The organism is Citrobacter sp. RHBSTW-00671, assembly GCF_014103415.1.
Lineage (GTDB): Bacteria > Pseudomonadota > Gammaproteobacteria > Enterobacterales > Enterobacteriaceae > Citrobacter.
The window spans coordinates 4,431,466-4,662,151 of record NZ_JABXPR010000001.1; the positions used below are offsets into that span (position 1 = coordinate 4,431,466).

Here is a 230,686-nt window from a genome sequence, read left to right on the forward strand (position 1 = left end):
CCGAAATTAAATTAACCATTGAATACGCCAGCAGCCCTTCCTGATTCTGCTGATGACTCTCCATCCGCCGTTTCAGCTCTTCTGCGCGTTGGTTTTGGCGTTCAATTAGCGTGGCATAGGCGGCATACAACTGCTCTTTCACCCCTCGCAGTTCTGTTGCCGACGTTTCCGTCGCTTCATAGTCATGAAACAGACGCATCAACTGCTGGTGCAGCGCGGGCATGCGTCGCCAGCGTTGTTTGTCCAGGGATGCGTTCATGGCGTCGATCAGCGCAAAAAGCTGTTGCTGGCGTTGTCCGTCCATTGCCTTATCCAAGCCTGGCTGCCAGGCCATCCCAGCCTTCGCGCAGATTGGTCAAAATAACGATCACTTCGTCGATCTTCTCCAGCGACAGTTCGCCACTTGCTTCGTACAAGCGGTAGACGCAGTGGTCGTAAAGGCGCGACAGATTCACCACCAGCTCTCCGCCAGTTTCAAACTCCAGTGAACTCGTCAGGGCATTGAGAATGTCGATGCACTTATTGATGCTTTGCGCCTTCTTCTCGAAACGTTTGTTTTCGATGTGGCTTTTGGCTCGTTCCAGCTCATCCATCAGGCCGGAAAAGAGAACCAGCACCAGTTCAAGAGGCGATGCCGCCGCCGTACGCGCGGCCAGATCCATCTCTTTGTATTGTGAATAGCCGTTCTGCATATCGTACATATTTGCTATTAATCCTGTTCTTAGTCAGCCAGTTACGAGAATGCAGACATGCTGATTTTCATTGTGGCGATCTGTACAACGGTATTGGTGTATTCCGTCAGATAGCGGTCATAGTTGGTGTTATAGGTTTGGGTGAGCTGGTCGCTGCGGTCATCAATACGCTGCTGTTTGTCGTCGAGACTTTGCTGACGTTGGGTAATGATGCCGTCACTGGAGTCGAGATAGCTGTCCATCAGATCATCCAGCTGCGCCACCATGCTGTCGTCGCCGACGAAGATGGACGTCAGCCCGTCCGGGTTTGCTTCCATCTCGTTATTAAAGGTGTCGGTGTCAATCTGCAGATGACCGTCGCTGTCCAGCGTGATGCCGTAATCTACAATTGAGACGCCGCCATAATAGGCGTGCACGATGTTATCCATCTGACTGGCGAGCGACTGCAGGCCCGTATCACCGGCAAACACCCCTGCCGAGGTATTTTCATCACCGTAGGTGGTCATGGAGTCGATGGAATCCACCAGCGTGTTGTAGGCATCGACAAAGGTCTGCACTTTTTCTTGTGAAGCACTGGCATCCTGGGCGACGGTGAAGGTCGTAAAATCCGTAGTATCGTTGGGATCGCTGACTTCGGTAAACGTCATCGTCACACCCGGGATAACGTCGTCAAAGGTGTTGGTACTGTTGGTGATCTTCAAACCATTGCTCGGATCACCCAGATAAATTTCCGCATCCTGGGCGTCAGTCACCGGGGTTAACGACGGTGCCGTTGTACTGGTATCGCTCGTCGCATCATGTCCGGTGACACTCACCGTAAAAGCGCTTTGCACCCCGGTCTCATCAGAGGTCAACATGATGGTGGTCGCGCCATCGGTTTTCACCAATGCCGCCGATACGCCGGGGTTATCGTCGGAGTTATTAATCGCACTGACCAGCTCGCTGGCATCAATATAGTCATCGCCATCCCCCTCATCGTCGGCGGCCGCCAGGTCGATATCCATCGTGCTATCGCCCATCGCCAGTTCGAACGTCCCGGTTGCCGAAAACGTATCGTCATTCAGACTAAACGTGGACTGCTGCGCCTGCGCCAGTTTACTGACATAAAATGAGTAGGTTCCCGGCTGTGCTTCAGAATTTGCAGAGACGCTTGCAGAATCATCGCTGCTCGTGGCGGAGTAAACCACCGGTCCGTCGGTATCGCTGTTCAGCGCATCGACCGCACTCTGGAAATCGGTTAACGCCGAGCTGAGTGAATCCAGCCCGTTAGATTCTGCCGTGACATCATTTTGCTGGTCCTGCAGGCTGGCAGCCTGAGTCGAGATATCGGCATAGGCCAGCTGTTGCGCCAGCGATTGAATGCGGCTTGTATAGCTCATATGAAATGACTCCGTGAACGTTACCTGGATATCAGCAAAATACGTGCCATCTTTTTTATCAATTGAAATCAATTAATTACGTGATGATGGAAACGAAATTTCCGCTGTCTCCGGAAAGTTTCCCTGATACCTAAAGGACCACACCGCCAGCAGGCGGTGTGGTGTCAGACATGTTTAACCGCCAGGCAGGGATTACTGCAGCAGGCTGGAAACCATGCTGGACATGCTGTTGGCCTGCTTCAGCATGGTGATGCCGGTCTGAGACAGAACCTGTTGTTTGGTCATGTTGGACGCTTCCGTCGCGTAGTCGGTATCCATGATGTTACCGATAGCCACTTCCGTGTTGTCCTGCATGCTGGTCAGGTTGCTCGCGGTGTCATTCAGACGGTTGATAGACGCACCCAGTTTGGACTGGATCTTAGAGACGTCATCCATGGCGGTAGAGATAGTGTCGATCATCTTGTTAGCCGAGCCAGATGCGGTCAGTTCGGTACCACCCGAAACGCCAGCTTTACCGGTGGTGTCAGCCTGGTCAGCAGTGAAGGAGTGGCTGACTTTATCCAGATCGCCCACCAGCTTGACCAGTTGGCTGGAGATATCCACGGTCATGGTGTCAGAAGATTCAGCCCCCACCTGGAAGGTCACAGAGCCCTGGAACAGACCAGAAACACCGGTATTGCTGTTGCCAGAAGTACCGAACAGGTTGGTACCGCCGTAGGTGGTGTTCTGCAGCATATCGGACATCTGCTGGCCCAGTTCGTCATATTCGTCCTGCATCGCCTGCAGGTCGTCATCGTTGTAGGTTCCGTTCGCTGCCTGGGTTGCCAGGTCACTCATGCGACCGAGAACATCGGTCATTTCATCAAAAGTACTGTCTGCAGTCTGCAGCATGGCGGTGGCGTCATCGATATTACTCAGTGCCACACCCATACCGCTGGACTGTGCTGTCAGACGGTTAGCAATCTGTTTACCTGCCGCATCATCGGCAGAAGTGTTGATGCGGTTACCGGTCGCCAGACGTTCCATTGAAGTGGACAGAGAAGACATGCTTTTATTGATCGCGTTAACTGCTGACATTGAAGCACTGCTGGTATTAATAGATAACATGGTACTGCTCCTTGTGATTAACCGTTTTACTTTCGATACCTTGTAAAAACGACCACCCATTTGGAAAACTTAAAGCACCATAGAAATTTTTTCTGCCTAAACTGCACGCCTTCACGTTGTATGAATAAAATACCGCATTACAAATTTAGCAATCCGTGCTACCCCACTATGTCAACCCATGAATACAGAAAGATCTCAATCAAGTTTTAATTAAAAGATTATTAGAAATATCTAACACCCCTAAAACAGCCGGTACGTGTAGATAACTAACTTCATGAATTTAATAAGATTATACTTATTCAGCAAGTCATTTAATTCATGTTACCCACTATTATTTTACATTTGCTTGCAAATACAACCGACTTTTATATTGTGAGTCTCAGATACTTTCGTTACATTTCAAATCCTTTTTAGCCCTGAACAAAAAGCACCCAACGCCGATTATGCTGTCGTTTTTAATACGGACAGACATAATGAGATCTCAGTTTCGCCATGATTCTAATGCACTGATTTTTATAGATGCGGTACCGGGGGTATAAAAGAGCTTACACAGGTAAACTATACGATGAGCATTGTAGTCAACAACTGGCGGATGGATTCTTCGCTTAATGCATTAATCCATAGTGAAACAGGTGAGACGCGTCGCCTTGGCGAATACCATTTTATTCTGTTAGAAACATTAGCTAAAAATGCCGATACCGTCTTATCTCGTTCGTTTTTAATGACTGAGGTTTGGAAAAATCGTATCGTCGGTGGAAATAGCCTGCCGACGGCAATTCATGCTTTGCGCATGGCTATCGATGATGATGGTAAACAGCAGGAGATCATTAAAACCATTCCTAAAAAAGGGTATTTATTTAATCAAAATTACCTTGCAGAAAATATTGACCACAATTTAAGTGTGGTTGACGAGCATAACGTTGCAACGCCTGAGAAAACCACCTCACACTGTGCGGATGAAGCATTTGCAGAAGATAAAACATCACTTCAGGTACGGTTAGAGCCAGTACCTGAAGCCGCGCCAGATGCCAGCAACAAGCATATCACCAGCGATAAAAAACGGGCTCTCAGCCCGGTATTAAAAGTACTGTCCGTCATCGCTGTCGCCGTATCTTTATTTGCTGCGATATACTTCATTAAAGTACCCTCGGCACCCAAAACCTCAGCTATGCCGCAACTAGTCAAAGAGAACACAAACAATTCCAGCCGCATTACGGTTTACCATCTTTATGATCCCGATATCAAAAAGAGAACTTCAACTGCTATTTCCCCACATATTTCTTCAGGTATTCAACAAATCGAACCTCTTTTGGCCACACATAAAGCGACCATGACGTTGTACTACCGGGAATCACTGAATAAATTTGCCATGGATATTATCCTTACTAACCAATGCAATGACAGTTGGCAGTTAGCATTGAGTTTTGACCGCTGGCAAAATAAAGATGACAAAATGAGCAGTGTTATATTTGAAGAAGTGGAGAAAACACTAAATGAAATACCGAAATGTAAGTAATCACCTGATCTATGCCGGTGCTGCACTCTCCACATTTACTGCATGTGCGCATATAGAAAACACGGTCATCGCTAACTATGATCTTGCAGCAGATACCCGTTCACATTATGAACTCATTGTAAGTCCACCTGCAAATAACACCACCGTCACACTCATCCCTCTCGAAGAGAAGAACAAAACACCTTCTACATTCAAAATTTCGGCGTGCGTGACACACTATTTTGGTTTATCTAAACAAGGGGAATTCCATTTTAGTGGTGCAGATACCGATCAGAATGACCTGCGCTTATCTAACCTCGGGGCTTTTGTGAATGAACACAATCTGCGGACATGGTGGATACATTTAGATGCCCAGCAAAACTTACTTTTCAATCAGGATGTAGGTGGTCTGATGGTTTCAGACCCATCCTCTCTTACCGCCACCAGAAAATATTGTCAGCAAGACTAACTTAATAAATTACGTACGGTCTGACTGGACAGTCTGGCCTGTCCGTTAACCGCTTGTGCCAACACCTGATAATTATGATTGGCGTGATCGAGTATCCCCCCCAGATTTTCTGATGCCTGAACCGCATTTTCCCCCTGTGGGAAACGCGCCATTCCATCAATAAGCTGACGGGCTTTTTCCTGTTGCACAGCCATTTGCGCACGCTGTTCGCTAATGGCGTCCAGCGCCTGTTGCAATCCATCCTGAGCGCGGTTTGCTCCCTGGCGGACACTCTGCAGAAGCTCATCAGCACGTGACGGTTCAACCACGGTTTTCAGCACCGCAAATGCTGACGTTGCCGCGCTGTCACTACGGACGCTCAGCGTCTGTTCAACCTGTGGCCACTGCGCCTCAGCAGTCGAAAACATCACCCCACTCTGCCCGTCATGCACCTGCACGCCGACACGGCGCAGGGCATTACCCATCATGGTTTTATACTGCCTGGGGTCCGTTTCATCGCCGACCACCACCGCAGAGAGTTGTAGCTGTCGCCCTTCAGAAACGCTGAACATGCGTGAACTGGCAGAGCTATCCTGTATCAGCTGCACCAGTTCAGGTGCCTGGAAAGTCACCCGCGCCGATCCCTGCAGGACGGGCCTCAGTTGACGATCGACAGCACCTCCCGAGAGCGTTGTTCGTTTCTCGAGAAATGTCTCCAGCGCCTGCCCCTTTTGCTGCTGAGCCTGCCCGCCCCGTCGTGCAGCATGACGGTAATCCAGTATATGCTGCTCAAGTTGCCCTAGATAATGATCGGCCTGTTGCAACGTGGTGAGCTGATCATTGAGTTGAACGCTATAGCGCTGAGGGCGGGTCGTAATCAGAGGTGAAGCCGGGTAATCACTCGTTGTGGCGGGTAACTTCTGACGGACAGGGGCATTTTGTGCCACCGCATGCTGTTGAACCGAAGGGTTAAGGGCTCCGCTCGCGGAGAGTGATGTTGTATTTAAACCGACCTGCATACTATTCCTGGATACCGTTGTACATTTTTGCCGGATGGCGACACACGCGCCCGATCCGGCCTACAAACCCTTCTCTCCAGCGCCATCAGGCATCTTGAGAGCGTTAAAGCTCACTAAATAAGTTCAGTTGGCTGACTTGCGAATAGGTTTTCAGTGTTGCTTCCATCGCCATTTCCAGACCGGTAAAAGTGATAGAGGCTGGACCATAATCCAGATCGCTCAGCGAGCTGATGAGTTGCTCGTTAGACGTAGAGATATCGGTCTGCGCATCGCTCATCATCGACATCGTATTCTGCGTTTCGCCAAGCGATGCAATGGACGCGTTGAGTGAATCCGAGGCCTCATCCACCACATCGATAGCATTGGAAATATCACTTTGTACCGCGGGATCGCTCGGATCGATGGCAGGGTCCTGCAACGCCTGAGACAACGATGTCAGCGTGTTTAGCACATCAAGGTTGCTGCCAAAAAAGTCGCTGACCGCCACATTGGTGTCTACTTCAACGCCATTCGATACCGTGGTTTCACGGTGATCGCTGTTTCCCTGATAGGTATAGCTGTCGGTCACACCATCACCATCGTCGTCGACCGCCACAATCGGCGGCTCGTCGTTAACCGTACCGCCAAATACATAGTGACCGTCTTCATCCTGATAGTTCAGCGCTGCAACCATCGATTCGGTCAGCGACTGAATATCCTGACCCAGGCTATCCAGAGAATCCGCGGTGTTGGTGCCGTTAGCGGCTTGCAGCAGATCGTCGCGTACCGCCAGCAGACTGTTATTAACGCCATCGAGAATTGATTCCTGCTGGCTCATCCCCGCCGATGCAGAGTCGATATTGTTTTGGTATTGCTCGATTGCCGATTGCTGGCGATTCAATTGGGTCAGGCGGGTATAAGCGATCGGATCGTCCGAGGGCAGGATAAGGCTTTTCCCGGTCGCCATTTCGGTGACGATTTGTGACAAGTCCGTGGAGAGCTTATTAAAACTCTGATTCATGGAGGTATAAGATTGTTGGGTGGTGACGCGCATCATCGCTCTCCAGATTAGCTACACATATCCAGCACGGAATCAAAGATATCCGCACCGGCAGAGATGACTTTCAGGTTGGCCTCATAAATCTGCTGATAGGTAATGAGGTTCACCGCTTCTTCATCCATACTCACGCCGCTGACGCTACTTTGCGCATTCTGCGCTTCAACATACACATTCGATGCCGCCTCCGCTTCTGTCTGGTTCTGCTGGCTGTAGATACCGATATTGCTGATAATCGCCGAGCAGGCCGCACCTACCGTCACACTGCCTAAGTTGTCGATATCCAGTGGTTCGTTAGCGATATCGATCAATGCCTGCAGGTTATCGCTGTTGCCGCTTTCATCCGGTGAACTGGAGAATGCCAGTTCATCTGCCGTGATATCCGGGTTTACCTCTAACGGCCCCTCAGAAGCATTCGCGTCATAAATAAAGAGCGGCGTCCCCGATTGACCATTCAGGTCATAGCCCTGTGCCAGTTGGCTGTTAACCGCATCCGCGAATTGCGAAGCCATGCTGTTAATGGTGTCGGACAGCGGCGTCAGGATCGTGTTCTGGTAATCAAACAGCGCCCCCATTGATCCGCCAGTATCGGTGGACATGGTTGACGTCGTACCGGCAAAGGTCAGCGACATACTTTGTGTGCCGTCTGCGTTGGTTTCCAGTGCGATCGTGGAACTTTGCTGCCCGCTGACCAACGGCTGACCGTTTTGCAGCGTTACGTCATAGTTACCCTGATCGTCAGTGCTCACCTGCACATTCATGATGCCGCTCAATTCTTCAACCATCTGGTCACGGGCGTCGTACAAAGAGGAGGCGTTATCACCATTGGCTTCCGCCTGGGCAATTTGCTGGTTGTAACTGGCAATCCCGGTGGTCAGGGTGTTCACCTGCGCCACCATCGCCTGTTCCTGGCTGGCAATCTCGTTACTTTGCGAATCAATGTAATCCAGCGTGTTATCCACCCGCAGCGCTAGCGCGCTGGACTCACTGATCACCTGTTGACGCAGCGCGGAGTCGTCCGGGCTGGACGTTGCAGCATTGAGCGCGGCAAAGAAATCATCAAATCCCCCGCTCAGGCTGGTGTTGTCATCACTGAGCACCGTCTCCAGTTGGGTGAGATATTCCTGCTGCGTGCTGTAGTAGCCATAGTCACTGGCGGCATACCAGACCTGGTTAACCTGATACTGGTTGGAAACACGGCGGATACTGTCAACCTGTACCCCGTTTCCCGCGCTGTTTGACGAGCCGGAACTGGCCCCCATGGAACTGATCACCGCTTCCTGACGGGTATAACCGTCGGTCATTGCGTTAGCGGTGTTCTGCGCCGTTACGTTCAGCTCCACCTGCGCCGTATTTGCACCGCTGTAGCCAATATTAATCATGTCCATCAAAGCATCCTCGCCGGTCCGTCGCCCGGATTATCATTAACAACCCTTTCATTACAGAGCGACGGAAACCAGCCTGTTCTTAAGTCGCCACGCGGCCTTTATCATTTTGGGTTATGCGGTGATAGCTGCTTGACGATCATGGCGGCAATGCCGATCCCATGATGTTGGGCAAGCGAGGTGCATAGCTGGTCGTCATAAAACCCCTGCATCATGCGCACCGAATCGCTGTTAAACGGGTTATCCTTTGAGTCAAAGATCTCGTTAGTTTTACGCATTTCTTTCAACATGTTACGCAGAAAAATAGCTTCAAACTGCTGAGCGGCCTTTTGCACATCGTTATCTTTGATTTTCGGCCCCATAAGCGCGTCGCTACCATCGACCCCGCCGCCGCGATGAACCTTGATATCCGCCATTAAATAACCTCCAGGTCAGCATCCAACGCACCGGCTTCATGCAGTGCCTGCAGGATGGACATGATGTCGTCCGGGGTCGCCCCCAGGTTGTTGAGCGCGTTAACCAGCGTTTTCAGGCTGCTGGATTCCGGCAGACTGATCATGCCTGGCCGCGCATGATTCACGGAGATATTGCTCTGCGGGGTGACCGCCGTACGGCCACCAGCAAATGCGTTTGGCTGGCTGACATTGCTGGTTTCATTAATAGAAACTGTCAGGCTACCGTGCGAGACCGCCGCGGCATGCAGCGCAATACCATCCCCCATCACAACCGTGCCGGTACGCGAGTTAAACACAACGCGGGCTCGCACTTTTTCAGCCTGCACCTGAACATCATCAAGTTGCGACATAAACGCCACGCGTGCGCCGGGGCTGGTCGGCGCCTGCACAATAACGTTGGTTGAACTTTGTGCCGTCGCAATTCCCCCAAAGGCGGCGTTAATGGCCCCCGCAATGTGGTTAGCATCTTTAAATGAGGGACGCTTCAGATTCAGCGTAATGGTATTTCCCATCTGAAAATCACTGGGAATTTCGCGCTCTACCGTTGCGCCATTTGGAATGAGTCCGGCGGTTGGCGTATTAACCGTCACGCTGGAGCCACTGGCACCGGTGGCATTCATGCCGCCAACCACCACGCTGCCCTGGGCCAGAGCATAAACTTCACCATCCGCACCGTGCAGTTGGGTGAGCAACAACGTGCCGCCGCGCAGACTTTTAGCATCGCCAATCGATGAGACGGTGACATCAATCGTCTGACCGCGCGAATACATCGGCGGCAGCGTAGCGCTCACCGCAACCGCGGCAACGTTTTTCACCTTCGGGTCGATTTTGCTCGGTAGTTGGACGCCGAACTGGCGCAGCATGTTGGTGATCGTCTGGTTGGTAAATTTCACCTGGTTTTTATCGCCCGTGCCGTCCAGACCGACAACCAGGCTATAGCCCACCAGTTGGTTGCTCCTGACGCCTTGCACGTTCACCAGAGACTCAAGGGATTGCGCCTGCGACGTACCGGGAACAACCAGACAGAGCGCAATAACCACGCCGTTTAACGCCCGTATCCAGCGTCCGCTCAAATATTGCATATCACACTCCGGCATCAGATCGGGAAGAGAGGATGGTTAAACAGACGCGTCAGCCAGCCAGCCGCATTCGCATCACTCAGCGCACCACGCCCGGCATAGGAGATGCGCGCATCCGCAATACGCTGCGAGGACACCGAGTTGTCATTCTGAATATCATCGGCGCGAACCAGACCGCTCAGACGGATATATTCATCCCCCTGATTAAGGGTGAGCCATTTTTCACCGCGAATTTCCAGAATACCGTTCGGCTGAACCGCATGTACCGATACCGTAATTTCACCACGTAAGCTGTTTTGCTGTTGGGACGTTGCGCTACCGGTGAAGTCACGGTTGGCATCAACGGAGCCAGACAGGTTGTCTTTGGTGTGACCAAAAATCGTCGGTGCGCCAATATCAACGGTGTTGTTTTTGCCGAAATTCGTTTTCGCCTGTTTGCTGGATTGCGTGGACTCTTCCAGCATGACGGTCAAAATGTCACCGACCCGGTAAGCGCGGCGGTCTGCCGTTAACGACCAGTTATAGCCGGTTTCAAATACCCCGCCTGCTCGCCCATCCGCCGCTGGCGGTTGTTCCGTTTTGGGTGGCGCAAAATATTCGTCATTCTTTTTAACCAGAATTGCCTGTGATTCGCATCCGCTCAACAGGGGAAGCAGCATCATCAGCCACAGATAATTTTTCACGTTCAGCCTATTTTCACGTTCCCGGGTTACAAGTTCTGACTGACGAACTGCAGCATGTCGTCTGCCGCGGAGACCATCTTGGCGTTCATCTCATAGGCGCGTTGTACCGTAATCATCGCCACCATTTCGTTGACGATATCCACGTTCGACCCTTCCAGCGCGCCAGCCTGCAGCGTACCCAGACCATCCTCGCCAGGAATACCTTCTGTCGGCTGACCGCTGGCAGACGTTTCCAGGTACAGGTTGTCGCCTTCCGCAGAAAGCCCGGCCGGGTTGGCAAAGTTCACCAGCGTAAGTTGGCCCAGTTCGGAAGCATCAGTATCACCGGGCAAAATCGCCGTCACGGTACCGTCCGTACCGATGGTGATACTGGTCGCGCCAGAAGGAATATCGATTTCCGGTTGCAACGGCAGCCCCTGGGCATTTGTCAGTACGCCATCCGCGTTAACCTGAAAATTACCATCGCGGGTATAAGCGATATCGCCATTTGCTTTCTGCACCTGAAAAAAACCCTGTCCCATGATGGCGACATCCAGCGAGTTATCCGTGGTCTCCACATTGCCTTCGGTGAAGGTTTTCTGGGTGCCAACAATGCGCACACCGCTACCAAACTGCATCCCGGTCGGCATCATGTTGTTTTGATCGAGCATCGCGCCCGGCGCTTCCTGGGTCTGATAGAACAGATCCGCGAACATCACCCGGTCGCGCTTAAAGCCTGTGGTATTGACGTTGGCGATGTTGTTGGCAATCGCACTCATCTCAGCATCTTGTGCCGACAGACCGGTTTTACTGATCCATAACGCTGCATTCATAACGCTTTATTCCTGATTAAAAGCGGCCACTCAAGAGCCTGTTAACAGACGATTTCCCGAGTCACTGATATCTTCCGCGGTCTTCATCATTTTGATTTGCGCTTCAAACTGGCGGTTCATCGCAATGGAATTCATCATTTCATTCACTGCCGACACGTTGCTGCCTTCCAGAAAACCACCGCTGACTTTGATGTTTTCATCACGCTGCGCCGGAATGCCATCCGCTGTCACCAGCATGCCCTGCGCATTTTTCGCCAAATTATTGACCGGAATATCCACCAGCTTCAGGCGGTCGATATCCATCGTGGCGGTCACATCGCCGTCATCAGGCGTCACGGAGAGCGTGCCGTCGCTGCCAAACGAGGCAATGGCATTTGGCGGCAGCACGATGGGGCCGTTGTCACCCAGCACCGGATAGCCGTTGATGGTCAGCTGACCCTGGTCATCCTGCTGGATGTTGCCGTTACGGGTATACACTTCGTTGCCATTCTGATCTTCAACCGCGATATAGCCGCTGCCCTGGATAGCGACATCCAGCGGGCGTTCCGTTTTCTCCGCGACACCGGTGCTGTCGTTCACCCCGCTCGGGCTTTCCTGCGCCATGTAGCGCGTGTCAAATCCACCGCCATTCACTTTCTTGTTGCCCGCCAGCGCCATATCCGCGCGGAAACCGTTAGTATTCACGTTAGCCAGGTTGTTGGCGCTAACCTGCTGCTCATACAAGGTCTGGGTGGCACCGCTCAGGGCGGTATAAATCAACCGATCCATTTATCCGCGCCTTACATCGCCTGGAACAGCGCATCATCAAGCTGTGTGCTGGTGGAGATCACTTTGGTGTTGGCCTGGTAATTCCGCTGCGCCGTCATCAGGTCAACCAGTTCGCTGGTGATATCGACGTTGGAACTTTCGAGCATGCCGGAAGAGAGCGTGCCGCACGAACCAGAGCCTGGAACGCCAAGCAGCGGAGAGCCGGAATTGCCGGTCTGCACCCATGCCGTACCGCTCACCGCCTCCAGCCCGTTTTCGTTCGGGAAGGTGGCCAATACAATCTGCCCTTGCAACATCTGTTCGCCGTTGCTGTAGGTGGCATAGACTTTGCCATCGCTATCGACAGAAACGCCGTTCTGGGTCGCGGAGGCATACCCGTTCGCGGAGTTTGTGGTCACGGAGAAATCCGAACCGTATTGGGTGCAACTGTCGTAGTTGAAGGTCATATCAATCGGCGCAGCGGAATCGGTCTGGAACTCAACGGCTTGCGGCGTGGTTGGCGAAGTCAGCTTGCCCGTATTCGGATCGAAGGTGAGCGTGGTCGCAGCGACCCCACTTTGCTGTTCACCGTCGAAGGTGTACTGCACTTCCCAGGTGTTATCGCTCGTTTTAGTGAAGTACTGGCACACAGAGTGCTCATTGCCCAGTGAGTCATACACCGTTGTCGTGTAGCTGTCGGTGTAGGTTTCGCTGTTTGACGGATCAAAGGTCACCGTCGAGCGATCGATAGCGTCATCGCTGGCGTTAAAGTTTGCCGTGAACGTCAGGCTGTCGGTTGCAGAGGCCGGGATGTTACCGGTCTGAATTTGCAGATCGGTTACCGTACCGGTTTGCAATGTACCGGAACTGTCGACCGGGTAGCCCTGCAGATAGTCGCCCGCGGCATTCACGATATAACCGTTTTTATCCGTCTCAAAGGAGCCTGCACGGGTGTAAGTCAGATTTCCTGCACTGTCACACATCACAAAAAAGCCGCTGTCGTTGATCGCCAGATCCAACGCACTGCTGGTGGAAACCTGGGAGCCGCCGCGCGAGATACTTTGCGCGGTTCCGGCAACGCTCACCCCCATTGACTGGCTATTGGCATACATCGCGGAAAACTGAGTGGACTCAGATTTATAGCCGACGGTACCGGCGTTGGCGATATTGTTACTGATGCTGTCTAACTGTTCGTTTACCGCATTCAGCCCAGTCGCTGCAATTTCATAGCTCATGATTTATTCCTGTCATTTAATGCGTATTTCAGGCCACATCACTGTTGGCCGAGTCATCGGTACTGTCACTGCCATCCGGTACGCCGAACTGGCTTATCATGGTGAAGGGAACTTCACCCACCCCGCTGACGTTCAGCACCGGCGTGCTGCCATCAAGGGGAATGCGCACATCCTGAACTTCGCCAGAGACTTCAATCGGGATCTCTTCTTCTCCGGTATCGGTGACCACCGAGACGTCGTAATCACCGGCCGGAATACCGTAGTCGACTGGGTTGATATCAAAATCCACCTGACCGGGTCCGACAGAAGAACTGCCTTGAGGGATGAGCGAAACCGTGTAATCGTCGCCGGCAATATCGGTAAAATGCAGCGTCGCTTCGGTACAGGCATCATCAAGCGTGATGCGCCCGCTAATATCCTCATCGCTCACCTCGAGCGAGGTGGTCTGCACCATAATGTCGTCACCCACCAGGTTGCCCAGCGCCATCACCTGGATATTGCTCATCAGGACGGCATTCGTATTCGCTTGCACACTCATCTCTTCCATCATGGCGACCTGCGCCATCGATGAAAGCTGGTCAATATAGTCAGTGGGATCGGCCGGATCGGTGGGGTCCTGATTTTCAATCTCCGCAACAAACAGCGTCAGGAACGTGTCCACACCGGAGCTGTCGGTCGAGGTCGTCGTTGTGGTGGTCGTTGCCGTACCGCTGGCGTCTGTTGTTGATGATGTGGACGACGAACTGCTGGCCCCCAGATTGCTGCTTTGTGCCGTGGCCCCCACAGTATTCTCAGCAACAGATGTCGTTTCCTGAGAAGAAGAAAGCGCCTGAGATTGGGCGTACAACGCCAGAGCGTTCATCACGCTTCCCCTAATTTGAGTAGACTTTGCTGCATACTTTTAACGTTATTCAGCACATCCACATTGGTTTCAAAATCCCGCGATGCGGACATCATGTCGGCCATTTGTTCCACCACATTGACATCCGGATACCAGACATAACCGTCCTTATCCGCCATCGGATGATGAGGTTCATAACGTTTCTCCGCCCCACCGCTTTGCAACACGTCCTGCACCTGAACACTGGCGCCATCAATCGCGTGCCGGTGATGTCCGTCCATCAGGCTGTTGTGGTAAACGGCGGCAAATACCGGGCTGCGCGCTTTATAGGCCTGTTCCTCGCTACTGGCTGGCGCTTCCGCATTCGCCAGGTTACTGGCCACAGTGTTAAGACGGATGGTTTGCGCCGTCATCGCCGAACCAGAAATCTGATAAATATCAGTAAACGACATGGTTATTTCCCTTCAATGGCCTCTTTCATCCCGCTAATTTGCAGATTCAGAAAGGCCAGACTGCTTTGATAATCCATACTATTTTGCGAAAACCGCGCCTGTTCGGTGTTCAGCTCAACGGTATTACCATCCTCTGAGGGCTGCATCGGTACGCGGTACTTCACGTCAACCGCAGGCAAATTATTTGCGCGGCGTGCCCGTTGCATCTCAGCGGCAAAATCAATATCTTTAGCTTTGAAATTTGGTGTATCGACATTTGCCAGATTCGCAGTCAGTAGCTCGGTCCTCTCAAGACGTAACTTCACTGCCTGCGGATGTACACCCAATGCCTGCTGAAAACTGATCCCCATTTCTTGCATCACTCCTGCGTTGACCTTGCTGTATAAAGCAACGTTCATGCCAACTTTTAAGTGATTGACGAGAAAAGGTTTTATGAAAATACTTTCATGCAGAAGGAAGGTCATTTTCCGCTTCATCGCGGAAACGACGCTGACACTGCTACTCACCTTCCCTGCCAGTGCAACCCTCCACCCTGTGCAACACAGCGCCCGGGAACAGATCAACGCGCGGGTACTGACTGCCGCCAGCGCGGAAATAGATGCGCTGGCGCAAAAACGACAGTGGCGTGACTATCGCTACACCTTCAATGTCTATATCCCGTCAAGGGTCGCGACCGACATCCTGTGTCCCGCGACGCTGCAAATTACCCCCACCTCCCCTCCTGAAACCGCCTTCAATCGACTCAATTTTGATGTTGTTTGCCCAGGAAGCGCCGGCTGGAAGGAGAACGTCACGGTTCGCCCGGATGTGTTCGTACCGGTGGTGATGCCCAAATCGCTGATTGAGCGCGATACGGTGATCACCACCGATGACCTGCAGCTGAAAAAATACAATGTCAGTAATGCGCGCAGTGGCTTGCTCATGCACATGGAAGAGGTCGTCGGCCTGACCAGTAAGCGCGCCCTGCAACCGGGTAAACCGCTTACCCGTAGCGAACTGGTGGAGCCGTTGCTGGTGAAACGCGATCAGCCGGTCATGATTGTTGCCCATATGGCGGGGATCACCGCATCGATGCCCGGCATCGCGCTGAAAAACGGTCGTAAAGGCGACATGATCAGAGTGCGTAATACCAGCAGCCAGCGCGTGATCAGCGGTAGGGTGGATGATGACGGGGTTGTGACCACGGTCAGTACCCCGCAATAGCGTGATTTTTTGTAATGGGATTAAAGTTTCCGTCCGTTATGACCGCTTTACGTCAGTAACTGAAGAACTCTCAGACGGGACATGCACGAGGTTGATATGAAAATAACAGCGACACTGCCCGGGAATCGCCCGGCACCGACAGCATCCGCAACGAACAGCAACAGTAAGAGCATGCCAAAAACCAGCGCCGTGAGCACCACGACACTTTCAGCCGATGATATTACTCAGGCCGGTCTGCAGTCGGCACAACAAACGTTGAATAACGACACCCAGGGCGATGTTGATTACGACAAAGTTGCCCAGATGCAAGCCGCACTGGCCGCAGGCGACCTGCAGGTGGATAACGACCAGTTAGCAAGCGATATGCTCAGTTTTTTCCAGAAATAAGAGGCCTGAACGGTGAGCACGAAACAAGAACAGGTCAAAACACTGCTGCAAGGGATCCGTGAAGACGACAGTGTGTATGATGCGTTGCGCGCGTTGCTGGAACAGCAGCGCCTGTGCATGATCCGCCGCAACTGCGAGGCGCTGTTAGCGGTAAATGAGACCATCCAACAGCATTACGCCCAACTGAGCGCCAGCAGTCAGCAGCGGAGTTCAATTCTGCACGTGTTGGGCGTAAGCCTCAACCGGACCGGGCTGGAGCACATTTTTAGCTGGCTTCCGGGCCCGCATCAACGCGCTGCGCAATCCCGGTGGCGGAGCCTTGAGCAAAAAGCCGAACGTTGCAAAATCTACAACGAAAAGAATGGCGAACTGCTGATCCGCCAGTACGAATTCATTCAGTCTTTTTTAGGTACCGGACCTGATTTTATTTACCATCCCTGAGTTCATGCGCCTTCCACTGCAGCGGAAACCTGGTTTCCGCGCCGCTAACAACCTTTTGATATAGAAAGAATTAAATAATCGGCACGCAAATTGCTTTTTACACGCCAGATGACGATATTGCGATTTCTGAGAACACACTATGCGTATGATTGACTGCTACGAACCAGCGTTTGTCCGTTCGTTTTTATCCCACAACCCTGACTCCCCATTATCAACCCGGATGACATGGCAACATGAAATTCGCCAAAGCCTGATGCTGACCGAAACCGCCAGTTGTGAAGCGGCGCTCGGCGATCCCGACGCGTTTGCCCTGCACGTCAGCCAATGTGCAGCCACCCCAGAGAGCCCGGTGCTATCCCTTCGCGCGCAGACACTGAATCAGGCGGCGCTGAACACGGTAACGCTCGCCGGGTTAACTCCGGAACTACGGCTGTATGCCTTGGGCATTATGCTCTCCTGGTCTGATAAGCTGCCCGGTGAGAGCGACGAAACGCTGGCTAGCCTCGCTTCACAGCCTACTGTCCTCGCCAACTTTGTTGAACAGGGACAGCTGCAGCAACAATTTGCCCTGTTGCCTGCCGTACCACAGCTTCAGCGCACGCTACTGACCCTGATGGGCAGTCTGAGCTTTGATTGGTCAATACTGCCGGACAGCGCACGTAAAACAACGCTGCCTTTGCAGGTAAGCTTGTTGATGTTGCAGGACGCCAACAGCGAGCTGTTGCTGCTGCAGCAGTTACAGACGCAGTGGCATAAAACCCATACCCAGTACTTCGCAAACAACGCCTGGATCTTCAGTAACTATCTGATTTATCGCCTGTACCATGACACATTTCCAGACGCTGACAGAGCCGACGTAACCCAGCGCTATTTTGAGTTGGTCAGCGACTTCTTCCTGTTACGCACATTCTTTAGTCTGTGGACACTGGATGACTCGACGCTAAACCATAACGATATTTACGCCCTGTTCGCGCTATTCGAGCGCTGGCGCCACGGTGGAGAGTCCACATCAGTACGCGAGCAATTGTTGGCCGCTCTGCCTGCGGATTACCTGCTCTCTGCTTTTTCACTGCTGATTTGTTAGCGCCCTTTGACCGGACGAACGCCCGGTCTTTTTCCGCGAAATTCACTATGCCCACATCATCGAAAATTCTGTCTGGCGTCGTAAAAACCCTTGATACCGGACGTGATAAACCGTTTGTTAGCGTCATCACCCCAACCTGGAACCGCCCAGCCTTTTTACCGTGGCTGCTGTACATTTATCGTTATCAGGATTATCCCGCCGACCGCAGGGAGCTGGTGATTCTGGATGATTCACCGCAAAGCTATCTGCCGATCATCCAGCGGCTGACCCAGGGACATCCTGAAGCGCTCAATATCCGTTATATTCATCATCCTGAAAAACTGCCGTTGGGTAAAAAACGGAATATGCTCAACGAGCTGGCCGTGGGTGAATATATTCTGTGCATGGATGACGACGATTTTTATCCGATAGATAAAATCTCTTACACCATTGCGATGATGCAGCGCCATCGGGCGTTAATTTCAGGCTCCGACCAGATCCCCATCTGGTACAGCCATATCAATCGCCTTTTCAAAACCCACCGTTTTGGCCCACAGAACATCCTCAATGGCACGTTTTGCTATCACCGCAATTATCTGAAAAAACACCGTTACATTGATGACTGCAACCTGGGTGAAGAAGCGGGTTTTACCAACCAATTTACCGCTAACCCGCTGCAACTGCCCGGTGAACGTACCATCCTCTGCATTTCACACAGCCAGAACACGTTCGATAAAGATTTTGTGCTGGGTTCCAGTGAACCGTTAGCCGCCGCGCTGGAGCAAACCATCACCGATCCCATGCTGAGAAACTGGTACCTGAGTCTGCATAACGCCACCCATCACCAGCCGCTACAGTGGGATGCGGTCGATCAGGTCGTGGTGGTCAACCTCGATAAACGTCCGGACAGGCTAAGCCAGATCCAGCAGGAACTTGCCCAACTGAATGTCCCGCCAGAGAAGATCACCCGCCTGGCTGCTTGCGACGAAGCAGACGGTCACGCCGGACGTCGTCAGTCACATCTGCAGGTATTGCTCCTGGCACAACAACATGGCTGGAAAAACTATCTGTTGCTGGAAGATGACGCCGTCATTCTGAAACAGGGAAAACATATTCAGGTGCTGAATTCGCTGCTCAACGCGCTGGCAAAATTCCCCTGGGAAGCGATCGTGCTCGGCGGCGAAATCAAACAGGGCACGGTATTGAAAAGCCTGAACGGGGTGATCCACGCTCGCGACTGCAACAAAGTGTGCGCTTATCTGGTCAACAGCCCCTATTACGCCACGCTGGCACAACAGATGCAGCAGGACCTGTCAGACACTCTGGAAGAACGATGGCAGCCGCTGCTACGCGAGGGGAAATGGCTGGCCTGCTATCCGAGTGTTTGCTATCAACGTGCCGGATATAGCAACATCGAGCATAAAGATACCGACAACATTCGCTATTATTTCAATAAAATCAATCAATCACCGACCAGTATTCAGGCGGTGTCGCCGGCACCGTCACAACCCGCTATCGCCCCGAAAAGCAATGCCATCGCCTTCTTTATGGAGACATCATTCCATTACACCGTCTATCAACCCATTATTGCCGCGCTACAGGCGCGGGGACACGCTTGTACGCTGCTGGTTAACGATCGCATTCATAAGCCTTTCCTTGATGAAATGCTGGAAACCCTCAAAAACATCCAGGCCCCCTTGCCTGGCGGCATGCGTATTACCGAAGCTATCAGCCAGCGGCTGCGCTTCACATGCCTGGTGAGTCCCTACTACACGCCGGCACTGAAAAGCATGGCTGATGTCCATGTCCGCGCCATGTATGGTCTGGCTAAAGAAGAGTGGAACCACGCATGGTGGAATACGTTTTACCACCGCATTCTGTGCTACAGCCATTACAGTCAGCAGGCGCTGGACATTAACGGCAGCGCAAAAGTCGTGGGTAATCCGCGCTTTGACAGCTGGCATCAGGGAAAGATTGATACCCTGCTCCCCGCCTCATTAAAACTGGATGCTAAAAAACCCACCCTGCTCTATGCGCCAACCTATGGCGCGTTAAGTTCGCTTCCGCACTGGGCGGAAAAACTGGCGAATTTGAGCCGCGACTTCAATGTTATCTGTAAACTCCACCACGGCACCTGCTCCCGCCCTGAGGAGGCCGCATCGCTGGCACTGGCCAATAAACACCTGAAGAAAAAGGTCGATTCGCCACACTATACGCACGCTCTGCTGGCAAAAGCTGATTTCGTCCTGACCGATAATAGCGGATTTATCTTCGACGCCATTCATGCCAACAAACGCGTCATTCTTCTCAACTGGCCGGGCATGCAGGCATTACTGGATGGACAACAGAGCTACTCCAGTGCGCACAGCGCCGATCAGCGTATCCGCGAGATCCTGCCGGTTGCGGATGATATGCAGACATTACGCTCTGCGCTTGCCGACACTTTCGACTGGGCCGCGCTGGAAAAGCCGTTAAATGACATTCGCCACCACTATTGTGATGCGTTTATGGACGGTCAGGCAGGCATTCGCGCGGCCGAAGAGATCGAGAGCCTGTTGGCGCCTTCACTCCCATTAAACGCAAATACATTGCTGCAAAGCCTGCAGAAAAAACTGTTTAGCTGACAGTCAATAAAATGAATCAGATAGGATTTCAACATGAGCATCAATAACTACCCTGCCGTAGACCATCAGCTCTGCCAGGTTTTATCTCAGGTATCACGTAAAAAGAAAAAAAACAAAAAGCTGATTCTTTTTTTTGATCGTGACGCCTTTGCCGATAATACAAAATACGTGTATCTGCAGATGGTAAAAAACCCGCAGCTGGAATGCCTCTGGTGTACATGGAACGAAAGCGTTTATGACATGCTGGTGCAGCAGCATCTTCCTGTACACCTGATCGGCAAAAGTAATGATGAAACGATCACTTTATTTCTGCAGGCACAAATAGCTATTTTCTGTGTCAATCCACATCATAGTTTGCACCGGAATTGGTCATACTTCGCCTGCCTTGAAGGTGCAAAACATATTCAGCTATGGCATGGCATTTCGGTTAAAAAGCTATTGTTACAGCTTACCCCCTATTTCAGCATGACCGATCCGGGGTTCGGGACATCACTGGCCTGGGCCTCACGGGCCGATTATGTGCTCAGTACTACGCCGGCATTAAATGACTACTGGAGCCAGGTATTTGGCTGCGACAACATCATCAATGCCTCCTACCCGCGCAATGAAGTGATCCTGCGTAATGTTATGCCATTAGAACTGCTGGGCGCACAACTTGATGCCCGCACCCTGAAGGGCATGGCCAGTAAAAGGAAAAAGATATTCATCGCCCCTACATGGCAGCGCTTCGACAATACCGAGCTGTTAAGCAAAGAAGTGCTTACGCAGCTACTTCAGTACACCAACAAAAAAGGGATCGATGTCTTTATAAAAACCCACCCATACATGGCGGTTAACTTTGACGGCAACGCTTTAAAAATTAATAACTTTTACTTTATTGATGCCGGGACGGATGTTTATCCATTTTTGAATCGATTTGATGCGTTGATAACCGACTATTCATCGATCATGTTTGATTTCCTGTTAACACAAAAACCGGTCTTAACGCTGGATATTGCCCCCGGTGAACATGCAAACTTTGAGCCGAACTATGACCTGTTACCCATCAACGATGATTTTCGTTATACCTTCACTCAGAACAACATTGCCACTGTTTTACATCACGCATTATTTAGCGATGATAAAGCCAACATACGGGCGCAAGCGGTGAGTCAGTTATATCCGGGTGACAATATCAATGCCAGCCAGGCGCTGGAATCGGTTATTGTCCGGATTCTGCATGAAGCAGACCATTAAGCATAACATACCCAACCCGCCTCACGATTTGGCCCGTTGGGTATATGATGACGTTAGAGTTCTCGCTGAGAGAGCACACCGCGATTAAACAAGATACTCTGCAGCTTTTTGGCACCATAAATATTCAAATGGTGTCCATCAATAAAGTCAGTATGATTAAAGCGCTCATCAGTAGCAAAATCAACAAGGTGGAAAAAATCTGAATCAAGAGTCTGAAAAAAATCTCTGGCTTTAATTTTTATTCTGCTCTCCAAATTTTCACTGTATCCCCTCGATACCGGTGGGATCAGTAGGTAGACATGGCTTTTACTCTTTTCTGCATCATATTTAATTTCCATCATTTTTTCACAATTCAATGCAAATGAATCATGGTAATTTACATATTTGTTATGTGTCGAAACGACCTCCCGACCACTGTTATAAAGTTGTTCCTCTGTCAGCGATACGGTTGAGTCGATGTTTTTTTGCATTTCATCCAGCTTGTTAGCAATAATATTAGCATCATTACTTTGCTTTTCGTTTTCAACAAGAGTATTACGGCCCAAATAGTAATTATTGACTAAATCATCAACGGGGATGCCGAGGTCAAAAGAAGGTAAGTCTGAAATTTTTTCTGCACCATGAATTCTCTTATCTTCAAAAAACAGATCGGTGAATTTTTTAATTGAATTACGGGCATCGATGTATAACCCAGCACCACCTTTCTTTATTTCCTTGAATAAATCATAGTGACCAAAGCATAATATTATCTGACTTGCATTATGGTTATTTTTCATTCTAAAAAATAAATCATGCGCGCTGGCTATATCCAAACCAGGAATTGAGAAGCTCAACGAATTCATGGAGTTGATATGAGTTAAGGCATGGTGTGCATATGATGAACCAAAAATAATCGTGTCACACGTTATTTTCATCAATCGGTGGTATTGATATGAAAGAAACTCACAGTATCGATCAATGTCCCGATGATTATTTTGCCACTGGTCTTCATGGAGATAATGAGCGAAAGGTTGGCCAATATCGCCTTTTAATACGGCATGACTACCCGCATAGTCGTAAGCCAGCAGTGATAACCGGCTCTCTGACAATGCCGGCTTTATTTTACATCTATCAAAACAGGGTTGTTCAATATCAAAAAAAACCAGATTTACATTTTGCTTAGATATCTTTTCTTTAAACGTAATGAAAGATTTCTGACTTCCACAAAAATAAACATCCAGCAGTGTGTCATTTAAAATTGACAAATAAAAAGAACAACTCGCCGCATAAAACCCTGCTATTTTTTCTGTTGTAAACTCTTCACACAGATAGAAAAGCGCATCAATAAATGTAATGGTTTCATGCGTATCATTAAAGTACCCGGCATTCTGCAGAATGAACTCCTTTAAGATTATTGCATCGGATATATCTTTATTCTGATTTAGCAATAAAATCAAACGCCGTAGATGGAGTAAAAAGCTAACATGGCTATTCATGAGATAGTCCTTCAGACCCAGAGGTGTGGTGCACAAATTGAATTTCACCGCATCTGTATGCACTAATACTAACTATTAATACGTTTTGATTACTTCAATAATTGAGGTCGTCGACACTGCGGGCGTGCGCGGAAAATAAACCACTTCGCAAAGATACGAGAAACTATCAAAGCGTCCGGCCCAATCATCTCCCATGACCAGGGTATCGGCTTGAAACTGGCGAATGTAGCCCGCTTTTTGTTCCAGCGATTCTTCGAGAAACACGCTATCCACACATTTAAGACTGGCGACGATATCCATCCGTTCGCTTTGACTGTACACCGGTGCCCGGCCTTTCTTCTGTATATTGAGCGCATCTGATGAGACGCCAACAATCAGCCGTTCGCCCAGTTTTTCAGCACGCTGAAGAATGCGCAAATGGCCAATATGGAAAACATCAAACGTACCGAAGGTGATTATCGTTTTCATACCAGTCCCTGTATTTTCTGTCTTAACCAGCACTGCGCAGCGATTTCATCCACCGCTTTCTGTTCTTTCACCTGCGTTTCATCGTGGAGCGCATGGCATTTTTCATCCAGCATCATCGCCACAATTTTTTCGTCACATGCCGCGGAAATCAGGTTTTTCTGGATGCGTGATTCTTTAATTTTAGCCAGTGTTTTCTCCTGCTCTTGCCAGGCAATGACCGTGCGTAGCGTGCCTTTATAACCCGTCACGTTTTTGAGCGATTCAACAGAAGGGACATCAACACCCGTACTGGTTTTTTGGATGAGATAGTCGAGGGCTTTGATGTTATTTTCATAACCCGCACAAACCTGCCGCTGCTTCGCAAGCTGTACGGTCACGTCTTTTACCGCTTTGTCTCGCAGGCGTTGCAATTGCGCAAGGGTATTGATCATCTGCTGCATCATGACTTACCTTCTGCTTTTTTTGCCACCGGGAAAAGAGTCTGCAAGCGGCTTTGCACCAATTCAAGAGAGGCGGGTTCGCTGACTTCCTGACGCAGAAAACGCTCTATCGCGGGGAAGACTTTAACGGCCTTATCGACACCGGGATCGGCCCCCGCGACATAGCCGCCTAAGGGGATCAGCGGCTTAATTTCCATATAGGCGGCATAGTGTTGTTTCAACAAACGGGCCGACTGCTGATGGGCGGTGGGAGTGACCTGTGTCATGCAACGGCTGATCGACTGCCCAATATCAATAGCCGGATAATGCCCCGCCTCTGCCAGCTTGCGGGTCAGAACAATGTGCCCATCCAGCACGGCGCGTGCGCAATCAACGATCGGATCCTGCTGATCGTCACCCTCAGCCAGAACCGTATAAATGGCGGTCATGGACCCTTCACTTTCACTATTGCCCGCGCTTTCCACCAGCTTCGGGATCATGCCAAACGCCGATGGTGGATACCCTTTCGTTGCCGGCGGCTCGCCAAGCGAGAGTGCAATCTCACGCTGCGCCATGGCATAACGGGTTAACGAATCCACCAGCAGTAAAACGTGATGCCCGCGGTCACGAAACCAGGCAGCGATAGAGTGACAAAGCTCGGTGGCTTTCAGGCGCATCAGCGGTGATTCATCCGCTGGCGCTGCCACAATAATGGATTTGGCCAACCCTTGCGCACCGAGCGAGTGATCGATGAACTCTTTGACTTCACGACCTCGTTCGCCAATTAAACCCACCACCACAATCTCGGCTTTGGTCTGGCGCGTAATCATCCCCAACAGGACGCTCTTCCCTACGCCGCTTCCGGCCATAAGCCCCACACGCTGGCCTTTGCCGATCGTTAACAGACCATTAATCGCTTTGACGCCAACATCCAGCGGCTGATTCACTGACCGACGGCTAAGAGGATTGATTGACGGCGCCTGAGGCGGTAGTACGTCGTTGCCGCTAAGCCGCCCTTTGCCATCCAGCGGTTCTCCCAGACCGTTAACCACGCGTCCCAACCAGCTATCGCCGATCAGGATCTCCTGCGCTTTCTCTTCCGGAAAAACCCGTGCGCCCGCCATCAGGCCGACCGGATGTTTAAAAGGCATCAGATAGGTAATATCACGGTTGAAACCGACGGCCTGCGCATCGATAAGAATGTGGTTCGCGCTTTCAATCCGGCAAAGCTGACCGGTAACCAGTGGGCACCCTACGCTCTCCAGCAAAATCCCGTTAACGCGTACCAGCCGTCCGGCGACCCGGGCCAGCGGGATCGCCTCAATCGAGCGCAACGCATTATCGAAAGCGGAAAAATCACTCACCCTGCGGCTCTGGAACCAGTGATTCATTGAGCGCCGTCATGCACTGTTCCAGTCGATGCTCACAGCCAATATCCAGCTCCGATTTATCGGTTACCACCCGGCATTCCCCCGGCTGTAGATCCGCGGAAGGCGTAAGCCCCCATTCGCTGACTTTCTCCGGTGCGGCATCCTTGATACGGTTAAACTCGTCGTTGCTCAGCAGCACCTGCAAGGCGTCCGGTATGGTCGGAAAAGCGGACAGCGCCTCTTCCACCAGCGCCAGCAACTGTGTCGGCTGCAGCGCCAGTTCGCAGCGGATCACCTGACGGGTCACTTTCTCCACCAGTTGCAGCAGGTCTTCCCGCTGTTTACGCTGTGCATGTACCAGGTAGTCATTCACTTTGCCTGAGAGACTGTCCAGAGGCTGCGCCGCCACAGCAAACTGCTTACGCCCTTCCTGCTGCCCGGCAAGGCTGCCTTCGGTATACCCCAGCCGAATGCCCTCTTCATGGCCCTTCTGATGTCCTTCCTGGAAGCCCTGCTCCTGACCTTCAGCCATTCCCTGCTCAAAGCCTTTTTGCAGCCCTTCCTGAAAACCATCCATCAGCTGGCGCTGATAATCCGCAGCCGTCATACCCGGCGTGAGTGGCTCACTCGGCGCATGACGGTGGCGAGGAGGGAAACGGTGCAGCCGGTAACGGCCACGAATAGTGTCAATCGCCATGTTTACTCCGCGGTCTGTTCGGCAAACAGCTGCAACTGAATGTCACCCGCTTCCTCAAGCTCACGGGCAATCCCCATAATTTCACGACGGATTTGTTCAATGCGGCTCACTGGAACCGGACCCAGACGCGAGGTTACCGCCTCCAGTTGCTGAGCCTGACGTTTGGGCATCACGGCGAAAATAGAGCGACGCAGCATCGCCTCGGTGCCCTTCAGCGCAACGGCCCAGTCTTCCATCGGCACTTCGTCCAGCAGGCGGCGCCGCACCTCTTCGCTTTGGCGGCTGAGAATAAAGAAGTCGTACATCTCATCCTGTAACTGTTCGAGCACGTCTTCATCACGCTCGCGCATCTGGTCGAGGATCACCTGCTGATTCCCCTGGAAGCGGTTGACGATATCCGCCGCCTGCTTGATGCCTTTCACCTTCGAACCATGCTCAGAAAGCACCGAGAGCCCGCGTTCGATCAATCGATCGAGTTCATCCACGACATCACGGTTTACATCGTTGAGCTTGGCAACCCGATACAGGATCTCGTTTTGTACGGACTCATTCATATAAGACAGTACCGTGGCCGAGATTTCCGGCGTCAAAAAGGCCAGGAATACCGCCTGTAACTGCAAATGTTCTTCTGAGATCAATATTGCCAGTTGGCGGGGTTCAACCCATTGCAGACGCGCCATACGTGAGCGGATTTCATCACCATAAATCCCGTTGATCACGCTGCTGGCGATTTCCGTGCCCAGCGCTTTATTCAGGATCCCCTGTAGCATGGCGCGCGAGGCCCCGTTAATGCCGCTTTGTTCGCGGAACTCGTCAAAAAAATTGTTAATGACTTTCCTTGCCATGCTGGTTTTCACCCCAGAAAGGCGCGCCATATTTTCACTCAGGCGGACCACCTCTTCACGGCTGAGCTTTTGCATTACCGTCGCCGCCGCCTCTTCTCCCAGGCACAGTAATAAAATTGCGGCCTGTTCCAGGTAGCTGTTGCTGCTACCGTTACTTGTTGTCAATTCGCTCATTGCTGGTTATCCATTGTCTGAGAACTTCAGCTACGCGATCGGTGTCGCTCATCGCCAGTTTTTGCAGGAACTCCAGCTTCACTTCCAGACCAGAACTCTGCGAAGGCAAACTGTCATCGCCAGGGAAAGAAGGCAGCTCAACGCTTTTACGCTCATCATCGGCTGCTGAAAAATGGGGTTCTGTGGCAGGGATCGCCAGTGCTGGTTCCGCCAGAACCGTGTTCTGACGTAATGCGGTCAGCCGTTTCATGACCGGACGCACAACAAAAAACAGCAACAGTAGCGCCAACAAGCCACAACCGAGCATGCGCACCCAGGCCAGAACGCTGTCATCCTTCCAGAACGGAATAACCGGCTCGACCGGCGTTGCCTGGGGGACAAAGCTGAGCATTGACAGCGTCAGGTTATCGCCGCGCTGGGCGTTAATTCCCGCGGCGTTGTTCAGCAGCGCCGTCAGTTGCGTGGTCTGTTCCGGCTTCCAGTTTTTCAGTGCCGGTGCGCTTTGGTTAAGTACCACCGCCACATTCAGTCGCTTCACCGCAAAGCCCGGATACTGAATATGCTGCACGCTGCGATCGTATGAGTAATCACGCTTGTTCTCGCTGTGCTTCGACAACGCCGCTGGCGTGTTGCTTTCGGACTCCGGCTTATTACCCGCGCTAACCTGGTTTGGCGCTATCGGTGGACGATTACTGAGTGACCCCGGAATGCCCATCGCAATCTGACTGGTATCACTATCCTGTACGTTCTCTTCCCGATTCAGCTTCGGCGCATCGCCGTAGTGTTCCTGCGTTTCGTCAATATTGCTCAGATCGAGATCCGGCATCACGCTGATCCGGTAGTTGCCGATCCCCACCAGCGAGTCCAGCACGTTTGCCACGCTGGCGCGGGTTTTATCCTGAATATCCTGCAGAACCTGATCGTGTTTGCGCGTTGCTGCTGACACGACCTCTCCCGCGCCGATCCCGTCGGTCAGTAGGTTGCCCGCTTGATCGACAACGCTGACTTTGGCGGCATCCAGCCCCGGAATACTGCCGGAGACCAGATGAACGATGGCATTAACCTGATCCATGCCGAGCTTAGCGCCATAGTGCAGACGAACCACGACCGAGGCGCTGTTTTGCGGTTCATCGCTGACGACAAACGAACTTTCTTCATTCAGCGCCAGATGCACGCGTGCGCTTTCTACCGCATCCAGCGTCATGATGCTCTGAGCCAGTTCCCCTTCCATGCTGCGTTTATACCGCACGTTCTGCACGAACTGGCTACTACCCAGTACCTCATCTTTATCCATCAGCTCGTAGCCGCTGGGTAACATCGCCTGCACCCCTTTGGCGGCAAGCGTCATTCGTGCTTTAGAGAGCGTCTCTTCCGGCACCAGAATCTGCCCACTTTGCGGGTCGATACGATATTGCAGTTTTTCACCGTCCAGTACGCTGACAATCTGCGAGACAGGCAGGTTCTCCTGGCTACCGTACAGCGAGACGTAACCGTGATTGCCATTCCACAGCAGGCTGATAATTATCGCCGTTGCCGCCACGGCCGCCGCCGCCAGCACGGCCCAGCGCTTGTTGCCATCCAGCCTGATATTCAGTGCCGGGAGCGATTGCGTTAACTTCTTAATAAGCTCGTTCATAGCGTTAGATAGACATACTCATCAGATCATTAAACCCGCTGGCAATTTTGTTTCTGACCTGCACCAGCGCAGAAAATGACAAAGACGCCTGCTGGCCCGCAATCATTGCTCCCGCCAGATCGTCACTTTTCCCCGTATCAATGGCGGTTTGCTTTTGCTCTGCAACCTGCTGAAAGCTATCAACATGATTCAGCGCGCCTTGCATGATGCTATCGAATGAGACCAGGGAAGACGCTGAGGGTGTGCCAACGGTATCAATCTGTCGTGCAGAGATGACGGGGGTTTGGACCGCCGCGTTCATCTGCTGCATATCCTGCATCATTTGCGTCTGCATCGTACTGGCTGGGGCTATCGTATTTATGCTCATGACCTACTCTTAAAATGTAAAAAGCGTTCTCGGGAGTACAGATGGGTTCAGGAGAAAATTTCTATTCCCTGCTTTCGCATTGACGCCAGACGATAACGCAGTGCACGTGGGGTAATGCCTAATAAATCAGCGATTTTGGTTTTATTTCCCTGATATTTACGCATTAGATCGGCAATATATTGATACTGCGCACTGCGGCCATGTTGACCCAGGTTGTCGCTGGTGGTGATTGGCAAGGAGACCCGAGGCTGCCATTCTGGTTCGCACCAGCTATCCGACTCGGTTGATGGAATGCCTAACGTATCGGGATAAATTACCCCATCACGATTAAGGATCATGCCTCGCTGAATCGCGTTTTCAAGCTGGCGCACATTCCCCGGCCAGGCATAACTGAGTAGCGCACGGCGCGACGATTCAGAGAGTTTGATGTTTTTGACTAATACGGTGGAGTATTTTTTGATAAAGGATTCAGCCAGCGGAATAATATCTTCCATACGTTCCCGCAGCGGCGGCATGGTCACAGGAATCACGGACATCCGATAATAAAGATCTTCTCTGAAACGACCTGCCGCAACCTCTTCTTCAAGATTCTTATTGGTACAGGCAATTAAACGAAAATTTAATTTTATCAAACGATTACTGCCTAAACGTTCAACCTGCTGCTCCTGCAACACACGTAATATTTTGGCTTGTAGTGCTAATGGCATATCACCAATCTCATCAAGCAGCAAAGTACCGTTGTTGGCTAATTCCATTTTCCCCGGCACGGTGGCTACCGCGCCGGTAAAAGCGCCTTTATCATAGCCAAATAATGTGGCTTCGAGCATATTTTCTGGAATAGCGGCGCAGTTTACGCCGATGTATGGCGCATGTTGTTCCGCAGAAAAGGCGATGGCGTGAATAAATTTAGCAACGCATTCTTTTCCAGTACCTGTTTCGCCATGAATAAGTACAGGAACATTAAAAGCAGCAATTCGTCTGGCCAATGAAAAAGCATTGATGCTGGAAGCGGCTTCAGCAATAAGTTCAAACATGATTATCTTTCACTTTGAAGTAAAATTAACATCCATTACGAGAAATATATGCATTGTTCCAGAGAACAATCATCGAACAATAGATATCACCCGTGCCATGTTTTAATACCATCCTTGCTCATGTTGTGCTGCATCTTCAACAGACAGCCCCATTGAAATCGGGTTTCAGGCAGGTCTTTCCTAAAAAAAATACTATCACTGGTGGTATTAACAATCTCAAATTAAACAATAATAAAAATATTATTTAAATAAAAACAACAAGTTACATAGAATTTTAAGTGAGAATAGATTATGTAAACAATCCCCAAAAGCATGAGAAACAAAAGACGTGACGTCTGTTTGAAATGATTAATTATTTTTTAATTATAGCTCAACGCAATTAATAACTTGCAGCAAAGAACGACAAACCATTTAATACCAAGCCCTGCATCACCGACGATCGCAGGTACTCTACTCCATAATTAATGGACTTCGACAGTATGAGAACAGCGTCAGGGATGAACAGTAAACCATATGTTTTTTTCAACACCTTTAATCAGCGAGGAATTGGCTCTCAATTCGTCCGCTACAGAACTTACAGCAGAGAAAGTGCACCATGCTGAAATATAGTCAAACGCCTGGCATCTTTAAACTTGAAGGAAACAGGCTGGGACGTCCATATCATCGACTACCGACTATGTTTACGGGTAATTTTGATACAATTGAATCACATCTCGGAAACTACTTTCTTAAAAAACATCGCACAAATATAACACTCAGAAAAATAAACTGTGAGATGGATGTTATTAATAAAAGTGCTGAATTATTGGTTTCTCAAGTCGGCAATCTGGCGTTTGATATCGATCGCGCATTATTGCTAATGCTGTTAGGTAATTTTTACGGTCTGACGTCATCCCTTGCGGATGAAAAACCACATAATGATTTACCTACCAAAACAGAAATTCGGTTGAAAAGCCGGCTGGCACTGGATATTAGCCATATTATTTTTAATAAAAATATATCGGGAATTCCACTGACGCTTAAATCTGACAGCAGCACCGTCCAGACTCACTGGGCATACCAGCTGACGTTTATATTAGGTGATGATGAAAACTGCAGTTTCAGGATTTTACTGGATGATTCACATACCGATTACATTCTGAATTTAATTCGCCATAGCGAACACGGCGATAAAAAAAAGCAGATTGACCGTGCCACTACCGGGACGCGGAAGAAAACGCTGGTAAAAGAGATTATTAACACCCTGCCTCTGACCATGAGCGTCAAGATCGCAGAGATTCCCCTGAATGTTGCCGACCTGGCGACGATTAAACCCGGCGATATTTTACCCATCGCAATGCCTGATGCTTTCCCGGTGTATATCGGAAAGTCCGAATTATTTAAAGCCTTGATCGTCGAGGATAAAGACAAACTGTTTTTGTCCGAATTAACGAGTAAGACGGAGAAATCCTATGAGTAAGCCAGAAGATATTTTAGAGCAAGGTTTCGAATTAGCCCCCGAAACGGCAGCCTCACCCGCACCGTCGGTAACCGAATCGCTGGTTACGCGTTTAGAAGATCGCTTTTCTGAATCCATGGCCCTCCTGAAACGCATTCCGGTCACGCTGACACTGGAAGTTTCCTCGGTAGAGATCATGCTGGCCGATTTGCTGAATATAGACGACGACACGGTGATTGAAATGGACAAACTCGCCGGTGAACCACTGGATATTAAGGTCAACAATATCCTGCTCGGAAAAGCGGAAGTCGTGGTGGTCAACGAAAAGTATGGCCTGCGTGTTCTGGAGTTCAACACGCACGAAATCAACGACCTGGCACCATGAAACTCGCGTCAAAACTCACGCTCGCGTTGGGTCTCTCTTTAATCATCCTGTCGCCACTGGCCCACGCACAGGGTGGAGACATCACGCTACTGAATGTGGTTACCCACGGAAATAGCCAGGAATATAGCGTCAAAATTCAGGTCCTGATCCTGATGACCCTCGTCGGTTTGCTTCCGACGCTGGTGCTGATGATGACCTGTTTTACCCGCTTTATCATTGTGCTGTCGCTATTACGTCAGGCGCTCGGTCTGCAAACCACGCCCCCCAACCGCATTTTGATTGGTATCGCACTCTGTTTAACCATGCTGGTCATGCGTCCGATCTGGATAAACATCTACGATCACGCCGTTGTTCCGTTTGAAAACGACCAGATCACGCTGAGCGATGCCCTGAGCACCGCCGCCTCGCCGTTGAAGCGATTTATGCTGGCGCAGACGAACAAGAAGGCGATGGCCCAAATCATGACCATTGCCGATGCCAAAGGAAATGCCGCCGATCAGGATCTGTCGATTATTGTCCCGGCATATGTGCTGAGTGAGCTGAAAACGGCTTTCCAGATTGGCTTCATGATTTATATCCCGTTCCTGGTCATTGACCTGATCGTCGCCAGCGTCCTGATGGCGATGGGGATGATGATGCTCTCACCGCTCATTGTTTCACTGCCCTTTAAGCTGATGTTGTTCGTGCTAATTGATGGCTGGTCGCTGACGGTAGGTACGCTGACATCCAGTATTCGCGGTCTGGGACTGGGATAAACGAGGCTCGCATGTTAACCATTGATGTAGCCGCAGACATTGTCGCCAGCGGCATAAAAGTTGTCATTATTCTGGTCTGCATTTTGGTCGTTCCCAGCCTGCTGGTTGGCCTGCTGGTCAGCGTGTTTCAGGCGGTAACCCAAATTAACGAACAAACGCTCAGCTTTCTACCGCGCCTTATCGTCACACTGGCGGTGCTCGGGGTTTGCGGAAAATGGATGATCGTCCAGTTGAACGACCTGTGTATTCATTTATTCACTCAGGCCGCCATTCTGGTGCACTGACATGCGCGAAACAGATATCACGCAGCTCACGAACCTGGTGCTGGGATTATGGTTTCCCTTTGTGCGCATCATGGCGTTTATTCACTATGTCCCCGTTTTTGATAACAACGCCCTGACCATTCGCGTACGGATTATCTTGTCCCTGGCACTGGCTATCATCATCACGCCCATGATCCCGCATCCGGTCCCCACCGATCTGTTGTCCATGAACAGCCTCATTTTGACAATTGAGCAGATCCTGTGGGGAATGCTGTTCGGCCTGATGCTGCAATTTCTGTTTCTCGCGCTACAACTGGCAGGGCAGATCCTTTCGTTTAACATGGGGATGAGCATGGCGGTGATGAACGATCCCAACAGCGGCGCCTCCACGACGGTGTTGGCCGAACTCATTAATATCTATGCGATTATCTTGTTCTTCGCCATGGATGGCCATCTCCTGCTGGTGAGCATTTTGTATAAAGGGTTCACCTACTGGCCCATCGGCAATGCGCTGCATCCGCAAACCCTGCGTACGCTCTCGCTGGCCTTCAGTTGGGTACTGGCATCGGCGATGCTCCTCGCGCTACCCACCACGTTTATTATGCTTATTGTCCAGGGCTGCTTTGGCCTGCTCAACCGCATCGCACCACCACTGAACCTGTATTCACTGGGTTTTCCAATCAATATGCTGGCGGGTTTGATCTGTTTTGCCACGTTGTTGTACAACCTGCCGGACCACTATCTGCACCTGGCGAATTTTGTTTTGCAGCAACTTGATGCCCTGAAGGGACACTATGGCGGATAGCAGCAGCGAAGAGAAAACAGAAAAACCTTCGGCGCAAAAACTGCGTAAAGCCAGAGAAGAGGGCCAGATACCGCGTTCTAAAGACATGGGGCTTGCAGCCAGCTTGTTTGCTGCGTTTATGGTGATATCCAGTAGCTTCCCCTGGTATGAAGATTTCGTGCGTGAAAGCTTCATCAGCGTGCATCAGTATGCGCAGAACATTAACGATCCGGACATCATTGGTCAGTTTCTCCAGCATCACTTGCTGATTTTAGCGAAATTCATTCTGACGCTGCTGCCAATGCCCGCAGCCGCGTTATTGTCATCGCTTATCCCCGGCGGCTGGGTATTCCTGCCGAAAAAAATCTTACCGGACTTCAGCAAAATCAGTCCATTAAAAGGCATTGGTCGACTATTTTCATCCGAGCATCTGGTGGATACCGGCAAGATGACGCTTAAAGCAGTCATACTGCTGATTATGTTGTGGGTGAGCGTACGCAATAACTTCGCCCTCTTTCTTGGTCTGCAGGAGCTGTGGTTTAAGCAGGCCGTCAGCGACGGTCTGGCGCTCTATAGCAGCATCATGCGCAACTTTGTCATCCTGTTTATCTTTTTTGCGCTCGTTGATGTGCCTTTGGCGAAAAAAATGTTCATCAAAGGGCTAAAGATGACCAAACAGGAAGTGAAAGAAGAGTACAAAAACCAGGAAGGGAAACCCGAGGTCAAAGCCAGGATACGCCGCCTGCAGCGCCAAATGGCGATGGGGCAAATCCGCAAAGTCGTACCAAAAGCGAATGTCGTGATCGTCAACCCCACCCATTATGCCGTCGCCCTGCAATACGACCAGACCCGTGCGGCCGCCCCTTTTGTCGTCGCCAAAGGCACCGATGAAATTGCGCTGTACATCCGCCAGGTTGCCGCAGAACACAGCATTGAAATTGTTGAGTTCGCCAAACTTGCACGCTCCGTTTATTACACCACCCAGGTGAATCAACAGATTCCGTTTCAACTATATCGGGCGATTGCACACGTCCTGACCTATGTACTGCAAATGAAGCACTGGCGTGACGGCTCACAAGCACGCCCTGCACTGAACAGACATATTTCCATTCCCAAAGAGGTTCTTAAACTGGATGCCGAAAACAACTAAGCAACTCCTGGCGCTTCTGCGTAACGGTAATATCGGCGTACCGCTGGTTATTCTGTGTATTCTGGCGATGGTGATCCTGCCGTTACCTCCGGCACTACTGGATATTCTGTTCACCTTTAACATTGTGCTGGCAGTCATGGTGCTGTTGGTGGCCGTTTCCGCAAAACGACCGCTCGAGTTCAGCCTGTTCCCTACTATTTTGCTGATCACCACCCTGATGCGATTAACGCTGAACGTGGCATCAACCCGTGTCGTTTTACTCCATGGCCATATGGGGGCGGGCGCAGCCGGTAAGGTGATTGAGTCCTTCGGACAGGTGGTTATCGGCGGCAACTTTGTGGTCGGTTTCGTGGTGTTCATCATCCTGATGATCATCAACTTCATTGTGGTGACCAAGGGCGCCGAGCGTATCTCCGAAGTTTCGGCCCGCTTTACGCTGGACGCCATGCCCGGTAAGCAGATGGCGATCGATGCCGACCTGAATGCCGGGCTTATCAACCAGCAACAGGCGCAGACTCGCCGTAAAGATGTCGCCAGCGAGGCCGATTTCTACGGCGCAATGGACGGCGCGTCGAAGTTCGTACGCGGGGATGCCATCGCCGGGATGATGATTCTGGCGATCAACCTGATCGGCGGCGTGTGTATCGGTATTTTTAAATACGATTTAAGCGCCGAAGCCGCCTTCCAGCAATACGTACTGATGACCATCGGTGACGGTTTGGTCGCCCAGATCCCGTCTCTGCTGCTATCGACGGCGGCAGCAATTATCGTTACTCGCGTGAGCGACAGCGGCGATATCGCCACAGACGTACGTAGCCAACTGCTGGCCAGCCCTTCCGTACTGTATACCGCCACCAGCATTATGTTCGTGCTGGCGGTGGTACCTGGCATGCCGCACTTCCCGTTTCTGGTGTTCAGCGCCCTGCTGGGGTTCACCGCCTGGCGTATGAGCAAGCGCCCGAAGGTGGCAGAAACTGAAGAGAAAAATCTTGAGACGCTGAGCAAAACCATCGCCGAAACCAGCGAGCAGCAGGTCAGTTGGGAGACGATCCCGCTGATTGAACCCATTAGCCTGAGTCTGGGCTACAAGCTGGTGTCGCTGGTGGATAAAACGAAAGGCAATCCGCTAACCCAGCGCATACGCGGCGTACGGCAAGTTATCTCCGATAACAACGGCGTGTTGCTACCAGAGATTCGTATTCGTGAAAACTTCAGGCTCAAACCCACGCAGTACGCCATTTTTATCAACGGAATCAAAGCCGATGAAGCAGATATCCCCGCAGATAAGCTGATGGCGCTCCCTTCCAGCGAAACCTATGGCGAGATTGATGGCGTGTTAGGTAACGATCCGGCTTACGGCATGCCGGTCACGTGGATTGTCCCGGCGCAAAAAGCCAAAGCGCTCAATATGGGTTATCAGGTTATCGATGGCGCCAGTGTGATTGCGACACACGTGAATAAAGTCATCCGTAACTACATCCCTGACCTGTTTAACTACGACGATATTACGCAATTGCACAATCGCCTCTCCTCGATGGCGCCGCGGCTGGCCGAGGATCTCAGTGCAGCATTGAACTACAGCCAGCTGTTGAAGGTATACCGGACACTGCTTATTGACGGTGTTTCATTGCGCGATATCGTCACAATCGCTACCGTACTGGTCGCCAGTAGCGCCGTTACCAAGGATCATATTCTGTTAACCGCAGATATCCGTCTCGCGCTGCGCCGCAGCATTACCCACCCGTTTGTGCGCAAAGATGAGCTGGCGGTATACACACTGAATAATGAACTGGAGAATTTGCTGGCGAATGTGGTCAATCAGGCGCAGCAAAGTGGAAAAGTGGTGCTGGACAACGTGCCGGTCGATCCCAATATGCTTAATCAGTTCCAGACCACTATGCCGCAGATAAAAGAACAAATGAAAGCCGCCGGTAAAGAGCCCGTGCTGTTAGTCGCACCACAGTTACGTCCCCTGCTCGCCCGCTACGCACGGCTGTTTGCACCTGGCCTGCAAGTACTGTCGTATAACGAAGTACCGGACGAACTGGAATTAAAGATTATGGGAGCGTTGAGTTAACTCCTGACGAGGCGGTGTCATTTACACCGCCCTGTTGATTACAGAATGGTATTTTCCGTCAGAATACGCCGGGCACCGAGATAATGATCCTGCCAGAAGTCATCGGATAAATTACTCACCCGAATGGTTTCTCCCGTACGCGGCGATTCAATAAATTGTCCCTGCCCCAAATAGACCCCCATATGATCGGCAATATCCCGACTGTGAATATGAAAGAACACTAAATCACCGCGACGGAGGTCGCGGTTGGCGACGATGGTTGCCCGCCGATAGTGATACATTTCATTCGCCGTACGCGGCAATTTTGCCTCCAGGATTTTGTTGTAGGCATAAAAAATCAGCCCACTGCAGTCAAAGCCCTGATCCGGGCTGGCCCCGCCCCACAAATAAGGTTTACCCAGCTGCTGCTCGAGACGGTGGATTGCCACTTCGGTCATGTTATGCAGATGATCGCTACTGAGAAAATGGTCATTCTCGGCCAGCGCCTGCCAGCGACGATCGCTGGCTTTCAGCGGCCCCGGGAACCACTCCGGGTGCTGTTTAATCAGCGTCCTGTTTTGCTGGCGTAGCGCGCTTTTACTTTGCGCATTACCCTCCACCACATAACTTGCCTGCTTTTTTACCTGCGCGTGGTACTGCTTCAGCAGCCGGGCGCGGTTACGCATGCGCATTTGCGCCGCATAGCTTAAATGGGCGTCAGATAAGAGGGGCTGAACTTTGGCGACAGACGGTGAGGACAACACAACACACAAAGACAGCAGGCCCGGCAAAATACGTCGGGACGCAGAGACAAAAGACATGAAAAAAGAGTACCGAGGCAAACACGTTCAGCGCAGTCTAGCGCGATGGCCTGACAATCCGTTTTAATATTCGATTATTAAATAATTATTTTTTATAATTCAATATATTATCGCCATTACATTCATCAGGAATTACGACATAAGGCCGATGAAAAAATACGCCACTGTCTGACTGCCTTTCTGCGCAATTTTCCGTATAAAGAGAAACTAAAGTGTAAACGGCGCACGAGAGACTTGCGAAAAACTCTCTTGGTGCTAATGTGAGCGCTCCAAATACAGACTTTTCTGATTTGGGGACTCTTTTTGCCGTCCTGGCGTGTGTAATCGTTTTATCAAGGAATAAGCAGTATGCGTAAAATCGCATTTTTTCTTGCGATGCTTTTATTGCCGTGCGTTTCATTTGCCGGTTTGCTGAGCAGCGGCAGCCCGACCACGCCAATCAGCAAAGAATATAAGCAGCAATTGATGGGGTCCCCTGTCTATATTCAGATCTTTAAAGAAGAGCGGACGCTCGATCTGTACGTCAAGATGGGCGAACAGTATCAGCTGCTCGACAGCTATAAGATCTGTAACTACTCCGGCGGCTTAGGGCCGAAACAGCGTCAGGGTGATTTCAAAAGCCCGGAAGGGTTTTACAGCGTACAGCGCGGACAGCTCAAACCGGATAGCCGCTTCTATAAAGCGATTAACATTGGTTTCCCTAACGCCTACGACCGCGCCCACGGTTATGAAGGTAAATACCTGATGATCCACGGCGCCTGCGTTTCTGTCGGTTGTTATGCGATGACCGACAACGGTATTGATGAGATTTTCCAGTTTGTGACCGGCGCTCTGGTATTCGGCCAGTCCAGCGTTCAGGTGAGCATTTACCCGTTCCGCATGACTGACGCGAACATGCAGCGCCATAAGTTTTCGTATTACAAAGATTTCTGGTCGCAGCTAAAACCGGGATACGATTACTTTGAACAAACGCGTAAGCCACCGACCGTTTCCGTTGTCGATGGCCGTTATATCGTCAGCAAGCCGTTGAGTCACGAAGTCGTTCAGCCACAGCTGGCATCAAACTACACGCTCCCCGAGACAAAATAGCGCCCACTCGCCTGGCATAATCTTTTGCCAGGTTTCATTGCCCGTCAGTGGCTGAGTGGCAATCACAGAGACCACATCATTGGGTGTGGTCTCTGAGCTAAAATCAATTTCCACATCCTGATCCAACAATGTCGCCACGCCAAACGGCGCACGGCGGGTGATCCAAAACAAATTGGTTGAGCAGAAGGCCATCACATAACGCCCGTCAGACAACAGCATGTTGAAGACGCCCTTCTCTCGCAGTTCTCCTGCCAGCGCCGCGATATATTTAAACACCGCCGTCATATTACCTGGCGTGCGCGGATAACGCTCGGTCAGCTTATGCAGCAGCCAGCAGAAGGCTTTTTCGCTGTCGGTTTCCCCGACCGGGCGGAAATTACCGGTTTCCAGCGATTTATAGCCGCTGAGCTGTCCGTTATGGGCGTAAGTCCAGTTGCGCCCCCACAGTTCACGCGTGAACGGATGGGTGTTTTCCAGCGCCACTTCCCCTCGATTCGCCTGACGAATATGGGCAATCACGGAACAGGATTTGATGGGGTAGTCTTGTACCAGTTTGGCGATAGGCGAATTAAAGCTGGGTTGCGGATCTTTAAACGTACGGCAGCCCTTACCTTCATAAAACGTAATACCCCAGCCGTCTTTGTGCGGCCCGGTACCTCCGCCGCGCTGAACCAGCCCGGTGAAGCTAAAGCAGATATCGGTTGGCACATTGGCGCTCATCCCGAGCAGTTCGCACATACATCACCTCCACAAACGCCTTAAGCGGGAAGGCGTAATTGTTACAGCCAATCAAAACTCAAAATATCAGAGAAAACAATATGCTATACCCTAAATAATTCGAGTTGCAGGAAGGCGGTAAGGGAAGAAATCCCCAGGAGCATAGATAACTATGTGACTGGGGTTTCTGAGCGCAACCAACGCACCTGCAGCTTGAAGTATGACGGGTATAGTTATTTAACCATCTCTTTTTCGATCAGTTGAATCAGAATATGGATCACTTTGATATGAATTTCCTGAATACGGTCGGCATAGCCAAAGTGCGGCACGCGAATTTCGATATCTGCGCTACCGGCCATTTTACCGCCATCTTTGCCGGTCAGGGTGATGACTTTCATTCCCTTCTCACGCGCCGCAGCAATCGCTTTAATCACGTTACCGGAGTTACCCGAAGTCGAGATGCCTAACAGGACATCGCCTTCACGGCCAACCGCTTCAACGTAGCGGGAGAATACATAATCGTAACCAAAATCGTTGCTGACGCAGGAGATGTGGCTGACGTCAGAGATAGCGATAGCCGGGTAGCCCGGGCGGTTTTCACGATAGCGTCCAGTCAGCTCTTCGGCGAAATGCATCGCATCGCAATGGGAGCCGCCGTTACCACAGGAAAGTACCTTCCCACCGGCTTTAAAGCTATCTGCCAACAGGACCGCCGCGCGCTGAATGGCGTGAATATTGGCGTCATCTTTAAGAAAATTAGCCAGCGTTTCCGCCGCTTCGCTCAGTTCGTTACGAATAAGATCCTGGTACATGAGGATATCCTTCAGCATGAATGTAAATGACAAGATGCAGTGTACCGGATAGCGCTACCAGCGAGAAGTACAAGCCACAGGAATGGCTGTTGCTTTTGATTTTTTGTGCCGGTTAAAACAACAACAATGTGAGCTTTGTTGTAATTATTTTGTAAACACATTGCTAAAAGAATTTACATACACTACAACCATATCATCACAAGTGGTCAGACCTCCTACAAGCAAGGGAGCTTTTCGTTATGATGATTTTGAGTATTATCGCTACGGTTGTTCTGCTCAGCGTTCTGTTTTATCACCGCGTGAGCTTATTCCTCAGCAGCTTAATTTTGCTCGCCTGGACGGCAGCGCTCGGCGTGGCTGGCCTGTGGTCAGTCTGGCTGCTGGTTCCTCTGGCCATTATTCTCGTACCGTTTAACTTTACCCCGATGCGTAAATCCATGATTTCCGCTCCTGTGTTCCGCGGTTTCCGTAAAGTCATGCCGCCAATGTCGCGTACTGAAAAAGAAGCGATCGATGCCGGTACAACCTGGTGGGAAGGTGACCTGTTCCAGGGCAAACCTGACTGGAAAAAACTGCATAACTATCCGCAGCCACATCTGACTGCTGAAGAACAAGCGTTTATTGACGGCCCGGTGGAAGAAGCGTGCCGCATGGCGAACGACTTCCAGATAACCCACGAACTTGCGGATCTGCCGCCGGAACTGTGGGCGTATCTGAAAGAACACCGCTTCTTCGCGATGATCATTAAGAAAGAGTACGGCGGACTGGAATTCTCTGCGTATGCTCAGGCTCGGGTACTACAAAAGCTCTCCGGTGTTTCTGGGATCCTGGCGATCACCGTCGGCGTACCTAACTCATTAGGCCCTGGTGAACTGCTGCAGCATTACGGCACCGAAGAACAGAAAAACCACTATCTGCCGCGTCTGGCACGTGGTCAGGAAATTCCGTGCTTTGCACTGACCAGCCCGGAAGCCGGCTCCGATGCCGGTGCGATCCCTGATACCGGCGTGGTTTGTATGGGCGACTGGCAGGGCCAGCAGGTGCTGGGTATGCGCCTGACCTGGAACAAACGCTATATCACGCTGGCCCCTATCGCGACCGTACTGGGTCTGGCATTCAAACTTTCCGACCCGGAAAAACTGCTGGGTGGTGAAGAAGATCTCGGCATTACCTGTGCGCTGATCCCAACCTCAACGCCGGGCGTACAAATTGGCCGTCGTCACTTCCCGCTGAACGTGCCGTTCCAGAACGGACCTACGCTGGGTAAAGATGTCTTCGTTCCGATTGATTACATTATTGGTGGCCCGAAAATGGCCGGCCAGGGCTGGCGTATGCTGGTGGAATGTCTGTCCGTAGGACGCGGCATTACCCTGCCGTCTAACTCGACGGGCGGCGTTAAATCCGTCGCCATGGCGACTGGTGCATATGCGCATATCCGTCGCCAGTTCAAAATCTCTATCGGCAAGATGGAAGGTATTGAAGAACCGTTGGCACGTATCGCCGGTAACGCCTATGTGATGGATGCCGCAGCGTCGCTGATTACCTACGGCATTATGCTGGGTGAGAAACCAGCGGTGCTGTCGGCTATCGTGAAATATCACTGTACTCACCGCGGGCAGCAGTCAATCATCGATGCAATGGATATTACTGGCGGCAAAGGCATCATGCTTGGCGAAAGTAACTTCCTGGCCCGTGCTTATCAGGGTGCACCGATCGCCATTACCGTCGAAGGCGCCAACATCCTGACGCGTAGCATGATGATCTTCGGCCAGGGCGCAATTCGCTGCCATCCGTATGTACTTGAAGAGATGGCTGCGGCGCAGAATAACGACGTGAATGCGTTCGACAAGCTGCTGTTCAAACACATCGGTCACGTAGGCAGTAATAAAGTGCGCAGCTTCTGGCTTGGTTTGACTCGCGGCTTAACCAGCAGCACGCCAACCGGTGATGCGACCAAACGTTACTACCAGCATCTGAACCGTTTGAGCGCCAACCTGGCACTGCTTTCAGATGTGTCCATGGCCGTACTGGGCGGTAGCCTGAAGCGTCGTGAACGTATCTCTGCTCGATTGGGTGATGTGTTAAGTCAGCTGTATCTGGCCTCCGCCGTGCTGAAGCGTTATGACGATGAAGGCCGCAATGAAGCCGACCTGCCGCTGGTTCACTGGGGCGTTCAGGATGCGTTGTACAAAGCGGAACAGGCGATGGATGACCTGCTGAAAAACTTCCCGAACCGCCTGGTTGCCGGGTTGCTGAATGTGGTCATCTTCCCTACCGGTCGCCACTACCATGCACCGTCTGACAAGCTGGATCATAAAGTCGCGAAGATTCTGCAGGTTCCAAGCGCCACCCGTTCTCGTCTTGGTCGCGGTCAGTACCTGACGCCAAGCGAGCACAACCCGGTTGGCTTACTGGAAGAGGCGCTGCTGGACGTCATTGCAGCCGACCCAATCCACCAGCGGATCTGCAAAGAGTTGGGTAAAAATCTACCGTTTACCCGCCTGGATGAACTGGCGCACAACGCGCTGGCCAAAGGGCTGATTGATAAAGACGAAGCGGCGATTCTGGTGAAAGCCGAAGCAAGCCGTCTGCGCAGTATCAATGTTGATGATTTTGAACCCGAGGCGCTGGCGACTCAGCCGGTAAAGTTGCCAGAGAAAGTGCGTAAGGTCGAAGCAGCATAACGCTAACGCACAACGTTCAGCCCCGCTAAATGCGGGGCTTTTTATTGCCACATTTTCGTTAAGGCTCATGCTACAGTGTCAAAATGTTGTTCAACGAGGAGCCTCGATCGTGCCAGGTTTAAAAATTACTCTGCTGCAACAACCGCTGATCTGGATGGATGGCCCAGCCAACCTGCGCCATTTCGACAGACAACTGGAAACCGTCACCGGGCGTGACGTTATTGTGTTGCCCGAGATGTTTACCAGTGGATTTGCGATGGAAGCGGCAAACCAATCGTTGCCGCAAGAGGAAGTTGTAAGCTGGATGCGTAGCAAAGCGCAGCAGACGAATGCCCTGATAGCAGGTAGCGCAGCAATACAGTCTGAACGGGGACCGGTGAATCGTTTTTTGCTGGTTGAACCCGAAGGCACCGTGCATCTCTATGACAAACGTCATCTGTTCCGCATGGCAGACGAACATCAGCACTATCAGGCAGGTGAAGAGCGCATCATCTTTGAATGGCGTGGCTGGCGTATTCTGCCGCTGGTCTGTTATGACCTGCGTTTTCCAGTGTGGTCGCGTAACCGCAACGACTACGACCTCGCCTTGTATGTTGCCAACTGGCCCGCACCGCGCTCGCTGCACTGGCAGGTTCTGCTCACCGCACGGGCAATTGAAAATCAGGCGTATGTAGCAGGATGTAACCGTGTGGGAACCGATGGTAACGGTCATCATTATCGCGGTGACAGCCGGGTCATCAATCCACAGGGCGAAGTCATCGCCACCGCCGAGCCGCATCAGGCAACGCGAATTGATGCTGAGCTGTCGCTTTCGGCGCTACGCGAGTACCGCGAGAAATTTCCTGCCTGGCAGGATGCTGACGCTTTCACCCTGTAGAGATCGCCTTCCCTCCCGCCACGGGCCTTGTATCCACGGCGGGATTGTTTCACTCCGTAACCAACCGCAAAACAAATTCGCGTGGCGACATGCATCGGGCAACGTATTCTGCAAGGGATAATCACGCGTCATTAACGGGTGATCTACACTATCAATAATTCCCTTATCAGGATGTCTAAATGAAGAACTTCGTACGTATGACCTTGCTGGCTGCCACTCTGGCTGGCGCCTCTTTTAGCACGCTTGCAGCAAACGTATCCAACGTTCCCGCTCCGGCCCAGGATCCGGTCGTTCAACACCTTAAGTTGACCAACGACCAGGTGGCGCAGATTAAAAAACTGCATCAACAGCTGGAAAACAACGTTGACCAGATTTCAGTGAAAGACGTTAAAGACGGCGCGCTGATTGACGTCATCAAGTCCGGGAAATGGGATGATGCCGCCGTTAAGAAACAGCTGGCCGCGTTCAGCAATATCGAACAGCAGGCGCGTTATTACCGCGTGAAATACTATTTTGACCTGAACAAAGTGCTAACCCCAGAACAGCGTCAGCAGGTGCAAAAAGATATCGCCCAGACGCTGAGCGAGTAACGACTGCGGCCTGCAATAAAACATTATTGCAGGCTTTTATTTTGGGTGGGTTAAAACGACGAAAGCCTGAATCATTTCTGATTCAGGCTTTCTGAATAGTGGCGGAATGGACGGGACTCGAACCCGCGACCCCCTGCGTGACAGGCAGGTATTCTAACCAACTGAACTACCACTCCGCGTTGTGTTCCGCTTGGGAACAAAGCGAATATTACGGATTGCCTCGCGCCTCGTCAACGCTTTTTCTCACGTTTTTTAATCGTTTGCTGCAAAAATCACCCGAATGACCATTTCTGTACTGTAAATACCAGAACTAGGCCCGCCAGAGGCAACTTCCGCCCTTCTTCTGTACCAGGTCAAGGCGCGACTCATGGGCTGCCAGCTCTTCATCAGTAGCGAAAACAACGCGTAATTTACTGGACTGACGCACAATGCGCTGGATCCCCGTATCATTCTGCTGCTGGCTATCACCTTCCATAGAGAACGCCATGGTGGTCTGCCCGCCGGTCATCATCAGATAAACGTCGGCCAGAATCTGGGCATCGAGCAATGCGCCGTGCAGAGTACGCTTGCTGTTGTCTATCTCATAGCGCGAGCATAACGCATCAAGGCTGTTACGCTTGCCAGGAAACATTTTCCTCGCCAACGCCAGGCTGTCGGTCACTTTACAGAAGGTGTTCGTCTTCGGGATATCGCGATTGAGTTTCGCGAACTCGTAGTCCATAAAGCCGATATCAAACGATGCGTTATGGATGACCAGCTCCGCGCCACGGATATAGTCGAGAAACTCATCGGCGACATCGGCGAACGTGGGTTTATCAAGCAGGAACTCATCGGCGATTCCGTGTACGCCAAACGCTTCCGGGTCAACCAGCCGATCCGGCTTCAGGTAGACGTGGAAGTTATTTCCGGTCAAACGGCGGTTCACCACTTCAACCGCACCGATCTCAATAATCTTATGGCCTTCGTAGTGGGCACCAATCTGGTTCATACCGGTGGTTTCGGTATCGAGGACTATCTGTCGTGTAATTCCAGTGCTCATAGCGGTCATTTATGTCAGACTTATCGTTTGATTTCGATTTGCTAAAACAGGAAGTCTACCAGAGATGCTTAAACAGGTAGAAATTTTCACCGATGGTTCTTGCCTGGGAAACCCAGGTCCTGGCGGTTATGGGGCTATTTTACGCTATCGCGGGCGCGAAAAAACCTTTGCCGAAGGGTACAACCTCACCACCAATAACCGTATGGAGTTGATGGCGGCAATCGTCGCGCTGGAAGCACTAAAAGAGCCATGTGAAGTGGTACTCAGCACCGACAGCCAGTACGTGCGCCAGGGCATTACACAGTGGATCCATAACTGGAAAAAACGCGGCTGGAAAACCGCAGATAAAAAGCCGGTGAAGAATGTCGATCTGTGGAAACGTCTGGATGCCGCGCTGGGCCCGCACCAAATCAAATGGGAATGGGTTAAAGGGCATGCGGGCCATCCGGAAAACGAACGCTGTGATGAGCTTGCCCGTGCTGCGGCAATGAGTCCCACCCAGGATGATGTTGGGTATCAGGCAGAGTCTTAAGCGTCTGGCTTGCGGTATTGTCGGGTGGCCCCAACCGCCTGGCGAATTCGTGCCTTACTTTTACTTTGTTTCATCGGATTGAGCGTAAGCGGAATGGTTCGCTTGCGCGCGACAACCAACTGCAAACAGCCCAGCGCCGGAATATGCGCACTTAACATTTTACCGCCCTGCTTCGCCCAGGGCAGCACGTGGAACCGGCTATAGTGCAGCACCTCAAAATTCAGCAAAGAGAGCCAATCCAACTGGCGCATCAGGGTAAACATCCGGCTGTTGTAAGGCGGTGTTTTACGTAGCACTGGCACCAGCTTCCGCAATCCCATCAGGCTAACTGGGTTAAACCCGCTCAGTATTAACCAGCCATCATCAATCAGTACCCGGTCGGCTTCACGCAATAAGCGATGCGGATCGGCGCACCACGGTAGTGTATGAGCCAGCAGACAGACATCCACGGATTTATCGGCAAAAGGAAGATGTAAAGGATCGGCCATAACCTGCATGGGCGAGCCTTGCGAAGAAACATTTACCTGATGAGAAACCGCGCACGCTTCAGAATCGATTTCTGCGCTTAAATTACCAATCTTAAGCAGATGAAAACCGTACATTTTTGCGAACCACGGGTTAAGCTGATGCTCCAGCGCCTCACGATAGTGCTCACCCCAGGGTAAATCATCCCAGCTAATGGGCGCTACGACAGTTTGAGGGATCCTTGCCGGTTTCATCACAACCTTCCGTTACGCATTGAGAGGTAATTTATGAATCTTAACAGTATTCCCGCATTTCAGGACAATTACATCTGGGTCCTGACAAATAATGAAAACCGTTGCCTGATTGTTGATCCGGGCGAAGCCGCTCCCGTCCTGAAAGCCATTGCAGAACATCAATGGGTGCCGGAGGCCATTCTCCTGACCCATCACCATCAGGATCACGTTGGCGGTGTGAAAGAACTTTTGCAACATTTCCCACAGTTAGTGGTTTACGGACCGGCTGAAACGCAAGATAAGGGAACGACCCATATAGTCAAAGATGGCGATATTGCACTCGTTTTAGGGCATGAATTTACGGTAATTGCCACGCCGGGTCACACTTTAGGACATATCTGTTACTTTAGCCAACCTTATCTATTCTGTGGGGATACGCTCTTTTCAGGCGGCTGTGGCAGACTATTTGAAGGTACTGCATCTCAAATGTATCAATCACTTAATAAATTAAACGCGCTTCCTGATGATACATTGATCTGCTGCGCCCATGAGTACACATTAGCAAACATGAAGTTTGCCTTAAGCATTCTGCCGCACGATTCGTGCATAAATGAATATTATCGTAAAGTTAATGAGTTACGCGTAAAAAAACAAATGACACTCCCCGTAATTCTGAAAAATGAGCGGCGAAATAATCTTTTTTTAAGAACGGAAGATATTGATTTAATTAATGAAATAAACAAAGAAACAATATTGCAACAACCTGAAGAGCGTTTTGCCTGGTTAAGGTCAAAGAAAGATACGTTCTGACAATTCCGGGTTGCCTTTTGAAAACTTCGCCGTTATGATCGGTCGTCTTTTAAGCAACTATTGACACACACATGAAGGCAAAAGCGATATTACTCGCCTCTGTCCTGCTTGTTGGGTGCCAGAATACTGGTAACGTCCAACAGCACGCACAGAGCCTTTCTGCAGCTGGTCAAGGGGAAGCAGGAAAGTTTACAAGTCAGGCGCGATGGATGGACGATGGAACATCTATCGCTGCTGATCAGGATTTGTGGGCTTTCATTGGTGACGAGCTAAAGATGGGAATTCCGGAAAACAACCGGATTCGCGAACAAAAACAGAAGTATTTACGCAATAAGAGCTATCTCCACGATGTAACTTTACGGGCAGAGCCGTATATGTACTGGATAGCCGGGCAGGTTAAGAAACGTAACATGCCGATGGAACTGGTACTACTACCCATAGTGGAGAGCGCTTTTGATCCTCACGCAACGTCTGGCGCCAATGCCGCAGGTATTTGGCAGATCATTCCGAGCACGGGGCGCAATTATGGTTTAAAACAGACCCGCAATTATGATGCACGTCGCGACATTGTGGCTTCCACCACTGCCGCGCTGGACATGATGCAGCGTCTGAACAAGATGTTTGATGGCGACTGGCTGCTGACCGTTGCCGCGTATAATAGCGGTGAAGGTCGCGTGATGAAGGCAATCAAAGCGAACAAATCTCGGGGTAAATCCACCGATTTCTGGTCGCTCCCTTTGCCTCAGGAAACGAAGCAGTATGTGCCCAAAATGCTGGCGTTGAGTGATATTCTCAAAAACAGCAAACGCTATGGCGTGCGTCTGCCTACCACAGACGAAAGCCGTGCGTTGGCACGTGTTCGCCTGAACAGCCCGGTTGAGATGGCTCAGGTTGCCGATATGGCGGGTATTTCCGTTAGCAAACTGAAGACCTTCAATGCAGGTGTGAAAGGCTCCACGTTGGGTGCCAGCGGTCCGCAATACGTGATGGTACCAAAGAAGCATGCAGAGAAGCTGCGTGAGTCTTTGGCTTCCGGCGAAATTGCAGCCGTACAGTCAACGTTGGTGGCTGATAACACGCCGCTGAATAGCCGTAGCTACAAAGTTCGCTCTGGCGATACGCTTTCTGGCGTCGCTGCACGTCTTGGCGTGAGCACGAAGGATCTGCAGCAGTGGAATAATCTGCGTGGATCATCCCTGAAAGTGGGCCAAAGCCTGACCGTAGGTGCTGGCACCAGCGCACAGCGACTGGCTAACAACAGCGATAGCATCACCTATCGTGTGCGTAAAGGTGACTCTCTGTCGAGCATTGCCAAACGCCACGGGGTTAACATCAAGGATGTAATGCGCTGGAACAGCGATACGGACAATCTGCAGCCGGGCGATCAGCTCACGTTGTTTGTCAAAAACAACGGCATGCCTGACTCCTGATAGCATTGTAAAAATGAAGGCACTGGTTTCCCCCCAGTGCCTTTTTTATTTATCCCGCTTTATGTGCTTCAACCATTATCGTATCACTGGTGAATGAACCATCCTCTTGCAACGCGAAGTAGGCTTTCACTTCAGCAGATGCACTCTCCTGGTATAAACGAATCGCTTCTGTCAACGCGGCAGGTGTACGCATCCGCGTCACCCACGAACTGAACGCCAGCGGCAGGCGATCGGTCAACACGGTATCGGTAATCAAACCGGCGTCGTTGATTAAAGACAGCCATTCACCGCTGGAATAATTGCGGACATGCGAGGTGTCGCGTAACGCTTCGACAGTTTGCAACCAGATATCACGGACCGGGTGCCCAGGCGACATCACATCCATTACGATCGCCACACCGCCGGGTTTCAGTACACGATTGACTTCACGCAGCGCACGTCCGACATCATGCCAGTGATGTGCTGAATAGCGGCTAATCACCACATCAAAAGCACAATCGCCGAACGGCAGGCTCTCTGCGTATCCCTGCTGCGTGGTAATATTGTCCAGACCCTTCTCTTTTGCAGCCTCTGCGACCACCTCAAGCATCTGAGACGATAAATCATAAGCCACAACCTGTTGTACGTTTTGCGCAGCCACAAAGCTGGCGTGCCCTGCTCCACATCCCATATCCAGTACCCGTGCCTGTGGAAAAGCAGACAGCCTTTCCGCCAGTCGTTGTAAATCACGACCCTTAGCATGTACGGAGCTGGTTAAATAGGCATTAGCCTGAGAGCCAAACTGCTTTTCGACGTTGTCATGGTGGGAGCGTGTTGTCATTGTGTTGTCCTTCGGTTGTTGTGAAATAGGAAGGGCAACCATCACAGGCCTGCCCTACGGCAGACCTGACACACCGTTATTGCTCAGGCTTGCCGGGACTGAATTCAACGAGTAGTGGATTGTGATCGGAGGCGCGAGTGACCAGCACAGAGGCCTCACTCACGTTCAAACCTCGATAAAACACAAAGTCGAGTGGGCGACCAAACGCACGCCGGCGTTGATCGTCGGTAAAGCGAACCTGGCGCAGCGACATTTCACGCGCAAAGCGGTACAGCGCATTCATCCGTCGACGACTCCAGGCATTGAAATCACCGGCCATAATCACCGGACCGCTGTGATGGGCGATTTGATCCCCAATAGGAAGTAACTGCTTACTATAGACATCGACGCCGAGGCTGAAGTTTACCGCGTGGATGTTTACCACCATCAATAAACGCGTATCAGGCAGCGGGTACACTGTCACCAGAGCCGATTTTGCCAGGCGTAAAATCGGCTCACGCTCGCGCAATGGACAGCAGTAGACCGGATGCGCAGCAGAAAGCGTCATGACGCCAGAGGGATGCTGAGGCAGCACAAAAGCGGGAACCTGATCGGCGGCAAGATAGTTAGCGGTTGCGAACTGAACCAGCTCGGGCGTCGTTTGCGCCTCCTGCAATAAAACCAGATGGGCATCTTTGCCAAAATTTTTCAGCACCGACAACCATTCTGCCCGTTGTTGCTTAAAAATGTTCCACACCAGCACGCGAATGCGATCTTCACTGCTTAACGGCACGCCTGCAGGTAATGCCTGGCCGATATGCGCAAATGACCCTGGCGGTAAAATCCGCTCAACGGGCTGTCCGGCAACATAGCGCATGGCATAGGTGTTTTTTCGCACTTTAGACTTTCAAACCTCTATAACGTCGACCAGCCCGCAGCCGGACTGGTTCTTCTGTTATAGGGACTTTAGCACTCACTTTCAACGAACAATTGCAGTTTGTTTTGTAAGTGGGTACTTACATCAATGATTTATCCCAATACTACCCGCGACGGTTTATCCAGGCGACCGCTGATACCCATCAGTAAAAAAGCGACCAGAACAATCAGCGCGCCAATCCACGGAGTCTGTGCTAAACCATAATGCTCTACCGTTTGTCCGCCAATCACAGAGCCAAGCGCTATGCCAATATTAAACGCAGCAATATTCAGACCGGATGCCACATCCACCGCATTGGGGGTAAATTGTTCTGCTTTCTGTACCACGTAAACCTGCAAACCTGGAACATTGCCGAAGGCGAAGATCCCCATCACCAGAATCGTCACTAACGCAGCGTATTGCGTAGAGGCCGTCAGTTGAAAGACCATCAGCAGGACAAACAGCGCCGCGAAGATAAATTTCAACGCCGGGACAGCACCATGTTTATCCGCCAGCTTACCTCCCCAGATATTGCCGACAGCGACCGATACGCCATAGCCCAGTAAGATCCAGCTTACCGCTGCCGGCGAGAAGCCAGCCAGGTCCTGCATCATAGGAGCCAGGAAGGTGAACGCTGTGAAGACACCACCGTAACCTAATGCCGTAACCGCGTAGATAAGCAACAGGCGTGGATGGGTTAACACTTTTACCTGATCACGAATGCTGGCGGCCACCCGACCCGGAATATTCGCAGGAATCAGCAGTTGGCTGCTAATCAGTGCAATCACACCCAATAGTGATACAGCAAGGAAAGTTTCGCGCCAGCCAAAGTGTTGTCCGATAAATGTCCCCAGCGGTACTCCCGTCACCAGTGCAACCGTTAAACCACCAAACATGATAGCGATGGCAGAAGCGGCTTTCTCTTTTGACACCAGGCTTGTCGCAATCGTAGAACCAATTGAGAAGAAGACGCCGTGTGCCAGGCCAGTCAGCAGGCGGGCGACAATTAATGTCGTATAACCAGGTGCCTGCCATGCCAGCAAGTTACCGGCCGTAAACAGCACCATCAGCGCAACCAACAGTTGCTTACGTGGCAGGCGTCCGGTCAGGGCAGTCAATACTGGCGCCCCGATCGCGACACCCAGCGCGTAGATTGAAACCAGCATCCCGGCAGAAGGTAAAGAGATCGCCAGTTGTTCAGCAATGGTCGGCACCAGGCCAACAATCACAAATTCAGTCGTGCCAATAGCGAAGGCACTTATTGTCAGTGCAAATAAAGCGAGAGGCATAAATAGCTCCATATCATCAGTAATCGGATGACAGGCAGTATGCCTGGATGTTTTAATAACAAAAATATTCAAAATCTCAATATAATTTTGCTTCAGGTGCAAAAATGAAAGCAACCTCCGAAGAACTGGCAATTTTTGTCGCGGTCGTGGAAAGCGGTAGCTTTAGCCGGGCCGCAGAGCAGCTTGGGCAGGCCAATTCCGCGGTCAGTCGGGCAGTAAAGAAACTGGAGATGAAACTGGGCGTTAGTTTGCTCAATCGAACGACCCGACAACTCAGTCTGACAGAAGAAGGCGAACGCTACTTCAGGCGTGTACAACAGATACTGCAGGATATGGCTGCGGCGGAAACAGAAATCATGGAGTCGCGGAATACGCCGCGCGGTTTGCTGCGTATCGATGCCGCAACACCGGTGATGTTGCATTTCCTGATGCCACTGATCAAACCTTTCCGTGAGCGCTATCCCGAGATGACGTTGTCGCTGGTTTCCTCAGAGACATTTATCAATCTTATTGAACGAAAAGTGGATGTTGCGATACGTGCCGGTGCCTTAACTGACTCAAGTCTGCGCGCACGTCCACTCTTTACCAGCTACCGCAAGATTATTGCTTCACCTGACTATATTGCCCGCTTCGGCAAGCCAGAGACTGTTGAAGAGTTAAAGCAGCACCTGTGTCTGGGGTTTTCTGAACCCATTTCGCTCAATACCTGGCCCATTGCCTGTAGTGACGGACAATTACATGAGGTTGAGTGCGGTCTATCTTCGAACAGTGGCGAAACGCTGAAGCAGCTTTGCCTGAGCGGCAACGGTATTGCTTGTCTTTCAGATTATATGATTGATAAGGAGATCGCTCAGGGTAAGCTGGTCGAATTGATGGCGGATAAACGGCTGCCAGTCGAGATGCCTTTTAGCGCGGTGTATTACAGCGATCGCGCCGTCAGTACCCGTATTCGGGCATTTATCGATTTTTTAAGTGAATATATAAGAACAGCTCCCGAAGGAGCTGTAAAAGAGGGTTAAAGGCACAGAGGGTCAGGCAATTAATCCCACTCAGGCGCCAGACCTTCCGGGCTAACCAGGCGGTCGTTGCAATCCAGAGCAGCGATTGCCGCTTTGTCTTCCGCATCAAGATGCAGTTCCAGTGCCAGCAGGTTGCTTGCCAGGTTTTCACGCTTGGTAGAAGAAGGGATCACAGAGTAACCTTCCCCCATCGCCCATGCCAGAATCACCTGGGCCGGCGTCGCGTTATGTTTAGCGGCAATGCGAGCAATCACTTCATCTTTCAGCGCCTTACCGTAAGCCAGCGTCATGTATGAGGTGATGTGGATACCGTGCGCTTTCGCCCAATCAACAACCTTACGGCTTTGCAGATACGGAGATAACTCAATCTGGTTAGTCGCAATATTCTCTGCACCCACAGCAGCAATAGCTTTTTCCATCAATGGGATAGTGAAGTTAGAGATACCAATTTCACGAGTCAGCCCTTGCGCTTTAGCGTCGAGCAATGCCTGCATAAACTCTTCAACAGAGACGGCATCATTTGGTGATGGCCAGTGGATCAGCGTCAGATCAACATAATCTGTGCGCAGTTTTTTCAGGCTCTCTTTCAGGCTTGGGATCAGCTTGTCTTTGCCAAGATTTTCAATCCAGATCTTGGTTGTGATGTACAACTCATTACGCGGTACGCCGCTTTCGGCAATCGCCTGGCCAACAGCCGCTTCATTATCATAGATTTGTGCCGTGTCGACTGCGCGGTAACCCAGCTCAAGAGCTGTTTTAACAGAAGCGATAACCACGTCGTCTTTCAGACGGAAAGTACCTAAACCAAATGCAGGGATAGTCATAGAATTCCTCTTTTTAATCACAATGTTCGTTAACTGAGGGGATTATGACCTTCTGCCCTTTATAGAAAAAGAGCGAAAAATGCAGAGGATTTTTGCGAATTTAGCAATAATAAAATTACAGGCAAAGAAAAAGCCCTGAGCAAATGCTCAGGGCTCTTAATAAGTGGCGGAACGGACGGGACTCGAACCCGCGACCCCCTGCGTGACAGGCAGGTATTCTAACCAACTGAACTACCGCTCCACCGAATTTCTTTGTCACCACCCGGATTATTCATCCCGGTTTACTGCAATTTGATGCCTGGCAGTTTATGAATCACTTCGTGATTCACCCTTCGGGCCGTTGCTGCGCAACGTTCAAAAGCTTTCGCTTTTGTCCTACTCTCTATCGAGTAGTGAACTGCCTCGAAAGTCAGTGCCATACTTCTAATTTGATGCCTGGCAGTTCCCTACTCTCGCATGGGGAGACCCCACACTACCATCGGCGCTACGGCGTTTCACTTCTGAGTTCGGCATGGGGTCAGGTGGGACCACCGCGCTACAGCCGCCAGGCAAATTCTGTTTATTAACCCGCTCTTCGCCGGTTAATTTAATCTGTTATCAAGCTGAAACTGATGTCTGTCTTTCGCCAAAACATCTTCGGCGTTGTAAGGTTAAGCCTCACGGTTCATTAGTATCGGTTAGCTCAATGTATCGCTACACTTACACACCCGACCTATCAACGTCGTCGTCTTCAACGTTCCTTCAGGAGACTTATAGTCTCAGGGAGAACTCATCTCGGGGCAAGTTTCGTGCTTAGATGCTTTCAGCACTTATCTCTTCCGCATTTAGCTACCGGGCAATGCCATTGGCATGACAACCCGAACACCAGTGATGCGTCCACTCCGGTCCTCTCGTACTAGGAGCAGCCCCCCTCAATTCTCCAGCGCCCACGGCAGATAGGGACCGAACTGTCTCACGACGTTCTAAACCCAGCTCGCGTACCACTTTAAATGGCGAACAGCCATACCCTTGGGACCTACTTCAGCCCCAGGATGTGATGAGCCGACATCGAGGTGCCAAACACCGCCGTCGATATGAACTCTTGGGCGGTATCAGCCTGTTATCCCCGGAGTACCTTTTATCCGTTGAGCGATGGCCCTTCCATTCAGAACCACCGGATCACTAAGACCTGCTTTCGCACCTGCTCGAGCCGTCACTCTCGCAGTCAAGCTAGCTTATGCCTTTGCACTAACCTCCTGATGTCCGACCAGGATTAGCTAACCTTCGTGCTCCTCCGTTACTCTTTAGGAGGAGACCGCCCCAGTCAAACTACCCACCAGACACTGTCCGCAACCCGGATTACGGGTCTACGTTAGAACACCAGCCATTAAAGGGTGGTATTTCAAGGTCGGCTCCATGCAGACTGGCGTCCACACTTCAAAGCCTCCCACCTATCCTACACATCAAGGACCAGTGTTCAGTGTCAAGCTATAGTAAAGGTTCACGGGGTCTTTCCGTCTTGCCGCGGGTACACTGCATCTTCACAGCGAGTTCAATTTCACTGAGTCTCGGGTGGAGACAGCCTGGCCATCATTACGCCATTCGTGCAGGTCGGAACTTACCCGACAAGGAATTTCGCTACCTTAGGACCGTTATAGTTACGGCCGCCGTTTACCGGGGCTTCGATCAAGAGCTTCTCCTTACGGATAACCCCATCAATTAACCTTCCGGCACCGGGCAGGCGTCACACCGTATACGTCCACTTTCGTGTTTGCACAGTGCTGTGTTTTTAATAAACAGTTGCAGCCAGCTGGTATCTTCGACTGATTTCAGCTCCATGAGTAAATCACTTCACCTACATATCAGCGTGCCTTCTCCCGAAGTTACGGCACCATTTTGCCTAGTTCCTTCACCCGAGTTCTCTCAAGCGCCTTGGTATTCTCTACCTGACCACCTGTGTCGGTTTGGGGTACGATTTGATGTTACCTGATGCTTAGAGGCTTTTCCTGGAAGCAGGGCATTTGTTACTTCAGCACCGTAGTGCCTCGTCATCACACCTCAGCGTTAAAAGAAGTCCGGATTTACCTAAACTTCCCGCCTACATGCTTAAACCGGGACAACCGTCGCCCGGCTAACATAGCCTTCTCCGTCCCCCCTTCGCAGTAACACCAAGTACAGGAATATTAACCTGTTTCCCATCGACTACGCCTTTCGGCCTCGCCTTAGGGGTCGACTCACCCTGCCCCGATTAACGTTGGACAGGAACCCTTGGTCTTCCGGCGTGCGGGTTTTTCACCCGCATTATCGTTACTTATGTCAGCATTCGCACTTCTGATACCTCCAGCACCCCTCACAGGACACCTTCAACGGCTTACAGAACGCTCCCCTACCCAACAACACATAGTGTCGCTGCCGCAGCTTCGGTGCACAGTTTAGCCCCGTTACATCTTCCGCGCAGGCCGACTCGACCAGTGAGCTATTACGCTTTCTTTAAATGATGGCTGCTTCTAAGCCAACATCCTGGCTGTCTGTGCCTTCCCACATCGTTTCCCACTTAACTGTGACTTTGGGACCTTAGCTGGCGGTCTGGGTTGTTTCCCTCTTCACGACGGACGTTAGCACCCGCCGTGTGTCTCCCGTGATAACATTCTTCGGTATTCGCAGTTTGCATCGGGTTGGTAAGTCGGGATGACCCCCTAGCCGAAACAGTGCTCTACCCCCGAAGATGAATTCACGAGGCGCTACCTAAATAGCTTTCGGGGAGAACCAGCTATCTCCCGGTTTGATTGGCCTTTCACCCCCAGCCACAAGTCATCCGCTAATTTTTCAACATTAGTCGGTTCGGTCCTCCAGTTAGTGTTACCCAACCTTCAACCTGCCCATGGCTAGATCACCGGGTTTCGGGTCTATACCCTGCAACTTAACGCCCAGTTAAGACTCGGTTTCCCTTCGGCTCCCCTATTCGGTTAACCTTGCTACAGAATATAAGTCGCTGACCCATTATACAAAAGGTACGCAGTCACCCCATAAAGAGGCTCCCACTGCTTGTACGTACACGGTTTCAGGTTCTTTTTCACTCCCCTCGCCGGGGTTCTTTTCGCCTTTCCCTCACGGTACTGGTTCACTATCGGTCAGTCAGGAGTATTTAGCCTTGGAGGATGGTCCCCCCATATTCAGACAGGATACCACGTGTCCCGCCCTACTCTTCGAGTTCACAACACATGCGATTTTGTGTACGGGACTATCACCCTGTACCGTCGGACTTTCCAGACCGTTCCACTACCACACATGCTGATTCAGACTCTGGGCTGCTCCCCGTTCGCTCGCCGCTACTGGGGGAATCTCGGTTGATTTCTTTTCCTCGGGGTACTTAGATGTTTCAGTTCCCCCGGTTCGCTTCATTACGCTATGTATTCACGTAATGATAGTGTGTCGAAACACACTGGGTTTCCCCATTCGGAAATCGCCGGCTATAACGGTTCATATCACCTTACCGACGCTTATCGCAGATTAGCACGTCCTTCATCGCCTCTGACTGCCAGGGCATCCACCGTGTACGCTTAGTCGCTTAACCTCACAACCCGAAGATGTTTCGTAAAACACATCGTGTTGCGAAAATTTGAGAGACTCGAACACACCATTAATCTGTTCTTATTACGGAGAACAGACACAGTGTGTCGTTTCAATTTTCAGCTTGATCCAGATTTTTAAAGAGCAAATATCTCAAACGTAACTCAGAGAGTCAGTTTTGAGATATTGAGGCCGGCGACTTTCACTCACACAAACCAGCAAGTGGCGTCCCCTAGGGGATTCGAACCCCTGTTACCGCCGTGAAAGGGCGGTGTCCTGGGCCTCTAGACGAAGGGGACGTGTCAGTCTCAATCGCAAGACGCCTTGCTATTTACTTTTCATCAGACAATCTGTGTGAGCACTACAAAGTACGTTTCTTTAAGGTAAGGAGGTGATCCAACCGCAGGTTCCCCTACGGTTACCTTGTTACGACTTCACCCCAGTCATGAATCACAAAGTGGTAAGCGCCCTCCCGAAGGTTAAGCTACCTACTTCTTTTGCAACCCACTCCCATGGTGTGACGGGCGGTGTGTACAAGGCCCGGGAACGTATTCACCGTGGCATTCTGATCCACGATTACTAGCGATTCCGACTTCATGGAGTCGAGTTGCAGACTCCAATCCGGACTACGACGCACTTTATGAGGTCCGCTTGCTCTCGCGAGGTCGCTTCTCTTTGTATGCGCCATTGTAGCACGTGTGTAGCCCTACTCGTAAGGGCCATGATGACTTGACGTCATCCCCACCTTCCTCCAGTTTATCACTGGCAGTCTCCTTTGAGTTCCCGGCCGGACCGCTGGCAACAAAGGATAAGGGTTGCGCTCGTTGCGGGACTTAACCCAACATTTCACAACACGAGCTGACGACAGCCATGCAGCACCTGTCTCACGGTTCCCGAAGGCACTAAAGCATCTCTGCTAAATTCCGTGGATGTCAAGAGTAGGTAAGGTTCTTCGCGTTGCATCGAATTAAACCACATGCTCCACCGCTTGTGCGGGCCCCCGTCAATTCATTTGAGTTTTAACCTTGCGGCCGTACTCCCCAGGCGGTCGACTTAACGCGTTAGCTCCGGAAGCCACGCCTCAAGGGCACAACCTCCAAGTCGACATCGTTTACGGCGTGGACTACCAGGGTATCTAATCCTGTTTGCTCCCCACGCTTTCGCACCTGAGCGTCAGTCTTTGTCCAGGGGGCCGCCTTCGCCACCGGTATTCCTCCAGATCTCTACGCATTTCACCGCTACACCTGGAATTCTACCCCCCTCTACAAGACTCTAGCCTGCCAGTTTCGGATGCAGTTCCCAGGTTGAGCCCGGGGATTTCACATCCGACTTGACAGACCGCCTGCGTGCGCTTTACGCCCAGTAATTCCGATTAACGCTTGCACCCTCCGTATTACCGCGGCTGCTGGCACGGAGTTAGCCGGTGCTTCTTCTGCGAGTAACGTCAATGAATGCGGTTATTAACCACATCCCCTTCCTCCTCGCTGAAAGTACTTTACAACCCGAAGGCCTTCTTCATACACGCGGCATGGCTGCATCAGGCTTGCGCCCATTGTGCAATATTCCCCACTGCTGCCTCCCGTAGGAGTCTGGACCGTGTCTCAGTTCCAGTGTGGCTGGTCATCCTCTCAGACCAGCTAGGGATCGTCGCCTAGGTGAGCCGTTACCCCACCTACTAGCTAATCCCATCTGGGCACATCCGATGGCAAGAGGCCCGAAGGTCCCCCTCTTTGGTCTTGCGACGTTATGCGGTATTAGCTACCGTTTCCAGTAGTTATCCCCCTCCATCGGGCAGTTTCCCAGACATTACTCACCCGTCCGCCACTCGTCACCCAAGGAGCAAGCTCCTCTGTGCTACCGTTCGACTTGCATGTGTTAGGCCTGCCGCCAGCGTTCAATCTGAGCCATGATCAAACTCTTCAATTTAAGTTTGATGCTCGTGAATTAAACTTCGTAATGAATTACGTATGTTCACTCAAGAGACTTGGTATTCATTTTTCGTCTTGCGACGTTAAGAATCCGTATCTTCGAGTGCCCACACAGATTGTCTGATAAATTGTTAAAGAGCAGTTGCGACGCGCTTTAGCGCTCTGTCGCGAGGTGGCGTATATTACGCTTTCCTCTTTCAGAGTCAACCTCTTATTTTCAGGTTTTTCTCTTCAACCGAACTGGCTGTTTGTGTGAAGTGATTCACATCCGCCGTGTCGATGGAGGCGCATTATAGGGAGTCGACTCAGGAAGACAAGCGGAAAAATGCATTTTTGTTTCAACCGCTCACCTTTTATCCATAACGCTTACTTTTGCTGCTTTTTTATCGCCATTGGCAGGTCTGCCAGACTATTTAGCACTAAATCTGCCGCATTTTCTGCTTCCGGAGTGACTGGCTTGCCTGTGCGCACTAATACCTTCGTTCCTACATTTGCAGCTGTCGCCGCCTGCATATCTTCTATTTTGTCGCCCACCATATAAGAAGCAGCCATATCGATGTGCAGAAAGTCTCGCGCTGAGATAAACATGCCCGGATGCGGTTTACGGCAGTCGCAGACCTGGCGGTACTCTTCGACTGTGCCCTGTGGATGATGAGGACAATAATAGATACCATCCAGATCAACATCGCGATCGGCCAATGACCAATCCATCCATTCAGTCAACGTTTCGAATTGTGCCTCGGTAAATTTGCCACGGGCAATACCAGACTGGTTCGTCACAACAATCAGCGCATAACCCATCTTTTTAAGTTCACGCATAGCATCAATGACACCGTCGATAAATTCGAACTCGTCGATCTCATGGACGTAACCGTGGTCCACATTAATAGTGCCGTCACGGTCGAGAAAAATTGCGGGTACAGACTTTGCCACCTTTTATAGCTCCTGAATAAGGCATGTTGCTCTAGTATCGCATGTTTCGGCGGGCAAGAAAGTGCTCATCGTGCAAAGCCCGATTGATTTAGACGTCTGGATGCCTTAACATCCATCTTGTTGACGGCGTCGACCGTACCAGACAGACGAAAATGCCACGGCTAACTTAATTACGATAATAAATAACCAATGATTAAACTTTCGAATATCACCAAAGTGTTCCAGCAGGGGACTCGCACCATTCAGGCGCTAAACAATGTCAGCCTGCATGTTCCTGCCGGACAGATTTATGGCGTTATTGGTGCCTCCGGTGCCGGTAAAAGCACACTCATTCGCTGCGTAAACCTGCTCGAGCGCCCAACTGAAGGTAGCGTTCAGGTCGGCGGTCAGGAGCTGACGACGCTCTCTGAATCCGGGCTGACTAAAGCTCGCCGTCAAATTGGCATGATTTTCCAGCACTTTAACCTGCTCTCTTCACGCACGGTATTTGGTAACGTTGCGCTGCCGCTGGAGCTGGATAACACGCCAAAAGAAGAGATTAAACGTCGTGTGACGGAACTGTTGGATTTGGTTGGCCTTGGCGACAAACACGACAGCTACCCGGCTAACCTTTCCGGTGGTCAGAAGCAACGTGTGGCGATCGCCCGTGCTCTGGCAAGTAATCCCAAAGTGTTGCTGTGCGATGAAGCCACCAGCGCCCTCGACCCAGCGACGACCCGCTCGATTCTCGAATTACTGAAAGATATCAACCGTCGTCTGGGTCTCACCATTCTGCTGATTACCCACGAGATGGACGTTGTAAAACGTATTTGCGACTGCGTGGCGGTCATCAGTAATGGTGAACTGATTGAGCAAGACACCGTCAGCGAAGTTTTCTCTCATCCGAAAACGCCGCTGGCACAGAAATTTATCCAGTCCACGCTGCACCTGGATATTCCGGAAGATTATCAGGAACGTTTAAAAGCAGAGCCGCAAGCCGACAGCGTGCCCATGCTGCGCATGGAATTCACCGGTCACTCTGTTGATGCCCCATTACTCTCGGAAACGGCCCGCCGCTTTAATGTGAATAACAACATTATCAGCGCGCAGATGGATTATGCCGGTGGCGTGAAGTTCGGCATCATGCTGACTGAAATGCACGGTACACAAGAAGATACACAAGCAGCCATTAGCTGGTTGCAGGAACACCACGTAAAAGTAGAGGTACTGGGTTATGTCTGAGCCGATGATTTGGCTGCTGGTTCGCGGCGTATGGGAAACGCTGGCAATGACCTTTGTGTCCGGTTTTTTTGGCTTTGTGATTGGCCTGCCCGTTGGCGTACTGCTGTACGTGACGCGTCCAGGGCAAATCATTGAGAACGCGAAGTTGTACCGCACGCTTTCTGCGCTGGTTAACATTTTCCGTTCCATCCCGTTCATTATTTTGTTGGTCTGGATGATTCCATTCACCCGCATGATTGTTGGCACCTCTATCGGTTTGCAGGCCGCTATCGTCCCGCTGACCGTCGGCGCCGCGCCATTTATTGCTCGTATGGTTGAGAACGCCTTGCTGGAGATCCCAACCGGGCTGATTGAGGCCTCCCGTGCGATGGGCGCTACGCCGTTGCAGATCGTGCGTAAGGTATTACTGCCAGAAGCGCTGCCAGGGCTGGTCAATGCAGCAACGATTACCCTGATTACCCTGGTCGGTTACTCGGCGATGGGCGGTGCCGTCGGTGCCGGCGGTCTTGGCCAGATTGGCTATCAGTATGGCTACATTGGGTATAACGCTACCGTAATGAATACAGTACTGGTATTGCTCGTCGTTCTGGTTTATTTAATTCAGTTATCCGGCGATCGCATCGTCCGGGCAGTCACGCACAAATAACGTTACACACAACACTAAAAACTCATTAAGAAAAGGAAATAAGCATGGCGTTCAAATTCAAAACCTTTGCGGCAGTTGGAGCCCTGATCGGTTCTCTGGCACTTGTGGGTTGTGGCCAGGATGAAAAAGATCCTAACCACATCAAAGTGGGTGTTATCGTTGGCGCAGAGCAGCAGGTTGCTGAAGTCGCCCAGAAAGTGGCTAAAGAAAAATACGGTCTGGATGTTGAACTGGTAACCTTCAACGATTATGTCCTGCCCAATGAAGCACTGAGCAAAGGCGATATCGATGCTAACGCCTTCCAGCACAAACCGTACCTGGATCAGCAGATCAAAGATCGTGGTTACAAACTGGTTGCCGTAGGCAATACCTTTGTTTATCCGATTGCAGGCTACTCCAAAAAAATCAAATCACTGGATGAACTGCAGGATGGCTCTCAGGTCGCTATTCCAAACGACCCGACTAACCTCGGCCGTTCCCTGCTGCTGCTGCAGAAAGTCGGTTTGATTAAACTGAAAGATGGCGTTGGCCTGCTGCCGACCGCGCTGGACGTGATTGAAAACCCGAAAAACCTGAAGCTGGTTGAACTGGAAGCGCCACAGCTGCCACGCTCACTGGACGACGCGCAAATCGCACTGGCAGTCATCAACACCACCTATGCCAGCCAGATCGGCCTGACTCCGGCAAAAGACGGTATCTTTGTTGAAGATAAAGATTCCCCGTACGTAAACCTGATCGTGACGCGTGAAGACAATAAAGATGCTGAGAACGTGAAGAAATTCGTTGAAGCATACCAGTCAGATGAAGTTTACGAAGCGGCAAACAAAGTCTTCAACGGCGGTGCTGTTAAAGGCTGGTAATTTTAGGCTGTTTTCACAATCTGTAATATCATCAGGACGGGCGCTTGCCCGTCTTGTCATTTATGCAAGCACCTGATTCAATATCTGACGTTTAGATCATTCATTGAGGAAATATTATGCGTGCTTTACCGATCTGTTTAGTAGCACTCATGCTGAGCGGCTGTTCTATGTTAAGCAGATCCCCTGTTGAACCCGTTCAAAGCACCGCTACCCCGCCAAAAGCGGAGCCGGAAAAACCAAAAGCACCGCGCGCGACGCCGGTCAGAATTATCACCAACGCAGAAGATCTGGTCGGTAAACCATTCCGCGATCTTGGCGAAGTGAGTGGAGAATCCTGCCAGGCATCAAACCAGGATTCCCCTCCGAGTATTCCAACCGCACGCAAACGCATGCAGATAAACGCATCCAAAATGAAAGCCAATGCGGTATTGCTGCACAGTTGCGAAGTGACCAGCGGGACGCCGGGCTGCTATCGTCAGGCGGTTTGCATTGGTTCTGCCCTGAATATTTCGTCTAAATGAGTCATTTTCAGTTCGAGCAAATAGGCGTTATCCGCTCTCCTTATAAAGAAAAGTTCGCAGTGCCACGCCAGCCGGGTCTGGTGAAAAGCGCCAACGGCGAACTGCATTTGCTCGCGCCCTATAACCAGGCCGATGCTGTTCGCGGCCTGGAAGCATTCAGCCATTTGTGGGTGATTTTTGTTTTTCACCAGACAATGGAAGGCGGATGGCGACCCACCGTGCGCCCTCCTCGTCTTGGCGGCAACGCCAGAATGGGCGTATTTGCCACGCGTTCGACCTTTCGTCCTAACCCTGTCGGGATGTCGCTGGTTGAGTTAAAAGAGATTGTCTGCCACAAAGAGAGCGTCATTCTGCAACTGGGTAGTCTGGACCTGGTCGACGGAACGCCGGTGGTCGACATCAAACCTTATCTGCCATTTGCAGAAGCACTACCTGACGCCACTGCCAGCTACGCGCAGCATGCGCCGGTTGCCGAAATGGCGGTAAGTTTCACTACAGAGGTTGAACAACAGCTTCTGACGCTGGAAAAACGTTATCCATTGCTGAAAACATTTATCGGCGAAGTACTGGCACAGGACCCACGTCCTGCGTATCGTAAGGGTGAAGAGACAGGCAAAGCGTATGCCGTCTGGCTACACGATTTCAATGTGCGCTGGCGCGTAACGGAAGAAGGTTTTGAAGTCTTTGCGCTTGAACCCCGCTAATTTCGTGCCCTTCTCTTTTGACATCCCTTTCTCGCTGGTAAACTAAACCACTTTTTTGTGTCAGGCTGGCATCCAGCCTGTTCGATCGTTCAACTGGAACCGTAACAACATGCGTACTAGCCAATATCTGCTCTCCACTCTGAAGGAGACACCTGCCGACGCCGAAGTCATCAGCCACCAGCTGATGCTGCGCGCCGGGATGATCCGCAAGCTGGCCTCCGGGTTATATACCTGGCTGCCGACCGGCGTGCGCGTCCTGAAAAAAGTCGAAAACATCGTGCGTGAAGAAATGAATAACGCCGGTGCGATCGAGGTGTTGATGCCGGTCGTTCAGCCTTCTGAACTGTGGGAAGAGAGCGGTCGTTGGGAACAGTACGGCCCGGAACTGCTGCGTATCGCAGACCGTGGCGATCGTCCGTTCGTACTCGGCCCAACGCATGAAGAAGTCATCACCGACCTGATCCGTAATGAGCTGAGCTCTTACAAACAGCTGCCGCTGAACTTCTATCAGATCCAGACCAAATTCCGTGACGAAGTTCGCCCACGCTTCGGCGTGATGCGTTCCCGCGAATTCCTGATGAAAGATGCGTACTCTTTCCATACTTCTCAGGAATCTCTGCAGGAAACTTACGACGCGATGTATGCTGCGTACAGCAAAATCTTCAGCCGTATGGGCCTGGATTTCCGCGCAGTACAGGCGGATACCGGCTCTATCGGCGGTAGCGCCTCTCACGAATTCCAGGTGCTGGCACAGAGCGGCGAAGATGACGTGGTGTTCTCCGACTGCTCGGATTTTGCTGCCAACATCGAATTTGCTGAAGCCGTTGCGCCGAAAGAACCCCGCGCAGCCGCCACTCAGGAAATGACGCTGGTTGACACACCGAATGCGAAAACCATCGCCGAGTTGGTTGAGCAGTTTAATCTGCCAATTGAAAAAACCGTTAAAACCCTGCTGGTGAAAGCGGTTGAAGGCAGCAGCTACCCGCTGGTTGCGCTGCTGGTTCGCGGCGATCACGAACTGAACGAAGTCAAAGCAGAAAAACTACCACAGGTTGCCAGCCCGCTGACTTTTGCTACTGAAGAAGAAATCCGTGCCGTCGTGAAAGCAGGTCCAGGTTCTCTTGGTCCGGTGAACATGCCGATTCCGGTGGTTATCGACCGTACCGTTGCGGTAATGAGTGATTTTGCCGCCGGCGCCAATATCGATGGTAAACACTATTTTGGTATTAACTGGGATCGTGACGTAGCTACCCCTGAAGTTGCTGACATCCGTAACGTAGTCGCCGGCGACCCGAGCCCGGACGGCAAAGGTACGCTGATGATCAAACGCGGTATCGAAGTGGGCCACATCTTCCAGCTGGGTACCAAGTATTCTGAAGCGATGAAAGCTGCCGTTCAGGGTGAAGATGGCCGTAATCAGATTCTGACCATGGGCTGCTACGGTATCGGGGTGACTCGCGTGGTTGCTGCCGCTATTGAGCAGAACTTTGACGATCGCGGCATTGTATGGCCAGACGCCATCGCACCGTTCCAGGTCGCTATTCTGCCAATGAACATGCACAAATCCTACCGTGTGCAGGAACTGGCTGAGAAGCTGTACGCAGAACTGCGTGCACAGGGTATCGAAGTGCTGATGGACGATCGTAAAGAGCGTCCGGGCGTGATGTTTGCCGATATGGAACTGATCGGCGTTCCGCACACCATCGTGCTCGGCGACCGTAACCTCGATAACGATGATATCGAATACAAATATCGTCGTAACGGCGAGAAACAGCTGATTAAAACCGGCGACATTGTCGACTATCTGGTCAAAGCCATTAAAGGCTAATATCAGCAAAAGGCCCTGATAATCAGGGCCTTTTTTTCATCAATTAATTACATCCTTTACCGGGGATAAATTTCGCGTCTTTATCCGCCATCAGCGTTTTCACTTTTTCGCCGGTGTCCGGGTTCGCCTCCAGCGTGAAATGCGCTTCCAGCGTCAGCAATACAGATTGTCCGTTTTCCGCGCGCGCGGCTAAATAATCACGTTCAAGCTGGGCGTTGTTCGCCACTGGCATCCGTTTACCCGTTGCACAATCGGTAAAGATTGCGGCATCCGCCATGTAGAAATACATTCCCCGCATCGGCATTGGCGTCACAGGCAGACTGGCAGAAACTGGCTGCAAGGTGTAGTTGAGCTGTGACTCAATGGGATTGCCTTCACGATCGAGCATTTCCAGCGCTTCGCCTTTTGCCCGGTAGTAAGATTTTTCACCTTTGCTGTCCGTCAGCACCAGCTTGTCAGCCGTACGCGCCCACGAGCCATATGAAGCAAACGAAGATGGTTCATCACGTACGCCCTGATAGCGTTCGTTCATGACCCATGTTCCATCTTTTTCCAGGAACAGAGAGGTTTCAATCCCTTCGCAGTCCGCACAAGGCAAGATGCCACGCCAGCTTTGCTGCATCGGTTTTAATTCTGCCGCTTCCGTCGGTTGCAGAGCATCGACTTCAGAGCGATTGTTACAGCCGATCAAGGCAAAGAGTGTAAATACAGCTGCTAATGACAGTATTGCTGTTTTCACCACAGATTCCTTCTCAATATTGTATTCCTATCCGTCAGTCCTGTGGACGACGAACTTTCCCGCGCAGTGCCTTCACCGTGGACTTTTGCGCCTTCGATGACAATCTGCGCTCTTTTGAAGCGCGTGTCGGGCGCGTTGCCTGCCTACTTTTCTGCACTGCGGTTAATTCTTTAATCACCGCCACCAGCCGGGATATTGCCGCTTCCCGGTTCAACTCCTGGCTACGGTATTCCTGAGCCTTAATAATAATGACACCCTCGCCGCTGATCAGATGATGGCTGGCAGCTAACAGGCGTTCCTTGTAATACTCTGGCAGGCTGGAGGCCCGAATGTCAAAGCGCAAATGAATAGCCGTTGAGGTCTTGTTAACGTGCTGTCCACCTGCCCCCTGAGCCCGAATAGCGGTGATTTCCAGCTCATTGTCAGGGATAGAGACATTTCGGGAGATAACAATCATGAACGCGGCTGCCACGCGGCCAGATGAATTTCCAGATTGTTCTGAGAGTCGGACAGCCAGATAGCGCCGTCCTGGATAGTCGCCTGCAGCGCCATGGTGCGCCCCGCGAACTCACTCAGTTGCGCCAGTTGTTCATCATCCAGATACCACACGGTAAGATTTTTAAACTGCGCGCATTTGCTTTGGTTCTGCTGCCACCAGATTTGCGCCGCGCGGCTGTTGTAGGCAAACAGAGCAACCTCGCCAGACTGGTTACAGGCTTTTTTAATACGGCGCTCATCCGGCAGACCCAGCTCAATCCAGAGATCGATGCCCAGATGATCGTTACGCAGCCATGCTTCGGGTTCGTCTTCAGCGCTCAAACCCCGCGTGAATTGCAGCCGCTCATCGGCATATTTAATCCATGCCAACAGACGCAACATCATGCGTTCCTGGGTTTCTGAAGGGTGACGCGCCAGCGTCAATGTCGCGTCAAGAAACTGGTTGCGGTCGAGATCCGCTACGTTGACGACGGCTTTATAGATTGTCGCTTTAAGCGCCATGGGAGAACTCCTTTTGAATCAGGCCGCCATTGTAGCGAAAACGGCGGCAAAAGGCTGCTAACGACTAACGTGTGTACCGTCTATCAAGGCGCTGATATTGCTTGAATGAGTATGGTATAGTCACCTTGCTAAACAGAGTTTATCTTCGTAGGCTTAGACTTGCATCCACGGTTAAGTCAGAGTACTGACAGGAGGGCATGTGGAAAAATATTGTGAGTTAATACGCAAGCGGTACGCGGAAATCGCCAGCGGAGACTTAGGGTATGTCCCGGATGCGCTGGGTTGCGTATTGAAGGTACTTAATGAAGTGGCGGCAGACAGCGCCCTTTCAGAGTCGGTCAGGGAAAAGGCGGCCTATGCTGCCGCGAACTTACTGGTGAGCGATTATGTCAATGAATGAAACGTATCAACCCATCAACTGTGATGATTACGACAATCTTGAACTCGCCTGCCAGCACCATTTGTTACTGACGCTGGCGTTCAAAGATGGCGAAGTTCTACAGGCAAAAGCAAATGACCTGGTTTCACGCAAAAATGTGGAATATCTGGTCGCCGATGTCTCGGGTGAAACCCGAGAGCTTCGCCTCGACAAAATTGCCAGTTTCAGTCACCCGCAAATCGGTACCGTGGTCGTCAGCGAATCTTAACCTTTCTTGCACCTTATCCGGCCTACTTTCCATGCGATACGTAGGCCTGATAAGCACAGCGCCATCAGGCATGCCACATCAGACTCACGCCTTCTTCATCTACCGCCGCCCCTTCCCGCGTGACAAAAACCCCTGCTGCCGCAATCAGCGTGTCACCATAAAACAGTAATGGCGTGGTATCTCGCTGCCAGGGAGGAATACCCTGCTCCTGCCAGATTTTTTTAAGCTTACGCCCACCGTTACGCCCGACAATATGCAATAACCCAGGCGCTTTAAAACGAATACTAACGGGTTCATCCGCACGCGGCATACGCAGCTCACCAGCGGGGAGTAATTGTATTTCTCCCAGCCCGGCTGGCAGCGTCAACGGCGTTTGCCAGCATGACCACGGGATGACACTTTCACTTTGCCCGTTCACGGATTTCACCCACCACAGCTGCGACTGATAACGGCGGACGTCATACTCACCAAGGCGAAAACAGGGCGATGCGTCCTCACGTGCCAACGCGACTTCCTGCCAGATACGTTCTAACGCATCACGGGAAGGCATAGGTGCATTTAATCCTGCCAGCCAGCGACGAAGTAGCGCAGCACGCCGTATGGTACTCATCGTCATTAATGGCCCGAGCAAGAGTGTACCTTGCGCCGTAACGCAGTTGGCTAAATCGCTGGCCAGCAGTTCATCCAGTAAGCTCTCCTGCTCAGCGCACAGCGCGGCGCTACGAGCCGTGGCTTGCGCGAAGTGCGGCCAGCGCTGTTGGAGCAATGGGGTAACGCGCAATCTGAGGAAGTTGCGATCGTAGGCGTCATCCTGATTACTTTCATCTTCGATCCAGCGTAATTCATGCTGGCGCGCCCATGTTTCAAGCGCCTCTCGCGTTTGCGCCAGCAACGGTCGAATCAGTTGGGTTCCGGCGAACGGCGAGTTTTCCCCCATGGCGGAAAGTCCGGCAGGACCGCTGCCACGCTTAAGCGCTAACAAAAATGTCTCACATTGATCGTCCAGATGTTGAGCGGTCATCAGCACCTCACCCGGTAGTAAGGTCTGCGCAAAGGCCTGATAGCGCGCGCGTCGCGCCTGCGCTTCGATGCCCAGGCCATCATCCTCAAGATGGACCCGTTCAACCACCAGCGGCACCTGCCACTGCGCACATACCGACTCACAGTGCTGTACCCAACTGTCTGCGTGCGGGCTTAATCCGTGATGAATATGGATTGCGCGTAGGGCGACATCAGGATGCTGCATTCGCCACAGCACCAGTTGGTGCAACAGCACGGTAGAGTCGAGGCCGCCGCTAAAGGCAACGAGGATCGCGTTAGTGTTCAGAAGTGAAGTATTCAGCGTAAGTGTCGTCATGATGATTGCTTACAATAGCATTGCCCGGCACGTTACCGGGCTAAAGCCACAATGACAAGCCTTACAGCTCGTACAGTTCAAGCGGTAATCCGTCTGGATCGTTAAAAAACGTAAAGCGTTTACCGGTAAAGGGATCGATGCGCACCGGCTCACATTTCACATGATGGGCTTCAAGATGCGCGATCGACGTTTCCACATCCTCGACGCTGAACGCCAGATGGCGTAAACCACAGGCTTCCGGTCTACTGGGGCGACAGGGTGGGAAAGGAAAAGAAAAAAGCTCAATCACGTACTGGCCGTTCAGCGCCAGATCGCCTTTCCAGGAGTCACGTTCTTCCCGGTAGGCTTCACTCATTAACGTGAAACCTAATACATCGCAGTAAAATGCCTTACTGGCCCTGTAGTCTGTCGCAATAATGGCAATATGGTGAACCTGTTTTAACCCCAGCATGTTCTTCGCCTCTTTAATTTTTCTCTCAGCACGTTACTCGTGCGCAACGGGTTCCGGCAAGTCGTTATGCCATTTTCAGGACTCTCACGCGATACACACCGTCCTCACCCAACTTAGCGCCATGGATATCGGTTTCAAATCCAGGGTAGCGCTGCCCCACCGAGCACAGCATCAGCAGGAAATCGAGTACTGACCGGCTTTTTTCTGTGATCATTTCTCCGGGCATCAGCAGCGGGACACCTGGAGGATAAGGCAAGATCATATTGGCGGAAACACGCCCTACCAGTTGATCAAGAGTGACTGTCTCGACGTCACCTTTAATTTGCCGCTGCCAGGCCTGATGAGGCGTCATTTTCATTTCCGGCAACGTGTCGAATGCCCGCAGCATCAACCCGGAGAGATCGTGTTGGCGGATCAATCGATGGATTCCCTGTGCCAGATCCTGAATACGCATAGTGCGATAAAAATCGGGATCCTCAGCATACAGATCCGGCAGCATATTTTTCACGCGTAAATTCAGATCGTACGAGCGTTTAAATTCCGTCAGGCCACGCAGCAGCCCCATCGCCCGGGTTTTATCAATGCCAATGCTGAACAGGAACAACAGGTTATACGGTCCCGTTTTCTCCACGACGACACCGCGTTCATCAAGGAATTTCGCCACCAGCGCAGCGGGTATCCCCTCTTCGCTCATAGTTCCCTGCTCATCCATCCCCGGAGTCAGAATGGTCACTTTCACCGGGTCGAGGAACATGTGGTCGGCGTCAGCATCGACAAATCCGTGCCAGTCTTCACCAGGCGCAACTGGCCAGCACTCTGCTTCATCGACCTTTTCCGGCTGCCAGATATCAAAGAACCAGCCATCTGACTCTTCGCGTAGCCGCTGTACTTCTTTGCGAAAATGCAGCGCCCGCTCCACCGAACGATTGATTAACCGCTTACCTGAGTTACCCCGCAACATTGCCGCCGCCGTTTCTATCGATGCCACAATCGGGTAGCTTGGAGACGTGGAGGTGTGCATCATAAAGGCTTCGTTGAACGTCTCTTCGTCATAATCGCCTTTAATATGAATCAGCGAAGCTTGTGATAACGCCGCCAGCATCTTGTGGGTGGATTGGGTTTCAAAAATCACCTTCCCTGGCACCCTTTCACCGCTCATCCCGCTTTTCCCCTGATAGATCGGATGAAAATGGGTGTAGGGCACCCAGGCCGAGTCAAAGTGAATAGACGGCACATCCAGCGTTTGCTTGATCCAGTTAGTGTTGTAGAGCAACCCATCGTAAGTGGAGTTAGTAATTACCGCATGCACCGGCCATTGCGCCTGTACCGTCTCTGCGACCTTGCGCTCGATACTCTCCCGGGTAAATTCACGCTTAGGTATACCGCCAAGGATACCCAGCGCATTACGCGTCGGCTTGAGCCATACGGGCACGACATCGCTCATCATCAGCAAATGCGCCAGAGACTTATGACAGTTGCGGTCAATCAGTAGCGTACTTCCCGAAGGTGCGGCATACATGCCAACAATCTTGTTCGACGTCGAGGTGCCGTTGGTCACCATATAGCTTTGCTCGGCACCAAACGTGCGCGCAATGTACTCCTCCGCTTCGAGGTGCGGACCGGTATGGTCGAGCAGCGATCCCAGCTCAGTCACCGAAATGGAGACATCAGCCTTAAGCGTATTGCCGCCAAAGAAATCATAGAACAGGCAACCGATCGGGCTTTTCTGGTATGCCGTTCCCGCCATATGCCCTGGGGTACAAAAAGTGTACTTTCCCTCTTTCACATAGGTAAACAGCGCTTTGGTAAAAGGTGGCGTAATGTTGTCGAGATATTCATTGGTATACTGGCGAATACGCGTGGCAATATCGTCAGACTGACCCAATGCGTACTCAAAGAACCACAGCGCCATGCGCAGATCGTGTGCGCTGACATCCATCGTCGAATGGGTATTAATAAAGGCGTAAAGTGGGAGGTATTCGTTAAGCTGGTTGATGTCGCTACACAAATCCAGGCTGTATTCATCCCAGTCAAAAATGACGCCACAAATACGCGGGTTGTGCTCAATAAATTTCAGCAGGTCGTTGCTATTCTGCGGCCAGATTATCTGAAACCCCTGCTGCTGTAGCGCACGTTCAAGCTCCTTGATGGGCTCATCTTTGTAAAAGACGCCATGCGGTCCCATGATGGCAATGATATTCATGCGTTCCTCCTGGAAAAACCTTAGTTAATCATAGCCTGGTCAAACCGCAGGTAAAAAAAAGGGCCACAGCGTTGTGGCCCTTTTCAGAATAAATGCAGTTTAGGCGTAGCCGTAGCTCATCAGACGCTGATAACGACGGTTTTTCAAATCATCTTTGCTTAACACGTCAAGATCGGCAAGATCGGCCAACAGCTGTGCTTTCAGTGATGCAGCCATCACTTCCGGGTTGCGGTGCGCGCCACCCAGCGGCTCTGGGATGATAGAGTCGATAAGTTTCAGCTCTTTCAGACGCGGTGCGATAATCCCCATCGCTTCTGCAGCGAGCGGGGCTTTGTCTGCACTTTTCCACAGAATAGAAGCACAACCTTCCGGGGAGATAACGGAATAAGTGCTGTATTGCAGCATATTCACTTTATCACCCACACCGATCGCCAGTGCACCACCGGAACCCCCTTCACCGATAACGGTGCAGATAACCGGTACGCTCAGACGTGACATCTCACGCAGATTACGCGCAATCGCTTCAGACTGGCCACGTTCTTCCGCACCTACGCCCGGGTAAGCCCCAGGGGTGTCGATGAAGGTAATGATCGGCATATTGAAACGCTCAGCCATTTCCATCAGACGCAGCGCTTTGCGATAGCCTTCCGGCGCTGGCATGCCGAAGTTACGACGAATTTTCTCTTTGGTCTCACGGCCTTTCTGATGACCGATGATCATCACCGGACGGCCATCCAGACGCGCGATGCCGCCGACAATGGCCTTGTCATCTGCATAGGCACGATCGCCCGCCAGCTCATCAAATTCATCAAACGCCAGGCGGACATAATCCAGGGTGTATGGACGCTGTGGATGGCGAGCCAGCTGGGCTACCTGCCATGCGCCAAGATCGGCGAAGATTTTACGCGTCAGTTCTACGCTTTTTTCACGCAGACGATGCACTTCTTCATCGATGTTAATATCCAGTTTCTCATCCTGACGGCTAACCGCAGTCAGAGAATCGATTTTTGCTTCCAGCTCTGCAATCGGCTGTTCAAAATCAAGGAAATTCAGACTCATAGTATTCCTGTATTAGTCAAACTCCAGTTCCACCTGCTCCGAACCAATAAGGCCACGGAGATCGTTTAACAAACGATCGCTCGGAGAGACACGCCACGTTGCGCCAAAACGCAATCGTGCTCGTGCATCCGCCCTCTGATAGTAGAGATGTACTGGAATTGTCCCCGAGCGGTGGGGTTCCAGAGACTGACGGAGTCGGTTTAAAAGCTGGTCATCAATTTGCCTGTCCGTCAGCGAGATAGCAAGCCCGCGAGCATATTTTTCCCGGGCTTCGTCAATATCCATGACTTCACGGGCCATCATTTTAAGCCCACCGCTGAAGTCATCAAAGCTGACCTGTCCGCTGACGATAAGTATGCGGTCTTTTTCCAGCAAATGCTGGTATTTATCCAGAGCATCGGTAAATAACATCACTTCCAGACGCCCGGAACGGTCATCCAGTGTACAGATGCCGATACGATTGCCGCGCTTGGTGACCATTACCCGCGCAGCAATGACGAGCCCCGCAGCCGTGGTAACTTTACCACGTTCTGTCGGATGCATGTCTTTCAGCCTGTAGCCTCCGACATAGCGCTCAATTTCTTTTAAATACTGATTGATAGGGTGTCCCGTCAGGTAAAGCCCTAACGTTTCACGCTCACCGTCCAGTACCACCTGTTCCGGCCACGGCTGGCAACTGGCATAGGATTGCTCAATTTGTTCCGGCTCTTCCGCCAGTACGCCAAACATATCGGCCTGACCGATAGCTTCCGCTTTCGCATGTTGATCGGCGGCTTTAAGCGCATCGTTCAGTGAGTTCATCAGTGCTGCGCGATGCGGCCCCAGGCGGTCAAACGCCCCGGACATAATCAGCTTTTCCAGCACCCGGCGATTGAGTTTTTTGATATCCGTGCGGGCACAGAGATCAAACAGCTCGCGGAAGTAACCGCCTTTATTACGCGCCTCAATGATAGCTTCAATTGGCCCCTCACCCACGCCTTTTATCGCGCCGATACCGTAGACAATCTCGCCATCATCATTAACGTGAAAATGGTACAACCCGGAGTTGATATCTGGCGGCAGGATTTTCAGCCCCATACGCCAGCATTCATCCACTAATCCCACCACTTTCTCGGTGTTATCCATATCGGCCGTCATCACCGCCGCCATAAACTCAGCGGGGTAATGCGCTTTCAGCCACAGCGTCTGGTAAGAGACCAACGCATAGGCGGCGGAGTGCGATTTGTTAAATCCATAACCGGCGAATTTCTCCACCAGGTCAAAGATTTTCATCGCCAGCTCGCCGTCTACACCACGCTTCTTCGCTCCTTCTTCAAAGGTGCCGCGCTGCTTGGCCATCTCTTCTGGCTTTTTCTTACCCATCGCACGACGCAGCATGTCCGCGCCGCCAAGGGTATACCCGGACAGCTCCTGGGCAATCTGCATGACCTGTTCCTGATACAGGATAATGCCGTAGGTTGGCTCCAGTACCGGTTTCAGGCACTCATGTTGCCACTGCACATCCGGGTAAGAGATCTCTTCACGCCCGTGCTTACGGTCAATAAAGTTATCTACCATCCCCGACTGTAGCGGACCGGGGCGGAACAGTGCCACCAGAGCTATCATATCTTCGAAGCAGTCAGGCTGCAGTCGCTTGATAAGATCTTTCATACCGCGGGATTCAAGCTGGAAGACGGCTGTCGTCTCCGAGCGTTGCAGCATGTCAAAACTTTTCTTGTCGTCCAGCGGGATCGCGGCGATATCCAGCGGCGGTTCGCCGTTCTTCTCACGCCGCGCGTTGATCATCTCCAGCGCCCAGTTGATGATGGTGAGCGTGCGCAGGCCGAGGAAGTCGAACTTCACCAGGCCGGCGTATTCCACGTCGTTTTTATCAAACTGGGTAACCGGGTGCAGCCCCTGCTCATCACAGTACAGCGGTGCAAAATCAGTAATTTTGGTCGGTGCGATAACCACACCACCGGCGTGTTTACCCGCGTTACGCGTGACGCCTTCCAGCTTGCGCGCCATATCAATAAGCGCCCTAACCTCTTCATCTGCCTCATAGATTTCCGGCAGTTGAGGTTCAGCCTCAAAGGCTTTGGCCAGCGTCATACCCGGATCGGGCGGCACCAGTTTCGAGATACGGTCAACAAACCCGTATGGGTGCCCCAGTACTCGACCCACGTCGCGAATAACCGCTTTCGCCGCCATGGTACCGAAGGTAATAATCTGCGAAACCGCATCACGACCGTACATTTCCGCGACGTGCTCAATGACCTGGTCACGTTTCTCCATACAGAAGTCAACGTCGAAATCAGGCATCGAGACACGTTCCGGGTTCAGGAAGCGTTCGAACAGCAGGTCAAATTCCAGCGGATCAAGGTCGGTAATTTTTAACGCGTAAGCCACCAGCGAGCCCGCACCAGAACCACGTCCTGGGCCTACCGGTACACCGTTATCTTTCGACCACTGGATAAATTCCATAACGATCAGGAAGTAGCCCGGGAACCCCATCTGGTTGATAACTTTAAGTTCAATCTCCAGACGTTCGTCGTAAGGCGGGCGCTTCTGCGCGCGAACTTCAGGATCGGGGAACAGAAACGCCAGACGTTCTTCCAGCCCTTCACGCGATTTCGCGACGAGGAAATCCTCGGTGGTCATGTCGCCGGTCGGGAATTGCGGCAAGAAGTATTCGCCCAAGCGCACCGTCACGTTACAGCGTTTGGCAATCTCGACGGTGTTTTCCAGCGCTTCCGGGATATCGGAGAACAGCTCGCACATCTCCTCTTCGCTGCGCATATACTGCTGCGGCGAATAGTTGCGCGGGCGTTTGGGATCATCAAGCGTAAAGCCGTCGTGGATCGCCACGCGGATTTCGTGTGCGTCAAAGTCGCCAGTTTCAAGGAAGCGAACATCGTTGGTCGCGACCACTGGCAGGCCGCGTGTTTCGGCCAGCGCTACTGCAGCATGCAGGTAATTTTCTTCATCCTGTCGACCGGTACGGATCAGCTCAAGGAAGTAGCAATCAGGGAAATGCTCTTCATAAAACGCCACGCACTCGTCGACCAGGGCGCTGTTCCCACGCAACAGACTACGTCCGACGTCACCCATACGGCCGCCGGAAAGCAAGATTAACCCTTCTTTTAGCTCAACCAGCCAGTCTCTGTCGATCACCGGCCCTTCTGCGCCATAGCCGCGCTGATAGGCTTTTGATATCAGCAACGTCAGGTTCTGGTAGCCCGTATTATTAGCCGCCAGTACCGTCAGTTGCGTGAGTTCATCACCCAATAGTTCACTACGGACATGAAAATCTGCGCCAACAATCGGCTTAATACCTGCGCCATGACCCGCTCCGTAAAACTTCACCAGACCACACAGGTTGGTAAAATCGGTGATCGCCAGCGCAGGCATGCCCAACGCGGCCGCCTTTTTCACCAGCGGCCCGGTTTTCGCCAGCCCATCGATCATGGAGTAGTCGCTGTGCACCCGCAGGTGGACGAAACGAGGTTCAGACATCTTCAGATTCCTTTAACACAAGAATCAGGACGTGAGTCCCAGTGCGCGTTTGACAGGAGCAAAACTGCGACGATGGTGCTCAATTGCACCATGCTCAGCGAGCGCAGCCAGATGAAAAGCGGTTGGATAACCTTTGTGCTGAGCAAAACCATACTGCGGGAACACCTTATCCAGCTCGGCCATTTCAGCATCGCGCGTTACTTTCGCCAGGATGGACGCTGCGCTGATTTCCGCAACGCGGCTGTCACCTTTTACCACCGCCATCGACGGTACCGGCAATGTCGGGCAACGGTTTCCGTCGATCAGGACGTATTCCGGCGCAATATGCAAACCAGCAACCGCACGCTGCATTGCCAGCATCGTGGCGTGCAGAATGTTCAGCTCATCGATTTCATGCGGTTCCGCACGCCCCAGGCTCCAGCTTAACGCTTTATCTTTGATTTCATCAAAAAGCGCCAGCCGACGCTTTTCCGACAATTTTTTGGAGTCGTTAAGACCCACTATCGGACGTGCCGGGTCAAGAATAACGGCGGCAGTCACTACCGCGCCAACCAATGGGCCACGTCCAACTTCATCCACACCCGCCACCAAATGCGTATGTGGATAAACAAATTCAATCATTGTGCTAACTCCAGAACTGCATCCGCTGCCTGCTCATCCGCATTGCAACGGATCTGCTGATGCAATTCGCGGAACGTGTCGTGCATCGCATGGCTGGTTTTACCGTTCGCCAGCAGAGGCAGCAACGCGTGCGCCAGCGCCTGCGGTTCACATTCATCCTGCAACAGCTCTTTGACGAGTTCTCTTCCCGCCAGCAGGTTAGGCAGTGATACGTAATCGGTCTTCACCAGACGTTTTGCCAACCAGAAAGTGAAAGGTTTCATACGATAGCCGACAACCATTGGGCATTTCGCCAGCATACATTCCAGTGCAGCCGTGCCTGAGGCTAACAGCGCAGCATCACTGGCGATCATCGCTTCACGTCCCATTCCGTTGAGCATATGCACGGAAAGCTCCGGTGCAACTTCAGCTTTAATGCGCTCAAACTGTTCGCGCCGTTTGGCATTGACCAACGGCACGACAACTTCGAGATCCGGATAATGCTGACGTAATAGCTGCGCCGTTTTCAGGAAATCGGCGCTGAGCATCTCCACTTCTGCACCACGACTCCCAGGCAAAAGCGCCAGGCAGTGAGCATCATGAGGAATGCCTAACACATCACGCGCCGCGTTTTTATCCGGGTCCAGCGGCATGGCGTCCGCCATGGTGTGACCGATAAAGCGACACGGGACGTTAAATTTGTCATAAAACGCTTTTTCGAAAGGCAGAAAGGCCAACACCATATTGGTGGATCTGCCTATTTTGAAAACGCGTTTCTGTCGCCACGCCCATACAGAGGGGCTGACATAATGAATGGTTTTAATACCCTGCGATTTCAGGTTACCTTCAAGGGTAATGTTGAAATCAGGCGCATCGATCCCGACGAAAACATCCGGCTTAAGGTCGGTGAATCGGCGAGTGAGATCGGCACGAATATGCAGTAAACGGCGCAGGCGTCCGAGCACTTCTACAATGCCCATTACTGCCAGTTCTTCCATTTCGTACCAGGCTTCACAGCCTTCCGCCTGCATCAATGGCCCCGCAACGCCAACAAAACGCGCATTGGGAACACGAGCCTTGAGTGCACGAATTAAACCAGCACCAAGAATATCGCCGGAGGTTTCTCCGGCGACAAGGGCAATCGTTAGAGGACGCTGCTCAGTCATTAACGAATCAGACCACGCGTTGAGCGTTCAAAAAAGTCACTAAAAGCCTGAACATCAGGGTACTGCTTCGCCAGTTCGGCGATTTCCGGTTTCACTTCTTCCAGCGTTTTACCGCTGCGATACAGCGCCTTATAGGCGTTGCGGATCGCGGTAATCGCTTCACGGGTGAAGCCGCGGCGTTTCAGACCTTCGATGTTAACGCCAAATGGCGTCGCGTGGTTGCCCTGGGCGATAACGTATGGCGGGACGTCCTGGGCTACGCCAGAGCAGCCACCCACCATCACGTGTGCACCAATAATGCAGAACTGGTGCACCGCGGTCATGCCGCCGATGATAACAAAGTCATCAAGCGTTACATGTCCGGCAAGTGTCGCGTTATTCGCCAGAATGCAGCGGTTACCTACCGTACAATCATGCGCAACGTGTGCGTTAATCATCAGTAAGTTATCGCTGCCCACCTTCGTCAACCCACCGCCTTGCACTGTGCCACGATGAATGGTGACGCTTTCGCGAATGCGGTTGCGATCGCCAATTTCCACACGGGTCGGTTCACCAGCATATTTCAGGTCCTGGTTCACTTCACCAATGGAGGCAAACTGATAAATCTCGTTATCGCGACCAATTTTTGTATGGCCATTCACGACAACGTGAGACTTCAGTACGGTACCCTCACCAATTTCAACATGGGGTCCAACAATACAAAATGGGCCAATGTGAGCATTAGCGCCAATGCTGGCGCCGTCTTCGACAATGGCTGTTGGGTGAATAAAGGCGGATTTATCAATCACGTATCAGGCCTCCCGGCTACGGGCACACATCATCGTTGCTTCGCACACAACTTTACCGTCGACCAGCGCAACCCCTTTGAAACGGGTCAGGCCGCGGCGCGTTTTCTCGAAAGTCACTTCCATGATCATCTGATCGCCAGGCACGACGGGACGCTTAAAGCGTGCTTCATCAATACCGGCGAAATAATACAGTTCTCCTGGCTCCAGTTTTCCTACGCTTTTAAACGCCAGAATACCCGTGGCCTGCGCCATCGCTTCCAGAATCAACACGCCAGGAAAAATCGGTTTACCCGGGAAGTGGCCCTGAAAGAAAGGCTCGTTAACGGATACATTTTTCACTGCGCGCAGAAAACGACCTTCTTCAAAATCCAGCACGCGGTCTACCAGTAAAAACGGAAAACGGTGCGGCAGAAGTTCTAAAATCTCTTCAATATGCAGAGTATGAGTGTTAGTAGTCAAAATACTCTTCCTGTCTAAATATACTAAAAGGCAATAATAACACGGCCTGCCGCAATCCCAGGAATGTGACAGGCCGTAAAGTCAGACATGCGTAAAACGATGTATTAGTCTTGTTGATTAACCTTGCGCTCAATCGCTTTGAGGCGCTTGCTCATATCATCAATGTTCATCACCAGTGCAGCTGTTTTACGCCATACCTTGTTGGGTTGTAGCGGAATGCCTGAGGAGTAGACGCCAGGTTCTGTGATAGGACGCATCACCATACCCATGCCAGTTACCGTGACTTTGTCGCATATTTCCATATGCCCATTAATCACGCTGGCGCCGCCAATCATGCAGTAACGGCCAATCTTCAGGCTACCCGCCATAATGACGCCACCGGCTACCGCCGTATTGTCGCCAATCACGACGTTATGCGCAATCTGGCACTGGTTATCAATGATAACACCATTACCGATCACGGTATCGTCCAGCGCACCACGGTCAATCGTGGTACATGCGCCAATCTCAACACGATCGCCAATAATCACGCGACCAAGCTGCGGGATCTTCACCCAGTTACCGCGATCGTTCGCGTAACCAAATCCGTCGGATCCGACAACAGTGCTGGACTGGATCAGGCAATTTTCACCGATCTGAATGTCGTGGTAAATCGTCACATTCGCCCACAAGCGTGAACCTGCGCCGATTTTTGTGTTTTTTCCAACGAAGCAACCTGCGCCGATAACCACGTTATCGCCCAGTTCTACGCCAGACTCAATGACCGCATTCGCGCCCACTGAAACATTGTTACCCAACTTCGCCGTTGCATCGATCACTGCACTGGGTGCAATGTTTTGCGCAGGCTGAGGCGTGGTATCTAAAATTTGCGCCATTCGTGCATAGGTCAGGTAGGGATTCTTCACTACCAGCACAGCACTCTTAGCAAACGGAAGGGAGTCCTGCGTCATCACAACGGCAGAAGCCTGGCATGCACTCAGGTGCTCACGGTACTTTGGATTCACCATGAACGTGATATTGCCAGTTTGCGCAGATTGCATGGACGCTACGCCGGTGATGACGATATCGCCATCACCGTGTAATTCTGCATCCAACTGCTCTGCTAAATCAGCCAGTCGAATTGAAGGCATTACTTATTTAACCTGTTTCAGTACGTCAGCGGTGATGTCTTTTACATCGCTGCTGTTGTATGCAACGGTGTTCGCGTCAACAACCAGATCGATGCTCTGGCTGCTCGCAACAGATTTCACAGCTGTCTGGATACGATTAACCAGCTTGCCGCGTTCTTCGTTAGAACGACGTTGACGATCCTGCTCGAAAGCCTGCGCTTTCTGAGAGAAAGTCTGGCGCTGAGCCATGACGTCTTTTTCCAGCTTAGTACGGTCGCTGCCTGCTTTCATTGATTGCAGACGCTGCATTTTAGATTGCAGGTCGGATTCCATACGCTGCAGTTCACTGGCGCGGCCTTTGAACTCATTTTCCAGCGTAGTAGAAACACCCGTCTTCTGTGCAACCTGTTGGAACAGGCTACCCATGTTGACGATTGCAATTTTGTCAGCAGCCTGTGCGGACGTTGCCATCGCTAAACCGAGACCTGCAGCTAATAACCACTTTTTCACAATTAACTCCTTACCATCCCATTTGCACCCGAAGGTGCAGTTCTTTGCGTGGCCAGGCGATCCCATGCAAGATCGCCTAAAGTCAGCGCTACACTACCACTACATTCCTTTGCGAAGAACAATTACCAGGTTTTACCAATGTTAAACTGGAACTGTTCCGCTTTGTCTCCATCGTACTTCTTGAACGGTTGGGCGTAGGAGAAAACCAACGGCCCCAATGGGGACATCCATTGTAACGCGATACCCGCAGACATACGGATATTATTCGGATCACTGTAGTCTGGCACGCCAAGTGCACGAGTGTCGGCAGTGTTCTGCCAGTTTGTATCCCACACGGTACCCATATCCCAGAAGAAGGAGGTACGCACCGAGTTGGCATACTTATCGCTGATAAATGGCGTCGGGGTAATAAATTCCAGGCTGGCTACAGCCATGGCGTTACCGCCGACTGCATCGTCTGATTTACACAGCGCAGCGCCCGTACACTCTTCGTAGTTGTCATTATTGTCTCTATCGCCAGAATAAGCCCCGTTCTTATAGACGGCTTTCGGGCCGATAGTATTGGACTGGAAGCCACGCACGGTACTGGAACCGCCGGCATAGAAGTTCTCGTAGAACGGCATCTCTTTACTGCCTATGCCATCACCATAGCCCAGCTTGGTACGTCCCAGAACCACCCACTTGTGGTCGTCATCGATCGGCACATAGGTCGCCGTATCCAACGTCGCTTTGTAGTATTCGTTATCAGACCCCGGAACAGTCACTTTACCGTTCAGGTTGACACGCGTACCTTCCGTAGGGAAATACCCACGGTCCAGCTTGTTGTAGGTCCAACCGTAGTTGAAGGTGAAGTCATCCGCGGCAAAACTGCTGGTATCATCTTGTCCCATTGAATCAAGATAACGATCCATCGCAATCTGCGGCTGCATGTTGGACAGTTTGTTATGCACATAACCCAGGCCTGCGCGCAACGTGTTGTATTCGTTGACCGGGAAGCCCAGCGTTACGTCCGTACCATAGCTTTTGTTGGTATAGTCGGACAGATCTGCATCATCTGCCTCAAAGTCGTTATAGAAGACACGACCACCGAGACTCACACCATCGACGGTGAAGTACGGGTTGGTGACAGACAGCTCAGTATAGGTCTGATAGTCGTTTTTGGTGCCGCTAATCCCGACTGAATAACCGGTACCTAACCAGTTATCCTGCTGAACGCCCGCCTGGAAGCTCACGCCACTTTCAGTGCCGTAACCCACACCGAAGTTAAAGCTACCGGTGTTGCGTTCTTTCACCTTATAGACCACATCAACCTGATCAGGACTGCCCGGAACACGTTGAGTATCGGTATCGACAGTTTCAAAGTAACCCAGACGGTTCAGACGCTCTTTACCCTGGTCAACCAGATCGCTGCCCAACCAGGCACCTTCCATCTGGCGCATTTCGCGACGCAGTACGGAATCTTTCGAGGTGTCGTTACCTTCAAAACGGATCTTACGCACATAGAAACGGTTACCCGCATCCACGTTTACACGCAATTTAACGGTTTTGTCTGCATCGTTGATTTCAGGCTGCGACTGTACACGCGGGTAGGCATAACCATAGCGTCCCAGAAGCTTCTTGATATCATCTTCCATCTTGGTCACTTTGGTGCCGTTATAGAGTTCACCCGGTTCGATTTTCGTCAGGGTCTCAATTTCGGCAGAGTGTCCAGCCAGGTTACCACTCACCTGGACCCCAGAAAGCTTGTACTGCTCGCCTTCTGTGATGTTAACGGTGATGTAGATACCTTTTTTATCCGGCGTCAGGCTAACCTGCGTGGAATCAATATTGAAGCGAGCATAACCGCGATCCAGATAGTAACTGCGCAGGGTTTCAAGGTCGCCCGCGAGTTTCTGTTTCTGGTATTTACGATCGCCCACCACGTTCCACCACGGTACTTCATCGCGCAGTTGGAAGTGAGAGATAAGCTCGTCGGTTGTGAAGGCATGGTTGCCGACGATATTGATCTGTTGGATCTTCGCCGAAACGCCTTCCTGGAAGACCAGTTTGAGGTCAACGCGGTTACGCGGCAACGGCGTGACCACCGCTTTCACACTGGCGCTGTATTTACCGACGCTATAGTAAAAATCTTCCAGGCCTTTTTCGATATCGGCAAGCGTTGTGCGATCCAGAGACTCGCCAACACGTACGCCAGACGCCTCGAGGTTTTGCTTCAGCATGTCATCTTTCACCGATTTGTTACCGGAGAAAGTGATGCTGGCAATCGTCGGACGTTCTTTTACCTGAACCAGAAGGGTATCACCATCGCGCAGGACGCGGACATCCTCAAAGTTACCGGTGGCGAACAGAGCACGAATGGTATTACTGATATCTTCATCATTAACCGTGTCGCCTGTGCGCACCGGCATACTGAGGAGAGCCGCACCAACGGCGACTCGCTGTAGGCCTTCGAAATGAATGTCCTTCACTACGAACCCTTCAGCACCGTATACGGTGGCGCTGCTAAACAGCAGCGACGCTATGAGCAACTTTTTCATCGCCATCGTTATTATGCGTTCTTCCTAACACTCTCTTACAACCGAGAGAAATCATTGAAAAGTGCAAGCCCCATTAACAACACCAGCAAGATAGAGCCAATGCGATAACTAAAGTCTTGAACCCGCTCGGATACCGGACCGCCCTTCAGCTTTTCAATCGCCAGGAACAGCAGATGCCCCCCGTCAAGAACGGGCAACGGAAACAGGTTAATTATCCCTAAGTTCACGCTGATAAGCGCAAGGAACATCAGGTAATAAATAACCCCGAACTCCGCTGACATCCCAGCCCCCTGGGCGATAGAAATCGGCCCACTGAGGTTGTTCAGTTTTACATCACCGGTAATCAATTTTCCCAGCATACTGACCGTTAGCTTCATCAACTGCCACGTTTTATCCGAGGCTTCGAGGATGGCGCTGAATGGCCCATACTGGCGTACAGTCTTATACTCATCAGGCAGAGGGATAATTTTAGGCACTACGCCCGCAAAACCTTCGGCCTTTCCGTTACCCGGTTTTGAATCCGGGGTTAACGTCAAAGACAAGGAGTCCCCTTGTCTTTCAATTTCTAGCGCTAGCGGCTTATCCGGATTATCGCGTACCAGCGTCACGAACGTCATCCATTGCGTGAGCGGCTGACCATTGACTTTAACGATCCTGTCGCCAGCTTGCAAACCCGCCTTACTTGCCGCGGAGTTAACCTGCACTTCTGACAGCACCGGTTCAATCTGCGGACCACGTGGACGAATGCCCAAACTAGAGACGGGATCCTCTTTGTCTGGCTCAAATGCCCAATGGCGTAAATCCAGCGTTTTGTCCTGTCGCTGGTCACTGCCAAACTGCGCCACGCTGATGGTCGTATGCTCATCACCAATTTTGGATACCAGCTGTAATCGGACGGCATCCCAATCAGGGGTTTCGATACCACCAACCGCTTTTAGTTCCGTACCTGGCTGAATTTGCGCCTGGGCAGCAATCGAGTTGGGTGTTATTTCACCAACAACCGGACGAACGCCAGGGACACCGATGATAAAGACCAGCCAGTAGGCAAAAATAGCGAAGAGGAAATTTGCAATTGGGCCTGCAGCGATAATGGCCGCACGCTGCCCAACTGTTTTATTGTTGAAAGCGTGGTGGCGCAGTTCCGGTATCACCGGTTCTGCACGCTCATCCAGCATTTTGACGTAGCCGCCGAGGGGAATCAGGGCGATGACGTATTCGGTGCCCAATCTATCGGTGCGGCGCCACAGCGCCTTTCCAAAGCCAATGGAAAAGCGCTCGACGCGGACTCCGCAGCGCCGCGCAACCCAGAAATGACCAAATTCATGCACGGTGATAAGCACACCAAGTGCAACGATGAATGCAGCCAGATTCCAGAGAATACTCAGCATAAGACCATCCGTTAGAGCGTCCTGAATACCAGTAACAACAGGCAAGCAAAGACCGGCACCGCAGCCGTCAGGCTGTCAATACGATCCAGAATACCGCCGTGCCCTGGGATTAAGTGACCACTGTCCTTAATACCTGCTTCACGCTTAAACATACTCTCGGTCAGGTCACCCAGCACGGAGGCCAGGGCTGCAACGATGGAGCAAATGAGCAAGGTGACAGGCGCAACTTCAAGATTCGCCCACATACCATAACCCCACGAGATTACAGCTGCAGTGGCAAGTCCGCCAATAAAACCCTGCCAGGTTTTACCAGGAGAAACCTTCGGCGCCAGTTTATGTTTGCCAAACATCTTACCAAACATATACGCACCTGAATCAGCTCCCCAGACGAGGATCATGACATAGAGCAGCCATAGCGCGCCACTATAATGATTCTCATCATAGTGCCAGGCACGTAGCGCCAGCATTCCCCAAAAGAAAGGAACAATGGTTAACACGCCGAAAATTATGCGTAATGTTTTGGAATTACGCCAGACCGAGGCTGAACCGGGGTAAAACAGCACCAGTAATAGCGCCACGGCCCACCAGCCCAGCGACGCCCAAAGCGACACTTCAACCAGCGGTTGGTGAATATTATGATGATACTCAGGCAGCAAAAACAGCATCAGTGCCAGCAATAGCCCGCACAAAACCGCCAACCAGACTCGCTGTGTACGAGTGGCAAAACCGCTTAACTGTCCCCATTCCCAGGCGGCCAGCATACAGACGACCAGCGTAACAATGGCGAACCCCACCGGCGGCAGCAAAAACAACGCCGCAATGACAACGGGTATTAAAACAAAAGCAGAAATCAGGCGATACTTCAGCAAAAGCGACCCCCATCAGGCTTTTTCATCACCGGGCTCGGTGCCGCCGAAACGACGCTCACGATTAGCAAAGGCATGTAGCGCACCTTCAAAGTCTTGTTCATCGAAATCGGGCCAAAGAACATCCGTAAAGTAAAGTTCGGCATAGGCAATTTGCCACAACAAAAAATTACTAATTCGATGCTCTCCCCCAGTCCTTATCACTAAATCCACAGGAGCCAGCTCATGCATACACACTTGCTGACCAAGCATCTCTTCATCAATTTGCTCTGGACGCAACAGACCTTCCTGCACCTGTTGTGCCAGTTGCCTGACGCCCTGGACAATATCCCACCGTCCACCGTAATTCGCGGCAATATTCAGCGTTAACCCGGTATTCTGGGCGGTAAGCGCTTCCGACTTGCGAATCCGTTCTTGCAAACGAGTGTTAAATCGACTGATATCCCCAATAATCCGCAGGCGCACGTTATGGCGGTGCAGGTTTTTCACTTCGCTATCAAGTGCCCACACAAACAACTCCATTAACGCACTGACTTCCTGCGCTGGTCGGTTCCAGTTCTCACTGCTAAAGGCATACAGCGTTAACGCATCAATACCGTTATTGGCAGCAAAAGAGACAGCCCGGCGGACGGATTTTGCTCCGGCCTTATGCCCAAAGGCGCGAATCTTCCCTTGCTTTTTCGCCCAGCGGCCATTGCCATCCATGATAATTGCGACATGACGACAACCATGTGCTGGCAAATTTTCGCTTAATGGTTTAGTTGCAGACAACATAACGCGTTTTTAGTCCCTGAAAGGATTATACGGTACTCAGGAATACTGAAGCCTTTGTGCTTCATCCTTCAGGCTGCCTCTTCGTTGGCTGTGCTTATTCGCCCCTGTCACATACTATTTGTATGTTCCAGGGAACTCATTCACTTGCCGCCTTGATGCAACCTGAATGATTTTGTGCATCCACAAAAAAGCCGTGTCAAACCACGGCTTACCCGATCGAAAAAAAGCAAATACCTGCGATCAGGTGGCGCAGACTATATCACTGAAGCCCAACGCTAACAAATAGCACGATCCCTCACAGAGGGATTATCATCAGCTTGAGAGTCGTGTCACTTGTTTTGTCGCGACATCTCTGGCGATGGCATCGACCCTCAGCACATCGTCAACGCACTGCGGTTCCTGCAAATCCATCTTATCCAGTACGGACAAATTGAGATCGGCGATATCCGTAAATCGAATCTGCTGCGCCAAAAATGCGGCAACGGTAATCTCATTTGCGGCGTTCAGCGCAGTTGTCGCAGCCTGTCCTTGCTCAAACGCGTCCATCGCCAGCTTCAGGCACGGATAACGCTGATAATCAGGTGCGGAAAACGTCAACGCACTGAGTTTGCAAAAATCGACAGGCTTAACGCCAGAGCTTACGCGTTCCGGCCATGCCATCGTATGGGCGATAGGTGTGCGCATATCAGGCTCACCCAACTGGGCCAGGACGCTACCATCCTGATAACGGACCATAGAGTGAATAACCGACTGTGGATGGATCAGCACTTCCATCTGGCTTGCACTGGCATTAAACAACCAACGCGCTTCAATGTATTCCAGACCTTTATTCATCATGGTGGCGGAATCGACGGAGATTTTTCGTCCCATCGACCAATTCGGATGACGGCATGCCTGATCGGGAGTCATTAGCGCCAGATCGTGCAATGGGGTTTCACGGAAAGGGCCACCAGACCCGGTAAGCAGAACAGACACAACGCCGTTTTGCTCAAGGTCAGCGTATCCCAGATTGTGTTGGATAGGTTGCGGTAAACTCTGAAAAATCGCGTTATGTTCGCTATCTACCGGCAAAAGCTGCGCTTTGTGGCGTTTTACGTCGTCCATAAACAGACGCCCGCAGGTTACCAGAGACTCTTTATTCGCCAGCAAAATGTTTTTGCCCGCACGGATTGCCGCAAGCGTTGGCAACAAACCGGCCGCGCCGACTATCGCCGCCATGACCTGATCGACATCATCCAGCGCGGCCATATCACAGGCAGCCTGCTGCCCGCACATCACCTCGGTGCGGCTTCCCTGCTCGCGCAATGCGGCTTTCACCAGCGCTGCACTTTTTTCGTCATCCATCACCGCGTAGCGGGGGGAAAACTCCAGACATTGCTCCACCATACGGGCGACATTTTTACCCGCTACCAACGCAGCAACACGAAATTTATCCGGGTTATGGCGTACTACATCGAGCGTACTGCAACCAATAGAGCCGGTTGAGCCCAGGATGGTTAATTGCTTCATGAGACATCCAGAAGAATTGAGACAGGATAAAAAGCAAAACGCCGCCATCCAGCCTTCTCAGGCCTTCTAAGCGGCGTTTTTAGCGTACAGGCGAATCAGAACTGCATCAGTTCCGCTTCTTTCTCTGCCAGCGCCGCATCAACTTTCTTGATTGCAGCATCGGTCAGTTTCTGTACGTCGTCCTGAGAACGGCGATCGTCATCTTCGCTGATCTCTTTATCTTTCAGCAGCGCTTTCACTTTGTCGTTGGCATCACGGCGTACGTTACGCACAGCAACACGCGCACCTTCAGCTTCGCCACGAACGATCTTGGTCAGATCTTTACGACGCTCTTCGGTCAGCGGCGGCAGTGGAACGCGGATGTCAGAGCCCGCTGAGCTTGGGTTCAGACCGAGGTCGGAAGCCATAATCGCTTTCTCAACAGCAGGACCCATAGAGCGGTCAAACACGTTGATTTTCAGGGTACGGGAATCTTCAACCGTTACGCTTGCCAGCTGGCGCAGCGGAGTCGGCGTGCCGTAATATTCCACGATAATGCCATCCAGCAGGCTGGGAGAAGCACGACCCGTGCGAATTTTGCTGATTTGATTTTTGAATGCTTCGACGCATTTGTCCATGCGTACTTCAGCATCTTTTCTGATATCGTTGATCACGTTACGAATCCTTGAAAGCTTGTTCCAGTCAGACCATACCCACTACGCAAGGTGTGACAAGTATAGTCTTGATTAATTTTGAGGGACGTATCCCGCGACATTAAAGCGGAATATTACCTGCATTTAGCCGCAACGGGAATTATTCCGTGATTAACGTGCCTTCTTTTTCACCCATCACTACACGGCGCAGCGCACCCGGTTTATTCATGTTGAAGACACGAATCGGTAATTTGTGGTCACGAGCCAGCGTGAACGCAGCCAGATCCATCACTTTCAGTTCTTTATCCAGTACTTCAGCATAGGTCAACTGTTCGTACATGGTTGCTGTTGGATCTTTAGCCGGATCGGCGGTAAACACACCATCAACTTTAGTGGCTTTCAGAACCACATCCGCTTCAATTTCAATACCACGCAGGCAGGCTGCGGAGTCGGTGGTGAAGAACGGGTTGCCTGTACCGGCGGACAAAATAACCACGCGGTTGTTACGCAACAGGCTGATCGCTTCCGCCCAGCTGTAGTTATCACACACGCCGTTCAGAGGAATTGCGGACATCAGGCGAGCGTTCACATAGGCGCGGTGAAGCGCATCGCGCATCGCCAGACCGTTCATGACGGTGGCTAACATGCCCATGTGGTCGCCCACGACGCGGTTCATCCCTGCTTTCGCCAGACCAGCACCACGGAACAGGTTACCACCACCGATCACTACGCCAACCTGGATTCCCAGCTCGACCAGCTCTTTGATTTCCTGAGCCATACGGTCAAGTATGCTTGCATCAATACCGAAGCCTTCTGAACCTTGCAGAGCTTCGCCACTTAACTTAAGCAGAATACGTTTGTAGACGGGTTTTGCATTGGTAGCCATGTTTCTTTCCTGAGACTGTCAACGAATGAGATGAGTTAATTCCAGCGACATTGTATGTCGCTTTTCAGCCTTGCCACTATAGCGCTTAGCTGAATTTACAAGTCGGACGCAAAAAGAAGCCGCCCTCAGGCGGCTCCTTTTAAAATTAAGACTGCTTGGACATCGCAGCAACTTCTGCTGCAAAGTCAGTCTCAACTTTCTCGATGCCTTCACCCACTTCGAAGCGGATGAAACCCGTTACGTCAGCGTTGTGCTCTTTCAGCAGCTGGGCAACAGATTTGCTCGGTTCCATAACGAAAGGCTGACCAGTCAGAGAAACTTCGCCGGTGAATTTCTTCATGCGGCCTTCAACCATTTTCTCTGCGATTTCTTTCGGCTTGCCAGACTGCATCGCGATGTCCAGCTGAACCTGGTATTCTTTTTCTACTACTTCAGCAGAAACGTCTTCCGGCTTAACGAATTCTGGTTTGCTTGCAGCAATGTGCATTGCCAGCTGTTTAACCAGTTCTTCATCAGCGCCAGTTGCAGCAACCAGAACACCGATGCGCGCACCGTGCTGATAGCTACCCAGTACTTCGCCTTCCAGGGAAGCAACGCGACGGATGTTGATGTTCTCACCGATTTTAGCAACCAGAGCAACACGTTCTTCTTCGAACTGTGCTTTCAGAACTTCAACGTCAGTGATTTTGCCAGCAACGGCAGCGTCCAGTACTTTGTCAGCAAATGCCTGGAAACCAGCATCTTTAGCAACGAAGTCAGTCTGGCAGTTAACTTCCAGAATGAAAGCGATATTGCCGTCGATTTTGGTTTTGATTACGCCGTCAGCAGCAACGTTGCCTGCTTTTTTCGCTGCTTTGATAGCACCGGACTTACGCATGTTTTCGATTGCCAGCTCGATGTCGCCATTAGCTTCAGTCAGTGCTTTTTTGCAATCCATCATGCCTGCGCCAGTACGCTCACGCAGCTCTTTTACCAGGGATGCGGTAATTTCAGCCATTCTAAAATCCTCGGAAGATTTGATCTGCCCGGCATGAAACCGCACAGATTTAAAAGTGAAAAAGGGGCCTGAAGGGCCCCTAACCAAACATGATACTACCTGGTTTATAAGGGCTCTTCCCCTTTATATTCCGAGCCGCAGGTGCGTTATCTTTGCTCGCTCATCCCGGTCACTTACTTGTGTAAGCTCCCGGAAATTCTCGAGCTTGCCGCCTTCCTGCAACTCGAACTACCTCGGGGAAGTTATCAAGCCTTATTATTCAGCTTCTACGAAGCTTTCTTCCGCCTGGGAAGCCAGATCCTGAGAACGGCCTTCACGAACGGTAGTAGCTACAGCGCCCAGGTACAGGGTCACAGCACGGATTGCGTCGTCGTTACCCGGGATAACGAAGTCAACACCGTCCGGATCAGAGTTGGTATCAACGATGGCAAATACCGGGATACCCAGGTTGTTTGCTTCTTTGATAGCAATGTGCTCGTGGTCAGCATCGATTACGAACAGAGCGTCCGGCAGGCCGCCCATGTCTTTGATACCGCCCAGGCTGTTTTCCAGTTTCTCAAGCTCACGGGTGCGCATCAGCGCTTCTTTCTTGGTCAGCTTTTCGAAAGTACCGTCCTGAGACTGAGTTTCCAGATCTTTCAGACGTTTGATGGACTGACGAACGGTTTTCCAGTTAGTCAGCATACCGCCCAACCAGCGATGGTTCACGAAGAACTGATCGCAGTTGTTAGCAGCGTCTTTCACCGCTTCGCTTGCAGCGCGCTTAGTACCAACGAAAAGGATTTTACCTTTACGAGCAGAGATCTTGTTCAGTTCAGCCAGAGCTTCGTTGAACATCGGTACAGTTTTCTCAAGGTTGATGATGTGAACTTTGTTACGCGCACCGAAGATGAACGGCTTCATTTTCGGGTTCCAGTAACGGGTCTGGTGACCGAAGTGAACACCAGCCTTGAGCATATCGCGCATGGAAACAGTTGCCATGATTAAAACCTCTATATATAAAAGTTGGGGTTAAGCCTCCACGCATCCCATATTACCGACCCTTAAGGGCACCCCGGAATATGTGTCGATACGTGTGTGTTGTTACACAAAGTGAGATTTGTCGCTCCCGTCCATCGTGTGTAGTCTGCGAATAGAACGGAAGTCCGGCGCGCTTTATACCACAAATACGCCAGCGACACCAATAATTGTTGGCGGTCTGTGCTGGATTGAACGATGAATTTCGTGTTACAGGCAGGCGGCAAATTTTTGAATCCTCGGGAGCTTACGGCCGGTAAGTGACTGGGGTGAAAAAATGTAGCCAACGCACCTGTGGCACGAAAGGCGAAGTTCAGAATGATTCTCAATTTGGCAGCATGTATGCGGGACTGGTACCATTGACGACACTTACACAATTATTGTCGAAATAATCGACACTGATGGACAGAATTCATGGCTATCTCAATTAAGACTCCTGAAGAAATCGAAAAAATGCGCGTCGCTGGCCGTCTGGCAGCCGAAGTGCTGGAGATGATCGAACCGTTTATCAAACCGGGCGTCAGCACCGGCGAGCTGGATCGCATCTGTAACGACTACATCGTGAATGAACAGCAGGCGATTTCCGCATGCCTGGGCTATCACGGTTATCCGAAATCCGTGTGCATCTCTATTAATGAAGTCGTGTGCCACGGGATCCCGGATGACGCTAAGCACCTGAAAGACGGCGACATCGTCAACATCGACGTCACCGTGATTAAAGACGAGTACCACGGCGATACGTCCAAAATGTTTATCGTCGGTAAACCGACCATTCTTGGCGAGCGTCTGTGCCGCGTAACGCAGGAAAGCCTGTATCTGGCGCTACGTATGGTAAAACCGGGTATTCGCCTGCGTACCCTGGGTGCTGCAATTCAGAAATACGCAGAAGGCGAAGGCTTCTCTGTGGTACGTGAATACTGCGGCCACGGTATCGGTCGCGGCTTCCATGAAGAGCCTCAGGTTCTGCACTACGATGCAGACGACGGCGGCGTAGTACTGCAGCCGGGCATGACCTTCACCGTAGAACCGATGCTGAATGCTGGTGATTACCGTATCCGTACCATGAAAGACGGCTGGACGGTGAAAACCAAAGATCGCAGCTTGTCTGCTCAGTACGAGCATACTATTGTGGTGACGGAAAACGGCTGTGAAATTCTGACGTTACGCAAGGATGACACCATCCCGGCAGTCATCACACACGACGCATAATTTTTTGCCTGATGGCGATGCTCTCGCATCTTATCAGGCCTACAAATTGTACTACTTCGTAGGCCGGATAAGGCGTTCACGCCGTCATCCGGCTTTTTAATGGGTGGCGCATAATGAATACTCTTCCTGAACAGCACGCAAATACTGCCCTCCCTACCCTGCCTGGCCAACCGCAAAACCCAGGAACATGGCCACAGCACGACCTCAACTGTACCGGCATTAAAGCCCATATTGATAATTTCCAGCACTGGCTGGGGGAGGCTTTTGACAGCGGAATTTCCGCTGAACAGTTAATCGAAGCCCGCACCGAATTTATTGACCAGTTGCTGCAGCGCCTGTGGATTGAAGCAGGTTTCGGTCAGATTGCCGATCTGGCGCTGGTTGCTGTTGGCGGCTACGGGCGTGGTGAACTGCATCCACTGTCCGATATTGATCTGCTGATCCTTAGCCGTAAAAAACTGCCTGACGCGCAGGCGGAGAAAGTCGGCGAGTTATTAACGCTATTGTGGGATGTGCGGCTGGAGGTAGGACACAGCGTGCGTACGCTGGAAGAGTGTCTGCTGGAAGGACTGTCAGATTTAACCGTCGCCACCAACCTGATTGAAACACGACTGCTGATTGGCGATGTTGCGCTGTTCCTTGAGCTGCAAAAGCATATTTTCAGCGAGGGTTTCTGGCCATCCGATAAATTTTACGCGGCCAAAGTAGAAGAGCAAAATCAACGCCACCAGCGCTATCACGGTACCAGCTACAATCTGGAGCCGGATATCAAAAGCAGTCCAGGTGGGCTGCGCGACATCCACACCCTGCAATGGGTCGCCCGCCGTCATTTTGGTGCCACGTCGCTGGATGAGATGGTCGGCTTCGGCTTCCTGACGCTGGCGGAACGCGCCGAACTGAATGAATGTTTGCATATTCTGTGGCGGATACGCTTCGCATTGCATCTGATCGTGAACCGTTACGACAACCGTCTGCTGTTTGATCGACAGCTCAGCGTGGCTCAACGCCTCAATTATGGCGGTGAAGGCAATGAGCCGATCGAGCGGATGATGAAAGACTATTTCCGGGTCACGCGGCGAGTGAGTGAACTGAACCACATGCTGCTCCAGCTGTTTGACGAGGCGATCCTCGCCATGCCGGCCGATGAAAAACCGCGCCCAATTGATGACGACTTTCAGCTGCGTGGCACATTGATTGACCTGCGCAATGACGACCTGTTTATCCGCGAGCCCGAGGCCATTTTGCGGATGTTTTACATCATGGTACGCAATAGCGCGATCAGCGGAATTTACTCCACCACACTGCGTCATTTGCGTCATGCCCGCCGTCATTTAACTCAACCGCTGTGCTACATTCCGGAAGCGCGCTCGCTATTTCTCAGCATGTTGCGCCATCCGGGCGCAGTGAGTCGCGGTCTGCTGCCGATGCATCGCCACAGCGTGTTATGGGCCTATATGCCGCAGTGGTCACATATTGTCGGTCAAATGCAGTTTGACCTGTTTCATGCTTATACGGTGGATGAGCACACTATCCGCGTGATGTTGAAACTGGAAAGTTTTGCCAGGGAAGAGACCCGCCAGCGCCATCCGCTGTGTGTGGATCTGTGGCCGCGCTTGCGTCAACCGGAACTCATTCTGATTGCTGCGCTGTTCCACGATATCGCCAAAGGTCGTGGCGGCGATCACTCTATTCTGGGGGCTCAGGACGTACTCAAGTTCGCCGAATTACACGGACTCAACTCCCGCGAAACGAATCTGGTCATGTGGCTGGTGCGCCAGCATCTGTTGATGTCGGTGACCGCTCAGCGCCGTGATATTCAGGACCCGGAGGTAATTAAGCAATTCGCCGAAGAAGTACAAACGGAGCACCGTTTGCGCTTCCTGGTCTGCCTGACCGTCGCCGATATTTGCGCCACCAACGAAACGCTATGGAATAGCTGGAAGCAAAGCCTGCTGCGCGAATTATACTTCGCCACGGAAAAACAGCTGCGTCGTGGAATGCAAAATACCCCGGATATGCGCGAGCGTGTGCGCCATCATCAGCTTCAGGCGCTGGCGTTGCTGCGAATGGACAACATTGACGAAGAAGCGCTGCACCATATCTGGTCACGCTGTCGCGCCAACTATTTCGTGCGCCACAGCCCAAATCAGCTGGCCTGGCATGCGCGCCATTTGCTGCAGCACGATCTGAGCAAACCGCTAATTTTACTCAGCCCGCAGGCAACGCGAGGCGGAACGGAGATTTTCATATGGAGCCCGGACCGCCCTTACCTGTTTGCCGCCGTCTGCGCCGAGCTGGACAGACGTAATCTTAGCGTTCACGACGCACAGATTTTCACCACCCGTGATGGCATGGCGATGGATACGTTCATCGTACTGGAGCCGGACGGCAGTCCGCTGTCGTCAGACAGGCACGAAGCGATCCGTTTTGGGCTGGAACAAGCCATTACTCAACGCAGTTGGCAGCCGCCGCAGCCGCGTCGTCAACCGGCAAAATTACGCCACTTTACCGTCGATACCGAGGTTACTTTTTTGCCGACCCATACCGACCGTAAATCATTCCTTGAGCTTATCGCTCTCGACCAGCCAGGGCTGCTGGCGCGAGTCGGGCAAATTTTTGCCGATCTGGGAATTTCGCTGCATGGCGCCCGAATTACAACTATTGGCGAGCGAGTAGAAGATTTATTCATCATCGCCACCGCCGACCGGCGTGCCCTTAATAATGAGCTGCAGCAGGAAGTACATCAACGGTTGACAGAGGCCCTCAATCCAAACGATAAAGGGTAATGTTTTTATTTATTATGGAAAGAGTTTAACAATGCAGCAGTTACAGAACGTTATTGAGTCCGCTTTTGAGCGTCGTGCCGACATCACTCCGGCAAATGTGGATACCGTAACCCGTGAAGCGGTTAATCAGGTTATTTCTTTACTGGATTCCGGTGCACTGCGTGTCGCAGAAAAGATTGACGGCCAGTGGGTCACCCATCAGTGGCTGAAAAAAGCGGTCCTGCTCTCTTTCCGTATTAACGATAATCAGGTTATCGATGGTGCGGAAAGCCGCTACTTCGATAAAGTGCCGATGAAATTTGCCGACTACGATGAAGCACGCTTCCAGAAAGAAGGCTTCCGCGTGGTTCCACCTGCGGCTGTGCGTCAGGGGGCATTTATCGCACGTAACACCGTGCTGATGCCGTCTTACGTTAACATTGGTGCGTATGTTGATGAAGGTACGATGGTTGATACCTGGGCGACCGTAGGTTCTTGTGCGCAAATCGGTAAAAATGTTCACCTGTCCGGCGGCGTTGGCATCGGTGGTGTGCTGGAGCCATTACAGGCAAACCCGACCATCATCGAAGATAACTGCTTTATCGGTGCGCGTTCTGAAGTCGTGGAAGGCGTGATTGTCGAAGAAGGCTCCGTTATTTCCATGGGCGTGTATATCGGTCAGAGCACCCGTATTTACGATCGTGAAACAGGCGAAGTGCATTATGGCCGCGTACCAGCGGGTTCTGTTGTCGTTTCCGGCAACCTGCCGTCGAAAGATGGCAAATACAGTCTGTACTGCGCGGTGATCGTGAAAAAAGTCGACGCCAAAACGCGTGGCAAAGTGGGTATCAACGAACTGTTACGTACCATCGACTAACAGCAATTTGAAAAAGCGGGCTTAGCCCGCTTTTTTTACATCTGCGGGTGGCATAAACAAGGCTTTTCGTTAATTATTCAATGGTTATAGTGAGCTTAAGGGTACCGCTATGTATGACAATCTGAAAAGTCTGGGCATTACTAATCCTGAAGAGATCGATCGTTACAGCCTGCGGCAAGAAGCCAACAACGATATCCTGAAAATCTATTTCCAAAAGGATAAAGGCGAGTTTTTTGCCAAGAGCGTGAAGTTCAAATATCCCCGTCAGCGTAAAACAGTGGTCGCCGATGGCATCGGTCAGGGCTACAAAGAAGTGCAGGAGATCAGTCCCAACCTGCGCTATGTGATCGACGAGCTGGATCAGATCTGCCAGCGCGATCGCAGTGAAGTCGATCTTAAACGCAAGATCCTCGATGATTTACGTCATCTGGAAAGCGTCGTGACCAATAAGATCAGTGAAATTGAAGCCGATCTGGAAAAACTGACGCGCAAATAACCGCGAGTGGATGTATTCGTAGGCCGGGTTAAGGTGAAGCCGCCACCCGGCATTTTGCTTGATGGCGCAGCGCTTATCAGGCAATTAATCAATGCTGCTCATCCAGTTGCAACGCCACATACAGCAGCAGTCTGTCATCGAAATTCCCCAAATCCAGCCCGGTAAGTTCTGAAATACGATTCAGGCGATATTCAAGCGTATTGCGGTGGATAAATAGCGCCTTTGAGGTCGCCAGCGGCTGTACGTTGTGGCGAAACCATGCCGCTAATGTCCGGCGCAGCAAGCCGTTGTTATCCATCGCTTTCAGTCGTACCAACGGACGGGCCAGCTCATTAGCCTGCCAGCCACCACGCAGGCTGTCTAACAGCACTGGCAGCATCAAATCCTGGTAAAAATAGCTGCGGCTTTCCGGCATGCGCTGCTTACCGACCATCATGGTCGTACGCGCGGTGCGATACGAGCGGGCAATGCTGCCCGGCCCGGTAAAATAGTTGCCCAGCGATACGCGAAAGCGTAGCTGTCCGTTCTCTTTCATACGGGCGATAAGCTGTTCAACACGCTTGCGATGATCTTCCGCATCCCAGCGACCAAACTGATTCAGTGCGGGTTTCAGAACCACCATCTCAGTCAGTGAAACAATCGCAATCAGGTTATTTCGTTCTGGTGTCGTCAACGCATTTTGTAATTGCTGTAGTTCAGCCATGGCGCTGTCTACACCAAGCTGACCGCTGTCGACCTCCACCACAGCGACCACACGCGGCTGGTTCAGATCTATACCTAGCCGCTGCGCCCATTCCACCAGCGCCGGGGTGTTTTCTTCAGCCTGAATCAGGTTCATCACCAGTTCTTCACGCAGACGACTGTCCTGCGCGAGCAGATGCATCAAACGCGACTGCTCGAGCATCATTTCGGCGGTCATACACACCAGTTCACCGTACTTACGCAAATGCTCCGGCTCACCGGTTAAACCAATAACGCCAACAATTTCGCCTTCAAGCCGCAGCGGCAGGTTTATTCCCTGTCGCACGCCGTGCAGATGTCGCGCTACCGCATCATCAATATCGACTACCCGGCCCTGTGAGAGCACCAGCAGCGCACCTTCGTGCAATTCACCAATACGTTCGCGATCGCCACTGCCGATGATCCGCCCACGGGCATCCATTACGTTGATATTGGTATCAATGATGCGCATCGTGCGCGCCACGATATCCTGCGCCATTTTGGTATCGAGATGCCAGCCAGCCATAAAGCCCTCCTGTGAGCAGTGCTCAAGCATAGGGAAGAAAACAGGCTGCGACATTGTGCAAATGCACAAAGCAGAAGAGAGAAGTATGGAGTTGTGGTAGGTATCACAAAAAGAAACCCCTTCCCTGATATGGGAAGGGGTTCAGAAGGATTACTGCATCAACAGGTAGATAGAGCTGTCGCCGCGCTGAATATTCAGCGCCAGAACAGCCGGTTTACTGTCGAGAATTTTGCGCAGTTCCGCGATGTTTTTCACCGGTTGCTGGTTAGCACCAATGATAACATCCCCTTTCTTCAGGCCAATCTGTGCCGCCGGTGAATTCGGTTTCACATCGCTTACCACGACACCTTTGTCCTGGCCTTTGTTGCTCATATCCGCACCTTCAATGCCTTTGAAGATAGAGCTGGAATCAACCTGAGTCTGGCTGCTCTGCTGCAGTTCCAGGTTCACCGTTACCGGCTTACCGTCGCGCAGCAGGCCAAGGTTAATTTTGCTACCCACTGGCATGGTGCCAACCTGCGCACGCAGGGCAGCGAAGCTGCTGATGGGTTTACCGTTCAGTGATGTAATCACGTCCCCAGCTTTGATGCCGGCTTTCGCTGCAGAAGAGTTCGGCATAACCTGGCTGACGAATGCCCCACGCTGGGCATCCACTTTCATCGCCTTCGCCAGCTCAGAGCTCAGCTCAGTCCCCATAATACCCAGCTCACCGCGTTTAACCTGGCCGAACTCAACCATTTGCGAAGTCAGGTTTTTCACCATGTTGCTTGGGATAGCAAAACCGATCCCGATGTTGCCACCGTCCGGCGCGAGGATCGCGGTGTTAATCCCGATCAACTCACCATTCAGGTTAACCAACGCACCACCAGAGTTACCGCGGTTGATCGCTGCATCCGTCTGGATAAAGTTCTCGTAGTTTTCGGCATTCAGGCCACTACGCCCCAGTGCAGAAACGATACCTGAAGTCACCGTTTCACCGAGGCCAAACGGGTTACCAATCGCGACAGTGTAATCCCCCACGCGCAGCGCATCAGAATCTGCCAGCTTAATTGCCGTCAGGTTTTTCGGGTCCTGGATCTGGATCAGCGCGATATCAGAGCGCGGATCTTTTCCGACGATCTTCGCGTCAAACTTACGTCCATCGCTCAGTTGAACCTTGATCACCGTGGCGTTATCGACCACGTGGTTGTTGGTCACAACATATCCTTTCGCGGCATCAATGATGACGCCAGACCCCAGCGCCATAAATTTCTGCTGCTGTCCGCCGCCGTTGTCAGCGCCCGGAGCGCCGCCCTGGCAGAACGGTGAGCTCTGGAACGGAGAACCGTCCTGGCAGAACGGAGAGTTATCACCGAAGAACTGCTGGAAATTACGCGGCATACGCGGCGTATTGACCGTCGTGCTCCCCTCGACATTAATACTCACCACCGATGGCATCACTTTTTCGAGCATCGGGGCCAGGCTTGGCATCTGTTGGGCAGTTGTTGCTGAAGACGCTGTCTCAGCCGCCGTTGCAGACAGGGGGGACAACGCCAAACCTAAACTCAGAGCCAGTGCACTCATTGCTAATGTGGTTTTTTTCATGTGTTTCGTTCTCGATTAACAGGTCACGCAAAATTGCTGTATACCTCAGAGTCGTTTTATAGCGCTAAGTTCCAGAATGAAGTTTAAGGAAAAAGTAAAATTTTATTGTCCGTCTTTACAAATGAGTATTTATTGTTCTACCGCCATCAACCGTCTATATTCATCCCAGGCATACAAGTCAGTCATCCCGCTGATATAATCCTGAATTAAACGGCAGCGGTAATAATATTCCATGACCGGGAACTCGGCACTACCCGGCAATATTTTACTGACCGCTTCAACATAAGCAAGGCGATGGCGGGTAGACAACTTTTGAAATAATCGTGATTCAATAGGGAACTGTTTTAATCTTTCGTGTTCAACCAGTCCGCTAAAGTCGGATAATGACATTTTTAACAGTGGTTGGTAGATTTCCAGAAGCCCACTGATAACCCGATAGCCTTGCAATTCCAGTTGCTCCACATCTGGATGGCTAAACACATGTTTTACAGCTACATTTTTATAAACCCCAAGCAGCTGACTGAAGCTACTGGCATCTTCTAATAAAGCGTGATTAAAACTCCCCTCAAAAATTTGCGGCAAATTATCAATAAAACGCTGAGCGGCGTACGGTACCAGCTTATTCAGCGTGTTAACGCGTAAATACATAAAGAACTGATCTTCCGTACTGCGACTTAATGTATTTGAGCGCGATTTTTCCCAGGCATTCTCAACAACCTGGCTAAACAGGGAACCTTTTTCATGATGCCCCCACGCCTCATACAGATGGTGGTAAAGCTGCTCGACGCTGAAGATTCTTTTCTCAACAGCATCCTCCAGATCAGCCACACAATAAGAGATATCGTCCGCTGCTTCCATAATCCAGGTTAATGGAAAGCGACTGTAAGGCGCTAAGGATAATTCTTTACGTAACCGCTCAATATACGGTTCCTCGGAAAGGTAATATCCCGGTTTCTTCATTAAATAGTTATGCGTCGCCGGCGTACCTCCACGCCACCATGCCGGGCGCGTATATTTTAAGATCCCCCCCACCTGCGACCAGGTCAGGTTCATACGCATCAGGGTATGCACCAGCCGAATGCCCTGCGCATTGCCTTCAAAATGGCACAGGTCCTGACGTACCTTGCGGCGAATATCATTGAGCGACTCTTCACCTTCACGCAAACGTAACGCCGGCACCAGGCAGCGATCGTCGCTTAAGGGCTGGCTTTCAGCATCAGCCGGATAGAGTCGCTGGCGAAACCAGTCATTAATTGCTGCCTCGCCAAAATGACCAAACGGCGGATTGCCGATGTCATGCATCAGGCAGGACATTTCGACGATACTTTCAAAGGGACCGGTCAACTCATCCAGGCCGTACTGCTCCAACAGCTTTTGCTCTTTCAGTCGGCTGAGGATCTCTTTGGCGATATAACGCCCTACCTGCTGAACTTCCATCGAGTGCGTCAGGCGCGTACGCACCGCCGCATTACGTTCCAGCGGAAAGACCTGGGTTTTTTGCTGCAGTCGGCGAATAGCCGGAGAATTGATAATACGTCCGCGGTCGCTTTCGAAAATGCGCAGGATCTCATGCTCAGATTTCACGCCCTGCGGCGAACGGTAACGACGATGCCAGTTTATTTTTTTTCGGAAATCGATCTGTGCCATGTCCTCTCCCGCCTGAGAAATGCGCTACCCCTTAAGCGCATGATAGACTATGCCCTCAAATCTGGCTTATCGCGAGTAAATCTATGAAAATCGGCATCATTGGTGCAATGGAAGAAGAAGTTACGCTGCTGCGTGACAAAATCGAAAACCGTCAGACAATCGCTCTTGGCGGTTGTGAAATTTACACCGGCCAACTGAACGGTACTGAGGTTGCGCTACTGAAATCAGGCATCGGTAAAGTAGCTGCGGCGCTGGGCGCTACGCTGCTGCTTGAACACTGCAAGCCAGATGCCATCATCAATACCGGTTCAGCGGGTGGCCTGGCTTCTACGCTGAAAGTGGGTGATATCGTGGTTTCTGACGAAGCGCGCTATCACGACGCTGACGTCACCGCATTCGGCTATGAATTTGGCCAGCTACCGGGCTGCCCGGCCGGTTTTAAAGCCGACCCGGCACTGATTGCTGCAGCGGAATCCTGCATTGCCGAACTCAATCTGAACGCCGTCCGTGGACTGATCGTCAGCGGCGATGCCTTCATTAACGGTTCCATAGGCCTGGCAAAAATTAAGCATAACTTCCCACAGGCGATTGCCGTTGAGATGGAAGCAACCGCAATTGCGCACGTGTGTCACAACTTTAACGTGCCGTTTGTTGTCGTTCGCGCTATCTCTGACGTCGCCGATCAGCAGTCTCATCTCAGCTTTGACGAGTTCCTGGTCGTTGCCGCGAAACAGTCAAGCCTGATGGTTGAAACGCTGGTGCAGAAACTGGCACATGGCTAAATACATCTTCAGGGCGCTGGTCGCCCTGCTTTTCACTCTTCCGGCGTGGCTTTACGCCGCGCCGCGCGTTATTTCGCTTTCCCCAGCCAACACTGAACTGGCCTTTGCCGCCGGTATTACCCCCATTGGCGTCAGCAGCTATTCAAACTACCCGCCCGAGGCCAAAAATATTGAAGAGGTCTCAACCTGGCAAGGCATGAATCTGGAACGTATTGTCGCGCTCAAACCCGATTTGGTTATTGCCTGGCGTGGAGGGAATGCCGAGCGGCAGGTAAATCAACTGACCGCCCTGGGCATTAAGGTCATCTGGGTCGATGCCGTCACCATCGAGCAGGTCGCTGATGCATTGCGTCAACTTGCGCCATGGAGCCCCAAGCCTGAACAGGCAAAACAGGCAGCGCAAACCTTGCTTGATGAGTATGCTTTACTAAAATCTCAGTATGCCAACAAACCGAAAAAACGTGTGTTTCTCCAGTTTGGCGCAAATCCTCTGTTTACCAGTGGAAAAGGTTCCATTCAAAACCAGGTTCTTGAGGTCTGTGGTGGAGAAAACATCTTTTCCGGCAGCCGAGTTCCATGGCCGCAGGTCAGCCGCGAACAGGTCCTGGCAAGAGCCCCTCAGGCAATTGTTGCTACCGGCGGTTCAGGCGAAATTTTTAAAATTGAGCAATACTGGGGAAATCAGCTTAAAATCCCGATTATTACTCTTGATAGTGACTGGTTTGAACGCGCGAGCCCGCGTATTATCCTCGCCGCAAAACAACTCTGTAATGCGCTTTCACAAGTAAATTAGCGCCTGCCCCCACCAGGTTTGTTGTGAGGATTTAAAAATGCTCGTCTATTGGCTGGATATTGTCGGTACCGCGGTATTTGCTATCTCTGGCGTATTGCTTGCCGGAAAACTGCGTATGGACCCCTTCGGCGTTCTGGTCTTAGGCGTGGTAACCGCCGTCGGTGGCGGTACGATCCGCGATATGGCGCTGGATCACGGCCCCGTATTCTGGGTTAAAGATCCCACCGATCTGGTGGTGGCGATGATCACCAGTATGTTGACGATCGTGCTGGTGCGTCAGCCTAGACGCATACCGAAATGGATCCTTCCGGTGCTGGATGCCGTTGGTCTGGCGGTGTTCGTGGGTATTGGCGTGAATAAAGCGTTTCTCGCAGGAACCGGACCACTGGTGGCAATTTGTATGGGGGTCATTACCGGTGTAGGCGGCGGAATTATTCGCGATGTGTTAGCACGTGAAGTGCCGATGATCTTGCGTACCGAAATCTATGCTACGGCATGCATCATTGGCGGGATCGTCCACGCCACCGCGTTTTATACCTTTAATGTGTCGCTGGAAAACGCCAGTATGATGGGGATGGTCGTTACCCTGCTGATTCGGCTTGCCGCTATTCGTTGGCATTTGAAATTGCCGACGTTTGCGCTGGATGATAACGGACGTTGATGTGACGATGCAGAACATGTAGGCCGGATAAGGCGTTTACGCCGCCATCCGGCACATTGCCCGGTGGCGCTACGCTTACCGGGCCTACACCATCAGACCGTCGGTATTACAGACAGCAATCAGATGCTGAAAGAGGAACCACACCCGCAGGTGCTTTTGGCGTTCGGGTTAGTCACAACAAAGCGAGAACCTTCCAGACCTTCGGTGTAATCAACCGCACCGCCTACCAGATACTGCAGGCTCATCGGATCAACCACCAGACCAACACCTTGCTTCTCAATGGTCATATCACCATCGTTTACCTGATCATCAAAGGTAAAACCGTACTGGAAACCGCTGCAACCACCGCCGGTGATATACACGCGTAATTTCAGATTTGGGTTATCTTCATCTGCGATCAGGCTTTTTACTTTATTGGCTGCTGCTTCAGTAAATTGCAGTGGCAGCGCTACGTCATCACTCATATTTTGCTCCAAACGACATTGGCAATTGGGCAAATTATAACCCAATGGTTGAGGCCATTATCTAATACCCTGGTATTTCGTTCAAGTATTCTCGCCCGTGGCGGTACTCTGGCTTTTTGCCGCCTGCTCCGCTTCCTGTTTTGCCAGTGTGCGGGCAAGGATAGTCGAGTATAGCGGTTTTCCACCCATAAACTGGGCTAATAGTGTTGCGCCAAGACAGGTAATAATCATTGGCAAAATGAGCTGATAGTTATCCGTCATTTCCAGCACCAGCACAATGCCCGTTAACGGCGCACGCACTGAAGCGGCCAGCAATGCCCCCATCCCGGCAATAGCAAACGTCCCCGCCTCCAGATGATACTGCGGAAAAGAGGCCGCTGCAGCCATGCCAAATGCCGTTCCCAGCAATGTGCCTAATGCCAGCATCGGGGCAAATATCCCACCAGGCGCGCCGGATGAGAAGCACAGCAGCGTGGTGATGACCCTGGCGATAAAGATAAACAGCAGCAGGCCCACGCTGAAATTGCCCGCAGCAGCAATCGGGATCAGATTAAATCCACCGCCTGCCGCTTCAGGTTGAATCAAACCGAGGATCCCGCACAGGCCGCCGATCGCGCCGCCCATCAGCACCCATTTTTTAATTTCACCACCGTGGAAGCGTTGAAACATATCCTGGGTACGCAACACCATGGTATTGAACAACGGCCCGACGCAACCAAAAATAATCCCAAGGATGAGGTACAACCACAGCGTATTAACCGGCGCATTGGAGAGTTTCCCAACCTCAATAATCGGGGCCTCGCCGTTGAAAATACGAAACACAATGCTCGACATAATCACGCCAGTAAATACGGCTTTGATCGACACGAGGTTATAACGAAACTGTGGTCGCATCTCTTCAATAATGAACAGAATGCCGGCTAAAGGCGCATTAAACGCGGCCGACAGCCCCGCAGCCGCCCCGGTTGCCAGTAAGGTGTGCCGCGCTTCGGCGCTACGCATGCGGAAAATATCCAGCACCATGCGCCCGATATTGCCGCCAATTTGCACCGTTGGCCCTTCCCGGCCAAGCACCATCCCGGCACCCAGCGTCCCCATACCACCGATAAATTTTACCGGCAGCACACGCCACCAGCGCACAGGTCGCAATTCTTCCAATGCGCCTTCAATCTCCGGGATCCCCGAACCGCCCGCTTCCGGCGCAAATTTACGCACCAGAAAATAGCCGACCATCGCCAGCAATGCAGAGAGGATAAACGCCAGCGGCCACAGCAGAATGGCATGGTCAGCAACCTGAGCCAGCGCGCCAATACGCTGATTCTGCACCCAGGTCACGGCTTTCTCAAACGCCACACCCACCAACCCCGTCACTGTCCCCACCACGGCGGCCATCAAGAGGATCGCCAACGGCGTTTTGTCACGATCGAGGAGTCGACGGATCTGATCCCTGCGCCGTAAACGCACAATTTGTTGTGCTTCAAAAGAAGGGGTGTCTGTTTTCATCAGATAATCATTAATTGGTAATACAAATACGGAAACGGCATTCTACTCGCACGTTTCGTGAAAATCCCCTGCAAATCGTATTGTTTCAAATACGCAAAACTTTCATAACCTTCTCTGAATAACTAGAATAGCGGGCATTTACTTTTTCTACGAACCAGGACCCCATCCATGAGTAAGTCTGAAAACCTCTACAGCGCAGCACGCGAACTTATCCCCGGCGGCGTTAACTCCCCAGTTCGCGCCTTTACTGGCGTGGGTGGTACTCCGCTGTTTATTGAAAAAGCGGACGGCGCATACCTGTATGATGTCGATGGTAAAGCCTATATCGATTATGTCGGCTCCTGGGGGCCGATGGTGCTGGGTCATAACCACCCGGCAATTCGCAATGCCGTGATTGAAGCCGCAGAGCGCGGTTTAAGCTTCGGCGCACCGACCGAGATGGAAGTAAAAATGGCGGCGCTGGTCACTGAGCTCGTGCCGACCATGGACATGGTACGTATGGTGAACTCCGGTACCGAAGCCACAATGAGCGCGATCCGTCTGGCGCGTGGTTTCACCGGGCGCGATAAAATCATCAAATTTGAAGGCTGCTACCACGGTCATGCTGACTGCCTGCTGGTCAAAGCCGGTTCCGGCGCGTTAACGCTGGGTCAGCCTAACTCTCCGGGGGTTCCGGCAGATTTCGCGAAACATACCCTGACCTGCACCTATAACGATCTTGCCTCAGTACGTGCGGCATTCGAACAGTATCCGCAGGAAATCGCCTGTATTATCGTTGAACCGGTTGCGGGCAACATGAACTGCATCCCGCCACTGCCGGAATTCCTGCCGGGCCTGCGTGCGCTGTGTGATGAGTTTGGCGCGCTGTTGATCATCGATGAAGTCATGACCGGTTTCCGCGTCGCACTGGCGGGGGCGCAGGATTATTACGGCGTAGTACCGGATCTAACCTGCCTGGGTAAAATCATCGGTGGCGGCATGCCTGTTGGCGCATTTGGCGGCCGTCGGGATGTGATGGATGCCCTGGCCCCAACCGGTCCGGTTTACCAGGCGGGTACGCTGTCCGGTAACCCAATTGCGATGGCGGCAGGTTTTGCCTGTCTGAATGAAGTCGCCCAGCCGGGGATTCATGAGACGCTGAACGAACTGACCACGCGTCTGGCGGAAGGTCTGCTGGAAGCCGCTCAGGAAGCAAATATTCCGCTGGTGGTTAACCATGTCGGTGGGATGTTCGGGATTTTCTTCACTGACGCAGAAACCGTGACCTGCTATCAGGACGTGATGTCCTGCGACGTTGAACGCTTTAAGCGCTTCTTCCATATGATGCTGGATGAAGGTGTTTACCTGGCGCCGTCCGCCTTTGAAGCTGGCTTTATGTCTGTCGCGCACAGCGAAGACGATATCAATAACACCATCGACGCCGCGCGTCGGGTGTTTGCGAAATTGTAAGTGATGAATTGCCGGGTGGCGCTTACGCTTACCCGGCCTACATTTGCACCCGTAGGCCGGGTAAGGCATTTATGCCGCCATCCGGCATAATTAACGACTCTGTTTTCTCAACAGATAGATAAAGTACGGCGCACCAATAAACGTCGACAGCAGTCCCGCCGGGATCTGATACGGAAACAGCACCATACGCCCACACCAGTCGGCAAACACCAGCAGCACGCCCCCCGCCAGCGCGGATATCACCATATGCGGCATCGTACGCCGAAAACCTAACATCCGTGCGATATGCGGCGCCATCAGCCCCACAAAGCTCAACGGACCAATTGTCATGGTTGCCGTAGCGGTCAGGCCCGCAGCCAACATCAGTAAGCCAACACGCGACGGCGTTAATGCCATACCGACAGCCCGCGCAGTGTCACCGCCTAACGGTAGAATCGTCAGCCAGCGGCGGCACAACGGCGTTATCGCCAGCAGAATGATCATCACAATGCCGGTACGTAAAACCTGTTCGTTGGAGGCGTTATAAGTCGAGCCGGACATCCAGGTCAGAATGCCCGCCATGCGCGGATCGCCGCTGGCCTGCAGCATCATCAGCAACATAGTAAATGCCGTACTGAGCGCCATCCCCGCTAACAGCATCCTGTGCGGAGAAAAACCCCCACGCCCGGCAGCAATCATAATGATTAACAGCGTCGCCGCCGCACCGATACTCCCGGCGGGCAACAGCCAGCCAAACGCATTGCCGGGCACCAGAAACAGCATGAGCACCACGCCGAAGGCCGCGCCGGAGCTAATGCCCAACACTTCCGGGCTGGCCATCGGGTTACCGGTCAAACGCTGAATAATGCAGCCCGCCACAGCCAGCATTACGCCAGCCACCAGAGCAGCCAGGATACGCGGCCAGCGCCAGGGCATCAGTTCATCCAGCGTTGCACCGCTGGCCCAGCTCCAGCCGTGGGCATCGCTACCCAACGACAGCGCAACCACAACCGTCAGCAACAATATCGCGCCCCCTGCCAGCGCGAACATCAGCACGTGCTGGCGCTCAGCGGTGACACGGTTGTTGGCATTCATATCCGGCGCACTTATGCTCTTCAGGCGCGGCAGCAACCACAGCAGCAGCGGTGCGCCAATCAGCGCCGTCACCGAACCGGTGGAGACTTCCATCCAGACGCGAGTGAGCCACAGAATAATTTGATCGGAGAGCCAGAGGATCAGTGCGCCAATCAACGGAGCCAACAGCAGACGCGCCAGCAAACGCCGCGCGCCAAGCATTTTCGCCAGCAGCGGCGCAAACAGGCCAACAAAGCCGATAATCCCCACCGCGTTAACCAGCAAAGCACTGAGCACAATCGCCAGCGTTAACGCCGCCAGACGCGCCAGCGACAACGCCAGTCCGAGATTGCGCGCCACGCCGTCATCCAGTCCCATCAGCGTCATTGGGCGTAATAGCAGCAGCGTCAACATCACGCCACCCAGCAGTTGCGGCCACAGTCTTTGCACCCCGCTCCAGTCGGTTTGCGTTAGCGTGCCGCTGCTCCACAAAAACATGCTTTGCAGCTGGTCGTGATGGAAAATCACCATCAATTGATTAATCGCCCCGCAGTACAGGCTGACCACCAGGCCCGCAAGGATCAACGTCACCGGAGAAAGCCGTTTGCCCCAGGCTACGCCAAACACCAGCGCCCCAACAATACAAGCCCCTGCCAGCGCCGCAAACTGTGTCGTCAGTGCGCCAGGAATAGCCCACAGCGTAGTCACCGTGATGCCCAGTTGTGCCCCGGTGGCAACACCCAGCGTAGTCGGCTCCGCCAGCGGGTTACGCAGTACCTGCTGAAACAACACACCAACCAGTCCCAGCCCGGCGCCGACCAGCAGAGAAATCGCCAGCCTCGGCAGCAGGCTAAAATGGAATACCATCTGCTCAATAACATCGATATCCGGTGACCAGCTAGCCTGTTGCCACTGGCTACGCGGCAGAGCAGCGGAAAAGTTAAACCAGGTCAGCCAGCAGGCAGCAACAAACAGAACCGCTAGCAGAAGAGTTGGGAACAGCGCAATACGTTTACTCACGCTTTGCCCCCCAGCGCATTATCCAGAATGCGCGCAAAATGCATCGCCGATAGCGTTGCACCATAGAACCAGACGGCAGGAACGCGTTGAAAACGTCCGGCGCGAACAAATGGCATCGCCTGCCACAATGGTGTGGACATCAGTGCCTGCATATCCTTGTTGTTACCGTGATCGAAGCACAGCACATCAACATCTTTGTAGGCGGCAAGCCTGTCAATCCCTACCGCGGTGCTGCCCCAAAAGTTGGTTTCACCCTGCCAGGCGTTGCGGATCTCGTACTCATCCAGCACCTCCTGGAACAAGCAGTTAGGCCCAAACACCAGCATATGGCGAGGATCGAGCAGGGTCATCAGCAGTAATGGCCGGGAGCCTCGCTGAACAAAGCGCGGTTTCAGACTGGCAATCAGGTGTTCGTACTGCGCCAGATGACGTTCGGCTGCGGTCTGCAGATTCAGCAACTGCGCCAGTTCTTGCAACGACTGACGTGCAATCGCCAGCGGTTTTTTGCCATCGCTGAAGTTAAAGCCGCGACCCGGCGCAATACGTGCAAGCTTCTCAGGTGCAGGACCGTAACCTGCCGACCAGACCATAAATGAGGGTTTCATTTCGGTCAGCAGTTCGAGGTTAGGTTCAGTACGTAATCCGACATCGATGACGGAGTCCGGCAACGCGGGTTCGTTGACCCACAGTTTGTAGTTTGGAACATCCGCGACGCCGTAAGGTGTAACACCCAGCGCCAACAACAGCTCAACCGGAAGCCATTCCAGCGCCACTATACGCTGTGGATCAACCGCCGCCGCGCGGGCTGTATTCATTTGCCACAGTAGCGGCGACAGCGCCATTGCCGTTAGCAGCCGTCGACGGGAAAGATGAGGTAATCCAATCATTAATAGACAAAACTCACGGGTGCGGCACCGGCTGGATGCGGCAAAATGCCCATCGGGATACCGTAAATCAGTTCCAGGGTTTCACTACGCATCAGTTCAGCAGGCGTTCCCTGTGCAATCATTTCACCGCCGCGCAGCGCAACTAAGTAATCACAGTAGCGGGCCGCCATGTTGATATCATGCAGTACGGCAACCACCATCAACCCGCGTTGTTGGCTTAAGCGATGCACCAGCGCCAGCACGTCAACCTGATGCGCGATATCCAGCGCCGAGGTCGGTTCGTCAAGCAGCAGGCAACGGCTGTCTTGTGCCACCAGCATGGCGATCCACGCACGCTGACGCTCGCCGCCAGACAAGCTATCCACCAGGCGATGCGCCAGCGGTTTGAGCCCAACCAGCGTAATTGCCTCTTCCACTTTCTCTCTGTCGGCCACGCCAAAACGTCCCAGCGCGCCATGCCAGGGATAACGCCCAATCGCTACCAGCTCACGTACCGTCATCCCTTCGGCCTGCGGTAACTGCTGGGGTAAATAGGCAACCTTACGGGCAAACGCTTTGCTATTCCAGCTCTCCAGCGGCTGCTCATCAAGCAGGATTTCACCTTCTGACGGCGGCTGATGGCGTCCCAGCATTTTCAATAAGGTGGATTTACCGGAGCCGTTGTGGCCGATAAGCCCCGTCACTTTACCCACGGGAAAGGTTAACGAGAGAGGATGCAAAAGCGTGCGGCCAGGCACACGGAAGGAGACATTCTTCAACGCAAACGTCGTGTCGGGATGGGATCTGTTTTCCTGCATAGCGGCCAACTTGTAAAACGGGCACGCAAAGCGTGCCCAAAGAGAAATTAGAAACGGAAGGTTGCTGTTGCAACGACCTGACGTTCTGCGCCCCAGTAACATGCGTATTCGCTATAGCAACTGGAAACATATTCACGATTAAACAGGTTGTTGACGTTTACGGCAACGGACGAACCCGCCATACCGAAACGGGCCAGATCGTATTTCACCATGGCATCAGCAACGGTATAACCGCCCACATTAAACGAATCGTTTTTCTTCCCTGCAGCAGTATCGTTTTTGTAGTAACTCACCGTTGAACCGGTATAACGCACGCCAGCCCCAATGGTCAAACCACTCAGTGCTGATTCATAGAACGTGTAATCGGTCCATAACGAAGCCTGATTACGTGGTACTTCCGCCGGTCGTTGACCTTTAAAGATAGTGTCTTCGGTATATTCCGCATCCGTGTAGCTGTAAGCCGCCGTAACGTTAATATTGGCATTTACGGCTGCTTTTGCTTCCAGTTCGATGCCGCGTGAACGAATCTCCCCAGTCTGGACGCTGTACAGACCCGTAGGATCGTTCGGGTCCGCCGTCAGGTTTTTATCTTTCGTCAGCTGGTACACAGCCGCCGTCAGTACAACTGGCATATCCTTCGGAACATACTTCACACCGGCTTCGTACTGCTTACCACGCGACGGATCGAACGGTTTGCCTTCTTTCGTTGAACCGGATGTCGGTTCAAACGATTCGCTGTAGCTGAAGTACGGAGAAATACCATTGTCAAACAGATAGTTAACACCACCACGCCAGGTAAACTGCTGATCGTTCACTTCGGCCAGTGAATTACTGGAGCGGGTCAACGTGGAGGTGGTTGCAAAATCATAGCGGCCGCCCAACGTCAGCACCCACTTATCCCATTCCATCTGGTCCTGGGCGTAAAGTCCGGTCTGTTCCATACGGTTTAACACGGCGTACTTAGCATACGGTCCGCTGACATCAATATTCGGGTTACCGTACTGAGGGTTCTGCATATTTAACGGATCAGCATCGCCATACAGCGCATTGACATCGTTACGCATACGCGAGTAATCAACACCGGTCAGCAGAGTATGTGCAACATCACCAGTGGCAAAAGCAGACTGGAGCTGGGTATCAACGGTAAATGCATTGAGATCTTCATCAGAACGAACGTATTTACGGATAATCTCACCAGGCTGACTATAGCCAAAACCATATACAGAACGGTAGAGCGTTTTCACCTTGTCATAACGCAGGTTCTGGCGCACGGTGAAGGTGTCGTTAAAGGCATGCGAGAAGTTGTAGCCAACCATCTGCTGGCGGCGAGCCATCTTGTTATCCGCTTCACCTTCATTGAAATCAGTCGGCAGCTTGTGCGGATTACCATTTGCATCGTAATACGGAACAAGCGTACCTTCACGCGGCAACCAGCCATAATAACCCGCGTACGGATCGTTCTGGAAATTACTCAGGAAGGTGAAATCTGTTTTATCATCAGGGCGCCAGCTAAACGCAGGTGCAACTGCGTAGCGCGTTGATTTTGACATCTCCTGCTGAGAGTTCTGGCTATTACCCAACCCCGTTAAACGGTATGACCACACGCCGTCATCATCAATAGCATCGCTAAAATCGAAACCAGTTTGCCAGAGGTTGTTCGTCCCCATTTTAAACTGTACTTCTTTCAGTGGTTCTGTTGTCGGACGTTTGCTCACCATACTGACGATGCCGCCAGGGTTGCTGTTGCCGTACAGCACTGAAGTCGGCCCGCGCATCACTTCAACGCGTTCCAGAAAATACGGGTCCATAGATACTTCAGAGTAGTTATTACCCTGAAGTTTCATGCCATCAAGATACTGGTTGGTGTTGACCGTGGTTGGAGAGGTAAAACCACGAATCGTCACTACATCATAGGTGGAAGAGCTACCACGGGTAGCAAAAACACCGGGTGTATAAGCAATGGCTTCTTTTACTGTAGCCGGTTGCTTGGTATCCATCTCTTCACGCGTCACGACCGAAACAGACTGCGGGGTCTTTTCGATAGGCGTATCCGTTTTGGTGGCAGTGGCGGAACGCTTCGCGGCAATCGTCGGCGAAGGCCCCCATGCACTTTCTTGTGCGGCAGGTGCTGCGGTTACGGTGATTGTTTCTTCTTTCGGTTGAACCGCCGCCTGTGCATACACAGACATGCCGCTAACCGCTGTGGCTACCACGACTGCAATTTTGCGCAGTGAGGCGTTTGGCTGAGCAGTTTTAAGACGCGCCATTGGTATTTCTCTGATGAAAGTGAATGATAACGTAAACGAGAATTATTATTATAACGAGAGCATAATATTCGAAACGCCGTTGCGATCGCAAGCAATACGCGCCCCTACTAAAACTAAGGGGTTAAGAAATAACCAGATGAAAAGAAAGGGTTAATAAATTAGGCTGAAATGTTTTAACGGAAGACGTACCGGATAGCGGCATGGCTGCTCAAATTCCGTAGGCCTGATAAGCGCAGCGCCATCAGGCAAAACAAAGCCGAATGGCGCCAAAAGAAAAACCCGCCGGAGCGGGTTTTTAGGTAGGCATTAGTTGCTGCCAAACATATCCTTGATCCAACCTGCAACGCCGTCGCTGTCTTTCTTCTCCTGCTGCGGCGGTTGTTGTTGCTGCTGCTGTTGAGGCTGCGACTGCGTTGATTGATCGAACGGATTACCTGACTGCTGCTGCATCTCACCTTGCTGACACAATGAGTCCGGATCGGTAGTCCACACTGGCAGCGTACGCATACCGCCACTGCACACGAAGTTACCGTCGTAATCGACACCCATATCAACAATATCTTCCGGCGGCGTCAGCACCAGCGGGGTTGGTGTCTGGTTCGCCAGATAACGCTGATAAATCGACATCGCCCCGCTGGCACCGTACAACTTGGTTGGCTGGTTGTTATCGCGGCCTACCCAGGTAATCGTCACCTGGCTGCCATCGATACCGGCAAACCAGGTATCCACGTTGTTGTTGGTGGTCCCGGTTTTCCCTGCCAGGTGCAGCCCTGGGTACTTCGCGCCCAGTTGACGACCCGTACCACGTTGAACCACCTGTTGCATGGTCCACAGCGTCATATAGGCCGCCTGCGCCGGAACGGCGCGCTCTGCCTGCGGGAAGCTTTGATACAGCACGGTCCCATCTTCAGCAATGACCGAACGCAGTGCTGATAATGGCGCACGGTTACCCCCGCTGGCGATAGTCTGGAACGCCTGCGCCACTTCAATTGGCGTCAGGTTCAACGCCCCCAGCAGCATCGCCGGAACCGGATTGAGCTGATCTTTCGGTGCGCCCAGCTTCGTCCAGGTGTCGGTTACTGCAGGCAGGCCCAGCGCCATCCCCAGATTGACCGTCGGGACGTTCATTGAACGCGTTAACGCATCCACCAGCATCACTTTACCGCTTTCGCTATAGCGACGGTCATCGTTCTGCGGTGACCACACCTGGCCGTTCGGCTGGCGCAGCGCAATCGGCGCATCGGCGATCCAGGTATTCAGGCGATACAGCTTCGGCTGGCTTAGCGCCGTCAGATAGGTTGCCGGTTTTGCCAGCGAGCCGATGGAACGACGGGCCTGCATCGCACGGTTATAGCCCGCAAACTGCGGCTCTGCGCCGCCGACCATAGCACGAACCTCGCCGCTAAAGCGGTCAACGACCACAATCGCGGTTTCCAGGTCGCTCAACTTACGCTGTTTCTTCAGCACTGGAATGCCTTCCACCGCCGCTTTTTCTGCAGCATCCTGCGCCACGGAATCAAAGGTAGTGAAAATCTTCACGCCGGAAAGATCTTTAATTTTGTCTCCCAGCTTCGCCTGCAACTCCTGACGCACCATCTGCATAAACGCCGGCTGCGGGGAGATCACCCCACCACGCGGCTGCACGCCTAACGGACGCGCGCTCAGCATGTCATACAGATCCTGGTCGATAATCTGCTGCTGTTGCAGCAAACGCAGCACCAGGTTACGACGCTCCAGCGCCAGCTTCGGGTTACGCCATGGGTTGTAGATTGACGCGCCTTTCACCATCCCCACCAGCAGCGCCTGCTGGTCAAGACTCAACTCCTCTACCGGGCGCCCAAAATAGTACAGACTCGCCAGCGGGAAGCCACGGATCTCGTTGTCGCCGCTCTGACCGAGGTACACCTCGTTCATATACAGCTCAAGAATGCGGTCTTTGCTGTAGCGCGCATCCATGATCAGCGCCATGTAGGCTTCGTTGGCCTTACGCCAGTAGGAACGTTCACTGGACAAGAACAGGTTTTTCACCAGTTGCTGAGTCAGCGTACTGGCCCCCTGAACTGTACGACCCGCCGTCAGGTTGGCAAGCACCGCACGTCCAATGGAATAGAGGCTGATACCGTCGTGCTCATAGAAATGGCGGTCTTCGGTCGCCAGCAGCGTATCGACCAACAAATCCGGGAAGCCGCTGCGCGGAACGAACAGACGCTGCTCGCCGTTAGGCGAAGAGAGCATGGTTATCAAACGCGGATCGAGACGGAAGAAACCGAACTGGCGGTTGTTATCCATATTCTCAATGGTATCCAGATGATCGCCATCAAAGGTCAGACGCGCACGCACCTGCCCTTCTTTACTGTCCGGGAAGTCAAACGGACGGCGGATCATCTCAATGCTCTTCGCCTGCACGGTAAATTCGCCAGGGCGCGTCATTTTCGTCACCTGACGGTACTGTGTCGCCTCCAGCAGTTTCACCATCTCGTTCTTGCCGATGGGCATTTCTGGCTCAAGGTTAACCATCCGACCATAAACAGCCGCAGGCAATTGCCAGACTTTGCCATCAATACGGCTGCGAATTTTTTGGTCCAGGTACACGCCATATATCGCGATCAGCACCAAAAAGACGATCGACAGTTTTACCAGCAGCCAGAACCAGCCACGCTTACCACGAGGCTTACGCCCTTTGCCCTTACCCTTACGCGGCATCGGTTCTTCATCCTCATAGTCATCATCATCATAATCGTCGTCATACTCGTCATCTCTGAGTTGACGACGGCTCACCTTTTGTTTCACTGGACGTGACGGTTTCCCTTTACGTCCAATTGGCTCGCGGTCATTCCCCGCCATGCTTTTTCTCCGCAACATTCAGGCGCAAAGGCCCGATTCTCTGTTCTTCCGTCAGGCGACAGAAGAAGAAATCTCTCAATTTTCTGCTGTATTTATGCCGGATGGCGGCGTAAAACGCCTTATCCGGCCTACAATTGCATTACGAATACTTCTTCGTGCGCCGCGTTGGCGCGGTATTCGCCGGATCGTCCGGCCAGACGTGTTTGGGATAACGCCCTTTCATCTCTTTTTGTACCTCACGGTACGACCCTTTCCAGAACGCGCTCAGATCGCTGGTGACCTGCAGCGGCCGCTGGGCCGGAGAAAGCAGTTCCAGCACCAACGGCACACGCCCCTCGGCGATGGTTGGCGTATTCGCTTCGCCAAACATTTCCTGCATCCTGACCGCCAACACCGGGGGGTTATCCTCGTGATAGCGAATGGCTATCCGGCTTCCCGTCGGCACAGTGTAATGCGCAGGCAGCGAACTCTCCAGACGTTGCAGCATTGACCAGTCCAGCAAACCGCGCAATGCCTGAGCCACATTTAATGCTTTGAGCGCGCGTAAAGAGTGCACACCGCTCATGTGCGGCAATAGCCAGCTCTCCAGCGTCGAAAGCAGCGAAGCATCATCAACAGCAGGCCAACCGTACTCCGGCAGCCAGTTTGCCGCGCATTGCAGACGCAACCGAAACTGTTCAGCCTCAGGCGTCAAGTTGAGCACACTTAGGCCTTTATCGCGAATTCCGTTCAACATGGCCTGATGCAACTCGTCTTCCGAAGGTTTAGCCAGCGGCTGTACTTTAACTGTCAGTTGACCAATGCGCATTCGGCGCAGCGCTTTCAGCGTCCCCTGGGTTTCATCCCATTCAATGGTATCTGACTGTTGCAGCAGCTCAGGACACATCTGTATTAATCTGTCGATATCCAGCGGCAAAGACAGCAAAATACGGGCATCCGGCGAGGCACTACCCTGTAGCAACAGCGGCGCGATGAGCCACTCATGACGCGCTGAAGCATCATCAGCATCCAGCATCGCCCCCATCCCGTTCGCCAGTTGATAGCGCCCTTCCTGACCACGGCGCCGGGCAATACGATCGGCAAACGCCTGCGCCAGTAAAGGGGCTAACCGTTCGCTATCGGGCTGGCCTCCCCGCACATTCAGGCGCTTCAATAGCTGCTGGCTACGCAGTTGCCAGGCGGGCTGGTGGCGTAAAAACGCTGTTGCCAGATCGGTACTCCCACCGCGCGGTGGTTCTTCCAGAATTGCCGCCAGCTTTGCTGCCGTTGCCGCTTCGTCGTCATTGTTAGCACTGACTAGCATTGCGGCTAAGCGGGGATCGTTGCCCAGGGCCGCCATTTTCCGTCCGGTGGCACTGAGTCTGTCGCCCTCCAGCGCGCCCAGCATCTGTAACAAACGCGTTGCCGCTTGCATATTCACGACTGGCGGCCTATCCAGCCAGCTCAACTGTGCGGGATCGGTGCATCCCCATTGCAACAGTTCCATCAGCAGACCGGACAGATCGCTCTGTACGATTTCCGGCTCGCCTTGCGCCGCCGCCCTTTCTGCCTGCTCTTTGGCCAGCAGGTGCAGACAAATACCGGGTTCCAGACGGCCTGCTCGTCCTGCACGTTGGGTCATTGAGGCCTGGCTAATGCGTTGGGTAATCAGTCGCGTTAATCCCGTACGTGCATCAAAACGCGCCACACGTTCCTGGGCGCAGTCCACCACCAGCCGGATGCCTTCAATGGTTAAGCTGGTTTCAGCAATATTGGTTGCCAGTACGACTTTACGTCGCCCCGGTGGCGCGGGCAAAATGGCCTGTCGCTGCTCGGTCAGCGATAATGCGCCATACAGCGGGCACAGCAAGATATCGCTGCCCACGCGGCCTGCCAGTTGCTCCTGCACGCGCAGGATCTCTCCCACGCCGGGTAAAAATAGCAGCAACGAACCACTCTCATTGCGCAGCAACTCCGCGGTAGCAATGGCAACCGCTTCGTCAAAACGTAAATGCGTCGCCAGCGGCTGGTAGCGCCGTTCAACAGGAAACGCACGTCCTTCGGAAACAAGGGTAGGCGCTTCAGGCAACAGCTGCTGCAAACGCCCATTGTCCAGTGTGGCTGACATAATCAGCAGCTTTAAATCGTCCCGCAGGCCTTGCTGCACGTCCAAAAGCAGCGCCAGTGCCAGATCCGCCTGCAGGCTGCGCTCGTGAAATTCATCAAGGATCACCAGACCAACACCCTGCAATTCTGGATCGCGTTGGATCATGCGCGTGAGCACACCTTCCGTGACCACTTCGAGCCGGGTTTGCGGCCCCACGCAGCTTTGCGCGCGCATGCGATAGCCCACGGTTTCGCCGGGCTTTTCGTTCAGCGACTCCGCCAGTCGTTGTGCCACATTGCGAGCCGCCAGGCGACGCGGTTCCAGCAGGATAATGCGCCCCGTAATCCCCTGATGCGCCAGAAGCTGTAGCGGCAGCCAGGTCGATTTCCCGGCCCCCGTCGGCGCGGTCAGCAGGACCTGCGGTGAGGCATCAAGGGCAGTAAGCAGTTCAGGCACTATGGCGGCAACGGGCAACGACGTCACAAATGACTCCAGAGGGTTAACATTCTTCGCGCTGCATTGTAGCATCGCGTTAATTCATAACCGAGTATCCATCATGTCTGAGCCAAAACGGCTGTTCTTTGCCATTGAATTGCCTGCTGAGGTTCGGGAGCAGCTCATCCACTGGCGAGCCGCACAATTTCCACCGGAAGCGGGCCGCCCGGTCGCCGCAGACAATCTGCACCTGACGCTGGCTTTTTTAGGGGATGTGAGTGCCGAGAAACAGCAGGCGCTATCACAACTGGCTGGACGCATTCGCCAGCCAGCGTTCACGCTCAGGCTGGACGATGCCGGGCAATGGCTGCGCTCGCGAGTCGTATGGCTGGGAATGCGCCAGCCGCCACGCGGGTTATTGCAACTGGCGAATATGCTGCGAGCACAGGCTGCACGCAGCGGATGCTACCAAAGCCCACAGCCCTTTCACCCGCATATCACGCTCTTGCGCGATGCCAGCCATGCCGTCGCCATCCCGCCCCCCGGTTTTTGCTGGTCATTTCCGGTTACGGAGTTTGCGCTTTATGCCTCGTCATTTGAGCGAGGACGCACTCGCTATTCAACCTTACAGCGCTGGGTGCTGAGCAAATAATCAAAGGTATTATTCATGCAATTTTCTCCCCCTTTACAACGCGCTACGCTAATTCAGCGCTATAAACGTTTTTTAGCGGATGTGATCACACCTGATGGCACAACCTTGACGCTACACTGCCCAAATACCGGAGCAATGACCGGATGCGCAACCCCTGGTGATACCGTCTGGTATTCAACATCAGAAAATATTAAGCGGAAATATCCACATACCTGGGAATTAACGCAAACCGCATCTGATGCTTTTATTTGTGTTAACACGCTATGGGCCAATCGCTTAACGAAAGAGGCGATTCAGAATGAACTCATTGCGGAGCTTTCTGGCTACAGCGTGTTGAAAAGTGAAGTAAAATACGGCGCAGAAGGCAGCCGTATTGATTTTTTGTTACAGGCAGATTCCCGGACTGACTGCTATATTGAAGTAAAATCAGTCACGTTGGCGGAAAAAGAGTATGGTTATTTTCCCGATGCCATCACTGAACGAGGTCAGAAACATCTTCGGGAATTGATGAGCGTAGCGGCTGAAGGTAAACGTGCCGTCATATTTTTCGCGGTACTCCATTCAGCCATTACACGGTTTTCACCCGCGCGCCATATCGATGCAAAATATGCGCAGTTATTAGCCGAAGCACAGCTAAAGGGGGTCGAAATTCTGGTTTATAAAGCGGAACTTTCTGCCCATAGTATGACTCTTAAAGAGCCGTTGCCCATTACCTTGTAATGGTGTAAACAACGGGTTAATTAGTATTCTGGCCGCGTGCGCAAATACGCTTTTCCTCACAGGGTTGTCAAGTGTTACGTATAGATAATTGCTATCCGGAAAAGCATCTGCTATTTATAGCGACCTGATTTTTCCCCCGAACATGGGGATCGATAGTGCGTGTTAAGGAGAAGCAACATGCAAGAAGGGCAAAACCGTAAAACATCGTCCCTGAGTATTCTCGCCATCGCTGGGGTGGAGCCGTACCAGGAGAAACCGGGCGAAGAGTATATGAACGAAGCCCAGCTGTCGCACTTCAGGCGTATTCTTGAAGCATGGCGTAATCAACTCAGGGATGAAGTCGATCGCACTGTGACTCATATGCAGGACGAAGCGGCTAACTTCCCTGATCCGGTTGACCGTGCCGCACAGGAAGAAGAATTCAGCCTTGAGCTGCGTAACCGTGACCGTGAGCGCAAACTGATCAAAAAGATCGAGAAGACGCTGAAGAAAGTAGAGGACGAAGATTTCGGCTACTGCGAATCATGCGGCGTAGAAATTGGTATTCGTCGTCTGGAAGCCCGTCCAACAGCCGATCTGTGCATCGACTGCAAAACGCTGGCAGAAATTCGCGAAAAACAGATGGCGGGTTAATCCCGTAGACTGTTGCATGCCGGGTGGCATTACGCTAATCCGACAGTACCTGGGCGGGAGTTTCTCCCGCCTTATTCTTTTATTTTATCCATCGACATGACAGACAAACCCTATATTGGCCGTTTTGCCCCTTCACCTTCCGGTGAACTGCATTTTGGTTCCCTGGTAGCCGCCCTCGGCAGTTATCTGCAGGCCCGCGCACAGCGCGGAATCTGGCGGGTACGCATTGAAGATATCGATCCCCCTCGTGAAGTTCCCGGTGCTGCAGAGACGATTCTGCGTCAGCTGGAACATTACGGGCTGCACTGGGATGGCGAAATTATGTGGCAGTCGCAACGCCATGACGCCTACCGTGAGGCTCTGGCCTGGTTACAACAACAAGATTTAAGTTACTACTGTACCTGTACACGCGCCCGTGTTCAGAGTATTGGCGGGATTTACGACGGTCATTGCCGCACGTTACGCCACGGGCCGGAAAATGCAGCGGTACGCATCAAGCAACAGCATCCTGTTTTACACTTTAACGACCTGCTGCGTGGCAATATTCACACCAACCCAGAGCTTGCACGGGAAGACTTTATTATCCACCGACGCGACGGACTGTTTGCTTATAACCTTGCGGTAGTGGTTGATGACCACTTCCAGGGGGTAACTGAGATTGTACGCGGCGCGGATCTCATCGAACCGACGGTACGCCAAATCTCGTTGTATCAACTGTTCGGCTGGCAAGTACCAGACTATATTCATCTGCCGTTGGCGCTCAACGAGCAAGGCGCTAAACTTTCTAAGCAGAATCATGCGCCTGCCCTGCCGCAAGGCGATCCACGCCCGGTTCTCATCAACGCGTTGCGCTTCCTCGGCCAGAACACTGTAATACCGTGGCAAGCGCTCAGTGTGGAAGAATTACTGCAAACTGCGGTGCAAAATTGGACGCTTACGACTGTACCGGATTCAGTGAATGTAAATCCGGCATTCTCAAATGACTCATGCTGAGCTATGATTAGCCGCGATTTTTACACAGCAACACTTGTTCTGACTGAAGTTTGACACTACCGAGGTGCACTATTTTTACCCGAGTCGCTAATTTTTGCCGCAAGGTGCTAAGCCGCGAGGAGCGCGAGGCCGAGCTTGCCGTCGCCCGTCCGCATATGACGGTAATCCCGCGTGAGCAGCACTCTATCTCCCGCAAAGATATCAGTGAAAATGCCCTGAAGGTAATGTACAGGCTTAATAAGGCTGGATACGAGGCATGGCTGGTTGGCGGTGGCGTGCGCGACCTTTTGCTGGGCAAAAAACCGAAAGACTTTGATGTCACCACTAACGCGACACCGGATCAGGTACGGAAGTTGTTTCGCAACTGCCGCCTGGTTGGGCGTCGTTTCCGTCTGGCTCACGTCATGTTTGGCCCGGAAATTATCGAAGTCGCTACGTTTCGAGGCCACCATGAAGGCAGCGAAGCCGATCGTGCAACGTCACAGCGTGGGCAAAACGGGATGCTGTTGCGCGACAACATCTTCGGCTCCATCGAAGAAGATGCCCAGCGCCGCGATTTCACCATCAACAGCCTTTACTATAGCGTGGCCGATTTCACCGTTCGTGATTACGTGGGTGGAATGCAGGATCTGGAAGACGGCATCATCCGTCTGATTGGCAATCCTGAAACGCGCTATCGTGAAGATCCCGTGCGTATGCTGCGCGCGGTACGCTTTGCAGCCAAGCTTGATATGCGTATCAGCCCGGAAACCGCAGAGCCAATCCCACGCCTGGCAACACTGCTGAACGATATTCCTCCTGCACGCCTGTTTGAAGAAGCGCTCAAGCTGTTACAGGCGGGCTACGGTTATGAAACCTATAAAAAACTGCGTGAGTACAGCCTGTTCCAGCCGCTGTTCCCAACCATCACCCGCTATTTCACCGAAGACGGTGACAGCGCGATGGAACGCATCATTGCCCAGGTACTAAAGAATACCGACACCCGTATCCACAATGATATGCGCGTGAACCCGGCATTCTTGTTTGCGGCGATGTTCTGGTACCCGTTACTGGAAACCGCGCAGAAAATTGCCCAGGAAAGCGGTCTGGCCTATTACGACGCCTTCGCGCTGGCCATGAACGACGTGCTGGATGAAGCCTGCCGTTCACTGGCTATTCCGAAACGCCTGACGTCGCTCACCCGTGATATCTGGCAGCTTCAATTACGCATGTCCCGTCGTCAGGGTAAGCGCGCCTGGAAGCTGATGGAGCATCCAAAATTCCGCGCAGCCTACGACTTGTTGGCGCTGCGTGCCGAAGTGGAAAATAACGCCGAACTGCAGCGTCTGGCGCAGTGGTGGGGCGAATTCCAGGTGTCGGCTCCGCCTGAGCAAAAAGGCATGCTGAACGAGCTTGATGAAGAGCCTGAACGTCGTCGTCACCGTCGTCCACGTAAGCGTGCGCCGCGCCGCGAAGGTTCTGCATGACCCATCACGTATACGTATACCCTACAAATTTCGAGTCGCATCAAGGCGGTGACACAGATGCAGCTTGAAAGACGACGGGTATATATCGCTCTCGGCAGTAATTTAGCCTCTCCTCTGGAGCAGGTGAATGCTGCCGTGCAAGCGATCGGCGAAATACCTGACAGCCGTATCGTCGCGATTTCTTCGTTTTATCGTACCCCGCCATTAGGTCCGCAGGATCAGCCCGACTATCTGAACGCCGCCGTGGCGCTGGATACCGCTCTCGCCCCAGAAGAATTGCTGGATCACACCCAACGCATTGAGCTACAGCAGGGTCGCGTACGTAAAGCTGAACGCTGGGGCCCGCGTACGCTGGACCTCGACATCATGCTGTTTGGCGATGAAGTGATTAACACTGAACGTCTGACCGTACCGCACTACGATATGAAAAACCGCGGCTTTATGCTGTGGCCACTTTTTGAAATCGCACCTGAACTGACCTTCCCGGACGGAACCCGCCTGCATCAACACCTCTCCCAACTCGGTGCAGCAAAACCTGCACACTGGTAAAGTAATCCTTCCCCTTTATCGTTTACTGCTTTCGCGCCAAACGATTGCTTAAATCAATTGCCCCCCTGAATGTGACTGCTAGAATGCCGTTAAATATGACTTTCACCATCAGGAAATGTTATGAAACCGACAACCATCTCATTGCTGCAAAAATACAAGCAAGAGAAGAAACGCTTCGCGACGATTACGGCCTACGACTACAGCTTCGCGAAACTCTTTGCCGACGAAGGTATCAATGTGATGCTGGTAGGCGATTCACTGGGGATGACGATTCAGGGTCATGACTCTACCCTGCCGGTCACTGTTGACGATATTGCCTACCATACTCGCACTGTGCGTCGTGGGGCACCCAACTGCCTGCTGCTTTCCGATCTCCCGTTTATGGCCTACGCTACGCCAGAACAAACCTTTGCAAACGCGGCGGTTGTGATGCGCGCAGGGGCCAATATGGTCAAGATTGAAGGCGGCGCATGGCTGGTCGATACGGTGAGAATGCTGACCGAACGCGCGGTCCCGGTGTGCGGTCATCTGGGGCTGACCCCGCAGTCCGTCAACATTTTTGGCGGCTACAAGGTGCAAGGCCGTGGTGATGCCGGGCAAACGCTACTTGACGACGCACTGGCACTGGAAGCGGCTGGCGCTCAATTGCTGGTACTGGAATGCGTTCCCGTTGAACTGGCAAAACGCATCACCGAAGCGCTATCTATTCCGGTGATCGGTATTGGCGCAGGTAATGTGACTGATGGTCAGATTTTAGTGATGCACGATGCGTTTGGCATTACCGGCGGACATATCCCGAAATTTGCGAAGAATTTCCTTGCCGAAGCAGGCGACATGCGTGCTGCGGTGCGGCAGTATATTGCTGAGGTGGAATCCGGCGTTTACCCGGGCGAAGAACATAGCTTCCACTAATTTTTCTGACGAGATGTCGGCCTGATAAGCGTGGCGCCATCAGGCGGTTCGGTGCACGTTGCCGGATGATGGCGCAAACGGCTTCTCTGGCCAACAGACCCTCAGGCAACTAAAGGAGTCAAGGTGTGCTAATTATTGAAACCCTGCCGCTGCTGCGCCAGCATATTCGCCGTCTGCGTCAGGAAGGTAAACGTGTGGCGCTGGTTCCCACCATGGGCAATCTACACGACGGTCACATGAAGCTGGTCGATGAAGCAAAAGCCCAGGCCGATGTGGTCATCGTCAGTATTTTCGTCAACCCGATGCAGTTTGACCGACCGGACGATCTGGTGCGCTACCCGCGAACGCTGCAGGAAGATTGTGAGAAGCTGAACAAGCGCAAAGTGGATTATGTCTTTGCGCCGGCAGCGCTTGAGATCTATCCGCAAGGGACGGATTCACAAACCTATGTCGAGGTTCCGGGACTGTCTACTATGCTGGAAGGCGCCAGCCGTCCAGGGCACTTCCGTGGTGTCGCAACTATCGTCAGCAAACTGTTCAATCTGATCCAGCCGGATGTTGCTTGCTTTGGCGAAAAAGATTTCCAGCAGTTAGCATTGATCCGCAAAATGGTTGCGGATATGGGTTATGACATTGAGATCGTCGGTGTGCCTATTATTCGCGCCAAAGACGGCTTAGCCCTTAGCTCACGTAACGGATATCTGACGGCAGAGCAGCGTAAAATCGCCCCTGGCTTGTATAAAGTAATGTGCCGCATTGGCGAAAAATTACAGGCCGGCGAGCGCGAGCTGGAAGAGATTATTGCTATTGCCGCACAGGAGCTGAATGAAAAAGGTTTCCGCGCCGACGATATTCAGATCCGCGATGCCGACACACTGCTGGAACTGACTGAAAACAGTAAGCGTGCAGTGATTTTGGTCGCCGCATGGCTGGGCCAGGCACGGCTGATCGATAATCAAAGCGTTACATTAGCCCAGTAGACAGGGGTTAAAAATAGGGCAATACTGCCTGAGAAATTTCTCAAAGCAGGCCAGTTGCGCCTGCTTAGCCAAGGTAAACGACAGGGTATAGACGTTATGATTCGCACCATGCTGCAAGGCAAGCTCCACCGCGTAAAAGTCACGCAGGCGGACCTGCATTACGAAGGCTCCTGCGCCATCGACCAGGATTTCCTTGATGCCTCCGGTATTCTGGAAAACGAAGCCATTGATATCTGGAACGTGACGAATGGGAAACGTTTCTCAACCTATGCGATTGCGGCTGAACGCGGCTCTAAAATCATCTCGGTGAACGGTGCGGCTGCACACTGTGCTGATGTCGGTGACATTGTGATTATCGCCAGCTTCGTCACCATGTCTGATGAAGAAGCCCGTACATGGCGCCCGAAAGTGGCCTACTTTGAAGGCGACAACGAAATGAAGCGCACCGCAAAAGCCATTCCGGTACAGGTTGCCTGATAGCCCTACCCCTGCGGCTGATTGCTGATCAGCCGCGACATCGTTTCCAGCGAATCCGTTCTTAAAATATAAAGTCGTTTCAATAAGTACGGATTATCCCCCGGCTTCACCTTCCCTCTCACCGTGGTGACCGCCATGTGGAACCCTGCCTCTTTTGCCGCATTGACGGCTATTGCGTTATAGCCACCAAACGGATACGAAAGATAAATAACATGGGGATTAAACTGAGCAAGCGCCCGCCGCGAACGCGCAAAATCAAACAGAATATTGTGATAACTGCGACTCAGCAGGATTGGCCGGTGGTTGGCATCTACCCGGTGCAAAAAATGGGTATGTGACTGGAAGTCAAAAACATCCCTGATACCATTCAATTCAGAGAGACTCATAAACTGCAGCGATTTCGGGTCCCACTTCTGGGGATGGCGTTTAATACGCGACGAAATAATAAACGCTGTCGCTTTCATCCCGTACTGCCTGAGGACAGGATAAGCATAACGACTGACCGACTTCAGGCCATCGTCGAACGTCAGCACAACAGCCCGTGCAGGCAGATTCATTTTATTCTGCACGTAGCCTTCCAGTTGATACATCGTCAACGTGGTGTAACCACGATCCCGTAGCCAGGCCATCTGGTTACTGAACGCACGCACAGAGGTCGTCGTGGAGGTGTGGCGAAAACGGGTATTCTCTTCATCACGCAGAATATGATGGTAAGTCAACACGGGAATACCGTGGTCTTCCTGCGCATCCAGCGCGCTGATATAAGCCAGCCTGCCACCAATACGGATCTGAAACCAGGTCTGATTAAGCCGGTCTTTGAGCTTACTAATGATGGGATAGCGCAGGTTGTCCGCCAGTACGCCAAACGGAGCACTGCCGACATCCGGAGCATTATAAACCGGCGTGTCTTTCCAGGTTAGCAGGCTTTGATTGCTGAGCGGCTTGTTGAGGTCGCCTAAACCATCGTCAACCTTCTGCCGGCCCTGAACGGGCTCCAGATGCCCCTTATCGATAAACCCGGTACCAAAGCCAAAAGGAAATTCATAATAGTCAGCGGCCATCGGTTCTACTGAGAGGATTTGACCGGCGCGAATATTCCCCACCGTCACCATTTTATTACCGATCTGCGCCCAAACGGCAGCCGCTTCGGTCGTTTGCATATAACGAGCAGGCAACGCCGCAGCAACGCTACCGGAGAACAGGAGTAACAGAACCAACAGAACGCGCATCACCATATACGATAACCGAGGCGAGGAACCCCGGCTATTGTAGCAAAAGCGCCATCAATACCAATGATTAACACGCATACAAATCATGCTTCAACACGAAGGGGGGATTTTTTTGTTGTTGATGCCAGAGGCTAGAAACTTCGGGCCCGCCAAGCGCCACGATACGGTCACGAAACGCAGAACTGCTCAAAGATTCCCGCGACAATAGCATTTGCTCCAGCAATGGATAGCTGATACCGGAAATCACTTCACACTGGGGATGTTTATGGCTCATTAACGAAGCCACGCGGTAAGGCGCGGCTCCGGCCATATCCGTCAGAAAGATAACGCCCTCACCGGAGTCTGTGGCATGCAGGGCATGGCACATCATGCGGCTTAGCATATTTGAACTGAGGCCACGCCAGAAGCTCACCGCCCGGCACTGCACCTGTGGACCGTACTTTTTTTCCAGACGCTGCAGCATATCCTGTGCCTTATCGTCATGACAGGTAATTACCCAACCTAACATTGCCTACCTCCTTAGCAGGCAAGTAGTTTATCAGGGTGATAAATATGTAAGGGTGATAAACATCAAAAGTTTCCTCTCCCGTTCGGGGAGAGGAAAAGGGGTTAGCTGCGCAGCCCGCGCCCGCGCTGAATCAGATACCAGCACAGTAAATAAAACGCGGCGATGAACACCACCAGCACACCGAAGGTCGTCACCAGCGGCACATCGTGAATGCCGAGGAAGCCGTAGCGGAACCCGCTAATCATGTAGACAATCGGGTTCAGGTGCGACAGTCCCTGCCAGAATGGCGGTAACAGCGTTAACGAATAGAAAACGCCCCCCAGATAGGTCAGCGGTGTTAACACGAAGGTCGGGATCAGACTGATATCGTCAAAGGTTTTGGCAAAAACCGCGTTCAGCAAGCCCGCCAGCGAAAACAGCACCGCCGTTAGCACCAGCGTCAGCGCCACGAAGACCCAGGAGTGCACCTGGAATGGAACAAAGAACAGTGAGATAGCCGTAACCAGAATGCCCACACACAGACCGCGTGCCACACCGCCGCCGACAAAACCGGCGATGATTACGTGCGTCGGTACCGGTGCAACCAACAGCTCTTCAATGTTGCGCTGAAACTTGGCGCTAAAGAACGACGACGCCACATTGGCGTACGAGTTGGTAATCACCGCCATCATGATAAGCCCCGGCACGATAAACTGCATGTAGCTAAAGCCGTGCATTTCACCGATCCGTGAGCCAATCAAATTACCAAAGATAATAAAATAGAGCGTCATGGTGATGACAGGCGGCACCAGGGTTTGCACCCAGATACGCATAAAGCGGTGGATCTCTTTCGCCCAGATGCTTTTCAGCGCGACCCAGTAAAGCTGCATCATGCGCGATCTCCTTGTTTTTCATGAACCAGAGAAACAAACAGCTCTTCCAGTCGGTTCGCCTTGTTCCGCATACTCAATACCTGAATACCCTGAGCGCTCAGCTGCGAGAACACGCTGTTCACCCCCTGCTCGCGCAGAACTTCAACTTCCAGCGTTGAGGTATCAACCAGACGGTATTGATAGCCTTCCAGCTTAGGTAGCGGGCTTTTCGCCGCCAGATCGAGAATAAACGTCTCAGATTTGAGCTTGGAGAGCAGATTCTTCATCGAGGTATTTTCTACCAGCTCACCGTGCTGAATAATGCCGATGTTCCGGCACAGCATTTCCGCTTCTTCGAGGTAGTGGGTGGTTAGAATAATCGTCGTACCTTTATCGTTTAAATCCTTCAAAAAGCCCCACATTGAGCGGCGTAATTCAATATCAACACCGGCAGTAGGTTCATCGAGGATAAGCAACTTTGGCTCATGCATCAGCGCGCGGGCAATCATCAGGCGGCGCTTCATCCCGCCGGACAGCATACGAGCACGCTCGTTGCGTTTTTCCCACAGGTCGAGCTGTTTTAGATAAATTTCACTGCGTTTAACCGCCTCTTTATACTCAACGCCGTAATATCCCGCCTGATTCACCACGATCTGCTGCACGGTTTCAAACGGGTTAAAGTTGAACTCCTGCGGCACCAGCCCAAGCTGACGCTTGGCGTTAACCGTATCTTTATCAAGATCAAACCCGAAGACGCTCACCCGCCCGGAGGTTTTATTCACCAGCGAGCTGATAATACCGATGGTAGTGGACTTTCCCGCGCCATTGGGACCTAGCAGCGCATAGAAATCACCCGCTTCGACTTGCAAATCTATGCCCCGCAACGCCTGAACGCCACCGGGATAGGTTTTTTTAAGTTGTTGAAGTTCCAGAGCAATGGTCATGGTTTTTTACTTACCTTACGTTCTGACATTTTATATATAGTTTAAATAATGCTGGAGTTACCCTATATTAGCCCATCGAATTTATCTGGCTTCGGGTTGTACAACTCCATGAAAGACATAGATACACTCATCAGCAACAATGCACTATGGTCAAAGATGCTGATAGAAGAGGATCCCGGATTTTTTGAAACGCTGACACATGCACAAAATCCGCGTTTTCTATGGATTGGATGTTCCGATAGCCGCGTTCCCGCTGAACGTTTAACCGGTCTTGAGCCGGGTGAACTGTTTGTTCACCGTAATGTGGCTAATCTGGTTATTCACACCGACCTGAACTGTCTCTCAGTGGTTCAGTATGCGGTGGATGTACTGGAAGTGGAACACATTATTATTTGTGGCCACTATGGATGCGGCGGCGTCCAGGCAGCCATTGAAAATAAAGAACAGGGGCTGATTGATAACTGGTTGCTGCATATCCGCGATATCTGGTTTAAACACAGCTCACTGCTGGGTGAAATGCCGCAGGAACGTCGCATGGACACCCTGTGCGAACTGAATGTTATGGAGCAGGTCTATAACCTGGGCCATTCGACAATCATGCGTTCAGCCTGGAAACGCGGTCAGAAAGTGACGATTCACGGATGGGCTTACGGTATTCATGATGGTCTGCTGCGCGATCTGGACGTCACGGCTACCAGCCGCGAAACGCTGGAACAACGCTACCGACAGGGGTTGTCGAACCTCAGCCAGAAGCACAGCAACCATAAGTAAGGCGATATTGCCGGGTGGCGGTTACGCCTTACCCGGCCTGCAAATCAGCGCCGTAGGCCTGATAAGCGAAGCGCCATCAGGCGCTCCAGCCCATTACTCGTCCAGCAACACCACTTTGCCAACATACGGCAGATGGCGATAACGTTGCGCATAGTCAATGCCGTAGCCCACAACGAACTCATCTGGAATAGAGAAACCGATAAACTCGACCGGTACATTCACTTCACGGCGAGAAGGTTTATCCAGCAACGTACAAATCGCCAGAGATTTAGGTTCACGCAGGCTCAGGATTTCACGCACTTTTGACAGCGTGTTGCCGGAGTCGATGATGTCTTCAACAATCAGCACGTCTTTGCCACGAATGTCTTCATCCAGGTCTTTGAGGATTTTAACATCACGGGTGGTGGACATTCCGCTGCCGTAGCTGGAGGCGGTCATGAAATCGACTTCGTGGGAGACATGCACTTCACGGCACAGGTCAGCCATAAACATAAATGAACCGCGTAACAGGCCTACCAGCACCATATCACTGCCGCTGTCCTTGTAACGCTCGTTAATCTGACGTCCCAGTTCGGCAATACGCGCTTTGATCTCCGCTTCCGGGATCATGACTTCTACAGTATGTTTCATAAAAGAAATAACTCACTGATTTTTATCAGTTAACACATCATGCAAATCGAAAGAAAGCGCTTACCTTGATACACCGACAGAGAGACGGTGGCTCGCACTAACCACAAAACTTGCGACAGCATACAAACAATTCAGTGGGTGAAGTATACCAGCAAAGAGACCGCATTCCTCTGATAGTTACTCAGAGAACCTGCGCACACATTTTAACGCGCTCTGAATACACAAAAGCCGGGCAACGAACCCGGCTTTTAGCGTGAGCAAAATCGGGCTTTTTCAGGTCAGAACGTTTCCCAATGTTGATCCTGGGTAGTCGAGACAACGCGATCCTGGCGCGGAGCGTCCTGCGGTGGTTTTCGTGCCCCACTCACCGCCTTCTCGCGGGTAATACGAAATACCGCAACGGCCTGCCGCAACTGCTCGGCCTGTTGCTCCAGTGAGGCCGCCGCCGCCGCAGACTCCTCTACCAGCGCGGCGTTTTGCTGGGTAACGCTGTCCATCTGCGAAACCGCGAGGCTAACCTGTTCAATCCCCCGACTCTGCTCTTCAGAAGCAGACGCAATTTCGCCCATAATATCGGTCACACGGGTCACTGCCGCGACAATTTCTGCCATGGTTTTACCGGCATCCGAAACCTGCTGCGATCCCATGCCTACACAGTGGGTTGAATTATCAATCAGCGCTTTGATCTCTTTTGCTGCCTGGGCACTACGGCTTGCCAAAGTCCGGACTTCACCTGCCACAACCGCAAAACCGCGCCCCTGTTCTCCGGCTCTGGCCGCTTCTACCGCGGCGTTCAGCGCCAGAATGTTGGTCTGGAATGCAATACTGTCGATAACGTTCGTGATCTGCGCGATTTGCTGCGAGCTGTCCGCTATTTCACTCATCGTATGAACAACGGTATCAACAACACGACCACCGCGAGCGGCAGTATCAGAGGCGTTTTTCGCCAATTGGGTTGCCTGTTTCGCATTGTCCGTATTCTGCTTCACTGTCGCAGTCAACTGCTCCATGCTGGCGGCAGTTTCCTCAAGCGAGGCCGCCTGCTGCTCGGTGCGCGAAGAAAGGTCGTTGTTGCCCGAGGATATTTCAGCGGCCCCGGTATGAATTGACTCCGAGCTATTGCGTACGGCAGTGACTGTCGAAATCAGCGACTGTTGCATCTCTTCCAACCCCATTGCCAGTCGGCCCATTTCGTTGCGACCTTCAACATTGAGCTTATGGGTTAAGTCTCCACCGGTAATGACGCGAATATGCTCCATAATCTGCGCCAGCGGCTTAAGCAGGATGTGTTGCAGCCCACTCCAGATCATGCCCAGAACGATCAGCACAACCAGAACGATGCCTCCCAGCGTCCACTGCATACGGGAAAAACTGAGCTGATTCTCCGCAGCAGCGTGCTGCAGCAGCGCATTATTCTCGTTTCGCCAGTGGTCATAGCTCGCTTCCATCTCATCCTGCGCTTTCTGGGCATCAAGATCGCCATAAGCCTGATAGTTATTCGCTCGCAGATACTCAATCGATAATTTCATCACTTCGTGCATCTGGCGATACTGCTTTTCCATTTCACTGGCGATCTGCGGATCCTGCCCTGTAACCTGTGGTAATCCCTGATACTGGGCGAAATAGCCTTCGGCCTTCTTCATTGAATCACTGGCGGTATTAAGCAGCGTGTTGATCGCGGCTAAAGAGGCGGGATCGCGCTGATTTTTTAAAAAGCGGATGGCGACGCGCGTCACCGTAACACGGGTTTTAATCAACGTATTGACGCTGTCACTCAGATTTTCTTGCTGAGCATTGAGGGTGCCTGAGTTCTGGAAATTATGCCTGTCATTGTTTACCGCAGAATAAAACAGGCTTCCCGTAACGGCCTGCAGCAAACAGAAAATGGCGAGAACCAGCAGGATACCGGTAATAACACGAATATTTTTAATCACGTTTTTTCATCCATTGAACTCACATTGGGTACATGATGATTATCGGCCCCAAAGGCGATTACTTTATGTTCAATGGCAGAATATGCAGGGGATGTGCCTTACCCGGCCGACAAGAAATATCCTGTATGCCGGGTAAGCGAAGAGACGTCGTTGTTTAAACCGTAAAACCGAGCATCATGCCGGTGTCTTCGTGCTCCAGCAGATGGCAGTGCGCCATATAGGCATGTTCTTTCGGCGCATCGTGGTCAAACTTCACCAGCACCTCGCTGACGCCACCTTCGACACGCACGGTGTCCTTCCAGCCTGCGCGATGCGCGGCTGGCGCTTTGCCATTCTCAGACAAGATGCGGAACTGCGTGCCGTGAATATGGAACGGATGCAGCATCATGTCACCCTGACCGGAAATGACCCAGCGTTCATGCTGGCCTTTCGTCGCGGCAAACATCGGTTTATTCATATCAAAGGGCAGGCCGTTAATCCGATTGGCGTTATGGAAATCAAACGACCCGCCATGTTTCATATTGCTCATATCACCCTGCTTCATGCTGCCCATATTGCCGTGATTCATTTTGCCGTGGCCCATGTTGCCGTGACTCATGTTGCTGCTGTTCATATGGCCCATCATTTGCCCGTGATCCATCCCGGCCATCGCCTGATCGCCATACTTTTGCATCAGCATCTGCATGCCCATCATGTCGAGCATCGGGTCCATCGACAGTTGCAGTTTACGCACCGTCAGGCCATCCAGAGAAGGCAGCGCTGGCAGGGTGGTCAGCGTATCCGGCAGCGTCCCGGAAGCGGTAATAAGCAGCGGTTGAATGCTCATCACCGGATGCGGCTTATCAAATGGCGCGATCGCCATCCCCATCTGGCTCACCGGCAGAGTGACCAAATCAAAGGCTTTTCCGTCGCTCACATCCACCAATACTTCAAAACGCTCACCCATCAGCATCGGCAGTTCGGTCACTTTAACCGGCTCGGCTAACAATCCACCATCACTGGCAATCACGTACAGGGGACGGTTATCGCTGGCCGCGATATTAAGCGAGCGTGCGTTACAGCCATTCAGCAGACGCAGGCGCAACCAGCCGCGTGGTGCGGCATGTTGCGGATAAATCGCCCCATTGGTTAGCAGCGTATCGCCAAACCAACCGACGGCGGCGGTCATCATATCCAACTGGTAATTAATTTGTCCGTCAGCGGAAAACTGTTTGTCCTGCATAATCACCGGCACATCGTCGATACCCCACTGCTTCGGTAGCAGTAATTTGCGGATCTCGTCATCTTCAATCAGCACCAGCCCGGCCAGGCCCATCGCAACCTGACGTCCGGTTTTCCCGTGTTGATGTGGATGGAACCAACAGGTTGCTGCCCGTTGCGCAGGGGTAAAGGTCACTGAGCGCTTCCCGCCCGCCGGAATAACGCCTTGCGGCCCGCCATCGACTTCTCCGGGGATTTCCAGCCCATGCCAGTGCAGCGTCGTTTCTTCGGCCAGCTGATTATGGATATCCACACTCACCGCCTGACCTTTATTCAGTTTTACCGCGGGTCCGAGCACGTTACCGTTATATCCCCAGGTGGTAGCGGTTTTCCCGGCAAACGTCGACTGCCCGGCTTTCACAATCAGTTGTATACGATTAGAAGCATCCGCAGTTAGCAGGTCAGGAATGGGTAACGCAGGACGGTCAGCCGCAAAAACGGTGCGGCTCCACAAAGGTAAAGCTGACGAGGCGCCCAGCGCCACGGAGTACTTTAAAAAGTCACGACGTTGCATATTCATTTCCTTATATTCAGCAGCTTAAGCAGGCTATCTTTTAAGCATAAGCCCTCCCCCTACGGGAAGGTCAAGTGAACGGCTGATAATAAAGGTCGTCGCTTCGCTCGCAGTATGCTAACGTTTAATTTCCGTGATGCAGTGGTAGAAGCAATGAAGACGTTTTTCAGAACAGTTTTGTTCGGCAGCCTGATGGCAGTATGCGCAAATAGCTACGCGCTTAGTGAATCCGAAGCCGAAGATATGGCCGATTTAACGGCAGTTTTTGTTTTTCTGAAAAATGACTGTGGCTACCAGAATTTGCCCAACGGGCAGATACGTCGCGCACTGGTCTTTTTTGCTCAACAGAACCAGTGGGACCTCAGTAATTACGATACCTTCGATATGAAAGCACTCGGTGAAGACAGCTATCGCGATTTGAGCGGTATTGGGATTCCGGTCGCGAAAAAATGCAAAGCGCTGGCACGTGACTCCTTAAGCCTGTTGGCTTACGTCAAATAAGGCACCGTGCCCGATGGCGCTACGCTTATCGGGCCTACGAACGGAGAATGACATCGTGGTGCCAGGCCGGGTAAGCACAGCGCCCCCGGAAGAGGCGAGTGCGAATTAACGCTGTTGCACAAATTCACGATACGCGGCAACCACCTGCAAGAAATCTTCAACGCCGCACAAAGATAAACTCTCTTCGTCGTAGTAATTCATTCCTTCTTCCATTTCATCGCCCGTGAACTCCAGTTGATTGGCGCGAACCATAACCTCTTCGCCATCCAGCCAGAGCGTGTATTCATGCCCTGCTCGCTGCCAGGAACGTTCACTGCCTTTTACCGCACGCGCCGCCTGTTCCACTTCATCAAGCAAGGCCAGGTTATCTTTCACTTCTTCATTAAACCAGTGCCCCACGACTTCATGGCCCATGGACATACGCACTAAAACCCGCCCGGTAACATCGCGCAGAAATTCGTAATCCATAATGTCTTCCTCTGCTCCCGGCAATGCGCCAATACCGCATTGCACCTTGCTGTAATTATCGCAGCAGCGCGGCAGAAAAAAAGTGTAGCGGGTATAAGGAATGGAAATAAAAATGCCCGGAGAAGTCAGCTTCTTCGGGCATTGATGCGTTTTTACGCTAAATGTGGTCGCGAATTAAACCGCAGTCTGGAAAATCACGCTGTCTGCTTTCTCGGTGTACTGAGAGAGCTGATCAAAGTTCAGATACCGGTAAGTATCCACGGCCGTTTTATCTACCTGCGCCACATAAGTCTGATACTCTTCCGCCGTCGGCAGCTTACCGATCAGCGCAGCAACCGCCGCCAGCTCTGCAGAAGCCAGGTAGACGTTCGCCCCCGTACCTAAACGGTTCGGGAAGTTACGGGTCGAGGTAGAAACGACTGTCGCACCGTCTGCCACACGCGCCTGGTTACCCATGCACAGTGAACAGCCCGGGATCTCAATACGCGCCCCGCTCTTACCAAAGACGCTGTAATAGCCTTCCTCGGTGAGCTGTGCCGCATCCATACGCGTTGGTGGAGCAACCCACAGACGCGTCGGCAACTGGCCTTTATGCGCATCCAGCAGTTTACCCGCGGCACGGAAGTGACCAATGTTTGTCATGCAGGAACCGATGAACACTTCGTCGATCTTCTCGCCCTGCACGTCAGACAGCAGACGCGCGTCGTCCGGATCGTTCGGTGCACACAGGATCGGCTCTTTGATATCCGCCAGATCGATGTCGATCACTGCCGCGTATTCGGCGTCAGCATCGGCTTCCAGCAGTTGCGGGTCCGCCAGCCATTTTTCCATACCCTGAATGCGACGCTCCAGCGTACGACGATCGCCGTAGCCTTCTGCGATCATCCATTTCAGCAGAACGATGTTAGAGCTGAGGTATTCAACGATCGGCTCTTTGTTCAGCTTGATGGTACAACCGGCAGCGGAACGCTCAGCGGACGCATCGGTCAGTTCGAATGCCTGCTCAACTTTCAGATCCGGCAGACCTTCAATTTCCAGAATGCGGCCAGAGAAGATGTTTTTCTTACCTTTCTTCTCAACGGTCAGCAGACCTTGTTTGATCGCGTACAGCGGGATGGCATGAACCAGGTCACGCAGGGTGATACCCGGCTGCATTTTGCCTTTGAAACGCACCAGAACAGATTCCGGCATATCCAGCGGCATCACGCCAGTCGCAGCCGCGAACGCCACCAGACCAGACCCCGCCGGGAAAGAGATACCGATCGGGAAACGAGTATGGGAGTCACCACCGGTACCGACGGTATCCGGCAGCAGCATACGGTTCAGCCAGGAGTGGATTACGCCATCGCCCGGACGCAGCGACACGCCGCCACGGTTCATGATGAAGTCAGGCAGAGTATGGTGGGTGGTCACGTCAACAGGTTTCGGATACGCAGCGGTATGACAGAACGACTGCATCACCAGGTCAGAAGAGAAGCCCAGGCACGCCAGGTCTTTCAGTTCATCACGGGTCATTGGGCCAGTGGTATCCTGAGAGCCGACGGAAGTCATCTTCGGTTCGCAGTAGGCACCCGGACGGACGCCGGTTACGCCACAGGCGCGGCCAACCATTTTCTGTGCCAGAGAGAAGCCACGGCTGCTTTCCGCCACATCTTTCGCCTGACGGAATACATCACTGTGCGGCAGACCCAGCGCTTCACGCGCTTTGGTGGTCAGGCCACGACCGATAATCAGCGGAATACGGCCACCAGCGCGCACTTCGTCAACCAGTACATCGGTTTTCAGTTCGAAGGTAGCCAGCAGTTCGTTGGTTTCGTGGTTACGCACTTCGCCCTTGAACGGGTAAACGTCAATCACGTCGCCCATGTTCAGGTTGCTTACGTCCACTTCAATCGGCAGCGCACCCGCATCTTCCATGGTGTTGAAGAAGATCGGTGCAATTTTGCCACCCAGACACAAGCCACCACCGCGCTTGTTCGGTACATGAGGGATATCATCGCCCATAAACCACAGTACGGAGTTGGTCGCAGATTTACGCGAAGAACCGGTACCAACAACGTCACCCACGTAGGCCAGCGGGTAACCTTTTTTCTGTAATGCTTCGATCTGTTTGATCGGGCCAACGACACCCGGCTGATCCGGCTCGATACCTTCACGGGCGTTTTTCAACATCGCCAGGGCGTGCAGCGGAATATCAGGGCGAGACCACGCGTCCGGGGCCGGAGACAGGTCATCAGTGTTGGTTTCACCCGTCACTTTGAAGACGGTAACGGTGATTTTATCAGCCAGAGCAGGACGGTTGAGGAACCATTCGGCATCAGCCCAGGACTGCATCACCTGCTTAGCATATTCATTGCCCGCTTTGGCTTTTTCTTCTACATCGTAGAAGTTATCAAACATCAGCAGCGTTGAAGAGAGCGCTTTGGCGGCAATCGGCGCCAGTTTTGCATCGTCCAGCGCATCAATCAGCGGATGAATGTTATAACCGCCCTGCATGGTACCCAGCAGTTCGATGGCTTTTTCTGGCGTGATCAGCGGAGAGGTAGTGTCACCTTTAGCGACAGCGGCGAGAAAACCGGCTTTAACGTAAGCGGCTTCATCTACACCAGGGGGAACGCGGTTAATCAACAGGTCTAACAGGAATTCTTCTTCGCCCACAGGCGGGGTCTTCAGCAGCTCGACAAGTGCAGCCATTTGGGTTGCGTCTAAGGGTTTCGGCACAATCCCCTGGGCGGCACGCTCAGCTACGTGCTTACGGTATTCTTCTAGCACGACGATATCTCCTCGCTCTCATTGTCATAATGCGGCGCTTTTGTAGATGGGCGATTCTCTTCACGCTCCTGTGAGACAGCAGTTAGTAGGGTAAATGCCCGGTACCGCAAAAGGCACAATAACAGGATTTTCGTTGGGTGTTAATCTGTTTACAAAAAAGCAACATAAAAAATTGGCTGAATCGTTAAGGATGGTCTAATGCTCTTCGCAATGGCAAAGGGGAATGACAATTTCGCCCGCAATGTTTAGTCACAATATTTAGCTTCCTGATAATAAACTTGCGTTAACGATCCCAAGATTCGTCAAAAATTAAACTATTGTCTCTTTATACTCACGGAACACTGCACCCACTGGCGGCAGGCATAATGACTATGACGATTCTTAATGAATCGGGAGAGATAAAATGACGTTGCCCTTTAAGCCCCATATCATTGCTCTGGCGTGCAGTGCAGGGTTATTTATCGGTGCGGGCGTGCTGTTTGTAAACAGCCGCACACCAGAAGCCCCCTCGCAGCCGGCCCCGGCAGTAGCGCCTCAACCGCCCGTTGCGGCGGCTCCCGCAGTCGCCCCGGTGGCGCCAACCACGTATACCACCGCTCAACTCGATCAGTGGGTTGCCCCTGTTGCGCTCTACCCTGACCCGTTACTGTCTCAGGTGCTGATGGCCTCAACGTATCCGTCAAACGTGGTGCAGGCGGTTCAGTGGTCGCGCGATAATCCGACACTGCAAGGTGACGCCGCTATTCAGGCAGTGTCCGGCCAGTCATGGGACCCCAGCGTGAAGTCGCTGGTGGCATTTCCGCAACTGATGGCCCTGATGGGCGAAAACCCTGACTGGGTACAAAACCTGGGGAATGCGTTTCTGGCACAGCCACAGGACGTGATGGATGCCGTACAGCGCCTGCGTTTGCTGGCTCAGCAAACAGGCTCGCTAAAATCCACACCGCAGCAAACGGTCACGAACACCCAGAAAACAACCGTGGTTCAGACGCCGTCATCATCAACGACGAAAGTGACCAGCAGCGCGCCCACCTCGACGGTTATCAAAATTGAGCCGACCGATCCACAGGTGGTATATGTGCCGAACTACAATCCAACCGTTGTTTACGGCAGTTGGCCTAATACCGCCTACCCACCGGTTTATCTGCCGCCCCCTCCGGGCGAGCAGTTTGCCGAAAGCTTCGTCAAAGGTTTCGGCTATAGCCTGGGCGTTGCGACGACCTATGCGCTGTTCAGTAACATCGACTGGGATGACGACGACCATCACCATGATGATGACTATCATGACCATGACGGCCCTCACGGCGGTAATGGCTACCAGCACAACGGAGATAACATCAATATTGATGTTAACAATTTCAACCATATCTCCGGACAAAACCTGAAAGGGCAAAACATTGCCTGGCAGCACAATCCTGCGTACCGTAACGGCGTGCCTTACCAGAACGACGCGCTCGCACAACGTTTTCATCAGACCAACGTTAGCGGGGGTTTAAGCGCCACTCAACATACACCGGCCACCGCTGCCACACGAGACAGCCAGCGTCAGGCCGCAATGACGCAGTTCCAGCAGCGTAGTCAGACCTCCCCGGCAAACCTGTCGGGTCAGACATCGCGGGATGCTCAACGCAAAGCCGCCTCTTCACAGCTAAATCAAATAGCCCAGCGCAATAACTATCGTGGCTATGACGAAACACAAAACAACAGCCGTCGTGAAGCAGCACAGAAGACGCTGAATAAATCCACGACGCAACAGCAGCACCGCTCTGAGCTGAAGTCAAAAGCTCAGCAGCATCCGGTTTCACAGCAGCAAAGGGAAACCGCTCGCCAACGCGTTGAATCATCCAACTCGCAACAACGTCTGGCCTCCCGTCAGAATACGCATTCAAACGTCTTCAGCGGGAATGACAGCCGCTCACCGTCGTGGCAGTCCCAGCAACTGCGTGGGCAGGAAAGCCGTCGCGCGGGCAACCTCAACAGCGGGCAGCGCGCTGCGGCACGTGAGAATTTTTCTGAGCACCACGAATTTCGCCGTCGTTAACCGGAGCCGATGATGAAAAAAATTATGTTAAGCGCCCTGTTGCTCACCTTGCCGCTGGTGAGCTATGCGCAACAGGCGTTCACCTCCCCCGAAGACGCGGCCAGTGCATTTGCCGCTGCGGTGGCGCAGCAAAATGAAAAGCAGCTCACGGCGTTACTGGGTGAAAACTGGCGACACTTTTTGCCACCAGAAGGGGCCGATCCGGAAGCGGTGGCACGCTTTAATCGCGACTGGAAGGTGAGCCATCACATTGTGCTGCAGGACAATATGGCGCATCTCAACGTAGGGCAAGATGACTGGCAGTTACCCATACCGATGGTGAAAACCAGCAAAGGCTGGGCGTTCGATATGACCGAAGCCCAGGAGGAGATCCTCACTCGAACGATCGGTCGCAACGAGCTTTCAGCCATCGAAGCACTGCACGCCTACGTTGACGCGCAGCAAAGCTATTACGCGCTGAACAAATCGTATGCGCAAAAAATTGTCAGTAGCGAAGGTAAAAAAGATGGGCTTTACTGGCCCGTCGCACCAGGCGAAGCGCCAAGCCCTCTGGGACCCGCCTTCAGCCCACAAGAACCCGGTACGGGCTATCACGGTTATCGTTTCCGCATACTGCCGGACAAAGCCAGTGGTTTTGCCATGATTGCGTGGCCGATTAGCTACGGTCACACCGGGGTGATGAGCTTTATGATTAGCGGCGATGACAATGTTTATCAGGCCAACCTTGGCGAAGCATCGCAACAGAAAGCGCAGGCGATGACTGAGTACAGCCCTGAAAAAACCTGGCAGCCTGTAGCACCGTAAAGCGAGGTTAAGCCGCAGGCCGGGTTAGCGCTAGCGCCACCCGGCATATTGCCTGAAATAACGGGTAGCTTTAGGCAAAAAAAACGCCTCCGAAGAGGCGTTTTCACAAAAGCGGGAAGATTACTTTTTCTTCGCTTTCGGGTTTGGCAGGTCGGTAATGCTACCTTCGAACACTTCTGCCGCCAGGCCCACGGACTCATGCAGGGTCGGGTGCGCGTGGATGGTCAGTGCGATATCTTCAGCGTCGCAACCCATTTCGATCGCCAGACCGATTTCACCCAGCAGCTCGCCGCCGTTGGTACCGACAATCGCCCCACCGATAACACGGTGAGATTCTTTGTCGAAAATCAGTTTGGTCATACCGTCTGCGCAGTCGGAAGCGATAGCACGGCCAGAAGCAGCCCACGGGAAAGTGGCGGTTTCGTAGCTGATGCCTTTTTCTTTCGCTTCTTTCTCAGTCAGGCCAACCCATGCAACTTCTGGTTCAGTGTAGGCGATGGATGGGATAACTTTCGGGTCGAAGTAGTGTTTCTTACCGGCGATAACTTCAGCGGCAACATGACCTTCGTGAACACCTTTGTGCGCCAGCATCGGCTGACCGACGATATCGCCGATAGCAAAGATGTGCGGCACGTTGGTGCGCAGCTGTTTGTCAACGCGGATGAAACCACGGTCATCAACTTCAACGCCAGCTTTGCCCGCGTCGAGGTTTTTACCATTCGGTACACGACCGATAGCAACCAGTACGGCATCATAACGCTGTGCTTCAGCAGGAGCTTTTTTGCCTTCCATGGAAACGTAAATACCGTCTTCTTTCGCTTCAACGGCAGTCACTTTGGTTTCCAGCATCAGGTTGAATTTCTTGCTGATGCGTTTGGTGAAGACTTTCACCACGTCTTTATCGGCAGCCGGGATAACCTGGTCGAACATTTCAACCACGTCAATCTCTGAACCCAGCGCATGGTACACGGTACCCATTTCCAGACCGATGATACCGCCGCCCATTACCAGCAGGCGCTTAGGAACGGTTTTCAGTTCCAGTGCATCGGTGGAATCCCACACGCGAGGATCTTCATGAGGAATGAATGGCAGTTCGATCGGACGGGAACCCGCCGCGATGATTGCGTTGTCGAAGTTGATTACGGTTTTGCCGTTTTCGCCTTCAACTTCCAGGGTGTTTGCCCCGGTAAATTTACCCAGACCATTAACCACTTTCACTTTACGGCCTTTGGCCATACCCGCCAGACCGCCGGTCAGTTGAGTGATAACTTTTTCTTTCCAGGTACGAATCTTGTCGATATCGGTTTTCGGCTCGCCAAAAACGATACCGTGTTCAGCCAGTGCTTTGGCTTCTTCGATAACTTTTGCTACGTGCAGCAGCGCTTTAGAAGGGATACAGCCGACGTTCAGACAAACACCGCCAAGGGTGCTGTAACGTTCTACGATGACGGTCTCCAGACCTAAATCTGCGCAACGGAAGGCAGCAGAGTAACCTGCAGGGCCTGCCCCAAGTACCACGACCTGAGTTTTGATTTCAGTGCTCATCATGACCTCTTAATTTATACCCGTCGTCCAGCGGGTCGTTCTATCCGCCCGTATTTTACAAAATTGTTAACAATTTTGAAACAACAAACGGCAACCGATTTGTCTTTCGCACAATAACCTCACTGACTTCATGAGATTACCAGAAAAAAGCCGGCCGTCGGGCCGGCTTTTTCGCTTACATCACCAGGCGGCGAATGTCAGACAGCATGTTGTTGATGATGGTGATAAAGCGCGCACCATCTGCACCGTCAATGACACGGTGGTCGAAGGAGAGCGAAATCGGCATCATCAGACGCGGCATAAACTCTTTACCGTTCCACACTGGCTCCATAGAGGACTTGGAGACACCGAGGATAGCCACTTCCGGCGCGTTCACAATCGGTGCAAAGTGGGTAGTACCCAGGCCACCGATGCTGGAGATGGTGAAGCAACCGCCCTGCATTTCGCCAGCGGTCAGCTTGCCATCACGTGCTTTCTTGGAGATCACGGTCAGTTCACGAGACAGCTCGGTAATGCTCTTCTTGTTCACGTCTTTGAAGACCGGAACAACCAGACCATTCGGGGTATCTACCGCAACACCGATGTTGATATATTTCTTCAGGGTCAGACGCTGACCGTCTTCAGACAGAGAGCTGTTGAAGCGCGGCATCTGTTCCAGAGCGGCAGCAACGGCTTTCATGATGAAGACCACTGGGGTGAACTTCACATCCAGTTTACGTTTTTCAGCTTCGGCGTTCTGCTGTTTACGGAACGCTTCCAGATCGGTGATATCGGTTTTATCGAAGTGGGTAACGTGCGGGATCATCACCCAGTTACGGCTCAGGTTAGCACCAGAGATTTTCTGGATACGGCCCAGTTCCACTTCTTCAATTTCACCAAACTTGCTGAAATCAACTTTCGGCCAAGGCAGCATGCCCGGGATACCGCCGCCAGCAGCGGTTGCCGGAGCAGCTTCAGCACGTTTAACCGCGTCTTTCACGTATGCCTGAACGTCTTCACGCAGGATACGGCCTTTACGACCTGAACCTTTCACTTTCGCCAGGTTCACGCCAAATTCGCGCGCCAGGCGACGGATCAGCGGAGTTGCGTGGACGTAAGCGTCGTTTTCTGCGAAGTCAGATTTGCTTTCCGCTTTTGCAGCCGGAGCTGGAGCCGCTTGTGCTGGTGCAGCGGCCGGAGCCGGAGCAGCTGCTTGCGCAGGAGCGGCTGCAGGTGCTGCGCCTTCGACTTCGAAGACCATAATCAGAGAACCGGTTTTAACTTTGTCGCCAGTGCTGATTTTGATTTCTTTCACGGTACCCGCGAACGGTGCCGGAACTTCCATCGACGCTTTATCGCCTTCAACGGTGATCAGTGACTGTTCAGCGGCAATTTTATCGCCCACTTTAACCATCACTTCAGTGACTTCAACTTCGTCACCGCCGATATCCGGTACGTTAACTTCTTTAGAACCCGTTGCCGCCGGAGCCGCCGCTGCTGCTGGAGCAGCCGCCTGAGCCGGTGCAGCAGCAGGCGCTGCGCCCGCCACTTCGAAGACCATAATCAGGGAACCGGTAGACACTTTATCACCCGTGTTGATTTTGATCTCTTTAACGGTACCCGCGAACGGTGCCGGGACTTCCATAGAGGCTTTGTCGCCTTCTACGGTGATCAGAGACTGCTCAGCCGCAACGGTATCGCCGACTTTAACCATAATCTCGGTGACTTCAACTTCGTCGCCGCCGATATCCGGTACGTGTACGTCTTTCGCTGCTGCCGCAGCAGGTGCAGCTGCCGGAGCGGCTGCTTTCTTCTCTTCTGCCGGAGCAGGTGCAGCGGCTGCTGCACCGTCGGCGGAATCGAAAATCATGATCAGTTTGCCGGTCTCAGTTTTGTCGCCAACAGAGACTTTGATCTCTTTAACGATACCAGCCTGAGGAGACGGAACTTCCATAGAGGCTTTGTCGCCTTCTACGGTGATCAGCGACTGTTCAGCTTCAACTTTGTCGCCTACTTTGACCAGGATCTCGGTGATTTCAACTTCATCAGCCCCGATGTCCGGTACATTGATTTCGATAGCCATTATTCTTTTACCTCTTACGCCAGACGCGGGTTAACTTTATCTGCATCGATATTGAATTTGATGATTGCGTCAGCAACCACTTTCTTATCGATTTCGCCACGTTTAGCCAGTTCGCCCAGGGCCGCTACAACCACGTAGGAAGCATCAACTTCGAAGTGGTGACGCAGGTTTTCACGGCTGTCAGAGCGACCGAAGCCGTCAGTACCCAGTACGCGATAATCATCAGCCGGTACATAAGTACGAACCTGTTCGGCAAACAGTTTCATATAGTCAGTAGATGCTACTGCCGGAGCGTCGTTCATCACCTGAGCGATGTACGGAACGCGCGGCGTTTCCATCGGGTGCAGCATGTTCCAACGCTCACAATCCTGGCCATCACGTGCCAGTTCAGTGAAGGACGTTACGCTGTATACGTCAGAACCTACACCGTAGTCGTTCGCCAGGATCTGCGCTGCTTCACGGACGTGACGCAGGATAGAACCGGAGCCCAGCAGCTGAACTTTACCTTTCTTACCTTCAAGGGTTTCGAGTTTGTAGATACCTTTGCGGATACCTTCCTCGGCCCCTGCTGGCATTGCCGGCATGTGGTAGTTTTCGTTCAGCGTGGTGATGTAGTAGTAAACGTTCTCTTGTTTCTCACCGTACATACGCTCCAGACCATCATGCATGATGACCGCAACTTCGTACGCGTAAGACGGATCGTAAGAGATACAGTTCGGGATAGTCAGAGACTGAATATGGCTGTGACCATCTTCGTGCTGCAGACCTTCGCCGTTCAGCGTCGTACGTCCGGAAGTACCACCAATCAGGAAGCCGCGAGCCTGTTGGTCGCCTGCCTGCCAGCACAGGTCGCCAATACGCTGGAACCCGAACATGGAGTAGTAGATGTAGAACGGAATCATCGGCAGATCGTTGGTGCTGTAAGAGGTCGCAGCAGCCAGCCAGGACGCGCCTGCACCCAGCTCGTTGATACCTTCCTGCAGGATCTGACCTTTCTCGTCTTCTTTATAGTAAGCAACCTGCTCACGGTCCTGCGGGGTGTACTGCTGGCCGTTCGGGCTGTAGATACCGATCTGACGGAACAGACCTTCCATACCGAAAGTACGCGCTTCGTCAGCGATGATCGGCACCAGACGATCTTTGATCGACTTGTTCTTCAGCATCACGTTCAGGGCACGAACGAAAGCGATAGTGGTAGAGATTTCTTTGTTCTGCTCTTCCAGCAGCGCACCGAAGTCTTCCAGAGCTGGCAGTTCCAGCTTCTCGGTGAAGTTCGGCTGGCGGCTCGGCAGGTAGCCGTGCAGTTTCTGACGCTGAGCGTGCAGATAGGTGTGCTCTTCAGAACCTTCCGGGAAGGTGATGTAAGACAGGTTTTCAACCTGCTCATCGGTCACAGGAACGTTGAAACGGTCGCGGATATAACGCACGCCGTCCATGTTCATTTTCTTAACCTGGTGAGCGATGTTTTTACCTTCGGCGGTGTCACCCATGCCGTAACCTTTGATGGTATGGGCGAGGATTACGGTTGCTTTGCCTTTGGTTTCCTGCGCTTTTTTCAGTGCAGCGTAGACTTTCTTCGGATCGTGACCACCACGGTTCAGAGCCCAAATCTGCTCGTCAGTCCAGTCAGCAACCAGGGCTGCGGTTTCCGGGTATTTACCGAAGAAGTGCTCACGTACGTAAGCGCCGTCTTTGGATTTGAAGGTCTGGTAGTCGCCGTCAACGGTTTCGTTCATCAGCTGGATCAGTTTACCGCTGGTGTCTTTACGCAGCAGTTCATCCCAACGACCGCCCCACATGACTTTGATAACGTTCCAGCCAGCGCCCGCGAAGATGCCTTCCAGTTCGTTAACAATCTTGCCGTTACCGGTTACCGGACCGTCAAGACGCTGCAGGTTACAGTTGATAACAAAGACCAGGTTGTCCAGTTTTTCACGGGTCGCGATGGTGATAGCGCCTTTAGATTCTGGCTCATCCATCTCGCCGTCGCCCAGGAAGGCGTAAACGGTTTGTTTAGAGGTATCTTTCAGGCCACGGTGTTCCAGATATTTCAGGAATTTAGCCTGGTAGATGGCACCGATTGGGCCCAGACCCATGGAAACGGTCGGGAACTGCCAGAATTCCGGCATCAGTTTCGGGTGCGGGTAGGAAGACAGGCCTTTGCCATGGACTTCCTGACGGAAGTTGTTCATCTGCTCTTCAGTCAGACGACCTTCCAGGAATGCGCGTGCGTAGATGCCCGGAGAGATGTGACCCTGGAAGTACACCAGATCGCCGCCATCTTGCTCGTTGCGTGCACGGAAGAAGTGGTTGAAGCAAACATCATATACCGTTGCGGAGGACTGGAAGGATGCCATATGGCCACCCAGCTCAAGATCCTTTTTAGACGCACGCAGTACGGTCATGATGGCGTTCCAGCGGATAGCAGAACGAATACGACGTTCCAGCTCCAGATTGCCCGGGTATTCCGGTTCATCTTCAACGGCAATAGTGTTTACATAATTGCTGGCCCCTGCACCTGCCGCTACTTTCACGCCGCCTTTGCGGGCTTCTGAAAGCAGTTGGTCGATCAGATACTGAGCACGCTCAACACCTTCTTCACGGATGACCGATTCGATCGCCTGTAGCCAGTCGCGAGTTTCGATCGGATCCACGTCATTTGGGAAACGTTCTGACATGGGGGTATTCCTTATCTATCTAATACGTTGAGTTATCTGGAACCTGTCCCATTGTGTTCTCGCTCGCGAGAGCACAATAAGACAGGTTCTGCGTTTAGTTGCCGCGCACTTTATATGGCGCTTGATTTACAACATCTTCTGGTTAACGTTCTGCCAGAAAAATCACTAATTCTTTCGTTGCTCCAGACGGCGTAAGGCGCGTTCACGACGGCTTTCCTCACGGCTTCTGTCCAGCAGGATCTCTTCGATAAACGCCAGGTGACGGTGGGACGCTTCACGCGCCTCTTCCGGCTTCCCGGCGATAATCGCTTCAAAAATACGCGTACGGTGACTGCTAACCAGTGGCAGCATTTCACGACGCGCATACAGCAATTCGAAGTTTTGCCGAACGTTCTGGGCCAGCATCGGCTCCATACACCTTAGCAAATGGAGCAGCACCACATTGTGTGCCGCTTCGGTGACAGCAATTTGATACTGAAGTACGGCATCAGATTCACCGTCAAGATCGCCGGACTGTTGAGCAAGCTCGATCGCATGGTGGAGTTCACGGATACGCGTTTTGTCTTCATCCGTGCTGCGCAGTGCAGCGTAATAAGCTGCAATACCTTCCAGCGCATGGCGCGTCTCAAGCAGGTCAAACTGGGATTCAGGATGGTCGGAGAGCAGCTCTACCAGTGGGTCGCTAAAGCTCTGCCACAGGCTGCTCTGAACAAAAGTGCCACCGCCCTGACGACGAAGCAGTAAGCCCTTCGCTTCGAGGCGTTGGATCGCCTCACGTAAGGAGGGGCGGGAAACGTCGAACTGTTTTGCCAGCTCGCGTTCCGGTGGGAGTTTTTCTCCGGGGCGAAGTGTCCCCTCAAGAATTAAAAACTCCAGCTGCTGCTCAATCACATCGGAGAGTTTTGGTTGGCGGATTTTGCTGTAGGCCATGATTTCCTGTCTTAAGCCATTTGCCCGGAGTCAATTGGTCTTACCAATTTCATGTTCTTGACGCTAAAGTAACAAAGTATTCACCTTCTGTCCATACAGGTTTTGATTGAAATCAGTAAAGGAGGCATATTTTAACAACATTACAGAAATAACGTTTCAAACATGTAACTATGCACAAATGTTAAATTTACCCATCCCGAGGTAGTTTTAACCGAATTGAAACGAAAAAATATATCATTTGAACCGATTCACCTGCCTATTTATCGATTTATCAATCACTATTTACGAATAAAAATTCAAATTGGAAATTTTGTGGTAGATAAACTCGCGCTTACAAATGGTTTCTTTTTATTCAACTCGTCACTCGCGCCGCATAAAGCAGGTGCATTCGCGCTCGCATAACATTATTCTGATCAAGACAAAAGTCTTTAGGCAACATTTCATAATTCATTACTGTAAATAAATTAATACAACAAACGGAATTGCAAACTTACACACGCGTCACTGCGTGGTTCAAAATATAAGTACTCGAAAGATGAAGAGTAAAACCACACACGAGGTTTCATGATGGAAAGTCAACAGCATGGCGATCAGCTAAAGCGCGGCCTTAAAAACCGCCATATACAGCTTATCGCGCTGGGTGGCGCGATTGGTACCGGGTTATTCCTCGGAAGCGCATCCGTTATTCAGTCTGCAGGGCCGGGGATTATTCTGGGTTACGCTATCGCCGGATTTATCGCTTTTCTGATTATGCGTCAGCTAGGTGAAATGGTGGTGGAAGAGCCGGTAGCAGGCTCCTTTAGTCACTTTGCCTACAAATACTGGGGGAGCTTTGCCGGTTTCTCCTCCGGCTGGAACTACTGGGTGCTGTACGTTCTGGTTGCCATGGCTGAGCTGACTGCCGTCGGGAAATACATCCAGTTCTGGTATCCGGAAATCCCAACATGGGCTTCGGCAGCAGCCTTTTTTGTGATCATCAACGCCATCAACCTGACCAACGTAAAAGTGTTCGGTGAGATGGAGTTCTGGTTCGCCATTATTAAAGTCATTGCCGTGGTTGCAATGATCCTGTTCGGCGGTTGGTTGCTGTTTAGCGGCAACGGCGGTCCACAGGCCAGCGTCAGCAACTTGTGGAGCCAGGGTGGATTCCTGCCACACGGCTTCAGCGGGCTGGTAATGATGATGGCTATCATCATGTTCTCTTTCGGCGGTCTGGAACTGGTCGGGATCACCGCAGCAGAAGCCGATAACCCGGAACAAAGCATTCCCAAAGCGACTAATCAGGTCATCTACCGTATCCTGATTTTCTATGTAGGCTCCCTGGCGGTACTGCTTTCCCTGATGCCATGGACGCGCGTAACAGCAGATACCAGCCCGTTTGTCCTTATCTTCCACGAGATGGGTGACACCTTTGTTGCCAACGCCCTGAACATCGTAGTGCTGACCGCTGCCCTTTCTGTCTATAACAGCTGTGTATACTGTAACAGTCGTATGCTGTTCGGCCTGGCTCAGCAGGGTAACGCGCCAAAAGCGCTGATGAACGTGGATAAGCGCGGCGTGCCGGTTAACACCATTCTGGTCTCCGCACTGGTTACCGCACTGTGCGTACTGATTAACTATCTGGCACCGGAATCTGCGTTTGGCTTACTGATGGCGCTGGTGGTTTCCGCATTGGTCATCAACTGGGCAATGATTAGCCTGGCGCATATTAAGTTCCGCAAAGCAAAACAGCAGCAGGGCGTCGCCACTCGCTTCCCGGCACTGCTGTACCCGCTAGGTAACTGGATCTGCCTGATTTTCATGGCTGCGGTACTGGTAATTATGCTGATGACGCCGGGCATGGCAATCTCGGTGTACCTGATCCCGGTATGGATTGCCATTCTTGGCATTGGCTATCTGTGCAAACAGAAAACGGCCGGCGCCGTAAAAGCACATTAATCCTTCCCCCCACCTACATCAGGTGGGGGTTGTTATCTGCCTCACACTTTCCCACAGATGACTGTTTAGTCCATATCAGCGGCGCTATCCTGCAACGCAAAAATACCAACACCAGACAATAATTCTCTCCATATCACATTAATGGAGTGCGCTTGATGGAAACCAGAAAGCTGTCGGTGAAAGAAAAGATCGGCTATGGAATGGGCGATGCCGGATGCAACATCATATTCGGCGCTATCATGCTGTTTGTTAACTATTTTTATACAGATATTTTCGGTCTTGCGCCTGCACTTGTCGGCGTATTGCTGCTCTCGGTACGCGTTATTGATGCCGTTACTGACCCTATCATGGGGGCAATGGCCGATCGTACTCGCAGTAAATATGGTCGGTTTCGTCCATGGCTTCTGTGGATGGCTTTCCCCTACGCATTATTCAGCGTACTGATGTTTACCACCCCGGAGTGGACGTATAACAGCAAAGTTATCTATGCGTTTGTCACCTACTTCCTGCTCTCTATTACCTACACAGCAATCAACATTCCCTACTGTTCACTCGGTAGCGTCATCACCAACGATCCGAAAGAACGCGTCGCCTGCCAGTCGTATCGTTTCGTGCTGGTCGGGATTGCAACTCTGCTACTCTCACTCACGCTACTGCCAATGGCAGACTGGTTTGGCGGGGAAGATAAAGCCAAAGGCTATCAGATGGCGATGGCCGTGCTGGCTTTCATTGGTATGTGCATGTTCCTGTTTTGTTTCGCGACCGTGCGCGAACGTGTACGCCCTGCGGTACCCACGAACGACGATTTAAAAGCCGATCTGAAAGACGTGTGGAAGAACGATCAGTGGGTGAAAATCCTGCTATTAACCTTGTGCAACGTCTGTCCGGGCTTTATTCGTATGGCTGCCACCATGTACTACGTCACCTGGGTTATGCAGCAAAGCACACAGTTCGCAACGTTGTTTATCAGCCTTGGCGTGGTCGGCATGATGATCGGCAGTATGCTCGCGAAGGTATTAACTGACCGCTGGTGCAAACTGAAAGTCTTCTTCTGGACCAACATCGTACTGGCGGTGTTCTCCGGCGCGTTTTACTTCTTCGATCCGAAAGCCACCATGATGATTATGGTGCTCTACTTCCTGCTCAACATCCTGCATCAGATCCCTTCCCCACTGCACTGGTCGCTGATGGCGGATGTGGATGACTACGGTGAGTGGAAAACCGGTAAACGTATTACCGGGATCAGCTTCTCCGGCAACCTGTTCTTCCTGAAGCTGGGGCTGGCGATTGCCGGCGCGATGGTGGGCTTCCTGCTCTCCTGGTACGGCTACGACGCAGGGGCGAAAGCGCAAAGTGACTCCGCGATTAACGGCATTATGCTGTTGTTCACGATTATTCCGGGCGTCGGTTATCTGATTACCGCAGGCGTGGTTCGTCTGCTGAAAGTTGACCGCGAATTTATGCAGCAAATCCAGTCAGACCTGGAAAAACGCCGCGCCAACTACCGTGAATTGAATGAGTACCATGACGTTAAATCGACTGAACATGTAAGGAAAACCTGATGAATCAGTGGCCGAATCCCTTTATCGAACAGCGTGCCGATCCGTTTATCCTGCGTGACGGTAACCACTATTATTTCATTGCTTCAGTACCTGAATATGACCGACTGGAGCTGCGTCGGGCTGACTCTCTGGAGGGATTACGCACCGCGGAACCCGTTGTTGTCTGGCGCAAACCGGACAGCGGCCCAATGAGTCAACTTATCTGGGCCCCCGAGATCCACGCTATTGCCGGTAAGTGGTACATCTATTTTGCGGCCACGCACACGCAGGCGCTTGATACGTTGGGTATGTTCCAGCACCGCATGTTTGCGTTGGAGTGCGCAGATGCCGATCCGCTAAGCGGTAAGTGGGTTGAGAAGGGGCAAATTGAAACCCAGTTTGATACCTTCGCGCTTGATGCCACCACGTTTAACCATCAGGGGAAACAGTGGTATTTGTGGGCACAGAAATCACCTGATATTGCCGGAAACTCCAATATTTATCTCGCAGAGATGGAAAACCCTTGGACGATTAAAGGCCAGCCGGTGATGCTCAGCCATCCGGAATATGACTGGGAATGTCGGGGCTTTTGGGTCAACGAAGGTCCAGCCGTCGTGGTGCACGGAGACAAACTGTTTGTCAGTTACTCCGCCAGCGCAACCGATGAAAACTACTGCATGGGTTTACTGTGGATTGACCTCAACGCCGATCCGCTCAACCCGGAAAACTGGCATAAGTCACCGCGTCCGGTCTTCACCACCAGCTATGAAAACCGTCAGTATGGACCCGGGCACAACAGCTTTACGCAAACGCCGGAAGGGGATGATGTACTGGTGTATCACGCAAGGAATTACACCGAAATAGAGGGAGATCCGCTGTATGACCCGAATCGCCACACCCGACTGAAGCTTGTACGCTGGGATGAGAACGGCATGCCGGATTTTGGCGTGCCACCTGCCGATACGCTTTAAAATGTTTGCCCGGTGGCGCTGCGCTTACCGGGCCTACACTTTTTTCCATTGTAGGCCGGATAAGCGCTAGATCAGCGTGCCATAAATGGTCAGCAGCGCAATCACCACAACCACGACAAACGACGTTTTCTTCGCCATTGCAACGGCTGCTTTCGGCGTTTCGACCTTATCAGTATGCGGCTCACGCGCCAGCGAGAACTGCGCCAGACGGGTCAACACCTGATACTGCGAAGTATGCATATCCGCCAGCGATGCAAACCAGGCGGGCAACGCCTTCTCACCGTGTCCTAACAGCGCATAGACCACACCCGCCAGACGTACCGGAACCCAGTCCAGGACATGCAGGATCGCATCAATACCTGACTGCAGACGCTGATGCGGCGTCTGGTAGCGCGCCAGCCAGGATTGCCACGCGCGTAAAAAGGCATAGCCGACCAGCGTCACCGGTCCCCATGGACCACCGACGATCAACCAGAATAACGGCGCCAGATAAAAGCGGAAGTTGTTCCATAACAGCGCATTTTGTAGCTCACGCAGAAACTCTCGTTCATCACAATCCGGCGGCACGCCATGAATCAGCGTCAGTTCGCTGGCCATCGCCTCACGGGCGTGCGCATCATTCCGTGAAGCCGCATTCAGGTAGGCATGATAATGAAGGCGCACCTTGCCAGCACCGATGCACAGCAAACCAATTAAGATCCACACCACCAACAGCGGAACATTAAATAACAGCCCATGCAGCGCACGCAGCAACAGGAATGTCACCGCCATTGCAATAATGGTCATTGCTAACGTTCGCGCCATAGAGAAATGCTTAACCCGCCGGAAAAAGGCCTCAATCCGGTGATCAAGCTGCCAGTGCTCACCCAGCTTAAACAAGCGCTCAACAATCAGCACCAGTAATGTTGTAAACAGCGTCATGTCATCTCCTTGTGTGACGAGGGGGTGACCAGGGCGCGAAACCTTGCCCAGTCAAAAGATGGCCCAGGATCGGTCTTCCGTTCGGGCGCAATATTGCAATGCCCAGTCATGTTGCTGGCAATCGCCGGATAACGCTGAATCAGCGTCTGCGTCACGGCAGCCAATTGCTGGTACTGCGCATCGGTATAAGCCAGCGTATCCGTACCTTCAAGCTCAATACCAATTGAAAAATCATTACAGCGTTCACGCCCCTGATAGCAGGAGACGCCTGCATGCCAGGCACGTTTGTCAAAGGGAACATATTGCACGACCTCACCGTCACGGCGGATCAGACAATGGGCAGAAACGCGTAAATGGGCAATTTGTGCAAAAAAAGGATGGGCGTTGGGATCAATTGTTCCAGTGAATAACGCGTCTATCCATGGGCCGCCAAATTCACCGGGTGGCAGGCTAATATTATGCACCACCAGCAAAGAAGGGCTTTCGTCATCCGGGCGGCAATCGTAATGAGGAGAGGGAACGCGTCGCGCCTCTGCCAGCCAGCCCTCGTCTAACAACATGCAGAATCTCCTTATTGATGGTGCTCATATCAGGTTCAGGGTAGCATGTTTCTACCTTATGATTCGTTAGCAATTTGGAGTTTTATCATGCCGCCTCGCCGCTATAACCCTGACTACCGACGTGACGCGCTGTTGGAACGCATAAATCTCGATATCCCTGCCGCGGTTGCCCAAGCGCTGCGCGAAGATTTAGGCGGAGAAGTTGATGCCAATAACGATATCACCGCACAGCTTTTACCTGAGGATATGCGTTCCCATGCCACCGTCATTACACGCGAAGAGGGTGTTTTTTGTGGGAAACGCTGGGTGGAAGAGGTCTTTATTCAGCTTGCTGGCGATGATGTCAGCATCAACTGGCATGTTGAAGATGGCGACAGCATTAAGGCTAATCAACCGCTGTTTGAACTGGACGGCCCTTCCCGCGTGTTGCTGACCGGCGAACGTACCGCACTCAACTTTGTGCAAACGCTGTCTGGCGTTGCCAGTGAAGTGCGTAAATACGTCGACCTGCTGACCGGGACAAAAACCCAACTGCTGGATACACGTAAAACGCTGCCTGGGCTACGTACGGCGCTGAAGTACGCGGTACTCTGCGGCGGCGGTGCGAATCATCGTTTAGGTCTTTCTGACGCCTTCCTGATTAAAGAGAACCACATTATTGCTTCCGGTTCAGTGAAACAGGCCGTGGAAAAAGCCTTCTGGCTGCACCCGGACGTGCCGGTTGAGGTAGAAGTGGAAAGTCTGGATGAACTGGACGATGCGCTGAAAGCCGGGGCGGACATCATCATGCTCGACAATTTCGAAACCGACCAAATGCGCGAAGCGGTCAAACGTACCAACGGCCAGGCGCGTCTGGAAGTATCAGGTAACGTCACCTATGAAACGCTACGCGAATTCGCGGAAACCGGCGTGGATTTCATCTCTGTGGGCGCATTGACCAAACATGTCCGCGCACTCGATCTCTCGATGCGTTTTCGCTAATCGCTGACTGTTCTGCCCGATGGCGCTTCGCGTATCGGGCCTACAGCCCCCAGCCGTATACGCCGTCGCTCGGCGGTTTATTCGAGCGTCTTCGCAAATACGTTGTCTGATTCTGTAATTTCGTAATATTCATCTGAACCGTCCTTCTCGTTCTATTTTTTGCCCCTCGCCTAAAATCCCTTCGATTTGCCAAAGTAGCGCCAGCTAACTCAAGGAGCAAATCAACAATGGACAAACAACGAGGCTTCACGCTTATCGAACTGATGGTGGTCATTGGCATCATTGCCATCCTCAGCGCTATCGGTATCCCTGCTTATCAAAACTATCTGCGCAAAGCCGCGCTGACAGACATGCTGCAAACCTTTGTCCCCTACCGTACTGCCGTCGAGCTTTGCGCGCTGGAGCACGGCGGAACAGAAACCTGTGATGCCGGAACAAATGGGATCCCCTCTGCGACCACCACCCGCTATGTCTCAGGTATGAGCGTTGAAAAAGGTATCGTCAGCCTCACTGGGCAGGAAAGTTTGAATGGGCTAAGCATCACCATGACGCCCGGTTGGGACAACGCCAACGGCATAACGGGCTGGAATCGCAACTGCGCTATCCAGAATGACAGCGCGCTGCAACAGGCCTGTGAAGACGTTTTTCGCTTTGATGCCAACTAAGGAAAAGAGATGAATACCACACAACTGACGGCACTTTGCCAACGTTATCAGGGAATATTGCTCGATGCAGACAATGACGTGGTGCATATCGCCGTTGTGGATGCTCCTTCCCACGAACTGCTGGATGCACTGCATTTTGCAACGACCAGGCGTATCGATATTGTGTGCTGGACGCGTCAGCAAATGGAGGGCCACACACACGCGCCGCGTAAAATGCTCCCGGCCATCATCACAGAAAGCAGCGCAACTGCCGCAGAGTTGCTGAACCATGCTTTTCAATCCGCATTGGCACAACGGGCTTCTGATATTCATATTGAACCTGCGGAGAATCACTACCGGATCAGGATACGTGTGGATGGCGTACTACACACATTACCGGAAGTCACCACAGAGATGGGCATTGCTCTCACTGCAAGATTAAAGGTGTTAGGCAGTTTGGATATTGCCGAGCACCGACTCCCGCAAGATGGGCAATTTACCGTGGAGATTTCAGGCGACCCCATTTCGTTTCGCATCGCCACGCTGCCTTGCCGATGGGGTGAAAAAGTAGTGCTACGCCTGCTTCACCAAGTTAATCAAACGCTGGAGGTCAACGCACTGGGCATGCATGAGGTACAGCTGGCTGCGTTTTCACAAGCATTACAGCAACCGCAGGGATTGATTCTGGTCACCGGGCCGACCGGGAGCGGCAAAACGGTTACCCTGTACAGTGCGCTACAAACCCGAAACACCCCCGATGTGAATCTCTGTAGCGTAGAAGATCCGGTCGAGATCCCCATTGAAGGGCTCAATCAGACACAAATTCATCCTCGCGCCGGGCTTAATTTTCAGGGTGTATTACGTGCACTACTGCGCCAGGATCCCGACATCATTATGGTGGGCGAAATCCGCGACGGCGAAACAGCTGAGATTGCCCTCAAAGCCGCACAAACCGGTCATTTGGTTCTTTCGACACTGCATACCAATTCCACCAGTGAAACACTGATACGCCTGCAGCAAATGGGGGTGGCACGCTGGATGATTGCCTCCGCGCTGACGTTAATTGTTGCGCAGCGATTAGTCAGAAAATTATGCCCACATTGTCGGCGACGACTTGATACGCCCATAACACTCCCGGTAACACTTTGGCCTACGCCACTACCGCATTGGCAGGCACCCGGTTGCCAACACTGCTATCACGGGTTTTATGGTCGAACCGCTCTGTTTGAAGTACTGCCCATTACGCCAGCGTTGCGGCAACGTATTGCCGATGGCTCATCCGCAGACGTTGTGGAATCAGATGCTCAGCAAGCGGGCATGAGTACGCTTTTCGAAGATGGCTGTCAGGCTGTGGAACAAGGGTTAACGACATTTGAAGAACTGATCCGCGTACTAGGCACACCCCATGCCAACTAAACACCTCTGGCGCTGGCAAGGAATAACCCACGAAGGTCAGCCTGTAGCAGGGATGCTATGGGCTGATACCCGGCCATCGCTCCTGTTTGTGCTCGAACAGCAGCAGATTACACCGATTCGCATTAATCGGATGCGCGTTAAAACCTCGCACTGGAACAGAGCAAACAGTGCCGAAGCCATACGCCAGTTGGCAACATTGCTTAAAGCGGGATTGACGCTTTCCGCTGGGTTAACTCTGCTCGCTGAACAGCATCCCAGCAACCAGTGGCAGGCATTACTGCGCACGCTGGCTTACGATATGGAACAAGGCATTGCGCTGTCAGCCTCGCTTTCGCGGTGGCAACACGTATTTCCCCCGCTGTACCAGGCAATGATCCGCACCGGAGAGCTAACGGGCAAACTGGACGACTGCTGTTTTGAACTTGCCCGTCAGCAAAAAAACCAACAGCAACTGGCGGATAAAGTTAAAAAAGCCCTACGCTATCCCATTATCATTCTTGCTATGGCGATAATGGTCGTGCTGGCGATGCTGCATTTTGTGTTACCTGAATTTGCCGCCATCTATCGCACGTTCAACACCCCGCTACCGGCGCTCACTCAGTGGATTATGGCCGCGGCACACTACAGCAGTCGATGGGGATGGCTGGCAGGGTTGCTCTGCCTGGTGCTGGGAACAACATACGGGTTGGTAAAGCAGAAACCCTACTGGCTTATTCTGCGCCAGAAAATACTGCTGCACTTCCCCATCATCGGGCCGATGGTCAGAGGGCAAAAACTCACACAGATCTTCACCGTGCTGGCATTAACACAAAACGCGGGCATTCCCTTTCTGCAAGGTCTGGAAAGTGTCACTGAAACCCTTAACTGCCCTTATTGGTCCCAACGTTTGGCACAGGTGCATCACGATATCAGCGCCGGGAAGCCGGTATGGCTGGCACTTAAGAATAGCGGTGAATTTAGTCCACTGTGCTTGCAACTTGTGAGAACCGGTGAAGCTTCCGGCTCTCTGGATGCGATGCTGCAAAACCTCGCCCGACATCACAGCGAATACACGCTGTCTCAGGCCGAAAATTTGGCGGCATTACTTGAGCCAGCCTTGCTTGTCATTACGGGGTTGATTATCGGTACGCTGGTTGTGGCAATGTATTTACCGATATTTCATCTGGGAGATGCAATGAGTGGCGTGGGATAAGTTCAAATGTCGGATGGCTACATAAACGCCTGATCAGGCCTACACCGAGCATGAGCGTAGGCCTGATAAGCTGTGCGCCATCAGGCGTTTAACAGTACAACCTGTTCTTACAGGCTATTGAAAACGCGGTTTTCTTGTTCCTGTACGCGAATAAAGGTTGTCCGTTTGGTCAGCTCTTTCAGGCGGGATGCACCGACATAAGTACAGGCTGAACGCAGGCCGCCAAGGATATCACGAGCGGTGTTATCAACCGGGCCACGCAGCGGCAGCTTAACGGTTTTACCTTCAGCGGCACGATACTGAGCAACACCACCAACATGGCGCGTCATAGCAGACTCAGAGCTCATACCGTAGAACAGCATGAATTTCTCACCGTTCTCTTCAACGATTTTACCGCCGCTTTCTTCATGACCAGCCAGCATGCCGCCCAGCATAACGAAGTCCGCACCGCCGCCGAACGCTTTTGCCACGTCACCCGGCATTGTGCAGCCACCGTCGCTGACAATCATACCGCCCAGACCGTGGGCTGCATCGGCACATTCAATCACTGCAGAAAGCTGCGGATAGCCAACGCCGGTTTTTACACGGGTGGTACATACAGAACCTGGCCCAATACCGACTTTGACAATGTCCGCACCGGAAAGCACCAGCTCTTCACACATCTCGCCGGTGACTACGTTGCCAGCACAGATCGTTTTTGTCGGCCAGGCCGCACGTGCTTTCGACACAAACTGAACAAAGTGCTCTGAATAGCCATTTGCCACATCAATGCAGATAAAGTTCAGCGCTGGATTCAGTGCCAGAATCTGTTTGGTTTTTTCGAAATCAGTGTCCGACGTCCCGGTTGAAACCATCACGTGTTTCAGTACATCGGCAGAGGAATCCGCAATGAAAGCAGCCCAGTCTTCAACAGAATAGTGTTTATGCACAGCGGTCAGGATGTCGAAGGAGGCTAGCGCCGTTGCCATGGCAAACGTCCCGACGGTGTCCATGTTCGCGGCGATAATCGGCACGCCGGACCAGGTCTGACCTGAATGTTTAAAGGTGAATTGACGTTCCAGTTCAACATCGGAACGACTTTTGAGAGTAGAACGCTTAGGGCGGATAAGAACGTCTTTGAAACCTAACTTCAGATCTTCTTCGATACGCATGTGCGGATTCCTGGGGTTAATGGCGAAAAATCGAAACTCACAACTCCAGTGACGCTATCATACGCACTAATCAATGCCGCGCAAGACTGCGAAATTCTCTTTTTTTACGCTACAATCCCATAAATTTACCTGGCGAATAGTAGGTTAATCCTGCAGCAGCCTCGCCTTCACGCGCTTAACTTTTAACTGTTTGATAATCAAACTTAAACTCCAGGATCTGGATCTATGAGGTATACGGTAGCCTTAACCGGCGGCATTGGCAGTGGTAAAAGTACCGTTGCAAATGCATTCGCTGACCTCGGAATAAACGTGATTGATGCGGATATCATTGCGCGCCAGGTGGTCGAACGCGGTATGCCTGCTCTACAGGCAATTGCAGAACATTTTGGTTCCGACGTTATTGCTGCGGATGGCTCGTTACAGCGGCGAATTTTACGCGAACGCATTTTTTCCGATCCTGATGAGAAAAAATGGCTAAATTCCTTGCTCCACCCACTTATTCAGCAGGAAACACAGCGTCAGTTTCAGCAAGCGACCTCCCCTTATCTGTTATGGGTCGTTCCCTTGTTGGTAGAAAACGCGCTGTATAAAAAAGCCGATCGCGTACTCGTCGTGGATGTCACCCCTGAGACTCAACTCAGGCGAACCATGCAGCGTGATGATGTTACGCGCGAACACGTTGAACAAATTTTGGCTGCCCAGGCAACACGTGAAGCGCGCCTTGCCGTGGCAGATGATGTTATTGATAATAATGGCGCACCGGATGCTATCGTCTCGGATGTCGCCCGCCTGCACGCGCTCTATTTGCAACTCGCGTCGCAGTTTGTCTCACAGGAAAAACCGTAATGCACACCCAGGTCCTTTTTGAACACCCTCTCAATGAGAAGATGCGTACATGGCTGCGCATTGAGTTTCTGATCCAGCAACTCTCCGTTAATTTGCCCATTGTGGATCACGCAGGTGCACTGCATTTTTTCCGCAATGTGGGGGATTTACTGGATGTATTTGAACGTGGCGAAGTCCGTACTGAACTCCTCAAAGAGCTGGAAAGACAGCAGCGAAAACTTCAGGCCTGGGTTGAAGTTCCCGGCGTCGATCAAAGCAGAATCGACTCTTTACGTCAGCAGTTAAAAAGTGCGGGCAGCATTCTGATTTCAGCCCCGCGCATCGGACAAACCCTGCGTGAAGACCGTCTGATTGGCCTTGTTCGTCAGCGTTTAAGTATTCCCGGCGGATGCTGCAGTTTTGATTTGCCGACTTTACATATCTGGCTGCACCTGCCACAGACTCAGCGTGACACGCAGGTTGAGACCTGGCTTGCCAGCCTGAATCCTCTCAACCAGGCGTTGTCTCTGGTGTTGGATTTAATCCGCAACTCTGCGCCGTTTCGTAAGCAAACCAGCCTGAATGGTTTTTACCAGGACAACGGCGATGATGCAGACCTGCTGCGTTTACAGTTGCCGCTCGCTTCGCAGCTTTATCCGCAAATATCGGGTCATAAGAGCCGCTTTGCCATTCGCTTTATGCCGCTGGATAGCGAGAACGGTCAGGTGCCTGAGCGCCTCGATTTCGATCTGGCGTGCTGTTAAGGAGTTAAGATGTCTGAACAAACTATCGTACACTGCCCAACCTGCGGTAAAGCTGTCGTGTGGGCAGAAGTCAGTCCGTTTCGTCCATTCTGCAGCAAACGTTGTCAGTTAATTGACCTGGGTGAATGGGCCGCGGAAGAGAAGCGAATCCCAAGCTCCGGCGATCTGTCAGAAAGCGATGACTGGAGCGAAGAGCAGAAGTAATTCTGCTAATACGGTAGGCCGGATAAGGCAACGCCGCATCCGGCCAATTATGGCGGGGGCGCTACGCTTGCCCGCCCTACGTTTTAGTTCGTAGGCCTGATAAGCGCAGCGCCATCAGGCAAAACAACATAAAATGCCGGATGCGGCGTTGCCTTATCCGGCCTGCTACACAATTAGCCAGCAATCAACTTTTCAATGACCGGCGCATTCGCGGGCGGGAAATCATCCGTATTTAGCGCATCTTGCGCAATCCACTGCGCCGGTTGCCCCTCTTTCCCCCACGGTTCACCTTCCCAGCTTTCAACCAGCCAGAACCATAAAGTGATATGTCTGTCGGGGAACTGGTACTCCAGTTTTTCGAACAGCGAGCTTTGCGTCGGCGTAATACCCACTTCTTCCTGTAACTCACGACTTAACGCCTGCTCTGGTGTTTCACCCGGTTCAATTTTACCGCCGGGAAATTCCAGTTTGTTTGCCATGTGAGCATCGGCGGCACGCTGAGTGATAAAAATCTCGTTGTGCTTATTACGAATAATTCCAACCGCGATTTGCAGTACTTTCATATTTATCGTCCATAAAAAAGGCGCAGAATTCTGCGCCTTTTCAGTGAGGTATTTTCTTAGCTCAGACGGCCATGGCACTGTTTGTATTTTTTACCGGAACCGCAAGGGCATGGGTCGTTACGTCCCACTTTACGATCGCCGGTCTGTGCAGCCAACTCTTCTGCAACAGCAGACTCATCATCTTTGTGGCTCAGTTGCTGCATCTGCGCTAAACGCTCCGCATCTTCGCGACGCTGTTGCTCCATTGCTTCTACTTCTTCAGGCATACGTACCTGAACTTTGCTCAGGGTGCTGATCACTTCATACTTCAGTGATTCCAGCATTGATGCAAACATAGAGAAGGATTCACGCTTGTATTCCTGCTTCGGATCTTTCTGCGCATAGCCACGCAGGTGGATCCCCTGGCGCAGATAGTCCATCGCCGCAAGGTGCTCTTTCCACAGGGAATCGAGAGTTTGCAGCATCACACCTTTTTCAAAGTGACGCATCATTTCTGCGCCCACAACGTCTTCTTTGCGATGATAGACTTCTACAGCGTTGGCCAGGATACGTTCGCGCAGCGTTTCTTCATGCAGTTCAGGCTCTTTATCCAGCCACTCTGAAATCGGCATCTCGAGGTCGAAATCGTTTTTCAAACGTTCCTGCAGACCCGGAATATCCCACATTTCTTCCAGCGACTGAGGCGGAATGTACGCATCAATGGTGGCTTTGAAGACATCTTCGCGAATGCTGTTGATGGTTTCGCTAACGTCGGACACATCCAGCAGTTCGTTACGCTGGCTGTAGATGGCACGACGCTGATCGTTGGCAACATCATCGTATTCCAGCAGCTGTTTACGAATATCGAAGTTGCGGCTTTCTACTTTACGCTGCGCGTTAGCAATCGCTTTCGTTACCCACGGGTGTTCAATTGCCTCGCCCGGCTTCATGCCCAGTTTACGCATCATGCCAGACACGCGGTCGGAGGCAAAAATACGCATCAGCGCATCTTCCATCGACAGGTAGAAACGAGAAGAACCCGCATCCCCCTGACGACCGGAACGGCCGCGCAGCTGGTTATCAATACGGCGAGATTCATGACGTTCGGTACCAATGATGTGCAAACCACCGGAGGCCAACACCGCGTCGTGACGCACCTGCCAGTCAGCTTTAATCTGGGCGATTTGTTCTTCTGTCGGATTTTCCAGCTCGGCGACTTCTGCCTGCCAGCTACCGCCCAGCACGATATCCGTACCACGACCCGCCATGTTAGTGGCAATGGTCACGGCTGACGGATAGCCCGCCTGTGCGACGATTGCCGCTTCGTTAGCGTGGAACTTGGCGTTCAGTACGTTGTGCTTGATCCCCGCTTTGGTCAGCTCGTTAGAGACCACTTCCGATTTCTCAATGGAGATAGTCCCCACCAGCACCGGCTGACCATTCGCGGTACGCTCTTTAATATCTTCGATAATGGCCTGAATTTTTTCCGCTTCGGTCATGTACACCAGATCCGGCAAATCCTTACGGATCATCGGACGGTTGGTCGGCACCACTACGGTATCCAGTTTGTAGATAGAGCTGAATTCGAACGCTTCGGTATCTGCTGTACCGGTCATACCGGCCAGTTTTTCGTACAAGCGGAAGTAGTTCTGGAAGGTGATAGAAGCCAGCGTCTGGTTTTCGTTCTGGATTTCTACGCCTTCTTTGGCTTCAACAGCCTGGTGCAGACCGTCGGACCAGCGACGCCCCTGCATGGTACGTCCGGTGTGTTCGTCGACGATGATAACTTCGCCGTCTTTCACAATGTAGTCGACATCGCGGGTGAACAGCACATGTGCGCGCAGTGCAGCAGTCACGTGATGCATCAGCATGATGTTGCCCGGAGAGTACAACGACTCGCCTTCATCCATAATGCCTTCTTTCACCAGCAGTTCTTCAATCAGAACCAGACCACGTTCAGTAAGGTTAACCTGGCGCGATTTCTCATCGACAGAGAAGTGGCCTTCGCCCTGGAACGTGTCAGAATCTTCCTTCTCCTGACGGATCAGGTTTGGAATGATTTTGTTCACTTTCTTGTACATTTCCGAGCTATCTTCAGCCGGGCCGGAAATGATCAGCGGAGTACGTGCTTCATCGATCAGGATGGAGTCGACCTCATCCACCAACGCATAGTGCAGTTTACGCTGAACGCGCTCTTCCGGGCTAAACGCCATGTTGTCGCGGAGGTAGTCAAAGCCGTATTCGTTGTTGGTACCGTAAGTGATGTCAGCATTGTAAGCTTCACGCTTGGCCGGTGCCGGCAGACCTGACATGTTGATACCTACGGTCATACCGAGGAACTCAAACAGTGGGCGGTTATTTTCGGCGTCACGCTGAGCCAGATAGTCGTTCACGGTAACCACGTGTACACCTTTCCCGCTTAATGCGTTCAGGTAGGCCGGCAACGTTGCGGTCAGTGTTTTACCTTCACCGGTACGCATTTCTGCGATACAGCGATCGTTGAGGACCATACCGCCCAGCAACTGCACGTCAAAGTGACGCATACCGAACACACGCTTACTGGCTTCACGGACGACCGCGAATGCTTCCGGGATCAGGCTTTCAACGCTGGCGCCTTTTTCCAGACGCGCACGGAACTCCGCAGTCTTCGCTTTCAGCTCGTCATCGGAGAGTTTTTCCATCTCCGGTTCCATCGCGTTAATGACGTTGACCACTTTGCGCATACGACGCAGCGTACGCTCGTTACGGCTACCGAATACTTTCGTTAATAATTTGATTAGCATAATAAAATCTCAAACGCCCCGCGGTGCGGAGTCAAAAATTATAAGTTGGAAGGTTCTTTTTTAGCTGAGGCGTTGAGGGCCAGCGCGGATCCCCTGCTGCTGGCTTATCCAGACAGAAACACTAAACGCGGCCTGAGAAGTGAAATGGGCATATGTCACGCGACTTACTGTCGCCGGCGGTCTGCCTTCCTGCGTCAGCATCGCGCTGAGCGTATTCAGTAAAGCAAGATGATGCGCCTGGATCGGCAACGGCTCTTCGGCAACGGGCAGTGCCTGAGGAGCCATTGCAAAGGAAAGATGGCGTATAACCGTACGAATGGCATGTTGATGCCAATAATCAACAGTAAAATTCGGGCGACGGTTAGTGGCGTCCAGCAAAGCAAGCTGGTTAAAGTTAACTTTAGCGCCTTGATCGTGATTGCTGGCGGTCGCCTTCGCGGGGGTATTCGGTTCAGCAGCATTACCGATCGCGGGCAGGCCAAAGCTCGCCGCGACCATCCCTAATAAGAGATGCGGCCAGAAGTACCGTCTGCCTAACTGTCGCCAGCGCGTCAGTATTCCACTCACGTTAGTGCCACCTGATCTACCCTGCATTTGGGGTTTTAAATTCAAAACGATTTTTGCGCACAAATCTTATCATTAAAGCGTGCACTCCACAGCAGTAATGACAGCAAGTCGCGGTTAAATATGCTTAAGAAAGCAGCGATCGCGCTGTATTTTAATCTGACAGCGGGGAAAAAGTCGCATCGGAAAAGACGGTGAGCTATCGGAGGATAAAAAAAACGACTGGCTCACCTGGCCGGAGAGAGTGCCAGATTTACCAGTCGAATTTATACGACAGTTTGTGTCGTTATGCCAGTACAGTCGAAGGCGCTTTGAACGCCAGCGGCAGTTCTGCATCGTCCTGGAAGGTCACATATTCCCAGGCTTCCTGTTTTGCCAGGACCGCCTGCAACAGTTTGTTATTCAATGCATGACCGGATTTATACGCGGTAAATGCACCAATAATGTTGTGACCACACATGAACAAGTCACCGATCGCGTCGAGCATTTTGTGACGAACGAATTCATCTTCAAAACGCAGGCCGTCTTCGTTCAGTACGCGATAATCGTCAACAACGATGGCACAATCGAAGCTGCCGCCCAGGCACAGACCGCGGGACTGCAGATATTCGATATCACGCATGAAGCCGAAAGTACGCGCACGGCTGATCTGGCGCATGAACGCATCAGCAGAGAAGTTCATCGCATAGCGCTGCGTGCTGGAGTCGATCGCCGGGTGGTTAAAGTCGATGGTGAAATCCAACGTAAAACCATTATACGGCTTAAACTCAGCCCACTTGTCGCCATCTTCGACGCGAACGGTCTCTTTGATGCGGACAAATTTCTTCGCACTGTTCAGTTCTTCAATACCTGCGTCAAGCAGCAGGTAGACGAACGGAGCAGCACTACCATCCATGATCGGGATTTCCGGGGCATTAACCTCAATAACGATGTTATCGATACCTAAGCCCGCCAGAGCAGCATTAAGGTGCTCAACGGTTGAAATCCGCACATCATGCTCGTTGACCAGACACGTACAGAGCATGGTATCACGCACAGATTTGGCATCGGCCGGGAAATCTACCGGAGGATTCAAGTCGGTGCGACGATAGATGACCCCGGTGTTGGCCGGCGCAGGGCGTAATGTCAGGGTGACTTTTTTGCCGGTATGCAAACCGACGCCAGTCGCCTGAACGATACGTTTAAGAGTCCTTTGTTTGATCATCGTATAATCTCGCCAAATTACCTATCCAACCGAAGTGTACTATACATTCGGTGGGCCAGTTTAGCACAAAGAGCCACAATTCCCAAATTCCAGCTAATTCTTAATCAGCTTGCTTACGCAGGAATGCAGGGATATCCAGATAATCCGGTTCTTTAGTGGTTTGCGGCGTATTGTCGTTAACCACCTTCGCTACCGGCTTCTGCTCTTGCGTCAACGGCGCCATACCGTGCTGCTGGTAACGATCCATTACCGGCTGCTGGACCTGCTTGTTGGTCACCAGAGTGATTTCAGGACGCTTGTCCATACCAATTCCAGTGGCAACAACGGTAACGCGCAGCTCGTCGTTCATATCCGGGTCCAGAGAAGTACCGATAACCACAGTCGCGTTATCCGATGCAAATGCACGAATCGTGTTACCTACGGTTTCGAACTCATCCAGACGCAGGTCGAAGCCCGCGGTAATGTTAACCAGCACGCCACGCGCACCAGACAGATCGATATCTTCCAGCAGAGGAGAAGAGATAGCCATTTCAGCGGCTTCTTCCGCACGGTCTTCACCGCTTGCCACGCCGGAGCCCATCATCGCGTAGCCCATTTCGGACATCACGGTGCGCACGTCGGCAAAGTCGACGTTCATCAGGCCCGGACGGGTGATCAGTTCAGCGATACCCTGGACTGCACCTTTCAGTACGTCGTTCGCAGCGCCAAATGCATCCAGCAGAGAGATACCGCGACCCAGCACTTTCAGCAGTTTGTCGTTCGGAATAGTGATCAGAGAGTCCACATGTTTGGACAACTCGGTGATACCCTGCTCCGCAAATGCCATACGCTTTTTGCCTTCAAAATTGAAAGGCTTAGTCACGACAGCAACGGTCAGAATACCTAAATCTTTTGCCACTTCAGCAACCACTGGCGCTGCACCGGTCCCGGTACCGCCGCCCATGCCTGCTGCGATAAACACCATGTCTGCGCCGTCAAGCGCTGCACGCAGAGCTTCACGGTCTTCGTCTGCCGCATTGCGACCGACTTCCGGGTTTGCACCCGCGCCCAGACCCTTGGTGATGCCGCTACCAATCTGAATGGTCTGTCCAACCGCCGTTTTACGCAACGCCTGAGCGTCGGTATTCACCGCGAAGAATTCAACACCTTCGATGCGCTCACGCACCATGTGTTCAACGGCATTACCGCCGCCGCCGCCGACGCCGATGACTTTAATCACCGCGTCATTGGTCAGTTCCATAGGTTCAAACATAGTTTCTCTCTCCGTTTTACACTTTATCCTTCAAGCCGCCTCTTTGTTGGCTGCCTTCACTCACTCCCGTCACATAGTAAACTATGCTCCAGGAGATTCGCTCAGTTGCCGTCGCGATGCAACTTGAATGACGTTGTGTATGTGCCTGTCGCCTGAGGCCGTAATTATTGCCGGCCTCATAAAAATTAAAACTCTTTTCGCAGCCAACTATTGAGTCGTTTAATCCACGAGCCAACTGATGCCGTTACACGTTTTTCAACTTCAGCTTCACCACTTAAATGGGATTCTTTCCCGTAATGAAGCAACCCCACTGCCGTTGAATAATACGGCTCCTGGGCATAATCTGTCAGACCGGTAATATTGAGCGGCGCACCAATACGCACCTGCGTATGGAACACGCGCTGAGCGCAGGCCGCAAGACCTTCAATTTGCGCAGCACCACCGGTTAACACAATCCCCGCCGCCAGATGATGTTTCACACCCTGCTGGCGAAGTTGTTCCTGTAATTGCAAAATTTCTTCGTTGACCAGGTTAAGCAGCTCGGTATAACGCGGCTCAATGACCTCAGCCAGAGTCTGACGTTGCAGACTGCGTGGCGGACGACCACCGACGCTTGGCACTTCAACGCTCTCATCTTTACCAACAATAGAACCCAGCGCACAACCATGACGAACTTTAATGGCTTCCGCATCGCTCGGCGGCGTACCAAAGGCATACGCGATATCGCTGGTGACCACATTCCCTGCATAAGGGATGACTTTGGTGTGGCGCAACGCCCCGCCAGTATAAACGGCGATGTCCATTGTACCACCACCAATATCGACCACGCAGACACCCAGCTCACGTTCGTCTTCCGTTAGCACGGAATAACTGGCTGCCAACCCGGCAAATATCAGTTGGTCAACTTTCAGGCCACAGCGTTCAACGGCTTTGACGATATTCTTCGCCATGTCGTTGTGGCAGGTAATCAGATGTACTTTTGCCTGCATACGCACGCCGGAAAGACCGACCGGATTTTTAATGCCTTCCTGGTAGTCAATGGCGTATTCCTGTGGAATAACGTGCAGTACACGATGCTCATCGCGCACGCGTACGGATTTTGCCGTATGCACAACATTTTCCACATCTTCCTGGGTCACTTCCTCTTCGGAAATGGGCACCATACCAATTTCATTCTGACAGCTAATATGTTTACCTGAAAGCGCCAGATACACTGAGGAAATCTGGCAATCTGCCATCAGTTCAGCCTGGTCAATGGCGCGCTGTACGCATTTCACCACTGACTCAAGGTCATTCACCCCGCCTTTATCCATACCTCGCGATGGGCAACTGCCCACGCCAATGATATTGACCATACCGTCGGGCAGAACTTCCCCTACTAAAGCGGCTACCTTCGCGGTGCCAATCTCCAGTCCAACTACCAGTTTTCTGTCCGTCGCCTTGATCATTGTTGTTCTGCCTGTGCCTGATTCTGTTGCTGATTAGATTCCTCAGGAGGCAAGGGAACCCAGCCTACTGCTGCTCCTGAGTCATAACGCAAATCAACGTAGCTAATCCGTTTGCCATCGGTTTGCGCCTGCTGCTGTAAAACCGGGTAGAGTTCCACAAAGCGAGCCAAACGTTTTATCGTATCGCCCCTGCCCAGATTCAGCTTAATATCGTTATTAAGCGTTAACTGCCAGGAACGACGAGCGGTCATCGCCGCTTCCTTCAGGGTGAATCTATCCTTAGCCAGCACCTGCCCCATATCGCGGAACCCTTGCAACACTTCACTCGCGCTGCCTTCCGGGCCATACAACATAGGTAATACCTGCTTGTTAGCCCGACCGGTTGGAATGCTGAACGTATTTCCATCAGCATCCACCATATGTTGGTCATTCCAACGCGCTATTGGCACATATTCAACCAGATGAATCTTCAATTCATCAGGCCACTGCTTTCTGACGCTCGCCTGCTTAATCCAGGGGAGGCGTTCAATCTGACTTTGGATGATGTTTACATCCTGGGTCATAAAGGTTCCCGGTGCGCCAAGCGCCAGAATGGACTGACGAATATCGTCATTGCGCGTGTAGTGTCGCTCACCGGTCAATACCAGCTTCGACAATGGCAAACGCTGCGCATCTTCCATCCATCCCAACACGACCCAGCCGCTCACAAACACGGTGCACAGCACTGTCAGCAGAAACAAAATTCCTGCAAGACGCGTTCCATTATTGCGGCGTGAGGAGGCTACTTCTTCTTCATCACCGTTTCGCGTGTTCAGCGCAGCCTGCGACATATCAGTCCGCCAACGCCAGAATTCGAACGACCAACTGCGAGAAGCTCAGGCCCGCCTGACGCGCCGCCATCGGCACCAGGCTGTGGCTGGTCATACCCGGAGAGGTATTGGCTTCCAGCAGATAAAACTGGCCATCGCTGTCCAGCATAACGTCAATACGGCCCCAACCTTTACAGCCCAATGCGTTCCACGCTTTCAGGACTAATGCCTGTAATTCGGCCTCCTGGTCAACTTCCAGACCAGCAGGACAGAAATATTGTGTCTCATCAGACAGATACTTCGCCTCATAATCATAGAAGGTTCCCGCGGGTTGGATACGTATTGACGGTAAAATTTCTTCGCCGAGTATCGCAACGGTGAATTCTGGCCCACTGAGCCATTTTTCAATCAGCACTTCTTCATCATGCTGAAAAGCCAATGCTAATGCAGTTTGCAAAGCATTTTCTTCTTCAACTTTTGACATCCCTACGCTGGAGCCTTCACGGCTTGGCTTAACAATCAACGGCAAGCCTAACGCAGAAACTCTCGTAACCACTTCATCGCTAAGACCTTTTTCGAACTCAGCACGGGTCAATGCCACCCATGGCGCAACGGGCAATCCCGCCCCCTGCCACAGCAGCTTGCTGCGCAGCTTGTCCATTGAGATAGCCGATGCCATAACGCCGCTGCCGGTATACGGCAGGCCGATCTGCTCCAGCATGCCCTGCAGCGTACCATCTTCACCACCGCGACCGTGCAGAGCAATAAATACCTTCTGAAAACCCATTGATTTCAGAAGAGTGACATCAACCTCTTTCGGGTCAACCGGATGGGCATCCACGCCGCCTTCGCGCAAACCCGCCAGCACAGCCGCGCCAGAATTCAGCGACACTTCTCGTTCTGCGGAGGTGCCCCCTAACAGGACCGCGATTTTATCAGCCATGTTGTTCTTCCTCCGGGTTTTGCGGCTTCAGTTTGATTTCAGCTAAGGAACGCGCGATTTTGCCGATATTTCCAGCGCCTTGCACCAAAATCAGATCGTTGCCGGTTAATACCGGTGCCAGCATTTCCGCTACCTGGGCCGGATCGGACACCAGAATAGGATCGATCTTACCGCGACCACGAATGGTACGGCACAGCGAACGGCTATCGGCCCCCGGAATCGCAGCTTCACCTGCGGCATACACGTCCAACATCAGCAGCGTATCAACCTGTGTCAGCACGTTGGCAAAGTCGTCGTACAAATCGCGTGTACGCGTGAAGCGGTGCGGTTGGAACAGCATCACCAAATTTTTGTCCGGCCAACCTGCGCGTGCGGCTTTGATCGTGGCATCGACTTCCGTTGGGTGATGGCCATAGTCATCAACCAGCATCGCCGTTCCGGCTTTACCGTTGACTGGCTCAAGCGGGAATTCACCCAGGAAGTCAAAGCGGCGTCCGGTACCCTGGAAACTTTCCAGCGCGCGCAGAATCGCGTCGTCTTCAATACCCTCTTCCGTTGCCACTGCCACGGCTGCCGCCGCGTTCAAGGCATTGTGACGACCAGGCGCGTTCAACGTCACACGCAAATCGGCCATCCCCTGACGCAGCAGCGTGAAGTGACCCTGTGGGCCAATCTGTTGATAATCTTCTACGCGGACGTCAGCATCATCGCTGAAACCATAGGTGGTGGTCTGACGCCCGACGCGCGGTAACAGCTCGCGGATCACCGGATCGTCAACGCACATCACCGCACGACCATAAAACGGCAAGTTATGCAGAAAATTAATAAACGTCTGCTTTAAATTTTCGAAGTCGCCATGGTAGGTATCCATATGGTCAGCTTCGATATTGGTGACAATCGCCACCATCGGCTGCAAATGCAGGAACGACGCATCGCTCTCATCGGCTTCCGCAATCAAATAACGGCTGTGACCCAGACGTGCATGCACGCCCGCCGCCTTCACCAGACCGCCGTTCACAAAAGTCGGATCGAGGCCCGCTTCTGCATAAATACTGGAGACCATCGCCGTGGTCGTGGTTTTACCGTGGGTCCCGGCAATGGCGATACCGTGACGAAAACGCATCAACTCTGCCAGCATCTCCGCACGGCGGATTACCGGGATACGCGCTTCGTGGGCCGCAACGATTTCCGGGTTATCCGCGGAAATAGCGCTGGACACCACCACCACGCTCGCATCACGTACGTTTTCCGGGCGATGGTTGAAAAAAATCGTGGCACCCAGATTCGTCAGTTGCTGCGTAACCGGATTCGGCGCTAAGTCAGAACCGCTGATCTGATAACCTTCATTGGCCAAAACTTCGGCAATACCGCCCATACCGGCACCACCGATGCCGACAAAGTGGATGTGCCGAACGCGACGCATTTCGGGCACGATGGAACGCAGTTTTGCCAGTTGTTGTGTATTCATTCTTTAGCCATTAACTTCTCAGTTCATGCGATGCAAAAGGCATCACCACAATTACACCCGGGCAGCCCGGCTCACTTCAGTTGCAACCCGCTCGGTGGCATCCGGTATGGATGCGGCGCGAGCACGCTCTGCCATGGTTAATAAAGTTTCTCGTGACCACCCGGACAGGGTGCTGACGACGGCATCCACAGTAAATTGCGGCTGCTCAAGAATTTTCGCTGCGCCCGCTTTCTCCAGCGGCAACGCATTCCAGTACTGTTGTCTGTCTTTATGTTGAAACGGCACGAACAGCGCGGGTAAACCTGCGGCAGCAATCTCGCTCACCGTCAGTGCGCCTGAACGACAGACCACAACATCCGCCCACGCGTAAGCTGCTGCCATATCATCAATAAATTCAGTGACCTTATGCTGTGGTTGCCCCGCATCTGCATAAGCCTGTTCCACGGTTTGCTGCGCGCCTTTACCGCTCTGATGCCAGATAGTCACTGCGTCGCCAAGTTTTGCAGCGACCTGCGGCAACGTCTGGTTCAGCACGCGCGCGCCCTGCGAACCACCGACAACCAGCACGCGCACCGGACCTTCGCGCCCAGCCAGACGTTCTTCAGGTAACGGCAGTGCAAGGACATCAGTACGCACTGGATTCCCCACCACTTCCGCATTCGGGAAAGCACCTGGGAAGGCCTGCATCACCGTCGTCGCGATCTTCGCCAGCCATTTGTTGGTTAATCCGGCGATACCGTTCTGCTCATGCAGCACGACCGGAATACCTAACGACCAGGCCGCCAGGCCGCCAGGACCAGACACATAACCACCCATGCCCAGTACCACATCGGGCTTAAACTGCTTCATGATGGCGCGCGCCTGACGCCAGGCATTAAAAATACGGACAGGTGCCGCCAGCAACGCGTTGAGGCCCTTTCCGCGCAAGCCGGAGATGCGAATAAAATCAATGTCAATGCCATGCTTCGGCACTAAGTCCGCTTCCATACGATCGGCGGTGCCCAGCCAACGAACCTGCCAGCCCTGGGCCATTAAATGGTGCGCAACCGCCAGTCCCGGGAAAACATGTCCACCGGTACCGCCTGCCATCACCATTAACCGCTTCGGTTGACCACTCATCGTGCACCTCGTGTAAACGCCTGGGCTTTTTCCAGACGCGTTTCATAATCAATACGTAACAAAAACATGATGGCTGTCGACATGATCAACAAACTGGAACCACCATAGCTGATCAGCGGTAACGTCAGACCTTTGGTTGGCAGCATGCCCGCCGCCGCGCCGACGTTTACCAGCGCCTGGAAGCTAAACCAAATCCCGATGGAGCAGGCTAAGAAACCTGAAAAACGGTGGTCAATTTCCAGCGCCTTACGACCGATCGACATCGCGCGAAAAGCGACGAAGAATACCATTAAAAGAGCGAGTACCACACCGATATAACCCAGCTCCTCCCCAATAATGGCGAAGATAAAGTCGGTGTGCGCTTCCGGTAAATACTCCAGTTTTTGCACTGAATTACCTAAGCCTTGCCCCCAAACCTCACCGCGACCAAAAGCCATCAGCGACTGTGTCAGCTGATAGCCGCTGCCAAACGGATCTTCCCAGGGATTCCAGAACGAGGTCACACGGCGAATACGATACGGTTCGGCGAGGATCAGCAGCACGACTGCGGAAATCCCCATCCCGATGATGGCGATGAACTGCCACAATTTGGCGCCAGCCAAAAACAGCATCGCCAGCGTGGTAACAAACAGCACCACCACCGTACCGAGGTCAGGCTGTGCCAGCAGTAACACCGCCAGCACCAGGATCACGCCCATCGGTTTTAAGAAGCCGCGCAGGTTGTTACGCACCTCATCCACCTTACGTACCAGATAGTTGGCGAGATAACAGAACAGCGACAGCTTAGTAAACTCCGCAGGCTGAATACGCAGCGGCCCCAGCGCAATCCAGCGCGACGCCCCGTTAACCGAGCTGCCTACAACCAGCACGATCAGCAGCATGATGATAGAAGCGATCAGCATGGTGGTGCTGTACTTTTGCCAAAACTCCATCGGCAGACGCAGCGTGACCATCGCCAGACAGAACGCCAGGAAGATATACAGCGCATCGCGTTTAGCGAACAGGAACGGATCGCCCGCCAGACGTTGCCCAACGGGCATTGACGCCGATGTCACCATCACAAAACCAATCGCTGCCAGACCAAAGGTCAGCCACAGCAGCATGCGGTCATACATGATCAGGCTGTCCGCGTCTTTATCACGCGACGCCATCACCCAGCCTTTAAGTGCCGCAAAGACCCACGCCAGGATTCCGAGTCCCGGTACGCGCGGCAGTTTCAGACGAGGGAGAGATAATCGCATCAACCCAACTCCTTCGCCAGATGGGTAAAGACATCGCCACGTTGCTCAAAGTTTTTAAACTGGTCGAGGCTGGCGCAAGCCGGCGACAGCAACACCATATCGCCCGGTTTAACACGTGGCGCGAGCAGGCGCATCGCCTGCTCCATGGTTTCAGTTTGTTCCGCCACTTCCGGTCGCAACGCGGCAAGCTGCGCGCCATCACGACCAAAGCAGTACAGTCGAATGCGATCGCCGCTCAGGTAACGGCTTAGCGGGGAAAAATCGGCTGATTTCCCATCGCCGCCCAACAGCAGGTGCAGAGTGCCATCAACGTGCAGGCCATTCAGCGCCGCTTCGGTACTGCCCACGTTGGTCGCTTTTGAATCGTTGATCCAACGCACACCGTTATGATTCAGTACCAGTTGGAAACGATGCGCCAGTCCGGTAAAGGTGGTCAGCGCTTTCAGGCTCGATGCCCGCGGCAGACCCGCCGCATCCGCCAGCGCCAGCGCTGCCAGAGCGTTGGTATAGTTATGCTGGCCGGTAAGCGTCATCTCTTTCACATTCAGAACTTTTTCACCCTTCACCCGCAGCCAGGTTTCGCCCTGCTGACGATTAAGGTGATAGTCCCCCATGTTGACACCAAAGCTCACGCAACGCTCATCGGCACCACGAACCGGCATGGTCAGCGCATCATCCGCATTGACTACGCAGACTTTCGCATTCTCGTAAACGCGCAGTTTGGCTGCACGGTACTGCTGCAGTCCAAACGGATAACGGTCCATATGATCTTCAGTGACGTTCAAAATGGTTGCCGCAACAGCCCGTAAGCTGGAGGTTGTCTCCAGTTGGAAGCTGGACAGCTCCAGAACATACAATTCGCGCTCAGCGTCCAGCAGCATCAGAGCAGGCAGACCGATATTACCGCCAACACCGACGTTTACTCCAGCCGCTTTCGCCATTTCGCCAACCAGCGTCGTGACGGTGCTTTTACCGTTTGAACCGGTGATCGCGACGATGGGAGCCTGTGCTTCGCGGCAGAACAGTTCGATATCGCCGACAATCTCAATTCCCGCATTTGCGGCAGCGCTCAGCGAAGGGTGCGCCAGGGCAATACCGGGGCTGGCGACGATGAGATCGGCGGCCAACAGCCAGTCATCATTCAGGCTGCCAACATGATGCTCAACCGCTTCCGGTAATTTATCCAGGCCCGGCGGCGTCGCGCGGGTATCCATGACGCGCGGCGTGACGCCGCGTGCCAGGAAGAAATCCACGCAGGACAACCCGGTCAAACCCAGACCGATAATGACGACTTTTTTACCCTGGTAATCAGCCATGATTAACGTACCTTCAGCGTTGCCAGGCCAATCAGGACCAGCATCAGCGAAATAATCCAGAAACGCACAATCACACGCGGTTCCGGCCAACCTTTCAGTTCATAGTGATGGTGAATCGGTGCCATACGGAAGATGCGCTGTCCGCGCAGCTTAAAGGACCCCACCTGCAGAATGACCGACAGGGTTTCCACCACGAAGACACCGCCCATGATCACCAGCAGGAACTCCTGACGCAGCAGTACGGCAATAATACCCAGCGCGCCGCCCAGCGCCAGCGATCCGACGTCGCCCATAAAGACCTGAGCCGGATAGGTGTTAAACCACAGGAAGCCTAAACCTGCGCCGACAATCGCCGTACAGACAATCACCAATTCGCCAGCGTGGCGTAAATAAGGAATGTGCAGATAGTTGGCGAAGTTCATGTTACCGGTCGCCCATGCAACCAGTGCAAAACCGGCGGCCACGAACACGGTCGGCATAATCGCCAGGCCATCCAGGCCGTCGGTAAGGTTTACCGCATTCCCGGTACCGACAATAACGAAGTACGCCAACAGGATGTAGAACAGCCCCAGTTGCGGCATGACATCTTTAAAGAACGGCACCACCAGTTCAGTTGCCGGGGTGTCTTTTCCTGCCAGATACAGCGCAAACGCGACCCCTAATGCAATAACCGACATCCAGAAATATTTCCAGCGCGCGATCAGACCCTTGGTGTCTTTACGCACCACTTTGCGGTAGTCATCGACAAAACCGATAATACCGTAGCCAACCAGCACCACCAGCACGCACCACACGTACGGGTTGGATGGGTAGGCCCACAGCAGCACGGAGATAACAATCGCGGTGAGGATCATGATGCCGCCCATGGTCGGCGTACCGCGTTTACTAAAGTGTGATTCCGGGCCGTCGTTACGCACGACCTGGCCAAATGACATTTTTTGCAAGCGGGCGATCATACGCGGGCCCATCCACAAAGAGATGAACAGCGCGGTCAGCAGGCTGACGATGGCGCGAAACGTCAGATAGGAAAAGACGTTGAAGCCGGAATAATATTTGACCAAATGTTCGGCCAGCCAAACTAACATGTTCCATTCTCCTGTAATGCGCGTACTACCTCTTCCATGGCGGCACTACGTGAACCCTTCACTAAAATCGTCATGATCTGATGTTCTGCAATCAGCGCCTTAAGATGCGCGGTCAGCGCGGTTTTATCCGCAAAATGCTCACCAACGCCGCTGGCATGGCTAATTGCCTGACTCAGTTTCCCTGTACTCAGCACACGGTCGATACCTGCGGTTTTCGCAGCAACACCCACCTGTACGTGGCAGGCTTCGCTTTCCGCGCCAAGCTCTGCCATATCGCCCACGACCAATACTCGGTAGCCCGGCATCTCAGACAGCACCTGTACCGCTGCGGTCATCGAACCGACGTTCGCGTTATAGGAGTCGTCCAGCAGCAGTTGATTTTCTGCAAGTTGAATTGGGAACAGTCGGCCCGGGACCGCTTGCAGATCCTTCAGACCCGCTTTCACGGCATCTGGCGTTGCGCCTACCGCCATAGAGAGCGCAGCCGCCGCCAGGGCGTTAGCAATATTGTGACGACCCGGCAGGGGCAGCAGAACATCAATGCTTCCGGTTGGCGTTTGCAGCGAAAACTCTGTGCCGTGTGAGGTCACATGAACGTTAGCTGCCGAAAAGTCGCTGTTAGCCGCATTCGGCGAGAAGCGCCAGACTTTGCGATCGCCGATGATGCTCTGCCAGTTCAACCAGTCGTTGTTATCGGCATTCATAATGGCGACACCGTTCGCTGACAGGCCGGTAAAAATCTCACCTTTTGCCTTCGCCACACCCGCCAGAGAGCCGAAGCCTTCCAGATGCGCGGCGGCCAGGTTGTTCACCAGCGCCGCTTCCGGGCGTGTCAGGCCAACGGTCCAGGCGATTTCGCCCTGATGATTCGCGCCAAGCTCAATCACGGCATAGTCGTAATCGTTGTTTAACCGCAGCAGCGTCATCGGTACGCCGATGTCGTTATTCAGGTTGCCCGCGGTATATAAGGTATTGCCGCACTGACTCAGAATGGACGCCGTCATCTCTTTGACGGACGTTTTACCGGACGAGCCGGTTAGTGCAACTATGCGCGCCGGAACCTGGGCGCGTACCCACGCCGCCAGCTCGCCAAATGCCAGGCGCGTATCTTTTACAATGAGTTGCGGCAGATCGGTATCCAGCGCACGGCTGACCAGCAGCGCGCCCGCGCCATTTTCTTTTGCCGTATCGGCAAAATCGTGGGCATCAAAGCGTTCACCTTTCAGTGCGACAAATAAACAGCCTGGCGTGACTTTACGCGTATCGGTCGTGACCGCATCAAGGGTCAGATCGCCCCCTTTCAGTTCGCCGCCGAGGATTTCCGCCAGTTGGCTGAGCGTTACGCTAATCATGCGATAACCCCCAGCAGACGTGCTGCCGTCACGCGGTCGGAGTAGTCGAGACGGTGTGCGCCGACAATCTGGTAATCTTCATGGCCTTTGCCAGCGACCAGCACCACGTCATTTTCTTTTGCCTGCATGATGGCGCTAGTGACCGCTTCAGCACGGCCTTCCATCACTTTTGCCTGCCCGGCATCCAGCATACCCGCCAGAATGTCATTGATAATGGCGCGAGGCTCTTCGGTGCGTGGGTTATCATCCGTAACCACAACGACATCGGCAAACTGCTCGGCAATGGCCCCCATCAACGGACGCTTGCCTTTGTCGCGATCGCCGCCGCAGCCAAAGACGCACCACAGCTTGCCGGTGCAATGCAGACGGGCCGCCTGCAGCGCTTTTTCCAGCGCATCCGGCGTATGAGCATAATCAACCACTACCGTCGTTTTACCCGGTGCGCTGAATACTTCCATGCGCCCGCAGACCGGCTGCAGTCGGGCCGCCGTTTTCAGTAAATCGGCTAACGGATACCCCAACGCCAGCAGTGTGGCCAGCGCCAGCAGCAAATTGCTGACGTTAAACGCCCCCATCAGGCGGCTTTCAATTTCGCCTTCTCCCCAGGTAGAGGCAAAGCGAATCGTTGCGCCACTATCGTGATAGTTCACCTCAACGGCTTTCAGCCAACGACCGTGGCAGTTGGGATTGATATGGTCTTCCATCGAGACAGCTACCGCATCCGGCAGCTTCGCCAGCCAGCGGCGCCCCACTTCGTCATCCGCATTGACGATAGCCTGTCCACTGTGATGCGTGGAGTACAGCAACCACTTCGCGGCTTCATAGTGTTCCATATCGCCGTGATAATCGAGATGGTCACGGCTTAAGTTGGTAAATACTGAGGCCGCAAATTTCAGCGCCGCCACGCGGTGCTGAACCAGGCCATGCGATGAAACTTCCATCGCGCCAAAGGTCGCGCCCTGTTCAACCAGCCCCGCCAGCACATGCTGAACGTCAACGGCTGACCCAGTGGTATTTTCCGTCGGGATCACTTTACCCAGCAGGCCATTACCTACCGTTCCCATTACCGCACTGGTTTCGCCAAGCAGTTGGCTCCACTGTGCAAGCAGTTGGGTAGTGGTGGTTTTACCGTTCGTTCCGGTCACACCGACCAGACGCATATTTTCAGATGGCTCGTGGTAAAAGCGGCCTGCCAGTGCAGATAAACGCTCGTTAAGCTGGCTGAGATAGATGACCGGAACGCCGTGCATTTCTCGGATTTCGCCGTCTGCGGCCTCATCTTTTGCCTCTGCAATAATGGCAGCCACACCTTGCGCTATCGCCTGCGGGATATATCGACGCCCGTCCGCCTGATGACCCACTACTGCTACAAAGAGATCGCCCGATGCAGCCACACGGCTGTCGAGTGTCATCTCTCGCAGTGCTCGCTCCGGTGCACCCGGCACCCATGGAGCAAGAAGGTCGCGCAAATTACGATCTGCCACCTGTTGCCTCGCCTTGATTATTCACAAATTCATTTTTATCGCCCGTTGTCAGCGCATCCGGTTCGATGTTCATGGTGCGCAGTACGCCGCCCATGATGGCACCGAAGACCGGCGCGGAAACGGCGCCACCGTAATATTTACCCGCCTGCGGATCGTTGATAACAACAACCAGCGCGAAGCGCGGCTGACTCGCAGGCGCAACGCCTGCGGTATAAGCAATGTATTTATTGATGTAGCGGCCATCTGGCCCGACCTTTTTCGCCGTACCGGTTTTAATCGCGATGCGATAGCCTTTAATCGCCGCCTTCACGCCGCCACCGCCCGGCAGCGCCACGCTTTCCATCATGTGCACCACAGTGCGTACGGTCGACTCCGGGAAGATACGCTCGCCCGGAACAGGAGGGTCAACTTTAGTAATCGACAGCGGGCGATAAACGCCATAGCTACCGATAGTTGCGTAGACTCGCGCTAACTGTAACGGGGTTACCATTAGCCCATAGCCGAAAGAGAAGGTGGCCCTCTCTATGTCAGACCACCGTTGTTTTTGAGGATATAAGCCACTGCGTTCTCCGACCAACCCCAAATTGGTCGCTTTTCCCAGCCCAAAACGTGAGTAAGTATCTACTAACGCTGAGGACGGCATCGCTAACGCCAGTTTGGAAACACCGACGTTACTCGACTTCTGCAAAACCCCGGTAAGGGTCAATTCGCTATAACGCGCCACGTCTTTAATTTCGTGGCCATTAATTCGGTAAGGAATGGTGTTAAGTACGGTATTTTCACGTACCACGCCACGCTGCAGCGCGGTCATCACCACCATCGGTTTGACGGTAGAACCCGGCTCAAACACGTCGGTAATGGTCCGGTTACGCATTGCGTCTTTCGGCGTACCGGTGAGATTGTTCGGGTTGTAAGACGGGCTGTTCGCCATCGCCAGCACTTCACCGGTGTTCACATCCACCAGGACCGCGCTGCCTGACTCCGCCTTGTTGAACGCCACGGCGTTATTCAGTTCACGGTAGACCAGCGCCTGTAAACGCTCATCGATGCTCAGCGCGAGGTTGTGCGCCGCCTGGCTGTCGGTAGAGGAGATATCTTCAATGACGCGGCCGTAGCGGTCTTTACGTACAATACGTTCGCCCGGTTGCCCGGTGAGCCATTTGTCGAAGCTCTTCTCAACGCCTTCAATCCCCTGGCTGTCGACGTTGGTAAAACCAATGAGGTGAGCGGTCACTTCCCCGGAAGGATAGTAACGGCGGGATTCTTCGCGCAGATGAATGCCTGGCAGCTTCAGCTTCTTGATGTAGTCGGCCATGTCAGGGTTTACCTGACGCGCCAGATAGATAAAACGCCCTTTCGGGTTGGCGTTAATGCGGGAAGCCAGTTGATCGAGCGGGAGGTTCAGCGCAGTCGACAGCGCTCTCCAGCGTTCGCCAACGCTCACGCCGCCTGCGTCATGCACCTCTTTCGGGTCGGCCCAAATCGCCTTCACCGGAACGCTCACCGCCAGCGGACGACCTGAGCGGTCGGTAATCATCCCGCGTGATGTAGACACTTCCTGGACGCGCAGAGAACGCATGTCTCCCTGACGCACCAGCATGTCTGGCGCAATGATTTGCAGCCAGGCAACACGCCCCAGCAGGAAACCCAGCGCCAGCAAAATACAGCCGCACAGTAACGCAAAACGCCAACTGATAAAGTTGGCTTGTTCTTCCTGGCGTTTTGGTTTGTGCGTTTTTGCCGCTGCTTTCATGCGTCGCGTTTATCCTTATTTTTGTACTACGATATTTTCTTGTGAGGGATCAACATGCTGCATTTGCAGCTTTTCCGTTGCGATCCGTTCAACACGGCTATGATCACCGAGCGCGTTCTCTTCAAGGATCAAGTTACGCCATTCGATATCCAGCGCATCTCGCTCCAGAACCAGCTGCTCACGCTGCGCGGTCAGTAATCGCGTATGGTGTGCGGTTGTTACGACGGTAACCGCCGTCAAAATAATGCAAATGAACAGGCAGAGTGGCAGCTTCCCGAACCGCAAAAGATCGTCACCGATCACGCCAGGCAAGGCATGGCGCTCGTTGCTTCCTATCGATCCTTTAACTTTGCTGAGGGCTTCTGTCACTCTGCTGATCATGCGTTCGTCCTCTCTGCAATACGCAGAACTGAACTACGGGCACGAGGATTTTCTGCGACCTCTTCTTCACCCGGCATCAACTTGCCTAGTGCTCTCAACTCACGACCGCCCAGTTTTTTGATCTGCGCTTCGGTCATCGGTATTCCAGCCGGAACCTGAGGACCACGGCTTTGTTCGCGCATAAAGCGTTTCACAATGCGATCTTCAAGCGAATGGAAACTGATTATCGAAAGGCGACCGCCTGGTGCCAGCACGCTGAGCGAGCTTTTTAGCGCCTGCTCTATCTCCTCCAGTTCACTGTTTACCCAAATGCGCACCGCCTGGAAGGTACGGGTCGCAGGATGTTTAAATTTGTCTTTTACCGGCATTGCCGCTGCAATGACTTCCGCCAGCTCTTTGGTACGGGTCATCGGTTCAACGCGGTTGCGCTCGACAATGGCGCGGGCAATACGTTTGCCGAAGCGCTCCTCGCCAAAGGTTTTAATCACCCAGGCGATATCAGCTTCATCGGCGGTTTGCAGCCACTCGGCGGCAGACTGACCGCGCGTTGGGTCCATACGCATATCTAACGGACCGTCACGCATGAATGAAAAGCCGCGTTCGGCATCGTCAAGCTGCGGAGAAGACACACCAAGATCAAGGAGGATTCCATCGATCTTGCCGGTAAGTCCACGCTCGGCGACATAATCAGCCAGCGCAGAAAAAGGTCCATGAATGATGGAGAAACGGGGATCAGTAATCGTCTGGGCAACGGCAATAGCCTGCGGATCGCGATCGATGGCCAGTAAACGTCCCTCTTCACCAAGCTGTGAGAGGATCAGACGTGAATGACCACCGCGACCAAATGTCCCGTCAATGTAGATGCCGTCTGGACGAATATTCAGGCCATTTACGGCTTCATCCAGCAACACCGTGGTGTGTTTATAATTTTCCATCATCTTATAGAGACAAGTCCTGCAATCGTTCCGACAGCGCGCCGGTCACAGACTGCTCAGCGTCGATATCTTCCTTGACCTGTTGATACCAGGTCGTTTCATCCCACAGCTCAAACTTATTGAACTGCCCAACCAGCATCACTTCTTTCGTTAACCCTGCGTGTTGCCGCAGAATGGGCGCTATCAATAATCGACCAGCGCTATCCATCTGACATTCGCTGGCATGTCCCAACAATAAGCGTTGTACACGACGCTCAGCCGGATTCATGCTCGACAGGCGAGATAGCTTCTGCTCGATAACTTCCCATTCAGGCAGGGGGTACAGCAGCAGGCACGGGTGATGGATGTCAATGGTGCAAACCATTTGACCGGTAGCGCTCTCAAGCAGTTGATCCCGATAACGGGTAGGCACCGATAAGCGCCCTTTACTGTCGAGATTAACTAACGTTGCTCCCCGGAACATGCCAGTCTCACCCCCAATCACCACTTTATCCCACAAAATCCCACTTAAAGGAGTTTACGGAGCGGAGGAAAACCTTGTCAAGCAAGTCACGGCGCTCAGCGGAGCAAAAAACCCAATGTTTACGGCTAATATCAACGTTGAGCAAATTTCATACAGCGAACAAAGCAAATTAACGTCATGAATATTTGTAAGAAAAAAATCCAACAACTCATCATTGTTTAAAACAACTCAATATCAACCGAGGAAAATATAAAGTGTCAGTTTGCGACGCGAGCGGCATTTTAGGACAATATGCGGCGAGATAACAGTACCAGTTCATCGGTCTGTACGGCCCGTACGGCCAAGGAAGGCGAGAGATTGCCGCAATTCGGCGGCAAAGTGTTTGTTAATTCGGCAAATCCACACAAGCATGTAACAAAATAATACAAACGTAACGCGTCGTTACGTATCAATAACCCAAAAAAGGATAGTTGCATTTTTAAATTAGGATAATTAAAGAATGAATTTCAGATAATTCTAAAGAATATTCTTAAATATAATGCGGTTATTTCTGAGAATAAAATAGTTGATGGCATCGAAGCATTCTCTCCAATGCCATCAATAGCAGCCACTTAGGTACGGCTAAGGATGCCGCGGCGGTACAGATTACGCCGAATGCGCGTTAATCCTGGTTTTGGTTTACGCGGTTCATCAAGGCTTGCAAGGACGATCTCCAGCACACGTTCAGCCACATCACGGTGGCGCTGTGCTACTGCCAGCACCGGGCATTGCAGGAAGTCGAGCAATTCATGATCGCCGAAGGTCGCAATGGCTAAATCGGACGGCAGTTGCCCATCGCGACGCAGGGTCACATCCATCACCCCCTGCAACAGGGCAAACGACGTGGTAAACAACGCCTGAGGCATCGGATGCGTTTCCAGCCATTTATCAAACAGTTGCGCTGCGGCCTCCCGCTCATAGCTATTGGCGTACAGGAAGTGCACGTCACGTGGATCGTCTTTCCACGCGGTACGGAAACCCTGTTCACGCAGGAAACTGACCGATAATTCAGGGAGCGCCCCCAGGTAGAGCACAGTTTCAGCAGGGAATTTACGCAATTCCTCCGCCAGCATTTGGGCATCATCCTGATCTGCGCCGACAACACTGGTGAAGTGTTCACGATCCAGCGCACGATCCAGCGCGACAATCGGGAATGAACTGTTCGCCCAGCGCTGATAGAACGGATGTTCCGGCGGTAATGAGGTAGACACAATAATGGCGTCAACCTGACGCTGTAAAAGATGCTCAATACAGCGCATTTCGTTATCTGGCTGATCTTCAGAGCAGGCAATCAGCAGTTGATACCCGCGCTGACGCGCCTGGCGTTCCAGGTAGTTTGCAATGCGGGTATAACTCGTATTCTCCAGGTCCGGGATCACCAACCCGATAGAACGTGTGCGTCCAGCACGGAGCCCGGCCGCCACAGCATTAGGGTGGTAATTATGTTCGCGCACCACCGCCATGACTTTTTCGACCGTTTTGTCGCTTACGCGGTATTGCTTTGCTTTGCCATTAATAACGTAGCTTGCAGTCGTTCGCGAAACGCCGGCCAACCGAGCGATTTCATCCAGTTTCACAATTGCCCCTTGCGTAAAATGTACAAACCATAACCTTTAAGATGGCATGGGTTAAATTTATTAACATCTAAGCGCAGAATAATGACTGCGGCAACCGCTTTTGTCTCTGGTTACTGCTGATTTCGCAAAAAAAAGCGCAACAGGTCGTATCAGCGAAAACGGGGACGTTACCTGTAGGCCGGATAAGACGTTTACGCCGCCATCCGGCATGACCTCCACGATGATGCCTGATGGCACGGTGCTTATCAGGCATACAGCCGACTATTAGCGCATAATTTTATCGCCGCGAGAAAGTCCTACCACGCCGGAACGGGCAACTTCCACAATTTTGGCGACTTCACGCAAGGTTGCCAAAAACGCATCCAGCTTATCGCTGGTGCCCGCCAACTGCACCGTGTAGATAGACGGCGTGACATCGATGATCTGCCCACGGAAAATTTCCGTGTTGCGTTTCACCTCTTCCCGGCCATAACCACTGGCCTGGATCTTCACCAGCATGATCTCTCGTTCAACGTGTGCGCCCTGCCCTAACTCACTTACCCGCAGGACATCCACCAGCTTGTGCAGTTGCTTTTCAATTTGTTCGAGGACCTTTTCATCGCCTACGGTCTGAATCGTCATCCGCGATAAGGTCGGATCGTCAGTCGGCGCGACGGTCAGGCTTTCAATGTTGTAACCTCGCTGGGCGAAGAGGCCTATCACACGCGATAATGCCCCAGACTCGTTTTCCAGTAATACTGATAATATCCGGCGCATAATCAGGTCCTCTCCGTTTTGCTTAACCACATCTCATCCATACCGCCCCCTCGAATTTGCATCGGGTAGACATGCTCGCTGCCATCGACGGTGACATCAACAAACACCAGCCGGTGGTTGCGCACATGTTCCAGTGCTTCTCCCAGTTTGCTTTCCAGCTCATCCGGATGATTTATCTGGATACCAATATGCCCATAGGCTTCAGCAAGACGGACAAAATCGGGTAGCGACTGCATATAAGACTGCGAATGACGCCCGGAATAGATCATGTCCTGCCACTGTTTCACCATGCCGAGATAGCGGTTGTTAAGGTTGAGTACCAGCACCGGCAGCTCATATTGCAGCGCCGTCGACAGCTCCTGGATATTCATCTGAATACTGCCATCACCAGTCACGCAGACTACCGTTTCATTCGGCAGTGCCATCTTCACCCCTAACGCTGCGGGTAAACCGAATCCCATGGTGCCAAGACCGCCTGAGTTTATCCAACGACGAGGTTTATCAAACGGATAGTAAAGTGCAGCAAACATCTGGTGCTGGCCCACATCCGAAGTGACATACGCATCACCTTTCGTCAAACGCCAGATAGTTTCAATCACTGCCTGCGGTTTAATGCTCTCACTCTGGGTGTCATATTTCAGGCACTGCCGGGCGCGCCAGTGCTCAATCTGTTGCCACCAGTCGCGGTTATCATCCAGCGGCTGCTGAGATTTCTCCAGCTCCAGCAGCTCCAGCATCTGCTCAAGCACCAGGCGAGCATCGCCCACGATTGGAATATCCGCAGTAACGGTTTTTGAAATAGAAGTGGGGTCGATATCGATATGTAACACGGTCGCATTCGGGCAATATTTTGCCAGATTATTGGTTGTACGATCGTCAAAGCGCACGCCGACGGCAAAGATCACATCGGAATGATGCATAGTCATATTCGCTTCATAGGTACCGTGCATACCCAACATGCCCAGCGCCTGACGATGCGTTGCCGGAAACGCGCCTAACCCCATCAGCGAAGAAACAACTGGCAGATTAAGTGCTTCAGCGATCTGGCCCAACTGCTCATGGCAGGCGGCATTAACGGCGCCCCCCCCCACGTACACAACCGGTTTTTTAGCCGCGACTAACGTCTGCAGAGCGCGTTTTATCTGCCCTTTATGTCCGGTCGTCGTTGGGTTATACGAACGCATGCTCACCGACTCTGGCCAGCTATAAGGCAATTTCTTCGCCGGATTCAGAATATCCTTCGGTAAATCTACTACCACCGGACCCGGACGACCGCTTGCCGCCAGCCAGAAGGCTTTTTTCAGTACCTGCGGGATGTCTTCCGTTTGCTTGACCAGAAAACTGTGTTTCACCACCGGACGAGAAATCCCCACCATATCGCACTCCTGAAAGGCATCGTAGCCAATCAGAGAGGTAGCCACCTGCCCGGAGAGGATCACCAGCGGGATGGAGTCCATGTACGCCGTTGCGATACCTGTGATCGCATTGGTTGCTCCCGGCCCTGAGGTGACTAACACAACGCCCACTTCACCCGTGGCACGTGCCAGGCCATCGGCCATATGGACCGCAGCTTGCTCATGGCGGACCAGCACATGATCAATACCACCGACCGTATGCAAAGCATCATAAATATCGAGGACTGCGCCCCCGGGATACCCGAATACCTGCTTCACACCCTGATCGATGAGCGATCGGACGACCATCTCGGCTCCAGACAACATCTCCATGGCTTGCCTCCACTCTTATAATGAATAACGGTTTAACAACACATTAACCGCTGATGATAAGGCATGGCAATTGACACCGAAGCGGTGGTGTAACAGCGGATAAGAATAAAACGGAGGAAAGAATCGAATAAACGGAGAATTAAACCAGTATAAGCAAATGGAATGACAAATAATCGCTTAAAAATGAGGACTTACAGCGATTACTCTATTTTTTCACCCTCCCAGGCAAAAACCAAAAGCAGATTTCAGCATAAAATTTCAAATAAAAATAAAAAAGCAGAATAAACCAGATTCATCATCGGATTTACTCTGCCGTAGGTCACTGCTTACAGATGGAGACTAACAGCTCTTCCATCCATTGATGTCCTTTATCCCGACCCGCGGCTTCATGCCAGGAAAGATAACAAGTCCGGCTATTCAGTTTTAACGGTAGCGGTAATATTTGCAGCTCTAAAGCCTCGGAGAACTCTTCAGCTAACCAGCGTGGCGCAATAGAAACCAAATGAGTTTGGGATACAATATTCAGTACACTGATTAATGCCATTCCCTGATAAGCAACGCAGGCTTGTTTATCCTGAGTGTCATACCAGGGGTGACTGAATGACGCAAAGCGATCGAGAGAAACGACCGCATGCTGTTCATTATAGACATCACTCTCCAGCAATGGACCGCTAATGCGCGGGTGTTTTTTACTTGCGACTAACACCATCTCATCACTGAATAACGGAATACTGGTGAATTCAGGACGGCGGAATTCTTCATAACTAATAACAAATTCTGTTTCCTGATACCGTAATTGATGTTCTGTATTTTGGTTGAGCGATGATTTAAATACGACATGAATATTAGGTGCAACCTGCTCAACGCGATTGTAAATCAAGGACGTGAGGATATTATCCAGGGGGCTACAGACGCAAAGATTAAATACACGTGAGCTGCTGGCGGGTTCAAAACCGGACCCTGGCAGTTCATTCTGCACCAATTGCAGCGCCTGACGAATAGAGCCAAATAGCTGAAAAGCCCGTGCTGTTGGCTGGATGCCTCGGCCATAGCGCACAAAGAGCTCATCATTAAACATAACCTTCAGACGTGCGACTGCGTTGCTGACTGCAGGCTGCGACATGCCCAGAGAATGCGCTGCGCGAGTAATATTCTGTTCTTGCATCACCGCGTCAAAAACGGTTAATAAATTAAGGTCAACCATGCGCAACTGCGGCTTCCCCATCTCTAAAAGATTAGGTTTATCTATTATTTTTACTTCTGGCATATTTAACTCCACTGTCACTCTAAAATCCCTTTTCCCAGACGGAGCTCAGAAATAACCTCCGCTAATATGATTTACCATGCATATAAAATAAGAAAAAGGGAAAGCATTAAAATTAGGAAAACATAAAGGCCCCGGCCTGAATGAACAAAAACCAATGCGAGCGCAGTGTGGCAGAGGTCACTGCACGATGATTCATACGTTTAAATGTCGAAAACAATATAACCATAACCATGGCGAATATACAATCATGCACTAAGTGAATGTATATTTAAGTTTTAATTAAATTTTTATATCATTAACACCGTGATGCTTAACATTTATTTATCAATCATTTTTCCCACGGCACCTCAAACCTATTCAAAGTTAGGGAAGGTGCGAACAAGTTCCTGATATGAGATCATCATATTCATCCGGAGCGCATCCCAGAGGGACATCATGAGCCATCAACTCACCTTCGCCGATAGTGAATTCAGCACTAAGCGCCGTCAGACCCGAAAAGAGATTTTCCTCTCCCGCATGGAGCAGATTCTGCCATGGCAGAATATGACCGCTGTCATCGAGCCGTTTTATCCCAAGGCGGGCAATGGCCGACGGCCCTATCCGCTGGAGACCATGCTGCGTATTCACTGCATGCAGCATTGGTACAACCTGAGCGACGGTGCCATGGAAGATGCCCTGTACGAAATCGCCTCCATGCGCCTGTTTGCCCGATTATCCCTGGATAGCGCCCTGCCGGATCGCACCACCATCATGAATTTCCGCCACCTGCTCGAGCAGCATCAACTGGCCCGTCAATTGTTCAAGACCATCAATCGCTGGCTGGCCGAAGCAGGCGTCATGATGACCCAAGGCACTTTGGTGGATGCCACCATCATTGAGGCACCCAGCTCGACCAAGAACAATGAGCAGCAACGCGATCCGGAGATGCATCAGACCAAGAAAGGCAATCAGTGGCACTTTGGCATGAAGGCCCACATTGGTGTCGATGCCAAGAGTGGCCTGACCCACAGCCTGGTCACCACCGCGGCCAACGAGCATGACCTCAATCAGCTGGGTAATCTGCTTCATGGAGAGGAGCAATTTGTCTCAGCCGATGCCGGCTACCAAGGAGCGCCACAGCGCGAGGAGCTGGCCGAGGTGGATGTGGACTGGCTGATCGCCGAGCGTCCCGGCAGGGTAAAAACCTTGAAGCAGCATCCGCGCAAGAACAAAACGGCCATCAACATCGAATACATGAAAGCCAGCATCCGTGCCAGGGTGGAGCACCCGTTTCGCATCATCAAGCGGCAGTTCGGCTTCGTGAAAGCCAGATACAAGGGGCTGCTGAAAAACGATAACCAACTGGCGATGTTATTCACCCTGGCCAACCTGTTTCGGGTGGACCAAATGATACGTCAGTGGGAGAGATCTCAGTAAAAACCGGAAATAACGCCAGAAATGGTGGAAAAAATAGCCTAAATAGGCTGATTCGATGTGTTTGCGGGAAAAAAATCGGCCCAGATCCGCGAAATTTTAATCAGCGAGTCAGCTTGGGAAGAAATGACCTGCTTATTCGCACCTTCCTTAGTATAAAAAACCGATAAATCATAAAGATAAAAAATCCATACACAAGTTATCTCTTCAATATGCCGTTACAATAGCTGAAAACAAATATGCTCAAATATGTCAAATCGTGAAAAGTATGTAATCCATACGCTGATTTATTTTATACAACCATAAAAATTCAGCACAATTCGCTCAAAGTTCAGGAGATTTTTTCCGCCTACTGGGGGCATTTGTGGGGGATGGGGTTGACATCAATCTTCATATCCAGTACCACTAAAAGCATATCGCATTCGCCTGGAGCTTGATTGATGACTTACATTGCTCGTTTTAACGGTCTACTACTACTAAACGCATTCTCATTGCGCGGTAGACTGGTGGACGACATTCAGCATTAAGTCAGCTCCAGTTAAGACAAAAACCCGCGCCATTGCGCGGGTTTTTTTATGCTCGAAGCAAGGCGCCCTAAACACCAAGGACCTAAACCATGAGCCAGCAAGTCATTATTTTCGATACCACCTTACGCGATGGTGAACAGGCGTTACAGGCAAGCCTGAGTGTGAAAGAAAAACTGCAGATAGCTCTGGCCCTCGAGCGTATGGGCGTTGACGTGATGGAAGTGGGTTTTCCTGTTTCTTCACCGGGTGACTTTGAATCAGTGCAGACCATCGCTCGTCAGGTTAAAAACAGCCGCGTTTGCGCCTTAGCGCGCTGCGTAGAAAAAGATATCGACGTTGCCGCAGAATCTTTGAAAGTCGCCGAGGCTTTTCGCATTCATACGTTTATCGCCACTTCGCCGATGCATATCGCGACGAAATTACGCAGCACGTTGGATGAAGTGATCGAGCGCGCTGTCTACATGGTTAAGCGTGCACGTAATTATACGGATGACGTGGAGTTCTCATGCGAAGATGCTGGTCGAACCCCTATCGCCGACCTGGCCCGCGTGGTTGAAGCGGCGATTAATGCGGGTGCCAAAACCATTAATATCCCCGATACCGTTGGCTACACCATGCCTTTTGAATTTGGCGCAATCATTTCTGGTCTGTATGAACGCGTACCGAATATCGATAAAGCCATCATCTCCGTACACACCCATGATGACTTAGGCCTGGGCGTCGGCAACGCACTGGCAGCCGTTCACGCTGGAGCGCGTCAGGTGGAAGGCGCGATGAACGGTATCGGCGAACGTGCAGGCAACTGTTCACTGGAAGAAGTGATCATGGCGATCAAAGTGCGCAAAGATATCCTGAACGTGCAAACCCGTATTAATCACCAGGAAATCTGGCGTACCAGCCAGTTAGTCAGCCAAATCTGCAACATGCCGATTCCGGCCAACAAAGCGATTGTGGGTAGTGGTGCGTTTGCTCACTCCTCCGGTATCCATCAGGACGGCGTGCTGAAAAACCGTGAAAACTACGAAATCATGACGCCGGAATCCATCGGCCTGAACCAGGTACAGCTGAACCTGACCTCCCGTTCCGGACGCGCCGCGGTGAAACACCGTATGGACGAGATGGGCTATAAAGAAAGTGAATACAGCCTGGACAATCTGTATGACGCATTCCTGAAGCTGGCAGATAAAAAAGGTCAGGTATTCGATTACGACCTGGAAGCACTGGCCTTTATTAACAAACAGCAGGAAGAGCCAGAACACTTCCGTCTGGACTATTTCAGCGTGCAGTCTGGTTCTAATGATATTGCCACCGCCTCCGTCAAGCTGACTTGTGGCGAAGACGTCAAAGCCGAAGCGGCTAACGGTAACGGCCCGGTCGATGCCATTTATCAGGCCATTAACCGCGTGACGGAATACAACGTCGAACTGGTCAAATATAGCCTGACCGCTAAAGGCCACGGTAAAGATGCGCTGGGTCAGGTGGATATCGTCGCCAACTATAACGGTCGCCGCTTCCACGGCGTCGGTCTGGCAACAGATATCGTCGAGTCTTCCGCCAAAGCGATGGTGCATGTGCTGAACAACATCTGGCGCGCTGAAGAAGTCGAAAAAGAATTGCAACGCAAAGCTCAGAACAACGAGAACAACAAGGAAACCGTGTGATGTCGAAGAATTATCATATTGCTGTTTTGCCGGGTGACGGTATTGGCCCGGAAGTGATGGCGCAAGCATTGAAAGTACTGGACGCAATTCGCAACCGTTTTGGCATACGCATTACCACCAGCCACTATGACGTGGGCGGTGCAGCTATCGATAACCACGGTCAGCCGCTGCCACCGGCGACGGTTGAAGGCTGTGAGCAAGCTGACGCCATTCTGTTTGGCTCCGTTGGCGGCCCAAAATGGGAACATCTGCCGCCTAACCAGCAACCCGAGCGTGGTGCGCTGCTGCCGTTGCGTAAGCACTTCAAATTATTCAGTAACCTGCGTCCGGCGAAGTTGTACCAGGGGCTGGAAGCCTTTTGCCCGCTGCGCGCCGACATTGCAGCTAACGGTTTCGACATCCTGTGCGTACGTGAACTGACGGGTGGGATCTATTTCGGTCAACCCAAAGGCCGCGAAGGCAGCGGGCAACATGAAAAAGCCTTTGATACCGAGGTTTATCACCGTTTCGAGATCGAACGTATTGCGCGTATCGCGTTTGAATCCGCTCGCAAACGTCGCCGTAAAGTCACGTCTATTGATAAAGCTAACGTACTGCAAACGTCTATTCTGTGGCGCGAAATCGTCAATGAAATTGCCAACGAATACCCGGATGTTGAACTGGCGCATATGTATATCGACAACGCGACAATGCAATTAATCAAAGACCCGTCCCAGTTCGACGTCCTGCTGTGTTCCAACCTGTTTGGTGACATTCTGTCTGACGAGTGCGCCATGATTACCGGTTCAATGGGCATGTTGCCGTCTGCCAGCCTGAATGAGCAGGGCTTTGGTCTGTACGAGCCGGCTGGCGGTTCTGCACCCGATATCGCAGGGAAGAATATTGCAAACCCGATCGCCCAAATTCTGTCACTGGCCCTGCTGTTGCGTTACAGCCTGGATGCCAATGATGCGGCAACCGCAATTGAGAGCGCTATCAACCGCGCATTAGAAGAAGGTATTCGCACCGGTGACTTAGCCCGTGGCGCTGCCGCAGTCAGTACCGATGAGATGGGCAATATCATCGCTCGCTACGTCGCTGAAGGGGTGTAATCATGGCCAAGACGTTATACGAAAAATTGTTTAATGCGCACGTTGTCTTTGAGGCGCAAAACGAAACCCCACTGTTATATATCGACAGACATCTGGTGCATGAAGTGACCTCTCCGCAGGCATTTGATGGTTTACGTGCGCATGGCCGCCAGGTTCGCAAGCCGGGTAAAACCTTTGCCACGATGGACCACAACGTTTCGACGCAAACGAAAGACATTAACGCCTCGGGCGAAATGGCACGTATTCAGATGCAGGAGCTGATCAAAAACTGCAATGAATTTGGCGTGGAACTGTACGATCTGAACCATCCGTATCAGGGTATCGTTCACGTGATGGGGCCAGAACAAGGCGTGACGTTGCCGGGTATGACCATCGTCTGTGGCGATTCCCACACCGCTACACACGGCGCGTTCGGCGCGCTGGCGTTTGGCATTGGCACTTCTGAAGTTGAACACGTTCTGGCGACGCAGACCCTGAAACAGGGGCGCGCCAAAACCATGAAGATTGAAGTCAACGGTAAAGCAGCCCCTGGCATTACCGCCAAAGATATCGTGCTGGCGATTATCGGTAAAACCGGTAGCGCAGGCGGCACCGGGCATGTCGTTGAATTTTGCGGCGAAGCCATCCGTGCACTGAGCATGGAAGGCCGAATGACCCTGTGCAACATGGCCATTGAAATGGGTGCCAAAGCGGGTCTGGTCGCACCGGATGAAACGACCTTTAACTATGTGCAGGGTCGTTTACACGCACCGAAGGGCGAGGATTTTGACCACGCGGTTACGTACTGGAAAACGCTGAAAACCGACGATAACGCAACGTTTGATACCGTCGTTACCCTGCAGGCAGAAGATATCGCGCCGCAGGTCACCTGGGGAACGAACCCGGGTCAGGTCATCTCGGTGAACGATAATATTCCCGACCCGGCGTCATTTGCCGATCCCGTTGAGCGCGCATCGGCTGAAAAAGCGCTGGCGTATATGGGGCTGAAACCGGGTATTCCGTTAACGGAAGTGGCTATTGATAAAGTGTTCATCGGTTCCTGCACCAACTCGCGTATTGAAGATTTACGCGCCGCGGCGGAAATCGCCAAAGGCCGTAAAGTTGCGCCGGGCGTGCAGGCGCTGGTGGTTCCCGGTTCAGGTCCGGTAAAAGCGCAGGCGGAAGCAGAAGGTCTGGACAAGATCTTTATCGAAGCCGGTTTTGAATGGCGTTTACCGGGCTGCTCCATGTGTCTGGCGATGAACAACGATCGCCTGAACCCTGGTGAGCGTTGCGCATCCACCAGCAACCGTAACTTTGAAGGTCGTCAGGGCCGCGGTGGTCGCACGCATTTAGTCAGCCCGGCCATGGCCGCCGCTGCCGCCGTCACCGGTCATTTTGCCGACATTCGCAGCATCAAATAAGGAAACTACCATGGCAGAAAAATTTACCCAGCATACCGGCCTGGTTGTCCCACTGGATGCCGCCAACGTCGATACCGATGCCATTATTCCCAAACAGTTTCTGCAGAAGGTTACCCGCACCGGGTTTGGCGCTCATCTGTTTAACGACTGGCGTTTCCTCGACGAAAAGGGGCAACAGCCTAATCCAGAGTTCGTACTGAACTTCCCGGAATATAAAGGTGCATCAATTCTGCTGGCGCGGGAAAACTTTGGCTGCGGCTCTTCACGTGAGCACGCGCCCTGGGCGCTGACCGATTATGGTTTCAAAGTGGTGATCGCGCCGAGCTTCGCCGACATCTTCTACGGCAACAGCTTCAACAACCAGCTGCTGCCGGTGAAATTAAGCGATGAAGAAGTCGATGAGCTGTTCAAACTGGTACAGGCAAATCCGGGCATCCGTTTTGAGGTTGATCTGGAAGCGCAGGAGGTGAAAGCAGGCGATAAGTCCTACAGCTTTAAAATCGATGACTTCCGCCGTCACTGCATGCTGAACGGTCTCGACAGCATCGGACTGACGCTGCAACACGAAGCGGCGATTACCGAATACGAACACAAGCAACCGGCGTTTATGCGCTAGTCATTGTGACGCCGGATGCGCTGCGCTTATCCGACCTACAAACGCATTCCAACTGTAGGCCGGATAAGCGCAGCGCATCCGGCAACATGATTAAACGTCTTTCACCCGCCCGGTCATCACCAGCGTAACCACAGAAATCGCCGCGATTACCCAGTAAACGGCAAAATGTCCGTAGCTTTGCGCGACAGCCCCCTGAATCACCCCTGCCAAAATGACACCCGTGGAAATGCTGTTGGTGAATAATGTGGTGGCAGAACCCGCGCGTCCCGGCATCAGATCCTGAAACCACAGCATCCCTATCCCAGCGACAATACCGATGAATACCGCGTTAAACAGTTGCAGCACCAGCAGCGCCGTATGGCTGTGAAAGAAAATAAGACCAAGGTAAAACAGCACGCCGGCCGCCACGGCGGTAATCATCATTCGCCGTTTACCAAAGCGCTTCACGTAATAGCCCGCCAGAATCATCGCCGGAATTTCCAGCCCGGCCGCCGTCCCCATCAGGATCCCAGCAAGCTTGTCGGGTAAACCCAGTTCAAGGCTTATCCACAGCGGCATATCGATGATGTACATCGTGTTGCAGGTCCACATCAACGTGGAGGCAATAAACAGCATGCGTACATTTTTATCCTGCCATCCCCCCGTTTGTTCAAGCGGTAGATCAACAGGTTGTTCCACCCGGGCGACAGAGGGCAGGATCAGCGCAATCAGCACCAAGCTTATCGCAAAAATGCCAGCCGCAATAGAGAACATCACCGTGAAACCGTAATTCAGTGCCAGCATGAAGGCCAGCGGTGGCCCAATAACCCACGCCAGCGAAAGCTGCGCACGCATCACCGAACTAAACATCACCACTTCACGCGCGGAATTATCCGCATACTCCCGCGCCAGCGCAAACAACTGCGGCATCGCGGTATTGGCCAGCGAGGCCAGCAGCACACCGCAGGTGATCAACGTGAGATAGTGACGATTAAAGGCAAACAGCAGCGCGTTGCCAATTGCCATCAGGCAGCAAAACATAATCAGCTTGCGCCGATCGCCCTGGCTGTCGGAACGTTTTGCAAGCCCGAGGCTAACCACGATCCCGGCAATCGCATTGACGGTATAAAACAACCCAACCCAGAATGGCTGCGCCCCGACTTCACGGCTCAGGAACAGACTCAGCGTGGGTGCCTGCAATGCCCCCGCCACGCCCATCATAAAAGCGACCAGCATAAATGCCGCGTAAACGCCATTGAGGCGCCGTCCCATGGTCATAATCCAGAGCATTGTTATCCCTATTGGCTGGGCTGATACGAAAAAAGCCAGCAGATAATACCTGCTGGCGCGGCGATTAACACCAATACTCAGTCACACATGATGTCTGCAATTCCCAATTCAGGAGTCAGGCTGTCACCTCCCACTGCATCAGATCTTCGAGCATCTTTAAGCGCTGCGGTGCGCTCAGGCAAGCCAACCAGGACGATTTCTCTGTCGCGGTAAAGTACTTCATATAGAACTGACGCATAGATGACCCCTTCGTTGTCTCATCGCTTCATCGGAATCTATTATTGGCTTAATATAGGGATAATAAAATTGCTGAGTTTTTTGCAGGAGTTCCCCTTTTATGTCTTCTGGTCGTTTGCAACAACAGTTCATCCGTCTGTGGCAATGCTGTGACGGCAAAACGCAAGACACGACGCTGAACGAGCTGGCGGAGCTGCTTAGCTGCTCGCGCCGCCATATGCGAACCCTGCTCAACACCATGCAGGAACGCGGCTGGTTAACATGGGAAGCGGAGGTCGGTCGGGGTAAACGCTCACGCCTGACATTCCTCTATACCGGGCTGGCGCTCCAGCAGCAGCGGGCAGAAGACCTGCTGGAACAGGATCGCATCGATCAACTGGTACAGCTGGTCGGTGACAAAACCGCCGTACGGCAGATGCTGGTCTCCCACCTTGGCCGCAGCTTTCGCCAGGGGCGGCACATCATGCGCGTCCTGTATTATCGACCGATGCGCAACCTGCTGCCCGGTACGGCATTACGTCGTTCCGAAACCCATATCGCCCGGCAAATCTTCAGCGCCTTAACCCGTGTAAATGAGGAAAATGGGGAACTGGAAGCGGATATTGCCCATCACTGGCAGCAGATATCACCTTTACACTGGCGATTCTTTCTACGCCCGGGGATTCATTTTCACCACGGTCGTGAGCTGGAAATGGACGATGTGATCGCCTCACTGACCCGCATTAATACGTTGCCGCTGTACTCACATATTACCCAGATCGTCTCTCCCACGGCCTGGACGCTGGATATCCATCTGGCCCAGCCAGACCGCTGGCTTCCCTGGCTATTGGGGCAGGTCCCCGCCATGATCCTGCCGCGAGAATGGGAAACGCTAAACAATTTCTCCAGCCACCCGATTGGGACTGGTCCGTATGCGGTAATCCGAAACACCAATAACCAACTGAAAATTCATGCATTTGATGATTACTTTGGCTACCGGGCGCTGATCGACGAAGTTAACGTTTGGGTATTACCCGACATCGGAGAAGAGCCTGGCGGCGGGTTGACGCTAAAAGGTCCCACGGAGGATGAAAAGGCAATCGAAAGCCGCCTCGAAGAAGGTTGCTACTACCTGTTGTTTGATGCGCGTAGCCACCGTGGCGCTAATCAGGAAGTACGCGAGTGGGTAAGCCGCATTCTCTCGCCAACGAATTTAATCTGCCACGCCGACGAACAGTACCAGCAACTGTGGTTCCCCGCCTATGGTTTACTCCCCCGCTGGCACCACGCCAAACCCGGCCATGGTGAAAAACCAGCCGGGCTGGAAACGCTGACGCTCACTTACTATCGCGATCATATCGAACACCGGATTATCGCGCAGATCATGAAAACGTTGCTGGCGCAGCATCAGGTGCAACTGAATATTCAGGAGATCGACTACGATCAATGGCATGCAGGTGAAATAGTCAGCGATATCTGGCTAAACAGCGCCAACTTTACCCTACCGCTGGACTTCTCGCTGTTCGCCCATTTGTGCGAAGTCCCGTTGCTGCAAAACTGTATCTCGCGGGACTGGGAAAACGATGCGGCTCGCTGGCGAACGGGCGAAATGAGCCTGGCAGCATGGTGCCAACAGCTGCTCGCTACAAAGGCCATTGTGCCATTAATCCACCACTGGCTGATCATTCAGGGACAGCGCAGTATGCGCGGGCTGCGCATGAATACCCTCGGCTGGTTTGATTTTAAATCAGCGTGGTTTGCGCCGCCGGAGCCATAGAGCCAGCTCTTGATTGCCGCCCAGCAACAAAATCACTACACTAACGCCGTTCTCAACGGGGTGCTAAATAAAAACATACACAAAATCATTCGATCTGCGTATGGGCTGAGAGATACCCGTCGAACCTGATCCGGATAATGCCGGCGAAGGGATTTGAGGCTGTAGCTCAAGTCCTTTGCCACCTAACTCGTCATACTTCAAGCTGCAGATGCGTTGGCTTTATTACTCGGCCCATCCATGGGCCTCGCCCTTTCAGGGCCGCTGCAAGCAGCGTTCAAATCTGCTCCCGGCAGGTTTGTCGCTCACCCCAGTCACGTACTACCTGTACGCTCCTGGGGATGCGCTGCGTCGCCGCCTTCCTGCAACTCGAATTATTTAGAGTTTTACTTTATGAGGTGCAAAGTGTTTAAAAAATGTCTTCCGCTTGTACTGCTGTGCGCAGCACCTGCCTTCGCTAAACCTGTACTGACCGTCTATACCTACGACTCGTTCGCTGCTGACTGGGGCCCGGGCCCGACAATCAAAAAAGCCTTTGAAGCTGACTGCAACTGCGAGCTGAAACTGGTCGCGTTAGAGGATGGCGTATCGTTGCTGAACCGCCTGCGTATGGAAGGAAAAAACAGCAAAGCTGACGTCGTACTGGGACTGGACAACAACCTTCTGGCAGCCGCTACGCAAACCGGGCTGTTCGCTAAAAGCAACGTGCCGGAGAATGCAGTCAGTGTGCCAGGCGGCTGGAAAAACGACACCTTCGTTCCGTTTGACTACGGCTATTTCGCCTTTGTTTATGATAAAAACAAGCTGAAGAATCCGCCCAAAAGTCTGAAAGAACTGGTTGAAAGCGACCAGAAATGGCGCGTAATCTACCAGGATCCGCGTACCAGCACGCCGGGTCTGGGGCTGCTGCTGTGGATGCAAAAAGTCTATGGTGATAAAGCGCCGCAGGCATGGCAGAAACTGGCGGCAAAAACCGTCACCGTCACCAAAGGCTGGAGTGAAGCCTACGGCCTGTTCCTGAAGGGTGAAAGTGACCTGGTGTTGAGCTACACCACCTCTCCGGCCTATCACATCATCGAAGAGAAAAAAGGTAACTACGCCGCCGCTAACTTTAGCGAAGGTCACTATCTGCAGGTGGAAGTTGCCGCACGTACCGCAGCCAGCAAGCAACCGGAGTTGGCGGAAAAATTCCTGAAATTTATGGTATCTCCGGCATTCCAGAATGCGATCCCAACGGGCAACTGGATGTATCCGGTGACGCAGGTCACCCTGCCGCCAGGATTTGAGCAACTGGAAAAACCGGTCAACGCACTGGAATTTACCCCGCAGCAAGTTGCTGCCCAGCGTCAGGCATGGATTAGCGAATGGCAACGCGCCGTCAGCCGTTAATTCCTGGCTGGCTGATCCCAGGGCTTTCAGCTGCCACATTGATGGTGGCTGTCGCGCTAGCCGCATTTCTGGCGCTGTGGTTTAACGCACCGCAGGGAGAATGGTTATCGCTCTGGCAGGACAGCTACCTGTGGCATGTGGTGCGCTTTTCTTTCTGGCAGGCATTTTTATCCGCAGCGTTGTCCGTTATCCCGGCGATTTTCCTCGCCAGAGCGCTCTATCGCCGGCGCTTTCCCGGACGTCTGGCCCTGTTGCGCCTGTGCGCGATGACGCTGATCTTGCCGGTGCTGGTCGCCGTATTCGGCATCCTTAGCGTATATGGTCGTCAGGGCTGGCTGGCCTCGCTCTGGCACACATTCGGGCTGGAGTGGACGTTTTCGCCCTACGGCTTACAGGGTATTCTGCTGGCACATGTCTTTTTCAACCTGCCGATGGCCAGTCGCCTACTGCTGCAATCGCTGGAGAACATCCCCGGCGAACAGCGACAGTTAGCCGCACAGTTAGGGATGCGCGGCTGGCATTTCTTCCGTTTTGTCGAATGGCCGTGGCTGCGTCGTCAGATCCTTCCCGTAGCAGCACTTATCTTTATGCTGTGCTTCGCCAGCTTCGCCACCGTGCTGTCGCTCGGCGGCGGGCCACAGGCAACCACTATCGAGCTGGCTATATATCAGGCACTAAGCTTTGATTACGATCCCGCGCGGGCGGCTATGCTGGCCCTGATCCAAATGGTTTGCTGTTTAGCGCTGGTACTGCTCAGCCAACGGTTGAGTCGCGCCATTGCGCCCGGCACGACGCTGGTACAAGGCTGGCGCGATCCTGACGATCGCCTACACAGCCGACTGACTGACTTAATACTGATTGTTCTCGCGCTGTTGCTGTTGCTTCCGCCGTTGCTGGCGGTGATTGTCGATGGTTTAAACCGCAATGTACTGGATGTGCTTACGCAGCCAGTGCTGTGGCAAGCACTGGGGACGTCACTGCGCATCGCGCTGGCGGCAGGCATATTGTGCGTCATTCTGACGATGATGCTGCTGTGGAGTAGCCGCGAACTGCGCGCCCGGCAGCAGGTATTGGCAGGTCAGGCGCTGGAACTGAGCGGTATGATGATACTCGCCATGCCGGGTATCGTGCTGGCCACCGGGTTCTTTTTGCTGCTCAATAGCAGCATTGGGTTACCGGAATCGGCTGACGCCATCGTGATTTTCACCAATGCGCTGATGGCGATCCCTTACGCGCTGAAAGTGCTGGAAAACCCGATGCGCGATGTGACCGCACGCTACAGTATGTTGTGTCAGTCTTTGGGCATCGAAGGATGGTCACGGCTAAAAGTGGTTGAACTACGCGCCCTGAAACGCCCGCTGGCGCAGGCGATGGCCTTTGCCTGTGTCCTGTCGATTGGTGATTTTGGCGTAGTCGCCCTGTTCGGCAATGAAGATTTCCGCACCCTGCCGTTTTATTTGTATCAACAGATTGGATCTTACCGCAGTCAGGATGGCGCTGTTACTGCGTTATTGTTGCTGATCCTGTGCTTCACGCTGTTTACCGTTATTGAGAAATTGCCGGGACGAAATGTTAAAACTGATTGATATTACATGGCTTTATCACCACTTACCCATGCGTTTCACATTATCGGTGGCGCGCGGTGAGCAGGTCGCGGTGCTCGGGCCAAGCGGCGCCGGGAAAAGCACGCTATTGAATCTGATTGCCGGATTTCTGGCGCCTGCCAGCGGCACAATGATGATTGAAGGCGAAGATCACACCGCCACACCGCCCTCTCGTCGTCCTGTTTCCATGCTGTTTCAGGAAAACAACCTGTTCAGCCATCTGAACGTGCAGCAAAACATCGGCCTGGGTCTGAATCCGGGATTAAAACTGAACGCGTCTCAGCGTGAGAAACTACAGCACATCGCCCAACAGATGGGTCTTGATAACCTGCTGGACAGGCTTCCCGGCGAGCTTTCCGGCGGTCAACGGCAACGTGTGGCGCTGGCGCGTTGTCTGGTTCGCGAGCAACCTGTTTTACTGCTTGATGAGCCGTTCTCTGCACTCGACCCGGCGTTGCGCCAGGAGATGTTATCGCTGGTTGCCGAAGTTTGTCGTGACAAACAACTGACGATGCTGATGGTTTCCCATAGCGTTGAAGATGCGGCACGCATTGCACCACGTTCAATTGTGGTCGCCGATGGGCGCATTGCATGGCAAGGCAAAACGGACGATCTGTTAAGCGGCAGCGCCAGCGCCTCGGCGCTATTGGGCATTAAAGCATAATGCGTTGCCGGATAAGGCGAAGCCGCCATCCGGCAAAGGAATCGTCAGTAACCTACCACTTTACGCAAAATATCGAGATACACCGGCATCAGTGGATGACGCAATAACGCCACCAGCGCGACTACACCAATCCCCAGCGTCAGCGGCGCCAGATACAGCAGGCGGCCACGCGGTAAATATGCGGTTAAACGATCGACAGCGGCTTTGCCACTGCGCCACAGTCGCCAACACAGCCAGCCACTCACCCACAGCAGCAGTGCAGTCGCCAGCAACAGCCATTTGAAATCTCCGCTCTGCATATCGGAAGGAATATCGATTGCCGCGCCCGCCAGAATACCCGGCAGGAAATAGAACGGAGGCCACAGCACACAGCCGATGATATTGGGGACGATGAATTTGGCGACGGGCAGATCCAGCATTCCCGCCACCATCGGTACCAGTGGACGCGTCGGGCCCACAAAACGCCCCACCAAAATAGTAAACATGCTGTGCTGGTGTAGCGCGTGTTCGGTCTTGTCCAGCAACGCCTTGTTCTTTTTCATGAAGGACCAACGGTGCAACGGCTTTTTAAAGCGCCAGCCCAGCCAGAAGGAGATCCAGTCTCCCAACAAGCAGCCAACGATGCCCGCAAGCCAGGCATGCCAGAAATTCAGTTCACCACTGCCAATTAAGGCGCCCAACCCCGCCATCATCACGGTGCCAGGTAGAATCAGGCCAACCAGCGCCAGAGACTCTAGAAAAGCCACCAGAAGCACAGCTATCAAAGAGTACAGGGCGGACTGGAGAATAAAGTGTTCCAGCAATGCTTGCATAATGTGTCCGTCAGATTTACGAAGCAGGGATTCTGCTAACCCTTCTCAACTTCGTCAAGCCATCAATTGTCTGAATAGATTGCGAGTTAGGACAACTTTCAGGACACATCATTCACTTTTTATTCACATCCAGCGCGAAACTCGCTCGGACTGGCACCGGTACATTTTTTGAAAACGCGGGAGAAATAGAGTTGGTCGTCAAAGCCAACATTGCGACCCACCGTGGCAATAGGCATGCGTGTGGTGCTCAGCAATAACTTGGCCTGGCTGATACGCTGATCCTCGCGCCAGCTTAATACGCTGATACCCAATTGCTGACGAAACAGATGCGACAACCGGGACGGTGACAGGCAGACATGCTGCGCAACGCTGGCAATATCAAAATTACTGTCCGCCAGATGATCGCTGATGTACTGGCAGGCATCGCGCACGCGGTTATCCATCGGCGGATGCAGCGATTCGTTAATCGCGTCCATACGTCTGAGCAATAATTGCTCCAGCAGGTTTATCGCCAGCAGTTCGGAATAGCGCCCTTCCCCCTGTCCGGCATGAATGATCTGTCCAAACAGTTCGTTAAAATGCGGCTGGTGCGCTTCGTCCGGGCGGAAAAAACCGGTCTGGGCAAAGATTGCCGGCCAGGCCAGCCACTCCTGCCAATAGGCGCGCGGTCGGAAGTAGACCCACTGGTGATACCACTCGCTGGCATCAGGATGGCGTCCGTAATGGTGAATTTCGCCGGGTGGGAACAGCAAAATATCGCCAGGTCGACAGACAAACTGCTTCCCCTGATTATTGATGACCCCTTCACCTCGGATGGTGAGGTTCAGGATATAACCTTTCATACCCAACGGCCTGTCGATAAAAAAATCCAGATACCCGTTCGCCTCAATGGGGGTTAAACCCGCCACCAAATGCGCATTAAACGAATACCCAGGCAGCAGGGGATCGTTTTGCGGTTCAGCCATAATTTCAATACTCCCTCTGTTCTGATAAGAAACAATTTGTCCATATTGTGTGAGACTTCATCACCGCCGTCCCTGCACGCCGCTATGACATCAGCAATGGACCATCAACCCCGCTTGTGAAAAGCACTTTGTTAAAAACCTGTACGATGCCAACGACAAAAACGGCTAACAAAAGTGTCTATAAGTACGGCAGAAATGTCCACATTGAATATTTGCACGGCGTCACACTTTCTAATGTCACAGCATTTTAGTCCATAAGATTAGCGGATCCTGCCTGACGGTTTTTATCCCCACTATCTACTGTTTATCCATACCCGTATTTTTGGATGGAGTAAGACGATGGCGATTGCAATTGGCCTCGATTTTGGTAGTGATTCAGTACGTGCTTTAGCGGTGGAATGTGCCACCGGCGCAGAAATCGCCACCAGCGTAGAGTGGTACCCGCGTTGGCAGGAAGGGCAATATTGCGACGGCCCAAACAATCAGTTTCGCCATCACCCGCGCGACTACATCGAATCCATGGAAGCGGCACTGAAAACCGTGCTGGCCGAACTGAGCGCAGAACAACGTGCGGAAGTGGTCGGGATTGGCGTTGACAGCACCGGTTCGACTCCGGCACCTATTGATGCCAACGGTAACGTGCTGGCGCTGCGTCCTGAATTCGCTGACAACCCGAACGCCATGTTTGTGCTGTGGAAAGATCACACCGCAGTCGAAGAAGCTGAAGAAATTACCCGCCTGTGCCACACGCCGGGCAAAGTCGATTACTCCCGTTATATCGGTGGTATTTATTCCAGCGAATGGTTTTGGGCCAAAATCCTGCATGTAACTCGTCAGGACCATGCGGTAGCCGAAGCTGCGGTCTCGTGGATTGAGCTATGCGACTGGGTTCCAGCCCTGCTCTCGAATACCGTACGCCCGCAGGATATTCGCCGTGGACGCTGCAGCGCCGGGCATAAATCCCTGTGGCATGAAAGCTGGGGCGGACTGCCACCAGCCAGTTTCTTTGATGAACTCGATCCCGTCATCAACCGCCATCTGCAATACCCGATGTTTACCGACACCGTCACCGCTGACCTGCCGGTTGGCACCCTGTGCGCCGAGTGGGCACAGCGTCTGGGACTACCGGAAAGTGTCGTCATTTCAGGCGGTGCATTTGACTGCCATATGGGCGCCGTAGGCGCCGGTGCGCAACCCAATACGCTGGTGAAAGTCATCGGCACCTCGACCTGCGATATTCTGATTGCCGACAAACAAAGCGTGGGAGAACGCGCGGTGAAAGGGATTTGCGGCCAGGTTGATGGCAGTGTCGTCCCACATTTTATCGGCCTGGAAGCGGGTCAGTCTGCTTTCGGCGATATCTATGCCTGGTTTAGCCGTGTCTTGAGCTGGCCGCTGGATCAGCTTGCGGCACAACATCCGGAACTGAAAACCCAGATTAAAGCCAGCCAAAAACAGCTGCTGCCTGCACTGACCGAAGCGTGGGCAAAAAACCCATCGCTGGATCATTTGCCGGTGGTGCTTGACTGGTTCAACGGCCGCCGTACGCCAAACGCGAACCAGCGTCTGAAAGGGATTATCACCGACCTGAACCTTGCGACCGATGCTCCGGCCCTGTTTGGTGGCCTGATTGCCGCCACGGCGTTTGGCGCACGCGCCATCATGGAATGCTTTACCGAACAAGGCATTGCGGTCAACAACGTCATGGCATTGGGCGGTATCGCGCGTAAAAACCCAGTCATCATGCAGACCTGCTGCGACGTGCTGAACCGTCCGCTACAAATCGTTGCTTCCGACCAGTGCTGCGCACTCGGTGCCGCAATCTTCGCCGCCGTTGCCGCTAAGGTCCACGCAGATATTCCCGCCGCCCAACAAAAAATGGCGAGCGCCGTAGAAAAGACGATGCAACCTCGCCCAGAACAGGCTCAACGTTTTGAACAGCTTTACCGCCGCTACCAGCAATGGGCAGTAAGCGCTGAACAACAATACCTTCCGACTGCCATGCCGGCGCAAAAAACACCGGTAAACCAGGCAACCCTGACACATTAAGGACACGACAATGACGATTTTTGATAACTATGAAGTGTGGTTTGTGATTGGTAGCCAGCATCTGTATGGCCCTGAAACACTGCGTCAGGTAACCCAACATGCCGAGCACGTCGTTAACGCACTGAATACTGAAGCTAAACTGCCCTGCAAACTGGTCTTAAAACCGCTGGGTACCTCGCCTGACGAAATCACCGCTATTTGTCGTGACGCCAACTATGACGATCGCTGCGCAGGGATGGTGGTCTGGCTGCATACCTTCTCCCCGGCCAAAATGTGGATCAACGGCCTGGCGATCCTCAATAAACCGCTGATGCAGTTCCACACCCAGTTTAACGCTGCTCTGCCATGGGACAGCATTGATATGGACTTTATGAACCTGAACCAGACCGCGCACGGCGGCCGTGAGTTCGGTTTCATCGGCGCGCGTATGCGTCAACAGCATGCCGTGGTCACCGGTCACTGGCAGGATAAACAGGCACACGAACGTATCGGTTCCTGGATGCGCCAGGCCGTCTCCAAACAGGACACCCGTCACCTGAAAGTGTGCCGCTTTGGCGACAATATGCGTGAGGTTGCGGTCACTGACGGCGATAAAGTGGCGGCGCAAATTAAATTCGGCTTTTCAGTAAATACCTGGGCCGTGGGCGATCTGGTACAGGTGGTGAACGCAATCAGCGACGGCGAAATCAACGCGCTGATCGACGAGTACGAAAGCACCTACACCATGACAGCGGCCACTCAGATCCACGGTGACAAACGTCAAAACGTGCTGGAAGCGGCGCGTATTGAACTGGGCATGAAGCGTTTCCTGGAACAGGGCGGATTCCACGCCTTTACGACAACATTCGAAGATTTGCACGGCCTGAAACAACTTCCGGGCCTGGCCGTACAGCGTCTGATGCAGCAGGGCTACGGCTTTGCGGGCGAAGGCGACTGGAAAACTGCCGCTCTGCTTCGCATCATGAAGGTGATGTCAACCGGTCTGCAGGGCGGCACCTCATTTATGGAGGATTACACCTACCACTTCGAGAAGGGCAACGATCTGGTGCTCGGCTCGCACATGCTGGAAGTGTGCCCGTCTATCGCGGTGGAAGAGAAACCGCTCCTCGACGTACAACACCTCGGCATTGGTGGTAAAGACGATCCGGCCCGCCTGATCTTCAATACTAAAACCGGCCCTGCTGTTGTTGCCAGCCTGATCGATCTCGGTGATCGCTATCGTCTGCTGGTTAACTGCATCGACACCGTACCCACTCCACATGACCTGCCGAAACTGCCGGTGGCAAACGCACTGTGGAAAGCCCAGCCGGATCTGCCAACCGCATCTGAAGCCTGGATCCTCGCCGGCGGCGCGCACCACACCGTCTTTAGCCATGCGTTGGATCTGAACGATATGCGTCAGTTTGCTGAAATGCACGATATTGAGATCGCAGTGATCGATAACGACACCCGCCTGCCGGCCTTTAAGGACGCACTGCGCTGGAACGAAGTGTATTACGGGTTCAAACGTTAATTGTCGAAACGGATTGCCCGGTGGCATTTCATCTACCGGGCCTGCAAACCACTGTAGGCCGGATAAGCGAAGCGCCGTCCGGCATTCAGGAGTTAACATGTTAGAAGATCTTAAACGTCAGGTACTGGAAGCCAATCTGGCGTTGCCTGAGCACAATCTGGTCACCCTGACCTGGGGCAACGTTAGCGCCGTCGATCGCGAGCGCGGCGTATTTGTGATTAAACCATCCGGTGTCGATTACAGCGTCATGACTGCCGACGATATGGTGGTAGTCAGTATCGCCACGGGTGAAGTAGTAGAAGGCCAGAAGAAGCCCTCTTCCGATACCCCAACGCACCGTCTGCTGTATCAGGCATTCCCGACGATTGGCGGCATTGTTCACACCCATTCTCGTCACGCAACCATCTGGGCGCAGGCGGGCCAGTCAATCCCGGCCACGGGTACAACGCATGCGGACTATTTCTATGGCACCATCCCCTGCACGCGAAAAATGACCGACGCCGAGATTAACGGCGAATATGAATGGGAAACCGGGAATGTGATTGTCGAAACCTTTGAGAAACAAGGGATTGATGCCGCACAGATGCCTGGCGTATTGGTGCATTCTCACGGTCCGTTTGCGTGGGGAAAAAATGCCGAGGATGCAGTACATAACGCGATTGTGCTGGAAGAAGTCGCCTATATGGGCATCTTCTGTCGCCAACTCGCACCGCAGTTACCGGATATGCAGCAAACGTTGCTGGATAAACATTACCTGCGTAAACACGGTGCTAAAGCGTATTACGGACAGTAACCACTGTCGAACATGACAACTGTATAAAATCACAGCTAACCTATCAGAACCAGGCTATAATAATGCCTGGTTTTTTGATGGATACGCAGCGTGGCGCAAGCAGGTTTTATTTTAACCCGGCACTGGCGGGACACCCCACAGGGGACAGAGGTTTCATTTTGGCTGGCAACGGACAATGGGCCACTGCTGGTTACGCTTGCGCCACAGGAATCCGTCGCGTTTATCCCCACACACCAGACGCCTCGCGTAACGTCATTATTACGCACAGAAAACGGCTATCGGCTGACACCGCTCACACTCCAGGATTTCCACCGTCAACCGGTTTCAGGCCTGTATTGCCGCTCGCACCGCCAGCTTATGCGGCTGGAAAAACTGCTGCGTGAAAATGGTGTGACGGTTTACGAGGCCGATGTGCGTCCGCCAGAACGTTATCTGATGGAACGCTTTATTACCTCCCCGGTTTGGGTCGAAGGTACGCCTCAAAACAACACGCTGATTAATGCCCGGCTGAAACCGAACCCGGACTACCGACCACCGTTGAAATGGGTATCGCTGGATATCGAAACAACGCGTCACGGCGAGCTGTACTGCATTGGCCTTGAAGGTTGCGGGCAGCGTATTGTCTATATGCTCGGCCCGCCGAATGGCGATGCCTCCCGGCTGGATTTTGAACTTGAGTATGTCGCCAGCCGCCCGTTGCTGCTGGAAAAACTTAACGACTGGATTGCCCATCACGATCCTGATGTGATCATCGGTTGGAATGTGGTGCAGTTCGATTTACGCGTCCTGCAAAATCATGCTGAACGTTATCGTATCCCACTGCGTTTTGGCCGCGACAACAGCGAACTGGAGTGGCGTGAGCACGGTTTTAAAAACGGTGTTTTTTTCGCGCAGGCTAAAGGGCGTCTGATTATTGACGGCATTGAGGCGCTGAAATCCGCATTCTGGAATTTCTCGTCATTCTCGCTGGAAACGGTATCGCAGGAACTCCTTGGCGAAGGGAAGTCGATTGATAATCCCTGGGACAGAATGGACGAAATTGACCGCCGTTTTGCCCAGGATAAGCCTGCTCTTGCCACTTACAACCTCAAAGACTGTGAGCTGGTCACGCGTATTTTTCATAAAACCGAGATCATGCCGTTTCTGCTGGAACGTTCGACGGTCAACGGTCTGCCTGTCGACCGGCACGGCGGTTCGGTTGCCGCTTTCGGGCACCTCTACTTACCGCGGATGCACCGCGCCGGTTACGTCGCGCCCAATCTGGGAGAAGTTCCCCCTCATGCCAGCCCCGGCGGCTACGTGATGGACTCGCGCCCGGGTTTGTACGACTCTGTATTAGTGCTGGATTACAAAAGCCTGTATCCCTCAATTATCCGTACTTTCTTGATCGACCCCGTGGGACTTATCGAAGGGATGGCACATCCGGACCCGTTGCACAGCACCGAAGGGTTCCTCGACGCGTGGTTCTCCCGCGAAAAGCACTGCCTGCCGGAGATTGTTACCCAAATCTGGCACGGGCGCGACGAAGCGAAACGCCACGGCAATAAACCGCTCTCGCAGGCGCTAAAAATCATCATGAATGCGTTTTATGGCGTACTTGGCACCACGGCTTGTCGCTTCTTTGATCCGAGGCTGGCCTCGTCGATCACCATGCGCGGCCATGCGATCATGCGCCAGACTAAAGCGTTAATTGAGGCTCAGGGTTACGATGTCATTTATGGCGATACCGATTCCACCTTTGTCTGGCTGAAAAAGGCGCACTCAGAAGACGATGCAGCCCAAATTGGTCGGGAGCTGGTGAGCTATGTCAACACCTGGTGGGCGCAATCGCTGAAGCAGCAAAATCTGACCAGCGCGCTGGAGCTGGAGTTTGAAACCCATTTTTGTCGCTTCCTAATGCCGACCATTCGCGGTGCAGATACCGGCAGTAAAAAACGCTATGCGGGGATGATTCAGGACGGTGCTGAGCAACGAATGGTGTTTAAGGGACTGGAAACGGTACGAACCGACTGGACACCGCTGGCACAGCAGTTTCAGCAGGCGCTGTACCTGCGAATTTTTCGTAACGAACCTTATCAGGAGTTTGTTCGCGAGACTATTGACCGTCTGATGGCGGGCGAACTGGATGAACAACTGGTGTACCGCAAGCGCCTGCGCCGCCCGTTAAGCGAATACCAGCGAAATGTTCCACCACACGTTCGTGCCGCGCGACTCGCCGATGAACAGAATGCAAAACTTGGCCGCCCACCACAGTATCAAAATCGCGGGACGATCAAATATGTCTGGACGGTAAATGGCCCAGAACCCGTGGATTATCAACAATCCCCCCTGGATTACGAGCACTATCTGACCCGCCAGGTCCAGCCGGTAGCCGAGGGAATTCTTCCCTTTATTGATGATAATTTTGCTACACTACTCACAGGACAACTGGGGTTATTTTGACGCGTGACGAAACCGCCGCCATCCAGTACCATAGCGCCCTTTCCATTCCTGGACCCATTTAACACCACTACCTCTGATTTATTAGCCTGGTAGCGGGGTCGTATGCTCTCAAAACCTCGGGCTAGCCCGAAAAATGACGAGCATTGCCTGCAATTAAAGATATAGAGCCGAACATATATGCCTTTTACACTTGGTCAACGCTGGATCAGCGATACAGAAAGCGAATTGGGACTTGGTACCGTTGTCGCCATGGATGCGCGAACCGTCACTTTACTTTTCTCATCGACGGGCGAAAACCGTCTGTATGCGCGCAGTGATTCCCCCGTGACCCGCGTGATGTTCAATCCTGGCGATACGATAACAAGCCATGAAGGCTGGCAACTGCATGTCGATGAAGTAAAAGAAGAAAACGGCCTGCTTGCTTATATCGGAACCCGTCTCGACACCGAAGAAACTGGCGTCGTGTTGCGTGAAGTGCTGCTCGACAGCAAGCTGGTGTTCAGTAAACCCCAGGATCGCCTGTTTGCTGGCCAGATTGACCGTATGGACCGCTTCGCACTGCGCTATCGTGCGCGTAAATTTCAAAGCGAGCAGTACCGCATGCCGTGGAGTGGTCTGCGCGGTCAGCGCACCAGCCTGATCCCACACCAGCTTAACATCGCCCACGATGTCGGCCGTCGCCATGCGCCTCGCGTTCTGCTGGCTGATGAAGTTGGGTTAGGTAAAACCATTGAAGCCGGGATGATATTGCATCAACAGCTACTTTCCGGCGCTGCAGAACGCGTGCTGATCATCGTCCCGGAGACGCTACAGCACCAGTGGCTGGTCGAAATGCTGCGCCGTTTCAACCTGCGTTTCGCGCTGTTCGATGACGAACGCTATGCAGAAGCGCAGCACGATGCCTACAACCCGTTTGAAACTGAGCAACTGGTTATCTGCTCGCTGGACTTTGCCCGTCGCAGTAAACAACGTCTGGAGCATCTGTGTGATGCCGAATGGGACCTGCTGATTGTCGATGAAGCCCATCACCTGGTATGGAGCGAAGATGCGCCCAGCCGCGAGTATATGGCCATTGAACAGCTGGCAGAGCGCGTGCCGGGTATCCTGCTGCTGACCGCAACGCCGGAACAACTCGGCATGGAAAGTCACTTTGCGCGTTTGCGCCTGCTGGACCCAAGCCGCTTCCACGATTTTGCCCAGTTCGTTGAAGAACAAAAAAATTATCGCCCGGTTGCCGATGCGGTTGCCATGCTGCTGGCTGGCAACAAGCTGAGTAACGATGAGCTAAACATGCTTGGCGACATGATTGGCGAACAGGATATTGAGCCGCTATTACAGGCAGCGAACAGCGACAGTGACGACGCCCAGAGCGCGCGTCAGGAGCTGGTTTCGATGCTGATGGACAGACACGGCACCAGCCGCGTGCTGTTCCGTAACACCCGTAACGGTGTGAAAGGCTTCCCGAAACGCGAACTGCATACCATCAAGCTGCCGCTGCCAACCCAATACCAGACAGCCATCAAAGTCTCGGGCATTATGGGCGCACGTAAGAGTGCGGAAGATCGCGCACGCGATATGCTCTACCCGGAACAGATTTATCAGGAATTTGAAGGCGATACCGGTACCTGGTGGAACTTTGACCCGCGCGTGGAATGGCTGATGGGCTACCTGACCAGCCACCGCTCGCAAAAAGTATTAGTTATCTGTGCAAAAGCCACCACCGCGCTTCAGCTGGAGCAGGTTCTGCGCGAGCGCGAAGGTATCCGCGCTGCCGTATTCCATGAAGGGATGTCGATCATTGAGCGTGACCGCGCCGCCGCCTGGTTTAGCGAAGAAGATAGCGGCGCCCAGGTAATGCTGTGTTCTGAAATCGGCTCCGAAGGGCGTAACTTCCAGTTCGCCAGCAATCTGGTGATGTTTGACCTGCCGTTCAACCCGGATCTGCTGGAACAGCGTATTGGCCGTCTGGACCGTATTGGTCAGGCGCATGATATTCAGATTCACGTTCCGTACCTGGAAAAAACCGCGCAATCCGTGCTGGTGCGCTGGTACCACGAAGGTCTGGATGCGTTCGAGCACACCTGCCCGACCGGCCGTACCATCTATGACACGGTCTATAACAATCTGATCGGCTACCTGGCGGAGCCAGAAAACACCGATGGCTTTGACGATTTGATCAAAACCTGCCGCGAACAGCATGACGCGCTGAAAGCACAGCTGGAGCAAGGTCGCGATCGCCTGCTGGAGATCCACTCTAACGGCGGCGAAAAAGCACTGGCGTTGGCTGAAAGTATTGAAGAACAAGACGACGATACTAGCCTGATCGCCTTCGCGATGAACCTGTTTGATATCGTTGGTATTAATCAGGATGACCGTGGCGACAATTTGATCGTGCTGACACCTTCCGATCACATGCTGGTGCCTGATTTCCCAGGACTGCCGGAAGATGGCTGCACCATTACGTTTGAGCGTGATGTCGCTCTGTCGCGTGAAGACGCGCAGTTTATTACCTGGGAGCACCCGCTGATCCGTAATGGTCTGGATCTGATCCTCTCCGGCGATACCGGTAGCAGCACCATTTCGTTGCTGAAAAACAAAGCATTACCGGTCGGTACTCTGCTGGTTGAACTGGTCTACGTTGTTGAAGCGCAAGCGCCAAAACAGCTGCAGTTAAACCGCTTCCTACCGCCAACGCCGGTACGCATGCTGCTGGATAAAAACGGCAATAATCTTGCCGCCCAGGTTGAATTCGAAACCTTTAACCGTCAGCTCAGCGCCGTTAACCGCCACACCGGCAGCAAACTGGTCAATGCCGTGCAGCAGGATGTTCATGCCATTCTGCAACTCGGTGAAGCGCAGGTAGAAAAATCGGCCCGTGCGCTGATCGATGCAGCACGTAAAGAAGCAGATGAGAAACTGACCGCGGAACTGTCGCGTCTCGAAGCGCTACGAGCCGTGAACCCGAACATCCGTGATGACGAGCTTGCAGCCATAGAAAGCAACCGTCAGCAGGTGATGGAAAGCCTCGATCAGGCTGGCTGGCGACTGGATGCGCTACGCCTGATCGTCGTGACACATCAGTAACGGAGCTGAAAATGGGGATGGAAAACTACAATCCGCCGCAGGAACCCTGGTTGGTTATCCTGTACCAGGATGAGCACATTATGGTGGTCAACAAGCCAAGCGGCTTGTTGTCCGTACCGGGTCGCCTGGATGAGCATAAAGACAGCGTGATGACACGTATTCAGCGCGACTATCCGCAGGCTGAATCCGTACATCGTCTGGATATGGCCACCAGCGGCGTGATTGTAGTAGCGCTGACCAAAGCAGCAGAGCGCGAACTCAAACGCCAGTTTCGCGAGCGTGAGCCGAAGAAGCAGTACGTGGCGCGGGTGTGGGGACATCCCGCACCTGCCGAGGGGCTGGTTGATTTACCACTGATTTGTGACTGGCCCAACCGGCCAAAGCAAAAGGTGTGTTATGAAACCGGAAAATCCGCGCAAACAGAATACGAAGTTGTGGAGTTTGCCGCGGATAATACCGCCCGGGTGGTGCTCAAACCCATTACTGGACGTTCCCATCAGTTACGCGTGCATATGCTGGCGTTAGGACATCCGATTCTGGGTGACCGCTTCTATGCGCCACCGGAGGCGCTGGCAATGGCACCGAGACTGCTGCTGCATGCAGAGATGTTAACCATCACCCATCCCGAATACGGCAACAGTATGACGTTTAAAGTCCCGGCGGATTTTTAAATTCAGTTCCCATTTATGCCGGGGGCGCTTCGCTTGCCCGGCCTACAGTTATCAACGTAGGCCGGATAAGGCGCGGCATAACGATTATTTAAAGCCTTTCTGTTCTTTAATTAGCTCGTAAGCTTTTTGAATTTCCTGCGCTTTTTGCTTCGCCATTTCCATCATTTCTGGCGGCAGGCCTTTTGCGACCAGCTTGTCAGGGTGATGCTCGCTCATCAGCTTACGATAGGCGCGCTTAATGGTGGTCGCATCATCTGTTGCTTTTACCCCCAACACGTTACAGGCATCTTCCAGCGTGGGTCCGCGTTGCGCCTGCTGCCAGCCGCCGCCCGCAGATTGCTGTTGATATCCGCCGCCAAACTGCGCCCCACCCTGCATCATGCGCAGGAACTGATCAAACTGGGTACGCGAAATGCCCAGTTCTTCAGCGATGACGTACAGCACTTCACGCTCGTTAGGATGCAACGACCCATCGGCAAACGCGGCCTGAATTTGAATTTCCAGAAACATGCGGATCAGATCGAATCGGCCAAAACAGACGCTACGAAACTGACGCATCTTTTCACGTAATGGGTAATTGTCTGATTTTCCCACGCGGAAAGCATGTTGCGCCGCAGTACGCGAATCACCGTGCAAATTCATGCGGTCCATCAACTGGCTGGCGATATGAATATCCGCCTCAGTAACACGTCCCTTGGATTTAGTCAGATGCCCCATCACCTCAAAAGTGGTGGCAAAAAACAGCGCCTGACGCTCTCGTTGGTTGGCGAACCATGCCATTTTGCGCATGCGGGCTTTGTCGAACATATGGCCAACTAACAGGCCTAACACCACACCCCAGAAGCCGCCGCCCATCATTAAGGCCACGGCCACACCAATAATCTTTCCCCAATACTGCATACATTCCCCAAATCTTTATGCTCTTGGCCAGGCTATGTCCCACAATATAAGGTGCTTTTACCGTTTTACGGCTGCGGTCAATTGTGGGACATAGCCTATAATTTGCATTATCATACCTGTCATTCAATGCCGTGCCTAACACCACAAACGCTATACCCGTTGGATTTCGAGTTACGACAAGGCGGCTACGCAGGGACAAATTCGTCTGGCACGAATTTGCACAACCGCAGACAGCCTCCAAAAAGGGATCAAGATGGCCCTCATGGCATCCCCTGGCGCTTTACAGTGCAGGTAACTGGGGAAAACGAGGAAGACAACGAATATGCAGCTTGAAAGGTGACGGGTATAAAATGGGCAGGATTAATACTAGCGAAGTGAAGATGAGATAAGTTAGGCTGTGACCGTTTGTCACGCGCGACGCTACTGATGATGGAACAATAAATACAACGTATGAAAAAACGTATTCCCACTCTTCTGGCCACCATGATTGCCACCGCCCTCTATAGTCAACAGGGTCTGGCAGCCGATCTCGCCTCACAGTGCATGTTGGGCGTGCCAAGCTACAACCGTCCTCTGGTGCAGGGCGATACCAATGAGTTACCTGTCACCATCAATGCCGATCACGCGAAAGGGAACTACCCTGATGACGCCGTGTTTACCGGCAACGTGGATATTGCGCAGGGTAACAGCCGCCTACAAGCCGATGAAGTGCAGCTTCATCAAAAACAGGCCGAAGGTCAACCCGCTCCCGTTCGTACCGTCGATGCGCTGGGCAACGTCCATTATGATGACAACCAGGTCATTCTGAAGGGACCAAAGGGCTGGGCAAACCTGAATACGAAAGACACCAACGTCTGGGAAGGTGATTACCAGATGGTGGGACGCCAGGGGCGCGGGAAAGCGGACCTGATGAAACAGCGCGGAGAGAATCGCTACACCATTCTGGAAAACGGCAGTTTTACCTCCTGTCTTCCGGGTTCCAATACCTGGAGCGTCGTCGGTAGTGAAGTGATCCATGACCGTGAAGAACAGGTCGCTGAAATCTGGAACGCCCGTTTTAAACTGGGCCCGGTTCCGGTGTTTTACAGCCCCTATTTGCAGCTACCTGTAGGCGATAAGCGCCGTTCCGGTTTCTTGATCCCGAACGCAAAATACTCCACCAAGAACTATTTTGAGTTCTACCTGCCATATTACTGGAATATCGCGCCCAACATGGACGCCACCATTACGCCGCATTATATGCATCGCCGTGGCGGCGTGATGTGGGAGAACGAATTCCGTTACCTGACCCAGGCGGGCGCAGGTCTGATGGAACTCGACTACCTGAATTCCGACCGGGTCTACGACGACGAACATCCGAATGATGATAATTCACGCCGCTGGCTGTTTTACTGGCAACACGCCGGTGTGATGGACCAGGTGTGGCGTTTCAACGTCGACTATACCAAAGTCAGCGACTCCAGCTACTTTAATGATTTTGACAATAAGTACGGTTCCAGTACCGACGGTTATGCGACACAGAAATTCAGCGTCGGCTATGCGGTGCAAAACTTTGATGCGACAGTCTCCACCAAACAGTTCCAGGTTTTTGACGATCAGAACAACAGCAGTTATTCCGCTCAGCCACAGTTAGACGTCAACTTCTATCAGAATGACGTCGGTCCATTTGATACCCGTATTTATGGACAGGCGGTGCATTTCGTCAATACCAATGACGACATGCCGGAAGCGACGCGTGTTCACCTTGAGCCGACCATCAATCTGCCGCTATCCAATCAGTGGGGAAGTATCAACACTGAAGCGAAGCTGATGGCGACGCATTACCAGCAGACCAATCTGGACTGGTATAACAACAATCCGAGTAACGTAAATAAGCTCGACGATTCCGCTAACCGCGTCATGCCGCAGTTCAAAGTTGACGGTAAGCTGGTCTTCGAACGTGATATGGAAATGCTGGCGCCAGGCTATACCCAGACACTGGAGCCGCGTGCGCAGTATTTATATGTGCCGTATCGCAACCAAAGTCATATCTATAACTATGACTCTTCCCTGCTGCAATCTGACTACAGCGGCCTGTTCCGTGACCGCACCTATGGCGGCCTGGACCGTATTGCCTCCGCAAACCAGGTAACGACAGGTGTCACATCTCGCGTTTATGATGACGCGGCCGTTGAACGTTTTAATATTTCTGTGGGTCAAATCTACTATTTCACCGAGTCTCGCACTGGCGATGACAACATTAAATGGGAGAATGACGACAAAACCGGTTCACTGGTATGGGCTGGCGATACCTACTGGCGCATCTCCGATCGTTGGGGTTTACGCAGTGGGATCCAGTACGACACACGTCTGGACAGTATCGCCACCAGCAGCAGCAGCATCGAGTACCGTCGCGACGAAAACCGTATGCTGCAGTTGAACTACCGCTATGCCAGCCCGGAATATATCCAGGCAACACTGCCGTCGTATTACTCTACGGCAGATCAGTATAAAAACGGGATTTCTCAGGTGGGTGCAGTGGCGAGCGTGCCGATCGCTGAGCGTTGGTCAATCGTCGGAGCTTACTACTTCGATACCAATGTGAACAAAGTGGCGGATTCCATGCTGGGCTTGCAGTACAACTCCTGCTGTTATGCCATTCGCGTCGGCTACGAACGTAAGCTGAATGGTTGGGATGACACCCAGAAACACGCGGTATATGACAACTCGATCGGCTTTAATATCGAACTGCGCGGCCTGAGCTCTAACTATGGCCTTGGCACCAACCAGATGCTGCGTTCGAACATTTTGCCGTATCAAAGCTCTTTATGATCTGATTGATTTACAACGTAATCCGCATTGCGGTTAATTGAAATGGAAAAAGTATGAAGAACTGGAAAACGCTGCTTCTCGGTATCGCCATGGTCGCGAATACCAGTTTCGCTGCCCCACAGGTAGTCGATAAAGTCGCAGCCGTCGTCAATAACGGCGTCGTTCTGGAAAGCGACGTCGATGGCTTAATGCAGTCAGTAAAACTGAATGCGGGTCAGGCAGGTCAGCAATTACCGGACGATGCCACGCTGCGTCATCAGATCCTGGAACGTTTGATTATGGATCAAATCGTTCTGCAGATGGGTCAGAAGATGGGCGTAAAAATCTCTGATGAGCAGTTAGATCAGGCCATCGCCAACATTGCCAAACAGAACAATATGACGCTGGATCAAATGCGCAGCCGTCTGGCTCAGGATGGTCTGAGTTATTCGACCTATCGCAACCAGATCCGTAAAGAGATGACCATCTCTGAAGTGCGTAATAATGAAGTTCGCCGTCGCGTCACGATCCTGCCACAGGAAGTTGATGCCCTGGCGCAGCAAGTTGGCAACCAAAATGATGCCAGCACTGAGCTGAACCTGAGCCACATTTTGATTCCGTTACCGGAAAACCCAACGTCAGATCAGGTTAACCAGGCGGAAAGCCAGGCGCGTTCTGTGGTTGACGAAGCGCGTAGCGGTAGCGATTTTGGCAAGCTGGCCATCACCTATTCTGCTGACCAGCAGGCGCTGAAAGGCGGCCAGATGGGCTGGGGACGTATTCAGGAACTGCCAGGTATCTTTGCTCAGGCGTTAAGCACCGCGAAAAAAGGCGATATCATTGGCCCAATTCGTTCAGGTGTCGGCTTCCATATTCTGAAAGTCAACGACATGCGTGGCCAGAGCCAGAGCGTCTCCGTGACTGAAGTTCATGCCCGCCATATTCTGCTGAAACCGTCGCCGATCATGACCGATCAACAGGCTCGCCTGAAACTGGAACAAATTGCAGCTGATATTAAGAGCGGTAAAACGACCTTTGCAGCAGCAGCAAAAGAGTTCTCTCAGGATCCGGGTTCAGCAAACCAGGGCGGTGACCTGGGTTGGGCTGCAGCCGATATTTTCGATCCTGCTTTCCGCGATGCGCTGACCCGCCTGAACAAAGGTCAGATGAGCGCCCCGGTGCACTCTTCCTTCGGCTGGCATCTGATCGAGCTGCTGGATACGCGTAACGTTGATAAAACTGACGCGGCGCAGAAAGACAAAGCTTACCGTATGCTGATGAACCGTAAATTCTCGGAAGAAGCAGCGACCTGGATGCAGGAACAGCGCGCCAGTGCGTACGTTAAAATTCTGAGCAACTAATGACTCGAACTCAACGTGTTGTGATCACTCCCGGCGAACCTGCCGGGATTGGTCCGGACCTTGTGGTCCAGCTTGCACAGCGCGAGTGGCCGGTAGAACTCGTTGTTTGTGCTGATGCCACGCTACTCCGTGACCGGTCAGCCATGCTCGGTTTACCGCTCTCGCTCCTACCCTACTCTCCAGATATCCCAGCCAAACCACAATCAGCCGGTACGCTGACGCTATTGCCGGTTGCGCTGCGCGCGCCTGTCGTCGCGGGTCAACTGACGGTAGAGAATGGGCAATATGTGGTCGACACGCTGGCTCGCGCCTGCGATGGTTGTCTACAGGGCGAGTTTGCCGCGCTGATAACCGGCCCCGTTCACAAAGGCGTGATCAATGACGCTGGCGTGCCGTTTACCGGGCATACTGAGTTTTTTGAAGACCGCTCACAGGCGAAGAAAGTCGTGATGATGCTGGCGACGGAAGAGCTGCGTGTTGCTCTGGCGACCACACATCTGCCGCTTAAAGCCGTTGCTGACGCCATTACCCCGGCATTATTGCGGGAAGTGATCGGCATTCTGCATCATGATTTACGCACCAAATTTGGCCTGATCGATCCGCATATTCTGGTTTGCGGCCTGAACCCGCATGCGGGAGAAAGCGGTCATATGGGGACGGAAGAAATAGACACCATCATCCCGGTACTGGATGAACTGCGTACGCAAGGGATGAAATTAAACGGTCCACTGCCTGCAGATACCCTGTTTCAGCCCAAATATCTCGACCACGCGGATGCCGTGCTGGCAATGTACCACGATCAGGGCCTCCCCGTGCTAAAATACCAGGGATTTGGTCGCGGAGTGAATATCACGCTGGGCCTACCCTTTATTCGCACATCCGTTGATCACGGCACCGCACTTGAACTGGCGGGTCGTGGGCAAGCAGATGTCGGCAGTTTTATTACGGCGCTTAATCTCGCCATCAAAATGATTGTTAATACCAATGAATAATCGAGTCCATCAGGGCCATTTAGCCCGTAAACGTTTCGGGCAAAACTTCCTCAACGATCAGTTTGTGATCGAAAGTATTGTCTCTGCTATCAACCCGCAAAAGGGTCAGGCAATGGTCGAAATCGGTCCGGGCCTTGCTGCATTGACCGAGCCAGTAGGCGAACGTCTGGACAAGCTCACGGTCATCGAACTGGACCGCGATCTGGCTGCGCGTCTGCAAACACACCCGTTTTTAGGGCCAAAGCTGACTATTTATCAGCAAGATGCCATGACCATGAACTTCGGTGAGCTATCACAAACGATGGGTCAGCCGCTGCGCGTATTTGGCAACCTGCCGTACAACATCTCCACACCGCTGATGTTCCATCTTTTTACCTATACTGATGCCATTGCCGACATGCATTTCATGTTGCAAAAAGAGGTGGTCAATCGTCTGGTTGCAGGGCCAAACAGTAAAGCGTATGGTCGATTAAGCGTCATGGCGCAATATTACTGCAATGTGATCCCGGTGCTCGAAGTTCCACCGTCGGCTTTCACACCAGCACCGAAAGTAGATTCCGCCGTTGTACGCCTGGTCCCTCACGCGACGATGCCGTACCCGGTTAAAGATGTTCGCGTCCTGAGCCGCATTACCACCGAAGCGTTTAATCAGCGCCGTAAAACGGTACGTAATAGCCTCGGTAATCTGTTCAGCGTTGAAGTACTGACAGAGTTGGGCATTGACCCGGCAATGCGAGCGGAAAATATCTCTGTCGCGCAATACTGCCGGATGGCTAACTATCTGTCAGAAAACGCGCCTTCGAAGGAGAGTTAAGCATGATCAATTCGCCCCGAGTGTGTATTCAGGTACAAAGCGTCTACATTGAGGCGCAATCCTCACCTGATGATGAACGTTACGTTTTTGCTTATACCGTGACTATCCGCAATTTGGGGCGAGCGCCAGTGCAGCTGTTGGGGCGTTATTGGTTGATAACCAATGGTCATGGGCGCGAAACCGAAGTTCAGGGTGAAGGTGTGGTTGGCGTTCAGCCTCACATCGAACCTGGCGAAGAGTACCAGTACACCAGCGGCGCCGTTATTGAAACGCCGCTGGGCACCATGCAGGGTCATTACGAAATGATCGATGAGCAGGGTATCGCCTTTACTATCGATATTCCCGTATTCCGACTTGCCGTTCCAACACTCATTCATTAAAACAATTTCTATGGCAACATACCTGATTGGCGACGTTCATGGTTGCTACGATGAACTGGCAGCATTGCTGCATCAAGTAGACTTTACCCCTGGAAAAGACACCTTATGGCTCACCGGCGATTTGGTCGCGCGTGGGCCAGGATCGCTGGACGTCCTGCGCTATGTGAAATCGCTGGGCGACAGCGTGCGCCTGGTATTGGGTAATCACGATTTACACCTGCTGGCCGTGTTTGCCGGCATCAGCCGTAATAAACCCAAAGACAGAGTCACATCGTTGCTCGAAGCGCCGGATGCTGACGAATTAATCAACTGGCTTCGTCGTCAGCCTCTGCTGCAGGTAGACGAAGAGAAAAAACTGGTCATGGCGCACGCTGGCATTACCCCTCAATGGGATTTGCAGACCGCGAAAGACTGCGCACGGGACGTAGAAGCCGTGCTGTCGAGTGACTCTTATCCGTTTTTCCTTGATGCGATGTACGGCGACATGCCGAACAACTGGACGCCGGAGCTGACGGGGCTGGCCCGTTTGCGCTTTATTACTAACGCGTTTACCCGCATGCGTTACTGCTTCCCCAACGGTCAGTTGGATATGTACAGTAAAGAGTCGCCAGAAGATGCGCCAGCCCCGCTGAAGCCGTGGTTTGCCATTCCTGGACCGGTCAGTGAAGCCTACAGTATTGCATTCGGGCACTGGGCATCGCTGGAGGGCAAAGGCACGCCGGAAGGTATTTACGCGCTGGATACGGGTTGCTGTTGGGGGGGAGATCTCACCTGTCTGCGCTGGGAAGACAAACAGTACTTTGTACAACCATCAAATCGCCATTTGAATCTGGACCCCGGCGAGGCGGTCAACGCCTGATAAGTCGTCTGCCGGATGCGGTGCTCGCACCTTATCCGGCCTACGCATATGTCACCCTGTAGGCCGGATAAGCGCAGCGCCATCCGGCAGTGACATGATTAACGACGCTCCAGAATCTCGAAGCAGTAGCTGTGGGAGTTTTGCGCGTCGGCATCGTGGAATTCACTGAACACCGATTCCCAGTCATCCGGTTCGTAGTCCGGGAAATGCGTATCCCCTTCAACTTCCGCATCAATATGCGTCAGATACAGTTTCTGCGCTTTCGGCAGGAACTGCTCATACACGCGCCCGCCGCCAATCACCATGATTTCAGGTTCATCGCCACAGGCTGCAATCGCCTCATCAACAGACTTCACCCACTGCACGCGATCGTCGGTGCCGGGTTTGCTGCTGATGACGATATTTTTACGCCCAGGCAGCGGTCGCCCGATGGATTCCCAGGTATGGCGCCCCATGACAACCGGTTTGTTTAAGGTATTACGTTTAAACCAGGCGAGATCGGCAGGTAGGTTCCACGGCATGGCGTTCTCCATACCGATGACGCGATCTACCGCTAACGCCGCAATCAGACTGATCATTGATTATTTCCCGGATACAAAAAAATTGTCGCCACTATACGGAAAGCGCAATCTTTCGTCGACTAGCCAAAGGAAGATGTGCAGGAAAATTTTCTGTTCTGCTGGCGAGTCCGTGAATTCTGAGTGGACTCCCAGCATTACAGTCGTTCAAAAACAGCCAACTAGCAGTAAAGTTTGCAGAACATCACACTTTTTACCTTATGCTGACGGTTTTACTTCCGGCTCATCGGCGGTGTCGCCCGTATGTTTACCTTCATCCGTGCCTTGCCAGCCATGGCGTTGAATTAACGATAAATGTTGACGATCTTCGGCAATAATTTCACTCAGCATTGCGCTGGTACGCTTATAAACAGCCGCACGCGAAATCGCGTCATCTTCGCCTTTCACCATCTCCTCAACCATCAATATATTGAAGCGCCGGAAGACGTCGGCTCGCTCACGCGCTTCATAGCGCCCAAGCCCGAGACTTTCCAACGCCAGTCGCCCGGTTTTTAATGCTCCTTCAAAAGTTTCACGTTCCGGCATTTCCACCCCGGCCTGGCGCAGACGGATGTAGTGATCCACATCGCGCGCACGGGCAATAATTTGCAAATGCGGGAAGTGATCTTTCACCATCTCGGTCAGTTGCAGGCTGGTTTGGGGATCGTCGATGGCATTAATGATCACTTCCGCTTTGGCTGCTCCTGCAGACTCCAGCAGATCCATACGCGTCGCATCACCATAGAAAACCTTCATACCAAATTTGCGCAACGTCTCAACGTGATCCGGATCGTGATCAAGGACCACCATCTTGACACCACTCGACAGCAGCAGACGACCGGTTATCTGGCCAAAGCGTCCAAATCCGGCGATGATGACCCGCGGTTGTTCTTCATCAATTTCATCTGCTTCACGTTCTTCACCGGTAGCGGATTTTTCCAGACGCGTCAGGACAACCAGTAAAATCGGTGTCGCCGCCATCGACAATGCCACCGCCAGCGTCAGCGCTTTCGCCCATTCGGGATCGAGCACGTTCGCCATTTGCGCCGCGCCAAATACCACGAAAGCAAATTCACTGCCCTGCCCTAATAATACGGCAAACCAGCGACGCTGCTTACCCGGCACCTGTAATGGCCGGGCAATAAGCCACAGCATCACAGTTTTAATTACCAGGAAACCGACCAACAGAACAATAATACGCAAGGGGTTATCAATCAGCGTACCGAAATCGATAGACATGCCCACGCCGATGAAAAACAGCCCTAACAGCAGGCCCTTAAACGGCTCAATATCGCTTTCCAACGCATGACGGTACTCAGAGCTCGCCAACAGAACGCCCGCCAGAAACGCGCCCATCGCCATTGATAACCCGACCTCTTCCAGCAGCAAACCAAAGCCGAAAACGAGGAACAGCGCGACGGCGCTGAACACTTCTCGCAGGCCCGAGCGGGCGACAAAACGCAATGCCGGACGCGTGACATAACGCCCTAACAGCACCACCAGCGTCAGCGCCCCCGCCACTTTAAGCGCCGACAGCGCAAATGCCCCCAGCGTTGTCGATGCACCGCTCGCTGCCAGCAATGGGATCATCGCCACCAGCGGAATGGCCGCGATATCCTGGAACAGCAGCACGGCAAACGCGCTACGCCCCATTTGCGAAACCATCAGGTTACGTTCATTCATTGCCTGCATCGCAATCGCAGTGGATGAAAGCGCCAACGTCATACCGATCAGCTCCGCCACCTGCCAGCGCAGCCCAAGGAACATACAAAACAGGCCAATCAGCCCGCCACAGACCACCATCTGCAATGCACCGCCGCCAAACACCGAGGCCCGCAGCTTCCACAGACGCTGTGGATCCAGCTCCAGACCAATAACAAACAGCATCAGCACCACACCGATTTCCGCAAAATGCAGGATAGATTCGGCGTCCGTCACCAACCTCAAGCCCCACGGACCGATAATGCACCCGGCGATGAGATAGCCCAGCACCGACCCTAAACCCAGCCGCACGGCGATGGGCACAATCAGTGCCGCCGAACCGAGATAAATCAGCGCCTGTATCAGCGTATGGCTATCCATGGTGTTCCTCCTGCCATTCCATCAGACGTTGTTTATAGTGGCGCGCCTGCGCCTGTAGCGTTTCATCATCACAGATGAACGTACAGTGCATGGCAAACGGTGGCAGCCATTTGAGTCCGCAATACAACGCCGTGGCCTGTAAAGGCTGGGAAAGCACGTCAAAACCGGGGTGGGAACCGATATCAAAGTGGTTTTCACCGCCGCCAGTGGTTACTGCCCACATCAGGTGTTTGCCATGCAGCGCGGTACCGCCGTGACCATACGCCCAGCCGTGGGAGAGGACCTTATCCATCCACAGTTTGAGTAACGGAGGTGTGCTGTACCATTGCATAGGATGTTGCCAGATAATCAGGCTCGCACGTGACAGCGCGTCCTGTTCTGCGGCGATATCGATATTGAAATCGGGATAGAGTTCGTAGAGCGAACGAACCTCTACACCCTCCAGTGTCCTTACCTGCTCAAGCATCCGCTTATTCGCATGCGAATGCTGCGGATAGGGATGTGCATAAATGATGAGAATCATGATTAGCCTGCGATCACTGCATTATTGTAATACCAGTGAGTTTAGTCAGTTAATCAGCAGGCTAAAAGTCAATATTATTGAGTAGCTGAATGGAGAAAACTGAATTAGTTGTCGAGTTCGCTCATATCTTTCACTTGATCGCGGTTAATTTGTTCCGTCTTACCGGTTTCCGCGTTTTTATACGAGACCAGGCCCGTATCTTCATCCACTTGCGGTTTGCCATCGGTGACGATCGTTTTACCGTCGGTGGTTTTAACCGCCTGGTTTGAGGAGCAACCGGCAACGGTAAACAGTGCTGCGGCGGTAAAAATGGAGGTGATCAGAATATGTTTTTGCATGGTGTTCTCCCTGCTTTTCAGTCATTTTCAGTGATATACCCGTTAACTGTAGGCTAACTGACTGAGTAGTAGGGAAAATACAGAACACTCTTAACCGCTCGCTCTGGACATCGATTTTCTACGAATCGTCATTTGACTGGTTTGCGCCAGCGTCAATCCTCGCGTTTCTGGCGCGAAGGCAATAGAAACCAGCAGGCCAATCAATGAAATCCCTGCCCCCATTAACATCACGGAGTTAATCCCATATTTCGTGATGAAGATCGGCAGCGCCCAGGTTGAAACAATGGTTCCGATGCGGCTCAACGACATGATCACACCAACGGCAGACGCACGAATATCGGTAGGGAACAGTTCATTAGGATACAGCCATTGCAGGTTCCCTGGACCTCCAGAGAAAAACGCATACACAGCGAAGGCCAGCACCACCAGCCAGACCCCCATATCCGGGATCAGCCCCAGAGCGGCCAACGCCAGGGTCATCATAATAAAGCTGCCAATCAACAACGGTCGACGACCAGCGCTATTGAGCCAGAACATCGGTGGAATACAGCCCAGCATGAAGCACAGGCTGATCACCACATTACCCAACGCGGCGCTTTTCCCAACACCAAGGCCCAGCAAACCAACAATCTGCGGGCCAAAAGTGTAAATAGCAAACATCGGGATCACCTGGCAGGTCCAGATGGCCGCGACAAACAAGACAAATGGAAAGTGACGACGATTAAACAACTGAAGAAAACGGGTTTCCTGTGGCGCTTCTTCGTCGAACACCACCGGTTCGCCGAACAGTTTGATCATCATCGCTTCACACTCTTTCACCCGGCCTTTGCGCAACAGCCAGCGCGGCGATTCAGGCAGATCAAAACGGCCAATCAGGATCAAAATGCAGGGGATCACCGCGCTGCCGAGCATCCAACGCCATCCGCCCTCAACATCGTACAGCCAGTAGCCGACCAGATCGGCGCAGGTGGCACCGACATACCACATCGCGGCAATAAAACCGATGGAGAACGCACGTTGACGGGTATTGGAAAACTCGGTAATCATCGAGGTCGCAATCGGGTAATCAGCGCCAATGACCACCCCAATTAATACGCGCATCACTAACAATTCAACGGGCGAGGTCACAAACATCGTCGCCACCGATATCACGCCAATGGCGATAATATCGATGAGGAACATTTTGCGCCGCCCGACCTTATCGGAAATGTAACCAAACAGTGACGTACCAACAAATAGCCCAGCCAGCGTTCCGGCACCCAGCAGACCAATCCACTCGGCATCCAGTTTTAACGCTGGCGTGAGCTGCTCCAGCGCAACGCCAATCATCACCAGCACATACCCATCCAGAAATGGCCCACCGCTTCCCCACAGCATTATCCGGCGGTGAATAGAGGTAAATTTGATGTCATCAAAGTTTCTGGGCTGCTGCATAGCGACTTCCTGTTTCAACACGGGCAAAGCGTCATCTGTAGGCCGATAAGGCGTTTACGCCGCCATCCGGCATTGGCGCCACATGATTGCCGGATGGCGATGCTACCGCATCTTATCCGGCCTACGGGGCACAACCTCGTACTGATTAGCCGTAGCGGAACTCCACACCAAACGTCCCGCGCGGGTATTCCCATTTTTCCAGCGCCGTATCAAGTCCGAGAATGCGGCACGTTCCGCACTCCAGGCACCCGGCGTAATCAAAACGCACGCTGCCATCATCCTGCTTTTTATACAGCCCCGCCGGACAGGCCTTAATCAGCACCTCCAGCGCCTGTTTATCCGGCTGCGTTTTCAGAATGATATGTGGGCTCTCTTCATCTACATTGAATTTATTGACGCCCAGTTTGACGTCCACATTGACGGGAGATGTCATAATACGGTCACTCCTTTCAGGCCATCTTTCATCAGATTGATGAAGCCCACTTTCTTCGCATGGCGTAGAATTTTTTTACGCATAGGTACCGGGGCGGAACCATCGACAGTGAACAGGTCGCGCGCGATACTGACCGCCATTTCAGGATAGGCGGTAAACATGCGTGGGTTATCAAGAAATGCAGGCAGTTTTTGATACATGCGCATGTCGCGCATCGGGCCATCATCCAGGTGCTGATGGTATTCGCCGAGCGACTGCTTGCTAAAGTCGTCACGCGTCATGGCAGAAAGCACCGTCTTCGCCGCCGCCTCACCTGCCGATATCGCTAAATCCATACCGCGGATGGTGAAGCCAAGATTCATACACATCCCGGCAGCATCACCGGCAATCAGGACGCCATCGCCTACCAGCTCTGGCTGCATATTCATTCCGGCTTCCGGTACGACGTGCGCGGCGTATTCCACCAGCTTGCCACCGGCAATCAGCGGTGCTACAGCCGGATGCTGTTTGAAATCTTCCAGCATCTGCGGGACCGATTTTTTCGCGTCTTTCAGATGATGAAGACCACAGACCAGACCCAGAGAGAGCGTTGTTTCGTTCGTATACAGGAAGCCGCCTCCCATCAGGCCATCGGTTGGCGACCCGGCAAACAGACAGGCGGCGCCTTCGTTACCCTGCAACTGAAAGCGATCCTCAATCACCGACTTTGGCAACTCGATCAGCTCTTTCACGCCAACGGCAACATGCGATGCCTGAACGCGCTTTGCCATACCCAGCTTTTCAGCCAGCAGAGAATTCACCCCGTCGGCGAGGATCACCACTTTCGCTTCCAGAATATCGCCGTCGGCTTCCACGCCCACGACTTTACCCTCGCGCTGCACGACGTTATCCACACGAATACCGGTGATGAGCTGAGCGCCGGCTTCTTCGGCCTGTTCCATCAGCCAGGCGTCAAACTTACTGCGTAATACGGAATAAGAAACCTGCGACGATGTTGCATCCTCACCGTTACAGTAATCGATGGTCATCGCCCCTTTGTCAGTCATAAAGGCGAGTTTTTCGTGGGTAATCACACGTTCAATCGGGGCTTGTTCTGCAAAACCTGGGATAATGCGCTCCAGGCTATGCGCATACATGCGCCCGCCGGTGACATTCTTCGCGCCAGCAGAATTTCCGCGCTCGATAACCAACACTTGTGCACCTTCGCGAGCGAGCACCAGCGCCGCAACCGAACCGGCCAGGCCTGCACCCACGATGATGGCATCAAAGATATCTTCGGACATAACAAACTCCTCTCTGCAGCAGGGTACTCTCGTACCCTGCCCGATATGGTTTAGCGCGCTAAGGCAGCCGTCAGCGCAGGCAGGATCTTCAGTGCATCACCAACGATGCCGAAATCCGCGTACTGGAAGATCGGTGCATTTTTGTCTTTGTTGATAGCGAAGATTGTTTGCGCACCGTTGGCGCCAACCATATGTTGGATCTGCCCGGAGATCCCCACGG

General features: G+C 52.5%; 203 protein-coding genes, 3 tRNA genes, 3 rRNA genes, 4 pseudogenes and 1 riboswitch (2 of these 214 running past the window's edge). Of the genes and pseudogenes, 84 read left to right on the forward strand and 129 right to left on the reverse strand.

The annotated features are described in order from the left end of the window. The 4 genes from HV261_RS21285 to lafA form a co-directional block, all read right to left on the reverse strand. Nucleotides 1-304, reverse strand: partial view of a flagellar protein FliT gene (locus HV261_RS21285; protein WP_202039394.1) — the 5' portion only. Its footprint begins 11 nt before the window's first position; 304 of the gene's 315 nt are visible here — the first part of the coding sequence; its start codon is at nt 302-304; its stop codon lies off the left edge, out of view. Nucleotides 305-308: 4 nt separating this feature from the next. Continuing rightward, the gene (gene fliS / locus HV261_RS21290) at nt 309-701 is read right to left on the reverse strand and encodes a flagellar export chaperone FliS (RefSeq protein ID WP_202039395.1); all 393 of its coding nucleotides are present in this window, start codon (nt 699-701) and stop codon (nt 309-311) included. 32 nt (nt 702-733) lie between these two features. Beyond that, the gene (gene fliD, locus HV261_RS21295) at nt 734-2,071 is read right to left on the reverse strand and encodes a flagellar filament capping protein FliD (protein WP_202039396.1); all 1,338 of its coding nucleotides are present in this window, start codon (nt 2,069-2,071) and stop codon (nt 734-736) included. 192 nt (nt 2,072-2,263) lie between these two features. After that, nucleotides 2,264-3,178 carry a lateral flagellin LafA gene (lafA, locus tag HV261_RS21300; protein ID WP_202039397.1) on the reverse strand — a complete coding sequence of 305 codons (915 nt, stop codon included), beginning with the start codon at nt 3,176-3,178 and terminating at the stop codon, nt 2,264-2,266. A gap of 565 nt (nt 3,179-3,743) precedes the next feature. On the opposite strand from lafA, the gene HV261_RS21305 reads away from it, so the two are divergent. Further along, complete coding sequence (locus tag HV261_RS21305; protein ID WP_202039398.1) at nt 3,744-4,694, forward strand: transcriptional regulator; 951 nt, start codon at nt 3,744-3,746, stop codon at nt 4,692-4,694. Continuing rightward, complete coding sequence (locus HV261_RS21310) at nt 4,672-5,142, forward strand: hypothetical protein (RefSeq protein ID WP_202039399.1); 471 nt, start codon at nt 4,672-4,674, stop codon at nt 5,140-5,142. Before HV261_RS21305 ends, HV261_RS21310 begins: the two co-directional genes overlap by 23 nt. Here HV261_RS21310 and HV261_RS21315 read toward each other — a convergent pair. From HV261_RS21315 to HV261_RS21370, 12 genes are all read right to left on the reverse strand, one after another. Further along, nucleotides 5,139-6,140 carry a flagellar hook-associated protein gene (locus HV261_RS21315; RefSeq protein WP_202039400.1) on the reverse strand — a complete coding sequence of 334 codons (1,002 nt, stop codon included), beginning with the start codon at nt 6,138-6,140 and terminating at the stop codon, nt 5,139-5,141. The two genes, HV261_RS21310 and HV261_RS21315, sit on opposite strands and share 4 nt — an antisense overlap. A 103-nt stretch (nt 6,141-6,243) precedes the next feature. After that, nucleotides 6,244-7,173, reverse strand: a complete 930-nt coding sequence (gene flgL / locus HV261_RS21320) for a flagellar hook-associated protein FlgL (RefSeq protein ID WP_202039741.1) — start codon at nt 7,171-7,173, stop codon at nt 6,244-6,246. 14 nt (nt 7,174-7,187) lie between these two features. Continuing rightward, a complete protein-coding gene (gene flgK, locus HV261_RS21325) occupies nt 7,188-8,564 on the reverse strand; it encodes a flagellar hook-associated protein FlgK (RefSeq protein ID WP_202039401.1) in 1,377 nt (458 codons plus the stop codon). A 101-nt stretch (nt 8,565-8,665) separates the two neighbouring features. Next, nucleotides 8,666-8,977, reverse strand: a complete 312-nt coding sequence (locus HV261_RS21330) for a rod-binding protein (protein WP_442781058.1) — start codon at nt 8,975-8,977, stop codon at nt 8,666-8,668. Next, a complete protein-coding gene (locus HV261_RS21335) occupies nt 8,977-10,098 on the reverse strand; it encodes a flagellar basal body P-ring protein FlgI (protein ID WP_202039402.1) in 1,122 nt (373 codons plus the stop codon). The genes HV261_RS21330 and HV261_RS21335 overlap by 1 nt, the downstream gene beginning before the upstream one ends. 14 nt (nt 10,099-10,112) lie before the next feature. After that, a complete protein-coding gene (gene flgH, locus HV261_RS21340) occupies nt 10,113-10,778 on the reverse strand; it encodes a flagellar basal body L-ring protein FlgH (RefSeq protein WP_202039403.1) in 666 nt (221 codons plus the stop codon). 26 nt (nt 10,779-10,804) lie between these two features. Then, nucleotides 10,805-11,590, reverse strand: a complete 786-nt coding sequence (flgG, locus tag HV261_RS21345; protein ID WP_202039404.1) for a flagellar basal-body rod protein FlgG — start codon at nt 11,588-11,590, stop codon at nt 10,805-10,807. 30 nt (nt 11,591-11,620) lie between these two features. After that, nucleotides 11,621-12,358 carry a flagellar basal-body rod protein FlgF gene (locus tag HV261_RS21350; protein ID WP_202039405.1) on the reverse strand — a complete coding sequence of 246 codons (738 nt, stop codon included), beginning with the start codon at nt 12,356-12,358 and terminating at the stop codon, nt 11,621-11,623. A gap of 11 nt (nt 12,359-12,369) precedes the next feature. Then, nucleotides 12,370-13,572 carry a flagellar hook protein FlgE gene (gene flgE / locus HV261_RS21355; protein ID WP_202039406.1) on the reverse strand — a complete coding sequence of 401 codons (1,203 nt, stop codon included), beginning with the start codon at nt 13,570-13,572 and terminating at the stop codon, nt 12,370-12,372. Nucleotides 13,573-13,600: 28 nt separating this feature from the next. Further along, on the reverse strand, nt 13,601-14,434 hold the full coding sequence (locus HV261_RS21360; RefSeq protein WP_202039407.1) for a flagellar hook capping FlgD N-terminal domain-containing protein: 834 nt from the start codon (nt 14,432-14,434) through the stop codon (nt 13,601-13,603). Continuing rightward, a complete protein-coding gene (gene flgC / locus HV261_RS21365) occupies nt 14,434-14,865 on the reverse strand; it encodes a flagellar basal body rod protein FlgC (protein WP_202039408.1) in 432 nt (143 codons plus the stop codon). Before flgC ends, HV261_RS21360 begins: the two co-directional genes overlap by 1 nt. A gap of 2 nt (nt 14,866-14,867) precedes the next feature. After that, nucleotides 14,868-15,215 carry a flagellar basal body protein gene (locus HV261_RS21370; protein WP_202039409.1) on the reverse strand — a complete coding sequence of 116 codons (348 nt, stop codon included), beginning with the start codon at nt 15,213-15,215 and terminating at the stop codon, nt 14,868-14,870. A gap of 82 nt (nt 15,216-15,297) precedes the next feature. Here HV261_RS21370 and flgA point away from each other — a divergent pair, with 82 nt between their 5' ends. The 6 genes from flgA (at nt 15,298) to HV261_RS21400 (ending at nt 21,819) form a co-directional block, all read left to right on the forward strand. Beyond that, nucleotides 15,298-16,068 carry a flagellar basal body P-ring formation chaperone FlgA gene (gene flgA, locus HV261_RS21375; RefSeq protein ID WP_202039410.1) on the forward strand — a complete coding sequence of 257 codons (771 nt, stop codon included), beginning with the start codon at nt 15,298-15,300 and terminating at the stop codon, nt 16,066-16,068. A gap of 96 nt (nt 16,069-16,164) precedes the next feature. Then, nucleotides 16,165-16,455 (forward strand): flagellar biosynthesis anti-sigma factor FlgM, encoded by a 291-nt coding sequence (gene flgM, locus HV261_RS21380; RefSeq protein ID WP_202039411.1) that lies wholly within the window; start codon nt 16,165-16,167, stop codon nt 16,453-16,455. Between the two features lie 12 nt (nt 16,456-16,467). Beyond that, the gene (locus HV261_RS21385) at nt 16,468-16,896 is read left to right on the forward strand and encodes a flagellar protein FlgN (RefSeq protein WP_202039412.1); all 429 of its coding nucleotides are present in this window, start codon (nt 16,468-16,470) and stop codon (nt 16,894-16,896) included. A gap of 139 nt (nt 16,897-17,035) precedes the next feature. Continuing rightward, nucleotides 17,036-17,980 (forward strand): lysine-N-methylase, encoded by a 945-nt coding sequence (locus HV261_RS21390; protein ID WP_202039413.1) that lies wholly within the window; start codon nt 17,036-17,038, stop codon nt 17,978-17,980. A gap of 47 nt (nt 17,981-18,027) precedes the next feature. Continuing rightward, the gene (locus tag HV261_RS21395) at nt 18,028-20,583 is read left to right on the forward strand and encodes a glycosyltransferase (RefSeq protein WP_202039414.1); all 2,556 of its coding nucleotides are present in this window, start codon (nt 18,028-18,030) and stop codon (nt 20,581-20,583) included. Between the two features lie 33 nt (nt 20,584-20,616). Beyond that, nucleotides 20,617-21,819, forward strand: a complete 1,203-nt coding sequence (locus HV261_RS21400; protein WP_202039415.1) for a CDP-glycerol glycerophosphotransferase family protein — start codon at nt 20,617-20,619, stop codon at nt 21,817-21,819. A gap of 53 nt (nt 21,820-21,872) precedes the next feature. Here the strand turns inward: HV261_RS21400 and HV261_RS21405 are convergent, their stop codons facing one another. The 10 genes and pseudogenes from HV261_RS21405 to HV261_RS21445 form a co-directional block, all read right to left on the reverse strand. Beyond that, on the reverse strand, nt 21,873-23,294 hold the full coding sequence (locus tag HV261_RS21405; RefSeq protein WP_202039416.1) for a hypothetical protein: 1,422 nt from the start codon (nt 23,292-23,294) through the stop codon (nt 21,873-21,875). Nucleotides 23,295-23,369: 75 nt separating this feature from the next. Next, nucleotides 23,370-23,762, reverse strand: a complete 393-nt coding sequence (locus HV261_RS21410) for an FAD synthase family protein (RefSeq protein WP_202039417.1) — start codon at nt 23,760-23,762, stop codon at nt 23,370-23,372. Continuing rightward, nucleotides 23,759-24,202, reverse strand: coding sequence for a flagellar export protein FliJ (fliJ, locus tag HV261_RS21415; protein WP_202039743.1), 444 nt, complete (start codon nt 24,200-24,202; stop codon nt 23,759-23,761). The genes HV261_RS21410 and fliJ overlap by 4 nt, the downstream gene beginning before the upstream one ends. Beyond that, the gene (gene fliI, locus HV261_RS21420; RefSeq protein WP_202039744.1) at nt 24,202-25,545 is read right to left on the reverse strand and encodes a flagellar protein export ATPase FliI; all 1,344 of its coding nucleotides are present in this window, start codon (nt 25,543-25,545) and stop codon (nt 24,202-24,204) included. Before fliI ends, fliJ begins: the two co-directional genes overlap by 1 nt. Then, complete coding sequence (gene fliH / locus HV261_RS21425) at nt 25,538-26,248, reverse strand: flagellar assembly protein FliH (protein WP_202039418.1); 711 nt, start codon at nt 26,246-26,248, stop codon at nt 25,538-25,540. Before fliH ends, fliI begins: the two co-directional genes overlap by 8 nt. 2 nt (nt 26,249-26,250) lie before the next feature. Further along, nucleotides 26,251-27,267, reverse strand: a complete 1,017-nt coding sequence (locus HV261_RS21430) for a flagellar motor switch protein FliG (protein ID WP_202039419.1) — start codon at nt 27,265-27,267, stop codon at nt 26,251-26,253. Further along, a pseudogene (gene fliF / locus HV261_RS21435) lies at nt 27,248-28,903 on the reverse strand (flagellar basal-body MS-ring/collar protein FliF); the annotation flags it as partial. The gene HV261_RS21430 and the pseudogene fliF, both read right to left, overlap by 20 nt. Nucleotides 28,904-28,907: 4 nt before the next feature. After that, nucleotides 28,908-29,270, reverse strand: a complete 363-nt coding sequence (fliE, locus tag HV261_RS21440) for a flagellar hook-basal body complex protein FliE (protein ID WP_202039421.1) — start codon at nt 29,268-29,270, stop codon at nt 28,908-28,910. 47 nt (nt 29,271-29,317) lie between these two features. Continuing rightward, nucleotides 29,318-29,485: pseudogene (locus HV261_RS28040) on the reverse strand (helix-turn-helix domain-containing protein); the annotation flags it as partial. A 65-nt stretch (nt 29,486-29,550) separates the two neighbouring features. Then, nucleotides 29,551-30,304: pseudogene (locus HV261_RS21445) on the reverse strand (sigma-54 interaction domain-containing protein); the annotation flags it as partial. Between the two features lie 595 nt (nt 30,305-30,899). Here HV261_RS21445 and HV261_RS21450 point away from each other — a divergent pair. The 7 genes from HV261_RS21450 to HV261_RS21480 are packed head-to-tail and all read left to right on the forward strand — an operon-like array spanning nt 30,900 to nt 37,156. Next, nucleotides 30,900-31,763, forward strand: a complete 864-nt coding sequence (locus HV261_RS21450) for a FliM/FliN family flagellar motor switch protein (RefSeq protein ID WP_202039423.1) — start codon at nt 30,900-30,902, stop codon at nt 31,761-31,763. Next, nucleotides 31,756-32,127 (forward strand): FliM/FliN family flagellar motor switch protein, encoded by a 372-nt coding sequence (locus tag HV261_RS21455; RefSeq protein ID WP_202039424.1) that lies wholly within the window; start codon nt 31,756-31,758, stop codon nt 32,125-32,127. Before HV261_RS21450 ends, HV261_RS21455 begins: the two co-directional genes overlap by 8 nt. After that, nucleotides 32,124-32,882: a flagellar type III secretion system pore protein FliP gene (gene fliP / locus HV261_RS21460; protein WP_202039425.1), complete on the forward strand. Its 759-nt coding sequence runs from the start codon at nt 32,124-32,126 to the stop codon at nt 32,880-32,882. Before HV261_RS21455 ends, fliP begins: the two co-directional genes overlap by 4 nt. 11 nt (nt 32,883-32,893) lie before the next feature. Then, nucleotides 32,894-33,166: a flagellar biosynthetic protein FliQ gene (locus HV261_RS21465; protein ID WP_202039426.1), complete on the forward strand. Its 273-nt coding sequence runs from the start codon at nt 32,894-32,896 to the stop codon at nt 33,164-33,166. 1 nt (nt 33,167) lies between these two features. After that, nucleotides 33,168-33,950, forward strand: coding sequence for a flagellar biosynthetic protein FliR (fliR, locus tag HV261_RS21470; protein WP_202039427.1), 783 nt, complete (start codon nt 33,168-33,170; stop codon nt 33,948-33,950). Beyond that, nucleotides 33,940-35,079 carry a flagellar type III secretion system protein FlhB gene (locus HV261_RS21475; RefSeq protein ID WP_202039428.1) on the forward strand — a complete coding sequence of 380 codons (1,140 nt, stop codon included), beginning with the start codon at nt 33,940-33,942 and terminating at the stop codon, nt 35,077-35,079. Before fliR ends, HV261_RS21475 begins: the two co-directional genes overlap by 11 nt. Continuing rightward, the gene (locus HV261_RS21480; RefSeq protein ID WP_202039429.1) at nt 35,063-37,156 is read left to right on the forward strand and encodes a flagellar biosynthesis protein FlhA; all 2,094 of its coding nucleotides are present in this window, start codon (nt 35,063-35,065) and stop codon (nt 37,154-37,156) included. The genes HV261_RS21475 and HV261_RS21480 overlap by 17 nt, the downstream gene beginning before the upstream one ends. Before the next feature lie 38 nt (nt 37,157-37,194). Here the strand turns inward: HV261_RS21480 and HV261_RS21485 are convergent, their stop codons facing one another. Beyond that, nucleotides 37,195-37,956, reverse strand: coding sequence for a C40 family peptidase (locus HV261_RS21485; protein WP_202039430.1), 762 nt, complete (start codon nt 37,954-37,956; stop codon nt 37,195-37,197). Nucleotides 37,957-38,304: 348 nt separating this feature from the next. Here HV261_RS21485 and dpaA point away from each other — a divergent pair, with 348 nt between their 5' ends. After that, nucleotides 38,305-39,045 carry a peptidoglycan meso-diaminopimelic acid protein amidase gene (dpaA, locus tag HV261_RS21490; protein ID WP_137384395.1) on the forward strand — a complete coding sequence of 247 codons (741 nt, stop codon included), beginning with the start codon at nt 38,305-38,307 and terminating at the stop codon, nt 39,043-39,045. On the opposite strand, the gene HV261_RS21495 is transcribed toward dpaA, so the two are convergent. Together HV261_RS21495 and lpcA are read right to left on the reverse strand one after the other, a co-directional pair. Further along, nucleotides 39,016-39,783, reverse strand: a complete 768-nt coding sequence (locus HV261_RS21495) for a class II glutamine amidotransferase (RefSeq protein WP_202039431.1) — start codon at nt 39,781-39,783, stop codon at nt 39,016-39,018. The genes dpaA and HV261_RS21495 overlap by 30 nt on opposite strands. Before the next feature lie 212 nt (nt 39,784-39,995). Next, nucleotides 39,996-40,574 (reverse strand): D-sedoheptulose 7-phosphate isomerase, encoded by a 579-nt coding sequence (gene lpcA, locus HV261_RS21500; protein ID WP_016151815.1) that lies wholly within the window; start codon nt 40,572-40,574, stop codon nt 39,996-39,998. A gap of 239 nt (nt 40,575-40,813) precedes the next feature. Here lpcA and fadE point away from each other — a divergent pair, with 239 nt between their 5' ends. The 3 genes from fadE to HV261_RS21515 all read left to right on the forward strand — a co-directional run bounded on the left by fadE (nt 40,814) and on the right by HV261_RS21515 (nt 44,725). Beyond that, complete coding sequence (gene fadE / locus HV261_RS21505) at nt 40,814-43,258, forward strand: acyl-CoA dehydrogenase FadE (protein ID WP_137384394.1); 2,445 nt, start codon at nt 40,814-40,816, stop codon at nt 43,256-43,258. Nucleotides 43,259-43,367: 109 nt separating this feature from the next. Continuing rightward, entirely contained in the window at nt 43,368-44,135 is a 768-nt protein-coding gene (locus tag HV261_RS21510; RefSeq protein ID WP_202039432.1) for an amidohydrolase, read from the forward strand. 179 nt (nt 44,136-44,314) lie between these two features. Continuing rightward, nucleotides 44,315-44,725, forward strand: coding sequence for a Spy/CpxP family protein refolding chaperone (locus HV261_RS21515; RefSeq protein WP_202039433.1), 411 nt, complete (start codon nt 44,315-44,317; stop codon nt 44,723-44,725). Between the two features lie 99 nt (nt 44,726-44,824). Here HV261_RS21515 and HV261_RS21520 read toward each other — a convergent pair. Together HV261_RS21520 and dnaQ are read right to left on the reverse strand one after the other, a co-directional pair. After that, nucleotides 44,825-44,901, reverse strand: a tRNA-Asp gene (locus HV261_RS21520). 134 nt (nt 44,902-45,035) lie between these two features. After that, a complete protein-coding gene (gene dnaQ / locus HV261_RS21525) occupies nt 45,036-45,764 on the reverse strand; it encodes a DNA polymerase III subunit epsilon (RefSeq protein WP_170974423.1) in 729 nt (242 codons plus the stop codon). Between the two features lie 64 nt (nt 45,765-45,828). On the opposite strand from dnaQ, the gene rnhA reads away from it, so the two are divergent. Continuing rightward, nucleotides 45,829-46,296: a ribonuclease HI gene (rnhA, locus tag HV261_RS21530; protein ID WP_005133612.1), complete on the forward strand. Its 468-nt coding sequence runs from the start codon at nt 45,829-45,831 to the stop codon at nt 46,294-46,296. Here rnhA and HV261_RS21535 read toward each other — a convergent pair. Then, nucleotides 46,293-47,015, reverse strand: coding sequence for a class I SAM-dependent methyltransferase (locus HV261_RS21535; RefSeq protein WP_202039434.1), 723 nt, complete (start codon nt 47,013-47,015; stop codon nt 46,293-46,295). The genes rnhA and HV261_RS21535 overlap by 4 nt on opposite strands. A 33-nt stretch (nt 47,016-47,048) precedes the next feature. Here HV261_RS21535 and gloB point away from each other — a divergent pair, with 33 nt between their 5' ends. Both gloB and mltD read left to right on the forward strand, forming a co-directional pair. Continuing rightward, the gene (gloB, locus tag HV261_RS21540; protein ID WP_137384388.1) at nt 47,049-47,804 is read left to right on the forward strand and encodes a hydroxyacylglutathione hydrolase; all 756 of its coding nucleotides are present in this window, start codon (nt 47,049-47,051) and stop codon (nt 47,802-47,804) included. Between the two features lie 71 nt (nt 47,805-47,875). Beyond that, the gene (gene mltD, locus HV261_RS21545) at nt 47,876-49,234 is read left to right on the forward strand and encodes a murein transglycosylase D (RefSeq protein ID WP_202039435.1); all 1,359 of its coding nucleotides are present in this window, start codon (nt 47,876-47,878) and stop codon (nt 49,232-49,234) included. Nucleotides 49,235-49,283: 49 nt separating this feature from the next. On the opposite strand, the gene HV261_RS21550 is transcribed toward mltD, so the two are convergent. From HV261_RS21550 to HV261_RS21560, 3 genes are all read right to left on the reverse strand, one after another. Beyond that, on the reverse strand, nt 49,284-50,054 hold the full coding sequence (locus tag HV261_RS21550) for a class I SAM-dependent methyltransferase (RefSeq protein ID WP_202039436.1): 771 nt from the start codon (nt 50,052-50,054) through the stop codon (nt 49,284-49,286). A 76-nt stretch (nt 50,055-50,130) separates the two neighbouring features. After that, a complete protein-coding gene (locus tag HV261_RS21555; RefSeq protein WP_202039437.1) occupies nt 50,131-50,931 on the reverse strand; it encodes an endonuclease/exonuclease/phosphatase family protein in 801 nt (266 codons plus the stop codon). Nucleotides 50,932-51,062: 131 nt separating this feature from the next. Next, nucleotides 51,063-52,238 (reverse strand): MFS transporter, encoded by a 1,176-nt coding sequence (locus HV261_RS21560; RefSeq protein WP_202039438.1) that lies wholly within the window; start codon nt 52,236-52,238, stop codon nt 51,063-51,065. A gap of 104 nt (nt 52,239-52,342) precedes the next feature. Between HV261_RS21560 and yafC the strand changes: the two genes are divergently transcribed. Further along, nucleotides 52,343-53,257: a DNA-binding transcriptional regulator YafC gene (gene yafC / locus HV261_RS21565; RefSeq protein ID WP_137384383.1), complete on the forward strand. Its 915-nt coding sequence runs from the start codon at nt 52,343-52,345 to the stop codon at nt 53,255-53,257. Between the two features lie 20 nt (nt 53,258-53,277). On the opposite strand, the gene dkgB is transcribed toward yafC, so the two are convergent. From dkgB to gmhB, 7 genes are all read right to left on the reverse strand, one after another. Continuing rightward, the gene (gene dkgB / locus HV261_RS21570; protein WP_202039439.1) at nt 53,278-54,081 is read right to left on the reverse strand and encodes a 2,5-didehydrogluconate reductase DkgB; all 804 of its coding nucleotides are present in this window, start codon (nt 54,079-54,081) and stop codon (nt 53,278-53,280) included. 164 nt (nt 54,082-54,245) lie between these two features. Next, nucleotides 54,246-54,322, reverse strand: a tRNA-Asp gene (locus HV261_RS21575). 192 nt (nt 54,323-54,514) lie between these two features. Further along, nucleotides 54,515-54,630, reverse strand: a 5S ribosomal RNA gene (rrf, locus tag HV261_RS21580). 97 nt (nt 54,631-54,727) lie between these two features. Then, a 23S ribosomal RNA gene (locus tag HV261_RS21585) occupies nt 54,728-57,634 on the reverse strand. Between the two features lie 219 nt (nt 57,635-57,853). Continuing rightward, a tRNA-Glu gene (locus HV261_RS21590) sits at nt 57,854-57,929 on the reverse strand. A gap of 85 nt (nt 57,930-58,014) precedes the next feature. After that, nucleotides 58,015-59,556: ribosomal RNA gene (locus HV261_RS21595) — 16S ribosomal RNA — on the reverse strand. Together the 16S, 23S and 5S rRNA genes with 2 tRNA genes alongside form the textbook arrangement of a ribosomal RNA operon. A gap of 368 nt (nt 59,557-59,924) precedes the next feature. Continuing rightward, complete coding sequence (gmhB, locus tag HV261_RS21600) at nt 59,925-60,491, reverse strand: D-glycero-beta-D-manno-heptose 1,7-bisphosphate 7-phosphatase (RefSeq protein WP_048212629.1); 567 nt, start codon at nt 60,489-60,491, stop codon at nt 59,925-59,927. Nucleotides 60,492-60,680: 189 nt separating this feature from the next. On the opposite strand from gmhB, the gene metN reads away from it, so the two are divergent. The 6 genes from metN (at nt 60,681) to proS (ending at nt 66,271) form a co-directional block, all read left to right on the forward strand. Further along, the gene (gene metN, locus HV261_RS21605; RefSeq protein ID WP_202039440.1) at nt 60,681-61,712 is read left to right on the forward strand and encodes a methionine ABC transporter ATP-binding protein MetN; all 1,032 of its coding nucleotides are present in this window, start codon (nt 60,681-60,683) and stop codon (nt 61,710-61,712) included. Next, a complete protein-coding gene (locus HV261_RS21610; protein ID WP_005132073.1) occupies nt 61,705-62,358 on the forward strand; it encodes a methionine ABC transporter permease MetI in 654 nt (217 codons plus the stop codon). Before metN ends, HV261_RS21610 begins: the two co-directional genes overlap by 8 nt. 44 nt (nt 62,359-62,402) lie before the next feature. Next, nucleotides 62,403-63,218 (forward strand): methionine ABC transporter substrate-binding lipoprotein MetQ, encoded by an 816-nt coding sequence (metQ, locus tag HV261_RS21615; RefSeq protein ID WP_003829145.1) that lies wholly within the window; start codon nt 62,403-62,405, stop codon nt 63,216-63,218. Nucleotides 63,219-63,334: 116 nt separating this feature from the next. After that, entirely contained in the window at nt 63,335-63,739 is a 405-nt protein-coding gene (gene rcsF / locus HV261_RS21620; RefSeq protein ID WP_040230040.1) for an envelope stress sensor lipoprotein RcsF, read from the forward strand. Further along, nucleotides 63,736-64,443, forward strand: a complete 708-nt coding sequence (gene tsaA / locus HV261_RS21625; protein ID WP_202039441.1) for a tRNA (N6-threonylcarbamoyladenosine(37)-N6)-methyltransferase TrmO — start codon at nt 63,736-63,738, stop codon at nt 64,441-64,443. Before rcsF ends, tsaA begins: the two co-directional genes overlap by 4 nt. Before the next feature lie 109 nt (nt 64,444-64,552). Beyond that, nucleotides 64,553-66,271, forward strand: coding sequence for a proline--tRNA ligase (gene proS, locus HV261_RS21630; RefSeq protein ID WP_202039442.1), 1,719 nt, complete (start codon nt 64,553-64,555; stop codon nt 66,269-66,271). A gap of 43 nt (nt 66,272-66,314) precedes the next feature. Here the strand turns inward: proS and nlpE are convergent, their stop codons facing one another. Genes nlpE through HV261_RS21645 form a run of 3 tightly spaced genes read right to left on the reverse strand, consistent with a single transcriptional unit; the run spans nt 66,315 to nt 68,009 of the window. Continuing rightward, nucleotides 66,315-67,013, reverse strand: coding sequence for an envelope stress response activation lipoprotein NlpE (gene nlpE, locus HV261_RS21635; protein WP_202039443.1), 699 nt, complete (start codon nt 67,011-67,013; stop codon nt 66,315-66,317). 31 nt (nt 67,014-67,044) lie between these two features. Next, on the reverse strand, nt 67,045-67,467 hold the full coding sequence (arfB, locus tag HV261_RS21640; RefSeq protein WP_202039444.1) for an alternative ribosome rescue aminoacyl-tRNA hydrolase ArfB: 423 nt from the start codon (nt 67,465-67,467) through the stop codon (nt 67,045-67,047). Beyond that, a complete protein-coding gene (locus tag HV261_RS21645; protein WP_202039445.1) occupies nt 67,464-68,009 on the reverse strand; it encodes a YaeQ family protein in 546 nt (181 codons plus the stop codon). Before HV261_RS21645 ends, arfB begins: the two co-directional genes overlap by 4 nt. Before the next feature lie 199 nt (nt 68,010-68,208). Between HV261_RS21645 and HV261_RS21650 the strand changes: the two genes are divergently transcribed. Both HV261_RS21650 and rof read left to right on the forward strand, forming a co-directional pair. After that, nucleotides 68,209-68,409, forward strand: a complete 201-nt coding sequence (locus HV261_RS21650) for a YaeP family protein (protein WP_005132083.1) — start codon at nt 68,209-68,211, stop codon at nt 68,407-68,409. Continuing rightward, nucleotides 68,396-68,656 carry a Rho-binding antiterminator gene (rof, locus tag HV261_RS21655; RefSeq protein WP_202039446.1) on the forward strand — a complete coding sequence of 87 codons (261 nt, stop codon included), beginning with the start codon at nt 68,396-68,398 and terminating at the stop codon, nt 68,654-68,656. The genes HV261_RS21650 and rof overlap by 14 nt, the downstream gene beginning before the upstream one ends. Nucleotides 68,657-68,720: 64 nt before the next feature. Here rof and tilS read toward each other — a convergent pair whose 3' ends face one another. The 20 genes from tilS to rpsB form a co-directional block, all read right to left on the reverse strand. Continuing rightward, on the reverse strand, nt 68,721-70,013 hold the full coding sequence (gene tilS, locus HV261_RS21660; RefSeq protein WP_202039447.1) for a tRNA lysidine(34) synthetase TilS: 1,293 nt from the start codon (nt 70,011-70,013) through the stop codon (nt 68,721-68,723). A 61-nt stretch (nt 70,014-70,074) separates the two neighbouring features. Beyond that, nucleotides 70,075-70,464: a VOC family protein gene (locus HV261_RS21665; protein WP_202039448.1), complete on the reverse strand. Its 390-nt coding sequence runs from the start codon at nt 70,462-70,464 to the stop codon at nt 70,075-70,077. A gap of 64 nt (nt 70,465-70,528) precedes the next feature. Then, complete coding sequence (ldcC, locus tag HV261_RS21670) at nt 70,529-72,667, reverse strand: lysine decarboxylase LdcC (RefSeq protein ID WP_202039449.1); 2,139 nt, start codon at nt 72,665-72,667, stop codon at nt 70,529-70,531. Between the two features lie 99 nt (nt 72,668-72,766). Then, nucleotides 72,767-73,726: an acetyl-CoA carboxylase carboxyl transferase subunit alpha gene (accA, locus tag HV261_RS21675; protein WP_003018513.1), complete on the reverse strand. Its 960-nt coding sequence runs from the start codon at nt 73,724-73,726 to the stop codon at nt 72,767-72,769. Nucleotides 73,727-73,738: 12 nt separating this feature from the next. Continuing rightward, nucleotides 73,739-77,221, reverse strand: coding sequence for a DNA polymerase III subunit alpha (gene dnaE, locus HV261_RS21680; RefSeq protein WP_202039450.1), 3,483 nt, complete (start codon nt 77,219-77,221; stop codon nt 73,739-73,741). A gap of 24 nt (nt 77,222-77,245) precedes the next feature. Next, complete coding sequence (gene rnhB / locus HV261_RS21685; protein ID WP_005132093.1) at nt 77,246-77,842, reverse strand: ribonuclease HII; 597 nt, start codon at nt 77,840-77,842, stop codon at nt 77,246-77,248. After that, a complete protein-coding gene (lpxB, locus tag HV261_RS21690) occupies nt 77,839-78,987 on the reverse strand; it encodes a lipid-A-disaccharide synthase (RefSeq protein WP_137383250.1) in 1,149 nt (382 codons plus the stop codon). Before lpxB ends, rnhB begins: the two co-directional genes overlap by 4 nt. Beyond that, on the reverse strand, nt 78,987-79,775 hold the full coding sequence (gene lpxA, locus HV261_RS21695) for an acyl-ACP--UDP-N-acetylglucosamine O-acyltransferase (RefSeq protein WP_202039451.1): 789 nt from the start codon (nt 79,773-79,775) through the stop codon (nt 78,987-78,989). Before lpxA ends, lpxB begins: the two co-directional genes overlap by 1 nt. Before the next feature lie 3 nt (nt 79,776-79,778). Next, nucleotides 79,779-80,234, reverse strand: coding sequence for a 3-hydroxyacyl-ACP dehydratase FabZ (gene fabZ / locus HV261_RS21700; protein WP_003018528.1), 456 nt, complete (start codon nt 80,232-80,234; stop codon nt 79,779-79,781). Between the two features lie 104 nt (nt 80,235-80,338). Next, nucleotides 80,339-81,364 (reverse strand): UDP-3-O-(3-hydroxymyristoyl)glucosamine N-acyltransferase, encoded by a 1,026-nt coding sequence (gene lpxD / locus HV261_RS21705; protein ID WP_040230032.1) that lies wholly within the window; start codon nt 81,362-81,364, stop codon nt 80,339-80,341. A 3-nt stretch (nt 81,365-81,367) separates the two neighbouring features. Further along, a complete protein-coding gene (skp, locus tag HV261_RS21710) occupies nt 81,368-81,853 on the reverse strand; it encodes a molecular chaperone Skp (RefSeq protein ID WP_005132103.1) in 486 nt (161 codons plus the stop codon). 122 nt (nt 81,854-81,975) lie between these two features. Next, on the reverse strand, nt 81,976-84,396 hold the full coding sequence (gene bamA / locus HV261_RS21715) for an outer membrane protein assembly factor BamA (RefSeq protein ID WP_202039452.1): 2,421 nt from the start codon (nt 84,394-84,396) through the stop codon (nt 81,976-81,978). Between the two features lie 29 nt (nt 84,397-84,425). Then, nucleotides 84,426-85,778 (reverse strand): sigma E protease regulator RseP, encoded by a 1,353-nt coding sequence (gene rseP, locus HV261_RS21720; RefSeq protein ID WP_202039453.1) that lies wholly within the window; start codon nt 85,776-85,778, stop codon nt 84,426-84,428. Between the two features lie 11 nt (nt 85,779-85,789). Further along, a complete protein-coding gene (cdsA, locus tag HV261_RS21725; RefSeq protein ID WP_048212646.1) occupies nt 85,790-86,647 on the reverse strand; it encodes a phosphatidate cytidylyltransferase in 858 nt (285 codons plus the stop codon). 12 nt (nt 86,648-86,659) lie between these two features. Then, nucleotides 86,660-87,418, reverse strand: a complete 759-nt coding sequence (ispU, locus tag HV261_RS21730; protein WP_040230029.1) for a (2E,6E)-farnesyl-diphosphate-specific ditrans,polycis-undecaprenyl-diphosphate synthase — start codon at nt 87,416-87,418, stop codon at nt 86,660-86,662. A 312-nt stretch (nt 87,419-87,730) separates the two neighbouring features. Further along, nucleotides 87,731-88,927 (reverse strand): 1-deoxy-D-xylulose-5-phosphate reductoisomerase, encoded by a 1,197-nt coding sequence (gene ispC, locus HV261_RS21735; protein WP_202039454.1) that lies wholly within the window; start codon nt 88,925-88,927, stop codon nt 87,731-87,733. A gap of 95 nt (nt 88,928-89,022) precedes the next feature. Further along, a complete protein-coding gene (frr, locus tag HV261_RS21740; RefSeq protein ID WP_005132113.1) occupies nt 89,023-89,580 on the reverse strand; it encodes a ribosome recycling factor in 558 nt (185 codons plus the stop codon). A 139-nt stretch (nt 89,581-89,719) separates the two neighbouring features. Beyond that, complete coding sequence (gene pyrH, locus HV261_RS21745; RefSeq protein ID WP_005132114.1) at nt 89,720-90,445, reverse strand: UMP kinase; 726 nt, start codon at nt 90,443-90,445, stop codon at nt 89,720-89,722. A 145-nt stretch (nt 90,446-90,590) separates the two neighbouring features. Beyond that, entirely contained in the window at nt 90,591-91,442 is an 852-nt protein-coding gene (tsf, locus tag HV261_RS21750; protein ID WP_005132116.1) for a translation elongation factor Ts, read from the reverse strand. Between the two features lie 255 nt (nt 91,443-91,697). Continuing rightward, complete coding sequence (gene rpsB, locus HV261_RS21755) at nt 91,698-92,423, reverse strand: 30S ribosomal protein S2 (protein WP_202039455.1); 726 nt, start codon at nt 92,421-92,423, stop codon at nt 91,698-91,700. 450 nt (nt 92,424-92,873) lie between these two features. Here rpsB and map point away from each other — a divergent pair, with 450 nt between their 5' ends. The 4 genes from map (at nt 92,874) to HV261_RS21775 (ending at nt 97,806) form a co-directional block, all read left to right on the forward strand. Continuing rightward, nucleotides 92,874-93,668 (forward strand): type I methionyl aminopeptidase, encoded by a 795-nt coding sequence (map, locus tag HV261_RS21760; RefSeq protein ID WP_202039456.1) that lies wholly within the window; start codon nt 92,874-92,876, stop codon nt 93,666-93,668. 113 nt (nt 93,669-93,781) lie between these two features. Continuing rightward, entirely contained in the window at nt 93,782-96,454 is a 2,673-nt protein-coding gene (gene glnD, locus HV261_RS21765) for a bifunctional uridylyltransferase/uridylyl-removing protein GlnD (RefSeq protein WP_202039457.1), read from the forward strand. Nucleotides 96,455-96,485: 31 nt separating this feature from the next. After that, nucleotides 96,486-97,310 carry a 2,3,4,5-tetrahydropyridine-2,6-dicarboxylate N-succinyltransferase gene (gene dapD, locus HV261_RS21770; protein WP_039030312.1) on the forward strand — a complete coding sequence of 275 codons (825 nt, stop codon included), beginning with the start codon at nt 96,486-96,488 and terminating at the stop codon, nt 97,308-97,310. 109 nt (nt 97,311-97,419) lie between these two features. Beyond that, nucleotides 97,420-97,806, forward strand: coding sequence for a DUF3461 family protein (locus HV261_RS21775; RefSeq protein ID WP_005132126.1), 387 nt, complete (start codon nt 97,420-97,422; stop codon nt 97,804-97,806). An 88-nt stretch (nt 97,807-97,894) separates the two neighbouring features. Here the strand turns inward: HV261_RS21775 and cdaR are convergent, their stop codons facing one another. The 3 genes from cdaR to dgt all read right to left on the reverse strand — a co-directional run bounded on the left by cdaR (nt 97,895) and on the right by dgt (nt 102,283). Beyond that, the gene (gene cdaR / locus HV261_RS21780; protein WP_005132128.1) at nt 97,895-99,052 is read right to left on the reverse strand and encodes a DNA-binding transcriptional regulator CdaR; all 1,158 of its coding nucleotides are present in this window, start codon (nt 99,050-99,052) and stop codon (nt 97,895-97,897) included. A 150-nt stretch (nt 99,053-99,202) separates the two neighbouring features. Then, nucleotides 99,203-100,636 (reverse strand): serine endoprotease DegP, encoded by a 1,434-nt coding sequence (gene degP / locus HV261_RS21785; RefSeq protein ID WP_005132129.1) that lies wholly within the window; start codon nt 100,634-100,636, stop codon nt 99,203-99,205. A 129-nt stretch (nt 100,637-100,765) separates the two neighbouring features. Next, a complete protein-coding gene (gene dgt, locus HV261_RS21790; RefSeq protein WP_202039458.1) occupies nt 100,766-102,283 on the reverse strand; it encodes a dGTPase in 1,518 nt (505 codons plus the stop codon). Nucleotides 102,284-102,366: 83 nt separating this feature from the next. Between dgt and mtnN the strand changes: the two genes are divergently transcribed. Genes mtnN through HV261_RS21805 form a run of 3 tightly spaced genes read left to right on the forward strand, consistent with a single transcriptional unit; the run spans nt 102,367 to nt 104,519 of the window. Further along, entirely contained in the window at nt 102,367-103,065 is a 699-nt protein-coding gene (gene mtnN, locus HV261_RS21795) for a 5'-methylthioadenosine/S-adenosylhomocysteine nucleosidase (RefSeq protein ID WP_202039459.1), read from the forward strand. After that, nucleotides 103,058-103,858, forward strand: coding sequence for a vitamin B12 ABC transporter substrate-binding protein BtuF (gene btuF / locus HV261_RS21800; protein ID WP_202039460.1), 801 nt, complete (start codon nt 103,058-103,060; stop codon nt 103,856-103,858). Before mtnN ends, btuF begins: the two co-directional genes overlap by 8 nt. Before the next feature lie 37 nt (nt 103,859-103,895). Next, complete coding sequence (locus HV261_RS21805) at nt 103,896-104,519, forward strand: TRIC cation channel family protein (protein WP_202039461.1); 624 nt, start codon at nt 103,896-103,898, stop codon at nt 104,517-104,519. A gap of 119 nt (nt 104,520-104,638) precedes the next feature. On the opposite strand, the gene erpA is transcribed toward HV261_RS21805, so the two are convergent. The 3 genes and pseudogenes from erpA to clcA form a co-directional block, all read right to left on the reverse strand. Beyond that, nucleotides 104,639-104,983, reverse strand: a complete 345-nt coding sequence (gene erpA, locus HV261_RS21810; RefSeq protein ID WP_003018581.1) for an iron-sulfur cluster insertion protein ErpA — start codon at nt 104,981-104,983, stop codon at nt 104,639-104,641. After that, a pseudogene (gene yadW / locus HV261_RS27550) lies at nt 104,976-105,041 on the reverse strand (small protein YadW). The gene erpA and the pseudogene yadW overlap by 8 nt, the downstream one beginning before the upstream one ends. A 23-nt stretch (nt 105,042-105,064) precedes the next feature. Then, complete coding sequence (gene clcA, locus HV261_RS21815; protein WP_202039462.1) at nt 105,065-106,486, reverse strand: H(+)/Cl(-) exchange transporter ClcA; 1,422 nt, start codon at nt 106,484-106,486, stop codon at nt 105,065-105,067. Nucleotides 106,487-106,654: 168 nt separating this feature from the next. On the opposite strand from clcA, the gene hemL reads away from it, so the two are divergent. Beyond that, nucleotides 106,655-107,935, forward strand: coding sequence for a glutamate-1-semialdehyde 2,1-aminomutase (gene hemL / locus HV261_RS21820; RefSeq protein ID WP_137383237.1), 1,281 nt, complete (start codon nt 106,655-106,657; stop codon nt 107,933-107,935). A 90-nt stretch (nt 107,936-108,025) separates the two neighbouring features. On the opposite strand, the gene fhuB is transcribed toward hemL, so the two are convergent. The 6 genes from fhuB to hrpB form a co-directional block, all read right to left on the reverse strand. Then, complete coding sequence (gene fhuB, locus HV261_RS21825; protein ID WP_202039463.1) at nt 108,026-110,008, reverse strand: Fe(3+)-hydroxamate ABC transporter permease FhuB; 1,983 nt, start codon at nt 110,006-110,008, stop codon at nt 108,026-108,028. Beyond that, nucleotides 110,005-110,895, reverse strand: coding sequence for a Fe(3+)-hydroxamate ABC transporter substrate-binding protein FhuD (gene fhuD / locus HV261_RS21830; protein WP_202039464.1), 891 nt, complete (start codon nt 110,893-110,895; stop codon nt 110,005-110,007). Before fhuD ends, fhuB begins: the two co-directional genes overlap by 4 nt. Further along, complete coding sequence (gene fhuC / locus HV261_RS21835; protein ID WP_202039465.1) at nt 110,895-111,692, reverse strand: Fe3+-hydroxamate ABC transporter ATP-binding protein FhuC; 798 nt, start codon at nt 111,690-111,692, stop codon at nt 110,895-110,897. The genes fhuD and fhuC overlap by 1 nt, the downstream gene beginning before the upstream one ends. Before the next feature lie 47 nt (nt 111,693-111,739). Continuing rightward, nucleotides 111,740-113,959, reverse strand: coding sequence for a ferrichrome porin FhuA (fhuA, locus tag HV261_RS21840; protein WP_202039466.1), 2,220 nt, complete (start codon nt 113,957-113,959; stop codon nt 111,740-111,742). A gap of 306 nt (nt 113,960-114,265) precedes the next feature. Continuing rightward, nucleotides 114,266-116,803, reverse strand: coding sequence for a bifunctional glycosyl transferase/transpeptidase (gene mrcB, locus HV261_RS21845; protein ID WP_202039467.1), 2,538 nt, complete (start codon nt 116,801-116,803; stop codon nt 114,266-114,268). Between the two features lie 139 nt (nt 116,804-116,942). Continuing rightward, nucleotides 116,943-119,372 (reverse strand): ATP-dependent helicase HrpB, encoded by a 2,430-nt coding sequence (gene hrpB / locus HV261_RS21850; protein ID WP_202039468.1) that lies wholly within the window; start codon nt 119,370-119,372, stop codon nt 116,943-116,945. 73 nt (nt 119,373-119,445) lie between these two features. Between hrpB and thpR the strand changes: the two genes are divergently transcribed. The 9 genes from thpR (at nt 119,446) to panD (ending at nt 126,706) form a co-directional block, all read left to right on the forward strand. After that, entirely contained in the window at nt 119,446-119,976 is a 531-nt protein-coding gene (gene thpR / locus HV261_RS21855) for an RNA 2',3'-cyclic phosphodiesterase (protein ID WP_202039469.1), read from the forward strand. A gap of 15 nt (nt 119,977-119,991) precedes the next feature. Further along, nucleotides 119,992-120,696, forward strand: a complete 705-nt coding sequence (gene sfsA, locus HV261_RS21860; RefSeq protein WP_202039470.1) for a DNA/RNA nuclease SfsA — start codon at nt 119,992-119,994, stop codon at nt 120,694-120,696. Nucleotides 120,697-120,873: 177 nt separating this feature from the next. Beyond that, nucleotides 120,874-121,329 (forward strand): RNA polymerase-binding protein DksA, encoded by a 456-nt coding sequence (dksA, locus tag HV261_RS21865; protein WP_003829221.1) that lies wholly within the window; start codon nt 120,874-120,876, stop codon nt 121,327-121,329. Nucleotides 121,330-121,425: 96 nt separating this feature from the next. Then, on the forward strand, nt 121,426-122,322 hold the full coding sequence (gene gluQRS / locus HV261_RS21870; protein ID WP_202039471.1) for a tRNA glutamyl-Q(34) synthetase GluQRS: 897 nt from the start codon (nt 121,426-121,428) through the stop codon (nt 122,320-122,322). Between the two features lie 71 nt (nt 122,323-122,393). Next, nucleotides 122,394-123,788, forward strand: coding sequence for a polynucleotide adenylyltransferase PcnB (gene pcnB / locus HV261_RS21875; RefSeq protein WP_212734722.1), 1,395 nt, complete (start codon nt 122,394-122,396; stop codon nt 123,786-123,788). 57 nt (nt 123,789-123,845) lie between these two features. Next, complete coding sequence (folK, locus tag HV261_RS21880) at nt 123,846-124,337, forward strand: 2-amino-4-hydroxy-6-hydroxymethyldihydropteridine diphosphokinase (RefSeq protein ID WP_202039472.1); 492 nt, start codon at nt 123,846-123,848, stop codon at nt 124,335-124,337. Between the two features lie 120 nt (nt 124,338-124,457). Continuing rightward, a complete protein-coding gene (gene panB / locus HV261_RS21885; protein WP_137383692.1) occupies nt 124,458-125,249 on the forward strand; it encodes a 3-methyl-2-oxobutanoate hydroxymethyltransferase in 792 nt (263 codons plus the stop codon). 125 nt (nt 125,250-125,374) lie between these two features. Further along, the gene (gene panC / locus HV261_RS21890; RefSeq protein ID WP_202039473.1) at nt 125,375-126,229 is read left to right on the forward strand and encodes a pantoate--beta-alanine ligase; all 855 of its coding nucleotides are present in this window, start codon (nt 125,375-125,377) and stop codon (nt 126,227-126,229) included. A 96-nt stretch (nt 126,230-126,325) separates the two neighbouring features. After that, nucleotides 126,326-126,706 (forward strand): aspartate 1-decarboxylase, encoded by a 381-nt coding sequence (gene panD, locus HV261_RS21895; protein WP_137383694.1) that lies wholly within the window; start codon nt 126,326-126,328, stop codon nt 126,704-126,706. A 5-nt stretch (nt 126,707-126,711) separates the two neighbouring features. Here panD and HV261_RS21900 read toward each other — a convergent pair whose 3' ends face one another. From HV261_RS21900 to HV261_RS21915, 4 genes are all read right to left on the reverse strand, one after another. Further along, entirely contained in the window at nt 126,712-127,941 is a 1,230-nt protein-coding gene (locus HV261_RS21900; protein ID WP_202039474.1) for a polysaccharide deacetylase family protein, read from the reverse strand. A 61-nt stretch (nt 127,942-128,002) separates the two neighbouring features. Beyond that, entirely contained in the window at nt 128,003-128,443 is a 441-nt protein-coding gene (locus tag HV261_RS21905) for a PTS sugar transporter subunit IIA (protein WP_202039475.1), read from the reverse strand. Nucleotides 128,444-128,544: 101 nt separating this feature from the next. Next, nucleotides 128,545-129,315, reverse strand: coding sequence for an ABC transporter permease (locus HV261_RS21910; protein WP_003829467.1), 771 nt, complete (start codon nt 129,313-129,315; stop codon nt 128,545-128,547). Then, nucleotides 129,312-130,238: an ABC transporter ATP-binding protein gene (locus HV261_RS21915; RefSeq protein ID WP_202039476.1), complete on the reverse strand. Its 927-nt coding sequence runs from the start codon at nt 130,236-130,238 to the stop codon at nt 129,312-129,314. Before HV261_RS21915 ends, HV261_RS21910 begins: the two co-directional genes overlap by 4 nt. Nucleotides 130,239-130,346: 108 nt before the next feature. On the opposite strand from HV261_RS21915, the gene can reads away from it, so the two are divergent. Next, nucleotides 130,347-131,009 carry a carbonate dehydratase gene (gene can / locus HV261_RS21920; RefSeq protein ID WP_008786227.1) on the forward strand — a complete coding sequence of 221 codons (663 nt, stop codon included), beginning with the start codon at nt 130,347-130,349 and terminating at the stop codon, nt 131,007-131,009. Between the two features lie 93 nt (nt 131,010-131,102). Here can and hpt read toward each other — a convergent pair whose 3' ends face one another. The 3 genes from hpt to cueO all read right to left on the reverse strand — a co-directional run bounded on the left by hpt (nt 131,103) and on the right by cueO (nt 135,347). Further along, nucleotides 131,103-131,639: a hypoxanthine phosphoribosyltransferase gene (gene hpt / locus HV261_RS21925; RefSeq protein WP_003018658.1), complete on the reverse strand. Its 537-nt coding sequence runs from the start codon at nt 131,637-131,639 to the stop codon at nt 131,103-131,105. 278 nt (nt 131,640-131,917) lie between these two features. Next, on the reverse strand, nt 131,918-133,573 hold the full coding sequence (tcp, locus tag HV261_RS21930; RefSeq protein ID WP_202039477.1) for a methyl-accepting chemotaxis citrate transducer: 1,656 nt from the start codon (nt 133,571-133,573) through the stop codon (nt 131,918-131,920). A gap of 154 nt (nt 133,574-133,727) precedes the next feature. Next, on the reverse strand, nt 133,728-135,347 hold the full coding sequence (gene cueO, locus HV261_RS21935) for a multicopper oxidase CueO (RefSeq protein WP_202039478.1): 1,620 nt from the start codon (nt 135,345-135,347) through the stop codon (nt 133,728-133,730). A gap of 153 nt (nt 135,348-135,500) precedes the next feature. Between cueO and HV261_RS21940 the strand changes: the two genes are divergently transcribed. Further along, complete coding sequence (locus HV261_RS21940; protein WP_001295568.1) at nt 135,501-135,848, forward strand: YacC family pilotin-like protein; 348 nt, start codon at nt 135,501-135,503, stop codon at nt 135,846-135,848. Between the two features lie 105 nt (nt 135,849-135,953). Here HV261_RS21940 and yacL read toward each other — a convergent pair whose 3' ends face one another. Together yacL and acnB are read right to left on the reverse strand one after the other, a co-directional pair. Continuing rightward, nucleotides 135,954-136,316 carry a protein YacL gene (yacL, locus tag HV261_RS21945; protein ID WP_137383699.1) on the reverse strand — a complete coding sequence of 121 codons (363 nt, stop codon included), beginning with the start codon at nt 136,314-136,316 and terminating at the stop codon, nt 135,954-135,956. Between the two features lie 174 nt (nt 136,317-136,490). Then, nucleotides 136,491-139,088, reverse strand: coding sequence for a bifunctional aconitate hydratase 2/2-methylisocitrate dehydratase (acnB, locus tag HV261_RS21950; RefSeq protein WP_202039479.1), 2,598 nt, complete (start codon nt 139,086-139,088; stop codon nt 136,491-136,493). Between the two features lie 403 nt (nt 139,089-139,491). On the opposite strand from acnB, the gene HV261_RS21955 reads away from it, so the two are divergent. Both HV261_RS21955 and HV261_RS21960 read left to right on the forward strand, forming a co-directional pair. Next, complete coding sequence (locus HV261_RS21955) at nt 139,492-141,129, forward strand: DUF3300 domain-containing protein (RefSeq protein WP_202039480.1); 1,638 nt, start codon at nt 139,492-139,494, stop codon at nt 141,127-141,129. A gap of 9 nt (nt 141,130-141,138) precedes the next feature. Further along, a complete protein-coding gene (locus HV261_RS21960; protein WP_202039481.1) occupies nt 141,139-141,933 on the forward strand; it encodes a DUF2950 family protein in 795 nt (264 codons plus the stop codon). Between the two features lie 120 nt (nt 141,934-142,053). Here HV261_RS21960 and lpdA read toward each other — a convergent pair whose 3' ends face one another. From lpdA to pdhR, 4 genes are all read right to left on the reverse strand, one after another. Next, complete coding sequence (gene lpdA / locus HV261_RS21965; protein ID WP_003018686.1) at nt 142,054-143,478, reverse strand: dihydrolipoyl dehydrogenase; 1,425 nt, start codon at nt 143,476-143,478, stop codon at nt 142,054-142,056. A 175-nt stretch (nt 143,479-143,653) separates the two neighbouring features. Beyond that, entirely contained in the window at nt 143,654-145,540 is a 1,887-nt protein-coding gene (gene aceF / locus HV261_RS21970; RefSeq protein WP_202039482.1) for a pyruvate dehydrogenase complex dihydrolipoyllysine-residue acetyltransferase, read from the reverse strand. A gap of 14 nt (nt 145,541-145,554) precedes the next feature. Further along, a complete protein-coding gene (aceE, locus tag HV261_RS21975; RefSeq protein ID WP_202039483.1) occupies nt 145,555-148,218 on the reverse strand; it encodes a pyruvate dehydrogenase (acetyl-transferring), homodimeric type in 2,664 nt (887 codons plus the stop codon). Between the two features lie 165 nt (nt 148,219-148,383). Beyond that, a complete protein-coding gene (gene pdhR, locus HV261_RS21980; RefSeq protein WP_003018699.1) occupies nt 148,384-149,148 on the reverse strand; it encodes a pyruvate dehydrogenase complex transcriptional repressor PdhR in 765 nt (254 codons plus the stop codon). A 564-nt stretch (nt 149,149-149,712) separates the two neighbouring features. Between pdhR and aroP the strand changes: the two genes are divergently transcribed. The 3 genes from aroP (at nt 149,713) to HV261_RS21995 (ending at nt 153,598) form a co-directional block, all read left to right on the forward strand. Further along, complete coding sequence (gene aroP / locus HV261_RS21985; protein WP_202039484.1) at nt 149,713-151,086, forward strand: aromatic amino acid transporter AroP; 1,374 nt, start codon at nt 149,713-149,715, stop codon at nt 151,084-151,086. Nucleotides 151,087-151,241: 155 nt separating this feature from the next. Beyond that, the gene (locus HV261_RS21990) at nt 151,242-152,648 is read left to right on the forward strand and encodes a glycoside-pentoside-hexuronide (GPH):cation symporter (protein WP_202039485.1); all 1,407 of its coding nucleotides are present in this window, start codon (nt 151,242-151,244) and stop codon (nt 152,646-152,648) included. Continuing rightward, nucleotides 152,648-153,598, forward strand: a complete 951-nt coding sequence (locus HV261_RS21995) for a glycoside hydrolase family 43 protein (protein ID WP_202039486.1) — start codon at nt 152,648-152,650, stop codon at nt 153,596-153,598. The genes HV261_RS21990 and HV261_RS21995 overlap by 1 nt, the downstream gene beginning before the upstream one ends. Before the next feature lie 66 nt (nt 153,599-153,664). Here the strand turns inward: HV261_RS21995 and ampE are convergent, their stop codons facing one another. Together ampE and ampD are read right to left on the reverse strand one after the other, a co-directional pair. After that, a complete protein-coding gene (gene ampE, locus HV261_RS22000) occupies nt 153,665-154,519 on the reverse strand; it encodes a beta-lactamase regulator AmpE (protein WP_202039487.1) in 855 nt (284 codons plus the stop codon). After that, nucleotides 154,516-155,079, reverse strand: a complete 564-nt coding sequence (ampD, locus tag HV261_RS22005) for a 1,6-anhydro-N-acetylmuramyl-L-alanine amidase AmpD (protein WP_137383708.1) — start codon at nt 155,077-155,079, stop codon at nt 154,516-154,518. The genes ampE and ampD overlap by 4 nt, the downstream gene beginning before the upstream one ends. A gap of 87 nt (nt 155,080-155,166) precedes the next feature. Between ampD and nadC the strand changes: the two genes are divergently transcribed. The 4 genes from nadC to hofC all read left to right on the forward strand — a co-directional run bounded on the left by nadC (nt 155,167) and on the right by hofC (nt 159,312). Then, the gene (nadC, locus tag HV261_RS22010; RefSeq protein WP_202039488.1) at nt 155,167-156,060 is read left to right on the forward strand and encodes a carboxylating nicotinate-nucleotide diphosphorylase; all 894 of its coding nucleotides are present in this window, start codon (nt 155,167-155,169) and stop codon (nt 156,058-156,060) included. Nucleotides 156,061-156,287: 227 nt separating this feature from the next. Further along, nucleotides 156,288-156,725 carry a prepilin peptidase-dependent pilin gene (gene ppdD / locus HV261_RS22015; protein WP_202039489.1) on the forward strand — a complete coding sequence of 146 codons (438 nt, stop codon included), beginning with the start codon at nt 156,288-156,290 and terminating at the stop codon, nt 156,723-156,725. A 9-nt stretch (nt 156,726-156,734) separates the two neighbouring features. Beyond that, nucleotides 156,735-158,120 carry a type II secretion system protein GspE gene (gene gspE, locus HV261_RS22020; protein ID WP_202039490.1) on the forward strand — a complete coding sequence of 462 codons (1,386 nt, stop codon included), beginning with the start codon at nt 156,735-156,737 and terminating at the stop codon, nt 158,118-158,120. Beyond that, nucleotides 158,110-159,312, forward strand: coding sequence for a protein transport protein HofC (hofC, locus tag HV261_RS22025; protein ID WP_202039491.1), 1,203 nt, complete (start codon nt 158,110-158,112; stop codon nt 159,310-159,312). The genes gspE and hofC overlap by 11 nt, the downstream gene beginning before the upstream one ends. A gap of 107 nt (nt 159,313-159,419) precedes the next feature. Here hofC and HV261_RS22030 read toward each other — a convergent pair whose 3' ends face one another. Beyond that, the gene (locus HV261_RS22030) at nt 159,420-160,463 is read right to left on the reverse strand and encodes a GMP reductase (protein ID WP_040229985.1); all 1,044 of its coding nucleotides are present in this window, start codon (nt 160,461-160,463) and stop codon (nt 159,420-159,422) included. A 225-nt stretch (nt 160,464-160,688) separates the two neighbouring features. Here HV261_RS22030 and coaE point away from each other — a divergent pair, with 225 nt between their 5' ends. From coaE to yacG, 3 genes are read left to right on the forward strand one after another with little or no spacing between them, the layout of a single operon-like run. Further along, entirely contained in the window at nt 160,689-161,309 is a 621-nt protein-coding gene (gene coaE, locus HV261_RS22035) for a dephospho-CoA kinase (RefSeq protein WP_202039492.1), read from the forward strand. Further along, nucleotides 161,309-162,052: a cell division protein ZapD gene (zapD, locus tag HV261_RS22040; RefSeq protein ID WP_202039493.1), complete on the forward strand. Its 744-nt coding sequence runs from the start codon at nt 161,309-161,311 to the stop codon at nt 162,050-162,052. Before coaE ends, zapD begins: the two co-directional genes overlap by 1 nt. Nucleotides 162,053-162,061: 9 nt before the next feature. After that, complete coding sequence (yacG, locus tag HV261_RS22045) at nt 162,062-162,256, forward strand: DNA gyrase inhibitor YacG (RefSeq protein WP_202039494.1); 195 nt, start codon at nt 162,062-162,064, stop codon at nt 162,254-162,256. Between the two features lie 173 nt (nt 162,257-162,429). On the opposite strand, the gene mutT is transcribed toward yacG, so the two are convergent. The 23 genes from mutT to leuO form a co-directional block, all read right to left on the reverse strand. Further along, entirely contained in the window at nt 162,430-162,819 is a 390-nt protein-coding gene (mutT, locus tag HV261_RS22050) for an 8-oxo-dGTP diphosphatase MutT (RefSeq protein WP_202039495.1), read from the reverse strand. Between the two features lie 56 nt (nt 162,820-162,875). Beyond that, nucleotides 162,876-165,581, reverse strand: a complete 2,706-nt coding sequence (secA, locus tag HV261_RS22055; RefSeq protein ID WP_202039496.1) for a preprotein translocase subunit SecA — start codon at nt 165,579-165,581, stop codon at nt 162,876-162,878. 60 nt (nt 165,582-165,641) lie between these two features. Continuing rightward, entirely contained in the window at nt 165,642-166,148 is a 507-nt protein-coding gene (gene secM / locus HV261_RS22060; protein ID WP_202039497.1) for a secA translation cis-regulator SecM, read from the reverse strand. A gap of 283 nt (nt 166,149-166,431) precedes the next feature. After that, nucleotides 166,432-167,349 (reverse strand): UDP-3-O-acyl-N-acetylglucosamine deacetylase, encoded by a 918-nt coding sequence (lpxC, locus tag HV261_RS22065; RefSeq protein WP_048212691.1) that lies wholly within the window; start codon nt 167,347-167,349, stop codon nt 166,432-166,434. Between the two features lie 100 nt (nt 167,350-167,449). Beyond that, nucleotides 167,450-168,601, reverse strand: coding sequence for a cell division protein FtsZ (gene ftsZ / locus HV261_RS22070; protein WP_003018753.1), 1,152 nt, complete (start codon nt 168,599-168,601; stop codon nt 167,450-167,452). 185 nt (nt 168,602-168,786) lie between these two features. Continuing rightward, nucleotides 168,787-170,049 carry a cell division protein FtsA gene (gene ftsA, locus HV261_RS22075; protein WP_003018755.1) on the reverse strand — a complete coding sequence of 421 codons (1,263 nt, stop codon included), beginning with the start codon at nt 170,047-170,049 and terminating at the stop codon, nt 168,787-168,789. Then, complete coding sequence (gene ftsQ, locus HV261_RS22080) at nt 170,046-170,879, reverse strand: cell division protein FtsQ (RefSeq protein ID WP_137383718.1); 834 nt, start codon at nt 170,877-170,879, stop codon at nt 170,046-170,048. The genes ftsA and ftsQ overlap by 4 nt, the downstream gene beginning before the upstream one ends. 1 nt (nt 170,880) lies before the next feature. Continuing rightward, nucleotides 170,881-171,801 carry a D-alanine--D-alanine ligase gene (locus HV261_RS22085; RefSeq protein WP_202039498.1) on the reverse strand — a complete coding sequence of 307 codons (921 nt, stop codon included), beginning with the start codon at nt 171,799-171,801 and terminating at the stop codon, nt 170,881-170,883. After that, nucleotides 171,794-173,269, reverse strand: coding sequence for a UDP-N-acetylmuramate--L-alanine ligase (gene murC / locus HV261_RS22090; RefSeq protein WP_202039499.1), 1,476 nt, complete (start codon nt 173,267-173,269; stop codon nt 171,794-171,796). Before murC ends, HV261_RS22085 begins: the two co-directional genes overlap by 8 nt. A gap of 51 nt (nt 173,270-173,320) precedes the next feature. Next, complete coding sequence (murG, locus tag HV261_RS22095) at nt 173,321-174,388, reverse strand: undecaprenyldiphospho-muramoylpentapeptide beta-N-acetylglucosaminyltransferase (RefSeq protein WP_202039500.1); 1,068 nt, start codon at nt 174,386-174,388, stop codon at nt 173,321-173,323. After that, nucleotides 174,385-175,629 (reverse strand): cell division protein FtsW, encoded by a 1,245-nt coding sequence (ftsW, locus tag HV261_RS22100; RefSeq protein WP_202039501.1) that lies wholly within the window; start codon nt 175,627-175,629, stop codon nt 174,385-174,387. The genes murG and ftsW overlap by 4 nt, the downstream gene beginning before the upstream one ends. Beyond that, nucleotides 175,629-176,945: a UDP-N-acetylmuramoyl-L-alanine--D-glutamate ligase gene (gene murD, locus HV261_RS22105; protein WP_202039502.1), complete on the reverse strand. Its 1,317-nt coding sequence runs from the start codon at nt 176,943-176,945 to the stop codon at nt 175,629-175,631. Before murD ends, ftsW begins: the two co-directional genes overlap by 1 nt. Before the next feature lie 2 nt (nt 176,946-176,947). Continuing rightward, entirely contained in the window at nt 176,948-178,030 is a 1,083-nt protein-coding gene (mraY, locus tag HV261_RS22110; protein ID WP_137383724.1) for a phospho-N-acetylmuramoyl-pentapeptide-transferase, read from the reverse strand. Continuing rightward, complete coding sequence (gene murF, locus HV261_RS22115; RefSeq protein WP_202039503.1) at nt 178,024-179,382, reverse strand: UDP-N-acetylmuramoyl-tripeptide--D-alanyl-D-alanine ligase; 1,359 nt, start codon at nt 179,380-179,382, stop codon at nt 178,024-178,026. Before murF ends, mraY begins: the two co-directional genes overlap by 7 nt. Further along, nucleotides 179,379-180,866, reverse strand: coding sequence for a UDP-N-acetylmuramoyl-L-alanyl-D-glutamate--2,6-diaminopimelate ligase (murE, locus tag HV261_RS22120; protein ID WP_202039504.1), 1,488 nt, complete (start codon nt 180,864-180,866; stop codon nt 179,379-179,381). The genes murF and murE overlap by 4 nt, the downstream gene beginning before the upstream one ends. Next, nucleotides 180,853-182,619, reverse strand: coding sequence for a peptidoglycan glycosyltransferase FtsI (gene ftsI / locus HV261_RS22125; protein WP_016151691.1), 1,767 nt, complete (start codon nt 182,617-182,619; stop codon nt 180,853-180,855). Before ftsI ends, murE begins: the two co-directional genes overlap by 14 nt. Nucleotides 182,620-182,634: 15 nt before the next feature. Beyond that, the gene (ftsL, locus tag HV261_RS22130) at nt 182,635-183,000 is read right to left on the reverse strand and encodes a cell division protein FtsL (protein ID WP_000625651.1); all 366 of its coding nucleotides are present in this window, start codon (nt 182,998-183,000) and stop codon (nt 182,635-182,637) included. Continuing rightward, a complete protein-coding gene (gene rsmH / locus HV261_RS22135; protein ID WP_202039505.1) occupies nt 182,997-183,938 on the reverse strand; it encodes a 16S rRNA (cytosine(1402)-N(4))-methyltransferase RsmH in 942 nt (313 codons plus the stop codon). Before rsmH ends, ftsL begins: the two co-directional genes overlap by 4 nt. Before the next feature lies 1 nt (nt 183,939). Beyond that, entirely contained in the window at nt 183,940-184,398 is a 459-nt protein-coding gene (gene mraZ / locus HV261_RS22140) for a division/cell wall cluster transcriptional repressor MraZ (protein WP_202039506.1), read from the reverse strand. A 611-nt stretch (nt 184,399-185,009) separates the two neighbouring features. Next, on the reverse strand, nt 185,010-186,014 hold the full coding sequence (cra, locus tag HV261_RS22145; protein ID WP_202039507.1) for a catabolite repressor/activator: 1,005 nt from the start codon (nt 186,012-186,014) through the stop codon (nt 185,010-185,012). 264 nt (nt 186,015-186,278) lie between these two features. Further along, the gene (gene ilvN / locus HV261_RS22150; RefSeq protein ID WP_003829566.1) at nt 186,279-186,770 is read right to left on the reverse strand and encodes an acetolactate synthase small subunit; all 492 of its coding nucleotides are present in this window, start codon (nt 186,768-186,770) and stop codon (nt 186,279-186,281) included. 2 nt (nt 186,771-186,772) lie between these two features. Continuing rightward, complete coding sequence (gene ilvI, locus HV261_RS22155) at nt 186,773-188,497, reverse strand: acetolactate synthase 3 large subunit (RefSeq protein ID WP_202039508.1); 1,725 nt, start codon at nt 188,495-188,497, stop codon at nt 186,773-186,775. A 319-nt stretch (nt 188,498-188,816) separates the two neighbouring features. Next, nucleotides 188,817-189,764: a transcriptional regulator LeuO gene (gene leuO / locus HV261_RS22160; protein ID WP_202039509.1), complete on the reverse strand. Its 948-nt coding sequence runs from the start codon at nt 189,762-189,764 to the stop codon at nt 188,817-188,819. A gap of 435 nt (nt 189,765-190,199) precedes the next feature. On the opposite strand from leuO, the gene HV261_RS22165 reads away from it, so the two are divergent. From HV261_RS22165 to leuD, 6 genes are all read left to right on the forward strand, one after another. Next, entirely contained in the window at nt 190,200-191,180 is a 981-nt protein-coding gene (locus tag HV261_RS22165) for an IS5-like element ISKpn26 family transposase (protein WP_016947617.1), read from the forward strand. Nucleotides 191,181-191,617: 437 nt separating this feature from the next. Continuing rightward, nucleotides 191,618-191,704, forward strand: a complete 87-nt coding sequence (leuL, locus tag HV261_RS28045; protein WP_075551415.1) for a leu operon leader peptide — start codon at nt 191,618-191,620, stop codon at nt 191,702-191,704. An 89-nt stretch (nt 191,705-191,793) separates the two neighbouring features. Further along, the gene (gene leuA / locus HV261_RS22175) at nt 191,794-193,365 is read left to right on the forward strand and encodes a 2-isopropylmalate synthase (RefSeq protein WP_202039510.1); all 1,572 of its coding nucleotides are present in this window, start codon (nt 191,794-191,796) and stop codon (nt 193,363-193,365) included. Then, nucleotides 193,365-194,456 (forward strand): 3-isopropylmalate dehydrogenase, encoded by a 1,092-nt coding sequence (gene leuB / locus HV261_RS22180; protein ID WP_202039511.1) that lies wholly within the window; start codon nt 193,365-193,367, stop codon nt 194,454-194,456. The genes leuA and leuB overlap by 1 nt, the downstream gene beginning before the upstream one ends. A 2-nt stretch (nt 194,457-194,458) precedes the next feature. After that, complete coding sequence (leuC, locus tag HV261_RS22185) at nt 194,459-195,859, forward strand: 3-isopropylmalate dehydratase large subunit (RefSeq protein WP_202039512.1); 1,401 nt, start codon at nt 194,459-194,461, stop codon at nt 195,857-195,859. Nucleotides 195,860-195,869: 10 nt separating this feature from the next. Then, the gene (gene leuD / locus HV261_RS22190; protein WP_202039513.1) at nt 195,870-196,475 is read left to right on the forward strand and encodes a 3-isopropylmalate dehydratase small subunit; all 606 of its coding nucleotides are present in this window, start codon (nt 195,870-195,872) and stop codon (nt 196,473-196,475) included. 90 nt (nt 196,476-196,565) lie between these two features. Here leuD and HV261_RS22195 read toward each other — a convergent pair whose 3' ends face one another. Together HV261_RS22195 and sgrT are read right to left on the reverse strand one after the other, a co-directional pair. Then, nucleotides 196,566-197,744: a sugar efflux transporter gene (locus tag HV261_RS22195; protein WP_202039514.1), complete on the reverse strand. Its 1,179-nt coding sequence runs from the start codon at nt 197,742-197,744 to the stop codon at nt 196,566-196,568. Between the two features lie 115 nt (nt 197,745-197,859). Beyond that, complete coding sequence (gene sgrT, locus HV261_RS22200) at nt 197,860-197,982, reverse strand: glucose uptake inhibitor SgrT (RefSeq protein ID WP_137383736.1); 123 nt, start codon at nt 197,980-197,982, stop codon at nt 197,860-197,862. 99 nt (nt 197,983-198,081) lie between these two features. Between sgrT and sgrR the strand changes: the two genes are divergently transcribed. The 4 genes from sgrR (at nt 198,082) to thiQ (ending at nt 203,391) form a co-directional block, all read left to right on the forward strand. After that, entirely contained in the window at nt 198,082-199,737 is a 1,656-nt protein-coding gene (sgrR, locus tag HV261_RS22205) for an HTH-type transcriptional regulator SgrR (protein ID WP_202039515.1), read from the forward strand. A gap of 46 nt (nt 199,738-199,783) precedes the next feature. After that, a riboswitch (TPP riboswitch) is annotated at nt 199,784-199,907 on the forward strand. Nucleotides 199,908-200,139: 232 nt separating this feature from the next. Continuing rightward, complete coding sequence (thiB, locus tag HV261_RS22210; RefSeq protein ID WP_202039516.1) at nt 200,140-201,123, forward strand: thiamine ABC transporter substrate binding subunit; 984 nt, start codon at nt 200,140-200,142, stop codon at nt 201,121-201,123. Next, nucleotides 201,099-202,709 carry a thiamine/thiamine pyrophosphate ABC transporter permease ThiP gene (thiP, locus tag HV261_RS22215; RefSeq protein ID WP_202039517.1) on the forward strand — a complete coding sequence of 537 codons (1,611 nt, stop codon included), beginning with the start codon at nt 201,099-201,101 and terminating at the stop codon, nt 202,707-202,709. The genes thiB and thiP overlap by 25 nt, the downstream gene beginning before the upstream one ends. Next, nucleotides 202,693-203,391 (forward strand): thiamine ABC transporter ATP-binding protein ThiQ, encoded by a 699-nt coding sequence (thiQ, locus tag HV261_RS22220; protein WP_202039518.1) that lies wholly within the window; start codon nt 202,693-202,695, stop codon nt 203,389-203,391. Before thiP ends, thiQ begins: the two co-directional genes overlap by 17 nt. Nucleotides 203,392-203,435: 44 nt before the next feature. Here thiQ and HV261_RS22225 read toward each other — a convergent pair whose 3' ends face one another. Together HV261_RS22225 and araC are read right to left on the reverse strand one after the other, a co-directional pair. Further along, the gene (locus HV261_RS22225; RefSeq protein WP_202039519.1) at nt 203,436-204,203 is read right to left on the reverse strand and encodes a DedA family protein; all 768 of its coding nucleotides are present in this window, start codon (nt 204,201-204,203) and stop codon (nt 203,436-203,438) included. 119 nt (nt 204,204-204,322) lie between these two features. Then, nucleotides 204,323-205,168, reverse strand: a complete 846-nt coding sequence (gene araC, locus HV261_RS22230) for an arabinose operon transcriptional regulator AraC (protein ID WP_137383742.1) — start codon at nt 205,166-205,168, stop codon at nt 204,323-204,325. A 339-nt stretch (nt 205,169-205,507) separates the two neighbouring features. Between araC and araB the strand changes: the two genes are divergently transcribed. From araB to rluA, 6 genes are all read left to right on the forward strand, one after another. Then, nucleotides 205,508-207,217 (forward strand): ribulokinase, encoded by a 1,710-nt coding sequence (araB, locus tag HV261_RS22235; RefSeq protein WP_202039520.1) that lies wholly within the window; start codon nt 205,508-205,510, stop codon nt 207,215-207,217. Between the two features lie 10 nt (nt 207,218-207,227). Beyond that, a complete protein-coding gene (araA, locus tag HV261_RS22240) occupies nt 207,228-208,730 on the forward strand; it encodes an L-arabinose isomerase (protein WP_202039521.1) in 1,503 nt (500 codons plus the stop codon). Between the two features lie 97 nt (nt 208,731-208,827). Further along, on the forward strand, nt 208,828-209,523 hold the full coding sequence (gene araD / locus HV261_RS22245) for an L-ribulose-5-phosphate 4-epimerase (RefSeq protein ID WP_202039522.1): 696 nt from the start codon (nt 208,828-208,830) through the stop codon (nt 209,521-209,523). 90 nt (nt 209,524-209,613) lie between these two features. After that, the gene (polB, locus tag HV261_RS22250; protein ID WP_202039523.1) at nt 209,614-211,965 is read left to right on the forward strand and encodes a DNA polymerase II; all 2,352 of its coding nucleotides are present in this window, start codon (nt 209,614-209,616) and stop codon (nt 211,963-211,965) included. A 177-nt stretch (nt 211,966-212,142) separates the two neighbouring features. Then, the gene (gene rapA, locus HV261_RS22255) at nt 212,143-215,049 is read left to right on the forward strand and encodes an RNA polymerase-associated protein RapA (protein WP_202039524.1); all 2,907 of its coding nucleotides are present in this window, start codon (nt 212,143-212,145) and stop codon (nt 215,047-215,049) included. A gap of 11 nt (nt 215,050-215,060) precedes the next feature. Beyond that, nucleotides 215,061-215,720 carry a bifunctional tRNA pseudouridine(32) synthase/23S rRNA pseudouridine(746) synthase RluA gene (rluA, locus tag HV261_RS22260; RefSeq protein WP_137383748.1) on the forward strand — a complete coding sequence of 220 codons (660 nt, stop codon included), beginning with the start codon at nt 215,061-215,063 and terminating at the stop codon, nt 215,718-215,720. Between the two features lie 84 nt (nt 215,721-215,804). Here rluA and djlA read toward each other — a convergent pair whose 3' ends face one another. Next, nucleotides 215,805-216,620, reverse strand: a complete 816-nt coding sequence (gene djlA, locus HV261_RS22265; RefSeq protein ID WP_202039525.1) for a co-chaperone DjlA — start codon at nt 216,618-216,620, stop codon at nt 215,805-215,807. Nucleotides 216,621-217,070: 450 nt separating this feature from the next. Here djlA and lptD point away from each other — a divergent pair, with 450 nt between their 5' ends. Genes lptD through apaH form a run of 6 tightly spaced genes read left to right on the forward strand, consistent with a single transcriptional unit; the run spans nt 217,071 to nt 223,816 of the window. Then, entirely contained in the window at nt 217,071-219,431 is a 2,361-nt protein-coding gene (lptD, locus tag HV261_RS22270; RefSeq protein ID WP_202039526.1) for an LPS assembly protein LptD, read from the forward strand. A gap of 53 nt (nt 219,432-219,484) precedes the next feature. Then, complete coding sequence (surA, locus tag HV261_RS22275; protein ID WP_202039527.1) at nt 219,485-220,771, forward strand: peptidylprolyl isomerase SurA; 1,287 nt, start codon at nt 219,485-219,487, stop codon at nt 220,769-220,771. Further along, nucleotides 220,771-221,763 carry a 4-hydroxythreonine-4-phosphate dehydrogenase PdxA gene (pdxA, locus tag HV261_RS22280; protein WP_202039528.1) on the forward strand — a complete coding sequence of 331 codons (993 nt, stop codon included), beginning with the start codon at nt 220,771-220,773 and terminating at the stop codon, nt 221,761-221,763. The genes surA and pdxA overlap by 1 nt, the downstream gene beginning before the upstream one ends. Then, entirely contained in the window at nt 221,756-222,577 is an 822-nt protein-coding gene (rsmA, locus tag HV261_RS22285; RefSeq protein ID WP_048212723.1) for a 16S rRNA (adenine(1518)-N(6)/adenine(1519)-N(6))-dimethyltransferase RsmA, read from the forward strand. The genes pdxA and rsmA overlap by 8 nt, the downstream gene beginning before the upstream one ends. 2 nt (nt 222,578-222,579) lie before the next feature. Continuing rightward, nucleotides 222,580-222,957, forward strand: a complete 378-nt coding sequence (gene apaG, locus HV261_RS22290) for a Co2+/Mg2+ efflux facilitator ApaG/CorD (protein ID WP_003018867.1) — start codon at nt 222,580-222,582, stop codon at nt 222,955-222,957. Nucleotides 222,958-222,967: 10 nt separating this feature from the next. Continuing rightward, entirely contained in the window at nt 222,968-223,816 is an 849-nt protein-coding gene (gene apaH / locus HV261_RS22295; RefSeq protein WP_137383753.1) for a bis(5'-nucleosyl)-tetraphosphatase (symmetrical) ApaH, read from the forward strand. A 98-nt stretch (nt 223,817-223,914) separates the two neighbouring features. On the opposite strand, the gene folA is transcribed toward apaH, so the two are convergent. The 8 genes from folA to HV261_RS22335 all read right to left on the reverse strand — a co-directional run. Beyond that, nucleotides 223,915-224,394, reverse strand: coding sequence for a type 3 dihydrofolate reductase (gene folA / locus HV261_RS22300; protein WP_003018873.1), 480 nt, complete (start codon nt 224,392-224,394; stop codon nt 223,915-223,917). Between the two features lie 198 nt (nt 224,395-224,592). After that, nucleotides 224,593-226,455, reverse strand: a complete 1,863-nt coding sequence (kefC, locus tag HV261_RS22305; protein WP_202039529.1) for a glutathione-regulated potassium-efflux system protein KefC — start codon at nt 226,453-226,455, stop codon at nt 224,593-224,595. Then, the gene (gene kefF, locus HV261_RS22310) at nt 226,448-226,978 is read right to left on the reverse strand and encodes a glutathione-regulated potassium-efflux system oxidoreductase KefF (RefSeq protein ID WP_048212726.1); all 531 of its coding nucleotides are present in this window, start codon (nt 226,976-226,978) and stop codon (nt 226,448-226,450) included. Before kefF ends, kefC begins: the two co-directional genes overlap by 8 nt. Before the next feature lie 104 nt (nt 226,979-227,082). Beyond that, on the reverse strand, nt 227,083-227,316 hold the full coding sequence (locus tag HV261_RS22315; RefSeq protein WP_202039530.1) for a YgdI/YgdR family lipoprotein: 234 nt from the start codon (nt 227,314-227,316) through the stop codon (nt 227,083-227,085). A gap of 90 nt (nt 227,317-227,406) precedes the next feature. After that, nucleotides 227,407-228,750, reverse strand: a complete 1,344-nt coding sequence (locus HV261_RS22320) for an MFS transporter (protein WP_202039531.1) — start codon at nt 228,748-228,750, stop codon at nt 227,407-227,409. A 145-nt stretch (nt 228,751-228,895) separates the two neighbouring features. Further along, on the reverse strand, nt 228,896-229,183 hold the full coding sequence (gene fixX / locus HV261_RS22325) for a ferredoxin-like protein FixX (RefSeq protein WP_202039532.1): 288 nt from the start codon (nt 229,181-229,183) through the stop codon (nt 228,896-228,898). Beyond that, nucleotides 229,180-230,466, reverse strand: a complete 1,287-nt coding sequence (locus HV261_RS22330) for an FAD-dependent oxidoreductase (RefSeq protein WP_202039533.1) — start codon at nt 230,464-230,466, stop codon at nt 229,180-229,182. Before HV261_RS22330 ends, fixX begins: the two co-directional genes overlap by 4 nt. Nucleotides 230,467-230,516: 50 nt before the next feature. Then, a protein-coding gene (locus HV261_RS22335) for an electron transfer flavoprotein subunit alpha/FixB family protein (RefSeq protein ID WP_202039534.1) crosses the window boundary here: on the reverse strand, nt 230,517-230,686 show its 3' end. Its footprint extends 772 nt past the window's final position; only the last 170 of its 942 coding nucleotides appear in the window; its start codon lies off the right edge, out of view — the gene reads right to left on this strand; it ends in the stop codon at nt 230,517-230,519.

Excerpts from the sequence above, each read along its gene's own strand:
- kefC (WP_202039529.1), bottom strand. The coding sequence starts at position 226,455 with ATGGATAGCCATACGCTGATACAGGCGCTGATTTATCTCGGTTCGGCG.
- HV261_RS21610 (WP_005132073.1), top strand. The coding sequence starts at position 61,705 with ATGTCTGAGCCGATGATTTGGCTGCTGGTTCGCGGCGTATGGGAAACG.
- HV261_RS22085 (WP_202039498.1), bottom strand. The coding sequence starts at position 171,801 with ATGGCTGATAAAATCGCGGTCCTGTTAGGGGGCACCTCCGCAGAACGA.
- murG (WP_202039500.1), bottom strand. The coding sequence starts at position 174,388 with ATGAGTGGTCAACCGAAGCGGTTAATGGTGATGGCAGGCGGTACCGGT.
- HV261_RS21645 (WP_202039445.1), bottom strand. The coding sequence starts at position 68,009 with ATGGCGCTTAAAGCGACAATCTATAAAGCCGTCGTCAACGTAGCGGAT.
- ampD (WP_137383708.1), bottom strand. The coding sequence starts at position 155,079 with ATGTTGTTAGACGAGGGCTGGCTGGCAGAGGCGCGACGCGTTCCCTCT.
- HV261_RS21465 (WP_202039426.1), top strand. The coding sequence starts at position 32,894 with ATGTTAACCATTGATGTAGCCGCAGACATTGTCGCCAGCGGCATAAAA.
- rpsB (WP_202039455.1), bottom strand. The coding sequence starts at position 92,423 with ATGGCAACTGTTTCCATGCGCGATATGCTCAAGGCTGGTGTTCACTTC.
- rsmA (WP_048212723.1), top strand. The coding sequence starts at position 221,756 with ATGAATAATCGAGTCCATCAGGGCCATTTAGCCCGTAAACGTTTCGGG.
- folK (WP_202039472.1), top strand. The coding sequence starts at position 123,846 with ATGCAGCTTGAAAGACGACGGGTATATATCGCTCTCGGCAGTAATTTA.
- flgA (WP_202039410.1), top strand. The coding sequence starts at position 15,298 with ATGAAAATACTTTCATGCAGAAGGAAGGTCATTTTCCGCTTCATCGCG.
- ispU (WP_040230029.1), bottom strand. The coding sequence starts at position 87,418 with ATGTTGTCTGCAACTAAACCATTAAGCGAAAATTTGCCAGCACATGGT.
- flgM (WP_202039411.1), top strand. The coding sequence starts at position 16,165 with ATGAAAATAACAGCGACACTGCCCGGGAATCGCCCGGCACCGACAGCA.
- HV261_RS21350 (WP_202039405.1), bottom strand. The coding sequence starts at position 12,358 with ATGGATCGGTTGATTTATACCGCCCTGAGCGGTGCCACCCAGACCTTG.
- HV261_RS21535 (WP_202039434.1), bottom strand. The coding sequence starts at position 47,015 with ATGAAACCGGCAAGGATCCCTCAAACTGTCGTAGCGCCCATTAGCTGG.
- HV261_RS21370 (WP_202039409.1), bottom strand. The coding sequence starts at position 15,215 with ATGGGGATCAGTTTTCAGCAGGCATTGGGTGTACATCCGCAGGCAGTG.
- pdhR (WP_003018699.1), bottom strand. The coding sequence starts at position 149,148 with ATGGCCTACAGCAAAATCCGCCAACCAAAACTCTCCGATGTGATTGAG.
- HV261_RS21775 (WP_005132126.1), top strand. The coding sequence starts at position 97,420 with ATGTATGACAATCTGAAAAGTCTGGGCATTACTAATCCTGAAGAGATC.
- thpR (WP_202039469.1), top strand. The coding sequence starts at position 119,446 with ATGTCTGAGCCAAAACGGCTGTTCTTTGCCATTGAATTGCCTGCTGAG.
- fadE (WP_137384394.1), top strand. The coding sequence starts at position 40,814 with ATGATGATTTTGAGTATTATCGCTACGGTTGTTCTGCTCAGCGTTCTG.
- HV261_RS22030 (WP_040229985.1), bottom strand. The coding sequence starts at position 160,463 with ATGCGTATCGAAGAAGATCTGAAGTTAGGTTTCAAAGACGTTCTTATC.
- HV261_RS21495 (WP_202039431.1), bottom strand. The coding sequence starts at position 39,783 with ATGTGCGAACTGCTCGGGATGAGCGCCAATGTGCCAACCGATATCTGC.
- lpdA (WP_003018686.1), bottom strand. The coding sequence starts at position 143,478 with ATGAGCACTGAAATCAAAACTCAGGTCGTGGTACTTGGGGCAGGCCCT.
- mraY (WP_137383724.1), bottom strand. The coding sequence starts at position 178,030 with ATGTTAGTTTGGCTGGCCGAACATTTGGTCAAATATTATTCCGGCTTC.
- pyrH (WP_005132114.1), bottom strand. The coding sequence starts at position 90,445 with ATGGCTACCAATGCAAAACCCGTCTACAAACGTATTCTGCTTAAGTTA.
- fliS (WP_202039395.1), bottom strand. The coding sequence starts at position 701 with ATGTACGATATGCAGAACGGCTATTCACAATACAAAGAGATGGATCTG.
- HV261_RS21400 (WP_202039415.1), top strand. The coding sequence starts at position 20,617 with ATGAGCATCAATAACTACCCTGCCGTAGACCATCAGCTCTGCCAGGTT.
- mltD (WP_202039435.1), top strand. The coding sequence starts at position 47,876 with ATGAAGGCAAAAGCGATATTACTCGCCTCTGTCCTGCTTGTTGGGTGC.
- rseP (WP_202039453.1), bottom strand. The coding sequence starts at position 85,778 with ATGCTGAGTATTCTCTGGAATCTGGCTGCATTCATCGTTGCACTTGGT.
- lafA (WP_202039397.1), bottom strand. The coding sequence starts at position 3,178 with ATGTTATCTATTAATACCAGCAGTGCTTCAATGTCAGCAGTTAACGCG.
- erpA (WP_003018581.1), bottom strand. The coding sequence starts at position 104,983 with ATGAGTGATGACGTAGCGCTGCCACTGCAATTTACTGAAGCAGCAGCC.
- HV261_RS21390 (WP_202039413.1), top strand. The coding sequence starts at position 17,036 with ATGCGTATGATTGACTGCTACGAACCAGCGTTTGTCCGTTCGTTTTTA.
- HV261_RS21305 (WP_202039398.1), top strand. The coding sequence starts at position 3,744 with ATGAGCATTGTAGTCAACAACTGGCGGATGGATTCTTCGCTTAATGCA.
- yafC (WP_137384383.1), top strand. The coding sequence starts at position 52,343 with ATGAAAGCAACCTCCGAAGAACTGGCAATTTTTGTCGCGGTCGTGGAA.
- HV261_RS22225 (WP_202039519.1), bottom strand. The coding sequence starts at position 204,203 with ATGCAAGCATTGCTGGAACACTTTATTCTCCAGTCCGCCCTGTACTCT.
- flgC (WP_202039408.1), bottom strand. The coding sequence starts at position 14,865 with ATGTCGTTTACTGATATTTATCAGATTTCTGGTTCGGCGATGACGGCG.
- HV261_RS21915 (WP_202039476.1), bottom strand. The coding sequence starts at position 130,238 with ATGACCATTGCTCTGGAACTTCAACAACTTAAAAAAACCTATCCCGGT.
- panD (WP_137383694.1), top strand. The coding sequence starts at position 126,326 with ATGATTCGCACCATGCTGCAAGGCAAGCTCCACCGCGTAAAAGTCACG.
- degP (WP_005132129.1), bottom strand. The coding sequence starts at position 100,636 with ATGAAAAAAACCACATTAGCAATGAGTGCACTGGCTCTGAGTTTAGGT.
- mrcB (WP_202039467.1), bottom strand. The coding sequence starts at position 116,803 with ATGGCGGGGAATGACCGCGAGCCAATTGGACGTAAAGGGAAACCGTCA.
- HV261_RS21360 (WP_202039407.1), bottom strand. The coding sequence starts at position 14,434 with ATGAACGCTCTGGCGTTGTACGCCCAATCTCAGGCGCTTTCTTCTTCT.
- ftsI (WP_016151691.1), bottom strand. The coding sequence starts at position 182,619 with ATGAAAGCAGCGGCAAAAACGCACAAACCAAAACGCCAGGAAGAACAA.
- mraZ (WP_202039506.1), bottom strand. The coding sequence starts at position 184,398 with ATGTTCCGGGGAGCAACGTTAGTTAATCTCGACAGTAAAGGGCGCTTA.
- gspE (WP_202039490.1), top strand. The coding sequence starts at position 156,735 with ATGAATACCACACAACTGACGGCACTTTGCCAACGTTATCAGGGAATA.
- HV261_RS21310 (WP_202039399.1), top strand. The coding sequence starts at position 4,672 with ATGAAATACCGAAATGTAAGTAATCACCTGATCTATGCCGGTGCTGCA.
- thiQ (WP_202039518.1), top strand. The coding sequence starts at position 202,693 with ATGTTAAAACTGATTGATATTACATGGCTTTATCACCACTTACCCATG.
- fliE (WP_202039421.1), bottom strand. The coding sequence starts at position 29,270 with ATGAGCATAAATACGATAGCCCCAGCCAGTACGATGCAGACGCAAATG.
- lpxC (WP_048212691.1), bottom strand. The coding sequence starts at position 167,349 with ATGATCAAACAAAGGACTCTTAAACGTATCGTTCAGGCGACTGGCGTC.
- ldcC (WP_202039449.1), bottom strand. The coding sequence starts at position 72,667 with ATGAATATCATTGCCATCATGGGACCGCATGGCGTCTTTTACAAAGAT.
- leuD (WP_202039513.1), top strand. The coding sequence starts at position 195,870 with ATGGCAGAAAAATTTACCCAGCATACCGGCCTGGTTGTCCCACTGGAT.
- ftsA (WP_003018755.1), bottom strand. The coding sequence starts at position 170,049 with ATGATCAAGGCGACGGACAGAAAACTGGTAGTTGGACTGGAGATTGGC.
- HV261_RS21910 (WP_003829467.1), bottom strand. The coding sequence starts at position 129,315 with ATGATGCAGCTTTACTGGGTCGCGCTGAAAAGCATCTGGGCGAAAGAG.
- HV261_RS21450 (WP_202039423.1), top strand. The coding sequence starts at position 30,900 with ATGCTGAAATATAGTCAAACGCCTGGCATCTTTAAACTTGAAGGAAAC.
- cueO (WP_202039478.1), bottom strand. The coding sequence starts at position 135,347 with ATGCAACGTCGTGACTTTTTAAAGTACTCCGTGGCGCTGGGCGCCTCG.
- fixX (WP_202039532.1), bottom strand. The coding sequence starts at position 229,183 with ATGACATCTCCCGTCAATGTGGACGTCAAACTGGGCGTCAATAAATTC.
- tilS (WP_202039447.1), bottom strand. The coding sequence starts at position 70,013 with ATGACGACACTTACGCTGAATACTTCACTTCTGAACACTAACGCGATC.
- djlA (WP_202039525.1), bottom strand. The coding sequence starts at position 216,620 with ATGCAGTATTGGGGAAAGATTATTGGTGTGGCCGTGGCCTTAATGATG.
- HV261_RS21940 (WP_001295568.1), top strand. The coding sequence starts at position 135,501 with ATGAAGACGTTTTTCAGAACAGTTTTGTTCGGCAGCCTGATGGCAGTA.
- HV261_RS22195 (WP_202039514.1), bottom strand. The coding sequence starts at position 197,744 with ATGCTCTGGATTATGACCATGGGACGGCGCCTCAATGGCGTTTACGCG.
- HV261_RS21905 (WP_202039475.1), bottom strand. The coding sequence starts at position 128,443 with ATGTTAGGTTGGGTAATTACCTGTCATGACGATAAGGCACAGGATATG.
- coaE (WP_202039492.1), top strand. The coding sequence starts at position 160,689 with ATGAGGTATACGGTAGCCTTAACCGGCGGCATTGGCAGTGGTAAAAGT.
- pdxA (WP_202039528.1), top strand. The coding sequence starts at position 220,771 with ATGACTCGAACTCAACGTGTTGTGATCACTCCCGGCGAACCTGCCGGG.
- ispC (WP_202039454.1), bottom strand. The coding sequence starts at position 88,927 with ATGAAGCAATTAACCATCCTGGGCTCAACCGGCTCTATTGGTTGCAGT.
- aceF (WP_202039482.1), bottom strand. The coding sequence starts at position 145,540 with ATGGCTATCGAAATCAATGTACCGGACATCGGGGCTGATGAAGTTGAA.
- cdaR (WP_005132128.1), bottom strand. The coding sequence starts at position 99,052 with ATGGCTGGCTGGCATCTCGATACCAAAATGGCGCAGGATATCGTGGCG.
- dnaQ (WP_170974423.1), bottom strand. The coding sequence starts at position 45,764 with ATGAGCACTGGAATTACACGACAGATAGTCCTCGATACCGAAACCACC.
- dksA (WP_003829221.1), top strand. The coding sequence starts at position 120,874 with ATGCAAGAAGGGCAAAACCGTAAAACATCGTCCCTGAGTATTCTCGCC.
- fhuD (WP_202039464.1), bottom strand. The coding sequence starts at position 110,895 with ATGATTGGATTACCTCATCTTTCCCGTCGACGGCTGCTAACGGCAATG.
- can (WP_008786227.1), top strand. The coding sequence starts at position 130,347 with ATGAAAGACATAGATACACTCATCAGCAACAATGCACTATGGTCAAAG.
- HV261_RS21330 (WP_442781058.1), bottom strand. The coding sequence starts at position 8,977 with ATGGCGGATATCAAGGTTCATCGCGGCGGCGGGGTCGATGGTAGCGAC.
- flgG (WP_202039404.1), bottom strand. The coding sequence starts at position 11,590 with ATGAATGCAGCGTTATGGATCAGTAAAACCGGTCTGTCGGCACAAGAT.
- tsf (WP_005132116.1), bottom strand. The coding sequence starts at position 91,442 with ATGGCTGAAATTACCGCATCCCTGGTAAAAGAGCTGCGTGAGCGTACT.
- secA (WP_202039496.1), bottom strand. The coding sequence starts at position 165,581 with ATGCTAATCAAATTATTAACGAAAGTATTCGGTAGCCGTAACGAGCGT.
- araA (WP_202039521.1), top strand. The coding sequence starts at position 207,228 with ATGACGATTTTTGATAACTATGAAGTGTGGTTTGTGATTGGTAGCCAG.
- rluA (WP_137383748.1), top strand. The coding sequence starts at position 215,061 with ATGGGGATGGAAAACTACAATCCGCCGCAGGAACCCTGGTTGGTTATC.
- kefF (WP_048212726.1), bottom strand. The coding sequence starts at position 226,978 with ATGATTCTCATCATTTATGCACATCCCTATCCGCAGCATTCGCATGCG.
- folA (WP_003018873.1), bottom strand. The coding sequence starts at position 224,394 with ATGATCAGTCTGATTGCGGCGTTAGCGGTAGATCGCGTCATCGGTATG.
- ftsZ (WP_003018753.1), bottom strand. The coding sequence starts at position 168,601 with ATGTTTGAACCTATGGAACTGACCAATGACGCGGTGATTAAAGTCATC.
- dgt (WP_202039458.1), bottom strand. The coding sequence starts at position 102,283 with ATGGCACAGATCGATTTCCGAAAAAAAATAAACTGGCATCGTCGTTAC.
- HV261_RS22315 (WP_202039530.1), bottom strand. The coding sequence starts at position 227,316 with ATGCAAAAACATATTCTGATCACCTCCATTTTTACCGCCGCAGCACTG.
- zapD (WP_202039493.1), top strand. The coding sequence starts at position 161,309 with ATGCACACCCAGGTCCTTTTTGAACACCCTCTCAATGAGAAGATGCGT.
- arfB (WP_202039444.1), bottom strand. The coding sequence starts at position 67,467 with ATGATTGTTATCTCCCGAAATGTCTCTATCCCTGACAATGAGCTGGAA.
- araB (WP_202039520.1), top strand. The coding sequence starts at position 205,508 with ATGGCGATTGCAATTGGCCTCGATTTTGGTAGTGATTCAGTACGTGCT.
- hpt (WP_003018658.1), bottom strand. The coding sequence starts at position 131,639 with ATGAAACATACTGTAGAAGTCATGATCCCGGAAGCGGAGATCAAAGCG.
- HV261_RS21560 (WP_202039438.1), bottom strand. The coding sequence starts at position 52,238 with ATGCCTCTCGCTTTATTTGCACTGACAATAAGTGCCTTCGCTATTGGC.
- leuO (WP_202039509.1), bottom strand. The coding sequence starts at position 189,764 with ATGCCAGAAGTAAAAATAATAGATAAACCTAATCTTTTAGAGATGGGG.
- leuC (WP_202039512.1), top strand. The coding sequence starts at position 194,459 with ATGGCCAAGACGTTATACGAAAAATTGTTTAATGCGCACGTTGTCTTT.
- flgL (WP_202039741.1), bottom strand. The coding sequence starts at position 7,173 with ATGCGCGTCACCACCCAACAATCTTATACCTCCATGAATCAGAGTTTT.
- gloB (WP_137384388.1), top strand. The coding sequence starts at position 47,049 with ATGAATCTTAACAGTATTCCCGCATTTCAGGACAATTACATCTGGGTC.
- gluQRS (WP_202039471.1), top strand. The coding sequence starts at position 121,426 with ATGACAGACAAACCCTATATTGGCCGTTTTGCCCCTTCACCTTCCGGT.
- surA (WP_202039527.1), top strand. The coding sequence starts at position 219,485 with ATGAAGAACTGGAAAACGCTGCTTCTCGGTATCGCCATGGTCGCGAAT.
- dapD (WP_039030312.1), top strand. The coding sequence starts at position 96,486 with ATGCAGCAGTTACAGAACGTTATTGAGTCCGCTTTTGAGCGTCGTGCC.
- fhuC (WP_202039465.1), bottom strand. The coding sequence starts at position 111,692 with ATGCAGGAAAACAGATCCCATCCCGACACGACGTTTGCGTTGAAGAAT.
- HV261_RS21430 (WP_202039419.1), bottom strand. The coding sequence starts at position 27,267 with ATGAGCGAATTGACAACAAGTAACGGTAGCAGCAACAGCTACCTGGAA.
- HV261_RS21315 (WP_202039400.1), bottom strand. The coding sequence starts at position 6,140 with ATGCAGGTCGGTTTAAATACAACATCACTCTCCGCGAGCGGAGCCCTT.
- HV261_RS21480 (WP_202039429.1), top strand. The coding sequence starts at position 35,063 with ATGCCGAAAACAACTAAGCAACTCCTGGCGCTTCTGCGTAACGGTAAT.
- mutT (WP_202039495.1), bottom strand. The coding sequence starts at position 162,819 with ATGAAAGTACTGCAAATCGCGGTTGGAATTATTCGTAATAAGCACAAC.
- ampE (WP_202039487.1), bottom strand. The coding sequence starts at position 154,519 with ATGACGCTGTTTACAACATTACTGGTGCTGATTGTTGAGCGCTTGTTT.
- bamA (WP_202039452.1), bottom strand. The coding sequence starts at position 84,396 with ATGGCGATGAAAAAGTTGCTCATAGCGTCGCTGCTGTTTAGCAGCGCC.
- panB (WP_137383692.1), top strand. The coding sequence starts at position 124,458 with ATGAAACCGACAACCATCTCATTGCTGCAAAAATACAAGCAAGAGAAG.
- btuF (WP_202039460.1), top strand. The coding sequence starts at position 103,058 with ATGGCTAAATACATCTTCAGGGCGCTGGTCGCCCTGCTTTTCACTCTT.
- HV261_RS21405 (WP_202039416.1), bottom strand. The coding sequence starts at position 23,294 with ATGAATAGCCATGTTAGCTTTTTACTCCATCTACGGCGTTTGATTTTA.
- rcsF (WP_040230040.1), top strand. The coding sequence starts at position 63,335 with ATGCGTGCTTTACCGATCTGTTTAGTAGCACTCATGCTGAGCGGCTGT.
- yacG (WP_202039494.1), top strand. The coding sequence starts at position 162,062 with ATGTCTGAACAAACTATCGTACACTGCCCAACCTGCGGTAAAGCTGTC.
- fliH (WP_202039418.1), bottom strand. The coding sequence starts at position 26,248 with ATGGCGATTGACACTATTCGTGGCCGTTACCGGCTGCACCGTTTCCCT.
- sgrT (WP_137383736.1), bottom strand. The coding sequence starts at position 197,982 with ATGCGTCAGTTCTATATGAAGTACTTTACCGCGACAGAGAAATCGTCC.
- HV261_RS22330 (WP_202039533.1), bottom strand. The coding sequence starts at position 230,466 with ATGTCCGAAGATATCTTTGATGCCATCATCGTGGGTGCAGGCCTGGCC.
- HV261_RS21550 (WP_202039436.1), bottom strand. The coding sequence starts at position 50,054 with ATGACAACACGCTCCCACCATGACAACGTCGAAAAGCAGTTTGGCTCT.
- sfsA (WP_202039470.1), top strand. The coding sequence starts at position 119,992 with ATGCAATTTTCTCCCCCTTTACAACGCGCTACGCTAATTCAGCGCTAT.
- fliP (WP_202039425.1), top strand. The coding sequence starts at position 32,124 with ATGAAACTCGCGTCAAAACTCACGCTCGCGTTGGGTCTCTCTTTAATC.
- proS (WP_202039442.1), top strand. The coding sequence starts at position 64,553 with ATGCGTACTAGCCAATATCTGCTCTCCACTCTGAAGGAGACACCTGCC.
- leuA (WP_202039510.1), top strand. The coding sequence starts at position 191,794 with ATGAGCCAGCAAGTCATTATTTTCGATACCACCTTACGCGATGGTGAA.
- HV261_RS22165 (WP_016947617.1), top strand. The coding sequence starts at position 190,200 with ATGAGCCATCAACTCACCTTCGCCGATAGTGAATTCAGCACTAAGCGC.
- fhuA (WP_202039466.1), bottom strand. The coding sequence starts at position 113,959 with ATGGCGCGTCTTAAAACTGCTCAGCCAAACGCCTCACTGCGCAAAATT.
- HV261_RS21515 (WP_202039433.1), top strand. The coding sequence starts at position 44,315 with ATGAAGAACTTCGTACGTATGACCTTGCTGGCTGCCACTCTGGCTGGC.
- rnhB (WP_005132093.1), bottom strand. The coding sequence starts at position 77,842 with ATGATTGAATTTGTTTATCCACATACGCATTTGGTGGCGGGTGTGGAT.
- araC (WP_137383742.1), bottom strand. The coding sequence starts at position 205,168 with ATGGCTGAACCGCAAAACGATCCCCTGCTGCCTGGGTATTCGTTTAAT.
- ftsW (WP_202039501.1), bottom strand. The coding sequence starts at position 175,629 with ATGCGATTATCTCTCCCTCGTCTGAAACTGCCGCGCGTACCGGGACTC.
- lptD (WP_202039526.1), top strand. The coding sequence starts at position 217,071 with ATGAAAAAACGTATTCCCACTCTTCTGGCCACCATGATTGCCACCGCC.
- HV261_RS21410 (WP_202039417.1), bottom strand. The coding sequence starts at position 23,762 with ATGAAAACGATAATCACCTTCGGTACGTTTGATGTTTTCCATATTGGC.
- murC (WP_202039499.1), bottom strand. The coding sequence starts at position 173,269 with ATGAATACACAACAACTGGCAAAACTGCGTTCCATCGTGCCCGAAATG.
- HV261_RS21955 (WP_202039480.1), top strand. The coding sequence starts at position 139,492 with ATGACGTTGCCCTTTAAGCCCCATATCATTGCTCTGGCGTGCAGTGCA.
- HV261_RS21805 (WP_202039461.1), top strand. The coding sequence starts at position 103,896 with ATGCTCGTCTATTGGCTGGATATTGTCGGTACCGCGGTATTTGCTATC.
- nadC (WP_202039488.1), top strand. The coding sequence starts at position 155,167 with ATGCCGCCTCGCCGCTATAACCCTGACTACCGACGTGACGCGCTGTTG.
- lpcA (WP_016151815.1), bottom strand. The coding sequence starts at position 40,574 with ATGTACCAGGATCTTATTCGTAACGAACTGAGCGAAGCGGCGGAAACG.
- aceE (WP_202039483.1), bottom strand. The coding sequence starts at position 148,218 with ATGTCAGAACGTTTCCCAAATGACGTGGATCCGATCGAAACTCGCGAC.
- ftsQ (WP_137383718.1), bottom strand. The coding sequence starts at position 170,879 with ATGTCGCAGGCTGCGCTGAACACGCGAAACGGTGATGAAGAAGAAGTA.
- HV261_RS21395 (WP_202039414.1), top strand. The coding sequence starts at position 18,028 with ATGCCCACATCATCGAAAATTCTGTCTGGCGTCGTAAAAACCCTTGAT.
- glnD (WP_202039457.1), top strand. The coding sequence starts at position 93,782 with ATGAATACTCTTCCTGAACAGCACGCAAATACTGCCCTCCCTACCCTG.
- fliR (WP_202039427.1), top strand. The coding sequence starts at position 33,168 with ATGCGCGAAACAGATATCACGCAGCTCACGAACCTGGTGCTGGGATTA.
- accA (WP_003018513.1), bottom strand. The coding sequence starts at position 73,726 with ATGAGTCTGAATTTCCTTGATTTTGAACAGCCGATTGCAGAGCTGGAA.
- rof (WP_202039446.1), top strand. The coding sequence starts at position 68,396 with ATGTCAATGAATGAAACGTATCAACCCATCAACTGTGATGATTACGAC.
- rapA (WP_202039524.1), top strand. The coding sequence starts at position 212,143 with ATGCCTTTTACACTTGGTCAACGCTGGATCAGCGATACAGAAAGCGAA.
- apaH (WP_137383753.1), top strand. The coding sequence starts at position 222,968 with ATGGCAACATACCTGATTGGCGACGTTCATGGTTGCTACGATGAACTG.
- thiP (WP_202039517.1), top strand. The coding sequence starts at position 201,099 with ATGGCAACGCGCCGTCAGCCGTTAATTCCTGGCTGGCTGATCCCAGGG.
- lpxD (WP_040230032.1), bottom strand. The coding sequence starts at position 81,364 with ATGCCTTCAATTCGACTGGCTGATTTAGCAGAGCAGTTGGATGCAGAA.
- HV261_RS21960 (WP_202039481.1), top strand. The coding sequence starts at position 141,139 with ATGATGAAAAAAATTATGTTAAGCGCCCTGTTGCTCACCTTGCCGCTG.
- dnaE (WP_202039450.1), bottom strand. The coding sequence starts at position 77,221 with ATGTCTGAACCTCGTTTCGTCCACCTGCGGGTGCACAGCGACTACTCC.
- dpaA (WP_137384395.1), top strand. The coding sequence starts at position 38,305 with ATGCGTAAAATCGCATTTTTTCTTGCGATGCTTTTATTGCCGTGCGTT.
- murF (WP_202039503.1), bottom strand. The coding sequence starts at position 179,382 with ATGATTAGCGTAACGCTCAGCCAACTGGCGGAAATCCTCGGCGGCGAA.
- metQ (WP_003829145.1), top strand. The coding sequence starts at position 62,403 with ATGGCGTTCAAATTCAAAACCTTTGCGGCAGTTGGAGCCCTGATCGGT.
- leuB (WP_202039511.1), top strand. The coding sequence starts at position 193,365 with ATGTCGAAGAATTATCATATTGCTGTTTTGCCGGGTGACGGTATTGGC.
- apaG (WP_003018867.1), top strand. The coding sequence starts at position 222,580 with ATGATCAATTCGCCCCGAGTGTGTATTCAGGTACAAAGCGTCTACATT.
- rnhA (WP_005133612.1), top strand. The coding sequence starts at position 45,829 with ATGCTTAAACAGGTAGAAATTTTCACCGATGGTTCTTGCCTGGGAAAC.
- HV261_RS22320 (WP_202039531.1), bottom strand. The coding sequence starts at position 228,750 with ATGCAGCAGCCCAGAAACTTTGATGACATCAAATTTACCTCTATTCAC.
- flgK (WP_202039401.1), bottom strand. The coding sequence starts at position 8,564 with ATGGACATGATTAATATTGGCTACAGCGGTGCAAATACGGCGCAGGTG.
- HV261_RS21475 (WP_202039428.1), top strand. The coding sequence starts at position 33,940 with ATGGCGGATAGCAGCAGCGAAGAGAAAACAGAAAAACCTTCGGCGCAA.
- aroP (WP_202039484.1), top strand. The coding sequence starts at position 149,713 with ATGATGGAAAGTCAACAGCATGGCGATCAGCTAAAGCGCGGCCTTAAA.
- dkgB (WP_202039439.1), bottom strand. The coding sequence starts at position 54,081 with ATGACTATCCCTGCATTTGGTTTAGGTACTTTCCGTCTGAAAGACGAC.
- HV261_RS21335 (WP_202039402.1), bottom strand. The coding sequence starts at position 10,098 with ATGCAATATTTGAGCGGACGCTGGATACGGGCGTTAAACGGCGTGGTT.
- HV261_RS21665 (WP_202039448.1), bottom strand. The coding sequence starts at position 70,464 with ATGCTGGGGTTAAAACAGGTTCACCATATTGCCATTATTGCGACAGAC.
- araD (WP_202039522.1), top strand. The coding sequence starts at position 208,828 with ATGTTAGAAGATCTTAAACGTCAGGTACTGGAAGCCAATCTGGCGTTG.
- hofC (WP_202039491.1), top strand. The coding sequence starts at position 158,110 with ATGCCAACTAAACACCTCTGGCGCTGGCAAGGAATAACCCACGAAGGT.
- leuL (WP_075551415.1), top strand. The coding sequence starts at position 191,618 with ATGACTTACATTGCTCGTTTTAACGGTCTACTACTACTAAACGCATTC.
- yacL (WP_137383699.1), bottom strand. The coding sequence starts at position 136,316 with ATGGATTACGAATTTCTGCGCGATGTTACCGGGCGGGTTTTAGTGCGT.
- map (WP_202039456.1), top strand. The coding sequence starts at position 92,874 with ATGGCTATCTCAATTAAGACTCCTGAAGAAATCGAAAAAATGCGCGTC.
- hemL (WP_137383237.1), top strand. The coding sequence starts at position 106,655 with ATGAGTAAGTCTGAAAACCTCTACAGCGCAGCACGCGAACTTATCCCC.
- murD (WP_202039502.1), bottom strand. The coding sequence starts at position 176,945 with ATGGCTGATTACCAGGGTAAAAAAGTCGTCATTATCGGTCTGGGTTTG.
- mtnN (WP_202039459.1), top strand. The coding sequence starts at position 102,367 with ATGAAAATCGGCATCATTGGTGCAATGGAAGAAGAAGTTACGCTGCTG.
- flgE (WP_202039406.1), bottom strand. The coding sequence starts at position 13,572 with ATGAGCTATGAAATTGCAGCGACTGGGCTGAATGCGGTAAACGAACAG.
- sgrR (WP_202039515.1), top strand. The coding sequence starts at position 198,082 with ATGTCTTCTGGTCGTTTGCAACAACAGTTCATCCGTCTGTGGCAATGC.
- clcA (WP_202039462.1), bottom strand. The coding sequence starts at position 106,486 with ATGAAAACAGACACCCCTTCTTTTGAAGCACAACAAATTGTGCGTTTA.
- HV261_RS21990 (WP_202039485.1), top strand. The coding sequence starts at position 151,242 with ATGGAAACCAGAAAGCTGTCGGTGAAAGAAAAGATCGGCTATGGAATG.
- ftsL (WP_000625651.1), bottom strand. The coding sequence starts at position 183,000 with ATGATCAGCAGAGTGACAGAAGCCCTCAGCAAAGTTAAAGGATCGATA.
- tsaA (WP_202039441.1), top strand. The coding sequence starts at position 63,736 with ATGAGTCATTTTCAGTTCGAGCAAATAGGCGTTATCCGCTCTCCTTAT.
- ilvI (WP_202039508.1), bottom strand. The coding sequence starts at position 188,497 with ATGGAGATGTTGTCTGGAGCCGAGATGGTCGTCCGATCGCTCATCGAT.
- fliJ (WP_202039743.1), bottom strand. The coding sequence starts at position 24,202 with ATGCAGCAGATGATCAATACCCTTGCGCAATTGCAACGCCTGCGAGAC.
- lpxB (WP_137383250.1), bottom strand. The coding sequence starts at position 78,987 with ATGACTGAGCAGCGTCCTCTAACGATTGCCCTTGTCGCCGGAGAAACC.
- ilvN (WP_003829566.1), bottom strand. The coding sequence starts at position 186,770 with ATGCGCCGGATATTATCAGTATTACTGGAAAACGAGTCTGGGGCATTA.
- fliD (WP_202039396.1), bottom strand. The coding sequence starts at position 2,071 with ATGAGCTATACAAGCCGCATTCAATCGCTGGCGCAACAGCTGGCCTAT.
- ppdD (WP_202039489.1), top strand. The coding sequence starts at position 156,288 with ATGGACAAACAACGAGGCTTCACGCTTATCGAACTGATGGTGGTCATT.
- rsmH (WP_202039505.1), bottom strand. The coding sequence starts at position 183,938 with ATGATGGAAAATTATAAACACACCACGGTGTTGCTGGATGAAGCCGTA.
- metN (WP_202039440.1), top strand. The coding sequence starts at position 60,681 with ATGATTAAACTTTCGAATATCACCAAAGTGTTCCAGCAGGGGACTCGC.
- HV261_RS21485 (WP_202039430.1), bottom strand. The coding sequence starts at position 37,956 with ATGTCTTTTGTCTCTGCGTCCCGACGTATTTTGCCGGGCCTGCTGTCT.
- HV261_RS21900 (WP_202039474.1), bottom strand. The coding sequence starts at position 127,941 with ATGGTGATGCGCGTTCTGTTGGTTCTGTTACTCCTGTTCTCCGGTAGC.
- HV261_RS21455 (WP_202039424.1), top strand. The coding sequence starts at position 31,756 with ATGAGTAAGCCAGAAGATATTTTAGAGCAAGGTTTCGAATTAGCCCCC.
- HV261_RS21995 (WP_202039486.1), top strand. The coding sequence starts at position 152,648 with ATGAATCAGTGGCCGAATCCCTTTATCGAACAGCGTGCCGATCCGTTT.